The sequence below is a fragment of the Lacrimispora sanguinis genome (assembly GCF_044987295.1).
GTDB lineage: Bacteria > Bacillota > Clostridia > Lachnospirales > Lachnospiraceae > Lacrimispora > Lacrimispora celerecrescens_B.
Window position 1 is genome coordinate 4,388,534 of sequence record NZ_CP173277.1, and the last position, 230,686, is coordinate 4,619,219.

Here is a 230,686-nt window from a genome sequence, read left to right on the forward strand (position 1 = left end):
GGAACATTGATAGATACGGAATATGCAGTTTTGCACTCTTTGCAAGACACCTTAATTGCCGTAACCGGGATTAACAGGGAAATCAACGAGCTGACATTTGCATTGGGGATTCCCGGAAAGAACGCATTGAAAAAACTTAACGTACCGGAAAATTCAATTTCGCTTATTCTGGGGCATTGGGAAAAATGTATGTCCAATTACAGCAATACGGTATGTGTTTTTCAGGGCATAAGTGAGTTGTTGGACGCCCTTGTACAATACGGCTGTGAATTGGGGATTGTCACGTCAAAAACAAGAGAAGAATTCAAACAGGATTTTGAACCATTTGATATTAGCAAATATTTCACAACGATTATTTGTGCTGATGATACGGTGGAGCACAAGCCGGATCCAGATCCTCTTTTCAAATACATGGAAGTCTCAAATGCGAACAATAAGGAATTGATTTATATTGGGGACAGTGTATATGACTGGGAATGTGCCAAAAGTGCCAAGGTTGATTTTGCTTTGGCGGGCTGGGGCAGTCTTTCCAGAGAAATAAAGGCGGATTATTACTTAGAAAAACCTGACGATCTTCTTTTAATGATGAGGGATTGAACATATTCCTATTGAACTTGACAACTCTGGTATTTATAAGGTAATATGAGAAAAGTAATATAAGGAGATAAACTACTATGCGGCAAGGTATTCTTAAATAACAATCAATTGAATGATGGCAGGTATGAATGATTTAGCCTTATTACAGGTGTAATGGGCTTGGTTTTTTGTACCTTAATTTAAGAATACTTTCATATTTTATTGATGCCGCTGCGCTGTAGAATCTTCTTTCTAACAGCTTTTTAAGTCGTGCTCATAATTGTTATGATAGAAGTCCCCTGTGATGAAAGTATTTCAATCGCAGGGGACATTTGTATTATAACGATTGTATGAGGTGTGACTTATGAAAATAATGAATATAGGCATCCTGGCTCACGTAGATGCAGGAAAAACAACATTAACAGAGAGCATGCTCTATACCAGCGGTACAATTGCTGAATCAGGGCGTGTTGATCGCGGTTCGACTATTACAGATTCTATGACACTTGAAAAACAGAGAGGAATTACGATACAGGCGTCTATCGCATCTTATGAATGGAATCATGTTAAAATCAATTTAATTGATACCCCAGGGCATATCGATTTTTATGCAGAAGTAGAGCGCTCCTTAAATGTATTAGATGGTATTGTTTTACTGATCTCAGCCAAGGACGGTATTCAGGCACAAACACGAATTCTTTTCGATGCAATAAGAAAAAGGAAGCTTCCTGCTTTAATTTTTATTAATAAAATTGATCAGCCAGATATCGATCTTGAGTTAATATATAAAGATATCAAAGAGAAATTAACTTCCCATATTCTTGTAATGCAGAGAATTACAAATGATAATACTCTTTTATCCGCGGAAATTGATGAATTGTCAGAAGAGTTTAAAGATACGATTATTGAGATGGATGATACTTTACTGAAGAAATATATGCTAGATCAGACTATTACAACGGAGGAGCTGTTAAATAGCAGAAGAAAAAATATAAGCAGCGGTAAGCTTTTGCCTATTTATCATGGCAGTGCTCTGAAACATATAGGAACAAAAGAACTGATGGATGCTATTCTTATAGAATTCAATCCGATTATATTACCGACAGGCTCCAAACTCGCTGCATTGGTATATAAAATTGAAAGAGATGATAATCGGAATAAGCGCACATATATGCGTATTTTTGGTGGCTCAATTAAACCCCGTGATGTACTAACCCCTGAAGGTCATTCTGAAAGTATAAAAATTAAAAAGCTGGAAACCTCAAGCAATGGCAAAATTGTAGAAGCCGACAAAATTGAATGCGGTGATATTGCTATTTTCCCAAATGAAGCCCGGCTGAAAATAGGAGACACTATAGGTTTAATATCACGGAACAACTTGGCCTTACATGATAACAGCCTGATCATGCAGGCTAATATTTCCCCCATGTTTTCTTCCGATAGAGCAATTCTGCTGGAAGCCTTGTCGGAACTGTCCGAAACAGATCCTCTTTTACAATATAAACTGGATTCCAGAAGCAGTGATATCACAATGGAGTTCCTTGGAAAGGTTCAAATGGAGATCATTGTTGCTCTATTGCAGAGCAGATACCATCTTCAGGCTAAAATAGAAAATGTAACAACTATTTATAAAGAACGTCCTATAAAAAAGGCAACTTTTACCGCCCATATTGAAGTTCCGCCAAATCCTTTTTGGGCCTCCATTGGATTGTCAATAGAGCCTCTTCCTATTGGAGCAGGAGTACAATATGAAAGTAAAGTGTCATATGGGTATTTAAATAAGTCATTTCAGAATGCCGTTGAAGAAGGTATTCGATCTGGCTGCGAACAAGGGTTATACGGATGGGAATTGACGGATCTTAAAATTTGTTTTGAATATGGCTTGTATTATAGTCCAGTAAGTACACCGGCTGATTTCAGGCATCTGGCTCCTATCGTGCTTGAACAAGTTTTAAAACAGTCAGGTACAGAGTTATTGGAACCGTGTTTGTCATTCCAACTTTATGTCCCCCAAGATTGCAATGCTCGTGTTTATAATGACTTAAAAAAATACCATGCAATGATTGTGTCAATAAAAACACGGCATAATGAAATTGTAGTAACTGGAAAAATCCCGGCCCGCACATCACAAATTTACAAAGAGCAGCTTTCAGAGTTAACAAAAGGCTGTGGAGTTTTTTTAACAGAACACGCAGGATACCAGCAAAATACCGGAGAAATTTTTATTCAGTCAAGAAAGCCAGATGATCGGTTGGACAAAACCCGCCACTTATTTGATAAGGCTTATGAAGAAGTTACGCCCCTAAAAACGAGTTGATGTAGCTCCAGCTAAAAATGAGAAACACCCTGCTTTTTACTAAATAGCAGGGTGTTTCTATTTGACCAATCTTTTAGCGGAAGCGGTGGGATTCGAACCCACGTGCCCTTGCGGACAACCGCATTTCGAGTGCGGCTCGTTATGACCACTTCGATACGCTTCCATGTAAAAAATATGTTGTTTGTATGCGGAGATTACGTGATTTCAAATCAGGTCCGTAATGGCCGCTTCGTATATGCTCCTCCTTATGAAAAAGACGAACGATACAATTATACACGAGAAATCTAATTTTGTGTAGTACTTTTAGTAAAATTTTCATTTTTTCCCGTATAAGCACCAGTGCTATGGAAATAATAGGAACATATATGAAAAAGTGCATATTTTTTTGTGAAAAACCAATCTGTTTTTGTTAAAAAGACACACACAAAAATATCAAAAAAGGAGGTACCAGAGATGAGAAATCTGAAACATACATTTTCTACGGTGGAAGATCTGGTTGCATTTGTAGTAAGAGCGGAAAGGTGCAGCTTTGATATTGATGTCGTTTACAACCAGCTGGTTATTGACGGAAAATCGCTGATGGGAGTTATGCTCATCGGCATTGGAAAACAGGTTGAGATCGTTTGCCACAATGCAGCAGCTTCTCCTGAAGAATTAGTAGGCCATGCCGCCTAAATACTGGAATATTAGAACATCAGGCAGGAACAGAAAAGAAGAAGCCGGTCCCATCTTTTAAAGGAAAAGGGGACCGGCTTTCCCTGTTTGTTTCCCTGACCATTGCCAAGACAGCGGTCTGCAGTCTGCAAGGCAAGACCCGGTCTGTTAATATTTAATTCATAAGAGATTTAATTTACAGTTTTAGCCTGTTTTTGATTGACTTTATCCTAAGGAAAGACGTAAACTTAGTAAAAGGGAAAATCAGGAGTTTGGGATATGACGAATCAGACAAAAGAAAGCTATGACGAGCTGGAACGCCGCCGCCGTGCCAGAGTAAGGCGGCAAAAGCAAAAAAAGCAGCAGAAACGAAGGCGGATTATCTACATAGTGGTCAGAATATTCATTCTGTCCATATTCCTGGCTGGTATCGTATGGGGGATTAGCCTGCTGTTTTTCAAAAATTATGTGGATTTAAGGAAGGTTTCCATGCCAGATTGGGTGGAAGAGGATTTTATTGAGCCAAATCCTTACTCAAGACCTGGGACTGTAATGAAACGAGCTGATGGAATTGTGGTTCATTATGTGGCCAATCCAGGTACCACGGCCAAACAGAACTTGAATTATTTTGACAGCCTGAAGAACCAGACGGGAGATAAGAAGATTTCCGCCAGCAGCCATTTTATGATTGGGCTGGAGGGAGAAATACTTCAGGGAATTCCTATTTATGAGGTGGCCTATGCCACATCCAAAGAAAAAAATGTGGATACGGTTTCCATTGAATGCTGCCACCCTGATGAGACAGGGAAATTTAACGAAGCAACTTATGATTCTCTGGTAAAGCTGACGGCCTGGCTTTGCAGGAATCTGGGATTAACAGAAAAAGATGTCATAAGACATTACGATGCCACAGGAAAGGATTGTCCTAGGTACTTTGTAGCACACGAAGATGCATGGAAGAAATTCCTTTCCGATGTGAAAACGGCCAGAAAGCAGCCAGATGAGGGGGAACGGTAAGGATAAAGAAAAAGAATCTCCAATAGGCCTTGCCAGGCTTATTGGAGGTTCTCCATACGTAAGTTATTCTTCTCCAAATAATTCGTGGTCTATGATTCTTACTGCATCTGCGATGCAGTCATTGCAGGAACGGAGGACTGTTCCGGTTTCTATTCCCTTTAAATCCTTGCAGATCACGCTTTTATTTTGTTCCTTAAATTCGGACAAGCACTTTTTGGATGCCTCATGGGAGCTCCTCTTGGAATCCGGCTTGTCCAGGCGGGCGGAACTGTTCTTCAAACCGGAAAGTACGGCAGCAGCGCTGATGGCTCCGCAGGTACCTTCCATGCCTCCCATACCAAGGCCCATTCCTTCCGTAAAGCGGAACATGGTTTCCTCATCAATGCCTGTTTTATCACAGAAAGCACAGGATACTGACTGTGCGCAATTGTAACCCTTTGCATGCTTGTTAAGAGCTTCTTCCACTCTTTTTGATGTTGTGTCTGACATATCATGTTTCCTCCTGAAGTGATGATCTCCATTGTAATGCCCGTCTAAGTGTCAGTCCGGGCGGAGAATAAGTGAACTTTATGAAATATAACGTGAAACAGAAAGCCGCCCAGGCAGGTGGCAAGCAGATAGACCGCATTCCCTATGGAGATGCCGTATTTTAGCGCAATTTCATGGAAGACAATTTGAGCCGACGGGTAATAGGGTGAAATGTAGAACATATCTGCCTGACCCAAAGGCTTTGCCGTCCGATTTATGATAGAAGCTATGATGCAGCAGATGAAAAACAGAGGAAGCGTCCGCACGAATCCCAAAAACGAAGTATCGGAAAGGCGGGAAAATGCGATGACCAACCCTATAAAAATCAAAAGCAGGTGCCAGATCAGCCCGTGAAGGGTTAAAAACCAATAAGGATGAAAAAGCCCGGATGGTTCTGCCAGTGCCATGATGCCTCCTAAAAGGTTAAAATCCTGCATAAAGGTGCAGAGTACCCTTTGCCCATCCCTAGAAGGGACCAGCGGCAGAATGAGGCAGAGATACATGGGAAGGCTGCAAAGCTGAAATGGAAAATACCACCAGTTGTAGGTCTGCTCATTTACCACATAATATAAAAAAAGCTGTTTCCAGCACTCGGTGGCAGCCAGAAGAAGACCGCAGAAAAAAAGCAGCTGCGGAAGTCTGGAGCTCTTTACTTTTCTGGTCGTGTAATAAGCCAGAAAAACCACAGAGGCAAGCCCTACGGCAATAAATATGATGTGGAACAAGGAATAAGGAGCCGGAGGATTCATAGGCCATGCAGTTTTTTCAATGAGTTCCTTCATAGCTATTACCGACCTCTCTTTCTTACTTCTGATTAAGCTATATTATATAGGATTGCCTGAAATCATGCAAGGTAAATGAAAATTCCCAGGAAAAATAAGAATCTTCTTTTTATTAAGTACTTGATTAATTCCGAAAATGCTATATAATGTATAACTAGCACTTTATTTAATAATTATGCATATTTGTGTATATAAGAGGAGGAATCATTATGAAAAAGAATGTAATTGCAATGGCAGGTGTCGTATGCATGGCAGCTTTATTAACTGCTTGTGCAGGCTCCGGAACAAAGACAGAAACAACTGCGGCTGGACAGCAAGAAGCCGCCGGAAAGCTGGTTATGGTTACTAACGCAGAATTTCCGCCCTATGAATATTATGACAATAACAAAGTCGTTGGAATCGATGTGGATATCGCGAGTGCAATCGCTGATAAGATGGGTGTGGAGCTGGATGTACAGGATATGGCCTTTGATTCTTTAATCCCGGCTGTTCAGTCCGGAAAGGCGGACTTTACTGCTGCCGGTATGACCGTAAACGAAGACAGAATGAAAAATGTTGACTTTACCGATACCTATGCAGAAGCAGCCCAGGTCATCATTGTAAAAGAAGGCAGCGAGATCAAAACACCGGATGATTTAACTGGTAAGAAGATCGGAGTACAGACCGGAACTACTGGTGATATTTATGCAGATGATATTGAGGAAGCAAACGTACAGCGCTTCAATAAGGGAATGGAAGCAGTTATGGCCCTTTCTCAGGGGAAAATTGATGCAGTCATCATTGACCGTGAGCCTGCGAAGGTATTTGTAAAAGAAAATACCGGACTGGCGATCCTTGACGAAGCATTTACCGAAGAAGAGTACGCAATCGCTATTAAAAAGGGCAACACAGAGCTGTTAGATAAGATGAACAGTGCCATTAAGGAATTAAAGGAATCCGGTGAATTAAAGAAGATCGTAGATAAATATATCACCGCAGAATAAGAAAAAGGAAGAGTGCTATGTGGGAAAAGCTAAGAGATGATTTTTATCAGAATTTTATCGTAGATGACCGTTGGAAATACATTACCGGGGGCCTGCAAAACACGTTAAAAATCACGTTTTTTGCAGTTTTAATCGGTATTGTGCTGGGATTTCTGGTTGCAATCATACGTTCAACCTATGAAAATACCCATAAGCTGAAACTATTAAATGCGGTTTGCAGCGTTTATCTGACGGTGATCCGCGGGACACCGGTGGTTGTACAGTTGATGATCATGTATTTTGTCATCTTTGCATCCACGGATCCGGGCCAGGTGCCAACAGCGATTCTGGCATTTGGAATCAACTCTGGCGCCTATGTGGCAGAAATCTTCCGGAGCGGTATCAGTTCCATTGAAAAAGGTCAGTTTGAGGCCGGCCGCAGCCTGGGCTTTAATTACGCCCAGACCATGTGGTTCATCGTTATGCCTCAGGCCTTTAAAAACGTGGTGCCTACTCTTGCGAATGAATTTATCGTCCTTTTAAAGGAGACTTCTGTAGCAGGATACATAGGGCTGCAGGATTTGACCAAGGGCGGCGATATCATCAAGAGCCGTACGTATTCTGCGTTTATGCCCCTGATTGCAGTGGCCGTTATTTATCTGGTTATGGTTATGGTATTTTCATATCTCGTAAAATTACTGGAGAGGAGGCTGCACAGAAGTGAGCATTAATAGAATGGAAAACCCCCTGATTCAGGTACAGAATCTGGGTAAGAAGTTTGGTGACGTAGAAGTGCTTAAGGACATTTCCGTTGATATTTATAAAGGCGATGTGGTATGCGTGATCGGGCCTTCGGGTTCAGGAAAGAGTACATTTCTCCGCTGTTTAAACCGTCTGGAGGAACCTACCGGAGGACATATCCTGTTTGAAGGCGTGGACATTGTAGATAAGAAAACCGACATTGATAAGCACCGTCAGAAGATGGGAATGGTGTTCCAGCAATTTAATCTGTTTCCCCATATGACGATTCTAAAGAATTTGACTCTTGCTCCCATGAAACTTCAGGGACGCAGCAGGAAGGAAGCGGAAGAGCAGGCATTAGGACTGCTTCATAAGGTGGGCCTTGCAGACCGAGCAGATTCCTATCCCAATCAGTTATCCGGCGGGCAGAAACAGCGTATTGCCATTGTTCGGGCCCTGTGCATGAATCCGGATGTCATGCTGTTTGATGAACCAACCTCTGCGCTTGATCCTGAGATGGTAGGAGAGGTGTTAAATGTAATGCGGGAGCTGGCTGACGAAAAGATGACCATGGTCGTGGTCACTCATGAAATGGGCTTTGCCAGAGAAGTGGCAACCCGGGTCATGTTTATGGACGGCGGTTACTTCCTGGAAGAAAATGAACCAAATGAGTTCTTTTCCAATCCTCAAAATGAAAGATTAAAGCTATTTTTAAGCAAAGTACTTTAATAGGCAGCGCCCCTGGTGATTGTATCATGACCAGGGGCGCTGTTAGATTTAGCGAACACAAAATAAGCCAAGTTGTTACTTGGCTTATTTTTTTTGCGTTTTCATTCAAAAATCCTATCATAAGCAATCAATTATTAGTATTTTTCAATAAAAATGAAATGTGTTAAAATAAAAACAAGAATGTTAAAAAAATAACTAGAAGGGAGTAACAAAGGATGGGTTCGTATGTTCATACATTGGTGGAGCGGTCCAGAAGAGCGCAGGAGATACTGGCCACCTATGACCAGGCTAAAACAGATGAGATTGTAAAGATGTTCGCAAAGGTGGTTTTCGACCATGCTGAGCCACTGGCAAAGCTGGCTGTAGAGGAGAGCCGCATGGGAGTTTATGAAGACAAGATTTTAAAAAACAAAGGGAAGTCCAGAATTATCTGGAATGCCATGAAAGGCAGGAAATCGGTTGGAATCTTAGGAAGGGATGAAGAGGCAGGGATTATTGAGATGGCAAAGCCAATGGGCATCATTGCGGCAGCAACGCCCTGTACGAATCCGGTGGTCACGCCCATGTGCAATGCCATGTTCGCCATCAAGTGCCAAAATACCATTATCATCGCTCCTCATCCCAGGGGCAGGAAATGCGCAGCTGCAGTAGCAGATCTGTATTATAAGGAATTAGACCGGATGGGAGTGCCAAGAGATATCTTTCTTGTTATGGAAGAACCCAGTGTAGAACGGACCACAGAACTTATGGCAGCCTGTGACGCAGTGATTGCGACCGGCGGTATGGCAATGGTGAAGTCCGCATATTCCAGCGGAAAGCCCAGCTACGGCGTTGGACCCGGCAATGTGCAGGGATTGATAGACGAAGGAATCAATTACAAAGAGGCTGCAGGCCGTATGATTGCCAGCCGTATCTTTGACAATGGCATCATCTGTTCCGGTACCCAGAGCATCATCGCCCCGGAGAAGGATTATGAAGAGATCTTGAAGGAGTTCGAGGATCAGGGGGCCTATGTGATTGACGATCCAGACGTGACGGCTAAGCTAGCAAAAGTGGTGTTCCCGGGTGGAGCCATCAGTAAGCATGTGGTAGGCCAGTCCGTGCAGGCCATAGCATGGATGGCAGGGATTTCTATTCCTGAGGACAGGAAGGTGATTGTTGTCAAACCGGAAAGGTATGGAGCAGGGATTGTGTGGAGCAAGGAGAAAATGTGTCCTATAATGGCCGCCTACAGCTACAAAACTTGGGAGGAAGCCGTAGAGATTGCTTACCAGAATTTATTGGTGGAAGGGGAAGGTCATTCTGCAGATATTCAGTCGGACAATCGGACGCACATCGAATATGCAGGTGTCAAGCTTCCCGTAAGCCGGGTAATGGTCAACCAGATCAGTTCCAGTATGGCAGGCGGGGCCTTTGCCAATTCTTTAAATCCTACCACGACCCTGGGCTGCGGAAGCTGGGGCAATAATGCCATCAGCGAAAACCTGTTTTATACCCATCTGATGAATAAGAGCAGGATCGTTCTGGTTAAGAAGAACTGGAAGCAGCCGTCGGATGAAGAGATATTTTCATAGGGAGAGCAGCCATGACAGAATTAATATTAAAAACTCAAATCTCTTACTACGATTCCTGCGCTGAATTTGCAAAGGAATTTAAACTCGGTAGAGGCGATCTGGTATTAACCAATGAATACATATATAATCCCAGTTTTGGAAACCTGGGGCTGGAGGTGCAGACGATTTTCCAGGAAGAATATGGCAGCGGGGAACCAACGGACGTTATGGTGGACCAGATCCTTGAGGCAGCGGAGAGAAGGGATTGCCAAAGGATTATTGCCATAGGAGGCGGTACGGTGATCGACATAGCCAAAGTGCTGGCTGTCTCTTCAGGTGATTCCTTAGATTCCCTTTACAAGGACCCGGCTTCCGCGAAAAAGAGAAGGAAGCTGGTGATTCTTCCGACTACCTGTGGGACCGGCAGCGAGGTAACTAATATTTCCATTATCAACAGAACCAGGCTGGGAACGAAAATGGGCCTGGTATCGCCCGCTATGTATGCGGACGATGCAGTATTGGTCCCGGAGCTTTTAAACGGACTTCCCTTTGGCGTATTTGCAGCCAGTTCCATTGATGCTCTGGTCCACGCCGTGGAATCCAGTTTATCTCCCAAGGCTACGCCGTATTCGAAGCTGTTCGGATACAAAGCCATTGAAATGATCATTAAGGGGTATCAGAAAATAGCGGCTGACGGTAAAGAAGGGGTGAAGCCCCTGATGAAAGATTTCCTGATTGCCAGCAATTATGCTGGAATTGCTTTTGGGACTGCCGGCTGTGCGGCAGTTCATGCCACCAGCTATCCTCTGGGAGGCAGTTATCATGTGGCTCATGGGGAAAGCAATTATGCCATGTTTACCGGAGTGCTGAAAAACTATATGGAAATACGCAGGGACGGGGAAATTGCAGTCTTAAACCAGTGCCTTTCTGAACTTTTGGGTTGCGGCGAGGAAGAGGTCTATGGAAAGCTGGATGAACTGCTGGGAACGGTTCTTCCCAAGAAGCCCCTGCATGAATACGGGGTAAAGCCGGAGGAGCTTCCGGTGTTTGCTAAGAGCGTTATGGAGCGTCAGGGGAGGCTTATGGCCAACAATTTCGTTCCCCTGGACGAAGCGCGGGTTTTGAAAATTTACAGGGAACTTTATTGAATTCGTATCAAAAAGGAGGAAGTAGCAATGGCATTGATGACAGGGGAAGAGTATGTGGAAAGCATGCGCAAAATGAATTTAAATGTTTATATGTTTGGGGAGAAAATTGACGATCCGGTTGACAACCCGGTTTTGCGTCCATCTCTTAATTCGGTAAAAGCGACCTATGATTTGGCACAGATGCCTGAATATGAAGATCTGATGACCGTGACTTTAGAGAATGGCCGAAAGATCAACCGTTTTGCCAACATTCACAGGAATACGGATGATTTAATAAAAAAAGTAAAGATGCAGAGGCTCTGCGGCCAGAAGACCGCATCCTGTTTTCAGCGGTGCGTGGGTATGGATGCGTTTAATGCAGTATGGTCTACCACCTATGAGATTGATAAAAAGTACTCCACGAACTACCATGAGAATTTTAAAAGTTACCTACGCATGGTCCAGGACCGTGACTTTACAGTGGATGGCGCAATGACTGACCCAAAGGGCGACAGAAGTCTGGCACCTCACGCTCAGCCGGATTTGGATTTGTATCTTCGGGTGGTGGAGCAGCGGGAGGATGGGATCGTAGTCAGAGGGGCAAAGGCCCATCAGACGGGCATCATCAATTCCCAGGAAGTAATTGTCATGCCTACCGTAGCCATGGGGCCGGAAGATAAGGATTTTGCCGTATCGTTTGCCGTGCCGACGGATGCAGAAGGAATTACCATGATAATCGGCAGACAGTCCTGTGATACCAGAAAGCTGGAAGGCTCTTCCATGGATGTTGGTAACAGTGAATTCGGAGGCGTGGAGGCCCTGGTTGTGTTTGACGATGTGTTCGTACCCAATGACAGGATTTTCTTAAATGGGGAATATGAGTTTGCAGGCATGCTGGTGGAACGCTTTGCAGGCTACCACAGACAGTCCTATGGCGGCTGCAAGGTGGGAGTGGGAGATGTTTTGATCGGTGCCGCCGCATTGGCTGCAGATTATAACGGAGTGCCAAAAGCTTCCCATATTAAGGATAAACTCATCGAAATGGTCCATTTAAATGAGACTCTCTATTGCTGCGGAATTGCCTGTTCCGCGGAAGGAAAGCCTACGGAATCCGGAAATTATCTGATCGATCTTTTGCTTGCTAACGTCTGCAAGCAGAATGTTACCAGATACCCATATGAGATTGCGCGGCTGGCGGAAGACATTGCTGGAGGCTTTATGGTGACGGCACCTTCTGAAAAGGATTTAAGAAGTCCGGTTGTCGGCCCCATGGTGGAGAAATACTTAAAGGGAACGGTTGGAGTTTCTACGGAAAACCGCCTTAAGATTCTGCGCCTGATTGAGAATCTGACCCTTGGAACCGCAGCAGTGGGGTACCGAACAGAATCCATGCATGGAGCCGGTTCTCCCCAGGCCCAGAGGATCATGATTTCCCGCCAGGGCAGCATAGGAAAGAAGAAAGAGCTTGCAAAAGAAATTGCAAAGATCCGGGATTAAAGCGGGCTTAAATAGATTTCAACAGGGAGGTTTGGGAGTGTGAACTGGAAAGAACTATATGCGTCAAAGCTTAAAACAATAGAAGAGGCAGTAAAAATCATCAAGTCCGGTGACCGGGTGGTCATCAGCCATGCGGTGGGAGAACCGGTGAAACTGGTGGATGCCATGGTGGACTATGTTGTAAAAATGGATTTGAGAGACATCGAGATCAATCAGCAGATCGATATGGGGCACTCTCTTTATGCCCGGCCGGGAATGGAAAAACATTTCAGGCAGAACAGTTTTTTTGTGGGGACCAATACCAGGGACTGTGTCAACAGCGGCCGGGGAGATTTTACCCCCTGTTTCTTCTACCAGATACCGGATTTGTTCCGTTCTTTCTTAAAGCCGGATGTGCTTTTAGCAACCTTTTCCCTGCCGGATGAGCATGGTTACTGCAGCTTTGGTGTGGCCTGTGATTATACCAAACCGGCTGCGGAGATCGAGGGAGTTAAGGTAATTGGGGTATTAAACCCCACCATGCCAAGGACTCACGGAGACTGCTTTATCCATATCAGGGACATAGACGTGATCGTAGAAGACGATACGCCGGTGACGGAGTTGTTAATACCTGAGAGCGGGGACGTGGAACTTGCTATTGGGGAGCATATTGCTTCTTTAATAAAAGATGGGGACTGCTTGCAGCTTGGAATCGGGGGGATTCCTGATGCTGTTTTAAAATTCCTGGGAGGTAAGAAAAACCTGGGGATCCATTCAGAAATGCTGTCTGACGGCATCGTGGATTTATATGAGAAAGGCGTTGTTAATTGCAGTGCCAAAAATTTTAATCCGGATAAGATGGTGGTGTCCTTCCTTATGGGAACCAGGCGGCTGTACGATTTTGCAGATAACAATCCCTGCATTTATATGGCTCCGGTGGATTATGTCAATAACCCCGGGATCATTGGGCGCAATGATAACATGGTATCCATCAATTCATCTTTGCAAGTGAATTTAATGGGAGAGGCCTGTTCGGAGGCTATGGGCCTTAAGCAGTTTTCCGGAATCGGCGGGCAGGTGGACTTTATCCGGGGAGCTGCATTCTCGAAAGGCGGGCGTTCCATCCTTGCATTTTCCTCCACTGCCAAAAAGGGAACCATTTCAAGGATTGTCCCCTATTTGACCTATGGAGCGACTGTGACCACGTGCAGAAACGACGTGGACTATGTTGTGACGGAATATGGGATTGCAAGGATGAAGGGGCGTACCTTAAGAGACAGAGCCCGTCAGTTGATCCGGATCGCTGCTCCTCAGTTTAGGGAAGAGCTTTCGTTGGAATTTGAAAAACGTTTTGCTGAAAAATACCTGGAGGTGTAGGAGTATGGACTGGAGAAAAATTTATGCCTCAAAGTTAAAAACACCGGAGGAGGCTGTGAAGGAGATTCATTCCGGAGATACGGTACTGATCGCTCATGCTGCTTCAGAGCCAGGGATTCTTGTAAATGCCATGGTGGATTATGCGGTTGCGCAGGACTTGAGGAACATACGCATTGTCCAGCAGCACGATCTTGGGCCCTGTAAGTATTTAGGGCCTGGAATGGAGCGGCATTTCAGCTTTAACAACTTATTTGTAGGCCCTGCCAGCAGAAACCACATTGCGGCGGGAAAAGGGGATTATACGCCCTGTTTCTTTTATCAGATTCCGGATTATGTGGTAAATGTAGAGCCCGCGGATGTATTTTTAGTCACCTTATCTCCGCCGGATGAGCATGGTTTTTGCAGCTATGGAATTTCCTGTGATTTTGCAAAGGAAGCGGGGCAAAATCCAAAGACCAGGGTGATTGGGTCTGTGAATCCCAATATGCCAAGGGTTATGGGGGATAATTTTATCCATGTCAGCAGGCTGGCGGTCATTGTGGAAAGTAATGAGCCGGTCCTTGAACATGGAAATTCTGTAATAGGCGAAACAGAGGCTTCCATTGGAAGGCACATTGCTTCCCTTGTACGGGATGGAGACTGCCTCCAGCTTGGAATCGGCGCCATACCGGATGCGGTTTTAAGGTGTCTGGACGATAAAAAGGATCTGGGAATCCATTCCGAGATGGTATCTGACGGAGTGGTGGATTTGTATGAAAAAGGAGTCATTACAGGAAAAAGAAAGAATATTGATAAAGGGAAAATGGTCGTTACCTTTATGCTTGGTACAAGAAGGCTGTATGACTTTGTAAATGACAATCCGGCCGTGTCTTTAATGCCTGTGAGTTATGTAAATGATCCCTTTATCATAAGCCAAAATGACAACGTGGTATCCATCAATTCTGCGCTGCAGATCGACTTGATGGGGCAGGTGTGTGCAGAGGCCATTGGTTTAAAGCAATATTCCGCAGTGGGAGGACAGGTGGATTTTGTGAGAGGTGCAGCTGCGTCTAAGGGCGGACGTTCCATTATAGCATTCCCTTCTGTCACAAAGGGGGGAAGCGTATCGAAAATCGTTCCTTTCCTTTCGGAAGGAGCAGCCGTGACTACCAGCAGAAATGATGTGGATTATATTGTGACGGAACAGGGCATTGCCCGTATGAAGGGAAAGACGTTAAGGGAACGGGCCAGAGCACTGGTTAAGATTGCCCATCCGGACTTTCAGGAAGGGCTTAAAGAGGAATTTGAAAGACGTTTTTCGGAGCCTTACTAATGCGGAAAAGCCTTGTATTATCATGAGATATATGGTATGTAAGAAATACCGGGTCCCTGCAGAGATGCCCGGTTCCCGGTCCGGACAGATATCATCCGGACCGGGAAGGTATCACATGTCATTAAGAAGATAGCCCCAGCAGTTTCCTTGCCTCATCCAGTAATTCCTGGCTGGTTTCCTCTACCAGGATAACATCTGTGACAGAGGGGATTGCGGCTTTGATTTGGGCCGCAATCAGTTCTTCGCTGGTGCGGCTGGCAGCGGGACAGCCGGAACATTTGCCGGTTAACCGGACTTTTAAAATGTTATGTTCCAGGCTCAGTACCGTGACGTTGCCTTCGTGTTCGGCCAATGCCGGGCGTACCTTCTTATTGAGGATCATTTCAATCTGCTCTCTTGTTCCTGTCATGGCAAACCCTCCTTTTGAAACAGTGTAACAGCAGGGAGGAGCCTTTGTCAATCCGGATACCGATACGAATATCTGATGGATACCGATAGGAAAAAACAATAAAAGAAAAGAGGGAACCGGTATGTCGGCCAATTTTGAACATTACAAAGTTTTTTATTATGTTGCTAAGTATAAGAATTTCACAAGGGCTGCCAATGCTCTTTTAACCAGTCAGCCTTCAGTGACCTGCTATATACAGAACCTTGAAAACGTGCTGGGCTGCAAGCTGTTTATACGGTCGAAAAAGGGCGTTGTCCTAACCAGTGAAGGAGAACTGCTTTACAGCTATGTGGCCCCTGCCTGTATGCAGTTTATGCAGGGCGAGGAAGCCTTAAAGGAGAGGCTTGGGAAACAGATTGAGCAGATCAACGTGGGAGCTACCCAGATGGCTATGCATTCCTATCTGCTGGCTGGGCTTCATCAGTTTAAAGAACAATTTCCTCAGGTCAGGTTAAACATCTTCACCTATAACACGCCCCAGACCTTAAGTGAACTGAAGGCAGGGAAAATTGATTTGGGAATTATTACAACACCGTTTTACTGCGATGAGAACATAAAGTCAGTCAAGGTAAAGACCTTTTGCAGTCTTCTGGCAGGGGGTAAGAAATATGAGGAATACAGCGGAAAAATCAGTTACCTTTCGGAACTTTCCACACTTCCGTTAATAACCATGTCAAACGTCACAACGACCTTTGCCTTTTTCCAGGAATTTTACCATTCCTGCGGCCTGGTCATGCAGCCGGCCATAGAAGTGGCAGGTATTGACTTGATTCTTCCGGTAATCGTGCAGAACTTAGGAATTGGATTTGTTCCCGAAGAGCTGGCCCGGCCGGCCCTTGAAAAGGGAGAGATCGTAGAAATAAAGCTGCATGAACAGATACCGGAACGAAGTATCTGCATTGTCAGCGACAGCCGCCGGCCCTTAAGCTCGGCTGCAAAGCAGCTTCAGCAGATGTTAGAAGGCGACTGCCCGTGAGCTCGCTAAACAGTAGGTTCTGTGAGCTTCACTGCGGACTTAAGGTATAAAAAATGAAGGAGCATAAGCATGGATTTTAATTTATCAAAAAAACATCTTCTCGCAAGAAGCCTGTTCCGGCAGTTTGCTGAAAAAGAAGCAAAGCCTCTGGCACAGGAGACCGACGAGACGGAAATATTTCCAAAATCAACCGTTGAAAAAATGGCAAAAAACGGATTCCTGGGAATACCGGTTCCCAGGGAATACGGCGGCCAGGGCTGTGATCCCCTTACATACGTTATGTGCGTGGAGGAACTTGCCAAAGCATGTGCGGCAACTGCCGTCATTGTATCCGCCCACACTTCTCTTTGTATTGATCCCATACTTACCTATGGAAGCGAAGCCCAGAAGCAAAAGTACATCCCAGACCTTGCTTCCGGAAAGAAGCTTGGTGCTTTTGGACTGACGGAGGCCGGGGCCGGCACAGATGCCCAGGGACAGCAGACAAAGGCAGTACTGGATGGAGACCACTGGGTAATAAATGGTTCCAAGTGCTTTATCACCAATGGAAAAGAAGCCGATGTTTACGTCATTATCGCTGTGACCGGCACGGTGGAAAAGCACGGGAAAAAGTTAAAGGAAATCTCTGCCTTTTTAGTGGAGAAGGGGACTCCTGGCTTTTCTTTCGGGACAAAGGAGAAGAAAATGGGGATCAGAGGTTCTTCTACCTATGAATTAATTTTCACGGATTGCAAAATCCCGAAGGAAAACTTACTTGGAATCCAGGGAAAGGGATTTCAGATCGCCATGCATACCTTAGACGGAGGAAGGATCGGCATTGCTGCCCAGGCCCTTGGCATCGCGGAAGGAGCCTTTGATTCCACGGTAAAATACGTTAAGGAAAGAAAGCAGTTTGGCCGCAGCATCGGCCAGTTCCAGAATACCCAGTTTCAGTTGGCAGATATGGCAACCAGAATTGAAGCAGCCAGGCTGCTGGTATATCAGGCTGCTATGGCAAAAGCCACGCAAAAGAACTACAGCGTGGAAGCAGCCATGGCAAAGCTATATGCGGCGGAGGCCGCCATGGATGTGACCACAAAAGCGGTACAGCTCCATGGTGGTTACGGATATATCAGGGAATACGAGGTGGAACGCATGATGCGAGATGCAAAAATCACGGAGATATACGAGGGAACCTCGGAGGTGCAGCGCATGGTCATATCCGGGAATATTTTAAAATAAGGAGGGCTTGTTGTGAAAATAGTAGTCTGTATCAAACAGGTACCTGATACAAAAAACGGGGTAAAATTCAAACCGGACGGTACTCTGGACCGGGGAGCCATGGCAAGTGTCATGAACCCGGACGACAAAGCCGGACTGGAAGCAGCCCTTCGCCTAAAGGACTTACATGGCGGGGAAGTGACTGTTGTCACCATGGGACTTCCCAAAGCGGAAGAGGTATTGCGGGAGGCCCTGGCTATGGGAGCGGATCAGGCAATTCTAATAACAGACCGGGTGCTGGGAGGAGCTGATACGTGGGCAACTTCCTCTACATTGGCCGGAGCAGTCAGAAATCTGGAATACGATCTGATTATTACAGGACGTCAGGCCATTGACGGGGATACCGCTCAGGTTGGGCCCCAGCTTTCCGAACATTTAGGCATTCCGGTGATTTCCTATGCCCAGAAGATCCGGGTAGAGGGAGACTGTGTGATTGCAGAGCGTCAGTTTGAGGACCGGTATCACGTTTTAAAGGCAAAGCTTCCCTGTCTGATTACAGCGCTTTCTGAGCTTAACGAGCCCCGTTATATGACGCCGGGCGGGATCTTTGATGCGTTTGATGCGGATATTACGGTATGGGGGAGAGGGGATTTAAAAGATGTAGCGGATACGGACATCGGACTAAAAGGCTCTCCCACCCAGATCGCAAAGGCTTCCGATAAGGTGAAAAAGGGAACGGGAGATATGATTAATGGAACCCCTGTGGAATCTGCTGCATTGATTGTGGAAAAGTTAAAGGAAAGACATGTTATTTAGCGGAAGAGAGGGGAGACAGGCAATATGAATTTGGAAGAATACAAAGGGATCTGCGTTTTTGCACAGCAGACAGATCACCGGTTAAACAGCATTGCTTTTGAATTGCTTGGAAAAGGAAAAGAACTTGCGAAGGATTTAAAGACAGATGTGACCGCAGTGCTCATTGGTTATGAAATCATGGGATTGGCGGACGAACTTGCCGCATATGGTGCTGACAGGGTGATCATCGTGGATGGACCGGAGTTCAAAGAATACCGTGCGGAGCCCTATACCCATGCACTTGCTTCTGCAATCGGGAAATACAAGCCGGAAATCGTTCTCATAGGCGCAACTGCTGTGGGAAGAGAGTTAGGGCCCAAGGTGTCGGCCAGAATTGCAACAGGGCTCACTGCGGATTGTACAAAGCTGGAAATTGGGGATTTTCCGTTACATACAGTTCCGGATAAGGAGCAGAAGCATAATCAGCTTCTGATGACCCGCCCCGCATTCGGCGGCAATACCATAGCGACCATCGCCTGCCCCAATCATCGCCCCCAGATGGCCACAGTCCGTCCGGGAGTAATGCGTACCGCCGGTAAGCTTCAGGGCAGAAAGGCTGTGATTGAGGAATTCAATCCTGGCTATTATAGCAGGAAGGATACAGAGATCCTGGAGATTGTGAAAGCCGTAAATGAAACAGCAGACATTATGGATGCTAAAATATTGGTGTCAGGGGGACGTGGCATAGGCGGTCCGGAAAACTTCCACCTTCTGAAGGAGCTTGCAGATGCACTGGGCGGAGAGGTAAGCTGCTCAAGGGCCGTTGTGGACGCAGGCTGGAAGCCTAAGGACCTACAGGTGGGCCAGACCGGAAAGACCGTTCGTCCCAATGTGTATTTTGCCGTTGGAATCTCCGGGGCAATCCAGCATGTGGCAGGTATGGAAGAGTCTGATCTGATCATTGCAATCAATAAAGATGAAAGCGCCCCCATTTTTGAGGTCGCAGATTACGGGATTACCGGTGACTGGAAGAAAATCGTTCCGGAACTGACCAGGCAGCTTCAGGCAGTCAGGGACGGAATATAGGGATTTGGGCCGGATTCGTTATTGAAATAGAGTTTATGGTATGTTATAATAATATATATCAGTCCAGAGAGAATGAGAGCGCAGCAGGACAACTGAAAAGTTGTCTTTTGGTGCGCTTTTTTGTTGGATGAAAAAAGGGATCTTATTTGAAGCCATTATTTTCAGGAGGGGTTGAAAAATATGTATCAGACAATCATCATTGAAGATGACCCAATCGTTGCTTCTATTAACCGTCATTTTGTAGAATTAAATAAAGATATGGAAGTATGCGGTTGTTTTAGCAATGGACAGGATGCTCTGAACTATCTGGAGGAGCATTCGGTAGATTTGGCCATCACGGAACTGTATATGCCGAAAATGGATGGAATGGAGCTTCTGCGGGAGATCCGGAGACAGGAGAAGGATCTGGATGTCATCGTAGTAAGTTCCGCCAATGATGTAAAGCATGTTAAGAAATTTCTTTCGCTTGGAATTATCGACTATCTGATAAAGCCATTTGAATATACCAGGTTTAATCATGCTTTGGAGAAGTTCACGAAAAGCCAGGAATTGCTGAAACCCCGTAATTTCTCCCAGTCCCAATTAGATAAGCTTTTTTACATTTCTTCTTTGCCCCTGGCAGAAGAAAACAGCAAGGGAATCCAGGAAGCTACCTTAAGCAGTATATTGGATTATATGAAGATGCACCAGCTGGATCCAATGACAAGCGATATGATTGCCAAAGAGGTCCGGTTGTCCAGTGTGACGGTCAGAAGGTATATGAACTATCTGTTGGAAAAACAGAGGGTTATCAGTGACATTGATTATAATACTGGAGGAAGGCCCAGTGTTATTTACCGTTACATAATCGAAGAGGAGTGCCTGGCAGAGTGAGAAAAGTGCCGGAAACACTTGGCAGGTGTTCCGGCCTTTTCTTATTGGTCACATTTACAGGATAGCAAAGGAATATTTATGCCCAGGGGATTGCGCTGTAGAGAAGCACTGCAGCTAAGGCACCGATCAGAGGCCCGAATAACACGATGGGAGCATATTTCCAATTGGAACTGCCTTTATCCTTGATGGGAAGGACGGCGTGAGCAAGCCTGGGGCCTAAATCCCTGGCAGGATTGATGGCGTATCCAGTTAAACCTCCAAGGGACATACCGATGGAAACAATGATTCCAAACACAAAAAGGTTACTAAGTCCAGGAACCGCTCCTGTCTGTCCGATGCCTTTAATGGCAAATACAAGAACGAATGTTCCGATAGCTTCGCTTAACAGGTTGCGGCCGGTGTTGGGAATCGCAGGTGAAGTACAGAAAACACCTCGTTTCGTGGCCTGGCTCTCCGTTGCGTCAAGCTGATCCTTAAACAATAAGTAAACCAGGACGGCACCGGTAAATGCTCCTGCGAATTGTGCGATCACATATCCCGGAACAAGGTCCCATGGAAGGCTTCCGTCTGCTGCCAGGGCTACGGTAACAGCCGGATTAAAATGGGCTCCGGAAGCTGCACCGAAGATGAAAGCAGGAATCATAACCGCGAACCCCCATGCAAAGGAGACCTGGATGGAACCTCCACCCTTCATACCGGACTTATCCAGGTTAACATTGGCGACTACGCCATCTCCAAGCAAAATCAAAATCATAGTTCCTAAAAATTCTGCTATATACATTAACATACGTTTCCTCCCTGAAACTTTTATTTAGTTTTCTAATCTTCTTTTGCCCAATCAAAGGAATATTTCACAGCTCTGTTCCAGCCATTAATCCTCTTCGTTCTTTCTTCCCCGCTGATAACAGGTTCAAAGGTCCTGTCAATGGCCCAGTTCTTTATAACATCTTCCTTGTTTTCCCAATATCCCACTGCCAGTCCTGCCAGATAGGCGGCACCCATAGCAGTAGTCTCCACACATTGGGGGCGGTTTACGGGTGCATTTATGATATCTGCCTGGGTCTGCATAAGGTAATTGTTGGCACTGGCTCCCCCGTCAACCTTTAAGGAGGCCAGTTCGATTCCGGAATCCGATCTCATTGCCTGCAGCACGTCATTGACCTGATAGGCCAGGGAATCCAGGGTTGCGCGGATGATATGGCACTTGTTCACGCCACGGGTAATTCCCACCACAGTTCCTCTGGCGTACTGATCCCAATGGGGAGCCCCCAGTCCTGTAAATGCAGGAACGACGTAGCAGCCGTTGGTGTCCTTTACCTTGCGGGCCATATATTCAGAATCCTGGGCAGAATCAATGAATTTCAGTTCATCCCGAAGCCACTGTACGGCGGCTCCTGCTACGAAGATGGAGCCTTCCAGAGCATAATTCACTTTTCCATCCAGTCCCCAGGCAATGGTAGTCACCAGGCCGTTGCTGGAGAATACAGGCTTTTCTCCGGTGTTCATCAGTAAGAAGCATCCGGTTCCATATGTATTTTTAGCTTCACCGGCAGTAAAGCAGGTCTGACCGAAAAGTGCTGCCTGCTGATCCCCTGCAGCGCCGCTGACCGGAATAGGACCGCCAAAGAACTGAGAGTCCGATTCCCCGTATATGCAGCTTGAGGGTTTTGCCTGGGGAAGCAGGGACTTTGGAATATTAAGTTCTGTAAGAATGTCCTCATCCCATTCTAAGGTATTGATATTAAACATCATGGTACGGGAAGCGTTGGAGTAGTCTGTTACGTGAACCCGTCCCTTCGTCAGTTTCCAGATCAGCCATGTTTCTACGGTTCCGAATAAAAGTTCTCCTCTTTCAGCCCTTTCCCTTGCGCCCTCTACGTTATCCAGGATCCATTTTAATTTGGTTCCGGAAAAATAGGCGTCAATGACCAGTCCGGTTTTGGAGCGGAAGGTATCGACCAATCCTTTTTCCTTTAAAGAATCACAGTATTCAGAAGTTCTGCGGCATTGCCATACGATTGCGTGATAAACGGGATCGCCGGTTGCCTTATCCCATACGATAGTAGTTTCTCTCTGGTTGGTGATTCCGATTGCAGAAATGTCTTCTGCAGAAGCACCTATCTTGGACATAGCTTCCACTGCAACCCCCAATTGCGTGGACCAAATCTCATTTGCATCGTGCTCCACCCAGCCGGGTTTTGGAAAATACTGGGTAAATTCCTTTTGAGCAACGCTGCAGATTTCCCCTTTTTCATTGAATAGGATACACCGGTTACTTGTTGTGCCCGCATCCAATGCCATTACATACTTTGCCATAAAAATTCTCCTTTTCCTTTTGTTTTTAATCATTATAGGAAAACCCTGGCGAAAAAAGAAGAATAGGAAAGTAAAGAATGAATTACGTAAGTAAGAAACGCAAGTCCATTTATTTTACTTACATAATGTGTTCAATACTTTCCAATGATTCCGCTCACTTCTGATATATGATAAATTATTATCAATGTAAGAGGTTGGGAGGTTTTATACAATGGTTTACAGCTATTATCCGGGCTGCACATTGAAGACAAAGGCGAAGAAGCTGGACCGCTATGCCAGAGATTGTGCCCAAATATTTGAGATTGAGCTGGAAGAGATAGAAGACTGGCAATGCTGCGGAGGCGTCTACCCTGGTATGGCAGACGAACTGGCTACACGCCTTTCTCCTGTGCGCGCATTAAGAGAGGCCGGGGATAAAAAGCAGGATCTGGTGACTGTATGCTCTGCATGTCACCACGTGATAAAAAGAGTTAATGAGGATGTAAAGACCTCCGGAGAAATAAGGAGGAAGATCAACGCTTATCTGGAACCTGAGAAAGGTTATGAAGGTGAGACAAAGGTGATCCACTACTTAGAACTGCTTCGCGACCGGATAGGCTTAGACCGGATCAGGGAAAAAGTAAAACAACCTCTTAATGGAAAGAAGATAGCTCCTTATTATGGCTGCCTGCTTTTAAGGCCTTACGATGTAATGAATTTTGACGATCCGGAAAATCCATCGATTATGGAAGAGTTTCTCCTTGCAATCGGTGCCAAACCGGTACACTATGCTTTAAAAAATGAGTGCTGCGGCGGGTATGTGACCATGGAAGATGAGGAATTTGCTTCTAGAAAAAGTTCCTCTATTATGGAAGCTGCTATGGACCAGGGAGCGGAAAGCATGATTACTGCCTGTCCCCTATGTAAATACAATCTGGAAAACAGCGGTCTTAAAAATGGAATTCCGGTCTACTATTTTACGGAACTTTTGGCAGAAGCTCTGGGAGTGAAAGAACAGGAGGAAGGAACGTGAGGGAAGAAATTTTAAGAATCAGCGGTGTGAATCCCTTAAAATGTATGAAATGCGGAAAATGTACCGCTTCCTGCCCTGCATTTGAAAAGATGGAATATCACCCGCATCAATTTGTGGAAATGGTTCAAAACAATCATATCACTCCTCTTTTGGAATCGGAATCCCAGTATTACTGTATGTCCTGTCTGGTCTGTGAGGAGCGGTGCCCCAGAGGGGTGAAGCCCCAGAAACTTATAGAAGCCGTCCAGGTTTTAAAGTTAAGGGCGTCGGAAGGCAACCGGCTGAAACCACAGGATGTGGCAAACCGGCTGGATCCTTCGCTTCCTCAGCAGGCCCTTATGGCGGCATTCAGAAAGTACAGCAGGTGACAAAAGAAAGGAAGGGAAGAATTTGCAGAAAATAGGAGTTTTTGTCTGTTGGTGCGGAAGCAACATTGCGGCTACTGTGGATGTAAGTAAGGTTGCAGGAGCCGTTAGGGAAGAACCAGACGTTGTTTTTGCATCTGATTATTCATACATGTGTTCGGAAGCCGGCCAGCTTATGATCCAAAACGCCATAAAGGAAAAAGGACTGACCGGAATTGTGGTGTGCTCCTGCTCCCCGCGCATGCATGAGGCCACGTTCCGCAAAGCTGCACAGGCTGCGGGTCTGAATCCTTATATGGTGGAAATCGCCAATATCAGGGAGCAATGCTCCTGGATCCATAAAGATAAAGAAGAAGGAACGAAAAAAGCAATTCTCTTAGCTAAGGCGGCAATTGCCAAGGTCCGGTTTAACGAACCGCTGACATCGAGAGAAACCCCGGTGACAAAGCGGGCTCTGGTGATCGGAGGAGGAATTGCGGGAATCCAGACGGCCCTAGATATTGCTGATGCAGGATTTGAAGTTGATATTGTAGAGAAATCACCAACCATAGGCGGAAAAATGGCTCAGCTTGATAAGACGTTTCCCACTTTGGACTGTGCGGCCTGTATCCTCACACCTAAGATGGTGGACGCAGCAGCTCACGAGAAGATCCGTTTGTTTACCTACAGTGAAGTGGAGAAGGTAAAAGGATTTGTGGGGAATTTCACCGTTGATATCCGGAAAAAAGCCAGAAGCATACTGGAAGAGAAGTGCACGGGCTGCGGAGCGTGTACGGAAAAATGCCCTTCCAGGAAAACAGGAAACGAATTTAATGAAAGGCTGGATAACCGGACTGCTATTTATATCCCCTTTGCCCAGGCAATCCCAAATATACCGTCCATTGACAGGGAAGCCTGCATTCATTTTAAAACCGGCAAATGCGGCATATGCCAAAAGACCTGCGGCGTTGGAGCCATTGATTTTGACCAGCAGGATGAGAGGATCACCAGGAAATACGGAGCCATTGTGGCTGCCACAGGGTTTCAGCCCATCTCCCTGGAACGGTTTGACGAATTCCAGTATTCTAAAAGTCCCGATGTCATCACTTCCTTAGAACTGGAACGGCTGATGAATGCCGCCGGCCCCACAAAAGGAGAACTGGTAAAGCCCTCCAGCCGTAAACATCCAAGCGATATGGTATTTGTCCAGTGCGTCGGCTCCCGGGGGGAATCCTGCAGGGAGAAGAGTTACTGCTCCAAGATCTGCTGTATGTACACTGCCAAACATGCCATGATGATCCGTGATAAATATCCGGACATCAATGTTCATGTATTTTACATTGACGTACGCACACCGGGAAAGAATTTCGACGAATTTTACCGCAGGGCAGTGGAAGATTACGGCGTTGATTACCGGAAAGGTATGGTGGGTAAGGTCATGGAGCAAAAGGACGGTAAGCTGTTAGTACAGGCCTCCGACTTACTGACCGGAGAACAGCTTCTGTTACATACGGATATGGTGGTATTGGCAACGGCCATAGAGCCGGATAAATCGGCCAGGGCTCTGGCTACGATGCTCACGGCAAGCATGGACACCAACGACTTTTTTACGGAGGCCCATCCCAAGCTGAGGCCCGTGGAAAGTCCCACTGCAGGAATATTCTTATCAGGAACCTGTCAGGGTCCCAAAGATATTCCGGAGACAGTGGCCCAGGCAGGAGCAGCCGCAGCAAAGGTCATCGGTCTTTTAAGCAGAAAGAAGCTTTTAAATAACCCTCAAGTGGCAAAGGCAGAGGAACGTTTGTGCAGCGGGTGTTCGGGCTGTTCCAAAGTCTGTCCATACGGAGCGATTGACTACGAAGTGAGAGAGATCTGGGATCATGGGGTCAGGAAAACGCGGAGGATAGCTGTGGTAAACGAGGCGGTGTGCCAGGGCTGCGGAGCCTGTACGGTGACCTGCCCATCCGGAGCCATGGACTTAAAGGGATTTACTGCAAAACAGATTATGGCGGAGGTAGATGCGATATGCAGATAGAAGATAACAGCAACAAGGAGTTCCGGCCTCTCATCCTGGCTTTTTGCTGCAACTGGTGCAGCTATGCAGGGGCCGATCTGGCGGGTTCCAGCCGCTCTTCCTATCCGGCAGAAGTAAAGATTATCCGGGTCCCCTGTTCCTGCAGGGTGAATCCCTTATTCCTGTTAAGGGCCTTTGAAAAGGGGGCAGATGGTGTGATCTTAGCCGGCTGTCATCCGGGTGACTGCCATTATTCCACAGGCAATTACTATACCAGAAGAAGGATGGCTCTTTTGTTTGACATGTTGGATTACCTGGGAATCGAAAGGGAGAGAACCAGGGTGGAGTGGATTTCCGCAGCAGAGGGTGCCAAGTTCTCTACGACCATGAATGCCTTCACCCAGACAATTAAAGAACTGGGACCAAACAGAAAGCTGAGGGATTTACGATGCATGCCATAGAAGAAACCATAAAAGAAACATGTAAAAAGCTCTGGGATGATGGAGAAGTAAACCGGATTCTGGCATGGGAAAAGGGACTCTTTGACCATGACGCGGCTCCCGCCCTGTTTCGGAGCCGGGAACGTATTTCTCATCTGGTTTACAATGAGCACTGCGGGGGAAACTTAAGCAAATTCCTGATAAAAGAAATGGAAAAAGAAGGAAAGGTACTGGTCCTTTTAAAGCCCTGCGATACCTATGGATTTAACCAGCTTTTATCGGAGAATCGGATAAACCGGGAAAAGGTTTACATTCTGGGCGTTCCCTGCGGCGGAATGAGGGATGAAAAGGGTCTTCTCTTTAAATGCCTCTCCTGTAAGGGCAATGATTTCAAAGCCTTCGACCAGATCATAGAATCGGATCTGTCCGTTCCGGCTCCGGTTCCCTCCGGTGAAGAAGAGAAATTAAACCAGATGACTGCAGAAGAACGTTTTGCATTTTGGCGTGGACAGCTTTCCAAATGCATCCGCTGCAATGCCTGCCGCAACGTATGTCCTGCCTGCAGCTGTATTAAATGTGTATTTGACAACCGGGATTCCGGAATAGAGGCAAAGGCCAATTCTGATGCTTTTGAAGAAAATCTGTTTCATATCATAAGAGCCTTCCACGTGGCGGGAAGGTGCACAGACTGCGGGGAGTGCAGCCGGGTCTGTCCCCAGAACATTCCTCTCTATTTGCTTAACAGGAAAATGATTGAGGAGATGAATGAACGGTACGGAACCTATCAGGCAGGAGAAAATCCCGAAGCTAAGTCTCCCTTAATGGAGTTTAAGGAGTCTGATCCGGAAATTTCGGCCGAATACGGGAAAGGCGGTGTGTCTTCATGTTAAAAATGCCATTGAAATGTCTTGATGCGCTTTTTTTGGAACTATCAAAGGAGCACCAGGTTTTTGCTCCCATGGAAAAGGCGGGGAGTGTCTCCTTCTTTCCATGGAAAGAGGGCGACACCGTATGTCTTGATACTCTTTTAACAGATCATTCACCTAAGTCCTTTTTCTTTCCCCAGTCGGAAACGTTATACCGTGCCAGGAGAGAAGAGGGAAGTCTTTCCATTGTTCCAGAAGAAGCGGAGGAAATCAGCTCTGTTTATTTTGGTGTAAGAGCCTGTGACCGGAGAAGCTTTGAGATCCTGGACCGGGTATTCCTAAGCACACCCTGCGATTCCTGCTACGAGTCCAAAAGAAGGAACGGGTATGTGGTAACACTGGCCTGTGAGAATCCGGAAGATACCTGTTTTTGCCAAACTTTTGGCATCGACCCTGCCTGGCCGGGAGGAGATGTGTCCGTCTGGATCGCAGACGGAGACCTGTACTGGAAAAGCCTGACCGAAAAGGGAGAAGCATTAACGGAATTAGTCGAAGGGTTGTTTGAGGCGGGAGACCACGAAAAGGCAGAGGAGGAGAAAGCAAAGATCCGGAAGAAGCTGGAAGCTCTGCCCCTTAAGGATTTGAGTCTTGGACGGTTTGAACATCCGGATTCCGCCATGGATTTATTTGAGTCAGAACAATGGGAAACCTTATCTGACACCTGCCTCGGCTGCGGGATCTGTACGTTTCTATGCCCCACCTGCCAGTGCTATGATATATGCGACTATGACACAGGCCATGAAATCAGGAAGTTCCGCTGCTGGGATTCCTGCATGTATCCGGGTTTTACGGAGATGTCCCATGGAAATAACAGAAACAGCCAAATGCAGCGGTTCCGTCAGAGATTCATGCATAAGCTAGTATATTTTCCGGAAAACAACGGCGGAGTATATTCCTGTGTGGGTTGCGGAAGGTGTCTGCGCAAATGTCCGTCTTCCTTAAATATTGTCAGGGTGATAAAAGCGATAGGAGAGTCAGATGCCGAAGGAGGAAACGATGAGTAACAGAACCAATGTATTGATTCCGGGGATCGGCGTGATTACAGATGTAAGAAGGGATACACCGGACGTGAAAACCTTCCGTGTAAATGGGCTGGAGGGCAGAAAACCCTTTGAGCATATGCCGGGTCAATGTGCCATGCTATCGATTCCGGGAGTTGGGGAAGCCATGTTTTCCATCACTTCCTCACCAACCAACCGGGATTACATGGAGTTTTCCATTAAAAAATGCGGCTGCCTCACAGACTGGCTTCACCAGATGGAAAAGGGGCAGGAAATTGCCCTGCGAGGACCTTATGGCAATTATTTTCCAGTAGATACGGATTTAAAAGGTAAGAACCTGCTCTTTATCGCCGGAGGGATCGGAATCGCACCTCTGCGGTCTGTGATTCATTACGTCATTGATAACCGGGGGGATTACGGCCTGGTGGATATTGTTTACGGAGCCCGTTCGGCAGAGGACCTGGTGGATTTAGAAGAGATGAGGAAGGACTGGTCAAATGTGGAGGGCTTTCGTGTACATCTGACCATTGACCGGGCAGAAGAAGGCTGGGATGGGAATGTGGCCTTTGTGCCTGATTATGTCAGGGAACTGAAATTTTCAAATGACAGAACCGCTTTGGTTTGCGGTCCGCCTGTAATGATAAAATTTGTGCTTCAGGCACTGGAAGAAATGGGATTTGCCGGTACTGAAATCTATACGACCATGGAACTTAAGATGAAATGCGGAGTGGGCAAATGCGGGCGCTGTAACATAGGCTCTAAGTACGTCTGCAAGGATGGACCGGTGTTCCGTTATGATGAATTGGGCGTCCTGCCCTCTGAATATTAGGAGGTTGACCAATGAATGACATGATTACTGTTTATCTGTTCGGTAAAAAATACACGGTTCCGTCCAACTTAACCATAATGGGAGCAATGGAGTACGCAGGATACCAGCTTGTGCGGGGCTGCGGCTGCAGGTGCGGCTTCTGCGGAGCCTGTGCCACGATTTACCGAATCAAGGGAGACAGGGAATTAAAGACCTGCCTGGCCTGCCAGACCCAGGTCCGGGAAAATATGTATGTAGCCACCCTTCCCTTTTTCCCTCTGGTAAAAGAGGTTTATGACATAAATGAAGTTCCGGTCAATGAACAGGTCATGATGGAGCTGTATCCGGAAATCTACAAATGCATCGGGTGTGCGGCCTGTACCAAGAGCTGTCCCCAGGGCCTGGACACCATGCAGTATATCGCATATGCCCAGAGGGGGGAATTGGAAAAATGTGCCGAAGAGTCCTTTGACTGTGTAATGTGCGGAATCTGTTCATCCAGGTGTCCAGCCGGGATTTCCCATCCCCAGGTGGGTCTTTTAGCCAGGCGGATCACCGGAAAATATCTGGCTCCGGAGGCAAGGCACTTAACCAACCGGGTAAGAGAGGTGGAGGCTGGTGATTTTACGGAGTTGATCGAAGCGATCATGGCAAAACCCCTGGAAGAACTGAAAAACCTTTATAATACCAGGGAAATCGAAAAGTAGGAGGAATAGACATGTTTACAGCCAAGATGATGGATTCCGTAAAAAAGGTCGAGGCCACCAGAAAAGAGCGGATGGAGACTGAGCCCAGGAGAATGACGGCCGAAGAAAAGGAAAAGCTGCTGAAAGCCTATCATCCGGATTATAAAGAGGAAGAGTTTGCCATACTGAAGGCAGGTCCTAATAAGGGAGAAAAGGTGCCCAGAGAACTGGGAGTCCTTTTGCAGGCCAGGAGCCGGATCAAAGACACTGATGTGGATTTATCATCTCCGGATTATGATACGGACGTTCTGATCATCGGGGGAGGGGGAGCAGGCAGTGCAGCTGCCATTGAGGCTTCTAGGGCAGGAGCAGAGGTATTGATCGTCACGAAGCTCCGTCTGGGGGATGCCAACACCATGATGGCGGAAGGCGGAATCCAGGCTGCTGACAAAGAGAATGATTCCCCCCAGATCCACTACTTAGACGCCCTGGGAGGAGGACATTTTGCCAACCGTCCCCAGCTTTTAAAGAAACTGGTCATGGAAGCTCCGGGGGCCCTTAAATGGTTAAATGAGCTGGGAGTGATGTTTGACAAGGACAAAGACGGGAACATGATCACCACTCACGGGGGCGGCACTTCCAGAAAGCGGATGCACGCTGCGGCTGACTATACGGGTGCGGAGATCATGAGAGTGCTCCGGGATGAAGTATTAAACCTCCCGATTTCCTTAGCTGATTATACCTCTGCCATTGAACTCATTTTAGATGAGGAGGGAAGAGCGGCGGGAGCAGTTCTTATGAATATGGAAACAGGAGAGCTTTTAACAGCCAGGGCAAAAACCGTAATCCTGGCCACAGGGGGAGCAGGACGGCTCCACTATCAGGGATTTCCTACCTCCAACCACTACGGGGCCACGGCCGACGGCCTGGTTTTGGCTTACCGGGCAGGGGCAAAGCTTCTCTACCAGGACACCCTTCAGTACCATCCCACGGGGGTGGCTTTTCCGGAACAGATTTATGGGGCTCTGGTCACAGAAAAGGTCCGTTCCCTAGGCGCCATGCTGGTCAATGCCGGAGGAGAGGCTTTCATGCACCCCTTGGAGACCAGAGATGTGTCCGCCGCCTCCATTATCAGAGAGTGTGCAAACGGGAAAGGGGTTGTCACTCCACTTGGGAAGGGGATCTGGCTGGATACTCCCATGATCGATTTGATTCATGGGAAAGGAACTCTGGAAAAGCGTCTTCCCGGAATGCTGCGAATGTATTTAAAATATGAAATCGATATGAGAAAAACCCCTATATTGATCTATCCTACCCTTCATTACCAAAACGGCGGAATCGAGATCGGCGCGGATTGCCAGAGCACCATAGAGAATTTATTTGTGGCAGGAGAAGCGGTGGGAGGGATTCACGGAAGGAACCGTCTTATGGGGAATTCTCTTCTGGATATTATTGTTTTTGGCCGCAATGCCGGAACATGTGCGGCCAGACGCGTGAAAGACATACATACAGGGAAGCTTACTTTGGCACATATCAGAGAGATGGAAGAGGAGTGCCAAAGGGCCGGTATTGTCACGGATAAAATTTCCCCGCTGCTTTTGCCAAAGTATGCCAGAACAGCGGGGCAGCTATAAGAAGGAGGAAGCCCCCTGCGGGGATACCTATATGCCCTCGGGATTCGCGCTTTAGAGGGGCGCTTACCCTGGGGCAGGCTCTGCCCAAAAAGCATGGGCAAGAAGGAGGAAATATGAGAGAAATATCAGTAAAGACATTGATCGATGTAGTAGAAAAGCTGTGCATTGATGCAAATCAGTACTTACCGGAAGATGTGAAGAAGGCAATCAAAACCTGCCGTGCCTGTGAGGACTGGGACATTGCCGCCGGGGTTCTTGACAATATTATTGAGAACTTTGAAATTGCAGAAAGGGAAGATGTTCCCATCTGTCAGGATACGGGCATGGCCTGTGTGTTTCTGGAGATCGGCCAGGATGTCCACCTTGTGGACGGGGACTTGACTGAAGCAATCAATGAAGGCGTGCGCAGAGGCTACGAAAAGGGATTTTTAAGAAAATCCGTCGTAAAAGACCCGGTAAGGCGAGGAAATACAGGGGATAACACTCCGGCTTTAATCTATACGGAAATCTTTCCGGGAGACCAGGTGAAAATTACGGTAGGACCCAAAGGCTTTGGAAGCGAGAACATGAGCGCACTCCGCATGTTCAAGCCTTCAGCGGGTCTCCAGGGAATCAAGGATTTTATTCTGGAAACCGTATCCGCCGCAGGTCCCAATCCCTGTCCTCCCGTTGTAGTGGGCGTAGGGATTGGAGGCAGCTTTGACAAGGCAGCCCTATTGGCGAAAAAGGCTTTGATGAGAGATTTGGATTCCTCCAATCCGGATCCTTACTATGCGGATCTGGAAAAAGAGATGCTGGAAAAGATCAACCTTCTGGGAATCGGTCCCCAGGGCTTTGGCGGAAAGACCACTGCCATTGGAGTAAACATTGAAACCATGCCTACCCATATCGCAGGCATGCCCTGTGCCATCAATATCAACTGTCATGTGACACGCCATAAAACGGAAGTAGTCTGAATGTTTTAGAAAGACTCAAACGGTGAAAGACGCACGCCGCTGTTCCTTACTTTTTCGTGCCGCAGGCGTCAGCGGCGGATTGGAGATAAAAATGATAAAGCATATTACACTGCCTTTGACAAGAGAATTGTCTAAAACCCTTCACGCAGGAGATACGGTTTATCTGACCGGTGATATCTACACTTCCAGGGACGCCGGGCATAAGCGTATGTGTGAGACCCTTGCAAAAGGGGAAAAGCTGCCCTTTGATCCCATGGATGCCACGATTTATTACGTGGGTCCTACGCCTGCAAAGCCGGGTCAGGTAATTGGGTCCGCGGGCCCTACTACCAGCGGCCGGATGGACGCCTATGCTCCTACTATGATATCTGTTGGAGCCAGGGGAATGATAGGAAAAGGAGCCAGGCAGCCGGACGTGGTGGAAGCCATAAAGAAGTATGACGGTGTTTATTTTGGCGCCATCGGGGGAGCAGGAGCGTTGCTTGCCAAATGCATCAAAAAGCTGGAACCCATCGCTTATGAGGATTTGGGAGCAGAAGCTTTGTGCAGACTTTATGTAGAAGAAATGCCTTTGGTGGTTGTTATTGACTGTGAAGGAAATAATCTCTATGAAGATGGGAAAAATGCTTATTTAAAGTCAAGAAAATGATAGAAGTGACATGGCAGCTGCCTATTGATGAAAAAACAGCGGTTTCTGTTATATAGGAACTAATGTTTTTAAATAAATTAAAAAATACAGGAGGTAATTATGGGAACCAAAACAAACATTGTGGATTGGAAGACAATTACGGATTTTGTAGTGGATGCATTTAAGGGGTATGGGATTCCGGAAGAAGATGCGAAAGTCTGTGCGGCTGTATTGCTGGAGTCTGACAAGAGGGGAATTGAATCACATGGGGTAAACCGCTTTAAGCCCATTTATCTAGACCGTATCAAAGCAGGTATCCAGAACCCGGTAACAAATTTTGAGATAGTAAAGGAAACAAAAACCACAGCAGTAGTAGACGGCCATGACGGCATGGGCCAGGTAATCGGCGTAAAATCCATGAATATGGCCATTGAGAAAGCCAAAGAATATGGCATGGGCATGGTGGTTGCCCGCAATTCCACCCACTACGGCATTGCAGGCTATTATGCGACCATGGCTTCCCAGGCAGGCTGTATCGGAATTACAGGAACCAACGCAAGGCCTTCCATCGCTCCTACCTTTGGAGTGGAAAATATGCTGGGAACAAACCCTCTTACCTTTGGTATGCCTACGGATGAAGAATTCCCCTTTGTGCTGGACTGTGCGACTTCCATCACCCAGAGAGGCAGAATCGAATACTATTCCCGTATCGGCAAGTCCACTCCTTCCGGGATGGTAATCGGACGGGATGGCCAGCCTCAGACGAATTCAGACCAGATTCTTTCGGACTTAAATACAGGAAAAGCGGCCCTTGCACCTTTAGGCGGAATCGGTGAAGAACTGGCAGGTTACAAGGGATACGGCTATGCAACTGTGGTTGAAATTCTTTCCGCAGCTTTGCAGCAGGGTAATTTCTTAAGAGCTTTAACCGGCATTGGGGAAAAGGGAGAAAAGGTTCCCTTCCACTTAGGCCACTTCTTCATTGCCATTGATACGGAAGCCTTTATGGGCCTGGATTCCTTTAAAAAGACATGCGGCGATATTCTTCGGGATCTTCGCGGTTCTGTCAAAGCTCCAGGGGAAGACCACATTTATACGGCAGGTGAAAAGGAGTATCTGGTATGGCAGGAGCGCAAAAACAGCGGAGTGCCGATCAATGATGCAGTGCAGAAAGAGCTTATTAAGATCAGGGATGAACTGGGACTAAGCCAGTACCGGTTCCCATTTGAATAAAAAGTATTGCCATTTGATTATTTGCCCCTTTCAGGCAGATGAGTGTAATAGTAAAACTCGTTTGCCTGGAAGGGGACATTTTTGCTTAAACCGATGGACCCTTGAATGTCTGGTTGCTCTTTTCTGTCTTCCTATGTTAGAATAGGTAGGAGTTTTTATTAACTGATTCTAAGGATTAAGAAAGCTGGAAGAATGATGTATTGTATGAGTGTAAGCCATAAAAAGGCTTCTGTGAATATCCGGGAACGGTTCGCCTTTTGCGAAGAAGAGAAGGTAGAATTTGTAGAACGGCTGATGAAGAAAGAAGCGGTGACCGGTGTAGTTGTGCTTTGCACCTGTAACCGAAGTGAGATTTATGTTTCAGGAACTAAGCAAGCAATCGGGGAACTACAGCGGGAAGCTGCTGATTTTAAAGGAATCCGGTTGGAGGAGCTGCTGAAATACTTAAATATCTACAGCGGGGAAAGTGCCATCGGACATTTATTTAAGGTTGCCTGCGGATTTGATTCCATGGTTCTTGGAGAAGATGAGATATTAGGGCAGGTAAAATCGGCCTATGAGATTTCTAAGAATCAGGGAGCGGTGGATTACGAAATGAATGTGCTGTTCCAAAGGGCGTTTGCCTGTGCGAAACGGATCAAGACGGATACTAATTTATCCAGGACGCCTCTCTCCATTGCAACTTTAGTAGCCAATGAGGTGTTCCGCTTTGAAAAAGAGGGCGGAGAAAAGAATGTAATGGTGATCGGCATGACCGGTAAAATGGGAAACACGATAACAAAAAATATATTAAGCAAGCCTGGAATCCATGTCACCGGCACAGTCAGAAGCCATAAGTCCGATCTGACGATGGAGGTAAAGGGGGACCGGGTAAAGGTTGTGGATTACAGAGACCGCTATCAGTACATGGATGAGATGGACATTGTTATCAGTGCCACTTCGGGCCCTCATTACACGGTAACCTGTGAAGAACTGTCAGAGCAAGTAACTCCGGGAAAAAGGAGGCTGTTTATGGATGTGGCCGTTCCTGTGGACATGGACCCTAAGATTGAGGAAGTGGAAGGGCTGACTCTTTATAACATCGACTATTTTGAAACACTTTCAAAAAATAACACGGAAATAAAATTAAAGGAACTGGACCGGGCAAACGTGATTATGGAAGAGGACTTAGATGGAGCCATCAAGGAGGTGGTGTTCCATCCATATATCCGGAGAATGGAAGAGCTTAAGAAAGCATTTGCGGGAAAACGTCTGGATACGCTTCTTTTTGAAATCCGGGATCATGTATCTAGTGAGGAGTTAAAGGTGGTACTTAAAACCCTGGATGGCCTGGAAAGCTGGATTAAGGAGGGATGACCATGGCTTATTTCCCATTTTTTGTTGATATTGAGGGGAAAGGGTGCTTGATTGCAGGCGGAGGAACGGTCGCCTGCCGCAAGGCTTTGACACTTATGGATTATGGCCCGGATATTATTGTTGTATCTCCCCAGGTGACTTCCGAGATGGAACGGCTGATAAAGGAGAGTTGGGGAAAGCTCACATGGAGATGCCGGGAATTTGAAGAATCCGATCTGGAGAACATGGATTTTGTAATAGCAGCAACTTCCGATGAAGGATTAAACCGGCAGATATCCAACTGGTGCAGGGAACGGAAGATTCCGGTCAATGTGGCAGACATTCAGGAGGAGTGCAGTTTTATCTTTCCGGCTCTTATAAAAGATGGGGGGATCACGGTGGGGATTTCCACGGGAGGAAGCGCTCCGGCCCTTGCCCATTATCTAAAAGAGAAGCTTAAGGAAGCCATTCCAAAGGGACTTGGCGGCCTGGCTAATCAGCTAGGCTCTTATAGGGAAATGGTAAGAGAACGGGTGAATTCCCACCATGTCAGAAGGTCAATCTTTAGTACTATGACAGAAGAGGGGATCCGCCAGGGAAAATATACCAGAGAACAGGCAGAAGAACTGATAGAAAGGAAGCTGGCGGAGCATGAGAAGTAATACCATTCGCATTGGAACAAGAAAAAGCGCTTTGGCCGTAGCCCAGGCAAACCTGGTAGCTGAGGCTCTTAAAAGGACAGGTACCGGTCTGTCGGCAGAATTGGTATTAAAGCAGACAGAAGGAGACCGGATTCTTGACAAGCCGCTTTTGGAATTTGGAGGAAAGGGCGTGTTTGTAACGGAATTTGAGCAGGCCCTTTTGCGTGGTGAGATTGATTTCGCAGTCCACAGCGCCAAAGATCTGCCCATGGAGCTGGAAGAGGGACTGGGAATTGTGGCAGTTTTAGAGCGGGGAGATCCCAGGGATGTACTGGTGACACCTGCTTCCAGCGATCTTTCCGGAAAAAAGGAAATCATAATCGGAACCTCCAGCTTAAGAAGGAAGATTCAGATAGAAGAGATTGGAACGGCCATGTGGCCGGGAGCTTTGGTTCGCTGCGAGAATCTAAGAGGAAATGTACAGACCAGGCTTTCAAAACTCATGGAAGGCTCTTATGACGGCATTCTATTGGCAGCTGCCGGATTAAAGCGGCTGGGACTTTGGGAAGATAGTCGGTATGATTACCATTGTTTTGATTGTGAGACCTTTATTCCAGCCGGAGGCCAGGGGATACTAGCAGTGGAAGGACGACTGGATTCCGGTCTTGAAGCGGTGGTAAAGCATATTGAGGATGAAGAAGCCAGGATGTGCCTTTCTTTAGAACGGAAAATATTAAGGCATTTAAATGCCGGCTGTCATGAACCCATCGGCGTGTATTCCAGAATCAAAGGCGGGGATATGGAAATTCTTGGAATCAGCAGAAGAGGGGAAGAAATCAAGCGGATTCATCTTTGGGGAGAAATCGGGGAACTTGACAGGCTGGCGCGGCTGGCCGCCGATGGTCTTGCGTAATAAGGAGGATGCTATGAAGGAAACAGGAGTCGTCTATCTGGTAGGGGCAGGTCCCGGAGATCCGGGGCTCATTACTGAAAAAGGGTTATCAAGGCTGCGGATATGCGACGCAGTGGTTTATGATTCCCTTCTTTCTCCCCGTCTTCTTGATGAGGTACCGGAGCAATGCCGGAAAATCTATGTAGGAAAACGCTCCGGGTGTCATTCCATGAAGCAGGAGGAAATTAATCAGCTTCTGGTAGAACTGGCAAGGGAAGGCCTTTCGGTTGTGAGGCTAAAGGGAGGGGATCCCTTTGTGTTTGGCAGAGCAGGGGAAGAGATCATGGCTCTTTCTGATGCCGGGATCCCTTATGAGGTAGTTTCAGGGGTTACCTCTGCGGTCGCAGCCCTGGCAAGTGCCGGGATCCCGGTAACCCACCGGGCGGTCAGCAGAAGCTTTCATGTTATGACCGGACACACTCTTTCAGAAGAAGGATCACTTCCGGCTGACTTTAATGAATTTGCCAGACTTTCCGGCACATTGGTTTTTCTTATGGGACTTCATAACTTATCCCTCATCGTAAAGGGTCTTTTAAACCAGGGAAAACCAGGGGAGACGCCGGCTGCGGTCATTCAAAACGGAACTCTTCCCGGAGAGAGAACCGTCCGCGGGACCATAGAGAATATTGAGGAAAAGGTGCTGGAGGCCGGAATAGAAAGCCCTGCCATTATTGTAGTGGGAGAGGTGGCTTCCCTTGACTTTTCGGCTACGTTAAAACAGCCCCTGGAGGGATGCCGGATTGGAGTAACAGGAACAGACTCCTTTACAGGAAGGCTGAGAAAACAGCTGGAATCTCTGGGAGGAATTTCGGAAAACATTTTAAGCCTTTTGGTGGAATCCCACCGAAAGGGAGAGGAAATGAAGGAAGCATATAAAAAGCTGCCGTCCTACACTTGGATCGTATTTACCAGCGCCAATGGAGTAAGGGAATTTTTCCGTGGGCTTATGGAATGGGGGTATGATTACCGTTCTGTGGGTCATGTAAAATTTGCCGCGGTCGGAAGGGGAACAGCCGATGAACTGCTGCGGCACGGTTTTTCTGCGGATTACATTCCGGAGAAATATCAGGTACAAGATCTGGCGGCAGGCTTAAAAGGCTTGATTTCAGGAAAAGACAGGCTTTTGATCCCCAGGTCCTTGAGGGGATCTAAGGAACTGAATGAGATTCTTGATGAAACCGGAGTCTCTTATGATGACATTGCGCTCTATGATGTGGCCATAGCAGGTCTGGAGTCGGTGAGAAGGGCGGAAGCTTTAAAGAATTTGGACTATCTGACCTTTTCAAGCGCTTCCGGCGTAGAAGCCTTCTTCCGGGAGGCAGATGAGGAGATAAAGGAAGCACTGGAAGGCCTTAAAGTGGTCTGCATCGGGGACATTACAGCAAAAGCCCTTATAGAGCATGGGAGAAAGGCAGATATCATTGCCGGGGTTTACAGCATTCAGGGATTAACGGAAGCCATTTGTCGGGACTTGAAAGAGTAAGTAGGAGATGATTCATTGGATACATCAATAAAGAATGCAGAATTGAAGAATAAGAATCGGTTTTTAGGATTTGTGGATGTCTATGATCAGGCCAGGCCGGAAATGCCGGAATATCCGATCGAAATCATAACGAAATATTTAAATAAAAAAGCAGGTATTGTCGTTGACTTAGGCTGCGGTTCAGGCTTATCAACCACTGCATGGAAAGACCATTGTGAGGCCGTCATCGGTATTGAACCAAGTGATGATATGTTCCGGATTGCCAATAAAAAAACAGACAAAGCCATTTCGTTTAAGAAGGCTTTTGCCCATGAGGCAGGTTTAAGCAGTGATTGTGCTGATGTTGCAATATGTTCCCAGTCCTTTCATTGGATGAACCCGGAATTAACTCTGGCAGAAGTAAACCGCATCCTAAAGGCTGGCGGCATATTTGCTACGGTCGATTACGACTGGCCTCCTGTCTGCAAATGGGAGGCTGAAGTCGCCCACAAGCAACTATTTTATAAAGTCAGCTGCCTGGAGGACGAACATAAGGATTTGAAGGATGCTTATATCAGATGGGATAAAAATAAACATTTGTCTAATATCGAAAAAAGCGGCTATTTTCGTTATCAAAGAGAAATTGTTTTTGCAAACAGGGAGCTTTGTGATGCCAAACGATTGATCAGCATGACTTTAAGTCAAAGCGGACTCCAGAGTATCATAAAATATAAGCCTCATCTAATTAAGAGTCCCCTGGATGAATACGTTGAGACGATACAGCGATTGTTTGCCGGTGATACGATGGAAGTGGACTTTTGTTATCGCATGCGCCTGGGGATTAAATAATCATGTTTAACCGGTAACGAAACCTGTCTGCCGGATTGGAAAGGAGTCAGTTAGAATGAAAATAGAAGAATCCAAAGTATTATTTGAAGAATCAAGGGAGTATTTCCCGGGCGGGGTCAACAGCCCGGTTCGTGCTTTTGGCTCCGTGGGAGGAGTGCCGGTCTTTGTAAAACGGGCGTCAGGCTCTCATATTTACGATGAGGATGGAAATGAATACATTGATTACGTGAATTCATGGGGACCATCCATTCTTGGGCACGCCTATGGACCGGTAGTGGATGCGGTGAGAGAGGCCTGTCTTGACGGCTTATCTTTTGGTGCGCCTACCAGAAAGGAACTGGTTCTGGGAACGCTTATCAGGGAGTGTATGCCTTCCATGGAAATGATGCGTATGGTAAGTTCAGGAACAGAAGCGGTCATGAGTGCGATCCGCGCGGCAAGAGGCTATACGGGAAGAGATAAGATTGTTAAGTTTATTGGCTGCTATCATGGACATTCCGACGGACTTTTGGTTAAGGCTGGATCCGGTGCATTGACGGAATCTGCACCGGACAGTGCCGGTGTACCGGCCTCCTATATCGAACACACCTTATTAGCCAGGTATAATGATGAGGATTCTGTCAAAAAGCTGTTTTCGGACTTTCCCGATGAAATCGGAGCACTCGTGGTGGAGCCGGTGGCAGCCAATATGGGGCTTGTTCCGCCAAAGCCTGGTTTTCTGGAATTTTTAAGGGAAATCACGGCAAAGTATGGAGCGGTTCTCATCTTTGATGAGGTCATTACCGGATTTCGTATGGGGCTTGGAGGAGCGCAGGGATATTACGGTGTTGTTCCTGATATGACAGCCCTCGGTAAGATTGCGGGCGGAGGAATGCCCATGGGAGTGTATGGAGGAAAAAAGGAGATCATGGAGGTGGTTTCTCCTTTGGGTAAGGTTTACCAGGCCGGAACCCTTTCCGGCAATCCTATTGCAACGGCAGCCGGAATCGCAACCATTAAGACCCTGATGGAGAAGCCGGAAATCTATCCCACTCTGGAAGAAAAGGCAGGAAAGCTTGTAAAAGCATTGAAGGAAACTCTTCCGGAAACCTGGGTGAATCAGGCTGGTTCTCTTTTCAGCGTGTTTTTCACAAAAGACCAGGTGGTGGATTATGATACAGCTCTGGCTTCCGACACGGTTAAGTATGGTACTTATTTTCATTATCTATTGGAGCATGGTATTTACACGGCTCCATCTCAGTTTGAAATTTTGTTTCTTTCTGCGGCACATACGGATGAGGATATTGAAAAAACCTGCGGCATCATAAAGGCGGCAGCCGGAATTATTTCCTAAAAACGGTAAAATAAAGCTTTGGAATAGCTGGGTAACAGCAGTTCCAAAGCTTTTTCAATTTTTAAAGGGATAACCGTGCATTTTACCATATAGATTCTAAAAGTTACATAAATTGTATTAACATTTTCCGCAATCGCTTGATAAATAGCTAGATTTGGTATATTTTAATCTCATAGGAGGCTGAATGTATGGACTATTTAGTTGTATATACAAGTAATACTGGAAATACTCAGAAGGTAGCTATGAAAATATTTGAAACCCTTCCCGGGAAATCCAAGGATATTGTCAGTCTGGAGGAACTGCACGGAGAAGAAGCAGATACTTATTTTGTAGGATTCTGGAATAACCGCGGAACCTGTAAAACAGAAGTGCTTGACCTTCTTTCGGATCTCCACGGCAAACGGGTGGCTTTGTTTGGAACCTGCGGGCTTTCTGGAAATAAAGAATATTTTAAACAGGTGGAAAAGCAGGTTTCTGTATTCCTGCCTGATGATAATGAATATCTTGGCTGCTTTATGTGCGGTGGAAAGATGGCTCCCCAGATTCTTGAAAAGTACAGGCAGATGCAGGCGATCCACGATACTCCCCAGATCAGGGCCATGATATCCGCATATGAAGATGGGATGCTGCATCCCAACGAACAGGATTTTAAGGACGCGGAAGAATTTGTAAAATCGGTCCTCAGAGAGTAACAAAAGAAAAGGAGGAGCATTATGGGTTTGAAAGATGATGGCAATTCACAAAAAAATCAGAAAAAACCGTTTATATTTTATTACGTAATTGTTTTATTAGTTATGATATTGTTCAATGCATTGACGGTTCCCTGGATCCAATCCAAGTCCGTGACTGAGGTTCCCTACAGCACGTTTCTTGATATGGTGGACCAGGGGAAAGTTCAGGCAGTTGCAAAGACGGAAACGGAGATCCAGTTTAAATCCGATACCGGTAAAAAGGACTGGGAAGGCAAGCCTGTGTACGATGTATATAAGACCGGCCTGTGGCAGGATGAAACACTTACCGAACTGCTGAGAGCCCATGACGTTTCCTTTGAAAAGGCGATTGTAGAGCAGATGTCCCCCTTGCTTTCCTTTTTGCTCACATGGATCATTCCGATCCTGATCTTTGTATTCCTGGGGAATTTTCTGTCCGGGCAGATACAAAAGAGGATGGGCGGCGGAAATGCCATGACCTTTGGTAAATCAAATCCGAAGATTTATGCGGAATCCGAGACCGGGAAGACCTTCCGGGATGTGGCAGGCCAGGAGGAGGCAAAGGAAGCGTTAAAGGAGATTGTGGACTTTCTTCATAATCCTCAGAAATATGCGGATATCGGCGCCTCCCTTCCCAAGGGTGCCCTGTTAGTAGGCCCTCCCGGAACCGGTAAGACACTTCTTGCCAGAGCGGTTGCAGGGGAAGCACATGTTCCGTTTTTTTCCATATCAGGTTCCGAATTCGTGGAAATGTTTGTGGGTATGGGTGCGGCAAAGGTCAGGGACTTATTTAAGCAGGCCAATGAAAAGGCCCCCTGTATCGTATTTATTGATGAGATTGATACCATAGGTAAAAAACGTGACGGAGGCGGTTTTAGTGGAAATGACGAGCGGGAACAGACTTTAAACCAGCTTTTAGCTGAAATGGATGGATTTGATGGAAAGAAAGGTGTTGTCATATTGGCTGCCACCAACCGTCCGGATTCTCTGGATAAAGCCCTTTTAAGGCCGGGCCGGTTTGACCGCAGGATCCCTGTTGAGCTTCCTGATCTTAATGGCCGTGAAGCCATATTAAAGGTCCACGGAAAAAATGTAAAACTTTCCGATGATGTAGATTTTCGCGGAATAGCACTTGCCACGGCCGGGTCCAGCGGCGCGGAGCTTGCAAACATCGTAAATGAGGCGGCGCTCAGGGCAGTCCGGCTGGGAAGAAAGACCGTAACTCAGAGAGATTTAGAGGAAAGCGTAGAGGTTGTAATTGCCGGATACCAGAAAAAGGACGCCTCTGTCAATTCCAAGGAAAGGAAGATCATTGCCTATCATGAGGTAGGGCATGCGCTGGTCGCTGCCTGCCAGAACCATTCGGCGCCTGTTCATAAGATCACCATTATTCCAAGAACTTCCGGCGCACTGGGTTATACCATGCAGGTGGATGAAGAAGAACGCCACCTGTTGACAAAGGAGGCTGCCTTAAGTAAGATCGCCACCTTTACCGGAGGAAGAGCGGCAGAAGAGCTGGTATTTGATACGGTCACCAGCGGTGCTTCCAATGATATCGAACAAGCCACCAGGATTGCCAGGGCTATGGTTACCCGCTACGGCATGAGCGATGAGTTTGATATGGTGGCCCTTGAGACCGTGACCAACCAGTATCTGGGCGGAGACACCACCCTTGCCTGTTCCCCTGAAACTGCAAAGCAGATCGATGATACGGTAATCAGAATTGTAAAGGAGCAGCACCAGAAGGCCTTAAATATACTTAAGGACAATGAATCAAAGCTCCATGAGATCGCAGAATATCTTCTGGAACGGGAAACCATAACAGGAGAAGAGTTTATGAAAATCGCAGGATTTGATTCCGCTGAAAACAAGGAAAGTGAATAGGCAAACTTTTGGAAAGAGTGTTTGCCTGCCTGGTGGTCATAAATTAATTGTAAAAATGTTACAAAAAAAATGAAAAATTGTTTTACATTTTGGTAGATTATGGTATAATCCCCGTAAAGGTTGTAACTTACAGAGGGGGATTATACAATGAAGGTACAGTTTTTGAGTAAATGGAGGAAGCGTGGTTTAAGAAACAGAGGGATATCATGGTTAAAGAATAAGGGGGCAGGGAAATTTAAACTTTCAACCAGGATTGCATTCATCGCAGGAGTCATGCTGGTAGTTGTTTTTACAGCTTTGATCGGATTTACTTCAAGAATGACAAAAGACGCCATGAAGCAGTCAGCTTTCAGGGAGCTAAAGACTTTGGCATCTGAGAACGGAAAGGTAATTCAGCAGACACTTGATGAGGCAAGGCAGGTATCAGACAATATTACGTATTATCTTGAGAATTCAACGGCTAACCGAAAGGTCCTCCAGGGACTGAGGATTAAGTCAGGACCTTCGGCCGAACCGCTGTATAAGAGCCAGGTATTTGATAAAGTCACTTTGGACGGCTATGGTATGAAAATGGAAGATTACATGCTGACGACCATCAAGTCCACGGTTCTCTATTCCAAAGATATTGTAGGAGCCGGTATTCTGTTTGAACAGTATGCCATGAGTTCTGCGGCCAGAAGTTATGGCCTGTTTGCCGGCAAGGATGGAGCGGTTAAGGACTGCGGGCTGTATGAGGATTACTCTTCTTCGGATTATTTCATAAAGGTGATGGAAGAAAAGGCTCAGATCATAACACTTCCATATGAATCAAATGGAATGATGATCATTACCATGGCGGTGCCTGTGATCGTCAACGACAGAGTGCTGTGCGTGGTTGCAATTGATGTGGATTTGGATCGTTTCAGCCAGATGAAAACGGCAGGTTCTTCCTACCCAAGCATGCAAACCTTCATTTTAAATGAAACTGGTACAATCATTTCAGAAAGCACGGGAAGCGGTCTCGTTGGAACCAGTGTTTCTGATTTCGTAAACAGCGGGACATGCAGAGAGAAGATAAATACCGGAATTGCCTCAGGATCCGACTTTTATACCGTGGATCCAGGTAAAAAAGGAGATACCTATTACTTCTTTGAGCCAATTCAGCTAAATGGCTCCAGCTGGTATTCCGTTACGGCGGTGGAAGCCAGAGATATGAACCGGGAAGCAGACCGGATGTCATCTTTGATGATCGTTATTTCCATCATTGCCATGATCGTTATTCTTTTTATCATCGCATTTATCATAAGAAGGCAGTTAAAACCGATCCATAAGATCGTTGCGGCTGCCGGGCAGATTGCGGAAGGGGATTTAAGTGTCTTAATTGATGTGGAATCAAACGATGAAATCGGCCTTGTGGCAGCTTCCTTTGAACGAATGACTGTTAACTTAAAAGAGGTAATTGACCGCATTTCCTTTACCCTGAAGGAAGTTGCGGATAACCATTTGGACTTAGATGTGGAACTGGGTCTTAAGGGAGACTTTTCCCAGCTTGAAAAAGCGGTAAAGCAAATCGTAATGAATTTAAATTCAGTAATGAATGAAGTCAACCAGGCAGCAGCCCAGGTAGCGGTAAGCTCCGGACAGGTTGCAAGCGGTTCCCAGCTACTGGCAAACGGTGCGGAGGAGCAGGAAAGAACCGTTGAAATGTTATCCGGTTCCATCAGCCAGGTTGCAGATAAAGTAAGACGTCTGGCTGAAAAAGCAGGAGAGGTTTCCTTACAGGTTCAGATGACCGGCACAGAAGTGGTAAACTGCGACATGTCCATGCAGAACCTTTCCAATGCCATGAATGAAATTCATGCCTCTTCCGGTGAGATCGGTAAGATCATCAAGGTAATTGAAGACATTGCATTCCAGACCAATATCCTGGCATTAAATGCTGCGATAGAGGCTGCAAGGGCAGGAGAGTCTGGAAGAGGATTCGCAGTGGTTGCCGGTGAAGTACGGAATCTGGCTGCAAAGAGCTCTGAAGCAGCGAAGAACACCACAGCATTAATCAGGGATTCTATAAATGCGGTGGAAAAGGGCAACGAGATATTGGATGAGACCGTTCAGTCCATGATGAAGGTTTTGGAGGATTCCGCTCTGGCAGTGGATTCTGTGGATACCATATCAAACATAGCCTCTCAGGAAGCAAGGGCAGTAGAAGACGTGACAAAGGAACTTGGAAGAATCTCTTCTGTGGTTCAGAACAATGCGGCGGCTGCGGAAGAAAGCGCGGCTTCCAGTGAAGAACTATCCCAGCAGGCCCAGCTTTTGCGTGAACTGGTAAAGAGCTTCCGCTTAAGAGAGGAATAGAGGATACATAGATCATTTAATAAAAAACCATGGAAACAGAGTTAAGTGAAGCAGTTCTTAAACTCTGTTTCTTTTTGTTTATAGACAAAAAGTATATAATTTTTGAATTAAAGCAAAAATATATTATTAAATAATATGACAAAAAATAATATAAATTCTAAATAATTGCATACAATTTAAAAATTGACAAATAATATGTAAAAATGAGTAAAACAGTATTGACAAATAGGAACTTGTACGCTATAATAAAGCCATAACAAAAAGTAATCCAATCTAACGAAAGGAGGTACAGTCCACCAGAACATATCGTCTGGCTTCGTTTATAACAATAAATGAAGCAAAGGAAAAACCAATCTGCCGATGTTAAAAGCCAATCTTTGAAGCAATGATAAATCAATCATGAGAATAGAGCGAATTCATGACGAGTAACTGTAGAGCAAAGCCCATGAATCTGGTGTATAACAACGGGGAGCGGAAAAATTAATATAGATCATGCTGAGGAACGTGTACCATGTACAAAGAAACAGACATGAGAGAGAAACGAGGTATTAAGACCAATGGAAGTAATAATATAGAAACGGGTATCGATGGTATAAAATCTAAATCGGTATCCGTTTCTATCTGTTTTTTATTAAAAGATCCCTTCCAAATTAAAGGGCGGCGTGTATTCTTCTTTAGCGCTGCTTTTTTCCTGCATAAATCCCTGATCCAACCCAAGTCTGATGGCTTCATCCACCACTTTTCCATATTCATAAGAAGTAATTCTCCGGTTGATTTCCGGAAAACTTTCACTCCGGTAGAATGGGGTATACTGGCTCAAAAGACTGATGTAATACATTCCAACCGGCAATTCATCCTTCATCCAGTGAAGCAGGCGGATTGAATCTTTGTAAGCACCTGGAAGTACCATATGGCGTATGATGACTCCCTTTTTCATAAGGACCCCATCCGAATCAAACTGGGGAGCCCCGGTCTGGCGTATCATTTGTTTTATAGCCTTTGAGGCAGCATCAAAATAATCGGAAGCTTTGCTGTAGCGTAAGGATAGGTCCGAACTAAAATATTTTAAATCAGGAAGCCATATATCGATGTATGGGGCCAGCTCCTTTATGATATCTTCCGATTCATATCCACCGCAGTTATAAACCACAGGAATGGAAAGCTTTGATTTTATAAGATACAATGCCTTTAAAACGGAGGGGAGATACTGCGTGGCGGTAACCAGATTAATGTTGTGGGCACCTTCTTCCTGAAGCCTTAAGAAAATCTGGGCCAGCTCTTTGCTAGTAATTTCCTTTCCGAAATTCTCCTGGCTGATGGCATAATTCTGACAAAAGCAGCAGCCCAGGGTACAGCCGGAAAAAAAAACGGTACCGCTTCCCCGGCTTCCGCTGATACAGGGCTCCTCCCAGTGGTGGAGTGCGGCCCGGGCCGCTTTTATTGTATCGCCGCATCCGCAAAAACCTGTGCTTACATGGCGGTTTATCCTGCAGTTTCTGGGGCAGAGGCTGCAGGATTCATAGATATGATCAAGGTTCATTTGAGAAACTCCTAATATTGACAAAGTCACTTTTTTACATTAATATATTAAACAAAATACGGAAAAATTGCAAGATAAAGATGATATACAAAGGAAAGGTGCCAATGAGTAAAAAGAAAAAGCTTGCTGCTCTTTGCTATGCATTTCCCAGGACAATGCCGGTGATGGCCGGTTATCTGGTTTTAGGAGCAGCGTACGGGATACTTATGAATGTCAACGGGTTTGGGATCTGGTGGGCCTTGCTTATCAGTGTATTTGTCTATGCAGGGAGCCTGCAGTACCTTGGAATCACATTCTTTGTTGCGGCGGTGAATCCATGGTACGCCTTTTTTATGTCCTTAATGCTCAATGCAAGACATTTATTTTACGGACTTTCCATGCTGGATAAATATAAGGATGCAGGAAGACTAAAGCCCTATCTGGTATTTTCTCTGACGGATGAAACATTTTCTGTTTTATGTAATGAGGAGCCGCCGGAAGGTATTCCAAAGTACTGGGTGTATTTTTTCGTATCTGTCCTGGATCAGCTTTACTGGGTGACAGGAGCTGTGATCGGTGCATTAGCCGGAACTATGATAACCTTTAGCACGGCTGGAATGGACTTTGCGCTGACGGCACTTTTTGTGGTGATCTTTATCGACCAGTGGAAATCAGGAAAGGGACATCAAGCCGCATTTGTGGGTGTATGTGCCTCTGCTCTTTGCGTGGTGGTCTTTGGCCAGAGCGTTTTCATCGTTCCGGCCATGATCCTTATTCTGGTTATTATTACAGCCGGATATTTTATGGAAAAGAGAAAGGAGGAGCAGCCTTGAATGAAAATATTGCAGTGTATGGCCTGATCACAGGAGTCATGGTGCTTGCTACCGTGATCACTCGTTTCCTTCCCTTCCTTTTGTTTCCGGCAGGGAAGGAGACTCCCAAATACATACTCTATCTGGGACAGACTCTTCCATATGCCACCATTGGACTTTTGGTGGTCTACTGTTTAAGAGGGCTTCAATTCCTTTCTTACCCTCATGGACTTCCGGAGCTTATCTCCATTGGCGCCATTACAGGGCTTCATTTGTGGAAGGGAAATTCCCTGTTAAGCATTGGTGCGGGAACGATTCTTTATATGGTACTCATTCAGAGTGTATTCCCCTAATAAGAAATGAAGCGGTATCAATACCCTTTTGGCAGAACGGCCTGCTCCCGAAATTCTTTGGGAGATAGGCCGAATTCTTTTTTAAAGGCCCTGTAAAAGCTGGTATAATCCGAAAAGCCGTACTGATGATACAGATCCCCAAAAGGGATGCCGGAAAGGATACCGTTTTTACTTGCTTGCAGTCGTTTCTTTAGGATGTACTGGTGAAGGGATATCCCCATGTTATCCTTGAATACATGGGAAATGTGATATTTGCTGGCATAAAAAAAGGAGGCCAGATGGTCCAGGGACAGATTTTCTTCCAAGTGGTTGTTAATATAATCACAAAGATTTAAATAAAGCACATTTTCATAGACAGCAGGTACCTGATGGAGCATGTCATAAGTGATCCGGTTTAACAGAAGCATGAAGGAATGGATCTGCAGCTCTGAATTAAGCTTATGAAATGCCTTATTTCCGTGTATTTCTTCCAATAAATCCAAGAGTCGACCCTGAATATTCTGAAATGTGACAAAATCCCTGCGGAAATGGTAATGATTGTTCTCTGATACATAACGAAAACTGTATGAGAAGTCCTCTGACCAGGAACACATGGTCTCAAAATAGTTCCGGCTGATCCAAAGTACAATCCGCTGATAGGTTTTTCCGGTGGAATGGAAAATGGGGTGGTGCTTTACTTCAGGTGGGATCAACAGGTAATCTCCGTACTGTAAAGGATACTGTTTCCCTTCCACATCATAAGTTACATCTCCGTTTAAGAAAAAATACACTTCATAATAAGAATGACTGTGGTCCACAACATGATTCAAGTCCAGATCTTTATAAAAAAACACTTCAAATTCTCCTGAATTCATATACTGCCGCTCATTAAAGCCGGTAGACAATTCTTTTCTCATTTTATAATTCCCTTTCCTGTTTTTTTCATGTTTTTATGACATTATAAGCCATGACCGCAAGTTTTGCAATGTGAACGGCAAATTAATCCATGGTAATAAGACGCCATTTTGATTATACTGAGTCCACAAGGTAGGAAAAGAAACTTATTTTATGATTGTTAAGGAGGTATTTTATGAAATTATCATTCAGATGGTATGGAGACGATGACAAGGTAACCTTACAGAATATCCGTCAGATTCCAGGCATGTATTCCATCGTAACGGCAGTTTATGATGTTCCGGTAGGGGAAGTGTGGAGCAGAGAAAGCATTGCACATTTAAAAGAGGAAACAGAGAAAGCGGGGCTTGCCTTTGAAGTGATCGAGAGCATTCCGGTTCATGAGGATATTAAGTTAGGAAAGCCAACCAGAGACAAATACATTGCAAATTATTGTGAGAACATCAGACGGGTGGCGGAAGCAGGAATTAAGTGCATCTGCTATAACTTCATGCCGGTGTTTGACTGGACCAGGACCCAGCTTGATCATGTGCTGGAGGATGGCTCTACCTCTCTGGTTTATTATCAGGATCAGGTAGACAAGGTTAATCCTCTGGAAAGCGAAAGCGACTTAACCCTTCCTGGCTGGGATTCCAGCTATACAAGAGATGAGCTTAAGCAGATTGTAGGCGAGTACAATTCCATGTCAGAGGATAACCTTTGGGATAATTTAAAATATTTCTTAGAGGCGATCATTCCTGTTGCAGCAGAATGCGACGTGAATATGGCGATCCATGAGGATGACCCATGCTGGAGCATCTTTGGACTTCCAAGAATTATTACCTGCGAGGAGAACTTAGACCGTTTCTTAAAGCTTGTAGATGATAAGCACAATGGTATCACCCTTTGTACCGGTTCTTTAGGCTGCTCCAATAAAAATGACGTGGTGAAGATGGCTGCCAAATATGCGGCAATGGGACGTATTCACTTTGTACATGCAAGAAATGTGGCTATCCTGGAAGATAACCAGGGCTTTGAAGAGCGTGCTCATTTATCAACATGCGGTTCTCTGGACATGTTTGCCATCTTAAAAGCTCTTCATGACAATGGTTTTGAAGGCTATATGCGTCCGGACCACGGCCGTATGATCTGGGGTGAGACAGGCAGAGCTGGTTATGGACTTTATGACCGGGCACTTGGCGCAACCTATTTAAATGGTCTTTGGGAAGCGATTGAAAAAACGAGCAAATAGGAAAGAGGGAAATCATATGTCATTATCATTTGGTACGGATTTAAGCGGCAAGGTAGCAGTTGTTACAGGAGCAGGCGGAGTATTATGCGGTATGTTCGCAAAGACTCTTGCAGAAGCAGGTGCAAAGGTTGCGGTTCTGGATTTAAATGAAAGTGCTGCAGAAGGAATTGCAGCTTCTATTAATGAAGCAGGCTATAAGGCAAAAGCTTACAAGGCCAACGTTCTGGAACGGGCAAGCCTTGAGGAAGTTCATGCAAAGGTTTTGGCAGAGCTTGGTCCCTGCGACATTCTGATAAACGGAGCAGGCGGTAATAACGCAAGAGCCAATACAGATAAGGAATATTTCGAGATGGGAGACATTGAAGCGGATACAAAATCCTTCTTTGATCTGGATCAGTCCGGGGTTGAATTTGTTTTCAACTTAAATTTCCTTGGAACCCTGCTTCCCTGCCAGATTTTTGCAAAGGACATGATTGGCAGAGAGGGATGCAGCATTTTGAATATTTCATCCATGAATGCCTTTACCCCACTTACGAAAATACCGGCATACAGCGGTGCAAAAGCTGCCATCAGCAACTTTACCCAGTGGCTTGCCGTTCATTTTTCCAAGGTTGGTATCCGTGTAAATGCGATCGCACCAGGCTTTTTCGTTACAGCACAGAATGAGAAGCTTCTGTTTAACGAAGATGGCTCTCCTACACCAAGAACCAACAAAATCCTGTCTGCAACTCCCATGGGACGTTTTGGAGAAGCAGAGGAATTAAACGGAGCTCTTTTATTCCTTTTGAATCATGCGGCAGCAGGTTTCATCACCGGCGTGGTACTGCCTATTGACGGCGGATTCTCCGCTTATTCCGGAGTATAATCAGAAGATAAAAAATATCAGCCTCTTCCATAGGATTGCAGTGGGCAGCAACCAGGTCGGGAAGGGGCTGTTTTTTGCATCCATGGATTTTTCACTAGAGAAAAAAGAAAATACACCCTGTTTTAATTTCTTTTTAAAGAAAATTCGACAAAATTCGTTTCCATTTTCTGGAAGCGTTGACAAATGGTTACAAAATATTGTATAATGAGTAAAACCATGATCAAAGTGTTATGGTTAACATTTACCAAAGACGAGACGAGGAGCATGAGGCAATGAAGACATCGGGGGAAAAGAAACGAAACCTGAAAGCATTACTAGGGACGAAGAAAGTGAAGCCGGAAAAAAACGGAAGTAAGAGTACATTCCTGAAATCATTGAAGATGAAGATGCTGGCATTCATTATCGCAATTATTTTGGGATTGACTGTGACCAACATGGTGATCAGTATTACAGTCAGTTACAAAGGGATTACAGATGTTGTGAAAAATGATTTGGAATCAACGGGTAAACTTGTAAACAGTCTGGTAGTACAGAACTTAAATCAGATGAAACTAAGCATTGAAGCCAGTTCACAGGGCGGAAGCTTGAAATCCATTAATTCCAGGGTTGTGACAGAATATCTTTCCAACCAGTGTAAACTTTACGGATACAAAGAACTTGAAGTGATCAGTATGGATGGTACCGTTACCCGCAGCGCAAGCGGAGAGAATATCGGAGAGAAATACGAAGTCACAGGTTATCTGGAAAAGGCCTTAAATGGTGAGACCAGCATTTCTACCACGGAATATAATAACAACAAGGAACTTGTGATCCGTGTTGCGGCTCCTTATGAATATGGAGTTCTCTTAGGAACTTATGATGGCTCTATTTTAAGCGATTTAATCAGCGACCTTCGGATTGGTGAGAGCGGCAATGCCTTTATTATTGACAATACAGGAACCATGATCGCCAATATCTCACCGGAACTGGTTCTTAACCGCCAGAACTTTGTTGAGCTTTCCAAGTCCGATAAATCCTATACTTCTATAGGCCGTATGTTCCAGACCATGCTGGGTGGAAAAGCGGGAATTGGAAATTACGTATACAAAGGAGACAACCGTTTTTGCTATTACAGCCCGGTAACAGGCAGTGACGGCTGGGCTTTGGGTGTAGCGGCATCGGTTAAGGAAACCACCGTTTCCATCTACCTGGTAGTATTTGCAATGGGTGTGTTTGCCATTGTATCAATCGTTCTTGGTTGTTTCCTGGCGTTTTGGTTTGCAGGATCCATTGCAGGTCCGGTATCAGCCATTGCAGCACGAATGAAGCTCTTTACAGAAGGTGATTTATCCAGCGAAGTTCCGGTTGTTAAGCGCAGAGATGAGATCGGTCAGCTTGCTGATGAAATCACCAGCTCCGTACATAGTGTTAAATCTTATATCACTGAAATCGCAGCTGTATTGGAAAATATCGCATCCGGAGATTTCAGCCGGTCTGTTGGGATGGAATTCCAGGGTGATTTCAAGGTGATTCAGGAATCCATTGACAGAGCGGAAGACTTACTTTCAAAAACGATGGAAACGATCAGCATTTCTTCCGATGAAGTGGCAAAGGGCAGTGCCCAGGTGTCCCAGGGAGCACAGAATTTAAGCCAGGGTGCTGTGGAACAGGCAGCTTCTGTAGAAGAGTTATCTTCCTCAGTAAATGAGATCTCCAGCAGTCTTATGAGTACAGCTAAGGCTGTGGAAGATGTGAATAAGCAGGCAGGACGGGTAGGAGAAGCCATGGAAAGCGGCAATGCCCAGATGCACGAAATGATGCAGTCCATGGATCAGATCAACAAAAAGTCCAAGGAAATTGAAAAAGTCAATAAACTCATCGAAGATATTGCCTTCCAGACAAACATCCTTGCGCTTAATGCCGCTGTCGAGGCAGCCAGGGCAGGTGAGGCCGGAAAAGGTTTCGCAGTTGTTGCAGATGAGGTCCGCAATCTTGCAGGCAAGAGTGCCAATGCGGCAAAGGATACCTCCAGTCTGGTTGCAGATACCATTGCAGCTGTTAATACGGGAACTGGTATTGCGGCATCTACAGGAGAAACATTAAACGGAGTTCTTTCAGAAACCAAGAGCATGGTTTCCGCCATTCGCAGATCCGCAGAGGAGCTGCAAGAGCAAAGTGAAAAGGTTACCCAGGTAACTTATGGAATTGAGCAGATTTCTTCCGTAGTTCAGAACAACTCTGCTACCGCAGAGGAAAGTGCTGCGGCCAGCGAGGAACTTTCTGGTCAGGCAGAAGGTTTACGGGAATTAATGAGTAAATTTCGGCTCCGTTAATATTTGCCGATGATATAAGAAAACAAGAAGGTCCTATGAAGGGGCCTTCTTGTTTTTTAATCATTTCCTTATTCTTTATCCACATTCTTTGCATGAGGCATGTAGGGATAAAGATCTTCATATGCTTCCAGTTCCGCTTCTGACTGCGGTGCCGCGGGAATAAGTCCCGTACAATCCATGGTGGAACAAGTCTGAATATCAATATCATAATTATTCTTGGAGGTTGTTGATTCCGTCTTTCCTTTTTTTGATTCTTTTTTTTCTGATTTCATTTCATTTTCTCCTTCCGGCAGTCTTTTAGGAACCGTTACTTTTAGTTTGAGGAAAAACATCATAATTATTCGCTGCCTGCATGATCTCTTTTTTTGCGTTATAAATTTTATTAAAAATCGTTATATAGGATGTGGGCAGCATCGTCCAAAAGTAATGTGTGATCACAGGGGGGACTTAAATGAGGATTGCTATTTTTACAAATGAAGAACAGACGCCGGAACTTAAAAAGGCCTGTCCCTGCAGACAGAACAACCGATTACAGATTGATTATTTTTCTATAAAGGAAGGACGTCTTTTCACATTGGAGCGCGCTTTGTATGATATGATTGTCATTTCACCAAAAGGAAATATAACCTTATTCCAGACAAAATATTCCGTGTACTTTAACGGTCAGTTCTGCGTCCTGGATATCACGGATATTCTTTATCTGGAATCCTATTACCGGAAAACCAGTGTGGTGGCAGGCAGCGGAAGTATGCGGATCCGGGCAAGGCTTGATGAAGAGGAAGAAAAGCTTCCAAAAGACCGGTTTGTCAGAATCAACAGGCATAACATCATTAATATGCAATACGTAAGGAGTGTAAAGGGAGAAGCAGTCGAGATGCAGAACGGACAGGTTTTGTATGTAAATAGCGGGAGAAGAAAGAAGTTTGAAAAGAGTTACAGGGACTTTTTAAAAGAGAATTGTATGACATTGTAGAGATATTTCAAAAAAACGCAACAATTAGATTAAAAAGTGCAAACTGTCTTGCCTTGGGTAAGAGACCATGGTATTGTATGTTTCAATAATCGGCAGCTCACATCTAAGCACATTCTATATAATCTGTAAAATCAGGACAGGCAGCGAAAATCAGCCGATATCGCTGCCTGCCTTTTTATCGTTAAAGAACTCCTATAGAAAGACCATAGCTTTTTGCAGTTCCGGGACTTAAGATCTGCACATGGTTCTTATGGGTGAATTCATCATCTTCTGTAGCATAGATTGCAGAACCGTTCCATGGCTCCACACAAACAAATGGTGCTTTTGCAGGATAAGGGGTCCAGAAAGCTACGGTTTCAAAGCCTGGGAAGGAAACTTCCACCCCCCGGCCGGTATTTCTGTTTACAATCGAAACTTTTCTGGACTGTAAATCGTCAAAATAGATGGCATCATCTTTAAATATTTCACGGTTTAAAGAAAGAGTACGGCTTCTCTTCAGCTGTTCGATCCGGTTGTCAGGATTAAATTCCAGATGTTCAGAATCATATACCATACTGGATATGGTTTCATCCTTTTCAAACACCAGATCATAATCTTCAAATACGGAGTTATCCTCCATGGGGCAGTTAAAGCCAGGATGAGCGCCCAGACAGTAATGTATGGTCCGATCATCGGTGTTTGTTACCCGGTATTCCATGAATATGGTACCGTCTGTGAGAGTATAGGTAAGACTCAAACGGAAGGAATAGGGATAAATCTTCTTTGTATCTTCCGTATCCCGGATTTCAAAGGTAACGGAAGTGTTTGTCTGTTCAGAGACATAAAAATCCATTTCCCGGCAAAAACCATGTTTCGGGATTTTCCATGTCTGGCCTTCCAGAATGGTCTGGTCGTTCCGGCAGTTTCCCACGATAGGAAAAAGAAGAGGAGAGCATTTGTTCCAGAACTGGGGATCTCTCTGCCATATGTATTCTGAGTTGTCAGAATCTTTGAATGAAATGAGCTGGGCACCGATGGAATCGATGACAGCTGTAGCTTTTGAATCTTTTAGTGTAACCAGCATTTTGAAATTACCTCGTTTCTTTGTTCAGTTGTTTTAGCTTTTTAAATGGCCGTTCTCAGGCTTAACTTAAGATAAGTATACTAAATATAAAAAGAAAATTCTATGGGTTTTGCAAATAAATTAAGCATGCCGGTTCTTGCCGGTTTTTCCCATCCTTTCATTAATTTGTAAGAACTGGTAAGGGTTTTGTCAGAACTTGTCCGAAAGCTTTAGGGAAATATAAGGAATTATTCCTATTTTTAGTTGGACTCTATGATACAATTATATCATAATCATAATATATCATATAACTAAAATCCCTTACAGGGATAATATATGCCCAAAGATCATGGGCGAATAAGAGGAAACAGCATGGGCGAATAAGAGGAAAGGAGGCAGTGAATCTATGAGAATTCGAACATTTATAAGAAGAACTTTATTTTTGCTGATGACGGTATGTCTTTTGACCGGATTCACTGTGGCATATAAAGGGTATGAAATGTACCGGGAGGCCCTCCAGGAAACCAGTCTGCAGGACCGGGTAGAAGCTATCCGTGATAAGGAAGGTTATACGGAGTACGAGAACTTGCCACAGATTTATGTGAATGCAGTCATATCCGTTGAGGATCACCGTTTTTACCGCCATAACGGAATTGATCTGATTGCCATTGCCAGAGCAGCTGCAAACGATATCATTGCCGGCAGTTTTGTGGAAGGCGGCAGCACCATAACCCAGCAGCTTGCTAAGAACTTATATTTTGACCAGGACAAAGAGATTGCCAGAAAAACGGCTGAGGTGTTCATGGCCTATGACATTGAGAGGAATTATACCAAGGATGAAATTTTTGAACTGTATGTAAACTGCATTTATTTTGGAGACGGATATTACAGTGTGGGCGATGCCAGCGAGGGTTACTTTAAAAAGGGACCGGAAGATATGACGGAGTATGAGAGCACTCTCTTAGCCGGTGTTCCGAATGCCCCTTCCAAATATGCACCGTCGAAAAATCCTGCTCTGGCGGAGAAAAGACAGATGAAGGTCCTTCAAAGAATGGAGAAGTGCGGATATTTTTCTGCGGAAGAGGCGGAGACTGTAGCGGAGCAGATGGTGGCTATCCGTTGATTTTTGCTTGATGAATGAAAGGTTAGAGGGTATAATGGAGATGTTACATATACTCTTTATCGTACAAAAGAATGGAGGAATCTATGGCCACCAGACAATTCACAGGCAGACGTTTAGACCAATATGCAGAGAATTACGTGGTATTTGATTTGGAAACAACAGGCATCAGCGCTGGGGAAGATTCCATTATAGAGATTTCCGCGATCAAGGTGAAAGGACATGAGCCTGTCGCCGAATTTAATACACTGGTTAATCCTGGGACCCATATTCCAGCCGGTGCTACTAATGTAAATGGAATAACAGATGATATGGTGAGGAAGGCGCCTGGACTAAAGGAGGTTCTGCCGGAATTTTTATCCTTTATTGAAGGGGAAATTCTGGTAGGTCATAATATTCAGTCCTTTGACCTTCTTTTCCTATACAGGGCAGCAGAGGAGCTTTTGGGAAAAAAGGTGGAAAATGATTACATTGACACCCTTTTTATGGCGAAAGCCTGCTTGCCTCAACTAAACCGCTATCGTCTGACGGATATTTCGGCATATTTCCAAATTGATACAGAGGGAGCCCACCGGGCACTTGCTGATTGTGTTATGAACCAGAGGTGTTATGAGCATATGGGAAAGCTGCAACAGAAAGAGGAAGTTGAAATCTGCCCCCAGTGCGGCGGAATACTTAGGCGCCGCAGCGGGAAATTCGGGGAATTTTATGGCTGTTCTAATTTTCCTCAGTGCCGTTTTACAAGGAATGTTTGAGCAGCAGGTTAGGAATCTTAGCAGGAATTCAGGCATCCGCAGGATGCATAGATTTATTACATAATGCAAGAAAGGGGAAACGGTATGGAGGATAAAAATTTGTATAATAAGATCATGCTGATTGTACTTTGCTTGATCGCAGTTTTGCTTTGTGCAGGTATGTACAGCTGGTTTCATGAAGGGAGTGCCCCGCTTGAAATGGAAGTGCCAAAGGTCCAGGTCCTTCAACTTGAATTCCGGGAGTCGGGAAGGCTTCCGGAGTCTGTCGTTTTGGAGGAAGATGGAATATGCAATTTTTAATCGAGAGGGCAGTCCCGGATGATTATCTGATCGTTGCTGACGTGATTCAATCGGTGTGGCAGCAAATACAGCAAAAGGACTGGTTTGTCGCCGATGATTCGGAGTACACCTGCCGTACACTTAAAGAGGGAAACGGAATCGGGTATAAGGCTTTTGAAAAGGATTCCGGGGCCCTGGCAGGTGTTTTTCTTGCTGCTTTGCCGGGAAATGGGGAAGAAAATCTTGGCCGGGACATCGGCCTTCCCGAAATGGAACTGGGAAAAGTCGCCCATATGGAGTCGATCGCCATCCTTACTGAATATCGGGGAAACGGCCTTCAGCATTCCATGATGAAGACCGCAGAAGAAGAACTTAGAAAACAGGGCTATCGGTATCTGATGTGTACGGTTCATCCGGAAAATAGATACAGCAAAAACAACATAATAAAACAAGGCTATCAGGTTGTCCTGACCAAAGAAAAGTACGGAGGATATGTAAGAGATATATTATTAAAGAAACTTTCTTAAAATACCGGATTTTCGCAAACGTTTGCATAAAAAAACGTTGACGTTTGGGTTAATTTTACGTATACTTTTTCCTAAGGGCTGACAGAAGTCACCAACTAATAGGATGAATAAACAAAACAATATTTAAGAACAGATACCAGGAAGGTATGGGTATTCCCAAGGAATACGTATGGCTGTTTCTGGTATCTGTTTTTTTGCAGGAAATACCGGACAGGGTGATAATCACTTATGGAGGAGAAGAACGATGAGAAAGCATAGATGGGGGATTACTGCAGCTTTGGTACTGTCTGTCGTGGTTATGAGTAGTGGCTGCGGAAAGGCTGACGGGAAACAGACACAGGCGGTTTCAGAGTCGGGCGCAGCAGACAATATTGGGAAAGACGACAGGGTCGTCGTGGTAATGGGCGTCAGCTCAGAGCCTGAAGCAGGATTTGATCCGGCTTATGGCTGGGGAGCAGGGGAACACGTCCATGAACCTTTGATTCAAAGCACACTTACGGTCACGGATAAGGATTTAAACATCGGCTATGATCTGGCAACGGATTTAAAGGTCAGCAGCGACGGTTTGACCTGGAACGTAAAGATCCGGGATGACGTGTTCTTTACGGATGGGAAAAAACTGACCGGGAAGGATGTAGCATTTACTTATAATACCTTACGAGATACCAGCTCTGTGAATGATTTCACAATGCTGGACAGGGCAGAGGCAGTGGATGACACGACCGTGGAGTTTCATATGAAGCATCCCTATTCCATCTGGCCATACACCATGGCTGTGACAGGAATCGTACCGGAACATGCATATGGACCGGATTATGGGGAACATCCCATCGGATCCGGCAGATACATATTAAAGCAATGGGACAGAGGGCAGCAGGTGATCCTGGAAGCAAATCCGGACTATTATGGAGAAGCACCAAAGATGAAACGGGTTACGGTCCTCTTCATGGAAGAAGATGGGGCTTTGGCGGCGGTCCAGTCCGGGCAGGCGGATATTGCATATACGGCTGCTTCCTATTCGGATCTTACGGTACCCGGGTATGGTCTTTTGGACTGCAAAACCGTGGATAACCGTGGATTTAACCTTCCGGCCATTCCCTCCGGAAGCGTATCGGAAGAGGGAGTTCCTTTGGGAAATGACTTTACCAGCGAAGTAAAGGTCAGAAGAGCGATCAACATCGGAATCGACCGGGAAGAGATGATAAATAACGTACTGAATGGTTACGGCAGTCCGGCTTACAGCGTCTGTGACAAAATGCCATGGTATGAGCCTTCCGCAAAGACAGAATATGATCCGGAAGGGGCAAAGGCTTTGCTTGATGAGGCAGGCTGGAAACTGGGCAGCGACGGAATCAGAGTGAAGGACGGGAAACGGGCGGAACTCCAATTCCTTTATCCGGCAGGAGATTCTGTAAGGCAGGCCCTTGCGGCAGACACCATCAATCAGCTTAAAGAGCTGGGAATTGACGGACAGATGGAAGGCGCAAGCTGGGATACCGCCTATGACAGAGCCTATTCACAGCCTTTGATCTGGGGCTGGGGCGCTCATACTCCCATGGAGCTTTATAATATTTACCATACCATGGAGGAAACCGGGCTTGCAGCTTATTCACCTTATGCCAATCAAAAGCTTGACCAGTACATGGATGAAGCTCTGGCAGAAAGTGATCTGGAAAAATCCTATGAGCTATGGAAAAAAGCCCAGTGGGATGGGGAAACAGGCATTACCCAAAGCGGTGACATTCCCTGGATCTGGCTTGTAAATATTGATCATTTATATTGGGTAAGGGATGGCTTAAAGGTTGCGGACCAGAAGCTTCACCCCCATGGCCACGGTTGGTCCATTGTAAATAACGTGGATCAGTGGAGCTGGGAGCCATGAAAAGCCGCCGGTCTGAAGGGAAAATCCTTAGGTTTTTACTGAAGCAGATTATACGGATGGCAGTCCTCCTTTTTCTGGTAAGTGCAGCCGCCTTTTTTCTGGTATCGGTTTCCCCCATAGATCCTTTAAAGGTCAATGTAGGCCAGGTAGCTCTTGGCTCCATGAGCCAGGAGCAGATCGCAAAGCTTTCGGAGTACTGGGGAACCAACTTACCGCCGGCAGAACGATTTCTTTCCTGGGCAGGCGACTTTTTAAAGGGAGATATGGGAACTTCTCTTTTATACCGCCAGCCGGTTTCCCATGTAATTGGAATGAAGCTGTCAAATTCCCTGTGGCTGATGGCAGTTTCCTGGCTGGTTTCCGGAGGAATCGGTTTTGCCCTGGGAACTCTTGCTGGCGCAAACAAGGGAAAAGCGGTGGATAAGGTGATCTCCGCTTATGCTCTTATAACTGCAAGCACTCCGGCCTTCTGGCTGGCGCTGGTGTTTTTGATGGTGTTTGCTGTCTGGCTTAAGATGCTTCCCATTGGGCTAAGCGTTCCCATAGGAATGGAAGCGGCAGAGGTCACTTTAAAGGATCGGGTGGTGCATGGAATCCTGCCCTGCCTGACCCTTTCCATTACCGGAATGTCTAATATTCTTCTCCATACAAGGGGGAAAATGATCCAGGTCATGGAAAGTGATTATGTCCTTTTTGCAAGAGCAAGAGGAGAGTCCAAAAGCCGGATTGTCTTTCGGCACGGAATCAGGAATATTCTCCTGCCTGCCCTGACCCTTCAGCTGGCTTCGGTCAGCGAAATCTTTGGAGGCTCGGTTTTGGTAGAACAAGTATTTTCCTATCCGGGACTGGGCCAGGCGGCTGTGACGGCCGGACTTGGCGGTGATATCCCTTTGCTTCTGGGAATCACGGTTATTAGTGCGGCTATTGTATTTACAGGAAACTTTATTGCAAACGTACTTTACGGCGTGGTGGACCCAAGAATGAGGAAAGGGAGGAAGGTCGCATGAAACAATGGAATGGCCGGAAGTCCATGGTATGCCTCCTGGTGCTTTTCATCTCCCTTTTGGCAGCTGTGGCCATTGCCGGGCAGCTTTATAAAACAGAGGCCCTTGTCACTGATTTTTCCAGAAAAAATATGCCGCCCTGTTTTTCTCACCCCTTTGGAACAGACTGGATGGGACGGGATATGTTTGCGCGGACCATGACCGGTCTATCCATGAGCATCCGCATTGGTCTTCTCACAGCAGCAGTCAGCACAACGATTGCTTTTTTACTAGGACTTTTTGCAGCGTCCATGGGAAAGGCAGCGGATGGGCTTGTGGTTGGGCTCATCGATCTTGTCATGGGAATCCCCCATATCCTCCTGCTGGTTTTGATCTCCTTTGCTTTGGGGAAAGGCTTTAAGGGTGTTGTAGTGGGAATTTCTTTGACTCACTGGACCTCCCTTGCCAGGCTGATCAGGGGAGAGGTTCTTCAACTTAAGGAGAGCCAGTACATAAAGATTGCCCGTAAGCTTGGCCACGGCGGATTTGAAACAGCCCTTAAGCATATGACACCTCATTTGATTCCCCAGCTTCTGGTGGGGCTTGTACTGTTATTTCCCCATGCCATTCTTCATGAGGCCAGCATCACGTTCCTGGGCTTTGGGCTTTCTTCCGAGCAGCCGGCCATCGGCGTGATCCTGTCAGAGAGCATGAAATACCTGGCAATGGGAAAATGGTGGCTGGCGCTGTTTCCGGGAGCATTTCTGGTTGTTGTTGTTTTGCTGTTTCATCTAACAGGAGAGATGGTGGGCAGGCTTATGGACCCGGGTGCTCTGCATCAGTAGGAGGAAATGGATTGGAAGAGAAGAAAACGGTTCTGTCGGTAAAAAACCTGTCAGTATCATTTACCCAATATGAACGATGGATCAAAAAGACCACTCTTTTGGCCGTCAAGGACGTTAGCCTGACCGTAAGAGAAGGAGAACTGGTGGCTGTGGTGGGTTCCAGCGGTTCGGGAAAAAGTCTTCTGGCCCATGGCGTGCTGGGAATCCTGCCTTATAATGCGGCCTGGTCCGGAGAAATCTCTTATTATGGGGAGAAGCTTACTGAGAAACGGATGGGGCAGCTTCGGGGAAAGGAGATCGTTTTGGTCCCTCAAAGCGTTTCCTATCTGGATCCCCTAATGAAGGCAGGGGCTCAGATCAGAAATGGAAAACGAGATCAGGGGAGCATGGGCGAAAGCCTTAAAACCCTTAAGCGGTATGGACTTGATGAAACTGTGGAAAAGCTTTATCCCTTTGAGTTGTCGGGGGGAATGACCAGAAGGATCCTGATTTCCACAGCTGTCATGGAAAAGCCTAAGCTGGTAATAGCAGATGAGCCTACACCGGGCCTTCATCTGGAAGCGGCAAAGCGGGTGTTGTCCCATTTTCGGGAAATGGCCGATGAAGGAGCCGGTGTACTTCTCATCACTCATGACCTGGAGCTGGCATTGGAGGTTGCTGACCGGATTGTGGTATTCTATGCCGGAACCAGCGTCGAGGAAGCTTCTGCCTCTGATTTCCGTGAGGAAAGACTCCTTCGCCATCCATACTCAAAAGCCCTTTACAGGGCTATGCCGGATCATGGATTCTGCGCGGCGCCGGGAGCCCAGCCGTATATCAAGGACCGCCCCTCAGGATGTCCCTATGCTCCAAGGTGTGAGCGTCGGGAGGCTAAGTGTTTGGAGAAAGTGGATTACGTTAGCCTTGCCGGAGGAATGGTCCGGTGTGTAAAGGCAGAGGAGGGATAAGGTGAGGCTGGAAGCAAATAGCATATCATTCCAGTATGATAATGGAAATAAGCAGATATTAAACAATTTAAATATGTATATGGACAGCGGCGAACGTCTGGGGTTGATTGCTCCCAGCGGTTTTGGGAAGACCACCTGCTGCAAAATTCTTGCTGGATATGAAAAGCCGGATAAGGGAGAGGTGCTTTTAGATGGGCGGCCCCTTTCTTCTTATAAAGGTTATTGTCCGGTACAAATGATCTGGCAGCATCCGGAAAATTCTGTAAACCCAAGGCTTAAACTTAAGGAAGTTTTAAAGGAAGGCGATGGAGTGGAAGATCGGGTGATTGATGGTCTGGGGATTGAACCGGAATGGTTAAATCGGTACCCTTCCGAGGTTTCAGGAGGCGAACTTCAGCGTTTCTGTATAGCCCGGGCATTGGGCGGGGGAACTAAGTTTCTCCTGGCGGATGAGATCAGCACCATGCTGGATTTGATCACCCAGAGCCAGATTTGGAATTTTCTCATATCAGAAGTGGAGAGACGCGAAATCGGCCTTTTGGTAGTCAGTCATTCCCAGGGCCTTTTAGAACGTGTATGCACAAGAAAGTTAGATTTGCGGGAGCAATGAGCTAATCCAAAACACGCAACGTGTGTTTTCCATAGCCTAAACGATACATTGTAAGAGAAGGGAGTCGGGATAATGGATATTAAAGATATGCTTAACTTGGTAAAATCAGGAGAAATGGAAATCCAGGAAGCAGAACAGTTATTAAAGGATCTGCCTTATGAGGACCTGGGTTATGCAAAGCTGGATCATCACAGGGCGCTGCGTTCCGGCTTTGGAGAGACAGTCTTTTGCCAGGGAAAGCCAGACCCATACCTGGTGGAGATTTATAGGAAATTCTATGAAAGAGACGGTGAGGTGCTGGGAACCAGGGCTTCAGAGGAGCAATTTGAACTGGTAAAATCCGTTGTGCCGGAGGTTCAGTATGATTCCATATCCAGGATCTTAAAGGTAGAGCAGCCGGAAAAAGAAAGAAAGGGTTGTGTAGCGGTCTGTACAGGCGGTACCGCGGACATCCCGGTAGCGGAAGAGGCGGCACAGACTGCAGAATATTTCGGCTGTCATGTGGATCGGATATACGACGTGGGCGTAGCCGGAATCCATCGTCTTCTGTCCCAGAGGGACCGGATCAGAAATGCCAACTGTATTATTGCAGTGGCAGGAATGGAAGGGGCTTTGGGAACGGTGATCGCCGGTCTGGCGGACTGTCCGGTCATTGCAGTTCCCACCTCGGTAGGCTACGGAGCCAGCTTTCATGGACTCTCTGCTCTTCTTACAATGCTGAATTCCTGCGCAAATGGAATCTCTGTTGTAAATATTGATAATGGATATGGGGCGGGGTATCTTGCGACACAAATCAATCGACTGGCGGTGAAATAAGATGGGAAAAATACTGTATTTGGAATGTAATTCAGGAATCAGCGGCGACATGACCGTTGGCGCTCTTTTGGACCTGGGAGCAGATAAGCAGGCCTTTACAAAGGCCCTGCAAAGCCTGGGGGTGGATGGCTATCATCTTCACTTTGGCAAGACTACAAAATGCGGACTGGATGCTTATGATTTTGATGTACATTTGGAAGATGAAGGGCATGACCATATTCACGGAAATGATCATGAACATGACCACGAACATGACCACGGAAATGACCATGAACATGACCATGGAAATGATCACGACCATGACCATGGAAATGCCCACGACCATGCCCATGGAAACGACCACGACCATGCTCATGACCATGGCCATAGTGATGCTCACGACCATAGTCATGATCATCCCCATGTCCACCGGAATCTTCAGGACATATACGCAATCATTGACCGGCTGGATTCCAACAACAGAGTGAAGGCAATGGCGAAGCGGATGTTTGATATCGTGGCAGAGGCGGAGTCAAAGGCTCATGGAATCCCTGTGGAAGAGGTTCATTTTCATGAGGTTGGAGCTATTGATTCCATCGTGGACATTATCGGTGTGGCGGTTTGTGTAGACAGCCTGGGAGTGGATGAGATCGTGGTATCTCCTTTGTCGGAAGGATATGGCAGTGTTCGCTGCCAGCATGGTGTTATCCCGGTTCCTGTTCCGGCAACCGCTAACATTGTGTCTGCCCATGGTTTGAAGCTTCGGTTTACAGACAATGCAGGGGAGATGGTGACTCCTACCGGAGCAGCCATAGCTGCAGCCCTTGGAACGAGAAAGAATCTTCCTTCCTCCTTTCAGATCTTAAAGACAGGTCTTGGTGCAGGGAAAAAGGACTTTAAACAGGCAAACGTCCTGCGGGCCATGCTTCTTCTGGAAGAGGAAGAAGGGGCAGGAGAAAATATGTGGGTTTTAGAAGCCAATATTGACGACTGCAGCGGTGAAACCTTTGGCTTTGCTATGGAATCCTTATTGGAGGCCGGAGCAGCGGATGTCTGGTATACGCCTGTATTTATGAAAAAGAACCGTCCGGCCTATATGCTTAGCCTGATCTGCAGGGAAGAGGAGATAAGCAGAATGGAAGATATCCTTTTCATTCAGACTACGACCATCGGAGTGAGAAGATACCCGGTATCCAGAACCATTCTGGATCGGAAGAAGAGGAAGGTCACGACGGAATTCGGGGAGGCAGAGGTGAAAATCTGCACCTTCAAAGGGAGGACGTTCTGCTATCCGGAATATGAAAGTGTTAGAAGCATCTGCAGACAAAATGGGCTGGATTATCAGACCGTATACAGTATCATACGCAGAGAGGCGGAGAAATAATGGAACAGAACATGTTAGAAATAAAGACGAGACTGGAACAGATGATGGCAGAGTATGCGAAAGAGGATATTTGCCTGGCTTTTTCCGGAGGAGTTGATTCCAGTTTATTGCTTAAGGTAGCGGCAGATGCTACAGGAAAGACGGGAAAGGCCGTTTATGCGGTGACCTTTGACAGCCGTCTTCATCCCTCTTGTGATCTGGAAATTGCCGCCAGAGTAGCAAAGGAACTGGGAGGAATACATAAGGTGGTTTCCGTGAATGAGCTGGAGCAGGAGGAGATACGTTTTAATCCTGTAAACCGGTGCTATCTGTGCAAGAAGAAGCTGTTCCAATCTTTGAAGGATTATGCGAAAGAAATGAACATCCCATATATCATGGATGGAACCAATGAGGATGATCTGCATGTTTACCGCCCGGGAATCAAGGCCTTAAGAGAACTGGGAATCATCAGTCCTCTGGCAGAACTTCACATCACCAAGGTCCAGGTAAAAGAACTGGCCTCATGGTACGGGATCTCTGTGGCATCCAGGCCTTCTGCTCCTTGTATGGCGACCCGCCTTCCTTATGGTACGGAAATTGATTATGATATCCTGAATCTTATTGGAAAAGGAGAGGAATTTGTAAGTTCTCTCGTGAAAGGTAATGTGCGTCTAAGGCTCCATAATGACATTGTCCGCATCGAGGTGGACCAGGAAGCGATGGGAAATCTGATGGAGAAGAGCAGAGAGATCATTGCTTATTTAAAAGAATTAGGCTTTGTTTATATCACCATGGATCTGGAAGGATTCCGGTCCGGAAGCATGGATGTGGGAATCAAACCCATTGAGTAAAAGTTCATACTGATATGTTAAAAGTGCGTTTCCCGGACAGGAAACGCACTTTTTTTGCATGTTTCGCAGACTGTATAAATGAATCCCCGAAATAGGTCGAGCGGAATATCGGAAACATCGTCAGGATTCGACAGTACAACAAATGTGCATTTATTAACAATAACCTAATATGTGAATGATAACTTTTGAATAATATAATATTTGAATATAAAATGAACATTAAGCACAAAAAAATGCGTGAAATTGTACAATAAAGTCTATTGTATTTTGAGTTTGTTTGTGCTAATATGAAAACACACATTTAGGTTTTTTGTCCGTAATCCGTTTTTATAAGGAGGACAAATATATTAGTAAAGGAGAAAATATACCGTGGGTAACAGTGCAATGGAAAACATGGAACCGGTGGAAGTGTTTCACTATTTTGAGGAAATGAACAGTATTCCGAGAGGTTCAGGAAATGAAAAAAGAATCAGCGATTATCTAGTTTCTTTTGCAAAGGAACACAATCTGGAGGTCATACAGGATAAAGCGCTGAATGTGATCATCAGGAAGCCAGGTACCAAGGGTTATGAAGAAAGCCCAGGCGTTGTAATTCAGGGACATATGGATATGGTCTGTGAGAAAAGGCCTGATGTAATGCATGATTTCATGACAGATCCCATCCAGATGAAAGTGGTTGGAGATATGCTTTACGCAAACGGAACAACTCTCGGGGGAGATGACGGGATTGCGGTTGCCATGGGAATGGCAGTCCTGGCATCAGATACATTGGAACACCCTCCTGTCGAATTGTTGGTTACCACCTCCGAAGAGACCGGAATGGATGGAGCCCATGCGCTGGATCCTAAAAACATCTTAGGCAAAACACTTATTAATATCGATTCAGAGGAAGAGGGAATCCTTACAGTAAGCTGTGCAGGCGGCTGTTCCTCCAAAATCAATCTCCCCATCATATGGGAAGATGCAGACAGCAGCAGGGCTGCTTATATCATTGATATTACAGGTTTAAAGGGCGGCCACTCTGGAGTAGAAATACATACGGGCAGGGCAAATGCCAATAAATTAATGGCCCGGTTGCTGAAAAGCGTAAACCTAGACACAGATTTAAATTTATGTTCCATAAACGGAGGCTCCAAGCACAACGCCATTGCCCGTGATGCACGAGCTGTTGTGTGTGTAAATTTAGAGGCTGTCCCAATGCTGAAAGAGAAGATTTCCAGCATGGAACATATATTTAGGGATGAATTCAAAGTTTCAGATCCGGATATCAAAATCGAACTAAATCCTGTTGAAAATATGCCGAAGCGAATCATGTCAAAAGATACAAGGGACAACATCATTAATTTTATGTATCTGATTCCAAACGGCGTCCAGAGCGTAAGTCTGGATATTGAAGGTCTGGTAGAGAGCTCCCTTAATCTTGGGGTGGTTCAGACCGGGGAAGAAAGTATTGAAATCATTAGTTCTATCAGAAGCTCTGTGGGATCCATAAAGGATAATATTTTCCATACCGTAGCTGCTATTGCAGAACTTACAAACGGCAAGGTAACTGCTGAATCAGATTACCCGGAATGGAAATACAATCCTGATTCAAAAGTAAGACTTCTTTTCATAGAATTATACGAGAAGCTATTTGGTGAAAAACCGTTGATCAGTGCAATTCATGCCGGACTCGAATGCGCAATTTTTGATAAAAAGTTTGAAGGAAAGATGGATATGATATCCGTCGGACCGACCATTGTTGGAGTACATACTGCAGAGGAACATTTAAGTATCCCATCCACCCAGAGGACATGGAAGTATTTGACAGAAGTTTTGAAAGCCCTCAAATAACAGCAGAAATGCCGCTGATCATTTAAATTTTAATTTGTATCAATAACTGATCAAACTATAATTAATATAAGGGAGTACTGTGTATGAATCAGAAATTATCTAAAGGCGCATATGGCGGTATAGCCGGCAAAGACTATGTACCATATGTCTCCAAAAACTCCGGATCGGGTGGAAATATTACAGTATTAATCATTGGTATTGCTCTGTCAGCGTTGTTTGCTGCATCAACTGCTTATTCAGGCATGAAAGCAGGCCTTACAGTTGCAGCCGGAATACCGGGCTCAATTTTAGGTTCTGTGTTTATTGCCATGTTTGCCAGGGAAAAGGGAATTCTTGGAAAGACACTCCTTCAGGGAATGGCCAGCGGCGGTGAATCGATTGCCAGCGGTATGATATTTGTTTTTCCGGCAATTCTTTTGATCGGTTCCCAGGTGACATTTCTGGAAGGCCTTGTGATCGGTGTCGGTGGTGCATTATTTGGAATTGGAGCTGCTTCTCTGGTTTACAATTATTTGATCGTGGAAGAGCATGGAAAATTAATGTATCCTGAGTCAATGGCTATTTCGGAGACCTTAGTCGCTTCAGAAGGCGCCAAAGATTCTCTGAAGTTTATGGGAATCGGATTTGCAATAGGCGGTTTAATAACTACAGTTACCAGTTCATTCTTAAATATCACCAACAATGTGATTAGCTTTGTGAATGAACCCTTCTACAAGTGGAAGTTTCAGCTGGAAGTGAACCCCTTGCTGCTGGGAATAGGATTCATCGTTGGGATGCAGGTATCCCTGACCATGTTTGCAGGTTCTATCTTATCGAACTTTGCCATTACGCCTCTCATCGGTTATTTCGCCACGTTAGGCAGCGGCGGCCCAGCTGTATGGAATAATCCTTCTGTCAGCGTAAACGCTATGGGAGTCGGCGATATAGCAGGCAGCTACGTAAAATATATCGGTGCGGGCATGATGCTTTCCGGCGGTCTGATCGGTGCGATAAAACTGATTCCAACGGTTATCGCTTCCATAAAGGAAACCATGAATGCCAGAGGAAAAGGTGCCGGCGCCGGATCTTCTGTTGAAACTGTTATATTATTATCAGGTATCATCGTAGGCTTCATCGGCGGTTTCCTGGTATCAGGCGGCAACTTTGCCATGGCAATCCTTGGTGCTGTTTTATCAATGATTCTGTCATTAATGTTTGTTATTGTTTCCGGTCGTTTAACCGGTACCATCGGAACTTCAAACCTTCCTGTATCCGGTATGACAATTGCTTCCATCGTTATTGTTACATTGCTGTTCGTAGGATTGGGCTGGAAGAGCGTGGATGATAACAAGGCTCTGCTGTTATTCGGTTCCTTTATTGTTACTGCAATCGCTGCAGCAGGCGGTTACTGCCAATCTCAAAAAGTTTCATTTATCATTGGCGGAAGCAAGAATGAAATGCAGAAATATTTTGCGATATCTTCTGTAGTTGGTGTTGTGGTAGTTACCTGCGTTATATTATTGCTTTCCAATCAGCTCTCAATGACTGGTGATAATGTTCCGTTTGCATTGCCTCAGGCAAATTTAATGGCAACATTGACAGCCGGAATCATGTCGGGCCAGTTACCCTGGGTTATGATCATCTGCGGCATTGTAATGGGTATTGTATTGTTTTTACTGGGACTCCCTGTAATGACAGTGGCAATCGGGTTTTACTTACCTATATCCACAACTTCTATCATTTTATTAGGAGCCCTGGTTCGTTACTTTGTTGAGAAATATGCCAAGAATGAAAAAGAAAAGGAAGCGAAAGTTTCTAACGGTGTAAGCCTGTCATCAGGGCTTGTTGCCGGCGGATCCATCATTGGACTGATCGGAATCGTTTTACAGGTAACCGGCGTTATCAGTGGTGCAGGCCCAAGCGGATTTGCAAATTCAAATGGAATGGCATTTATTTTATTAGTCATTCTTGTAGTAGCGACCGCGATTCCTCTTCTTAAGAGTGAAGTGAAGAATGCTAAATGACAATGATGAGGTTTTAAACTTAATATTTAAGATTTCCGATAAACTGGAATACGAGGTTGACAAAAGCGGCATTGTGACCTTGCTTATAAAACAAGATCACAAGATTCAACGGATTTTTAGAAAACTCGGTTTCAAAATTCCAGAATATAAAAGAATTACAATGGATGAGTATGGAAGCTGCGTCTTTCTTCAAATTGACGGCAGCAGGACCATTAGGGAAATTGGTAAGAGCCTTGAAGATACGTATGGTGACAAGGTAGAGCCGCTTTATGAAAGACTGCTGTTATACGTCAGTCACTTAGAGCAGCAATTTCACTATATCGAAAATATCAGCGGGGTGTAAGAAAGAATTTACAAAGAAGACAGATCGGTGCCAGGAATTAAGTACTGGCGCCGATCTTTTTTGCTCATCAATGGCAGCTGGGGGGCTAAATAACTCTTGACCCCTGCTGACCGGAACGATATAATTATCATTAAATTATTTACCTGCCGGTCAGAAAGGACTTTGATGAAACCAAATAAATATATGTTTTACTTTATACTTTTACTCCTGCCGCTTTTTTTGACGGGCTGCGGGAAGCGATACCCGGATTATAGCAGTCAATCCGGTAGCTTAAGCACTGAGGATTCGAATTCGGCTGCAAATGAAACAGATTTACACTCTGGTTCAACGGAACCCACAATACAAATATCCTCCACAGAGCCTTCGGCGACGATAGAAGATACGGCCGGTCAGACGGATTCCTCCTCCGGCAGTAATCCTTTTGAAGCAAGAGCCGAAGAACTGCTCTCTGGCATGTCCCTTCAGGAAAAGGTAGGGCAGCTGTTTTTTGTCCGCCTGCGTAAAGCAAGTGCCATCGAGGATATTAAGAAGTATCATTTGGGTGGTTATATTCTGTTTGGTGATGATTTTAAGGATGAGACACAAACCGGCATCCGGGATTTTATGAAAGACTGCCAGAGTACCTCTTCCATCCCCTTGCTCATGGGAGTGGATGAGGAAGGCGGGACCGTGTGCCGCGTCAGTAAATATGCGGCTTTCCGTTCTGAGCCGTTTAAGTCCCCCCAGGATTTGTATAAACAGGGCGGCTTTGAGGCCATTCAGGCGGATACTAAGGAGAAGGCTGGCCTTCTTCTTGGACTTGGGATTAATGTTAATCTTGCCCCTGTCTGCGATGTCTCTGTAAATCCGGATGATTTTATCAACCGCAGGTCTTTTGGCCAGGAAGCCGGAGAGACAGCTGATTATGTCAGGACAGTTGTCCGGGAAATGGAGAAAGCAGGGATTGGCAGTACGCTGAAACATTTTCCCGGCTATGGTGACAATGCGGATACCCATACGGGATCTGCGGTAGATACCAGGGATTATCAACAATTTGTTGAAAGTGACTTCCTGCCATTTGAAGCCGGGATTGAAGCTGGGGCCGACAGTGTACTGGTTTCCCATAATATCGTAACTTCAATGGATGAGAACCATCCTGCCTCCCTTTCTCGTGCAGTTCATGATATACTAAGGGAAACCTTAAATTTTAAGGGAGTGATTATGACTGATGACCTCAGTATGGATGCCATTAAGAACAGTACAACAGAGGCGGCTGTTCTGGCCATTGCTGCAGGGAATGACTTACTGGTTGCGACTGACTTTGACGTACAGATTCCTGCTGTTTTAGATGCTTTAAATAAGGGGACACTGAAAGAAGAGCAGATTGACACTTCCGTGATCAGGATACTGGTCTGGAAGCTTAAATTAGGTATATTGCAGTGATTTATTCTGCCAATACGATTGTACTATTTTGCGATACAAAAAAGTGCGGTTCCATATATGGAATCGCACCTTTTTTAGTATGTTAAATCTTTGTCGAGTTTAGACACCTTTAATTGTTTCAAAAAAATTATAAATTTCCACCTGACCATACCCCCATATGTTATTTGGATAAGCATTGGCGTTGTCACGCGCTGCATGCCAAATAAGCTGCCGGTTAACAATACTGCCGGTCATCTGAACATAATTCTCTTTCACTATCCCCCATTCAAAAACCATCGCCATGATGCCTGCCGCATGGGCGGCTGCCGCTCCCGTTCCTGTGGCAGTGCCGTATTTATTTCCCGGAACCGCACAAGGCAATTGATAACCTGGAGCTGCGATGTCAGGCTTAATCGCTCCGGTTCTCGTGTAACCTCTGCTGGATTCAACCAGAATGCTGTTATTGAACTGATTATAGGCGGTCACGGTCATCGGGCTTTCTGCGTTTCCAGGAGAAGTTATAGTAACGTTTGGATCCGAATTCATAAAGTATGTTCCGTCTGTTATCAGGTTACCAGATGGGAGCCATGCATGAAAGGAGAATGATTCATGATTATTATTTTCAAGATGTAAATGCCAGGTTCCCGGAAAGGTGTTTTCAAAACGCAGCAGGATAAGCTGATCTCCCGTATTTTGCTCATAAATAATATTGTTGATCCAGACGTTTGTCTGGCTTCTGTTAAAATTATAATTGATGCAGCCATTTAATGATGGAGGGATTAATTTTGTAATCTCCTGTGTAGGGGAGGTTATGCTGATGGACAGCAGAGCGGGGGACGCAGCCCAAATTTCCACGAAGAAAGTGCTGTCATCATTTCCTGCATTTAATATAAAATCATTATAAAAGACATCGGGTAATGTGGCATCAAAATAATGTCTATGATTGTTTCCTTCATTTCCGGCTGAGACTGCAACTCCAATCCCAGGAAGCTGTGCCAGGTAATCTAAATAACTGCTTAAAGGACCGTTTCCGTCATGTCCTCCCTGACTTGTTCCAAGGGCAATACAGATAACCATTGGCTTATTCAATTTTTGGGCGACAGTAGCCAGGTAACGAGCGGCAAGCATAATATCGGATTCCTGGTAACAGAGAAGTTCATCCGGTACAAAAAAAAGATCCTTTAAATTTTTCTTGGCATTTTTTAATTTTACGACTACCAGATCAGCTTCCGGGACAACTCCCCGAAAACTTTGGTCATTGGTTGGAGTACCGGCCACAATGCTGGAAATTGCTGTGCCGTGACCATTGGTATCCACCGAGGGAACGACAGATAATGGATTTTCCGACTGTAAAGCTTTGTTTATCTGATCTCTGCCGTATTCAGAGCCATAAGTAAAGTTCTCCGGGCGTACACCATTTTGATCGGTCTGATCCCATATTGACTGAATGCGGGTGGTTCCGTCACTGTTTTTAAAAACTTGATGAAGGTAATCAATGCCGGTATCGATAATTCCTATTAATACGCCTTTTCCAAACAGGCTTAAATTTGGATCGTTCTGAACCTCTGTAATCCCGGATTTGTCTAAACTAACTATAGAAGACAGTGTGTACAGTGACGAAAAACTGTTGTAAGAATACAGCCCTAAGTTACAGGGGTTTAAAGATTCTGCCGGGACATGTTCCAAAGAAAGTCTTTCATTGAGGTAGGTAATTTCACTTTCCTTTTGATATCGTGGAATGAGAGTGTTATTTACGAACAGATCGTAATAATTATTGTCAAGTATTCTTTCCAAAATCAAGCCCCCTCTTTGTATTCTGGTGCTATACATATTTATGCAAGGAGATTCTGATTATGAATCATGTGGCAATGAAGGATAAGCTGCTTCTATTTTTTTTATCTTCTCATAAAGCATATCATTGACCGGGACCGGCAATCCGTGTTTTGCAGCAAGGCGGCGGACAGCTCCGGAAAACATTTCCACTTCGGAATACCGGCGGGCCATTCCATCCTGACGCATAGAGGGAACGCCTTCGGGAGAAAGGGTTTTGATCAGATTTATGTAGAAATCCATATCTGCTTCCGATAAGCCGACCCCTTCCTTTTTGGAAAGATCAATCACTTCTTTCATGGCACCGATCAGGGCGTCATTAGGCTTTCCGGGAGCCAGCACTCCGCTGTAATTAGTTTCAAAGGCCATGCATGTCTGGTTGATTCCAACATTCAGCATGAATTTCCCCCAAAGACGTTTTACAATGTCGGCTTCAACCGTATAGGATATCCCTGCCCTGTCAAAGTAACGGGTTAAATCCCTTAACCTGGATTCCTGTCCTTCGGTCCTGGTTCCAAGGCAGAGCGTGCCCGGACGGGTGTATGTAAGATTGGAACCAAACCTCATGGCATCCATTCCCTGTGCAACGCAATAAAGTACTTTTTCCCCGCCGAACCGTTCCGCTATGATTTCCTCACTGTCGATTCCATTCATAACCGATAGGATCGTGGTGTCAGGGCCAACACTGGCACTCATGGTATCCAGGGCGGAGGAGAGGGCGCCGTATTTAACTGCTACAATAAGAAAATCCACTGGCCGGACTTTGGTGCAGTCCTCTATCTGAAAGGAAAAGGGCTTACCGTTTATGGAAAAGGGTGTTTGCCGGTAACGTTCAATCCTTTCCCGGTCACCAAGAAAGTAAATGTTATCCGGGCCAAGGGCAGCGGTAATCTGACTGGCATAAAGCATTCCCAAGGCTCCCAGCCCTACAATTGCAGTTGTTTTAGTGTAATCGTTCATAAGATCTCCTTTCGACTTAAGCTGTTTACGGAATGAGGCACTGGTTTTTATCTAAGCCTCCCGCAGTCATGCTGTCCTGATATATTTTTTCTAATTCTTCCAGATGAAAAACCCCTTCAGATACTTCATAGAATTTCTTCGTATCAGCCAGATAGAACATGCCGCTTTCATCCACATTAATCGCCGCAGTCTGGCCGTCGGTGTTAGAAAAGTAAATCTGGTAGGTGGTAGGGGCGTCAAGTGCTCCGTCAGGAACTTCTTTTAAAGAGAAGCCGTGAAAGAGATCAGCGACCTTGGCTATGGTTTCCTTGTTCTCATCAAAGAAGGAATAACAGATGGAACCATAGTAAATGGAAACGGATTCCGTTTTTTCTATATCAATAGGAATGCCGGTAAGGTCCTTTACCTCCTTTTTCGGGCTCTGGCATGCGGTAAGGGATAATAATAGAAGGATTAAAAGGAAACAGATTCTGTGTATTTTATTAACCATAAGAAACCTCTTTTTTAAATCTATATTACCATAAGTACCTAAAAAAGCAAAGATAAGGGAGTGGTCGAACCGTTATAATAGACTCAATGCGGAATTTGTTGCAAGGTTTCTCAAAAGGAGACGTATATAAAATTGAGACCGGCGCAGTATTTAACGTAGAGACAGTGCAAAGGGATTCCTTTGCCAATCCGAAGTTAAGCGGCTGGATTAACCAGTGAAACCAAATTATCAATCATTAAGGACAGAGGAAATATGAAGGTTGATTTACTGATTCAAAATGGATGGGTCTACCAGACATACAGGCAAAGTTTTGAAAAAATGGACATTGCGGTTGTAGGGGAAAGGTTTTACGACATTTCCCCTTCCTCATATCATAGGGATAATTATGAGACGGAATGTGTGGTAGATGCTGCAGGCAAATATATCATACCGGGATTGATCGATACTCATATTCATATCGAAGGCTCCATGACGTATCCGGAGGAGTTTTCCAGGGTAGTCCTGCCATGGGGAGTCACCTGCGTGGTGGCTGATTGCCATGAGATCGCCAATGTATACGGGGTGGAAGGAATAAAAAGCTTTATGGAAAAGGAAACGGAACTGGACATCTATTATGGGATTCCGTATGTTGTTCCTTCCACTGGAACAGATTTGGAAACCTTAGGCGGACAGCTGAAGGAAGAAGAAATTAAGGAGCTTTTAAAGGAAAAAAAGGTTATCTGCCTTGGTGAGGTGATGAATCCAGCCTTGCCCGGAGAATCTCTGGCAGGCTTTATCAGGGGCATGGGTATGTTTCTGGAACTGCAGGCAAAATCCCTGACACGTGATGTGGTGGAAACGGTGGTGTCCCATGCTCTTTATGAAAATGTGGCCCTTGTAACGGGTGACACCATGCCTGACCAGCTGGTTAAGGGCCATTTAAACCAGATCCTTCGGTTGGCAGTGGAGCAGGGAATGCCGGCAGAAAAGGCCATTTACTGTGCCACCCTGACACCTGCAAGGAGAATGGACCTTGATGACAGGGGGATGATCGCCCCGGGTAAGCTGGCGGATTTCGTTGTTCTCGATGATCTGGTAAGTTTCTGCCCCTCTGCGGTTTATAAAAACGGAAAGAAGCATGAAAAAAGTACGGATACCCCAAAGGTGGTTTTTCCGGATCATTTTTACCAGTCAATAAAATGCCGTCTGGCCCTGGCCTCTGACTTTAGTCTGAACCGTTGCGAGATACGGGAAGGGACAGCCACTGTACATGTCATGCAGATTCAGGAGTTTGGAACAAGAGTCAGACATGTGAAGCGGGAACTTCCCATTCGGAACAAATGCATAAGCTGGCAGGAGGCAGGTCTTTGCCTTGCGGTGGTATTTGAGCGCTATGGAAAGACAGGAGATGTATCCTATGGACTTGTGGAACATGCCTTAAAGTCTCCCGGAGCGATAGCTACCACCTGGAGCCGCGACAGTCATAATCTGCTGGTCCTTGGAAATTCTGCAAAGGACATGGTACTTGCCCAAAACCGGGTAGTCCATATGCAGGGGGGATATGTAACAGCCAGGGAAGGCAAAATTACAGCTTCTGCGGCACTTCCCATCGGCGGGATTATCTCTGACGGAAGCCTTCTAAAGCTTTCTGAGGAACTGGCAAAGTTGAGAGCGGAAATCGAAGCAATGGGGTATGTGAACAGCAATGTCATCCAATCCATTTCCACTCTGACACACCTGGCATCACCGGAGCTAAAGATAAGCGATAAGGGCCTGTATGATGTAAGGACAAAGGAACAGGTTCCTTTGGTGGAAAAACAGGAGCTATAAAGCAGGATAAATTTCCCAATATAGGAGTAACAAACAATTTATTGCGCAAAGGGGGATAGGGTGATATAGTACATCTATCAGAGTATTTTTATGAGCAGTATTTATATCTCATGAGATCTGCTTTTTGTGCAGCGAACTGCAAGGTGTTTTATTAAGAAGGGGAGGTAGTATGACGCTATACGATAAAATTATCAATAAGAAAGAAACCATAGCAGTCATTGGGCTGGGGTATGTGGGGCTTCCTATTGCAGCAGCATTTTCCAAAAAGGTTAAAACCATTGGCTTTGATACCAACTCAAAAAAGATAGAGGCCTATTTGCGGGGAATTGATGTTACAAATGAAGTTGGGGAAGACATTAAGAATCTGGATATTGAATTTACTGTAGATGAGAAAAGGCTTAGAGAAGCTAAATTCCTTGTGGTGGCAGTTCCCACTCCGATCCATAAGGATAAAACGCCTGATTTAGAACCTGTATCAAGTGCTTGCCGGATTGTTGGGCGGAATTTATCAAAAGGTAGCATTGTAGTATTTGAATCCACTGTTTATCCAGGGGTTACAGAGGATATTTGTGTTCCTATATTGGAAGAGATGTCAGGATTGACCTGCGGCAAGGATTTTAAAGTGGGATACTCTCCGGAACGAATTAACCCTGGGGATAAAGTGCATGTTTTAAGTAATATTGTTAAAATTGTATCAGGAATAGATGAAGAAACCTTAGAAGAGATTGCCCGGATCTACGAATTGATTATTGAAGCGGGTGTTTACCGTGCAGGGAGCATAAAGGTGGCGGAAGCTGCCAAGCTGGTGGAAAATGCACAGAGAGATATCAATATTGCTTTTATGAATGAATTGGCCGTTGTTTTTGATAAAATGGAGATCAGTACCAAAGAAGTGCTGGAGGCCATGAACACGAAGTGGAATGCTTTAGGATTTGAGCCGGGATTGGTTGGCGGTCACTGCATCGGAATAGATCCTTATTATTTTATTTATCAGGCTGAAAGCCTTGGATATCATTCCCAGATTATTTTGTCCGGAAGAAAGATCAATGACAGCATGGGAGAATACATAGCAGATATGACCGTAAAACAGCTGATCAAGGCAAATAAGCTGGTAAGGAATGCTTCTGTATATATCTTTGGATTTACGTTTAAGGAAAACTGCCCGGATATCAGGAATTCGAAAGTTCTGGATATTGTGGAAAGGCTGAAATCGTATGAGATCTCAGTAAAAGTAGTGGATCCTTATCTTGGGGAGCAGGAGGAACAAGAATATGGGATACAAGTTGTAAAGATGGAGGAAGTAAAGGAAGCAGATGGGGTTGTATTTGCTGTCTCTCATAAAGAGTTTTTAGAAATTAATTCCGAACAATTAGGAAGTCTGTTTGGGGATTTTCCTGATTCGGGAAAGGTTATCATTGATGTGAAAAGTATTTTTAATGGAAAACAACTGCGAGAATCCGGCTATTTCTATTGGAGCCTTTAGAAAAAAATCAGTCTGTGATATCGGATAAAAGGAAACGAGGTGAGCGAAGAGATGAATGTAGGAGATGTTACGTTCAAGATGACAGAACGCAAAAAGGAAGTATTAGAAAAGTCATGGGCAAAGGATTTTGCGGAGCGTTTGTTTCCGATCATTGATGAACGTATATTCTCACCACTTTACGGCAGAAAGGCATCCGGCCCAAATGAATCAGTAAAAGTTATGGTTGGTGCTTTGGTTTTGAAAGAACTCCTTGGAATGGCGGATGCGGAACTGCTTGAGTCTGCCATGCTTGATCTTCGCTTCTCCTATGCTCTCCATGCAGCAGATATTGAAGAATATCTACTGAACGAAAAGGAATTGTCCAGTTTCCGTTTACGTTGCCACACCCATGAAATTATGACTGGGAAAGACTTGATCCGGGAATGTGTTATGGAGCTTTCCCAGGAGATGGAAAACCTGACAAAAAAGTATTCCCGCATGATTCCTTTGGATGCACCGATGGTCGCTTCCAATATAAAAAAATTCACCAGGCTGGAATTTCTTTATACTTGCGTTTCAAATCTGGTAGCATGGATCCGCAATCATAGTGGAGAAGTGCTCCTCGCTGGTTTTGAACGTTATTTTGATTCTGCTGATTATCATGAATTTATTTATCATACTCATAGTGAAGATATTAACGTGAGGATGCAGGAAGTGCTCTCAGATGCAGAAAAATTGTCCATTCTCTGCGACAGCGGCGATTATGATATGGTAAGTGAATATCAATTGCTGATTCGTGTTCTCCTGGAAGAAGCTGTTCAGGGTGAAGAAGCACCTGGTTCTCCAAAAGCCAGAGAGCATGGTGGAGTTCCGGAAGCAGTTAGAGAGGATAAGGTCAGTGTTATAACAAAAGAATTAATGGGGATTTTATCTGATGAAGAAGCACCGGCACCTCCCGTGGTTTCCATTAAAACGCCCAGGAAATTAAGCGGTTTGGGTAGGTATGGAGGATATTTAAAAATAACTGCGCTTTTACTCTCCTTTACTTCTGTCATAGCCATTGCCGGGGCAAAGTTAAAGCCTATGGAGGCAGGCAGCTTCTCTAAAGGACAGGCTTTATATGACGCTTCCCTGGATATAAAAGGTGCTTTGGCTCAATTGAACAATGAAAATCAGGCAGCCAGAATAGCGACAGATGTGGATACCATGAAAAAGGTGGTTGCCATTAACTTTTTAGGTACAAGCGATAGTAAAACCAATGATAAAACGTTAGAATTGCTGTCTGAAAACGGTCAGAAAGCCACCTTTATGATATCAGGAATAACGGCTGCGGAGGATACGGATTTTATCCTTAAAATTAAAGAAAAAGGGAATGAAATTGGCAGCATTGGTTTAAAAGGGGAGGAAGATCTGGATAAGCTGCCCCAAGATAAATTAATTGAAAATCTTGCAAAAGCAAATCGCATCCTGCACCAGATTACAGGAGAGACGCCAAAGATCCTGCAGGGGACCCTTCCTCATAGCTCGAATGAGTTTTTGGAGGCAGCCTCAGCCTGTGGATATGAGTATGTGGTTGAGAGCAGGAAGTTTCTTAATTATCAGAGCTTTTCCAGCTATGAACAGGCTTTGGATTACGTGAAGGGCCTAAAGTGGGGGAGCATAGTTACAATTAAGATGTCAGGGACTCTCAATGAGGCGGAGTACGGTAAGGAAGTGAAGGAAATCTCCACACAGGAAGCCGGGGATCATTCGTTCAATGAGAGTGAGAAAAGGGAGAAAGATAATAATTCAGAGGAAGAACGCCTGATTCAGGTGATCGGCTGGTTTTCAAAGGCTTTGAAAGAAACCGGATATCAAACTGCGTTTGCACAGGAGATTCCCCAATATCAGGATGAGGACTATGCCATGGATTTCTCTGAGTTAAGAGAGAAAAACGGGGGGAAGCTTTCCAAAATATATGCCATGGGCGGCCGGGACAGTGGTGTAGGCCTTACCTTCAGGGGAATAGGCAGCCAGGAAAATTTAGAAAAGATTTTGCTGCTTTTAAAAGAAAACAATAGAAAGGCTACGTTCTTTATTACCGGAAAGGAACTGGAAGAATATGGAGACAGGGTAAAAGAAATCATTGACCAGGGCCATGAGATTGGAAACGGAGGCCTGACAGGAAAAGATTTATCTGATATGGATTTTTCCAGTATATGTTTCGAAATTTACAAAACAGACAAACTGCTGAAGGACAAATACGGGGTTAATACAAAACTCTTTATGCCTGTTTACGCAAAGTATAACGATTTGGTGCGGGAAGCTGCCTCAACCCTTTCTTATGATCTGGTTACTTATTCCAAAAACCCTATGACAGAAGGGAGATCGGCAGAGGAAGTAACAAAATATTTCAAGAAAGGAATCAGTAAGGGAGAGATTGTCCACTTAAGGCTTGATGTCAGTGATGATGTGGAGGAAGCGGCAGAATACGTGCTGGAATATCTGGGTAAAAAAAATTACAGGGTATCTTTTTTGCAGGAAATGATAGACAGTGCACAAGTTGCATCCAGTATTCCTGCACCTTCCGGGGAAGCAGCCGGCTCCATTGATTTTGATAAGATCCGGCGTGACAATCAGGGGAAGCAGGCGGAATCTGTCTATACCGTACATAGCACCAGCCAGGAGCTTTCTTTTACTTTTTCCGGGATCAGCCGGACAGAGGTTCTGTATGATATCCTTGATAAGATGGATCAGATTCAGGGAAAAGGTACATTTTTCGTGACCAGTGAAGAGATTGATCAAAATAAGGAAGAGATCAGACAGATCCTTAGCCGGGGGCATGAAATCGGACTCTGCCTTACAGGAAGAAGTGGAAATGACTTTAAGTCTGTATACCAGAGTATTAATGGAATGCAGGAAAAATTGAACAAGGAATTCGGAGTGCAGCCTGTTTTAGCCAGATATCCTTATGATGCGGAGATTACCGGTGAGATGTCAGAAGCGATTGCAAGCGCAGGATGTACTCTGGTGTGGCAGGATCTTTCTATGGCAAGCTCCAAAGCAGGACCGGATGGGACCTTGGAAACTGTCTTAGCCAATTCCTTTAATGCCGGAAATATATCTGCAAGAAGAGGATATATTGTATATTTTCGGATGGATTATTACAAAGACAAAAATCTGATAGGGAATCTGCTTCTGGATGTTTATAAGAATCGTGTTCTGACTAACTCCTATGAAGATGGAATAGAAAACAACGGATCCCAGTACCGCATTGTCAGTGTAGGGCAATTAAGGAATAGCCCGGGGCTTTATCAGTACCCGGTAAAAGAATCTGATTATACGGCTGGGGTGGGCGATATTGCTCCGGGGCATTTGGCCTGGTTCTCAGAAGGAGAAAAGTTTGGGATCATGAAGGAGCGGTATGTGGGAAATCCTGATTACAGCGACGAGAATGTACTTCCCGGCTTTTCCCAGGGGGAACTGAAGCTGATTGATATAACCGGAAGGTTTACAAACGAAAAGGTGCTGTTTTTGACCATTGATGACTGGGGGTCTGATAAGCCGGTCAACCAGATTTTATACGTGCTGAGAAAGTATGGGGTCAAGGCAAGCTTCCACATAAGGACTAACCGCATAGAGGAAAACCCAAACCTCTTAAGGGCCATTGCTGCAGAAGGCCATGATATCGGAAGCCATACAGATGGCCATCTTCCGTATGCTATTTATGATGAGATCAAATCCAGGAGGGGGAAGAGACCGTTTTATAACTCTTTAACCAGTCAGGTGGAGGCAGAAAGAATGGCGGATTTAGCCCTGTCCTATAGAAAGCTCAGCTCCGTTGTGGGTGATATGACAACAGACGGCAGGCCTGCACTGACAAAAATATTCCGTCCCCCGACCCTGGCCATGAGTAAAAACGGCATGGAATCTATATTTGATATGGGATTCCAGTACATTGTAAGCGGCGACTTCAGCAGTCATGATTATGAAGCGAAGACGTCCAGAGAGCTGGCCGATGAGCTGTTAAAGGGAATACGGAAAGGTGACGGATCCAGATATCCTCTGCGGAATGGAAGCATAATGGTTCTGCATATGTCTGATGATTCCAATGAACCTTCCTCTGATCCTGATATTACAGCCAAGGCGTTGGACCTTGTTATCCCCGAACTGATGAATCAGGGGTACCGGTTTGACAAAGTAAGCAATTATTTAATGAAACCATTGGAGAAAAGGGCTACACCTGCTGATGCCAACTTAGGTGAAACCAGGAAGGCAACTGCCAATGAACTGAATAGGGATGAAAAATAAGATGAATCTTCGCCGTAATAAAAAAGGAAAAGGACAGATTTCAGAGGAGGTCCTTCTGGAATTAAAAGAAGACAGAAGGATGCTGTCCAATGTTCCGGATAAGACCAATGTGAGGACTAATACAGACAGGAGGGGAAAGACTTACGACAGCAGCAATATTAATGAGTATATTGCACAGAAACAGTCAGGATTAAGATACAAGGTTGATTATGATGTGGAAGTGATTTGTTTTACCGGGAATAAGAAGAAAAGCATGGTGTGCAAAGGCGTGGATATTTCCATGACAGGGATATTATTAAATATATCTTCTAAGGAAACTTTGGAAATCGTGAAGAATGCGGATAAGATCCTGCTTAAATTTGAAATCCTCCCCGGAACCCTGCCTGAAGGAATGGAAATGAAGGTTAAAATCGAGGCGTCCATTGCCAGGACTCAGCTGATGAAGGATTCCTCATACCACTGTGGATTTCTCTTTCGTATTCCTCTTTCCCTTTATTCGTCAAAGAAAAAGGGCAGGTATATGCTGATGATATCCAGCATGCTGCTGTTCTTTATCAGTATTTTTGTGATCCTGATGCGGGCAGAAAGCGTAATTTATTTCAGATTTAATAAAATACTGTATTTGTACAGCATTATGGCTGCCGTGTTTTTACTCAGCCGTTATCTGTTTGGGGCATTGTACAGGGAGGTGCCCCTTGATGTTGATTTTACTCCGGGAGTGACGGTGCTGATCCCCTGTTTTAATGAGGAGGAGTGGATTCAAAGGACCATTCTAAGCTGTATCAACCAGGATTATCCTGTGGATAAGCTGGAAGTTATTATCATTGATGACTGTTCCAGTGATAAGTCTGTGGAAAAAATAGATGAGATCGTCCAAAAGCTCTACCAGGAGGGGGAGCAGTTTGAAACCAGATCCAGGTTAAAGTACATTGTTTTAAAGAAAAACTCAGGTAAAAGAGAAGCCTTGGCAGCAGGTGCTCTGGAGGCAAAACATGAACTTTTAGTGTTTGTGGATTCGGACAGTTTCTTAGATCCCTTTGCCATCAGGAACCTGGTACAGCCATTTAAGGATCCTAAAATGGGAGGGGTATCCGGCAGAACGGACGTAGCCAATACCTATACCAATGGCCTGACAAAGATGCAGTCGGTCAGGTATTATATCGCCTTTCGGATTTTGAAAGCGGCGGAAGCTTATTTTGACGTAGTTACCTGCTTGTCAGGCCCTTTGGCCTGCTATAAGAAGCAGATTGTCATGGACAATATGGAACGATGGTTGAATCAAAGCTTTTTAGGCCAGAAAGCAACCTTTGGAGATGATCGGGCCATGACCAACTTTGTTTTAAGACACCACAGGACTTCTTATCAGGACAGTGCAGTCTGCCAGACCATAGTGCCAAACAGTTACCCGGTCTTTTTAAAACAGCAGATGAGATGGAAACGCTCGTGGCTTAGGGAATCATTAATTGCAGGAAGCTTTATGTTTAAAAAGGAACCATTCGCTGCAGTACTCTTTTACATAGGCCTGCTTGTGCCTGTTTTGGCTCCTGTTGTTGTTTTGTATAACCTGGTTTATGTTCCGATCACCCGCCATGTATTTCCTACCACGTTTTTAGTAGGTCTTCTGCTGATGGCGTTTCTGATGAGTATGGCCCAGATGCTGCTGCGAAGAAGCACTACCTGGATATTTGGCCTGGCCTTCTGCCTGTACTATGAAGCGGTTTTGCTTTGGCAGATGCCGGTGGCCTGGGTTACTTTCTGGAAATCCACATGGGGCACCAGAATGACTCAAAGTGATGTAGATGAGGAGCGTAGGAAAGATGAAAAGAAGAGGGGAACGAAACGGAAAAAAGCAGAGCGAAGGCCGGCGGATTGAACTAAAGGAGTATTATGAAGGTGCTTAGATTATCAAAGGATCATAGAAAAGCAGTGCGAAGTGTAATACAGGCCATCATTCTGACCGCACTTCTTGTACTTTTATTCCGTGCATTTTTCGTAGTTGATAAGTATATTCCTTTTCAGGAGGGAGACCGTTTAAAACAGGGAGATCCGGGTTTTATTGCGTTGTCTTATTTTGGAGTGGACCGGGCCGGAACTTCGTCCTTAATCAGCACTCAAAGACTGGAAGAACATATGAATGCCTTAAAGCGAAATGGATATGTGACAATATCGCAGAAAGACATGACGGAATACTACGAAAAAGGAACTCCTTTGCCCGAAAATTCCCTGTTCCTGATGTTTGAAGATGGAAGGCGGGATACGGCTGTCTATTCTGCTAAAATATTGGAGAAGTACAATTACCTCGCCACAATCATGAGCTACGGTCAGAAATTAGAAGGCAAGGATGACGCATTTTTAATGCCTAAGGACTTAAAGAAGCTGAAAAAATCCAGCTTCTGGGAATGGGGAACCAATGGCTACCGCCTGTCTTATATCAACGTATTTGACAGGTATGATCACTACCTGGGGGAATTGAACCTACAGGAGTTCAATGCGATGAGTCAGTATCTGGGAAGAAATTACAATCAGTATTTAATGGATTATATACGTGATGAAGAAGCCATTCCCAAGGAAACCCAGGAACAGATGAAGGAGCGGATCAGTAAGGATTACCAGCTGATGAGGAATCTGTATACAAAGGAATTGGGAGAGCTCCCGGATCTTTATGTTCTCATGCATGCCAATACAGGAGCATTTGGAAATCATGAAAAAGTCAGCGAGGTAAATGAAAAATGGATCAAAGAGCTGTTTTCCATGAATTTTAACAGAGAAGGAGAGTCTAAAAATGACAGAAAGACCAACCCCTATGATTTGACCAGGATGCAGCCTCAGGCTTATTGGTATCCGAATCATCTGTTAATGAGAATTAAGGCTGACACTGGCAAGGATATGATTTTTGAAGAGGGAGATGAAAAAAGAAAAGCTGATTGGGAGATTCTTAAAGGGGCCGGGGAATTTAGAAACAGTCAGATCATTTTGACTTCTGAGCCGGAAGGAAATGGCCATTTGCAACTGAAAGGAAGCGGGACCTTCAAAGATCTTTCCCTTACAGTTAATTTCACAGGAAACGTATTGGGGATACAGAGGATCTGGCTGAGAACAGGAAACACCCCGGAAAAGGCTGTAATCGTTGAACTGAAGAATAATGTACTGTCTGTGTACGACAATGGTTCCTGTATCAGTGAAATAAATCTGGCAGAATTTGATGGAAAGGCATTTAAAACAGTCAGGGAAGATGAACTGGAAGCTTTAAAGGGAGCGGTTACCTTGTACAAAAAGAACAGCCAGTTAAGCTATAGCATTGAAAAAGTAGAGGAAGAAATAAGGCATAAAACAGAATCTGATTTGCCGGACAGGGATTATATACCGGATTATCAAATCAATGAAAGGGGAAGCCGGAAGCTTGATATCGTTTTAACGGGCAGCCGTCTTTCCGTTAATATTGATGGAAGAAATGCAGTATCAGACCTGGCTGTATCCAATGTGGAGGCAGGTGCCCTTTGCCTGGAGTCGGCATTTGAAAACTTTGGCTACAGCCAGAGAAACATTGCAGATGATGTTTACGATGGTGTTTTTGAGAACCTTGTGATCAAAGACAGCAGCGGGAATACTCTTTATGATAATCGATTGAAAGAGGGGGAACGGGCATTTTATGAAATTAGGGAAACCTGGAACCGGGTTATCAACTGGTTTATCAAGACATTGTAATAAAGCCCGCTTCGTGGTATTTCTTTTCCTTCTTGGCTGTATGCTGCTTTTTGCAGGATGCGCAGGGAGGAAAAAGGAGATGCATGCAGAAGGGGAAATGCAGCAGGAGGCTTCGGGGTTTGTGGGAAGCCGTGGGAACGGTGAGGGAACAGGAAAGAGAAAGGTCCACGTTTGGGCGGTTTACTGGGATAATGAAGATGTAGTAAGGAGAATGGAAAACTTACAGGAAGAGGTAGATGGGATTAGTTATTTTGCCGCATATTTTGACAGCGAGAAAAAAATGTTTCTGCCGGAGAACGTTATGGGTATGAAGGCAGCTATAGAGGATAGCGGTAAAAACGGAAAAATGGAAAGCTATTTGACTTTTGTAAATGATTTATTGAAAAAAGAAGGGGGTTCTTCTCTTAAAGACAAAGACTTGCTTTATTATCTTTTTTCCTCGAAGGAATCCAGGCAAAGGCATATCAGTGATATCCTGGAGATGACAGAACAGGGAGGTTTTGACGGGGTCGAAATAGACTATGAAGCCATGAAAAAGGATATGGAGCTTTGGAAGCTGTTCACTTCTTTTGTCAATGAATTGTATGGAAAGACTTCAGAGAGAGGACTGAAGCTTCGGGTGATTTTAGAACCGGGGGCGCCAGTGGAAGAACTGGGCTTTGTAAAAGGGCCGGAATACGTTTTTATGTGTTATAATTTATACGGCTATGGGACAGAGCCCGGGCCAAAGGCCGATGAAAATTTTCTGATTTCCATGGTGGAGAAAGGGAAGGCTTTGCCGGGAGAAACTTACTTTGCGGTAGCAAATGGCGGATTTGATTTTATAAAAGCCTCCGGAGAGACAGAGCAGATTTCAACGGAAGAAGCGATATTAAGACAAAGCCAGGCAGGAGATAATGTACGGCGGGACGAAAAAAGCGGCTGCAAGGTCTATTCTTACAGGGACAGCAATGGACGGGAGCATGAGGTTTGGTATGCTGATGACGAAACCTTAAATTTTTGGTACGGCATTTTAGAGAGAGAAGGAGCAAAAGGGCTGTCCTTGTGGAGGCTTGGCGGTTAAGGGTTAAGGGGAGTTTTGAAAGAAAGCAGGAGAACAGTGAAATTCTTCTATAAATACATGTTGGAAAAGCCTTCTGTGATTAAATTCATGGAAGACTTTTTTATTGCAATTTTCCATTTTTAAGGTTCTTTCCTGCCCTGAATCTCAGGCTGCGGGAAAAGATTTTGAAACATTTTGAAACACATGTTTCAAAATGTTTCAAATAGAAACGAAATAATTTTCATGCAGTGAGCGGATACAGAATCCCGATGATAGAAAAAAGGCTCAAAAATACGGTAATCTTATAAAGTTATCAATAAAAAAGTTCCTGATCCATAGTTGGCATGATATTTGCTTTATAAAAAGTATAGAAGATACGTCGACGTTTTCTTTTAAGAATTACAAAGAAGGAGAAATAAATATATGAGCAGGAAACCTGTACTGGGAATTTTACTTGGAGATGCTGCGGGGGTAGGGCCTGAAATGATCGCAAAGCTGGCTGCAAACGGTTTTTTAGATCAGAACTGCAGGCCTCTGATTATGGGAGATCTAAGGGTTTTAAAAAAGGCGGAGAAGATTAACTGCCTGAATATTAGGACACAGGCAATATCCGATGTTTCGGAAGCAACCTGGGAAGATGGGATTCCCGTTCTGGACCAGAAGAATTTAGATCCTATAGAAATTGAATATGGAAAGCTAAGTATTGAAAGCGGGAAAGCGTGTCTTGAGCTGTTGAAGCTGGGAGTTGAACTATTTCAGGCCGACAAAATAGACGGCTTCTGCTTCGGACCGCTGAATAAGCAGTCCATGATCAAAGCAGGCTGCACAAAGGAAAGTGAACATCATTTTCTGGCCGATTTGTTCCATCAGACAGCTCCCTTTGGCGAAATCAATGTTCTGGGGGATTTGTGGACCACAAGAACAACCAGTCATATCCCCATTGCCAGAGTAAGTGATCATTTAAGTGTGGAAACCATTATGAGGGCGATCACTCTAGCGGACTCTACTTTAAAAAATTCCGGCATTGAGAAACCTGTTCTCGGCATTGCGGCGCTGAATCCCCACTGCGGGGAAGGGGGAAAGTGCGGAAGAGAAGAAATTGACGTAATCACTCCGGCCATTGAGGAAGCGAAACGAATGGGCATAGACGCAAGGGGGCCATTCTCATCGGATATACTTTTTATCAATGCATTTAATGGAGAATTTAATGGGGTTGTTACCATGTATCACGATCAGGGACAGATAGCACTGAAATTAAAAGGATTTGATCAGGGGATTACCATTGCAGGCGGTCTTCCGGCACCTATCGTTACCTGCGCCCACGGAACTGCTTACGATATTGCAGGTAAAGGAGTGGCAAAGACGTCTGCGTTTGAAAATGCTGTGCTGATGGCAGCAAAGATGGCAAGGACCATCAGAAATATGGATTAATACTTTGGGGAGGTTTATTACAATGAAGAAGGTTCGGACAAAACAGGTGATTCCGCTGTTTATGGCAGGATTTGCCGTTGTTTTCGGATGGGTGGGTGTCTTTAAACTGGGCTTCTGGAATCCTGATCAGGGGCCGGCACCAGGGTTTTTCCCGTCAATTATGGCGGTTGTTATGTTTTTAACCAGCATACTTGCTTTTATCCAGTCTTTCAAAGAAGATGGGACCGTGAAATACGAAAAGCAGGAATTGCTGGTCATCGCATCAGGGGCAGGAATTATTCTTTCAACCTTTATTATAGGGCTTGTGGGAAGCTGCTTTCTTTATATTATTTTATGGCTGAAAGTCTTTGAAAAAGCAAGCTGGAAGGATACACTGATTATTCTGGCCGTGGTCGCTTTTATTGTGATTGGAGTATTTGGCTTGTGGCTGGGGATACAATTTCCCCTGGGTCTGATGGAATACATTTTATAAAGGGGGAAGATCAAAGATGCAGAATTTACAACTTTTACTTCATGGTTTTCAGACAGCCCTTACGTTCCAAAATGTGGGAGCGGCACTTATAGGAGCAGTTTTGGGACTTATTGTTGGGGCAATGCCGGGAATAGGCAGTCTTGCAGGCGTGGCTCTATTATTGCCACTGACCTATAAGTTCAATCCTACAACAGCAATCATTATGCTGGGAGCCCTGTATTATTCCAACATGTATGGCGGCAGCTTCAGTGCAATCCTTTTAAATATTCCAGGAGATTCACCGGCAATCATGACGGCTTTGGATGGCTATCCAATGGCTTCAAAGAAAAAAAGGCCGGGGCAGGCGCTTTTGACCGCCGATTTATCCTCTTTTATCGGAGGATCCATTGGTATCTGCATACTTACATTTACCGGCCCGGCATTGGCAAATCTGGGATTGAAATTCGGTCCCTCTGAGATGACAGCTCTTCTTTTGATCGCCATGACTTCCATCAGCTGGCTAGTGGGAGAAAACCCTACAAAGGGTGTGGTTATTACCATGTTCGGGATTATACTGGCAAGCATTGGCATGGATACGCTGTCAGGTGTGCCCAGGTACGATTTTGGAAACATGTACTTGCTTGGAGGCATTCCATTTACTCCTTATATCATTGGAGCGGTTGGATTCTCACAGGTCATCAAACTGATCATGGAACGTGATCAGGGAAAGGGCGGAGCAGCCACAGATATGAAATTGACCATCCGGGGCAGCATGATTACCAAGCATGATTTCAGGCGTCTTCTTCCTCCGGCTCTTCGTTCCGGGTTTCTTGGTACATTTATAGGAGTGCTTCCAGGGGCTGGTGCAACAACAGGTTCTTTTATGGGATATGCGGTTCAGAAGAAAATGAAGAGCGAAGAGGAACTTGGAACCGGTGCCATTGAAGGAATTGCGTCCTGTGAAGCTGCCAATAATGCAGCAGCAGCAGGGGCGTTTGCCCCGCTTCTCGCTCTTGGTATCCCTGGATCAGGAACCGGAGCCGTATTGCTGGGAGGATTGATGATGTGGGGATTGAATCCGGGGCCGCTGTTATTTACAAATGAACCGGATTTTACGTGGGGATTAATTGCCTCTCTGTTTTTGTCAAACATACTGACTCTGGCAATCGCGGTCTGCGTAATCCCGTTTTTGCTTAAAATACTGTCCGTACCAGTAAAATACATGATTCCGTGCATTACCGTTGTGTGTGTGGTAGGCTCATACAGTTCCAGCTATTCCATGTATGGGGTTCTAATCATGTTTTTGTCTGGTATTGCAGGGTATCTGTTAGATAAAAATGACTATCCGACAGCTCCCATGTTGCTGTCCTTTGTATTGGCGCCGCTTCTGGAATCAAATATGCGCAAAGCATTTATCATATCCGGAGGCAGTCTGGATATTTTCTTTACAAGGCCTATTACCTGTGTACTTATGGTTGTGTTTTTTGGTGTAGTGGCAACTCCTGTAGTTAAATCAATGATGAAAAACAAGACAGCAGGAAAAGCCTCAAAATAAAATAAAAACGGAGGAGTTTACAATGAAAAGCAGGAAGACATTTTTAGCAGCAGGGGTGATTGCAGTCTCTTTGATTATAGGAGGCTGCAACAGTAAACAGGCATCAAGCGGACCGTTTGTTCCAAAGGAAAACGTATCGTGGGTTGTAACAAGCAAGCCGGGTGGCGGAAGTGATATTTATACCCGTATGATTTCTGATATCATGGTAAGTGAAAAAATGCTGGATCAAACGATCCTGGTCACAAATAAAACGGACGGTGGCGGTGAGATCGGAAGAAATGAGGTGGCTAACACAAAAGGAAAGAAAGCAGATTACACCCTTTTGACCTTTAACAGCGGGGATCTGATGCCAATGGTACAGAATACGGCCAACCGTTCGAAAAACTTTAGGATTCTTGCAATTATGGCAGTAGACAAGCAGTTGATTTTTAAAGGAGAAAAAACAAAGTACCAGGATTTTTCTCAGGCCATCGAGGCTGCAAAGAATGGGAAAAAGGTAGTGATAGGAGGTTCAAAGGGCGATGACATTGCAACCTATGAAGCCATGCTTGCAGAAATCGGGCTTACCCAGAATCAAATGAGTTATATTACCTATGATTCCACCGGGGATGCCATTACGGCGATTCTTGGAGGCCATATAGAATTTGTGATCTCCAAGCCTGCGGCAGCCTCAGAGTATGTGGAGGCAGGCTCCTTGATTCCAGTTCTGGCTTTGGCTGAGGAGCGTTATACCGGTAATCTGACAGATGCTCCCACCTTAAGTGAGATCGGTGATTATAAGAATGTGGAGATTCCGGTGTGGCGCGGTGTGGCGGCTCCGGCAGCCATGAGCGATGCTGCCGCTGCATACTGGAGCGACTTACTGGGAAAGGTTGCCCAGACGGATAAGTGGAATACGGATTATCTGGAGAAGAACAAATTGGTTGCTGATTATAAGGATATGGCAGCAGCAGGAGAATATGTAACCAAATACGAGGCGGACTTCATGGCGGCTAATGGGATAAAATAGCGGATCAGGAGGAAATATCATGAAACTATGCTATCAGGTGGCGACCCCGGATGTAACAGTTGCAGATTCGGTAACTGCTTATCAGGGAGCGCTTTCAGAGAGCTTTCAGGCTCTTGCCAGTCTTGGCTATGATGGGGTTGAGCTTATGACTCTCGATCCATCCCGGCTTGACTGGGAGGAGGTAAAAGCAGAAGCCAGTAAGAACCGATTGTCGGTTGCTCTTGTTTGTACCGGAGAAATATTCGGCCAGCTTGGGCTAAGCTATACGGATCCAAGGGCGGAAATACGGGCAGAAGCTATTCGGCGCTCCAGGGAAATCATTGATTTTGCCTGTTTTCTGGGAGCGGATATTAATATTGGACGTGTCAGAGGTCAATATTCCAGGGAACTGTCCAGGGATGAGACGGAAGAGCTGGCTGTTAAGGCATTTCAGGAGCTTTCAGAGTATGCGAAGCCAAGGGATGTTAAAATAGCTCTGGAAACGGTAACCATTATGCAGACCAACTTTATTAATACTCTGGAAGAAGGGGTCAGGCTGGTAGAACGGGTGGACCGGGGGAATTTTAAGCTGATGATGGATGTGTTCCATTTGAACCTGGAAGAGAAAGATATCTGTGAAGCGATCCGCAGATACAGTTCTTATAATATACATGTGCATCTGGCAGACAATAACCGGAGATATCCAGGCAGCTGTGGATTAAATTTTGAAAAAATCATCAATACCTTCAAAGAATGTGGCTATGAAGGGAATTTCTGTACGGAAATTTATCAGATTCCCAATCAGTATGAAGCGGCAAAGAGAGCGGCCTTGCATTTAAAGCCGATCTTAAACAAGGTGTATGGGACATAGAAAGGGGAACGCGGATATGAAGACAGTGGCATTGATCCATACAGTCAAACGTGTAGCTAATACATTTGAAGAGGCGCTTAGGGCCGGGGTGGATGAAACAATCAGGGTTTATAATCTGCTGGATGACTACCTGGCCAATCATCCCAATGAAGTTGGTGAATTTACTATAAATAACAGAAACCGCCTGTTTCAGGATTTAAAGACCCAGGAAATGACCGGTGCGGATCTCATCGTCACCACTTGCTCAACCTTGACACCGGTTGTGGATATGCTTCGGCCATTAATAAAGGTGCCGATAATCGCCATTGATGATGCCATGGCGTCAAAGGGGGTGACTTACGGCAGGCGGATTCTCATTATGGCAACGGCTGAGAGTACGGTTGAACCCACCAGGGAGAAGCTGAAAAAAGAAGCTGCTGCGGCAGGTGTAGAAATTGACCTGGATCAGATCGTCTGCAGGGAGGCATTTCATGCCATGAAGGAACTGAAAATGAATGTACATGACAACATTCTGAGGGAAGAGGCAGGAAAAATCCGGAATTATGACTGTGTGATCCTTGCTCAGGCTTCCATGGCCCATCTTCAGAAGGACATAGAAGAGATCAGCAAAATTGTGACTTTATCCAGCCCCTCCCTGTGTATCAGACAGATAAATGAATATTTTAAAGCAGAAGGAGTGTAACAATATGAATGCTGAAAGACAGCAGGAATTACAACGCTTATGTTTCAGATTTCGCAACGAATTGATTGATCTGCTTTACCACATACAGACCGGTCATCCGGGCGGATCATTATCCTGTACCGAAATCCTGACTACCCTGTATTTTGAAAAAATCAGGCAGGATCCCAGGCATCCGGACATGGAAGGAAGAGACCGGCTGATCCTATCAAAAGGGCACGCAGCTCCTATTCTCTACATCATCCTTGCAGAACTCGGATATTTTCCAAAGGAGGAACTGAAAACCCTTCGGCAGATTAACAGCAATCTCCAGGGTCATCCGTGTTTACATAAAACTCCGGGAGTGGAATTATCAACCGGTCCCCTTGGACTTGGGCTTGGGGCAGGCCTTGGAATGAGTCTTTCAGAACGGTTAAAGGGCAGCGAAGCCTATACCTACGTTGTACTTGGAGATGGAGAGATTCAGGAAGGCTCTGTCTGGGAAGCAGCTTTGGCAGCTTCCAAATTCCAGGCAGATCATCTGATTGCCATTCTGGACAACAATGGGGTCCAGCTTGACGGAACTCTGGAAGAAATCATGCCCATGGGTGATATTCCTGCAAAGTGGGCAGCATTTGGCTGGAAGGTACTGACCTGCGACGGACATGATGTAAAATCCATTTCCGATGCCCTGGATAAGGCCGTAGCCTGTAAGGGGAAACCTGTTATTATTATAGCCAATACAGTGAAAGGAAAGGGGATTTCTTTCATGGAAGGAAAGAATGTCTGGCATGGAAAACCCATTGGCGAAGAGGATTATAAGGCAGCGAAGATTGATCTGGGAGGTGCACCGGCATGAAAAAGGTTGCGATTCGAGATGCTTATGGAGAAGCTTTAAAAAAGCTGGGTCTGGTGAATGAAAAAATAATAGCACTGGAGGCTGATGTGGGGGCATCTACAAAAAGCGCTGTTTTTGGAAAAGAGTTCCCGGACCGTTATTTTAATGTAGGGATCAGCGAGATGAATATGACCGCCATGGCAGCAGGCTTTGCCTTGGAAGGATTCGTACCGTTTGTCAATACATTTGCAAGTTTTTTAACAACCAGAGGAGCAGATCCCATCCAGTGCCTCATTGCTTATGACAGACTGAATGTCAAACTGGCCGGAACCTACTGCGGACTGTCTGACTCCTACGATGGAGCAAGTCATCACAGTATAACGGATATGGCATTTGTAAGAGCCATTCCAGGGGTGACGGTGGTAAGCGTCTCCGATGCGGTGGAAACGGAAAAGGCGGTATTTGCGCTGGCAGAATATGAGGGACCTGTGTATCTACGTTTAAGCAGAGCGCCTGCGCCTGTCATCTATGATGAAACATTGAAGTTTGAAATCGGGAAGGGGATTGTCATAAAGGAAGGATCGGATGTGACTATCATTGCAACGGGAACGGTACTGCATAAAGCCCTGGAAGCAGCAAAGTTGTTAAGCGAGGAAGGAATTGAGGCAGCTGTGATTGATATGCATACCGTTAAGCCGATTGACCGGGAGCTAATATATTCTTATGCAAAAAAAACAGGAGCCATAGTGACTGTGGAGGAGCACAGTATCCATGGCGGTCTGGGTAGTGCAGTCGCAGAGGTACTGGTACAGGAATGTCCTGTCCCGGTGGAAATAATTGGAGCAGAGGAATTTGCAGAATCCGGGGACTATGAGCAGCTTCTGGAAAAATACGGATACAGCAGCCGGGAGATCGGTGCAGCTTGTCGGAAGGTAATGGCAAGGAAGTGATGCAGGATGAATGAATCTATGAGAAAATATATGAAGATCGGTATGATTTTGCATATGGCATTCCGTGGACTGGCTTCAGGGGAAGGTCCTACACTGGAATGCTTGAAAAAAATTGTAACCGATGAGTATTTTGAGGCAGTGGAAGTTACCTGGATCCGTGATCCGGCGGTAAGAAAACAGGCAGCGGATATGATTCGATGCGGCCATATGGAAGTTGCTTACGGGGGACAGCCAAGGATGTTAACAACCGGTGGAAACATCAACGACCTGGATGAGCAAAAGAGGCTTGCGGCACTTGCTTCCTTAAAGGAAGGAATTGATGAGGCCTATGAAATCGGAGCATCAGGTTTTTCGTTTCTTGCCGGAAGTTATGAGGAAGCAACCAAGAGGCAGTCTCTGGAATCTCTTTTAAAGAGTTCAGGAGAACTCTGCCGTTATGCAAAGGCAAAGGGGGATATGCTGGTCACTCTGGAAGTATTTGATTATGACATTGATAAGAGATCCCTGTTGGGACCTGTTAAGCTTGTAAAAGAGTATGCAGAGATCATGAGTTCAGAATTTGATAATTTTGGTCTTTTGGTCGATTGCAGTCATATCCCCATGCTTCACGAAACGTTTGAAGAGAATCTGATACCTGTTGCCCCCTATATCAGGCATGCCCATATGGGAAATACCGTGATCCGCAAGCCTGCATTACCGGCCTATGGAGATCAGCATCCAAGGTTTGGATTCCCAGACAGCGAAAATGATGTGAAGGAACTGGCTCATTACTTAAAGGTCTTACTAGAGATCGGTTTTCTGAACAAAGAGAACAGGCCGATTGTAAGTTTTGAAGTAAAACCGTGGAAAGAGGAAGATAGTGAAGTGGTGATTGCTAATGCAAAAAGGACTCTGAATCTGGCATGGGATATGATATAGCAGGATTCAAAAGAACAGAATAGCTACATACCGTATGGCGCGGAGGAGATGGAGGTAAAAAATATGAAAGACCCAATTCAAAAATATTTTCAGATAGGAACCATACAGTGGATGACTCATCCGCCGATTTCCTATAATATAGTAGATTCTGTAAAGACCATTGCATGTGACGAATATTTCAGTGCACTTGAAATTACGGAAATAAAAGATAACGCCGCAAGAGCGAAAGTAAAAGGCATGTTGGAGCAGTCTCATCTAAAGGTTTGCTATGGGGCTCAGCCAAGACTGCTGGGACCGAAACTAAATCCCAATGACACCAATGAGGAGGGAAGAAAGAAAGCGGAAAAAACGCTGATGGAAGCGGTGGATGAAGCGGAATACATGGGAGCAAAGGGAGTCGCTTTCCTGGCAGGAAAATGGGAGGAGGAAACAAAAGAACAGGCATATGAGCAGCTTTTAAAAACCACCAGAAATCTTTGCAATTATGCGGCAGATAAAGGTATGATGATCGAACTAGAAGTATTTGATTATGATATGGATAAAGCAGCATTGATCGGCCCGGCACCTTATGCAGCCAGATTTGCAGCGGATATGCGCATGACCAATCACAACTTCGGCCTTCTGGTAGATCTGTCCCATTTTCCTACAACGTACGAAACCAGCAAATTTGTCGTACAGACCCTTCGCCCCTATATTACCCATTTCCATATTGGCAATGCTGTTGTTAAGAAGGGCTGTGAAGCTTATGGGGACCAGCATCCCAGATTTGGATATCCGGACAGTGCCAATGACGTGGAAGAGTTAAGAGATTTCTTTACTGTTTTAAAAGAGGAAGGTTTCTTTCAAAAGGAAAATCCATACGTTCTTTCCCTGGAAGTTAAGCCGTGGGGAGAGGAAGATGGGGATATAATCCTGGCCAACACAAAACGTGTGATTAACCGGGCATGGGCGCTGGTAGAAGACTGAATAAGGGAGGATAGAAAGATGAAAATAGTAATTTTAGATGGATACACAGAGAACCCGGGAGATCTGTCATGGGCAGGTTTTGAGGCATTTGGAAGTTTGACCGTATACGACAGGACGCCTGCTTCTGAGATTGTGGACCGAATCGGAGATGCAGAAGTAGTCTATACCAATAAAACACCCATATCAAAAGAGACCATTGCAGCATGCCCGCACCTTAAATTTATCGGTGTACTGGCTACCGGATACAACGTGGTGGATGTTGGGGCCGCAAGGGAAGCAGGGATCCCGGTTTCCAATATCCCGACTTATGGGACGGACGCAGTTGCCCAGTATACCATTGCACTTTTGCTGGAACTGTGCCATCACATCGGGGAGCATTCTGATTGCGTAAAGAGAGGGGATTGGACCAATAGTCAAGACTGGTGTTTCTGGAACCATCCGCTCATTGAGCTTGCCGGAAAAACAATGGGCATTATTGGATTTGGACGAATCGGGCAGGGAACGGCCAAAATAGCCCAGGCACTGGGAATGAAGGTACTTGCATTTGACGAATATCAGAATAAGGCACTGGAGACGGAGACCTGCCGCTATGCTTCGCTGAATGAAGTGCTGGCAGATTCCGATGTAATTGCATTGCACTGCCCGCTGTTTCCTTCCACAGAAGGGATTATTAACAAAGAAAATATTGCAAAGATGAAAGATGGGGTGATGATTATAAATGATTCCAGAGGACCGCTGATTGTAGAGGAAGATTTGCGGGAAGCGTTAAACAGCGGAAAGGTAGCCGGAGCAGCAGTGGATGTAGTATCTACCGAGCCGATTAAAATGGACAATCCGCTGCTAGGCGCAAAAAATTGTCTGATCACCCCTCATATAGCCTGGGCGCCAAAAGAATCCAGACAAAGACTAATGGATATTGCGGTGGACAATTTAAGGGCCTATCAGGCAGGCACTCCGCAAAATGTAGTAAATAAATAGAATCCGACCAGAGTATAAATTCCAACTGGGTATCAATGTTTTCAATGCAAAAGAGCATCTGACTATGTTACAATATAAGTAATATTGTTGGATGCTTTTTTGCAAAGGATGGATGTTCGTATGGTAAAAATTCTGATATTTATGCCCCGTGATAACATGAGAGAACGATTTGAGAGGGCTGTTTTAAAATTGAGTCCAAAAGGAGAAGACATCAGAGTGGAACTGATTCATGTCTTTGGAACGCCGGACTCTCTTTCCAAAAACAAGGACGCGGAAATTATGATGGCCAGGGGAATGACTTATGACAGGTTGAGAAAGCTGTTCCCCAAGAAGCATATCGTAGAGCTTCGCTTAACCAGTTTTGACATTGTGGATGCTCTGGTAAGATGCAAAGAAACTTTTGCACCGCGACGGATCGCTCTGTGCCTTCAGAAACAGGAATTTGCTTCTGTGAAAAACCTGGAGGTACTGTGTGGTGCAGGGATTGAATTTTATGATATTTCAGATGAAGAAAGCTGCATACAGGCCATTGAAGAGCTGAAAATCAAAGGGATTGATGCGGTGGTGGGGGCCGGAACGATCTGCGGGCTGTGTGACAAAAACGGAATACCGAGAATTCATATTGAGACAAAAGACATGGCGATTGAGCAGGCGCTTTTAGAAGCTGTGAATGCAGCAAGAACCATTAACAATGAAAGGGCCAAAGCCGATATGATGCGCATGATCCTAAATAGCAGTGAAGATGCGATTATAGCGGTCAATGAGGCCGGGAGAATTCTTGCGATCAACAACCAGGCCTATATTGCTTATCAGCTGTCCACTCAGGATCATTACATTAACAATTCTATTAAGGTCATTCATAAAGAGTTGAAGTGGCAGCAGGCTATGGAGTCCGGAAAAGAAACTTCAGAGCTGATGAAGATTAACAGTAAAAATTATTTTATTCAATACAAGCCCATCATGGTGGATAATCATAGTGCAGGAACCATGATTATTACCCAGAATGCTCAGAAAATCATGGAAACAGAAACCAAAATACGCCGGGGATTAAGCGAAAAAGGATTGGCGTCCAAATACACGTTTGAAGATATTATTGGAAACAGCCAGGCAATTAAAGATAACATATCCATAGCAAAAAGATACAGCAGCGTGGATTCAAACGTACTGATCGTAGGGGAGACAGGAACTGGAAAAGAGCTTTTTGCCCATAGCATCCACAGGGTAAGCAAAAGGAGTCATGAACCCTTTGTTGCATTAAATTGTGCGGCATTGCCTGAAAACTTGCTGGAAAGCGAATTATTCGGATATGAATCGGGAGCCTTTTCCGGTGCATCCAGAAATGGAAAAATCGGTCTTTTTGAACTGGCTCACAAGGGAACCATATTTTTAGATGAGATCGGAGAAATTCCATTTTCGCTCCAGGCAAAGCTGCTGCGAGTACTGCAGGAAAAAGAAATCAGAAGGATCGGCAGTGACCGGGTGCTTCCTGTGGATGTCAGGGTGATTTCAGCGACCAATATCGATATAGAAAAACAAATCAAAGAAGGTAATTTCCGTTCGGATTTGTATTACCGTCTGAATCTGCTGGACATTATCATTCCCCCTCTCAGAGAAAGAAAGGAAGATATCATGACCATGGTCGATTTTTACATGCTGCGATTTGCCTGTGAAATCGGCAAATCGGCACCCAGAATTTCCTCCGGAGCCGGTAAGCTGCTGACGGAATATGAATGGCCCGGAAATGTCCGCCAGCTCCGCAATATCTGCGAACGCTTAACCGTTCTAAATGATACGGGAACCATTCAGGAAAATGATATCAGGCAGCTTAAAATCTTTAAAGAGGTGGAAGAGAAAGAAAATATGTTTGGTCCAAAACTGCAAAGCACGGAATTGAATCAATACAGCGGTTTTTCTCCCAGAATGAAAAAAAAGGACCTGGCTGAAGAACTAGGGGTAAGCAGGACAACCCTCTGGAGAATGATAAAAAAACAGGAAAAAGATAATTAAGATGTCTGGTGGAAAGCGGAACAGGGTGAAGTCTACATTGTTTTAATGGGTGTTAAACAGTTGATTAACTGGACCGGGAGCGTATAAAATGGCTTATTTTAGGTTATATTTTTACAAGAAGGAAGTATGCTGGAACTGGTATGTATCCAGAGACACTATCACTTTCATTAAACCTGATTATTTAATAGAAATAATTGACAACCATATTGCCCTGTGGTAAACTGTATCAGTACAAATATGCGCCGATACTTGGTATTTCGGATACTCCAACCAATACTTGGTATGAGGTGAGACTTTAAGACTAAAGGAGGAAATCAACATGATTTCAAAGGAAAAGAAAGCAGCTATCATCGCTGAATTTGGCAGAAAAGCCGGAGACACAGGTTCACCAGAAGTACAGATTGCAATTCTGACAGAAAGAATTACAGAATTAACAGATCATCTTCAGAAGAACCCTAAAGATCATCATTCCAGAAGAGGACTTCTGATGATGGTTGGACAGAGAAGGGGTCTTCTTGATTACTTAAAGAAGACAGACCTTGAAGGCTATCGTTCATTGATCGAGAAGTTAGGAATCAGAAAATAATAAACCATTTAGGGTGGAGGACATCTCCACCCTATCTGTCTATTAGGAAAAGAATATTAAAAGTAGAAGCATTCCCCGAGACCGCTGATGTGTGCGTAATAAGCAGAGCCAAGAGGCGGGAAGGGGGCGCTGATATGCAAGCATATCCGCACCCCCTTCCAGTCTCTTGGCGAGCAACCGCGAATGAGGGACTAAAAGTCCCGAATTTGCGGTTGCGGATTCTGCCCCCAGCGGGCCGCATAATCAAACTCATTTTTTAATTATTGCGCGCAGATCAGTAGTTTCGGCGTCTTCTACTGTTAATATAAATATTAATCAAGTAAAAGGAGATACCAGTATGTACAAGAGTTACAGTATGGAACTGGCCGGCAGAACATTAACCGTTGATGTCGGCAGAGTAGCAAAGCAGGCAAACGGCGCAGCACTCATGCACTATGGCGATACCGTAGTATTAGCTACCGCAACTGCTTCTGACAAACCAAGAGACGGAATCGATTTCTTCCCACTGAGCGTAGAATATGAAGAAAAATTATACGCCGTAGGAAAGATCCCAGGCGGCTTCAACAAGAGAGAGGGAAAAGCATCTGAGAATGCAATTTTGACCTCCCGCGTTATTGACCGTCCCATGAGACCTCTGTTTCCAAAAGATTATCGCAACGATGTAACCTTAGATAACATCGTTATGTCCGTAGATCAGGATTGCAGTCCGGAGCTCACAGCAATGTTAGGTTCTGCTATTTCAACCTGCATTTCCGATATTCCATTTGACGGACCTTGCGCTTCCACCCAGGTAGGACTTGTAGACGGAGAATTCGTTATCAACCCAACCCAGGCTCAGAAGCAGGTTTCCGATATGGCTCTTACGGTTGCATCCACAAGAGAAAAAGTCATCATGATCGAGGCCGGAGCCAATGAGGTACCGGAAGATAAGATGATCGAGGCCATCTTTAGGGCTCATGAAGTAAACCAGGAAATCATCAAATTCATTGACACCATCGTAGCAGAGTGCGGAAAGCCAAAACACAAGTATACCAGCTGTGCAGTGCCGGAAGAGTTATTTGCTGCCATCAGGGAAATCGTTACTCCTGAGGAGATGGAAGTTGCCGTATTTACCGATGAAAAGCAGATAAGAGAAGAGAACATCCGCAACATCACCGCGAAACTGGAAGAAGCCTTTGCAGAAAAGGAAGAATGGCTGTCAGTGCTTGGAGAAGCCATTTACCAGTATCAGAAAAAGACTGTCCGCAAGATGATCTTAAAAGACCATAAGCGTCCTGATGGCCGTGCCATGGATCAGATACGTCATCTGGCAGCAGAGATCGATATGCTTCCAAGAGTTCATGGATCCGCCATGTTCACCCGTGGTCAGACACAGATTTTAAATATTTGTACCTTGGCTCCACTTTCAGAAAGCCAGAGATTAGACGGCATTGATGATATGGAAACTTCGAAGAGATATATGCACCACTATAATTTCCCGTCCTTTTCCGTAGGAGAGACAAGACCTTCCAGAGGACCGGGACGTAGAGAGATCGGCCATGGTGCCCTGGCAGAGAGAGCATTGATTCCAGTTCTTCCTTCTGAGGATGAATTCCCATATGCAATCCGTACCGTATCTGAGACTATGGAATCCAATGGTTCCACCTCCCAGGCAAGTATCTGTTCCTCCTCCATGTCCTTAATGGCTGCCGGTGTTCCCATTAAATCGGCTGTTGCAGGTATTTCCTGCGGACTTGTTACCGGAGATTCCGATGACGATTACATCGTCCTGACTGATATTCAGGGTCTGGAAGATTTCTTCGGCGATATGGACTTTAAGGTAGGAGGTACCCATAAGGGTATTACTGCGATCCAGATGGATATTAAGATCCACGGCCTTACAAGACCGATTATTGAGGAAGCCATCCGCACCACCAGAGAAGCAAGACTTTATATTCTTGATGAGGTTATGGCAAAAGCCATTGCTGAGCCACGCAAGGAAGTAGGCAAGTATGCTCCGAAGATCGACCAGATTTCCATCGATCCTCAGAAGATCGGTGATGTGGTAGGTAAGCAGGGTAAAGTGATCAATAAGATCATTGAAGAAACAGGTGTAAAGATCGATATTAACGATGATGGTAATGTATCCGTATGCGGAACCGATCAGGCTATGATCGACCGTGCAATCCAGATCATTAAGAGCATTGTAACAGACATCGTGGCAGGACAGATCTTTACAGGCAAGGTTGTCAGAATCATGAACTTTGGTGCTTTCGTTGAACTGGCTCCTAACAAGGATGGTATGGTTCATATTTCCAAGCTGTCTGATAAGAGAGTGGCAAAGGTTGAAGATGTAGTTAACATCGGTGACGAAGTAACCGTTAAGGTTATGGAAGTCGACAAGATGGGCAGAATCAACTTAAGCATGAAGCCGGGAGATCTGGCTGCAAAGACAGAAGAGAAGAAAGAAGAAAAAGAAACAGTCACAGAATAAAACAGCTATGCCCTGTGGCAGACAGCAGATAGGCCAATATCCGTCTGCTGTCTGTTTTTTTACCTCATCAGATAAGGGCACGGATTGTGAATATCCGGCAGTTTTAGGAACGGGGAAGGAGTATATCATGGAAAAACAGACACTGGCAGAAATTGCATCCCAAAAATTATTGCAGATGATACAGGAAGAAGGTTATACTGCAGGAGACAAGCTGCCAACCGAGGCAGAACTGTCTGAAGTTCTGGGAGTAGGGCGTAATACGGTCCGTGAGGCCTTAAGGATCCTGATGTCCCGCAACATCGTCACCATTCGCCAGGGATCGGGGACCTTTCTGTCAGATAAAAATGGTGTGGCCGATGATCCTCTGGGATTTACCATGATAGAAGACAGAAGAAAGCTGACAGAGGATTTAATCCAGATCCGGGTCATGCTGGAGCCGCCTATTGCAGCCCTGGCGGCTCAGAATGCGGCTATGGAGGACATCCGTTGCCTGGAAGAAATACTTCTGGAATTAGAAAAGATGATGGAGAACCGGGAGGATTATTCGGAAAAAGATTCCCAGTTCCATGCCCAGATTGCCAACTGCAGCCATAATCTGATCATCGCAAATCTGGTTCCTGTCATCACCGATGGGGTCCGGGTCTTTGCCGGTTCAGTCCGGGAAACCGAATATGCACAGACGTTATTGTCTCATCGCAGGATTTATGAGGCGATCAGGGACCGGAGACCCGTAGAAGCACAGCAGGCTATGTATTTCCACTTAATGTACAACGAAAACCGCTATAAGGAAGAAGACCGGGAAAGAAACTGATTGAACCATGGTCTGAAATCCTATATTATGAGATAAGGCATATATTCATGGGATGAGTATATGCCTTATTTTTTACTTTTTCTTGACTTATTCCACAAAATATGATAAAAATAGAATATATTTGTAGGATGAATATTCAACCTATAGTGTTTATTTTTTTCTGGAGGTTAAAAATATTGAAACAATTATATGATGTACTTATTATCGGAGGCGGGGTTATTGGAAGCGCAATTGCCAGGGAAATGTCCAGATATCGCTTAAAAATAGGTGTTTTGGAAAAGAATCTGGATGTTTGCTGTGAGACCAGCGGACGAAATTCCGGAGTGGTCCACGGAGGATTCGCATACAACACCGATTCCCTCAAAGCAAAATTGTGTGTGGAAGGCAATAAAATCATGGGACAACTTTCCGAAGAACTGGATTTTGCTTTTCAGCGCTGCGGAAAAGTTCTGGTAGGTAATACACCGGAGGATCAGGAATCGCTGGAGCGGACCATGAAACAGGGCAAAGCCAATGGGGTAAGCGGGATGGAACTGATCGGAAAAGAACGGCTTCATGAACTGGTACCTGCTGTCATAGGGGAATTTGCCATGTATTCCGCTGAAAGCGGGATCGTAGATCCCTTCGGATATACCATTGCCCTGGCTGAGAATGCTGCGGAAAATGGTGTGGATTATTTCTTTGACAACGAGGTAACAGCCATTGAAAGAGATGCGGATTCCAATTATGTAATCACCACATCCGCGGGAACCTTTTACAGCCGCTGGGTAGTAAACAGTGCCGGTCTTGGCTGCGGGAAGATATCGGAGCTGTTGGGGATTGGCGGATATAAGATCATAGGTTCCAAGGGAGATTACATCATTCTGGATAAAAGGACCGGTCCATTGCTTCCCATGCCGGTATACCCGGTTCCCAGCAATACCTATATGGGGATCCATGTGACCAATACGACAGATGGCAATGTAATCGTTGGACCCAATGCGGATCTGACTGATAATTTTACATATTATGGCGTATCCCAGGAAAATATGGACTATTTAGCAAGTAGTGCCTCCGACTTATGGCCTTGTATCCATAAGAAGGACTATATCCGTAATTATTCCGGAATCCTTCCCAAATGGGTGGATGAGAATGGCGCAATCCAGGACTTTAAAATTGAGGTGCAAGATTTAAAAGCGCCGCGTGCAATCAATCTGATAGGAATAGAATCCCCCGGTCTGACTGCGGCTGTACCAATTGCACGCTATGCGGTCGGGCTCATGGCCGAGAGGGAAAAACTAACCCTTAACTCCTCCTTTAATCCCATACGCAAAGGTGTGGTGCGGTTTGCGGAGCTTTCAAAAGAAGAACAGAATCTGAAAATTCTGGAAAATCCTGAATACGGAGAAGTGATCTGCCGGTGTGAAACGGTGACAAAGGCGGAGATTCTCCAGGCAATCCATAATCCGCTTGGCGTAGACACCATGACCGGCATTAAGTATCGGACACGGTCCATGATGGGGCGCTGCCAGGGCGGTTACTGCCAGATGCGCATTGCACAGCTGTTGGAACAGGAACTGGGGAAAAAAGAAGATCAAATTCAATATGCCAGAAAGGGTTCTCAAATGTTCTTTGGCAAAGTAAGGCAGGAGGTGAAGTCATGAATGCACAATTAAAAGAGATTCAGGTGGAACAAGTGGATGTTGTCATAATAGGCGGTGGACCTGCCGGGCTGGCTGCAGCAGCAGAACTTTACCGCCGTGGAATTCATAACTTACTGGTCATTGAGCGGGAAAAGCAGCTGGGTGGCATTCTGCGTCAATGCATTCACGACGGATTCGGACTGACCCGCTTTCAGACTGCCTTAAGCGGTCCTGAATATGCACAGCGTTTCATTGACACAATAGAAGAACTGAACATTCCTTACATAACAGATGCAACGGTGTTAGAGGTAACTCATGAAAGACAAGTGACGGCAGTTACCAGAAAAGGCATGAGAACATGGCAGGCAAAGGCAGTGATTCTGACCATGGGCTGCCGCGAGCGTACAAGGGGTGCCATTGGAATTCCGGGTGAGCGGCCTACGGGCGTATTAACTGCAGGCGTTGCTCAGGCTTATATGAATCTGTTTAATACCATGCCGGCTAAGGAAGTGGTAATACTGGGCTCTGGAGATATCGGTATGATTATGGCCCGCCGGCTTACCTTAGAAGGGGCCCATGTAAAGGCTGTATTTGAAATCCAGCCTTATCCAAGCGGACTGCCTCGGAATATCGAACAGTGTCTCAATGATTATGACATACCATTGCATTTAAGCCATGGAATAACCGCTATTCATGGAAATACCAGACTTACCGGAGTCACTGTTTCTAAAGTAGATGAGAATTTTAAGCCGATTCCGGGAACAGAAAAGGAGTATCAATGTGATACACTCATTCTTTCCGTAGGTCTGATTCCGGAAAATGAACTATCCCTGGATGCGGGAGTTATATTAGATGAGCGGACCAGGGGAGCCCTTGTAGACGAAAATTTCCAGACTGCCGCAGAAGGGATTTTTGCTGCAGGAAACGTCCTTCATGTTCATGATCTGGTTGATTTCGTATCCATAGAGGCGGAGAGTCTGGCCGATTCTGTGGCAAAATACGTAATAGAAGGAAGTTTGAAGCCGGCTGCCATTTCAATTAATACGGATTGCAATATCGGATATACGGTACCCCAAAGAGTCAGCGGAGAAAAAGAATTCACGCTGTCCTTAAGGGTAAAAAGACCGATGAAGGACTGCCGCATTGTAGTGCGCCAGGCCGGAAAGGAAGTGGCTGTTAAAAAGATGAAAAAAGCCATACCGGCGGAAATGATCCGCTTTGTCATTTCACATGAAAAGCTGGTATCCGGCTCAGATTTGGAGGTGTGCGTAGAATGCTGAAGGAATTTACCTGTATTATCTGTCCAAACGGCTGCGGAATAAGCGCAGATATAGAAATAAAAGAAGGCGGAGACAGCCTGATACGTTCCATAGAAGGCGCCCTTTGTCCCAGAGGGGAGATTTATGTAAAGCAGGAACTGATCGATCCCCGTCGTAATATTGCAACTTCAGTTCTGGTAAAAGGAGGAATTCTGCCGTTAGCCAGCGTTCGCTTGACAAAACCGATCCCAAAAGACATAATCTTTGATGCCATGGAGGAGATTAAGAAATGCTGTCTGACAGCACCTGTGACAGCTGGAACGGTTCTCGTGGAAAATATTCTTGGATATGATGCAGATGTGATTGTGACAAAATCTGTGCCGGCCGGCAAACTGCTGAAATAATAAAAAACTGGTAATATGATATAGCCGTAAAACAGTCTTGTTTTACGGCTCCTTATGGTATCAAAATATGATACAAATCCTTTAGATGAAATAATCGGGAAATTCTTTTTTTAATATGGTCTGATCTGCCAGTGCGGTGGATATGTGCCGGATCATGGCTTCAGAAGCCTTTTTCTTATCTTTTTCCATGATGGCTTTGCAGATAGCAGAGTGATCGCTGATGACACGGTCTGATACATTGATCTGATAACTCAGCTTTCGCTGCCTGTCAAAGTGGGGCATGATGGTCTGCATAGTATCATAGATAAAGGTCATTCCACAGATATCATAAAATTCTTTGTGGAAAGCGATATCCAGAGTCAGAAATTTCTCGAAATTCTCCCTTGGTCCATTGGAGGCATAATCTTTTTGGAGAGTTATATAATCATATAAGTTATCCAGATGCTCCTGGGTGATGAAATCACAGCTCATTTCTGCCAACGGTCCTTCAATCATTTTTCTCATAGTACATACCTGTTCCACAATATTAGAATCGATCAGAGAGATAAAAATTCCTTTTTGAGGATAGCTTTCGATCAAATGGCCATTGGTAAGAGAAAGAATGGCCTCTCTAACCGGAGTCCGGCTGATGTTTAATTCTTTTGAGATTTCTATATCAGAGATTTTTTGTCCCGGTGTGAAATCCAGGTTGATAATCTGGTCCAGAAGAAACCGAAGGGCATATTCACGTGCAGACTCTCCCGGGTTTTGGGTAAACTTTTTTGTCATTTCAGCGCTCCTTTGCGTTATAGCTATGTCACGGAAAGATTCGGACATGGATATTTTAAATTGAAATCAATATATTACTTTCAAGAAAAATTAGCACAATAGATACAGTATACGGTACAAGTAATGTTTTTTCCATGGATGAAAATAATAAATATAAATAAAAAAATATACTATAATCACATGGAAAATGATTATTATCGTCAAAGTGCACAAGAAACAGAGGTTTTAAATAGATAAAAGAAACAAAATCCTTGTTAAAAAAATATTTATTATTGCTTTTCAAACGCTGCTATAGTATACTAACGCCATGAAAATATATTACTACTGAATTAATATATTTCTAAAACAATTCAATCGAATTCATAATTCGTAAGAGGAGGATTACAACATGAGAAGGATGAAAAAAGTTTTATGCATGGCAATGGCAGTTGGTATGACTGTCACATCTCTGGCCGGCTGCGGCAGCAGTACATCAGGTGCGAAAGCTCAGGCTTCCGGGGAAACTCAGGCAGGTGCCAAGTCGACTGCTACCGGAGCTCCGATCAAAGTAGGAGTATCCAACATGGTAACAGGCCCTATGGCAGCAGGCGGACTTCGTATGAAGCAGGCAGTGACTATGGCATTTGAAGAAATCAATGCCAAAGGAGGCGTGCTGGGTGGAAGACCTTTGGAGATGGTTCTGGTTGATGACACAGGAACTCCTACAGGTGCGGTAAATGCAGTCAATAAGATCCTGGGCGAGAATGTTTCTGTGGCAATTGGTCCTCATACTTCTCCAATGGCATCTGCAACTCAGGAATTATATCGGAAGGCAGGCGTTCCTTTCATCAGCGCTGCCACATCACCAAAGCTTTTAGAAGCACAGAATCCATACTTTTTCCGTATATCCGTTTCCGATGGAGCTGTAGGACCAGCTATGGTAGAGTTTGCCAAGGACCAGTTTGGTGCTGCAAAGGTTGGAGCTCTCTATGATACAGATGATTACGGTGTAGCGGCTGACAATGCTACAAAAGTGTATTGCGAACAGAATGGCATTGAATATTACTCAGAAGGCTTTACATCAGGCGATAAGGACTTGACTTCACAGCTTTCCAAGATCAAAGGCTGGGGACCTGATGTTATCTTCGACTTTTCCCATGACGCAGAGGCTGCTTTGATTGTTCGTCAGCTGGACGAGCTTGGCATGGGAGATCTTCCTCATGTAGGACCTAACGCTCTGGCACAGTCTCAGACCTATGATTTATGCGATGCAAAACAGCTGGAAGGTACCTATGCATCTACGGATTTCTATGCTGACCAGACCAATGAGACCATGAAGAAATTCTTAGATGATTTTAAGGCACGCTGGGGAGCTGATGTGGAACGTTATGCAGCTATGTATTATACTGCTGCTTACTTAACCGCTGATGCCATTGAACGTGCTGGCTCCGATAAACCGGAAGATATTCGCAAGGCTCTTTCTGAAACAAAAGACTTTAATGCAGTATTCGGTAAACTTAATTGCTCTGAGCAGGGCGAGATGAACCGGAACCTTTATATTCTGGAGTTTGACGGAGAAAAGAATATGTCTGTGTCCAAGCAGGTATCCTTAGACTGATTATAAAAAGGGAATGAACGGCACCCGGCGGCTTAAAACAGCTGCCGGGTGCAAATAACGAGGAGGTACTACATATGCAGGTATTCGTACAGCTGCTCATTACCGGGATTGCCATGGGTTTTATCTATGCTCTGGTAGGTATTGAGTACACTCTTATCTGGAACGCAACAGGATTACTTAATTTCAGCCATGATAAGTTCATCTTATTTGGAGCTTATATGTTTGCCGGTACCTATGTGTTAGGTCTTGGGCTTCCGCCGATACTAGCAATTCTTTTTGCTGTCCTTACCATGTTTTTATTTGGAATTGTCAGCGCATTTGTGATTTTTAACCCGCTCAGCAAGCTTTCCACCAATTTATTCGCGGTTATCGGAACGGTTATCCTTGGCAGAATCATGATAGAGTCGGTTCGTCTGATCTGGGGTCCCCTTCCCTTTACACTGGATAATTTCTTGAGAGGATCCATTCACTTTGGTTCTGTGGTAGTCTCAAAAGCTCATTTGGTGATTATTGTGGTATGTTCCCTGATTACTGCAGGCCTCCAGGTTTTCTTTAAAACAACCAAGACAGGAAAAGCCATGCGCTGTGTATCGGAAAATAAAACCGCGGCCTCCTTAATGGGAATCAATGTTCCCATGAACATCGCTTTTACCATTGGTTTATCAGCGATTGTCTGCGCCACCATCGGAATCCTGGTCATTCCTATCTTCAATGTGGAACTTCAAATGTCATCCATGATCGGTTTAAAAGGATTTGCATCCGGTGTCATCGGTGGTTTTGGCTACCTTCCCGGGGCGATAGTGGGCGGTATTCTTCTGGGAGTGGTTGAAATTTTTGGAAGTATGCTGATCCCATCTGTTTATAAAGACTGTCTGTCATTTGTACTGTTAATCATTTTCTTGTTGGTCAGACCGTCAGGAATTTTGGGAAATAAGAGATAAGCGAGGAGGAAGGCAATGAAAGTAAACAAAACATCGGCATTAATTGCAGTGGCAGCCATTGCTCTGGCAGCGATCCTACCTATGTTTATTTCCAATAATTATCATCTGAATCTGATGATCCAGGTGTTAATTAATATCATCATAGTAGTGGGTCTTAATTTCATAACCGGTCTTACCGGTCAGATGAATCTGGGAACTGCCGGTATTTTCTCTATGGGAGCATATACGTCTTCCCTGCTGGCCACAAGACTTGGGATCAATCCATGGATTTGCTTAATCGCTGCCGTGGGAATGGGATTTTTAATAGGAATGGGTCTTGGCTATCCTTCCTTAAGGGTATCCGGAGTATATCTGGCCCTTACTACCATTGGTTTTTCTGAAATCGTTCGTATTCTGATGACGAATTTGACAGGTTTAACAGGAGGAGCATTGGGTGTAACGGGAATTCCCCCATTTTCTATCCTGGGTCATAAGTTCCAGACAAATAAAGAAATTTACTATCTCTATCTGGTCATAGCGATCATTCTTATCTTTAATGCATACCGGATTGTTAATTCCAAATGGGGACGGGCTTTCCTGGCAGTTAAGGATAATCCGGATGCGGTGGAAGCAGGAGGAATCAACATTGCGTCCATTAAGATTTTGGCATTTACCCTTGCGGCCGTTTATGCAACCGTGGCAGGAAGCCTTTATGCCCATTACGTTGGATTCATCAATCCAAGTGCATATAACCTGGAGTATTCCATTAACTACGTTGTTATGCTGGTTATCGGAGGAATCGGTTCTGTACCCGGTAATGTCCTGGGAGCGATTCTGGTGACTCTGGTGCCGGAATTATTAAGGTTCATGGAAAATTACTACTGGCTGGTATTTTCAATCATCACTCTGCTTTTTGTCATCTTCTTGCCAAACGGGATGGTTTCTCTGTTTAAAGGAAAGAAAAGGGAAGAAAAAGCAGGGAAAGGAGCACAGGCAAATGACAGATAACAGAGAAGGAAAATCCATTTTAACCCTAAACCATGTAACAAAACGCTTTTCCGGTTTGGTTGCGGTAAATGATCTGTCTTTGGATATGAAGGAACGCACCATTCATGCTTTGATCGGGCCAAATGGAGCAGGTAAGTCAACTGCGATCAATATGATCACCGGCCTTCTGCCGTTAACAGAGGGCGAGATCTACCATGAGGATACGAAAATAAGTGGTATGAATGCCCATCAGATTGCCAGAACCAGCTGCAGCCGTACCTTCCAGAATTTAAAATTATATCGTTCCATGACAGTAAAAGAAAACTTAATGATGGGAAATATGACAGACCGGAAGCAGGGCTTTGTGCCTTTTCTGTTTGATATTAAGAACGCAAACAAAGAAGAGAAGCTGATGAATGAAAAGGCAGATCAGATCCTGGAGTTTATGGGATTAAAGGATCTGGCGGGAGAGTATCCGGCCAACATGCCTTACGGGAAACAGAAACTTACGGAGCTTGCCAGGTCTCTTATGTCAGATCCAAGACTTCTGTTTTTAGATGAACCGGCCGCAGGGCTCAATCCATCTGAGCGTGTGGAATTTGTAAATATTATGCTGAAGGTATTTGATTCCGGCATTGACATTTTCCTCATTGAGCACAATATGGATGTCATCATGAATATCAGCAATTATATTACCGTTATTAACTTCGGAGCTAAAATTGCTGAAGGCACACCGGAAGAAATACAGCAGGATCCGGTGGTAATAAAGGCGTATTTAGGCGACCGGTATAAACAGAATATGGCAAGGGGGGCTTCAAATGCTTAAGGTAAATGGCATTGACGTATATTATGGCAAAGTTCAGGCTCTGTTTGACGTATCCATTGAAGTGGGAGACCGGGAAATTGTATCCATCATCGGAGCAAACGGAGCAGGAAAGACTACTCTCATGAAGTCCATCATGGGAATCAATAAACCGAAAAACGGTACGATCGAATACAACGGCCAGGTTATAAGCGGTCTCCCTCCACATAAGGTGGTAAGTAAAAAAATTGTTTATATTCCCGAAGGCCGTGAAATTTTCCCCAATATGACGGTTCAGGAAAATCTGGAAATGGGCGCCTATTCGGTAAAGCTATCAAAGGCAGAAATGGAGCGTCATCTGGAAGAACAGTATGAAATTTTCCCACGATTAAAGGAACGGGCAAAACAAAAAGCCGGCTCCATGTCAGGAGGGGAACAGCAGATGTTAGCCATAGCAAGAGGACTGATGTCCGATCCAGAGCTTTTGATGCTTGATGAGCCAAGTCTTGGCCTTGCACCAGTCATTGTTGATGATATGTTTGATGTAATTGTCCGCGTAAATAAGGTAAGAAATATTCCGATTGCTATCGTGGAGCAGAATGCATTTATGGCCATGTCCATATCTGACAGAACCTATGTATTGGAAGTGGGTAACCTTGTTACCCATGGAGAAAGCAAAACACTGATGGATTCTGATGAAATTAAAAAAGCTTATCTGGGAGGCTGACGGCCTCCCACTGTCGACATAATTTATGGAGGTAAAAGAAATTGCGCGCTATTTATTTAGAAGAACCGTGGAAGGTTGCATATATTGACAAGGAAAAACCAGAACCAAAGGAAGGACAGGCCCTTATAAAAGTAAGGGCGGCAGGTATCTGCGGAAGTGATATAGGTGCTTACCGGGGTACAAATCCTCTGGTATCCTATCCAAGAATTATCGGCCATGAGGTTGTAGGAGAGGTGATTTCCATTCCGGAGGACAACGCAAAAGGAATCAAGGCAGGAGACCATGTGATCGTAGATCCCTATCTTTTTTGCGGAGAGTGCTACCCCTGTTCCATTGGACGCACCAATTGCTGTACCGATTTAAAAGTACTTGGTGTTCATGTGGAGGGAGGAATGTCCGACTATATGGTACATCCGGCAGATATGCTGTGGAAGCTTCCCGAAGATATGCCATGGGATATTGCACCGATGGCAGAGCCTCTTACCATTGCCTTACATGGCATTCACAGAGGCGGTTTAAAGAAAGGGGAGCACGTGGCGATCATAGGGGCAGGCCCCATCGGCCTTTTGGCAGCCATGTCAGCTCTGGCTTATGGGGCAGAGCCTATTGTGATTGACGTTGTGGCTGAGCGCCTTTCATTTGCTAAAGAACTGGGAGTAAAATATACCATTAATTCGGCAGAAGAAAATCTGACAGAAAAGGTATTAGAATATACAAATGGACGTTTGGCAGAGCTTGTTATGGAATGTTCCGGCGCAAACCCGGCAGTCCGTTCTGCCCTGGACATTACTGCTAACGCAGGCCGGATTACGCTTACCGGCTGGCCGAAAAAAGATACTCCGCTTCCTACCGATATGATCACAAGAAAAGAAATTGATATCCGCGGAGCCCGTACCAGTGCCAATGAGTTTGAAGAAGCCATTGAGCTCATCCATACAGGCAAGGTAGATGTGAGAAAAATACTGACCAAAACCGTTACGATGGAAGAAACCCCGGCAGTGATCGCTGATATTGAACAAAATTCCGGTAACTATATGAAGGTAAACGTAATTCTGTAACGGATGGCAGGAGAAAAGTCATTCAGAAACAAATGATGATTGACAAATAAAGCATTAGAACGTATAATTGTCTGGATCGAAGATATAAGTATCTGATTTACAATTTCATATGCTTCATTAAGAGGGAGTAGTTTTAATGCATCGTCAACATCCTGACTGTCAAAGGGCAGCCTGGTGGTGCATGCCAGACAATGGTTACCAGACTTTTAATGTATTTATTCTGAATATTTAAATTTTTCAGAATAAGTGCATTAAAAGTCTTTTTCTTTTTCTTTTTAGGGCAATAATAAATCAGAGAGATCTATCAGTACATGTTGATGCAGGCTGTCCATATGGGCAGCAGAATGGAGGAAAGTTTGAAAGACTGGTATCAGAAAACAGAAGAAGAAGTTTTAGAAGCGCTTCACACATCAAAGGAAGGCTTAAGTGCAACGGAAGCAGCCGGACTTCTTGCCAGCAAGGGAGAAAATATTCTGGAGGAGGGTAAGAAAAAAAGCACCCTTCAAGTATTTGCCGAGCAGTTCCGTGATCTGCTGGTGGTCATTCTGATTGCAGCGGCCATCATTTCCATGCTTTCAGGAAATGTAGAAAGTACCATCGTAATCGTAGCGGTCATTGTGTTAAATGCGGTGTTAGGAACCGTGCAGCATGAAAAAGCTCAAAAGTCCCTGGCAAGCTTAAAATCCCTATCGTCACCAACTGCCAAGGTGATCCGGGATGGACAAAAGATTGAGGTCGCTTCCAAAGGCGTGGTTCCAGGTGATATCCTGCTGCTGGAAGCCGGAGATATGGTAGTGGCTGACGGGCGGATCCTTAATAATTATTCCCTGCAGGTAAACGAGAGCTCCTTAACCGGCGAATCTACCAATGTAGATAAGGAAGAAGGGACTCTTGATACAGAAGCACCATTGGCAGACCGGACCAACATGGTTTATTCCGGAAGCCTGGTTACTTACGGCAGAGCGGTTGTAGCTATCACCGGAACCGGAATGGATACGGAGATTGGAAAAATCGCCAGCCTGATGAATGCCACAAAGGAGAAAAAAACGCCTTTGCAGGTCAGTCTGGATCAGTTTTCCAGCCGGCTTGCCATGGTCATTATGGTAATCTGCGCCCTGGTATTCCTGTTAAGTATCTACCGTAAGATGCCCCTTTTAGACTCCCTGATGTTTGCCGTTGCTCTTGCAGTTGCTGCGATTCCGGAAGCCTTAAGCTCCATCGTAACCATTGTACAGGCGATGGGAACACAGCGAATGGCAAGGGAAAATGCCATCATCAAGGAATTAAAGGCAGTGGAAAGCCTTGGCTGCGTTTCCGTTATTTGTTCTGATAAGACAGGAACCCTGACCCAAAATAAGATGACGGTACAGGAAATCTATGTGGACGGCAAAGTCTGTCAACCGAAGGAGTTAGACCTTCGTAACCAGCTCCATCGGTATCTTCTTTATGATGCAGTGCTGACGAATGATTCCTCCATAGTGGAAGGAAAGGGGATCGGAGATCCTACGGAGTATGCCCTTCTTGAAATGGCAGGTAAAGTCAGCTTAAGCCATGATCTCATCAGGGATATGATGCGCCGTCTGGAAGAGCTTCCATTTGATTCCGACCGAAAGCTGATGAGTACCAAATACCATCTCCATGGTGTTCCTACCATACTGACCAAGGGTGCGGTGGATGTATTGCTTTACCGGACCACCCAAATCCGTACCTCCGAGGGAGTCAGGGAACTGACAGAAAAGGACCGGGAAAATATTCTGGAACAGAATATGAAATTTTCCGAGAATGGACTTCGGGTGCTCGCATTTGCCTATAAAGAGGTGGAAGAAGACCATGTGCTTTCCTTAAATTCAGAAAACGATTTCATTTTTATCGGACTAATTTCCATGGTTGATCCGCCGAGAGAAGAGTCTAAGGAAGCGGTGGCCGATGCCAAGCGAGCAGGAATACGGCCGGTAATGATCACCGGAGATCATAAGATCACGGCAACCGCCATAGCAAAGCAGATTGGTATTTTCGAAAAGGGAGATATGGCTGTTACCGGTGCGGAACTAGATGCTATGACTGATGACGAACTAGACAAAAATATTAGTAAGACTTCCGTATATGCCAGAGTGTCACCGGAAAATAAGATTAGGATTGTAGACGCATGGCAGCGGCGGGGAAATGTTGTTTCCATGACGGGAGACGGAGTCAATGATGCGCCTGCCTTAAAAAAGGCCGATATCGGAGTGGCTATGGGAATCACCGGTACGGAGGTTTCCAAGGATGCTGCGTCTATGATTTTGGCAGATGATAATTTTGCAACCATTATAAAGGCAGTTGCCAACGGCCGTAATGTATACCGGAATATAAAAAACGCCATTCAGTTCTTGCTATCCGGGAACATGGCGGGAATCCTTTCCGTCGTATATACATCGATCATGGCTCTTCCCGTCCCCTTTGCTCCGGTTCATCTGCTGTTCATTAACCTGCTTACAGACTCCCTTCCGGCAATCGCCATTGGTATGGAGCCTGCAGAGCATGGCCTGCTTGACAGGAAGCCAAGAGATCCAAAAGAGGGAATCCTGTCCAAGGATTTTATGCTTAAGATCCTGGTGCAGGGCGCGCTGATTGCCGTATGTACTATGACGGCCTTCCATATCGGCTTAAAGCATGGCAGTGCATCCACTGCCAGCACCATGGCTTTTTGTACCCTGACCCTTTCCCGGTTGTTCCATGGATTTAACTGCAGAAGCCGCCACTCTATTTTCCGGCTGGGCTTTGCAAGCAACTGGTACAGCCTTGGAGCATTTCTGGCAGGAGTTATTCTGTTAAGCCTTGTTATGTTTGTGCCTTTCCTTGAAAAACTGTTTTCCGTTACCCCTCTCTCAGGAATCCAGGTTGGCATCGTATATGGCCTTGCAGTCATCCCTACGATTATCATACAGTTAGCAAAGGTCATAAAAGAAAATAGGAAATAATTTCATTGAAAAAAAGAGGTTCAACCGTAAAAAAAGTGTTGAACCTCTTTTTTAAAAATGTTAAAATATTTCAGTACTTAAAAATTAAATATAGGAGAAGGGGACGACACATGACAGGACAACTTTCACTAAAAGTGAGAAATTGCGGACCGCTGTCCCGGCGGACGAAATTCCAAATTCTTGCCCTGGTGCCGATTTATTTTATTGTTGCAGGTCTCTTACTGCAGCCGTTCGATGAAATCTGGAGGGGTATCATTACGATTGTCAGGGAGCCAGATTTCCTGATTACGGATTATTTTGCCATTGGCGGCGTAGGAGCTGCTTTTGTTAATGCGGGGGTATTAACGTTATTAAGTATTGCAATTGTATATTTTCTTGGTATGGAGATGAGCGGCCATACTATAACCTCATGCTTTCTTATGTTTGGTTTTTCTTTGTTTGGGAAAAATATCATGAACATATGGGCTATTATGATGGGTATCTGCCTGTATTCTTATTATCACAAAACTTCCATTACACGTTATATTTATGTTGGCTTTTACGGGACCTCTTTGTCCCCGATTATCACTCAGATCATGCAGATCGGTAATTTACATTTGGCGTCCAGACTGATTTTGAGTATTTTTGTTGGATTGGGAATCGGATTTGTACTTCCGCCCTTGTCCACTCATACACATTACGCCCATAAGGGATATTCACTCTATAATGTGGGTTTTTCTGCCGGTATCATTGCCACGGTGATTGTATCGCTGATGAAATCCTTTGGAATTACCATAGAATCAAGACTGATCTGGTTTGAGGGCGACAATGAGCTGTTTGCAAGGTTGCTTCTGTTTTTGTTTTTTGGTATGATTATATTTGCATTTCTGCTGTCAGAGAATGTTGGAAAACGTTATCTGGAAATATTAAAAACCTATGGTCTCAGCGGAACCGATTATGTAAAGAGTGAGGGATTTGCACCGACACTCCTTAATATGGGAATTAACGGAATTGTGGCAACCTTGATCCTTGTTATGTTAGGAGGAGCGTTAAACGGACCTACCATTGGAGGGATATTTACCATTGTGGGCTTCAGTGCAACGGGAAAGCATTTGCGAAACATTCTTCCCATCATGATAGGAGTGATACTTGGAGGCGCGATCCAGAACTGGAGCATTACGGATCCCAACGCTCTTCTTGCACTTTTATTGTCTACAACCCTTGCACCGATTGCCGGTGAGTTTGGCGTTTTAGCTGGTATTATGGCTGGATTTTTACACTCTGCCGCTGCCCTTAACGTAGGCATTGTTTACGGCGGAATGAACCTTTATAACAATGGCTTTGCAGGAGGCCTCATAGCCACCTTCCTGGTACCGGTGTATCAATCTGTCCGGGATAGAAGCGCACGGGCAAAGGTCCATGATTCCTTATAGCTTTATGAGAAACGGAAGCCAGGATAAAATAAATTCAAGAACAGGAAAATTTTAAAATGTTGTATCAGATAAAGGATGGGACAGTCATTGCCGGAGGCAGTCTGATCCTGTCGCATATTGACTTTGAAATACACGGCAAGGAAAAAATAGCGGTGGTAGGGAACAATGGAGCCGGGAAAACCACGCTGTTAAGACTGATAGCCGGAGAAGTGGATCTGGACCGGGATGATAAACGGGAAGGCCCTGGAATTACAAGTTCCAGAAAGCTGACGGTAGGATACTTAAAGCAACAGGCATTTGATGATAAGGGCAGGACGGTGGAGGAAGAACTGCTGTCCTCCTGTCCGGTTGCAGATCCCTTTGCCATGGAGCGGTTTGAGTATGAACGGGAATACGATACGCTGTTTACCGGGTTTGGATTTACAAAGGAAGATAAGAAGAAAAGGATTTCCCAGTTTTCCGGCGGGGAGCAGACAAAGATTGCCCTTATTCGTTACTTGCTGTTAAAACCGGATATCCTGCTTCTTGACGAACCTACCAATCATCTGGATATTCAGGCTACGGAATGGCTGGAACAGTATATGAAGCAGTATGAAAAATCAGTGGTAATGGTATCCCATGACCGCTTTTTTCTGGACCAAACGGCATCTGTGGTATATGAACTGTCTGAAAAGAGGCTTACCCGGTACCCAGGTAACTACACTCATTACCGGGAAGAAAAGAGGAAGGCGGTCAAGATACAGACCAAGGCTTATGAACGGCAGCAGGAAGAGATCAAGCGCTTAAACGATCTGGTCGAGCGGTTTAAGAATAAGCCCCGAAAGGCCTCATTTGCCAGGGCAAAAAGAAAGGCAGTGGAACGGATGGGCCAGGTAGTGAAACCGGTGGAAGATGATATCCACATGTTCACAGGGCCTTTGGAGCCTGCTTTTTTAGGCAGCAAATGGGTCTTTGAAGCGGAGCACTTGAAAATCGGTTATGACCGTCCGCTCATAGAGATGACCATGAGGATCAGACGGGGACAAAAGATAGGAATCCTTGGCCCAAACGGGGCCGGAAAAAGCACCTTTTTAAAAACGGTGGCAGGACTTATTCCTCCGGTTTCCGGGGAGTATTCTCTGGGAAACCAGATTACCATCGGTTATTTTGACCAACATTCTTCAGAGATAGACTCCGATAAATCCGTTGCCCAGCATTTCCATGATTTGTTCCCTTCCCTGACGGAAAAAGAGGTCAGGAGTATTTTGGGGGCATACTTATTTGGTGGTAAAGAGGCCGGAAAACGGGTTGGTCTTTTATCCGGAGGAGAAAAGGCAAGGCTTGTACTGGCAGAGCTTTTGCAGAGCAGACCGAATTTTCTGATCCTGGATGAACCGACCAACCACATGGACATCAGGGCAAAGGAAACCCTGGAATCTGCATTCCGGGCTTATACAGGCACCATTTTGTTTGTATCACACGACCGATATTTTCTAAGCCGGGTGGCAGAATCGGTTCTCATCTTTGAGAATCAGTCCGCTTTTTACTATCCTTTCGGGTATGAGCATTATCTGGAGCGGAGCAGAAGAGCAGAGAAGGGCGAAGGTCTTGCTGCGCAGATCAGGGCGGAGGAGCAGGCTCTGATCGCCGGAATGCGCGCAGTCCCCAAGGCAGAAAAACATAGGTTAAGAGAAATCCCGGTGGAAGAAGCCTACCTGGATTGGAAGCTCGGTCTGGTTTTGGAACGGCTTTTACCGGCAAGAGACAGGGTGATGGAATTGACGGATGTCATGGAGGAGATGAAGGAAAGGTGGCTGGGATCGGAAGACTTCTGGAAGGGAGAAATCTGGGAGGAGTCCGGCCGCTATGAGGAATTAAAGGAAGAGCAGCAAAAGGCATGGGAGGAATGGCATGAGCTGTGCCTGGAGTGGTTTGATACGGCTTATGAAGAAGGGATGTAACAGACTGTTAAAAATAAATTTAAATTGAAAGTCAGCATAAAAATGAGCTTTGAAATTGGTTATTATACCAATCAAAGCTCATTTTTTAATACTATTTTGTCAGGCTATTATGTGGCAGCCCTATGTAAATTTAAGAATATTTCCCTTAATTAATACTTGCCGGAGTAATCATAGTATGCTGAAGTGCTAGTATAATATTCCGGTTCGGCACTTTCAAAGGAAGGAACGTAATCCTTATGATGATCCGTTTGCTCTCCGTTTAATTTGAATTTTCCGACTTCCTGCTGCAGTGTCTCGGACTGAGCGGCTAACTCTTCGCTGGAAGCGGAGCTTTCTTCTGCGGTTGCTGCATTTGTCTGGATCACTGCAGAAACCTGTGACAGGCCCTGGTTGATCTGGTCAATTGCCACCACCTGCTGGGAAGAAGCGGATTCGATCTCCCGGATCGCCTGTTCCAAAAATCTAGATTTTTCTTCCACTTCCTGAAGGATTTTAGCGGCATCAACGGACATCTGTCTGCCTTCGGTAACGGCTTCTACGGAATGAACGATGAGGTTTGCCGTTTCCTTTGCCGCTTCCGCAGATTTGGTCGCAAGGTTCCGAACCTCATCCGCTACCACTGCGAACCCTTTTCCGGCGCTGCCGGCACGGGCGGCCTCAATGGCGGCATTTAGTGCAAGAATATTTGTCTGGAAGGCGATGTCCTCAATCACTTTTGTGATGCTGGAAATTTCTTCCGAAGTTGCGTTGATCTTATTCATAGATGCATTCAGGCTTTGCATGCGTATATTGCTTTCGTTGACTCCGGCTGCGTTCTGTTCTACGTACTCAGATGCCAAACGGACATTATCCGCATTCTGGCTGGCCTGTTTTGCTACTGTGGCAATGGCAGCGTTTAGCTCTTCCACGGTTGCGGCTTGTTCCGTAGAACCGGAAGCAAGGGCCTGTGCTGCGGAGGATACTTGTCCTGCGCCGGAATTGACCTGATCGGCTGCTGTGTTTATAAGAAGCAGAGTCCGGTTGAGATCCTTCTCGATCTTTCGAAGGGCAAGGCCCAGTACGTCATCCTCAGAACGAAGGGGAACTTCCTGTGTGAAATCTCCGTTGCTGATTTTTTCGGCAATGAGCACCTGATCCCGGATGCCAGCCAGCATAGTGGTAAAAGAGGCGGCAAGCTGACCGGTCTCATCTTTGGAGTCAACATCCTTTAAGTCAACATCCACATGCCCAAGAGCGATTTTATCGGCAGCCTTTACAATCTGCCCGATCGGCAGGCTGATCATGCGGGAAATTCTTAAACCCAGGAATATGGCAATAGCTGCTCCTGCTAAAAGGATGATGCTAAGAACACCCGTCAGGAGGATTGCGGTGGAATCGTTGGTTTTACTGGTCTCGTTAGCTACCCTCATCCGGACATCCACCAGCTTGTCAAAGTTATCAAACATCTTTTGGATGTTGTCCTTTTCATTATCGAAAGCGTGTAATGCCGTGTCCTTAGACCCCTGTTTGGCTGCGTTTAAGCATTTTTGGATGGAGGGATCAAAGGAATCCGTAAATAATTGAGTTGCCTCGTCTATTAAAGCGAGAGCTTCATCATTCTTGATACTTGTCCGGTACTCGGCGGAACTACTAAGAAAATTGTTCTTTGCTTCCGCATAGCTTTTATCCAGAGCTTCCAGTTCCATGGTATCACCAGCATGGCTGGCCATTGCGTTGGCATCTACACGAAGCTGATACAGATTTTTGGTGGCAATGATTAAGTCCTTCATGGGAACCGTCTGCTCTTTGTACAAAAAGGTGTCCATTTTGTTGATTTGGGACATGCCCAAAACCCCGGTGATGCCGATCACAAGCATAATAAATACCATGCTGAGAAAGGCTGTGAGTAATTTTTTGGTGATGCTGTAGTCTTTGAATTTCTTCATACTGATACCTCCTAGTTTTTCATCTGTTCTTCATCTGTTTTTTTATGTATAATCGTTTCCATTTGGTTTGTCATGTTCCTCAAAACACGAACTGATGTATACATACAACGTCTGAAGCCCCGTTTTCGGTATACAATATGAATCAATATTTTGCGAACATCTCCGGGCGGCAGTTTTACCAGAATTCTGCCATCCATTTTTAGACAAATATCGACAAGATTCATTATATAATACAAGATTATTGTTTGTCAATCTAAAGAAAAAGAGTGTTAATGATTGAATATAAAATTATTTTAATAAAAAATAAAAGGTATTTTACATAAATTTTTTGAACATTTGCTTCAAAAACTTCGACAGGAGTCAAAAGTGATTTGAAATATGAATGTATTGTGCAATATACACATGACAAATGTCATATAACTAATTACATTAGTAATAAATGCATAAAAAATATTGACTTTTCCATTGGAGTTGTTATGATGATTACAGAGAAAGGGGGTAAAACATGAAATATCAGAAAGGGAATAAAAAGGTTATAGTGGCCGGACACATTTCCCTGGACATTACGCCGGTTTTTCATAACAGCGGTGAGCAGAAGTTTTCGGCGCTTTTGCGTCCGGGAAAGCTTTTGCGTGTGGGAAAGGCACAGATATCCACAGGCGGGGCTGTGTCCAATACGGGTCTGGGTCTTCATGCCCTGGGAGCTGATGTTCTTTTGATGGCAAAGGTCGGTAATGATGACTTCGGCCTGATATTAAAGGAAAAGATCAGACAAAGCGGATGTGAAAGCAGTATTCCGGCAGTGGAGGGGGAATCCACATCTTACACGGTGGTGATAGCTCCAAAGGGCTTTGATCGGTTTTTTATCCATGATCCCGGGTGCAATGATACGTTTTGTTGCGGGGATGTGGATTTTGAACAGGTTTCGGAAGCTTCTCACTTTCATTTTGGATATCCCACGCTGATGCGCAGATTTTACGAGAACAACGGGGAAGAACTGGTCTGCCTTTTCCGAAAGATCAAGGAGCTTTCCCTTACCACATCCCTGGATTTAACAGCGGTTGACCCTGATTCCGAGGCGGCCGGCTGTGACTGGGAGAGGATCCTGGCATCTGTGCTTCCTTATGTGGATTTCTTTGTTCCAAGCATTGAAGAACTGGGATACATGCTTGACAGAGAGTTGTATGACAAATGGCAGGAACGAGCAGGAGGAGATGACGTTACATCCATACTTTCTTTAAGTGAGGATGTGGAAGCCCTTGCGGACCGGGCTTTGAGTTTGGGAGCAAAAGCTGTATTGTTAAAATGCGGGGCAACCGGCATGTATTTAAAGACCGCACCGGAGCATTTTTTGGAAGGTTGGGGTGGAATTGCCTGCTTCCAGAACAGTTTTGTCCCTGACCGGGTCCTATCAGCTACCGGAGCAGGGGATACGAGCATTGCTGCATTTATAAAGGCTATGCTGGATGGATTAAGGCCGGAGGAATGTCTGGAGCTTGCAGCGGCAACAGGAGCTTCCTGCGTAACGGCTTATGATGCTGTCAGCGGACTTCTGCCCTTTGAGGTCCTTAGGGAAAAGATACAAAGCGGGTGGGAACAACAGAACATCATCCGCCCATAATAAAATGATGAAATCAGGAGGAAAAAGATATGCTTATCACGATGAAGGCAATTTTAGAGCTTGCGGAAGCAAAAAACATAGCAATAGGGGCATTTAACATTACTTCCCTGGAGGGGATCCAGGCAGTACTTCAGGCCTCGGAAGAATTAAACCAGCCGGTAATTCTGCAATTTGCCCCGGTACATGAGGCCATCATTCCCATGACAGTTATAGGCCCTATTATGCTCTTGCTGGCAGAAAGGTCTTCGGTGCCGGTAGCAGTGCATTTGGATCATGGCGACGATTTAAGCGTACTGAAGAAAGCCCTGGATATGGGATTTACTTCGGTTATGTATGATGGATCTGCCTTATCTTTTGAGGAGAATGCAGCCAACACAAGGATCGCAGTCGAGATGGCAGGGATATATGGTGCATCTGTGGAAGCAGAAATCGGTGCCATGGGACGGCAGGAATTCTCCAGCATAGGTGAGGGAGAAGAAGGGGAGGCAACGGAAGGCTGCTATACGGACCCAGAGCAGGCAGAGAGATTTGTAAAAACTACGGGAGTCGATGCCCTGGCATGCTCCTTTGGAACGGTGCATGGGCTTTATCTTACAGAACCAAAGCTGGATTTTGACCGGATCAGCCAGATAAAAAGCAGGATCGGACTTCCCATTGTCATGCATGGAGGCTCCGGTGTCAGCGACCAGGACTTCCGTAAGTGCATCAATAACGGTGTCCGTAAGATCAATTACTATACATACTTAGCGAAAGCAGGCGGAATGCACGTAAAGGAAAAGGCAATGGAGTCGGAAGGATATGTATATTATCATGATGTGACCTTATGGGGCATTGATGCCATGAAAAAGGATGTGCTTCATACCATAAAAGTATTTTCCAATTTGAAATAAGAGGAGGTTTCCAATGAAACGTTCAGAAATTAACAAAGCATTAAGGGATATGGAAGAGATGGCAAAGGCATGCAGCTTTGTCCTTCCCCCATTTTGCCATTTTACACCGGAGGAGTGGAAGGAAACAGGCCATGAGTATGATGAGATCCGTGACAACATGCTGGGTTGGGATATTACAGACTTTGGAATGGGTGACTTTGATAAGGCTGGATTTTCTCTGATCACATTGCGAAACGGCAACGTGAACATGAAAAAGTATACGAAAACGTATGCGGAAAAGCTGCTTTATTTAAAAGAAGGCCAATCCGCAGCCATGCATTTTCATTGGACGAAAATGGAGGACATTATCAACCGGGGCGGAGGAAATGTGCTCATCCGTGTCTATGATTCTACTGCAGATGGAGAATTTGCGGATACAGATGTGACTGTTCACAGTGACGGGCGGGAATACAAGGTGGCTGCAGGGACCCAGGTAAAGCTGTGCCCGGGAGAAAGCATTACGATCTATCCAGGACTGTACCATGATTTTGAACTGGAACCGGGAACCGGTCCCGTTCTTTTGGGAGAGGTATCCATGTGCAACGATGACAATGGGGATAACCGGTTTTACTTACCTGCCGGGCGTTTCCCGGAGATTGAAGAGGATGAACCTCCCTACCGTCTTCTTTGCAACGAATATCCGGCAGCAAAATAAAGCTGGAAAAAGCCTGATTCTCAAGAGAGCTGCATAGAGATGTTACATTTGTCACATAAAACTCATTACATTGTGCACATGTTTTAAAAATAAACTCATGCTATGATTAAAATGTAGCAAATACAACAAACATATTGTGTACAAGGAGGAAGTAACATGAAAAAAAGCACAAAAAAATTAACGGCAATGTTGATTTGTGCAGCTTTAGCAGGAATCTCTCTGGCAGGGTGCAGCAATGGGGAGCCGGAGACGAAAGCACCTGAGACAACGGCAGCTGCCACTACGGCAGCAGAGACAAAAGCAGCTGCGGAGACAAAGGCAGCCGTGAAATCTGAATCTGGCGTCAATATGGCTGATGCCAACGTGAAGAAAAAAGATCCAAGCAAACACTACAAATTCGGATATACCTGTATGGATGGCACAAACCCATTCTTCGTTACCATTGAAAAGACCATGCGGGAAATGGTTGAGGCCCAGGGTGATGAGCTTATTTCTGTGGACCCGGCTAATGATGTAACCCTTCAAATCACTCAGGTAGAAGATTTGATTTCCCAGAGTATTGATGCCATGTTCATGAACCCGGCTGAGGCGGAAGGCATTCTGCCGGCCCTGGATCAGTTAAAGGCGGCAAATGTTCCCATCGTAGGCTTTGATACGGAAGTGGCTGATTTGTCTTATCTGGTTTCCTACACAGGATCCGATAACTATAATGCCGGTTTCGTATGCGGCGAGGACTTGGTTAAGAAATGTCCGGAGGGCGGAGATATCATCGTACTGGATTCCCCTACCATGAATTCCGTAACCGACAGAACCAACGGCTTCCTGGATGCGATTAAAGGACATAACTTTAACATCGTAGCCCAGCAGGATGCAAAGGGCAACTTACAAGTTGCTATGGGCATAGCAGAAGACCTTCTTCAAGCACACGGCAATGTAATTGCCATTTTCGGCGGCAACGATCCGACAGCACTTGGAGCCCTGGCAGCAGCCAATGCAGCAGGCATCAAGGACTGCAAGATCTACGGCGTAGACGGTTCTCCTGATATCAAGGCAGAGATGGCTTCCGGCGATTCCCTCATTGAAGGAAGCGGCGCACAGTCCCCGGTTAAGATCGCACAGTCTGCAGTGAATATTATGTACTCTTATTTAAATGGCGATAAAGTAGATGACCGTTATCCGGTAGAAACCTTCCTGATTACATCTGACAATGTAAAGGATTTCGGAACAGACGGCTGGCAGTAAAAGAAATATAGAAAGTGCTGTGGGAGGGTGTCTCAAAACAGGAGAAACATTGGGTTTGGGACGCCCTTCGGGCGCTTTTTAACGTAAATCCCGGAAGACAAAGCAAAAGTTAGAACAGGCAGGTGAGTTTATGAGCGAAAAGATTCTGCTTCAGATGAAAAATATCCATAAATCCTTCCCAGGGGTAAAGGCGCTTTTGGGTGTGGATTTAGAACTCCGTACCGGTGAGGTCCATGCACTCCTTGGAGAAAACGGAGCCGGCAAGTCAACGTTAATAAAGGTTTTGGGCGGCATTTATATAGCGGAAGAGGGGGATATTTTCATTGATGGCCAGAAGGTGATCATTGACGGGGTAAATACCTCCCATGCAAACGGTATCTCTATCATCCATCAGGAGCTGGTGCTGGTACCTCATATGACCGTGGCGGAAAATATCTTTCTGGGACGGGAGCCGGGAAAGGGCGGCTGGATCAACCATGAAGCAATGGAAAAAGAAGCCCAGCAATTACTTGATGACTATCATATGAACATTGATGCAGAAGCACTCGTTAAGAATTTAACCATTGCCCAGCAACAGATGGTGGAGATCGTAAAAGCAATCTCCTATAATTCCAGGATCTTAGTTATGGATGAGCCAACTTCTTCCATTTCGGATAAAGAAGTGGAGTTCTTATTTAAAACCATGCGGGCATTGACAAATAAAGGCGTAGGCATCATATACATTTCCCACAAAATGGATGAACTGGAGCAGATCTGTGACAGGGTGACCGTATTGCGGGATGGTGCCTTTGTAGGAACGGAAGTTGTTAAGGATACGACAAGAGATAAGCTGATTGCCATGATGGTCGGCCGGGAGCTGACCAAGTACTATACCCGTGATTATTTAGAACCAGGCGAAGTGGTATTAAAATGTGAAAATATTGCAGATGGAAAAATGGTAAAGGGAGCAAGCTTTGAGCTGCGCAAAGGAGAAATTATAGGATTTGCCGGACTTGTGGGAGCTGGACGCAGCGAAGCTATAAAATGCATCTTTGGCCTTACTCCCGGTTCCACCGGAAATATTTACGTGGAGGGCAGGGAGGTGAAAATCAAATCTCCCGTTGATGCCATGAAATACGGAATCGCCCTGGTGCCGGAGGACAGGAAGCAGGAGGGACTTTTCAAAGTGCAGACCGTCCGCTTTAACTCTACCATTGAAGTGCTTAAATCCTTTATAAAAGGAATCTGGGTGGATTCGAAAAAGGAAGAAATGATCACTCAGGAATATATCGATATGATGGACACCAGGACTCCATCTCAGGAGCAGTTAATGGGAAACTTGTCCGGAGGAAACCAACAAAAGGTCATGATCGGCAGATGGCTTGCCACTACCCCGAAGATCCTGATTCTTGACGAGCCTACCAGAGGGGTGGACGTAGGGGCAAAATCAGAGATTTATGGGATCATGAACGAGCTGGTAAAGGATGGCATGTCGATCATCATGATTTCCTCCGAACTGCCGGAGATCTTAAACATGAGCGACCGGGTTTATGTCATGTGCGACGGCAGAATCACAGGCTGTTTCAGCCATGAGGAATGTGTCACCCAGGAAGAGATCATGAAGCTGGCGGCAAAGTAGGAAAGAGGGGAAAATCAAATGACAACAAGACTTCAAAAAAATATAAAACAATATTTGAAAGACAATATCGGTATTATCGGGGCATTGCTGATCCTGTGTATTTTCTTATCCATATTTCCAAAAACCAGCGGCGCCTTTCTGACACATAAGAATATGTTCAATGTGTTAAGGCAGATTTCTTCAAACTTATTCCTGGCATGCGGCATGACCATGGTCATTATATTGGGAGGCATCGACCTTTCCGTTGGTTCGATCATCGCTTTGTCCGGCTGTGTGGCCGCTGGTTGTGTGGCCCGTTATAACCTTCCTATTTTTGCAGCCATCATCATTGGCATCCTCATCGGCATGGCGGTAGGCATGATGAATGGGGTGGTTATTTCAAAGACTACCATCCCGCCGTTTATCGTGACCCTTGCGACTATGAACGTGGCGAAGGGTCTGGCATATGTCTATACCGGCGGTTCACCAGTGCGGGTGGTCACAAAGGCATGGCAGTTTCTAGGCGCCGGCTACATCGGAGGTGTTCCCACGCCGGTCATACTTCTGGTATTTGTCCTGATCATAACTGCGGTAATCATGAATAAGACAAAGCTGGGCCGCCATATCTACGCTGTGGGAGGCAATGCCCAGGCTGCGAAGTTTTCCGGCATCAGCACAGCCAGGGTAAAGCTTCTGGTTCATACATATTCCGGTATTATGGCTGGTCTTGCCGGTGTGGTACTGGCCTCCCGCATGTACTCCGGGCAGCCTACAGCAGGTGACGGGGCGGAAATGGATGCCATCGCAGCAGTGGTGGTGGGAGGTACTTCCATGGCAGGCGGTTCCGGAAAGATCGGGGGAACCATTATCGGCGGCCTGATTATCGGTGTGCTAAACAACGGGCTGAACCTGATGAATGTCAATTCCTTCTGGCAATATGTCGTAAAGGGCATTGTCATTCTTCTGGCTGTATTCATCGACTATTTAAGAAACAAAAAGAAGGATTAAAATCACGTTCAATGAGCAGTGCGAAATAGGACAGGAATAGATTTTCGTTGTGCTTGCACATAAGAAAATCTTTTTCAGTCCTATTTCATAGGGCGAATGCCCGTGAGCGAACGAATCCTCAGGATTCGTTCGCTGCACTGCGGATGTATGATATAATGGAAAAAACCACATTTGAGGAGTAACCACATGAAGGCAAGGGCAGTATTATTCATTCTAATCATGACAATATCCCCCCTTTTGTCCGCATGCAAAGGAAATGAGGGAGGCCCCAAGCAGCACGAGGCCCTCCTTTTTGGTGCGACCTATATGACAAGGAACAACCCTTATTTTGACGTGTTAAACCAGGGGATCGAAGAAGTGGTAGTAGCCAACGGGGATATTCTTCTTACAAGGGATCCTCTTCAGGACCAGGAAAAACAGAATGAACAGATAATAGAATTAATCCATGAAGGAATCAGCATGCTGTTTTTAAATCCGGTAGACTGGGAGGCTGTCTCCCCTGCCCTTGATGCATGTAAAAAGGCAGGAGTTGCCGTCATCAATGTGGACACCGCGGTAAAGGACAGGGATTCTGTCATATCCATCATAGAAACGGACAATTATCAGGCAGGGCAAATTTGTGCCCTGGATATGATGAAGAGGAAGAAATCCGCCAATATCGTAATCCTGGACAACCCCATTCAGATGTCCATCACCTATCGTTCCAGGGGATTTACCGATGCAATTGCGGGCAATGACAATTACCGCGTGGTGTACCGTCATGCAGCTGCCGGGGAAATTGAGGTGGCTTCCAAAGTCATGGAAGAAATTCTGCGTAAAAACATTGACTTTGATGTCATCCTGGGCGGCAATGATCCTACGGCTCTTGGAGCCCTTGCCGCGTTGCAGCAGGCCAGGCGGGAGGAGGGGATCCTGATCTACGGGATCGACGGTTCTCCTGATTTTAAAGCGATCCTGGATATGGGTTACGTAACCGGGACCAGCGCCCAAAGCCCCAAGTCCATCGGCAGGGTGGCGGCAGAAACAGCATACCGGTATCTGGCAGGAGAACCGGTGGACAAATACATAAGCCTGCCAAGCACTTTGATCACAAAGGATAATCTTGATAGTTACGAAATTGACGGCTGGCAGTAGGTAAAAGAGATGGAAGCAAAAAAAATTAACAGCCGGATCGGCCTCCTTCAGGTGGTGATTCTGGCTTTAAACGTGATATCGGTCATGGGAATCAGCATTTTTATTTATCGGACAATAGAAAAAATCCGAAGAGTGTACGCTGCAAGGGAGTTTTTAAACGGGATACAGGCGATCGTGTGGTATCCTTATGCAAAGATCTGGCTCTGTGCCCTACTTTTGTTGCTGCTTACCTTAAGCATGATAATCCGGGACCGTTTGTTTCCCAATAACAACAAGGTCATCCTTACCAGTTTGGTGGCGGATTTCTTTCTATGCTTTATGATCATCATCCTTTTAAATTTCAACTATAACGGAATCCTTCTTCTGGTATTTTCCAATGTCATCATGTATGTGAAAAACGGAAAATCCAGGTATATCCTGGCTGCTGTTGCAATCGGAAGCTTCATATTGGCAGACTATGAACTATTGTCCATTTCCTACCGACTGTATTCCATCCAGGATTATATTTCTTATTACAGTGCATCGGTGCAGCAGTACCTTTTAAGTATCTACAATATTCTGGTATCCTTAAATGTCATTGTATTTGTTGTATACTGTGTCAACATCATCAACGAACAACAGGGAAATCTAGATGAGATTCACGGGCTCAATGAAAAGCTTCAGGAAGTTAACGAGCAACTTCAAAAATATTCCCAAATGGCGGAAAAAATGGCTGAGACAAGGGAGAGGAACCGCCTGGCAAGAGAGATTCATGACACCCTTGGCCATACCCTGACCGGGATCGCAGCAGGAATCGATGCCTGCCTAACCATGATCGGGACTTCCCCGGAGCAGACCAAAAAGCAGTTGGAGCTGATCTCTAAGGTCACCAGGGATGGGATAAAGGATATCCGCCGCTCAGTCAGCGAATTAAGGCCGGATGCCCTGGAGCGCTTCAGCCTGGAATATGCCATTAACAAGATGGTCACGGATATTAATGCTGTGTCAGAAACCAGGATCTATTTTGATTGCAGGGTCCAGAATTTAAAATTTGATGAAGATGAAGAAAATGCCATCTACCGTGTGGTTCAGGAAGGAATCACCAATGCCATGCGCCACGGACATGCAAAGGAGATCTGGATCACCATGAAAAGGGAAAATCAGGACATCCTGATTCAGATTAAGGACAATGGCATCGGCTGTAAGGAAATGAAAAACGGCTTTGGGACAAAGCACATGAAAGAACGGATCAAGATGTTAAGCGGAGTTGTGACGTTTGACGGAAGCGATGGGTTTATCGTCAATGCAAGAATACCGATTCGGAGGGGGGAGACTTATGATTAAAGTATTGATTGCAGATGATCAGGAATTAATCCGTCAGAGCCTGCAGATTGTATTAAACAGCAGGCAGGACATGACGGTGACTGATGTGGCAGCAGACGGTCAGGAGGTGATCCGGTGCGTGAGGAGGAACGTGCCGGATGTGATTTTAATGGATGTGCGGATGCCAAAGATGGACGGTGTGCAGTGTACAAAGATCATTAAGGAAAGCTATCCCCAGATCAAGATCATTATTCTGACCACCTTTGATGATGATGAATACGTGTATAATGCACTGAAATACGGGGCAAGCGGATACATGCTGAAGGGGGTTTCCATGGATGAGCTGGTGGGAGCCATAACAACGGTTTACAATGGCTGGGCAATGATCAATCCGGATATTGCGGCAAAGGTACTTCGTTTCTTTTCACAGATGGCTCAGGCAGATGATACCATATCTGTTCGGGAGAAGAACATGGACGAACTGACCAGAACGGAATGGAAGATCATCGCCCAGGTGGAGAAGGGGGCCAGCAACAAGGAAATATCAAAGACCTTGAACCTTTCTGAGGGAACAGTCCGCAATTACTTGAGTACGATTTTAAATAAGCTGGATTTAAGGGACCGTACCCAGCTGGCTATCTGGGCTGTCCAGACCAATGTAAGAAAGCGGATAGAAACTTAGAAGGTGAATAGAAGAATAAAGGGGAAGCAAAAATGGGGAAGTGGAGAAAGCGCCTTTGCATGAGTGTCTTCCTAGGGGCACTGATTGCTGCGGTCTTGATTTACCGCGATCAGCATAAGAAAATAGTCCTGGAATTTGGCATGTTCACAGGAAGCAACTGGGATGTAGCCAGTGCCAACAGCTTTAAAATCATAGACAAAGCGGTGAAATGTTTTGAGGAGTCACATCCAAATGTGAAAATTCATTATTACAGTGGAATTGCAAAGGAGGATTATTCGGAATGGTGCGCCCGAAAGCTTTTGGAAGGAAAAATGCCGGATGTATTCATGGTTCTGGATTCCGATTTTGATAAATTCACCTCCCTGGGCGTTATGAAGGATCTGGATGTTTTGATGGCCGGGGATCATGCATTTCATAAAGAAGATTTTTTCTCAACGGCCTTGAATACAGGCCGGCGCGATGGACGCCAGTATGCCCTTCCCTATGAAACAGTTCCCACCCTGATGTTTGTAAATAAGTCTCTTCTGGCAAAGGAGAGTATCCAGATGCCAAAGGAAGACTGGACTTGGGAAGATATGTACGAAATATGCAGAAAGGTGACAAAGGACACGGATAAGGACGGACTGCTGGACCAGTTCGGTACTTATAATTACAGCTGGCGGGATGCGTTTTACACCAGCGGAGGAAAGCTGTATGATGAAAGACAGGACCAACTGTCCTTTACAGACAGCCGGGTGTTAGATGCAATCAAATATATCAAACGGCTGAACGACCTAAACCAGGGGCAGAGTGTCACGCAGGAAGATTTTAATGAGGGAGGGGTAGCATTTATGCCGCTGACCTTTGCAGAATACCGCACTTACAAGACCTATCCTTACCGGATCAAGAAGTACACCAGGTTCCAGTGGGACTGCATTACCTTCCCGGCGGGCAGGGAGGGGGAGAACATATCAAAAGTAGATGCTCTTCTAATGGGGATCAACAGTAAGACAAAGCATGAAAGATTGGCATGGGAATTTTTGAAACAGCTGACATATACGGAGGAAATGCAGATGGATGTGTTTCTCTACTCCCAGGGCGTTCCGGCATTAAAGAGCGTAGCTTCCTCGAAAGAAGGGGCGAATATCATTCAGGAAGATATGGATGAGGGAGAGCAGGTAATCAGCAGTACGCTGCTGTGTAATGTCATTGAGAATGGAATCATTGAGCCGAGATTATTACAGTACCAGCAGGTTATGAATCTGGCCGATGGAGAAGTATCTAAGATTTTGCAGGAGAATAAGAATGTTGACAGCAGTATGAAGATATTCCAGAGGACAATTAGTAAATATTTGCAGCAGCAGAAATAATGGAGGGGAGGAAAATCATTGAATGATTTTCCTCCTCTCAGATTATTCCTATGATGTAGCGTTCTTCAGCAGTTATCAGCCGGTATGCTTTCTCCGCAGAATGCTTACGGAAACCACCATGCCTAAAAGTGCTGAGATAGAAAGCAGGCCGTAAATGACGATACTGCCGTTTAAGTCATCGCCGGTTTTTGGGAGGCCAAGAGGAACGAGCTGGCCATCCACGCCTACCATATATCCAAGAGGTACCTGACCCCAAATATCATATAGCTCCTGGGGTGTGTGAACTTTGTTGTCTGGACCGATTATATAGCCTCGCGGTACTTCACCGTAGACATCATAATGTTCCTGAGGGGTCAATTCTTCCTTTGGCTTTGGAGCTGGTTCCGGCGTATTAGGCTCAATTGGGGTTGTAGGAGTTGTTGGTTTGGGTGGTTTGGGTCCGCCGCCACCTCCGCCGCTGCCGCCGCCGGTTGATGGGGTATAGGGTTTATCCTTCATAATAATTGGACTGTCCGTTTTCCCGTCTTTCACTGTAAAGATGATTTTCTCGGCCTTAAGATAACCCCTTGGAGCGCTTATCTCAACTAATTCGTAAGTTCCATCCTCCAGTTTTTCTATTACATGAGGTTTGTCCTCAGAAATCCATTCTTTTACTTTTTTGCCGTCTTTCCATAACTGAAGGGTTGCCCCTGGAAGCTCCTTTCCGTTTGTTATGTCTTGTTTGGAGATGGAGATTTCCACCGGTTTATCATACATAATAATCGGTTTTTCCGTTTTTCCATCTTTTACTATAAAGGTGATTTTCTCGGCCTTAAGATATCCTTTTGGAGCGGTTATCTCAACAAGCTCATAGGTTCCATCCTCTAAGTATTTGACGATATGAGGCTTATTATCGGAAATCCATTCGTTTACCTTTTTCCCATCTTTCCATAACTGAAGGGTTGCTCCTGGAAGCTCCTTTCCGTTTGTTATATCCTGTTTGGAAATGGAGATTTCTATTGGCTTATCAAGCATAATAATCTGCTTATCTGGTTTCCCATCTTTCACAATGAAAGTGATTTTCTCAGCGGTAAGATATCCTTTTGGAGCGGCTATCTCAACTAGCTCGTAAGTTCCATCTTCCAGGTATTCGATGATATAAGGCTTGTTTTCAGAAACCCATTCATTAATTTTTATTCCGTCTTTCCATAACTGAAGGGTTGCTCCTGGAAGCTCTTTTCCGTTTGTTATGTCCTGTTTTGAGATGACAATTTCGTCCTTATGGCTATCAAACATAACAACGGGTGTAGTTTTCCCATCTGTGACTGTGAACAGGATTTCCTCGGCCGTAAGATATCCTTTTGGAGCGGTTATCTCGACTAATTTGTAGATTCCATCCTGCAGGTTATAAATGATATGAGGTGTGCTCTCAGAAACCCACTCATCTACTTTCGTGTCGTCTTTCCATAGCTGAAGGGTTGCTCCGGGGAGTTCGTTTCCGCTTGCTGCGTCACGCTTTGAGATGGAAACCTCGTTCTTTGTGTTCGTAACGGTTGCGACCTGTGGTACTCCGGAGGTTATGGTTCCGTTCTGTCCGGTGTAGGTCGGCAAGTGGTTATCTAAGGAAGCTGCATCCTCTGTTACTTTGTATTCGGCGCCACTGGGCAGGTTGGAGATCGTGATGTTTTCGCCATGTTTAAGTAGGAGGGTTGCATTGTCATTAGTGAAAAGAATGTTCCCTATATTGCTGGGGTAGTTTCTGTCACCTGCACCCTCAACTGTTACGTGGAAAGTAAACGCTTTGTCCCTGTCACCAGCATTGCCTTCAACTGTCTTACTGATGGTCAGGCTTCCGATGTCGCTGTCTTTAAAGTTTTGTACATGTAATTCGTTAGAATTGGCACCTGTTTTTCCATCAATGGAAGTGGTAATAGTGGAACCATCTCTTGTTATAGTGACAGTGTGAGTTACACCTTCCAACGAATATCCTCCGCTAGGCGGAGCCGTTTCTTTCAGAAGATATGTTCCGTCAGGAATGACTTTTAGTCTGATTTTACCGTCACGATCGCTGATTCCCTCTCGGATTACGGTAGTTCCATCTGATGTAAAGAGCGTAAACTTTGCACCAGGGAGCGGCATATTAGCACCATCAGTTTTGAAAATATCCAACCAGCCGTTACGTTGTAAGGTGGCGGAGCCATCCTGAGAAAGAACGAAATAAGTCTTTTGGTCATTGGATATACTACCGCTTTCAGCGATTAGGTTTGCGGTATTAGACAAACCATCACCGACAGGGCCGGTAACGTCTGTTAAATAAGTCAGCTGGTATGCTTTGCTGTTATCAGGTATGATAAAGGTAAGCATATGTAAGGCGTTGTTATAAAAAATATTTTTGCCTAATTCAAGAGAAACTTCACTGCCTGTTTCATAGCTGCCATCAGGCTTCAGAGTCATTTCCTTTACTGTGATATTGTCTTCCAGCAGTAAGTTTCCGTTTTTATCCATGCGTAAATCAAGGCCGATGGGCAGGGTGTCCTCTATCTTTCTTTGACCAGGATGTGATAATTCATATGGCATGTATTTTAATGTCCATTCCACTACACCATCTTCCTTACGTAATCCATCCGCCTTATTAAATATTTTATTAGAAATAGAAACATCCCGATTAACGGATACACCTGGCTGCCAGTTTTCTGTTTTTAATCCCAAGCTGTTTCTTACCGTGTTGGTATTGCTGTTACTGAAGTAATCTTTAATTGTGTCTTCGGTGGGTTTTGCTTTCACCAAAATAACATAAGGTTTATTCAGTGTCTGGAAGGTAAAGGAGGCTGTTTGCGGAGATTTGGTGCGGTCAAACGCTACAGTCATCCCAGCTACAGTATCCAGTTTGTTCTTCGCCGCTAATGGACTGCTATTCGGGGTAGCTTCAAAAATCAGAAAATCTTGCCCGGGGATAATCTCTGAGAATTCCCAACCCACCGGCAGGGTATCAGTCACAGTGGCAGCCCCCATCAGAGTTCCATTCACATCCTTTTGACTTCCAGTCAAATCCATGTTATCAGCGTTTACACTAAGGCGGTAGATCACCGATTTCTCTTGATAATTAAAACCATCGGCAGCGTTTGTCGTAACCATGTTTGCGTTTTCGACTGCCGTAGGGTCAGGGAATGCATCGCGCTTAAGCATTTCTTTGGATAGAATTTTACTTTTGTATTCTGGATCAGCAGTTGCTTCTGCAAGCTTTGTAGTACCATTGAACAGCATAGCTGTATTGTAGATACGTTTGTTCGTATTGCTAGCAAAGATATCCGGGTTCAATACAAGGGTGTCAAAGGAAAAAACATTAGATCTTGTATTGGACAGATTCGTGAATTCCAGCAGGTCTGCAACCGGGGTGCCATCTTGTGTAAGAGTATATATACTAAAGAGCTCAACACCGGAACCTCCGTCATCCTTGAAGTTTTCATTATACTTCTGATTATATCGGATTGTCTTAGGATCAATATGATTTGCAGTGATTCCCGCAGGCCAGCTATCGATTTTAGCCGCATCGAAGCCCCTGTCCCCGTAAACAAGAAGATCATATACTTTAAGATTAGTAAGGTCTGATTGATTTCTTGCATCCACGGTGACTTTCCAATTTACTGTTCGGTTTTTAGGATCCGGGACACCTGTTTTTTTAATGGCAGCATATCCGATTGTAATACCAACGCCAGGTGTCTCTATTTTGCCGCCTGATACACCGCTTGGGAAGTCCTCCCAAGTGATCGATGCATGGTTTGTGTATGTTGCTTCTGTCGTCGTACTGGATGTATCTGGTACTTGGGTTTCAATTACCAATTTCACTTTTGAATTAATATTGCCAAGCTCGTAATCATTACCAGTGGGAGTAATACTGGATCCGGTAAGATCATCCGCGGGATTGTACAATGTTGCTTTTAAAAATGTCAGACCCTCTGGCAATTTATCAGTGATTACAACATTTTTAAGGTCAGCCCCCTCATGGTTTGCAATAATCGTCCATGTAATTGTACGGCCTGAGGGACTATAATCACCGCCAATTTCACCTTTATCGTTTGTTTGTCCTGATTTTTCAATCCATTTTGGCGGCGTAAAATTGACCTGGCCAGAGTTATTTTTTACTACGGTATTGGTTTGATCTTTCAGTACGGCTTCATTTGTAACCGTTTGTTTACCGCTGCCATAATAATTTTTATCAGGAATACTTGTTTTGAAGGTAATTGTTTTAGGGCTAATAGAATTTGCCGGGAAGGTATAACTCAGTTTCTTATCGTCCTTATTATAGCTGTATGCCGGAGTGGTGTCACCGGAGACAGTGAAAGAACCGGGAACCAAGTCTCCTACAATAGTTAAATCATCTTCAAAGATGTATTCGCTTAGATCAATGGCCTTTTCTAACTTTGAAGCCTCAATTGTTACCGTCCAGGTGATCTCTTTGCTGGCAAGATCTACGCTGCCCTTTTTTTCTAATGCATAATCAATCGTAGCCCCAGGCACTTGTAGGGTAAACGTTTTATCCAGAACACTTAATATTACTTCCTTTCCATCTACACCATCACCAGTTTCATTATATTTTAAATTTGCGGTAAACTCACATCGCACGGTATTAATGGTGGGATCGGAGCCATCAAAAACAGAATTTTCTCCATCAAATATAATATCAGCAACGACTTCTCCCTCCTCTGAATCAGTTCCCTGACTCAGCGTGAGATGACCAATCAGTATTTTACCGAATTTTAAACTTTGTATGGTTGTACCACCTGTTAGAGAAAATTGTTTTCCTAATGAAAAATGTGCCTTATCATGTTTGTTAACATAAATAGCGGGTGTTGGTTCATCACCTTGTACCGGTACCCGGAAAGAAATGATCGCTGAGAGATCCTTTGTTCTGTCTATGGTATCTCCGTCCTCTAAAACTTTATTATTTTGTCTTAGTGCTATCATAGTTTCAGTAAGTATTTCTGTCACATCCTCAGGATCGGCCTCAAATAGAACCGGCTTAGAAGCCATGGATGATGTGGACAACTTTGGAACATCAGTTCCATCCACATCGGTAGTATCAGCTGGTTCATCCGTTTCCGTTTCCGTTTCTTCTTTCGGCTTGTCCGCCTCACTGCTGCTTGCAACCTTTGCGTCGGTATGGATCTTAATTACGCTGTCAAAGTCGCTGTTTGATTTAGTAGACCCTCCAGCCCATACAATATTGAGCGGCGAAAATACATTCAACACCAACATCAATACCAACAGCCAGCTTATCAGCCGTCTTTGTTTCCTTATTTTCAATCTCATTCCTCCTTTTAACGGCCTTCATTTACTTAATATCGTATGCCTGTAAATTACGGCCTTATATGAATAGTAATTCTTCCGCCCTGTATCCTAATTTAGCGTAAAGAATCCTATAGTGATTATATAGGGAGGCTTTTCTTGTCGCTTGAAAGTTTTAAAGAAATGTTACCAAGAAATGGACAGGAATAAAAAAATGTGTAACATTATTTTCCAAAATAGGAAAATAGATTCCATTTAGTTACACGAAAATAGACAAAGGGAAAAAAACATGTTACAATATTTTCCAAAAGAAGAAATGGTGGGGGAGTAAGAGATGAAAACCGGTAAATTGCTGGAGGATCTGATCGATATTGCGCAGACGCCGAAAACTGATTTTGCAATTAGCATGAATATGACTCCGAGCGGATTAAGCAAGATACTAAAGGGAGGGAGGTTGCCTTTGCTGAAGGAAAAAAGGGTATTCAGCAGGCAGGCTGCTGCCTATTTTGCGGAAGTCCTATATGGCCATGGCTGTTATTTGAAATTTATGCAAATCTTTCCGGTCCTATATGATTTCAGCTCCAGATATGAACTGGAAATGTTTCTTGCTTATGCCATAGAATATGCTTTAGAGCATGATTTTGACGAGGAGAACAATGGAAACCTGGGCTATCCTGACAGGGAAGCCAGTTTTCTGGGAACAAAGACTATCTTAAACATGTTCTGTGTGCTTGTATCCGACCACATCATGAGCAATCATGATATCCCCCTGGAGTTTTACAGTACCCTTCCTATTTTTGACCATTCGTATTCCGATATTTTCCAAAGGATAAAAATATCAAATGCATGGAAGAGAGAAAGAGCTCCTTTCAACCATTTTTTTGATATGTCTGCGATAGAGGTGTCAGCCGGCGATAATAAAAGCAACCTCCTATCTTACATCGTCAAGGCACAGGAGTATGTGGATCTGAATTTATGGAAAATCACAAAGGAAATGAATTGTTTCTTTTTACTTTTAAAAGGGCAATTTCTTCTGATCTTCAGCCTTCAGTTGGATGGGATGCCCCTTATGACATTTGTCAGTCATAAAGGCTATTTGAATATATTCTTTAATTCGCTTGTAAAGAAGGATGCTAAGAAAATAAGCTATAGCGGTAGGGAAGCAGCCGCGGCTTTAGAAACAGATCCATCGATTCTTACCAGACTGAGGGACAAGCATGTGGAGGCCGTATATAATTTTATATCCATTGGCTATTTAGTCAGAGAAAAGGATTTAGAGCCTGTGAATGGCAAAGAGGTCTCAAAGAGAGCCGTTCTGGAACTTTTTCATAGAATCCTAGACAAAGAAACCATTTTTTATGTGACGATGGATGCGATGATAGGATTTGGTTCTACGGGAAAAGCCATTGTTCCCCTTTTTGGAGCCATCAACTTTCCGCCCGTGGAGCGTATCCCATACCTGCAGCGGTTTAACACCTTTATTAACGATAAAAGTTCGGACAAAGTCAGGATCGTGAACAGCGAACAGCCAAAAGCGGCGGTATTCTGTTTGAAGGGGCTAAATCTGATCTATACGATCGATCATGATTATAAGACCGAGAAAATCCATTGTTTTGAAACGGATAAGTTCAATGATATGTTAAGCAGGATAACATCAGAAAGTACGATGAAGCTATTGGATTTCAGCCCTGACTTATGGCGGGCTTATCTCGATGAGATGTCAAAGAACCTAGGTGGATCCGTTTTATAAAAACATAAATGGTAGACAGTGGAGAATAGACAAATGAAAAGCGGTAAATTGCTGGAGGAATTGATTGATATTGCGCAGACGCCGAAAACAGATTTTGCAATTAGTATGAATATGACTCCTAGTGGATTAAGTAAGATCTTAAAAGGAGCAAGGCTGCCCTTACTGAAGGAGAAGAGAGAATTCAGCAGGCAGGCTGCCGCTTACTTTGCTGAGATCCTGTATGGCTATGGTTGTTATACGAAATTTATGAATATTTTTCCGGTCATATATGATTTCAACTCCAGATATGAGCTGGAAAAGTTTCTGTCATATGCCATAGAATATGCTTTTGATAAAGACTTCGATGAGGAGAACAATGGAAATTTAAGCTTTCGTAACAGGAAAGAAAGCTTTATGGGAGGCAAAACCATCCTGAACATGTTCTGCGTGCTTGTTTCGGACTGCATCACAGACAATCATGGCATTCCTCTGGAGTTCTACAGTAATATTCCTTTTTTTGACCAGGCATATTCTGATATTTTCCCGAAGATAAAACTATCAAACTCGCGGAAGCGGGAGAGGTCTGCCTTTAACTACTTTTTTAAAATGTCCTCTATTGAGACGTCATCCGGCGATTTTAAAAACGGCCTTCTTTCCACCATCGTTAAGGCGCAAGAGTATGTAGATATGGATTTATGGGAAATCACAAAGGAAATGAACTGCTCCTTTTTGCTTTTAAAGGGGGAATTTCTACTGATTTTCAGCTTGCCTTTGGACCGAATGCCCCTTATGACCTTTGTTATCGATAAAGGCTATTTAAATATATTCATAAATTCAATTTTAAAAAATGATGCCCAAAAAATAAGCTATAGCGAAAGGGAAATGGCAGGGGCGCTAGACGAAAATCCTTACATTCTCTCCAGACTGACGGACAGGCATGTAGACGCCGTATATAATTTTATACCCATGGGATATTTAGTTGAAGAAAAAGATTTGGAATCTGTAAAAGGCAGAGAAACCTCAAAGAGAGCCATTTTGGATTTTTTTCGGGGAATCCTGGACAGGGAAACGGTTTTTTTCATGTCAGTCAGTGCGATGCTTGAATTTTGCGCCTCAGGAAGAGCCGTTGTACCTTTCTTTGGCACCGTGGATTTTTCGCCCCAGGGGCGTATCCAATACCTGCAAAGGTTTAATTCCTTTATTAATGATAAAAGTTCCGATATAGTGAGAGCTTTAGATGGTGAACAGCCGAAAACGGCAGTTTTTTGTTTACAGGGGCTAAATGTGATCTATATGATTGATCATAATTATAAGAATGAAAAAATCCATTGCTTTGAAACGAATCTGTTTCATGACATTCTAAGCAGGAAAATAGAAAACAGTGAGATGAGAATTCTGGAGTTTAGCCCTGACTTATGGCAGGTCTATCTCGATGCGGTGTCCAAAAACCTAGATGGAATTGGTTTTTAAATATTCCGGAGCTGACAAGAAAATACGTATGGAAAATCGTATAAAATGTGCTACAATGGCAGGAGCGGCAAAGGAAGCTTTAGCTGAGAACGTTTTACAATAGGAGAAGGCACGCATGAAAGAAAAAAAGTCTATGATTAATGTTGTGATTGATGGGATTTCGGGAATATTTCTGCCCATTATTAACCCCTTAAGCGCAGCAGGAATATTGAAGGGAATATTGGCGATTCTTACTGCAGCAAATATTCTGTCAGGAACAAGTGAAACTTATATGGTGTTAAATGCCATGGCAGACAGTTTGTTTTATTTTCTGCCTATGGTTCTGGCATTTACGGCAGCAAAGAAGTTTGGTGCTGATCCATTTACGGCGGTGGTTATTGGAGGGGTACTTTTGTATCCTTCTCTTACGAAAGTATTTGAAGCGGGTACAAACATCTTTTTTGCCGGTTTACCCATGAAAGCCGTTATATATCATTCCGGTGTAATCCCGATTATCCTTGCGGTAGGTTTGCTGGTATATGTGGAACGGTTGATGAATAAAATATTGCCGGATCTGATAAAAGGGTTTTTTACTCCTTTAACCTGTATTGTGGTTGTTGGGCTGTTCACCTTGTTTGTATTTGGACCAATTGGAAATATCATTGGAGATGGACTGGCCGCAGCTTATGAGTTTACATATGAGATCAGTCCTATGATTGCCGGAGCGATTTTAGGAGCAGTGATCCAGCCTATGGTTATCTTTGGATTTCACTGGAGTTTTGTGCTGGTTGCGATGAACAATATTACTGTAAAGGGCTCGGATACGATACTGGCTTTGATAGGGCCGGCAGTATTTGCCCAGGCAGGTGCGGCACTTGCAGTGTGTTTGAAAAGCAAGGATAAAAAATTACGGTCTCTCTGTTTGTCCGCTGTAGTGTCTGCCTGTTTTGGAGTAACGGAACCGGCCATGTTCGGCGTGAACCTGCCGCTGAAAAAACCTATGATCGCGGTATGCATCGGTGGCGGAGTGGGAGGAGCCATAGCGGGATTTTCGGGAGCCCAGGCAATGACCTTTGCATTTCCAAGCCTGATTACATTACCTGTTTTTCTGGGGGAAGGATTTGGGCTGTTTATAGTTAGCTGCTTCGCTGGGTTTTTAACAGCATTTTTGCTGACGATATTCCAGCCGGGAGTGGTCCATGACGGAACTGCTTTAGAAGTCGAATGATGAAAGAGCAACGTCGCTGGCGTAGATCCAAACATAAAAATGAATAGTATACATAACGAAGAAGGACAGGCGGTTTTATGCCTGTCCTTCTTCGTTATGTTGTATCAAACACAATGGAACCCACCGTTTTAGTCCAGGGAACGCCGGACTAAGTTGAATTCCAATTCGCTGGTGAGGAAATAGCTGTCTGAGTAGAGGATGAGCTCTCCCTTGTTGGAATAGTGGCTCTGCTGCAAGAGCAGTAATCCGGTCCGTTCTGTAAGTGCCAGGTACTGTTGATGCTCAGGAGTGCTGAGAACGGAATGTATCGTACAGTTTGAAAAAGCGGGTTTCTTTCCGAACTGGTTCAGCCAGGGGAACAGGGGTGCCTCGATATCGGCTGAGAAGGCCTCCAGCATCCCATCCTGATAGGGAATATAGTCTTCGACATAAGCGATTGGCTTATCATCCGCACTGCGCACACGTTTGATAAACAGAAATTCCTGGTCTTCCGGTAAATTTAATCGTTTACAGATCTCAGCGGGTGCCAATCTCTTATCAAAAGCAATGTTCTTTGAGCCGGGCCGGTATCCGTTGTTGGCAATGATATCGGTGGTGCTGTTCAATACGGCGATATTATGTTTTAAGTTGCCCGGTGTATTGATAACGAATGTGCCGACCCCGTGCCTGGAAATAATTACTCCCTCATTCTCCAGCGCTTTTAGTGCCTCTCGAACGGTATTTCGGCTAATCCCCATCTGTTCGGCCAGTTGCTGTTCGGAGGGAAGTCTGCTCATAAAGGTATAATTCTGAGTGATTAAATTGGTGATTTCAGTTTTTGCCTGGCTGAACAGGGACAGAGTTGTCAATTTCATAGTAAAGCTCCTTTCCTGTGTGTATGAAATAATTATAATGAACTTTGCGGAAAATGGCAAGGTATAGTTGTAGGACGACGAATGACTTTGTTGATTTTATATAAAAAATAATCATGATTTAGTGAATATCCACCAAATATCACGAGTTAAGACAAAATTTTTGGGAAATGTGTTGACTTGTATCAACAAAATCACTATTATAGAGGTAGGACGACCAAGTTCGCAACTAGATTAAAGGAGGAGATGGAATCTTATGAATTACACACAGGTAAAAGAAGAGCTGGTTCATATTTCAAGACTGACATATCAGAAAGGGTACACACAGGCATCGGGGGGAAATATCAGCTGCCGCGTGCCCAATAGTCCTTACTTTGCCATAAAAAAGACAGCGGTTAACATGGGTGAGATGACCGTAGATGATGTTCTGATTGTTGATGAAGACTGCCGTGTCATTGACGGGGAGGGAGTACCTTCCAAGGAGGTGAACTTCCATATTGGAATTATGAAGGTTCGTGAAGATGTGAACGCAGTGGTGCACTGCCATCCTTGTTATTCCATCGCATTTGCAGATTCGCGGCTCAGTCTGCCGCATACGACGGTGACATCCAAAAAAAATCTTGGCGAGATTCCTTGCGTGGCAGCCGCGCCAGCCGGCTCGGTGGAGTTAAAGGAAAATGTGATAGAGGCATTTAAGACAAAGCCAGGGATCAAAGGGATCCTGATGGAACAGCATGGTATCTGTACGGTAGGTGCATCGCTCATCGGTGCGTTTAATATGGCCGACCTGATTGAAGGGACGGCAAAGCAGGCTTACTTAAGCCTGAATGTGAGCACACATATCGATTACTTTAAACAACTATCACTGTAAGGCAAGGAGAATAAACATGGCGACAATTGAACAGTTAATACAGAGCTGGAAAGAACAGAATCTGGCTCTGCCCATCTGGATGGAGGGCGGACGGTTAAAAGTGATCGATCAACTGAAGCTACCACTTCAGGAAGAGATTATCGATGTGAAGGATGTAGAGCAGCTGGCGGATATTATCCGGACCATGACACTGCGCGGCTCAGGGGCAATCGGAATATCCGGTGCATACGGCATCCTGCTTGAAAGCTATAAATCCGGCGGAGATAAGAATGCGATTGCCAGAGCGGGAGAGCTGCTTAAGAGCACCCGACCCACGGCGGTTAATTTAATGAATACTGTGGACGAGTTGCTGGACTTCATAAAAGATCTGCCAGGCGATCAGGTGGTTGAGAAGGTGGAAGAAAAGGTTGCCGATATCTTGACAAAGCAACTGGAATTTGAACACCGGCTGGGTGCATACGGGGCAGAACTGATTAAGGATGGAGATACGATTCTTACGCATTGCCATTCCGGCGCACTGGCGGGTTCCGGGTATGGAGGACGGGCTTTATCAGTTATCCGGACGGCATTTGAACAGGGAAAAAAGATACATGTGATTGCCAGCGAGACCCGCCCATATTTGCAGGGGGCTAGAATAACCGCTTATGAGCTGCGAAAATTCGGCATCCCCCATACGTTGATCACGGATGGCATGTCCGGCTATCTAATGGAACTCGGAATGATTCAGAAAGTGGTGGTCGGCTCTGACCGGGTAGCGTCGAATGGTGATTTGTTAAATAAGATAGGTACCTATATGCATGCGCTGGCGGCAAAGGACAACCAGGTACCATTTTACACGGCAACTTCCAGTCATACGATTGATTTTGCTCTGAAGCAGGGACTGGATATCGGCGTGGAGTACAGGGATTCAAAGGAGGTCACACAGCTGAACGGGCAGCCGATCACGCAACCGGGTACCAAGGCACTTTATCCCTCCTTTGATGTGACACCGAACCGGCTGCTCAGCGGCATTATTACCGAAAAAGGCGTGATCCGGCCAAATTATAACGAACATCTGCAGGCGCTGTGGAAAGACTGAGCCTGACAAGATAAAGGAAATGGAAAGGACAGATAATTATGGAATTAAAGGCACCAACGCATCACATTGCGGCGCAAAAAGGTGAAATTGCAAAAACGGTAATTATGCCGGGAGATCCGCTGCGGGCAAAATATATTGCGGATCATTATCTGGAAGATGTCAGGGAGGTCAATTCCATCCGGTGTATGTATGCCTATACAGGTACCTATCATGGAAAGGAAGTTTCAGTGATGGCGCACGGAATTGGGGCGCCCTCCATCGGAGTTCACGCCTGGGAATTGTATAACCTCTATGATGTGGAGAATATCATCCGTGTCGGAACCGCAGCATCAATGCAGGAAGATCTGCATGTGAAAGACATCGTAATCGCCATGGGGGCATGCTACAACACCCCTTATGCAGACCAGTTTCAGCTGCAGGGCACCTACTCCGCTATCGCATCCTACCCGCTGCTTAGCCGGGCGGTAGAGCTGGCGGAAGCAGCCGGCGCCGGATATCGGGTGGGCAATGTCCTGTCATCGGATATCTTTTATCCCGAACATGCTTCCTATCAGGAAAACTGGCGCAAGCTTGGCATCCTGTGCGTGGAGATGGAGATCGCGGCGCTCTATATCGTCGCGGCGCGGGCAGGAAAAAATGCTCTGGGAATCTTAACAATGTCGGATCATGTGCTCACTGGGGAGAAGGTCAGTGCCATGGAACGGCAGAACAGTTTTACGCAGATGATGAGTATTGCACTTGATATGGTGTGAAAAGAATAAAAATCGAAAGGAATGTTAAAAACTATGAAAAAAAGACCATTTATCGGCATTGTTGCATTAATACCCCTGATTGCTGTGATGATTACCGGCTGCGGAAAAAATGTCGCTACCAGCGAGAACCCGGCAGATACAAAAAATACCCGGTCAGAGACTGAAACATCCACCGGTGCTCCTGCCGATCCTGCCGCTGCAAAAAATGAAGCTGATCATGATTTTAAATTTGCCGTTGTTTTCGATCTGGGCGGTATCGGTGACAACGGATATAATATGGAGATTCATCAGGCGTGTGTAAAGCTTAGTGAAAAATACGGAATCAGTTTTGACTTTGTCGAGCCGAAAGCAATCAACGACTATGAGACACAGTTCCGTATGTACGCCGATTCAGGGGAATATGACGTGATTATCGGTGTGGCCTATGCCCATGCCGACGCACTGCGGCTGGTAGCACCGGATTATCCGGATCAGAAATTTGCGATTTTGGATACGGTGTTGGATGATGTGGATAATATCCATTCCCTCAGCGCCTTACATCCGGAACAGCATTTCCTATCCGGAGTGATCGCAGGTCTGGTGACACAGGACAAGCGCATGTCAATGGCAAATCCGGAGAATGTCCTTGGCTTTGCCATCGCCATGGACTCCCCGGTTTCGCGGGCTCAGGCGGCCGGCTTTATGGCAGGCGCACGGTATGTCAATCCGGAAGTGGAATTTATCACGAATTACATAGGCTCTTATAAGGATCCGGCCAAAGCAAAAGAGATTGCTATGACAGCTTACGGGCGCGGAGCGGATATCGTCTGCCAGAATGCCGGGGCCTCCGGTATGGGTGTATTTGCGGCCGGTGAGGAGGCCGGACGCTATGTGATCGCCAGCTCTACGGCGACAATAACTCCGGGTTATACCTTATCTGTATCCTTAAAAAAGATGGAGACATTTCTGGATTATGAATTATCCTCGATTATGAACGGAACCTGGCAGGCTGGAGCAACCCAGCTGGGTATAAAGGATGGCGCCTGCGGATACTTTATCGACGGTACCGGTGTGGAGATCCCTCAGGATATTATCGACAAGACAGAGGAAATCAAACAACAGTTCATCGACGGAAAATTCAAACTGCCGAATGATATCGACCAGATCGACGAATGGACAAAGAATAACAGCTACGGAAGCTAATCGTTAAATGCGGAGAAGAACTTAGGGGAATTGTTGCAAAAGGAGTTTATTATATGAACTTGCTGAAAATGACGGGGATAACCAAGCGCTATCCCGGAACTGTTGCACTTGATAACGTGGATTTCTGGCTTGATGAAGGGGAGATCGTCTCGCTGCTTGGAGAAAATGGCGCGGGCAAGACCACACTGATGAAAGTGCTGTATGGAATGACGAAGCCGGATGCCGGCGTCGTCGAATATAAAGGGGAAAAACGAGATATGAGGAAACCTGCGGATGCCATTGATATGGGCATCTGCATGGTGCACCAGCATTTTATGCTGGTGCCCGCCTTTACCGTAGCCGAGAATATCGTGGTGGGCAGTGAGCCTCATAACGGGTTATTTTTTAATATGCAAAAGGCGAGAGATGAGGTGGCCGCGCTGATTGAACAGTTCCACTTTAACATTGACCCCAATGCACTGGTTGAGAAACTGTCGGTGGGTGAGCAGCAGCGGGTGGAGATACTGAAGGCATTGTACCGTAAGGCTGATGTGATTATTCTCGATGAGCCGACTGCGGTTCTGACACCGAAAGAGGTGGAAGAACTGTTTGATATCCTGCGCCAGTTAAACGCGCAGAAGAAGTCCTTTATCATCATCACCCATAAATTAAAGGAAACCATGGCTCTGGCCAGCCGGATCGCGGTGCTCAGAGACGGCAAAATTACGGCCAGTGATTTAAAGCCGTCCTCCGTAACGGTGGAATTCTTATCGGAGATGATGGTGGGGAGAAAAGTCGATCTGGGTGTGAGGCATGCCGCAAAGGAGATCGGTTCAGTCAGCCTGGTGATAAGCGATTTAAACCTAACAGTTCACGGAAAGAAAAAGTTAAACAATATCAATTTCCAAGTACATAAAGGGGAGATTCTGGGAATTGCGGGTATTGAGGGCAACGGGCAGTCGGAGCTTATTAAGGTACTGACCGGCTGTTTGGAGGCGGACAGCGTGAACCTTACTTTAGAGGGAGAAGCCTTGAGCGGCAATGCAAGGACTTTCCTTATGCGAGGAGTCGCCCATGTGCCGGAGGATCGGCTAAAGCAAGGGCTTGTCGGTCAGATGTCGATTGAGAAGAATCTGATTCTTGGGTATCACACAGAACCGGAATTCAATAACAAAGGGCTGCTAAAGTCCGTGCCAATCAAATCGTATGGGCAGAAGCTAAAGGATGAGTTCCTGATTAAGGCACCGTCTGCCGCTACAAACGCCGCCAATCTATCAGGCGGAAACCAGCAGAAGATCGTGATTGCCAGGGCATTCAGCCGGGATCCGAAGGTGTTAATCATTGCCAATCCGACCCGTGGAGTTGATATCGGTGCCATCGAATATATTCATAGCCAGATGATAAGCTTACGGGATACTGGGAAGGCGATTCTGTTGATTTCACCGGACCTTGACGAGGTGCGCACGCTGAGTGACCGCATACTGGTACTGTATGAAGGCAGCATTGTCTCCGAAAGCATGCCGGGAGAGATGTCAGAGATCGAGATGGGGCTTTTAATGACCGGTGGAACTTTGAGAAAAGAGGAGGGGGCATAATATGAAAAATAATAAGTGGATTTCCGGAGCATTACCCACATCTGTATTTGCCCTTTTCTTTTCCCTGCTTTTAGGAGCGCTGATCATTTGGAGTGCAGGTTACTCTCCAATCCAGAGTTACGCCGCCATATTCGGGTATTCCCTGGGGACGGTCAAGGGACTGGCATTGTCCCTGAGCCAGGCCACCCCCATTCTCTTTACAGGACTGGCCTTTGCCGTGGCCTATAAGGTGCGGATGATCAACACCGGGGCGGAAGGACAGCTTTATATGGGTGCAATTGGGAGTGCTGTCATAGGCGTTTATCTGGCAGGACTTCCCCGAATGCTGCACTTACCGCTGGCACTGCTTGCCGGAGTGGTGATGGGCGGATTGGTGGCGCTGTTAGTAGCTTTCTTAAAAGTGAAATTCGGAGCCAGTGAGATCATCACATCCCTGATGCTCAATGAAGTATTTATCCTGTTTACCGGATATCTTGCCAACGGACCGCTAAAGCCTGACGGCAGCCCGCAGCCCCAGACGGAGATGATTGCAGAGACGGCAAGGCTTAGTAAGCTGATCCCAAAAACCCAGCTTACCACTGCGCTTATGCTTGGAATCCTGCTGGCGGTGATGGTTCATTTTATCTTTAAGAAAACAATCTTCGGATATGAGATGAATGTGACGGGGCTTAACCCTACCGCTGCCGACACCGCCGGTATTAACACCTCCAAAATTCAGCTGATCACCTTCTCCCTGTCAGGAGCGGTGGCCGGTTTGTGCGGAAGCGCCCTGGTGATGGGGACAAACTTTCGCTTCGTCGAGGGAATCTCCGCTTCATACGGATTTGCCGGGATCTCAGTGGCAGCGCTGGCCGCCTATAACCCCGTTGCGGTTATCCCTTCGGCGATCCTGTTCGGAATTTTAAAGGCAGGGGCCATCACACTGAACCGGACGACGCCGATTCCGATAGAATTCGTTGATGTGATCCAGGTTTTGGTGGTGATGTTCGTAGCCGCTCCCCGTATGGTCCGCGCAATTTTAGATATTCCCAATCGGATGAAGAGAAAGGTAGAGGTATAAAGTGATGGAAACGTCTAATTTGATTTTATTGATTGTGATCTCTACCATAAGAATGTCCATACCCATGGTTCTTGCATCTTCGGGGGCGGCGTTTTCCATGCGTGCGGGGGTCAGTGACCTGGGCTGTGAGGGCATGATGATATCAGGCTCGCTGTTTGCAGTAATTGTATCTTACTATACCGGAAGTGCCTGGCTGGGGCTGTTAGGCGGAATTCTGGCGGGCGGTGTTATTTCCATGCTGCATGCAGTAATGCATGTAACATACCGGGTAAACGCCACCATCAGCGGTATGTGTATCAATTTGCTGGGTTTGGCGATATCACCCCTGATCCTGCAGTTGATCTGGCAGCAACGCAACAGTTCCTCCAGGGTCAGCGCATTTTCTCCAATTAAAATCGATGCACTGGATAAGATACCGGTGCTCGGGAACATCTTAAATCAGCAGAATGTGCTGTTCTATTTATCGGTGGTCTTTATCATAATTGGTTATGTCTTTATGTTTCGGACCACGAAGGGGCTGCGAATGCGCATGGTGGGGGAGAATCCACAGGCGGCCAGCACGGTCGGCATCAATGTGACGGGTTATAAATATTTTGGTGTGCTGATGTGCGGATTATTGTGCGGGATGGGCGGTGCTTACCTGTCCATTGGCCAGTTGGACTTATTTGTCGATGGAATGACTGCCGGACGGGGTTATATCGCCGTGGTAATCAACGCCTTTGGACGGTACAATCCGATAGGAGCTCTGCTTGGCAGCATGTTCTTCGGATTTTTTGACTCCCTTCAGGTGATTTTCCAGGACAGTGGAGTGCCGAACCAAGTGATGCGGATGATCCCATATCTGTTTACTTTAGTAGTGATAGCCTTTGGGGTGCGCCGTTCTCATACACCGGCGGGAGTCGGAAAATTTCATGATTCATAGGAACGTGCTTAAGTACATGATATATTCAAGAATAGGAGGAGTCTGTTATGGTTAGTGAATGGGAGAATGCTTCCCGCCCGACTGACGAGGAGGGAAAGCAGTATCATATACGTTGTGGAAAAGGTGATCTGGCCAGATATGTGCTTCTGCCGGGTGATCCCAAACGGGTGGAAAAGATAGCGGCCGTCTGGGACAGTGCGCATAAGGTGGCGGATTACCGGGAACATGTTACCTATACGGGAAAAATCAGGGATACCGATATCTCAGCCTGCTCCACCGGAGCCGGCGGTGGCTCCACGGCAAGTACGCTTGAGGATCTTGCGGAAATCGGAAGTGATACGCTAATTCGTGTGGGAACCTGTGGCACAATCCAGGAACATATCAGGCCAGGTGATTTGATCATCTGTACCGGGGCAGTGCGCAAGGAAGGCACCAGCTGCGACTATGTTCTGCCGGAATATCCCGCATGTGCGGATTATGAAGTAACGCTGGCGCTGATCGAGGCGGCGGAACAGCTGGGATATCCGTATCATGTTGGAATCGGATACACGGCTGCATCCTTTTTCTGCGGCCAGGGTCGGCCAGGAGTGGGCGGTTATAATCAGAGCTATATGAAGCAGATCCTGCCAGATATGAAGGCCGCAGGAGTATTGAATTTTGAGATGGAGGCGGCCACTGTGTTTACCATCAGCCGCATCTACCAGATGCGTGCAGGAGCGGTGTTTACCGTGATTGCGAACCGGGTCCTCAATGATTTTTCGTATCATGATCATACCACAGATAAAAATATCGAGGTAGCGAATCTGGCCATGCAAATCCTGCATAAGTGGGATTTGGCTAAGGAAGCGGCGGGAAAGAGTCATTTCTTCCCATCCCTGCTGAACCGGTGATAAAAATAACATAATGATTGAAAATAGAAGGAGAAAACAATATGAAATGTGCTGTAGTAGAACCGTTGGGTGTAAGCAAAGAGGTGCTGTTAGAGTGTGCGGCTAAAGTCCTGGGACCGGAGATTGAGATTGATTATTATCCGGACCGGAAGGAGGATGAACAATCCCTGATCAGACGTTCCGGTGACGCGGACATTGTCATGATTTCAAACATCCCCTATAATCGTGAGATCATGAGTAAAAATCCAAATCTGAAAATGGTCTGTGACGCATTTACCGGATATGATCATATCGATATGGAGTATTGCCGGGAACATGATATTACCGTGTGCAACTGTTCTGGCTATGCCACCACCGCCGTCGTGGAACTGGTATTCGGAAGCTTGATTGGGCTGTACCGCCGTATTCCGCAGTGTGATCAGGCGGTCCGTGGCAGTAAAACAAAGGACGGCCTCATCGGATTTGAGCTGGAAGGAAAGACTTTCGGCATCGTGGGCCTCGGTGCTATCGGACGGGCGGTCGCCAAGGTGGCCCAGGCGTTCGGATGCCGTGTAATCACCTATAGCGTCGGCTCGTCACCGATGGAGGGCGTGGAGGAGGTCGGTTTTGAGGAACTGCTGCAGAGGAGTGATATTGTGTCCCTGCATGTTCCGCTAATGGAGTCTACGAAAGGCTTGATCAACAGAGCTGCATTGGAGCAGATGAAGAAAACTGCAGTTATAGTCAATGCTGCCCGGGGACCGGTGGTGGATAATGCAGCCCTGGCACAGGCGCTTAATGAAGGACTGATTGCGGGAGCAGCGCTGGATGTGTTTGATATGGAGCCGCCGGTACCGCAGCATGACCCGCTTTTGAAGGCACCGAATACGCTGCTGACACCTCATGTAGCCTTCGCTACATCCGAATCAATGGTAAAGCGTGTTGAGATTGCATTTGAGAATGTAAAGCGCTGGATTGACGGGAACCCTAAGAATGTAGTAAGCTGAGAGATCCGGAAACAGTAAAAACCAAGGGAAAAGATCGAAGAGGGGTAATAGTACCCCTCTTTATTTTATCCATTTATCAGACATGGTAGTTGCCTGATATAGAATCGCCTAATTTACTTCCCCAAATATATGATTCCGTTGCAGAAGATGATAGTCATATGGTGTAAAAGAAACGAATTGACATAAAACTGTAATCAAGAGTATAATCGACCCATAACAAGAAAACAGGAATAAGGAATGAAGGAACAGAATATGAATTATTTGAATAGTAACAGCCAGCCGGTTTCTGCTGATTACGTTTTCCTCAATATCAGAAAACGTATTTTAAAGCTGGAATTAGAACCTGGAACAAGAATCAGTGAAAATCAAATGGCGGAAGAGTACGGGGTGTCAAGAACCATCATCCGCAATGCCTTTGCAAGGCTGAATCAGCTTGGGCTTCTTACGGTGTACCCCCAAAGAGGAACTTATGTAAGCTTGATCGATTTAAAATTAATCGGGGACTTATTGATTTTAAGGACTGCCGTGGAAAAAGAAGAACTTTATGAGCTCTTATCCCAGAGGGACGATGAGAAAATTAAAAAACTGGTAAAAGAATTGGAGGATAATCTGGAAAAACAGGAGGCTTATCGGAATATGGAGGGGTATGACCTGGAATTTCAAACACTGGATTCGGCATTTCACCGGGCCATTGCAGAAAGTGTGGAACGGTATAATCTTATAAAATTGCTGGAGGATTTAATGCTCCACATTACAAGATGGCGTAATTTCGATGTGGCACTTGGTAAAAGGATGCCCCATTTAATTGACGAGCACCGGAAAATCATTGAAGAGATCAAGGGCGGTGATTTTATAAAAGCCCAGCAGGCCATGGCAGATCATTTGGAAACCATATCTGAAATTAAAGCTAAGGCAAAGGAACGGTATCCTCAGTATTTCGTAAACATTTAATCCGGCTGGATCGTATGAAAGCAGCCGTTATTTGCTTTCAGGAAAAAGATTGACACAAATTAGACGATTTGAAAGGAGGAAGGCGAAGAACATCGCTTGAATTAGGATTCACAAAATAACGAATTAATATCATGTACTTAAAAAAGTTATTGACAAAATAGACAAAATTTGATAATCTATGCATGAAAAAGTGTATCTTGTGTCATTTTTAATTTTTATCCCCGACTTGTATACAAGGATACACTTTTTCAAATACCAACTTGTATACATGTATACATATATATTTTTTACTAATTATTGTTAAAAATTAAACAAAGAGAGGGAAAAACCATGTTCACATTAGGAGTTGACATAGGCTCTACCACCTCCAAAGCGGTCATTCTGAAAGATGGACAGGAGATTCTGGCTACTTCCCTGATTAAGGCCGGGACAGGAACCGACGGTCCGGGCAGGGCGATTGAGGCAGTACTTGCAGAAGGGAACTTAAGACCGGAAGAGATAGCATCTGTTTATGCTACCGGTTATGGAAGAAAGCTGCTAAAGAATGCCGATGGAGAGATGAGTGAACTGAGCTGCCACGCAAGGGGTGTCCATCATCTGCTCCCGGAAGTGCGGACTATCATCGACATTGGCGGACAAGATGCAAAAGTACTTTCTCTGGGGACAGACGGGCGCATGACAGAATTTTTGATGAATGACAAATGTGCGGCAGGAACCGGACGGTTTCTGGATGTCATGGCTGGAATCCTTCAGCTGAGGATTGAGGATTTAGAAAAGCAGGCGGCCCTGTCAAAGCAGATAGTCAAAATATCCAGTACCTGTACGGTGTTTGCTGAATCCGAGGTTATATCCCAGCTGGCAAACGGAGTTGAGATTCCGGATCTGGTTGCCGGCATCTGCCAGTCTGTAGCCAGCAGGGTAGCAGCTCTGGCGAAACGGGTCGGTGTGAAAGAAACCGTGTGTATGAGCGGGGGCGTTGCAAAAAATGGCGGGGTACGAAAAGCCATGGAGCAGGAGCTGGGTCTAAATATTACCTATTCACCAATGGCCCAGCTCATGGGTGCTTTAGGAGCGGCGCTTTACGCTTATGATAAATCATAAAAGGAGGAATTTTTCATGGGTGAAGGAGAAAAAAAACCAAAATTTGCCGTTGATCCCAATTCAGCTAAGTTTAAGCTGAACGAGATCGTGGCAAAGCATTACAAGGAGGTCCAGGAGGCAAAGGACAGGGGAGAAAAAATCGGCTGGTGCGCCAGCAATTTTCCTCAGGAAATTTTCCAGACCCTGGGCATCAAAGTGTGCTATCCCGAGAATCAGGCAGCGGCCATTGCGGCAAGAGGAGCCGGACAGAGGCTGTGTGAAATTTCGGAGGCCGAAGGTTATTCCAATGACATCTGTGCTTATGCAAGAATCAGTTTGGCACATATGATGGTGGGAGAAACTCCGGAGCAGAACATGCCTCTTCCGGACTTCGTACTTTGCTGCAACAATATCTGTAACTGCATGATCAAATGGTATGAGAACATTGCAAAAGAGCTTAATATTCCGCTGATTCTCATTGACATTCCATTTAATCCTGATTACGAGGTTTCAGATGCCCAGGTAGCATATGTAAAAAGCCAGTTCCTTGCGGCTATTGAACAGCTGGAGGAAATCACCGGTAAGAAATGGAGCGATGAAAAATTCAAGGAGATCATGGAAATCTCAAACAGGACTTCCAGAGCATGGCTGGAGGCTACAGCCTATACCAAATATACTCCTTCTCCTCTTAACGGTTTTGACCTGCTTAATCATATGGCGGTTGCCGTCTGTGCCAGAGGAACCGTGGAAGCGGCTGAAGCTTTTGAAACCCTGCTGGAGGAATATAAAAAGGCAGTGGAGGAGGGAACCAGTACCTTCCGTGCAGAAGAAAAATACAGGATTATGTTTGAAGGGATTGCCTGCTGGCCTCATTTAAGGACAACGGCTACCGGCCTTAAGTCCCGTGGAATCAACATGGTGGCAACCATTTATGCGGATGCCTTTGGATTTATTTACGATGACTTTGACGGTCTGATCCGTGCCTATTGCAACGTGCCTAATGCCATGAACTTAGAGCATGCCAGAGATAAGAGAGAGGCCATTGTAAAGAAGACCAATACAGAGGGGCTTCTGGTTCATACCAACCGTTCCTGTAAACTTTGGAGCGGCTTCATGTATGAGATGAGCCGCCAGATCGGAGAGGACTGTCAGATACCAGTCACCTCATTTGACGGTGATCAGGCAGACCCTCGGAACTTCTCAGAAGCCCAGTATGAAACAAGAGTTCAGGGGCTGACGGAAATCATGGAATCCAACAAAGGGGGGAAAGACTGATGGCAACTTTGAATGAATTATTAGAAAATTTTCATGATATTGCATGTTCACCAAAAAAACAGCTGAATGCTTATCTGGAGCAGGGAAAGAAGGTTGTGGCTTGTGTTCCTGTCTATACTCCGGAAGAATTGATCCACTCTATGGGGCTTGTTCCTATGGGAGCATGGGGAGCGGATATTGAGTTGAAAGAGTCTAAAAGATATTTCCCTGCGTTTATCTGTTCCATCATGCAGAGCATTCTGGAGCTGGGAATCAGGGGAGAATACAAAGGCATTTCTGCCATCGTGATTCCTTCTCTCTGTGACTCTTTAAAGTGTTTGGGACAGAACTGGAAATATGCGGTGAAAGACATTCCATTTATTCCAATGACTTATCCCCAGAATCGGAAACCGGAGTCAGGAAAAGAATTTACCAAAGCCTCCTACGAGCGTGTGATCAGAGACTTAGAGGCAGCAACCGGTGAAAAATTCAGTGAAGCTTCCCTGGCTAAGTCCAATGAGATTTACAATGAACATAATGCGGCAATGAGAAAGCTGGCAGAGGTTTTAGAACAGCATCCTTCCATCACAGCAGTCCAGAGAAGAGATATTTTTAAAAGTGCTCATTTCATGCGAAAGGAAGAACATACAGCACTGGTAAGCCAGCTGATAGAGGCTTTGTCACAGGTAGAGGAGAAGGAAAGCAAAATCAAGGTGATCACCACCGGAATCCTGGCCGACAGCGATGGTCTGCTTAAGATCTTTGACGAACATGGACTGCAGATTGCTGCAGATGATGTTGCCCATGAATCCAGACAGTATCGTACAGATGTCAACCTGGAATTGGAATCTTTGGAAGGACTTGCAGATAAGTTTTCCCGGATGGATCATTGTTCTGTCCTGTACGATCCGGAAAAGAAGAGAGCCGGTTATATCGTTGACCTGGCAAAGAAATACAAAGCAAAAGGTGTGGTCGTTCTTTTAACGAAATTCTGTGACCCCGAAGAATTTGATTATGTAATGGTGAAAAAAGCCTGTGCTGAGGCGGGAATTCCTATCATTCAGATAGAAGTAGACAGGCAGATGGTAAATTACGAGCAAGCAGGAACGATGATGGAAGCATTTATAGATATGCTTTAACAGGAGGAGAAGGATATGATCGATAAAAATAAAATGCCGGTAGCCGTGGGCGTTGCTTTCGTATGGTTTACAACACAGTTTGGCGGTGGGTTTGCATCAGGTGCCCAGCTGGTCCAGTATTTCGTTGCATTTGGTATTTGGGCGCTTATTACCCCGATTCTGGCTCAGGCGATCGGAGCGGTGTTCCAGTGGTATGGTCTCCGGTTTGCAAAGCTTCATGACGCTTATGATTACAGAACCTTTAACAATAAGTTTTACGGAAAATTCGCTCCAATTTTTTCCAACCTTTATGAGCTTGTATACATATTATTGCTGTGCCTGGCTCCCTCTGTTGCCTTTGCGACCGGAGGTTCCACCATGCAGTCCCTTACTGGAATCCCATATATGGCTTGTACCTTGATCATAGGTTTGTTTATCTTTTTTGTAACCATTTTCGGAACGGATTTTGTAAGAAAAGCGGCATCTACTTTGTCAGTCATTATCATAGCTGGTCTTTTGATCGTGTACATACCGAACATTATTGTCAGCTGGGGTGATATCGTAAGAAACATCAAGACTTTAGGAGCTAATCCTGCACCTGCTGGTCCGGCCCTCTGGAGCTGCTTTATATATGGTTCCTTCCAGCTGGCTTCCATCGGATTGTTATACCAGCATGCGGAATCATTTAAATCAGAAAAGGAAGCCGGAACCAGTATGATTTACGGATTTATCGTAAACTCCGGACTGATTATGCTTTCCACTTTAGGAATTATGGCAGTAGCGACTAATCCGGATTTATCCAAAGATCCTCTTCCGGTAATCACACTGATTAAAGGCGGAGTGGGAGCCGGCTTCATGAATCCTATGATTTCCATACTCATTATTTTAGGAGCGGTATCAACGGCGGTTAATATGATTGCCGGAGCAGTTCAGAGAGTTGTAGTTGCACTTGAAAAGCCGGAGGAAAGAAGAAATGACGGAAAGCCTTCAGCAAAAACCTTAATCTGCGCATTGTTATGTACCATTCTTGCATTTGCCATTGCCCAGTTTGGACTTCTTCCCCTGGTAAAAGTAGGATATGGATACCTGGGTTATGTAACCATTGTGGTGGTACTGGTTCCGTTCCTGATCCGAATGATCGGAGAAGCGATGGGAAAAGTCGAGAAATAACTTACAGAAATATGAGGCAGAGGTTAGCAGGAGAATGAATATGACAGGCCTTTTATCAGAAACAATCGGAGAACTGCTTCATAAAAGAGCTGTTCTTACGCCGAATGGAGCAGGAATCTGCTACCAGGATCGATGCTATTCCTGGAAAGAGGCGGATGAAATTTCGGATTTTTGGGCAGCTGACTTTATAAGAAGAGGAATTTCGCGCGGAAAACATGTCGCGTTGTGGGGGATTAACAGCCCGGAATGGATCATGGCGTATTTTGCTTTTATGAAGTCCGGGGCAATTGTGCTCCCGGTCAATACATGCTATAAGGAACAGGAATTGAACCGGGTATTAAAAGAAGGAGATGCAGACTATCTGTTCTATGGAAAGGGCTGCAACAATGCGGATTATAGACCGGTCATATCAAAAGCAGGGCTGGATTGTCCGGACACCTTCTTAAAGGGGATTGTTTCCCTGGACCATCTGTCTTGCTGTGGAATGGGGGAAAACAGGGAGGAAGAGAAACGGCTTTTAAAAGATATAGAACAGAACTTATCCTCAAAGGATACCGCAAATATACTTTTTACCTCTGGTACCTCCGGTGTTCCAAAAGGAGTGATGTTAAGCCACGAAAACATGGTCAACAATTCAGCCGAAATGGTGCGTTCCATGCATTGGAACGAAAGTGACCGCATGTGCTTATCCGTCCCCCTGTTTCACTGTTTTGGCATCACAGCGGGCATTTTGTCCGCTGTCCATGCCGGAGCGGCAATTTATATCAATCAGTATTATAAGTCCATTGGAGTTATGGAAAATATACAGAAAAATTCCTGCACCATTCTAAACGGTGTTCCCAGCATGTTCCTTGCTATGGTAAAGAACACCAGGAGAAAAGAATACGATCTAAGTTCCCTAAGAAGCGGAATTATTGCGGGTTCCGCCATTCACCCGTCAGATTATCTCCATATCTGTGAAGAGCTGAAGATGGAGCATTTGCAGCCTTCCTATGGGCAGACCGAGTCTTCCCCTGCAATTACCATAACCGGATATTCGGATCCGATCTGCCAAAAGGCCCTTACGGCAGGAAAAAAGATTCCTTATACGGAATTAAGAATCTGGGATGAAGGAAAAAAGAGGGTTGCTAAGACAGGAAGTGTGGGAGAAATCCAGTCCCGGGGATATCATATCATGAAGGGCTATTACAACAAAACGAATGAAGCAGAAGTCGCGTTGGATGAGGAGGGCTGGCTTTATACCGGGGACTGCGGTTATCTGGATGAACATGGCTATCTTTATATAACCGGACGAAAAAAAGAGATGATTATCCGGGGCGGTGAGAACATAGCGCCGGTGGAAATTGAAAACTGCATTCTGGAGCTTCCTGGAATCAAGGATGTGAAGGTAATAGGAGTTGATGCCCAGGTTCTTCAGGAAGAAATCGCTGCCTGTATTATCATGGAGTCTGGGGCAGAATTTTCAGAAGAAAGGGTTAAGGAACACGTCCGTCAGAACCTGGCGGATTATAAGGTTCCAAAATATGTTTATCGATTTGATTCATTTCCTTTTAACATCAGCGGAAAGGTTATGGTCCATGAGTTACGGCAGGAAGTCGAGAAACGGCTAGCGAAAAGAGGTTAAGGAGGAAACAACATGTATTTTACAAAACAGCATGAGCTTGTTCGGAAACTGGCGAGAGAGTTTGCAGAAAAAGAACTGACCAATGAGATCCTCGATGAGGTTGAGGAAAGCGGGACATTTCCGGAGGAAATCCTTTACAAAATGGGAAAGGCCGGATTTTTCGGCATTAAGACGCCAAAGGAATACGGAGGTTCAGGCGGTGATGCCCGCTGTTACGTGCTGGTAATGGAGGAAATGGCAAGAGTCAGCGGAGTTGCAAGCATTTATGTATCTTCCCCTAATTCCCTTTCCGGAGGCCCTCTGTTATTATCCGGTACAGAGGAACAAAAACGAAAATATCTTCCCTCATTGATCAGCGGTAAGAAAAAGCTTTGCTTTGCTTTAACGGAACCGGGAGCTGGTTCCGATGCAGGCGGTATGCAGTCTACTGCGGTAAAGGATGGGGATTTCTACATATTGAATGGAAGAAAGACCTTTATCACCATGGCCCCTCTTGCAGATTATGCAGTAGTCTACGCAAAGACGGATATGACAAAGGGAACAAAAGGAATCAGCGCATTTATCGTAGACATGAAAAACACTCCTGGAATTTCCTGTGGAAAGCCGGAACATAAAATGGGCGTTATCGGCTGTGCCACCAGCGACATCATTATGGATAATGCAAGGATTCCGGCAGAGAACCTTCTTGGTGAAGAGGGCATGGGCTTTATAAATGCCATGAAGACTCTGGATACCGGCCGTATGGGAGTGGCAGCCCAGTCCATCGGAGTTGCCCAGGGGGCTTTGGACGAGGCCATTAAATACGCAAAGGAACGGAAACAGTTCGGAAGACGGATTGGGGATTTCCAGGCAATCGCCTTTATGATCGCAGATATGGCGACTAAGCTGGAGGCAGCAAAGCAGCTGGTTTATAAGACTGCCTACTTAATGGATACCCATCAGCCTGCAAGCATGGAAGCTTCTATGGCAAAGTATTATGCTTCTGAAGTTTGCAACGAAATCGCTTCAAAATCCCTTCAGATCCATGGTGGTTACGGATTTATCAAAGATTACAAGATTGAGCGTATGTACAGGGATTGCCGTGTGTTTACCATATACGAAGGTACCTCACAAATCCAGCAGCTGGTAATTTCCGGAAAACTGCTTAAGAAATAATGACTACACGGAAGGAGTAATGAAAACGATGAAAATTTTGGTTTGTGTAAAACAGGTGCCGGATACCAATGAAGTAAAGATCGATCCGGTAAAGGGTACATTGATCCGTGACGGAGTTCCCAGCATTTTAAATCCAGATGATGCAAATGCCTTAGAAGAGGCATTGAAAATAAAAGATGAAAGGCCTGGAACAACGGTTTCCGTCATTACCATGGGACCGCCTCAGGCTGATGATATGTTAAGGGAATGCCTGGCAATGGGAGCGGATGAGGCTTATCTGCTAAGCGACAGGGCTTTTGGAGGAGCCGATACTTGTGCTACCTCCACGACCATTGCTGCCGGCATTGATAAAATCGGAGATTACGACATTATTTTCGCAGGACGCCAGGCCATTGACGGAGATACGGCCCAGGTTGGCCCTCAGGTAGCCTGGAGACTTGGTATTCCGGTTGTGACTTATGTTCAGGATGTTAAACTTTGCGAAGAAAAGGTGATCGTACAAAGGCAGATGGAAAACGGATATGAAATTCTGGAAGTTCAGATGCCCTGTCTTCTTACTGCGGTAAAAGAGCTGAATGAGCCTCGTTACATGAGCATAGGCGGTATCATGGATGCATATGCAAAAAAAGTTACCGTATGGAATCATGAGGATGTGGGACTGGATCCTAAAGACTGCGGTTTAAACGCTTCTCCTACCCAGGTTTTCCGTTCCTTTACTCCTGCTCCAAAGGGAAAAGGGGAGATGCTTGACGGAACAGTGACCGAAATGACAGAGCAGCTGACAGAAAAACTGAAAGAAAAGCATTATCTTTAAGACCCAGGAAAAGGAGGAAGGTTCATATGGCAGTAAATGTAATAAAAGAAAAATGCAGGGGCTGTTCGATCTGTGTAAAGAATTGCCCGTTTGAAGCAATTACAATGGAAAATAAACTGGCTGTTATCGGTACTGCCTGTACCGGCTGCGGTGTTTGTGTGGAAAAGTGCCCGTTTGATGCAATAGAAAAGTCAGAAGAGCCAAAGGATACGGTTGATTTATCGGAATACCGGGATGTATGGGTATTTGCGGAACAAAGAGAAGGAGCGCTCATGCCGGTCGTAAAAGAACTTCTGGGTGAAGGTCGGAAACTGGCAGATGAGATTGGATGCAGCCTTTGTTCTGTATTATGCGGAAACCATGTGGAAGGACTTGCAGATGAACTGTTTGAATATGGAGCGGATAAAGTTTATCTTGCGGATCATAAAGAACTGGAATCCTACCGCACCGACGCTTATACGGCTGTGATTCACGATGCGATCAAATCCCATAAGCCTGAAATTGTCCTTTTGGGAGCAACTCACATCGGCCGTGATTTAGGTCCATGTCTGGCTGTACGTTGCAATACGGGGCTGACTGCCGACTGCACCAAGCTGGAGATTGATGTAGAGGATAAGAAAATCAAGCAGACCCGTCCGGCCTTTGGCGGAAATTTAATGGCAACCATCGTTTGTCCAAACCACAGGCCTCAGATGTCTACCGTGCGTCCAGGAGTTATGGAAAAAGCCGAAAGGCAGGAAGGCCGGAAAGGACAGGTCATTCCTCTTTCTGTAAGCTTTGAAGAAGACGATATAAGAACCCGCATCCTTGAAGTGGTAAAGCAGGCAGGAGAGGCGGTATCCTTAACGGATGCGGAGATCATTGTATCCGGCGGTATGGGCCTTGGCGGAGCCGAAGGTTTTGAACTGTTAAAGAAACTGGCGGATAAGCTGGGCGGCGTCGTTGCAGCAAGCCGTGCAGCCGTTGATGCAGGCTGGATCGACCATTCCTATCAGGTGGGGCAGACCGGAACAACGGTACGTCCGAAGCTGTATTTTGCATGCGGTATTTCCGGAGCTATTCAGCATGTGGCAGGTATGCAGAACTCAGAGCAGATCATTGCAATCAATAAAAACCCGGCAGCTCCGATCTTTGAAGTGGCCGATTACGGCATCGTAGGGGATTTTAATCAGGTGATCCCTGCGCTTATAGAAGCATTGGACAAATAAAGGAGGGTATTAATATGGGAAAGAAACTGTTAGAAGGAATTAAAGTAGTGGAACTGGCAACCTTTATCGCAGCGGCTGGTGCAGGACGTTTCCTTGCTGACTGCGGAGCAGATGTCATTAAAATCGAATCTGCCAAGGGAGATCCGTTAAGACATACGGCTCCATCAGAGGGAAGGCCTTTGGATATGTATGAGAATACGACCTGGGACTTAGAAAATGGAAACAAGCGCTGCATCTCTCTTAATATGAAGGCACCCGAAGGCAAAGAAGCATTTTTTAAGCTTCTGGAGGATGCGGATGTTCTTATTACTAACTGGAGAGTCCAGGCTCTTGAACGGGCAGGGCTGGACTATGAAACATTAAAGGTGAAATTTCCAAAGCTGGTTTACGCCATGGTAACCGGTTATGGTGAATACGGCCCGGATAAAGACCTTCCTGGGTTTGATTTCACAGCGTTCTTTGCAAGAGGAGGCTATCTTCATTCCCTCCGTCAGAAAGGAACTGTTCCAATGAATGTGGTTCCCGGAGTTGGAGATCATAACGTGGCCATGAACCTTGCAGCAGGAATCCTTGCGGCATTATACCATGCAAAAGAAACCGGACAGGGTGAAAAAGTAGAGACAAGTCTGTTTGAGACGGCAGTCTATAACATGGGAATGATGATCCAGGCAGCTAATTATGACGGCCCGGCAAGAGAATATCCTATTAACATACGGGAGAGTGCCAACCCCTTTAATGCAGCATGGAGAACTAAGGATGATCGATTCATTCAGACCTGTATGCCTGATTATAACACCTACTATAAGCAGTTCATGAAAGCTCTGGGCAGAGATGATCTGGTGGAAAATGAGAATTACTTCCCAATCCAGAACCTTCAGACCAAAGGCTTAGGCACAGCGGTTTATGACATCTGCATGGAAGCAATGGAAAAGAAAACAGCCAAGGAATGGGTACCGATTTTAAAGGAACATGACATTGCTTTCAGCGTTGCCCAGTCCTGGGAAGAGATTCTGGAAGATGAGCAGGCGTGGGCTAACGATTGCTTCTATAAAATGCAGTACGACAATGGAAACGTACGCACACTGGTAAGACCGCCGGTCAAATTCCAGGAGATGGGCGTTCCTGAGTACAATGGCGGTCCTTTAATCGGAGAGCAGGGACCGGAAATCCTGGAAGATCTGGGGTATAGCAAAGAGGATATCAAGGAGTTTCAGGAGAAGGGCATCCTTTATGTGTGGAAGGATGAGAGGAAGAACTAGATTTGTCTTTGGATATTCCATTACTCTTTCCGGCTATCAAAAAAGCCGGCAGCAGACCGTTCTTAGTAAAACGATATATAATGAAGTTTGGCGTAGCTTAAAAAGCTACGCCATTTTTTCTTTTAGCGGTGGATTTGTTTTCAATTCACCTAATACAACGCCACCATCGGATAAGGCAGAAAAGACTTTATGTGCTAATATTTCATTCCGCAAGTGAGCATGGATTAGAATTTATCATCATCAGTATTAGTAAACAAATAAAAAAAGTGTCATGCTCATTTTGCATAATTATAGCTATTTTAACTTCTGCATGTTATATAAATAATGTTAAACGCATCGAACTTAATCTTCTTCAATGATTATCGCCTCACTTTCAACTGAGTTCACCCGAAGGCTTGAAACCTCCTTATACTGTGGTGAAGAAAGCCAAGCTAAAATTTGAGTTTTAGAGGCAAATTCTATAACAATTACACGGTCAGGTTTCCAAGAATCGGATAAAGCAGTTATTTGTTCGCTACGAACAATATATCTGCCGCCAAAACTTTCAGCAATAGGTTTCACTTTAACAATATATTCATCATATTGTTTGCGTTTGCTTAAATCTGATATTTTAGTATTAACAATAAAGTAAACGGACACCTTATTACCTCATTTCATTTATATTTGCATATATACTATTTTTAAATAATTGATTATGTATTAGATGATTTAAGTCAAGTGCATAGCAAACTTGTATATATATTTCGTCCATGTTCTTATTATTGGAACCTTTATAAATTTTTTTCACCATAGTATTAATCTGAACAAGATAATCCAAAGATTTTTTTATGTTTTCTTTTCCGCTTTTTTCATCGTAAATATCATCCCAAGAAGATAAGTATCTTTTGACACCGTTATGGCAAAGCAATCTTTTAAGTGTCTCAATTGAATCGTTTACGCTAATATAAATAGGTATATCCCCGATAACCGGTATCGCATCACCTGTAAATAATTCACCTTGTTCAATCCACAGAAAAGATAATGAACCAGCGGAATGTCCTTTTGAATCAAATACTTTAATGGTAATGCCATCTTCTAACTTTAAAACATTACTATCTTTTATCACCTTGTCAATAACGACGGATTTATTGAGGAGGGTATAAAAGTTAGGAATTGGACGCTCCGCAAATTGTTTATCAATGTTTTCGAACCACTCTTTTTCTGCTTCACATGCATAAACATTGCAGTTCGACAATTCTTTTATTTTGTATGCGCTTCCAATATGATCGGGGTGTGAGTGTGTCAGTAAAACACTTTTCACCTCACTGATATTTCTACCTATGCTTTTTAAATATTCTTGAATTGTTTTTTCAGTGCCAGCAACTCCTGTATCTATCAAATGTATATAATTGGACACAATTAAGTAAATATAAACAAAACGCTCTCTTCTTTAGTAACATTAAAATTTATTTTTATTCTGTGCAGTTTTTCATTAATTTGCATAGGTATAACCTCCTATTATAAAAATAATTTAGAAGCTCGCTATCAGAACAGTTCACTAAATGCTCGTATGTTATATATAGTATTATAACGCAAAAAAAATAGGCAGTTGTATCATTGTTCCGAATTTAACCTTATATGTTTCGAATACAATTTTTGGCCTGATGGCCAGGACAAGAGGGGGCGAATGTAAAAAGAGAGTCTCGTTTTGTAAGCAAGAGCCGGGACTATACCAGTGCGGTCACGACAACATTGTCGGCCCCAGATGATTTGGTGAATAATTAAGGATTATTTTACAATTCAGAACCTTTAGGCCAAAGAAAAATTAATCCGTCTTTGAATAAATAAAAGCAGAAAAGGGAGGGTGCACCTTTTCTGCTTTTATAAGATTCTTTGAGAATATCGTACAAGCTTTTTGCTGTGGGTCTGTATAAACCATTTTATCAGTAGTTTATGTCGGAAACCCATTTAATCCTGAAAATCAGGATGGTAGTAATAATGGCGGCCATGTAATTGGAGAACAGATTGCCCCAGAATACGGAATAAAAGCTTAGAAATTGCTCCGTTACCAATATAAATATGTACCGCAAGAGCCATACCCGCAGCAAGCTGATGAAGAGAGTGATCCGTGTCTTTCCCAGTCCGATAAAAGCCCCCTGCTGGACCATACAGATGCCAAATCCGATCACGGAATAGGTATAAATATGAAGCGCCTGGTTCGCCACGGCAAGGACAGAGGTGTCCCTGGTAAATAACACCGTAAGTTTAGAAGACAGAGGAACGACCAGGGCAATCAAAAGGGCAGCAGTGATTGCACTTATGACACAGCCCACCAAACAGGCCTTTTTTGCCTTTTCCGGCTGGTTTGCTCCCACGTTCATACTGACCATGGTAGTGACGGCGGAACCGAAGGATGAAGGCAGTATGAAGCATATTGAAGTAATGTTATTGGCAATTCCCTGCCCGTTTAAAACAACAGCCCCGTATTTTTCCACTTCATTGTTGATGAGGAAGAATCCCAGGTTTAGCATCAGGCTGGAAAGCATGGCAGGAAAGCCTATGCGCAAAAGGGTGTTGATGATGGTCCAGTCAAACCGGAAGCCTTTCAGGACAAAGCGCTCTCCTGTTTTCTTTAAAAATAATTCATAGTACATCCATCCGGTAATTAAAAAGTTAGATGCCAGGGAAGCCATGACGGAACCTACAAGACCCCAGTGAAAAACAACAATAAAGAGGGCACTGAAAATAATTTTTAAAATCAGCATGATCACCATTCGGACAAAAGTATCCTCCGGCTTGCCATTGGCATTCTTAATGGAATTATAAATAGATTCCATGAAGGAAAAAGGCGTCACACAGGCGCTCAATGCAAGATATACAAAGACATCGTGGGAAATCTCTTCATTTACATGGGCGGATATGGGAAAAGCGAGAGCAATTAGCAAAGGCGCCAGAATAAATCCCAGCAAAAAGGTAAAAACGATGATTTGAGTGGAAATCTTCCGGCTATGCTTAAAGTCGCCGTTTCCATTGGACTGCCCGATAATAGCCATTCCAGCAACACTCACTCCCTGAGCCAGGGCCGAGATCATATTTACAATGGGGGTGCAGTAAGTAACGGCACTTGCCGCCTGGGTTCCTACGAGATTGTTAAGAAACAGACCGTCGATGACCGGTATGGCGGATTGGATAAGACCCATCATGAGAGTGGGGACGGAAAGAAATAATATGGTCGCAGAAACGGGTCCGTTAAGAATTAAATCCCGCCTCTGCTCGGTGCTTTGTTTTAAAAAGTTTGATTGCATGGTCGATTCACCTGATTAGTAGATTTGCGGTAATGCTTTCGGACAGTACCGTACAAAATTAAAATATACACTTGGAAAAAAAGAAAGTCAAGTAAACTTTTGCTAGAGTAATTATTTTCTTACATTAAGGAAGAAATAGACTACGTAGATTTTAATCTGTGGCATACATATCCAAGATAATGAATAATTATAGAGTCTATGTCAAAACAAGTATATCGTTCTATATGATAATAGATTATTTGTTTCATAGAATGGAATGTCTTTTTTTTACAAAAGACGGAAAATAAGGTATAATATAAGGCAGATTATACTTAAGTAGATAAGCCTTAATTATACAAGAATCAGTGGGGGGGGGACCCGGCTTTTTCGTGTATCATATACCGTAGCGTAGGAGGGATTAAATGGGATTCGATCCAGGAATATTTATTGGTAAAAAGCTTACCAATAATGAAATGAGGGAGTTATTTAAATGTGGTAATATGGGGGGAATGCGTCGATCAAAAAAAACAGGGACATTAGTAATTATATCTGATGATACGAAAGGCTTATATCGTGATGCGTGGAAGAATGGTGTACTACATTATACGGGCATGGGTAAATTAGGTGATCAAATTTTAGAAGGCAATCAAAATAGCACATTATATTACTCTGATACAAATGGAATAGACGTACATTTGTTTGAAGTAATGGATAAATCTATTTATACATATCGTGGTATTGTTAAGCTGGCATATAAACCATATCAGTCGATGCAGCCTGATAATAATGGCAATTTGCGAAAGGTTTGGATATTTCCAGTTAAGCCAATCGTAGAAGAAACTGCAATTACAACAGAAGATGAAATAGTAAAATTATCAAATACGGAGCTGATTAGAAAGTCAGAATTGAGTCGGGCAGATAAGGGTCCACAAAAAGCCGAAACAATAATTTATTATCGTGATCCATATTTAAAAGAAATGGTTAAACGTATTGCTAGAGGACAATGTCAGTATTGTGAAGCTGAGGCTCCTTTTAAAGATAAAAACAATGAACCGTATCTAGAAGAACACCATGTGATAAGATTGGCAGATGGAGGATCGGATACAATCGATAATGTTGTTGCAATATGTCCTAATTGTCATAGAAGGATGCATGTGTTAAATGATGAGACAGATATGATTATATTGGAAGGTATTGCTGCACAAAATGTGGATCGCTTGAAGCGGCTGCTTTCATATGAGCGGGAAATTCTTAAATAGAAGTTTATGGAGCATAAAATGAAAACAATACAAGTGTCCGCCGCTATAATTATAAATGAAAATAAAATTTTAGCAACGCAAAGAGGCTACGGTGAATTCATAAATGGTTGGGAATTTCCTGGTGGAAAAATCGAAAAAAATGAATCAGCAGAACAGGCATTAATTCGTGAAATAAATGAAGAATTGGATGTGCTTATTAAAATCGGCTCTAAGTTAAAAACGGTTGAATATGATTATCCAGAGTTTCATCTTACAATGCATTGCTTCTTATGTGTAATAAAAGCAGGAACTCTAATATTAAAAGAGCATAAATCAGCAAAATGGTTACGCAAAGAAGAGTTGGATAAGGTGGAATGGTTACCGGCCGATAAAGGAGTGATTGAAGAATTAATAAATGTTAATTGTAACTTTGAATCGCTCGTAATAAAAATATAGAAAAATACATTGAAGCTTTTTGTGTATTTCTGAAGTTCGGAAGCTTCCGACAACCTGCAGGCTCGGACGGCTGAAAACCTCGGCATCAGTCTGGTTTGGCTAGTTGCGTCAAGTACTCTAGGCGTTACTACTAGTAAAAATACCCACTCAGAGCATAGTGTTGGAAGTAAGGTTTATTAGGAAAGGAAGAAAAAAATGAAAATCCTTGTATGCATCAAACAGGTACCTGACAGCAATAAAGTTGAGGTAGATCCTGTTACAGGCGTGTTAAAAAGAGACGGAGCGGCCTCCAAGATGAATCCCTATGACTTGTATGCCATTGAAACTGCCCTTCGAATCAAAGAGAAAACGGGAGGCCTTGTTGATGTTATTTCCATGGGACCTCCGCAGGCCATGCAGGTCATTAAAGAAGCGTTTTCCATGGGAGCAGACCATGGAACGCTTTTGTCAGACAGACGCTTTGGAGGAGCCGATGTCCTTGCGACCAGCTATACCCTGGCACAGGGAATTAAGGCAATGGGAGAGTATGACTTAATTCTATGCGGTAAGCAGACCACAGACGGGGACACTGCGCAGGTGGGGCCTGAAATAGCGGAGTGGCTAAGTCTTCCAAGCGTATCCAATGTCGTAAGAATCCGGAAGCTAGAAGAAGACGGAATTACAGTAGATATGGATCTTCCCGATGAAGTAGAGGTGGCTAAAGTAAAATTTCCATGCCTGTTAGCAGTGGATAAAGATATCTTTCAGCCAAGACTCCCATCCTATGTTAAAAAATCAGAAACAAAGGACAGAACGATTCAGATTCTAACCCTTGATGATATGAAGGATAAGGACGAAATGAATTACGGTCTTAACGGATCACCCACTCAGGTACAGAAGATATTCCCTCCGGAAACAAACAATAAAAAGGAAGTGTGGGATGAGTCGGAAGATGTGCTTGCGAAAAAGCTGTTTGACAAGATGGAAGAGCTGAAATTTGTTTAGGAGGGGAAGAAATGGCAAGGTTAATCATACATCAGGAGAGAATTTCTGATCATCAGGAATTGATAAAAATCTGTCCCTTTGGAGCGCTGGAGGAGCAGGATGGAAATGTTATTGTAAATGCTGCCTGCAAGATGTGCCGCCTATGTGTAAAAAAGGGACCTGAGGGCGCAGTAGAGTATGTGGAGGACGTAATAAAAGCTGAGATCAACAAAGACGAATGGAAGGGAATTGCTGTTTACGCAGACCATGTCGATGGCGCCATTCATCCGGTTACCTATGAACTGATTGGAAAGGCAAAGGAGATGGCGGCAGTTACCGGGCAGGAGGTATCTGTTCTGTTCATGGGAAAAGATATCCGTGAAAAAAGTGAAGAAATCCTCCATTACGGAGCTGATAAAGTTTACCTATATGATAAGGAGGAGCTGGCTCGTTTTAATATAGAGTCCTATACATCAGTCTTTGAAGATTTCATCAAAAAAGTCAAGCCTTCTTCCATTCTGGTAGGAGCGACCACCGTAGGACGTCAGCTTGCGCCTCGAGTGGCTGCCAGAATGAAAACCGGTCTGACTGCGGACTGTACCATTTTGGAAATGAATGAAAATACGGATTTATCCCAGATCCGGCCAGCCTTTGGCGGCAATATAATGGCTCATATCAAAACTCCAAACCATCGGCCTCAGATCGCTACCGTTCGGTATAAGATCATGAATGCCCCTGCCCGCTCGGAGGTAAAGTCGGGAGAAATCGTGAATTGTGATATCGATAAGGAAAAGCTTGTCTGTCATGTGGAGGTCATTGATATTCTGCCAAAGGAGAAGGAGACCTTTATTGAAAATTCTGAAGTTTTGGTGGTTGCCGGAAGAGGAGTGAAAAAAGAAGAGGATTTAAGCATGCTTCAGGAACTGGCAGATCTTTTGGGAGGCCAGGTAGCATGCACCAGACCAATGGCAGAATCCGGTTGGCTGGATGCAAAATATCAGATTGGATTAAGCGGTCGAACTGTCCGGTCGAAGTTAATCATCACCTGTGGAGTTTCCGGTGCCATCCAGTTTGTGGCTGGCATGAACCATTCAGATACCATTTTTGCAATCAACAAAGACCCCAAGGCGCCGATCTTCAAGTCAGCTCATTATTGTCTGGTAGGCGATCTCTACGAAATTCTCCCGAAACTGATTGCAAGGATAAAGGAGAAGAAAGGAGTATAATATGGAATATAAAAAACTGGATAAAGTTGATATTGCTTACATAAAAAGTATTATTCCAGATGAGGAGCGAATACTGATCGGTGATTTTATTAATGAAGAGTACAGCCATGATGAATTAAGCGGTACCAGCAGCTATCCTGACATTGTAGTGAAAGCAAAATCAACAGAAGAGATATCTAAGATTATGAAGTATGCTTATGAACATGTCATACCCGTGACTCCAAGAGGCGCAGGTACCGGCCTGGTGGGGTCATCTGTAGCCATGGAACACGGAATCATGATAGATACCACGCTAATGAATCATGTACTGGAGCTGGATGAGGATAATCTTACCATTACGGTGGAGCCGGGTGTTCTGCTTATGGAGCTTTCTGCTTTCGTGGAAGAACATGATCTGTTTTATCCGCCGGATCCGGGCGAAAAATCTGCTACCATTGGGGGGAACATCAGCACCAATGCAGGAGGCATGCGCGCCGTGAAATATGGAGTAACCCGTGACTATGTAAGGGGCCTGGAAGTTGTTCTTCCAAATGGAGAGATTACGGAATTCGGAGGTAAAGTCGTAAAAAACAGCTCCGGGTATGCCCTTAAGGATTTAATGATTGGATCTGAGGGAACTCTTGGTTTTATTACAAAAGCCACGTTAAAGCTGATTCCCCGCCCCAAGATGGTGATCAGCCTGCTGATTCCGTTCCCTACCTTAGATCATGCAATCAATACGGTTCCTTTAATTGTCAAATCAAAGACCATTCCCACAGCCATTGAATTCATGCAGCGGGAAGTTATCATTGATGCAGAGCAGTATTTAGGAAAGGCATTTCCGGATAAACAGTCAGACGCTTATCTTCTCTTGAAATTTGACGGAAATTCGGTAGAAGAAATTGAAAAGGCATATGATAGTGTCGCAAAGCTCTGCCTGGAACAGGGTGCCTTAGATGTTCTGATTTCTGATACGGAGGAGAGAGAAGATTCCATCTGGAAGGCCAGGGGAGCATTCCTGGAAGCCATCAAAGGTTCTACCACCTATATGGATGAGGTTGATATGGTCGTTCCAAGAAGCTCTGTCAATGAAATGGTCACCTATCTGCATAGCTTGCAGAAAGAGTGTGAGCTAAGGATTAAGAGTTTCGGACACGCGGGAGACGGGAACCTCCATGCCTATATGCTGAAAGATGATTTAAGCGACGAAGAATGGGAAAAACGTATGAGCAAAGCGATGGAGAAGGTTTATGATAAGGCCAGGAAGCTGGGAGGTCAGGTGTCCGGAGAACATGGCATTGGTTTTGCTAAGAAGCCTTACCTTAGGGAATCTCTCCCTGAGGTGAATCTAATTCTGATGAACGGGATAAAAAAGGTGTTTGACCCTAATAATATTTTAAATCCTCATAAGATTGCTCAAATGTAATGGATTGAATAAAGGAGCTTTAGCCTTATGGATAAATACAAATCCATAAGGCTAAAGCTCCTTTTAAATAGCTAAAATTTATTTTTCTTCTCTTGCAAAGTAATTCCCTTCATTTGCTTTCTTTAGCTCAATGAACTTACTGGGAGTCATGCCTGTGTATTTGCGGAATACCTGGCTAAAATACTGTGGATTATTACCACAGCCCACCTGCTCGGCAACCTTATATATTTTACCAGATCCATAGTGTATAAGCAGTTTTTTTGCTGTTTCCATCCTCATGCGGTTAAGGTATGCTGAGAATTTTTCACCTGTCTCAGTAACAAACTGACGGCTTAAGTAGTCTACATTCATGAACAGTAGGTTCTGTGCAATCCACTTGAGCGACAGGTTGGAGTCTGCAAGATTTTCCCTTACATAGGCTTTTGTACGGTCTACATTTGCCGAACCCGACTTTTCGTAGGGCTCAGGCTCGGGAGGCTTGCGAACCATACAGGCGTCCTTTGCCTTTTGTACGGCATCGATAATCAGCGCTTCGCTTATGGGCTTTAAAAGATAATGCTTTATACCCATCTCAAGGGCTTGTTTTGCAAATTCAAACTTCCTATATCCTGACAGGATGATAAACTCGATTTGCATATCGATCTGCTGAATCTTGGTAATAAGTTCCAGTCCGCTTAGTCCGGGCATGGAGATGTCGGTCATCACGATATCGGGGGCATCGTCGACGATAGCGTCAAGAGCCTCTAGCCCGTTTTTGCAGCAGGCGACAAGCTTGATGTCCATGGCCTCCCAGTCGACCAGACGAGATAGGGTATCCCGTATGAGCTGCTCATCGTCGGCAATAATCATCTTTAACATTCGGTGTCCTCCATGAGATATGGTATGGTTGCGGTGGCCACTACACCCTCCGCAGTGTTTCTAAATGATAGCCCAAAAGCCTCGCCAAAGATTATCTTGAGCCGTAAGTCGATGTTGCACAGCCCAATGCCGTTGCCTTTTGGGGTGGCCTTTTTGCTGTACAGGTGTTCGATAATATTCTCGTCAATTTCGGTATCGTTGTTTTCTACAGAGATGTATACGTTACCATCTTTCAAATAGCCGCGAACGGTAACTTGGATTACATCTACAAGCTCCTCCATCGAGTGTACGATTGCATTTTCAACCAGTGGCTGGATTGTCATTTTAGGTATCCTTGTATCCAGTACTGCGTCGTCGATTGCAAAGCTGACCTCTAGCATGTCGCCGAACCGAATTTGTTGAATTTGCACGTAGCTGTCCACGATGGACAGTTCCTGACGTATACTGATTACGTCTTCGTCGCCGTTAAGGCTGTTATGCAACAGGTTTGCAAGAGCATCAACCATGACAACAATGTTGTTATTGCCATTGTTACGGGCAAGACAGTTGATGGACTGAAGTGTATTGTACAGGAAATGAGGGTTTATCTGCTGTTTCAGCGCCTTTAGCTGAGCCTGTGCTATAAGAAGTTCCTTGACGTAATTGTCTTCGATGGTGTGACGAAACTCGACAATCATCTCATCAAAGTAGCGGCTTAGAAGTCCCAGTTCGTCGTTGCTAAGAGGGGCGGTGGAAGGCAAAAGTTCAAAGTTGCCAGACTGTAGCCGCTGCATTTTGATTACCAGCTCGTTAAAGCGCGCGGTAACGCTCTTTGTAACGGCTGATGCAATAAGGATAAGCAGCAGTATGGTCAGCAATAGAAAGAAAATATAGAGAATGTTGCTGGTGACAATGTTGCTGAATATCTCTTCGTAAGGCACGCTGAATGCGAGGCTCCAATTTTGCATTTCCTGTGGCAGATGTATTCCCACAAGGAAGGTACGCTGGTTGTCTACGGTGACGATGCTGTAAGGAGTAGACTTATTGGTGGGGAGAGGAACAGCGTCCTTTTCTGTATTTGATCTGGCAGGATAGATGAGATGATCATTTTCGTCATAAATCGATACCGCAAAATTATGACTGAAGCGGTTGTCGGAAGAAAGAACATGCCCAATAACGCGGCCGAGGTCGACTCGAATCATCAGGTAGCCGAGGTTTTCCAGCGAAAATTCCTCCACACGCTTAATCTTGCGGCAAAGCAGAACGCTGCCATCGCTGCGCCCTGTGGACAACCACAGGTGTGCGCCGTCATATTGGTCACACATTTCCTTGGCGCGGTCAAAAATGCGAGGATCTTCCGATGACGAGTCTCTGCCCCAGCCAAGCTGCCGCCCCTGCGGAGTAAGTACGGACAGGTAAATGATGTTGTCGGCACTCGAGCGATAAAATAGCTTGTTAATATTTTTGTGAGCGGTACTGCGGTCAAATCCGTCAGGCATGGAATTATATATGTACAAATCTTCCTGTAATGCTTTGGAAAGAGCCAGACTTTTGGAAAACTCGGCAAGCTTGTCAAGCTCAGAGGAGATATTGACCGATACCAGGCTGAGGGAGTACGTCGCCTGCTCATAAAGCAGCTTGTTGTAAGTGTTTAACATAAGCCGAGACCCCACGACGGCAACGATTCCGGCGGTGATAACCGACACTGTAGTGATTAGTATAAGTTTGTTTTTAAAACGCATATCACGTAGCATGGGTTTAAGCTTTTTGACCATACTATTTTCCTCCGACCACCTTTTAATGAAAATTATACACAAAAAAAAACCGATTGAAAAGGGTTCTGTTATCAAATACGGTTTTTTGAACACAAAAACACGGTTTATTTAATTACAATATTTGTTTTGATTAGGTATTATTGAAAACAGTAATTGTGTTTATAAAAAGAGTAATCATTCTCGACACATCAACAAATTATCAAAAAGGAGGTATTATAATGAAAAAAGTTATTAGCCTAGTATTGTCGACCACGTTGGTCGCAGTACTTTGTACAGCATGTGGCACGTCTGCGACCTCATCGTCGTCGGCGCCTTCGGATCAGGTATCTTCCTCTGATGCTGCGACTGCTCCCGCACCTGGTGGAACCCAAGAACCCATTGTTCTGCGTGTTTCGTGGTGGGGTAGTCAGGCTCGTACCGACGGTACAGTTGCCGCTCTGAACGCCTACACGGCCGAAAACCCTCACGTTACTTTCGAGTATGAGTTCTCGGACTGGGGGGGCTATTGGGATAAGCTTTCTACTCAGGCTGCATCCAACTCGCTCCCCGACATTATCCAGCAGGACTATGCCTACATAGCACAGTATCAGTCGAAAAAACAGCTGGCTTCCCTCGATACGTATATACAGAACGGGACCATCGATGTGACTAATGTTCCTAAGAGCATTCTATCCTCGGGTGTTCTGGAAGGACAGCTTTATGCTCTCTGTGCGGGCATGAACGCTCCCACGATTGCTTACGACAAAGCAGTTGTCGACAAAGCGGGGGTTACCATCCCCGACCAGATGACCTATGACGAGTATGAGGATATTTGTAAAACGGTTTATGAAAAAACCGGTATAAAATCAACTTATCCAGTTGGCGACTCCTACATCGCTTCTGTCTGCCGCGATTTCAACAAGAACATGTTTGACTATGCCAAAAATCAGCTGGCTGTAGAGGAAAGTGTGGTTCTTCAGTACTTCCAAAAGGAGAAGGAAACCATTGCACAGCCTTGGCATCTCTCGATGGAGATTATGGCAGAGAAAAACGCCGATGATATCGAGACCAAGCCTCTCGTCGACGGCAGTACATGGACAGATTTTCTGCAGTCCAATCAGGTTCCAACCCTTGCAAAAACTGCAGGCAAAGATCTTGGCATGACTATGGAATGTATCTCCACCGATGCTACCGGACAAAGCATGTATCTGAAGCCTAGCATGTTCTTCTCCATTACGGAGTCCTCCAAGTACAAGGATGAGGCGGCAAAGGTTCTCAACTTTCTTACTAATTCCTCCAAGGCGCAGGATTGCCTCAAAGCAGAGCGAGGCGTTCCGATTTCTACCAAGATTGCGGATTATATCAAGCCCACACTCCCTGCAGACCAGCAGACAGCTTTTGACTATGTTGCCAAGGTAGGCGAGATTGCGTCTCCGATTGACCCTCCCAACCCTCCCGGATTCAGCGAGTTGCGAAAACTTTGCAGTGATCTTACCGACAAGGTACGCTATGGAGAGATTACACCAGAAGAAGCGACTAAAAAGTTTATGACCGAAGGCAATGCGATTCTTGCCAAGGCAGCTTCCTAGAAAGCATTGAAGTATATTTTGATGTAGTGAGTCCTTTTGAACTTTCGCATGGCTGGCGTTTTTCATCAGCCATGCGAAATTGGGCTCAAGCTTTCTGAATGGTATATTTTGAAAACTTGCACAGTATCGTTTTGCTAGGATATGGTCACAGCCCAATAGTATTGTGGCTCAATTCCTTTTCATCCAACAAGACGGCCAGAAAGAAGTGATTACACAATGAAAAACAAAAACAAAACGCTTGGCAGCGTGTTGAATAGAGAGCAGGTTGCCGGGTATGTATTTATTATGCCTTTTATTATTGGTTTTATGGCCTTTACCTTTGTACCGGTTATTATTTCGTTCTTTCTTTCCTTTACGAAGTATGATATTCTCTCTGCTCCTAAGTTTATAGGGCTGGATAACTATGTGAGAATGTTCACTCAGGATGAGCTGTTTTGGAAGAGTTTTAAGGTGACGGCATTTTACGCGATTGTTTCGGTTCCGCTTAAGCTGACGATGGCGCTGCTTGTGGCAATGTTGTTTGTCAGGAACACTCGCGCCACATCATTCTACCGTGCGGTTTACTATTTACCCTCGATTATGGGTGGAAGCGTTGCTGTGGCCATACTGTGGAAACGTCTGTTCACCAGTGATGGTGTATTTAACTCGATTCTGAATGCGATTGGGATTCCTTGTGATATCTCGTGGCTTGGCAGAACCGATACGGCTATCTGGATGCTTATTCTGCTGTCGGTTTGGCAGTTTGGCTCGTCGATGCTCATCTTCCTTGCGGGGCTAAAGCAAATACCTACGACACTGTATGAGGCGGCAACGGTAGATGGATGCAGCAAGATAAAACGATTTTTTTACATCACACTGCCTATGCTGACCCCAGTCATCTTTTTTAACCTTATTCAGCAAAGCATCAATGCCTTTATGGCCTTTACGCAGAGCTTTATCATTACAGGCGGCAAGCCTATGAACTCGACGCTATTCTATACGGTTTATATGTATGAGCGTTCCTTCAAGTACTTTGAGATGGGCTATGGCTCGGCTATGGCGTGGTTCATGCTGATCATAGTGGGTGTGATGACCGCTGTAATCTTCAAAACTTCGAACAGATGGGTCTATCGTGAATCAGAGGAGGGATAAAACATGAACGGGATACCGCAAAAGATAATAGGCAAAGTGGTTTACCATTTGCTTGTCTGTTTCATTGGTTTTATTATGATCTATCCTTTTTTGTGGATGGTGTTAAGTTCCTTTAAGGACACCAATGACATCTTCCGCACCGCAGCGCAGTTCATTCCCTCTTCCTTTAAGTTTGAGAATTATGCCAATGGCTGGAAGGGCTTTGCGGGAATAAGCTTTTCGACTTTTTTTATGAACTCCTTTATCATCTGTATACTGGGCACAATTGGCACGGTGCTGTCCTCTACTGTGGTAGCTTTTGGCTTTGCAAGGCTAAAGTTCCGGGGGCGTGGCTTCTGGTTTGCCTGCATGCTCATTACCATGATGCTGCCCTTTCAGGTCATCATGATTCCCCAGTACATCATCTTCAAAAAGCTTGAATGGATTGGCACTTTCCTCCCAATGATTGTCCCAAGTTACTTTGGCGGTGCCTTCTTCATTTTTCTCATGGTTCAGTTTATACAGGGCATCCCACGAGACCTTGACCAAGCAGCCAAGATAGACGGTTGCTCTGTCTATGGCATCTTTTGGCGGATCATTGTTCCTCTCATAACCCCTGCCATGGTCACTAGTGCAATCTTCTCGTTTATGTGGAAGTGGGACGATTTCCTTGCATCACTTCTCTATCTCAACAAGCCCACTAACTATTCGGTGTCATTGGCGCTCAAGCTCTTTGCCGACCCGACTTCCCAATCCGACTGGGGTGCAATGTTCGCAATGGCTTCACTCTCGATACTACCTATATTCACTATTTTTGTCTTCTTCCAGAAGTATTTGGTTGAGGGCATAAGCACTGAAGGGCTGAAAGGATGACAGATTATGATTACACAAATTAACAAAAACTGGCTTATACGCAGTACAAATGGCGGCAAGGAATATATATCGGACCTGCCGGCAACGGTTGCCAATGTGCTCTATACCAGCAGCGACATGCCCGACCCATACTTTGGAGAAAACGAGTGGGACTGCTTTGAGCGGCTGCGGCAGGACTACATATTTACCAATACCTTTGACTTGACTCAACAGCAGCTTGAGGGAGATCGACTGGTAATGGTGTTCGACGGAATCGACACTGTTGCCGACATCTTCCTTAACAACCAAAAACTGGATTCGGTCAACAACATGCACCGTACCTATGAGTTGGACGTAACAGGGATTGCGTGCGTAGGGAAGAATGAGCTGAAGCTCAACTTTACCTCGGGCATAGACTATGCGCTGGCCTTGCACGAGAAAGATCCATACTACATTACCTCGGATACAGTCAATGGCTTTAGCATGGTTCGAAAATCTCACTGCAGCTATGGCTGGGATTGGGGCCCACAGCTGCCAGACATCGGCATTTGGCGTGGAGTAAGACTTGTTTCTTACACCATAGCAATCCTTGACGACCTCTATATCCGCCAGCATCACCATAACGGAGCCGTGACCATTACCGCTGAGCTTAAAACCAAACGGTTGTCGGGTAACGATCCCCTTGTGGCGACGATGTGTGTCACCTCGCCCCAGGGCGAGGCTGTCAAAAAAACAGTGGTACTTGAAAGCACTGACGCCAGTATATCGCTGGTTATCCAAGACCCACAGTTGTGGTGGTGCAATGGCTTCGGCGGTCAACCGCTTTATGCAGTCCAGCTTGCTCTGACATGCAACGACATACTGCTGGATGTACGCAATGCCGATGTGGGCTTACGTACCTTAACCGTCCGTCAGGAAAAGGACGAATGGGGTGAAAGCTTTGAGTTTTGTATAAACGGCACCTCTATTTTTGCCATGGGTGCTAATTACATTCCCGAGGATAGTATCTCCCCCCGCTGCAGCAGAGAACGTACCGAAAAGTTGATTAAGCAGTGTGTTGCCGCCAACTACAATTGCATCCGTGTATGGGGAGGCGGTTACTTCTGCGACAACTGGTTTTATGAGCTATGTGACCGTTATGGGCTTATTGTCTGGCAGGACCTGCTTTTTGCCTGTGGTGTGTACCGCCTTAAAGATGGCTTTGTGGACAATGTGGTGGCCGAGACGAGGGACAATGTCCGAAGGCTACGCCACCATGCCTGTATCGGCTTGTGGTGTGGTAACAACGAGCTGGAGTGGGGCTGGTCTGGATGGGATATGGGATTTGGAAACGATCCTTGTGACCGTGCTGACTACATCAAGCTCTTTGAATGGATCCTGCCTGAGACGGTAAAGTCTGTCGATCCAGATCGGTTTTATTGGCTTGCATCACCCTCATCAGGCGGTAGTTTCGATGACCCCAATGACCAAAATAGGGGAGATGTACATTACTGGGAGGTTTGGCATAGGCTTAAACATTTCACTGAGTACAGAAAATATCACTTCCGCTTCTGCTCGGAGTTTGGATTCCAGTCATTTCCCAGTGAAAAAACAATCGATAGCTTTGCGCTGCCCGAGGATAAAAATATTTTTTCTCCGGTTATGGAGAATCATCAGAAAAATGGCAGCGCGAATGGCAGGATTCTGTTCTATCTTTCCGCAAACTTTCGCTATCCGACTTCCTTTGAAGCGCTTCTGTATGCCTCCCAGATTCTACAGGCGGAAGCTATAAAGTATGGGGTAGAGCACTGGAGAAGCAACCGTGGCAGGTGCATGGGCTCCCTTTACTGGCAGCTCAATGACTGTTGGCCTGTTGCAAGTTGGGCATCGATCGATTACTTTAACCGATGGAAGCCTCTGCATTACTACGCCAAACGTTTCTATGCCCCGGTACTGCTAGCAGCTCTTGAGGAAGACGGCAGGATACGGTTTGTTATCTCCAATGAGACAATGCGTCAAGTGGTTTGCCGGGTTGTATGGCGATTACGCCGCAACACTGGAGAGATTATTGAGGAGCGGCACATTACTTCAAAAGTACCGTCGCTTGTGGCATCTCAGGTTGCCGAAGCTGACTATAGCAGTTACGGAAAGGCTCGTGACTGCTACCTTGAATATACGCTGTACAGCGATGACAGCGAGGTCAGCAGCAGCTCCCTTCTCTTTGTACGTCCCAAGCATTTTGAGTTCATAAAACCACATATAAGCGTGAGTGTCAAGGAATGTAAGGAAGGCTTTGAACTGAGCTTTGCAACAGACAGTTATGCCAAGTATGTCACCTTTGACAGTCCGGATTTTGACTTTGTTGCGGATGACAATTGTTTTGATCTGTCGCCGGGCAGAATCAAAATAGTTACGGTTGACAGAGGCGAGGTCTCCCGACCTGTCACCAAGAACGATTGGAATAAGCTGGGGATTCAGTCCGCATACGATATTCGCTAAAAGGGGGTATATCTATGTTAAGAGCGGCTCCTTGAGGATTACGGACGGATAGGCTTTGCTGCATTCTCTTTTTTATAAAGGTGTGATATATTAAGTTCAGTTTTATCCACCTGATTGTACATTTAAATGTATTATTTCCCTTTGTAGAATCGTTTATGATAGATGATGTAACTTATATTTACGAAAATGTAAATGGCAATAAAGAAAACTTTTTAAAGTATGAGGAGGGAATACATGCAAAAGGGAAATATATTAGAAGTAAATTACTATGAGGATTCTAAGATATTTGAGTTAAAGAATAGAAATATCAGCTACATCATGAATATCTTAGAGAACAGGCAGCTGGGACATCTTTATTTCGGGAAGCAAATAAAATGTTCAGGTCTTTTAAATAAATCATTACAACATAGAGAAAGAGGAGCTCAGGCTTGTGTATTTGAAGGAGATATTACTTTTTCTTTAGAAGATACACCAAGAGTATATCCTGAATACGGAACTTCTGATTATCGACATCCCGCTTATCAGATAAGAAATTCAGATGGTAATACAGTCTCTAAATTAGTATATAAGTCTCATAAGATTTATCAGGGAAAGCCAAAATTAAAGGGGCTACCTGCTACATATGCTAATCAGGAGTCAGAAGCACTTACCTTAGAGATTACCTTATCAGACGATTATCTAAGACTTGAGGTAATCCTAAATTTTACTATTTTTAGAGAGTACGATGCAATTACAAGAAGTGCCCAGTTTATCAATTACGGGGAAACAATATCTATATTAAATGCGCAAAGTACTTGTATTGATTTTCCAGACTCGGATTTTGAGATGTATCATCTTGATGGAGCTTGGGCAAGGGAACGGCACATTACGAAGAGAAAACTTGTACATGGAATGCAATCAATAGAAAGTACTTATGGAGCGTCAAGTGCTTTTCATAATCCATTTCTAGCTTTGGCTAGAGAAGAAACCACAGAATCTTTGGGGGAAGTATATGGATTTAACCTTGTTTATAGTGGTAGCTTCTTAGCCTCAGTAGAGGTGAATGCATTTGATTTGACTAGAGTATGTATGGGAATCAATCCATTTGACTTTACATGGCAATTAGAACATGAGGAATGTTTTCAGACCCCCGAAGTTGTTATGGTATACTCTGATCATGGCTTTAATGCAATGTCTCATACTTTTCATAAGCTATATCGGAATCATCTGGCTAGAGGTGAGTGGAAAGATAAGACGACGCCTGTATACCTTAATAATTGGGAAGTTACCTATTTTGATTTTAATGAAAACCTATTAGTTGAGTTAGCGAAAGAGGCAAAAGAACTTGGAATAGAGATGCTGGTACTGGATGACGGATGGTTTGGCAACAGAAATGATGATACTACAAGTCTGGGAGACTGGTTTGAAAACTTAGAGAAACTACCTAATGGTTTGCATGGATTGGCACAGAAAATTAATTCTCTTGGATTATCGTTCGGTTTATGGGTTGAACCTGAGATGGTAAATAAAGATAGTAAGTTATATGAATGCCATAAGGACTGGGTAATTAAAGTACCTGGTCAGCCAATGAGTCATGGGAGAAATCAGTATATTCTAGACTTAACTAACCCCGAAGTTATTGATTATTTATATCAACAGTTAGAAAAAATTCTAAGCAGCGCTAACATTGCATACGTCAAATGGGATATGAATCGTACAATGACTGAGATTGGTTCTACATATCTAAAGAATGAACAACAAAAGGAAGTGTCACACCGTTATATTCTATCCCTATATGAATTACTGGAGCGTTTAACCAATCGGTTCCCCAAGATACTCTTTGAATCGTGTGCTTCCGGTGGCAATCGTTTTGATGGAGGAATGCTTTATTATATGCCGCAGGTATGGACGAGTGATAATACAGACGCTATAGAACGTTTAAGTGTTCAATATGGTACTTCGATTGTTTATCCTCTTCGAAGCATGGCATCGTATATTTCACCAAGTCCAAATCATCAGCAGGGAAGAATGACGAATTTTATGATGAGGGCAGAAGTTGCTTATTTTGGAACATTTGGTTTTGGGTTGGACATTACGAAATTTACAGAAGAAGAGAAAGAAGGTGCAAAAGCAGTAATAAAAGAAGCGAAAAGAAACCGTAAACTCATACAGTATGGTGATTTTTATAGATTAGAAAGTCCATTTCAATCCAATTTTGTGTCTTGGCTTTGCATAGATGAGGATAAGAATGATTTTATTCTCGGTTCTTATAAGATATTATCAAAGGCAAATCCAGGCTCTAGAAGAATCAAATTATCTGGGTTATCTTTAGAGAAAGAATATCGATGTATAGAAACAGAAGATATTTATTCAGGTGATCAATTGATGTATTTTGGCTTTATCCTACCAATGGAAGAAGTAAAAGAAGGAGATTTCATCAGCCATATCTATCATTTTAGTGCAATAACGGAATAAGTTTCAAAAGGTTATAAACAACCCATGTAATGATACTTAACTTTGAGTTAGGATTTCATTACATGGGTTGTTTTATGTCATTCGCTTAAACTCCGAAGGACTCATGCCAGTAGTCTTACTAAAGATACGACTAAAGTAATGGGGATCGGTATATCCGACCATTTCAGAGATAAGAGAAATATTTAGATCGTCATTACTAAGAATCAGCTGTTTTGCTTCTTCCATTCGCAGAAACAGAATATACTTAAAGGGCGGTACCCCGTGATACTTTCTAAATATTCTCGAAATATAAGAGGTACTAAAATGATAATAATCTGCAATGGTCTCGACTGTAATTGGGGTTCGATAATTCACTTCGATGTACTTTTTGATATTGTTATAAAGTTGTTTTGTATCCATTGTAGTTTCAGTATATTGTACCACTATTTCTTCTAGAACCAAACAGATATGACTGTATAATTCTTGTTGTATTTTTGAATTCGCAATTATCTCATAGATACGTGTTTGGTAGGATTCCAAATCTTCAGGTTCATCACAAATTGATTGCAATAAATCTTTTAATTTACTTTCTACAAATTCTTGGGTTACACCTTCTGCCTGATAATAGGAAAATAAATTTTTGATAGAGGGAATCAAGCTGCTCATGTTTTCTCTTTTTTTCATCATCGCTATGTTCGCTAGAATAGCATTAGTCCTATTCAGTAATGTTGCAGGCGGAGAGTAGACTTGGCCTTCTAATAGAAACTTAGATTTACATGGAATCAAGTTGTTCTTTAAAGTAAATCTTAATTTTTGTGCTGATTCCCATATTTTATGAAATAAGATGGAAGATACAGTTGCACATAAGGTTATTTCAATTTTGTCATGCGACTTCGCACATAATAAGCGATGCAGAGATTTGCCACTATTGGATTTAGTGGCCGAAGTAATAATGATTTTGCAGTTTGGGTACTTTTCGTCGATAATCCACCATGGGGTACCGGGAAGCAACGCGTTTTGTATGGTGGTTTGTAAATCGAGATAATCCCATAACCCTTGAAGCTGTACCATATAAAGCTCATTACTGCAATTTTCGTACAGATTACCAAGACATACAAGATACATATAAAACTTCTGCTCATTAAATTCATAAGGTAAGGTTTTACTGTTTGCGTTTCCTGATAATTGATTGGTTATAATATGACAGGTTGTATCATGATATGATTCTTCTAAATTCTGATAAATCTTTTGAAAGGTTTCTTCCAAAGTTTCGATTTTAATTGGTTTTAGCAGGTAATCGGTCACACCATAACGAATCGATTGCTGAGCATACTCAAACTCGTTATAGCCACTGATAATAATGATCTTTAATTGGGGATTGACATGTTTTGCCTCTTTTGTAAGTTCAAGTCCGTCCATAATCGGCATTCTGATGTCAGTGCATAAAATATCAGCCTTATGTTCTTTTATTAAATCAAGGGCATCATGGCCATTGGTAGCAGAACCCACAATGGTAAAAGGCCATGCTAAGGATTTGATTTTTCCTACCAAATTGTCTAAGATTGGAATCTCATCCTCCGCCACAACAACCTTATACGTCCTTTTTGCTATCATTTTGTATTCCTCCCTCTATTCTGCCTCCAATGATAATGGTTGCTCCACAACCTTCGTTGTTTCTAATTTCAAAAACAGCATCTTCCTTATACTGTAACTTAAGACGGTAATAAATATTGAAAAGTCCTATCTTATCATTTGTTTTTGATGCAAAGCCAAATTGTTTGGTATGGATTGTTTCATTAAGTTCAGCCATAACTTCTTCTTTAAATCCAACACCATTATCTGTTACTGAGATAGTCCAATAATCCTCATCAAGAGTTCCTTCGATGGAAATTAACCATGGGGAACGGATGTTAAAGGCATATTTAAAACAATTTTCAATAAGTGGATGAATTAATAACTTTGGAATAGGAAGGTCATAAAGGGCTTCTGGCAATGTTGTATTGACTCTAAAATGTTCCGGGTAGCGATATTCCATCAAAGATAAATATTTTTTTATATAATCAAGTTCAATGCCCACTGTAACGAATGAATTATTTTCAATGGTGACATATCTAAGCATGCTAACAAGACTGACGCACATATGTACGATTTCGGTATTGCCACAGTCCTCAGCTTTTATGCTTATTACAGTAATCGTATTATATAAGAAGTGCGGGTTCATCTGTGCCTGAAGAGTAATCATTCTGGCTTGAATTTCACTAGACCTTGCTAATACAGTTTGATTTAAAGAGTCTTGTAAACGAGTAACCATCTCCTTATAGGCATCACTTAACATTGTTAGCTCATAAGAGAATAATTCTTGCTTTGTTTCCTGTTGGGTACATAAGTCATTTAAGTTTAAGTTACTAATCGCATACCTTATCTCTTTAATAGGTTCTGTCAATTTTTTAGAGATGATATAGCTTAAAAACAGTGTAATAAATAAGACAATAACGCCTAAGCATAGTATAATATTTCTAAAGGTGACGACAGGCTGTAAGAGCTGATTTCTCGTCTGTGAGACGACAACAGTCCAATTGGAGTAATCAGATTTGGAAAATGCCATGATTTCTGAGTGCTCATTTCCCTCTATGGGCATGGTGCCATAGTTATCCTTACATTGTTTTGTTTTTCCAAAATAATCGAAAGTATTATTTTTATTAAGAGGATAAATTTGATTTCCCTGCTCATCAAATACATAGGAACGAACAGAACCTTTTGTGGATACATTTTGAATGATTGTGGCTTTTTCAATATGTTTTGCAAAGGTTTCATAGGCGGCTTGTATTTCTACGATGCTATCGTATTTTGCTCCAAAGACTTCTGAAAAAGCTCTTGAAATGGAGATTGCATTTTGGTTTTGCTCAATTGGTACGATAAACAATTTTCCTCGTAAATCAAGACATTGAGAAAACCAAACACGACAGTTGATGTTCTCATAATCTATGGTGCGAATATCAAACTTATTTCCAAACTCTACATAATTGCCATTAAGTCCAATTAAATTAATCTGATATTCTAAGGTAGAACCAGTAGTGGTTGATAAGAGGTTAAAGATTTTAGATTTTTTACTTAGCAGATTATAGTTGCTTGGCTTAAGATCATAAAAAGCGTTTCTAACCGGCTCTGAGGATATAATTCGATTTGCTAATGAATTCATATTCTTAATCTCGGAGTCTAAGTACTGTATGGTGTTCACAGAAAGCTGCTGCAGAGATTCAGAAGCTCTTTGCTCAATTATATTTGAGGTATAACGATAAAATAGTGTTGCTAGAAGAGTAATCAGAATTACGATTATGCTTGAATAGCTAAAAAATAAGCGGGAACGTATGGTTGAAAACAGTTTCATATTTACACCCCATTCTGCAATGCTTTTTGTACTTAACAAGTTTGAATCTCTAAGAACATTATAGCATAGTGCTGAATACACGACAAGTAACTGAGGTACTTTTTGACAAAAACGCACAAAATTATAGTTCAGTTTTATCCACATAAGCGTGCATGAAAATGTATCGGAAATTGATTTTAAATAATTTATAATAGAGCTATCTAAATTACAGAAAGGGTGGTACATAAATGAAAAAGAAAGTATTTAAGAAAGTTTTATGTTGTGCTTTGGCGATTTCAATGGTATCAGTTCTGGGAGGATGCAGTAAGGAGAAAAAGGAAACAAGCAGCGAGGTCAGCAAAGAAACAACAGTAACGGAGCAACCTTCAAAAGATGGAGGCAGTCAGAGTGATAAAAAGGTGGAGGGCGTAACTTTATCCTTTATGGCATCTCAGAACTGGGTTAACAAAGGATCAAATGTGGATGACGAATTAAACAGAAAATTCGAAAAAGAGACAGGTATCAAAATTGATTTACAAGTAGTACCTGACGACCAGTATGTTAATGTACTTAAAACAAAACTAGGAACCGGTGAAGTTCCAGATATCTTCATGGTATCTGGTGGTGTTGGTGCACTAAAATTCATGCCTGAGACTTATTTTGCAGACCTTTCAAATGAATCATGGGTTTCCAGATACGCTGACTATGCAAAGCAGGGAACAACAATAGATGGAAAGATTATGGGATTCATGAGATGGAATGTAGATGGATGGGGTATCTTATATAATAAGGATATCTATAAAGACTTAGGACTTTCCGTTCCAAAGACATACGAAGAGTTTGCTGCAAATTGTGATGCTTTGTTAAAGAGTGGAGTGACCCCAGTATATGAAAGTGGTAAGGAATCCTGGCACTGGGCGATCTGGTTATCTAACTTTGGCCCTTATGCAGCTACCAAACATCCTGAATTATATTCTAAGTTAAATAGAAATGAAATGAAGTTTGTTGATGTGCCAGAGTTTGAGCAGTTCTTAACAGAATTAAAAGAGTCCTATGACAAAGGATATCTTGGTCGGAATAGTTTAGCAAATACTTGGGATTCTGCTTATGAATCTCTTGGAAATGGAAACTCAGCAGGTTATGTTGCTTATCAGTCTTATCAGAATGAAGTGAAAGATAAATATCCAGATAGTACAGCAGATACTTGGGAAATGTATCCGATTCCATTTGCAGGAAACAATGTATATTCCCATTCCGCGGGTGGAAATATGTGTGTTGCATATAAGGATTCAAAGAATCTTGATTATGTAAAAATGTTCTTCGAATTCTTAGCAAGAGAAGATAATTTAAAGACTTATTATGAAGGCAGACCTGACATTCAATCCAATCCATCTTTTGTGGATGTAGAAGGAAAAGCAACAGCAGCAGGCAAATCGATCATAATCAATGCACCAGGTGGTTCAGGTATGGATATGGAATATGGTGTATTATATTGGGATAATACCATTGTTGGTCAGTACATTCAGGAAGTATTATTAGGTTCTCTTACACCAAAGCAAGCATTAGAAGCAATTGATCTGGACCGTCAGAAGATGTTTGATGCTACAAAATAGGAAGAGTGATTAAACTATCTTAGTATAAACGATATCGGGGATGACACAAAACCCACGCTAGTGTTATCCCCGGTTTTCATAAGAGGTGAAGCTGGTGAGAAATAAAACTTATAGTAAAATATACATAATGCCTGCATTTATAATATTCTTCACTTTATTTTTGCTACCTAGCATTATCGGTTTATTCTATTCCTTTACCAATTGGAATGTAATGAATCAGCAAATAAAATTTATTGGATTAGACAATTATAAAAGTATTTTTACAGATATGAGAATATTTAGGGTATTTGGAAATACATTTTTTTATGCTATATTAACTTCTGTTTTAAAAGGATTCTTTGGACTACTATTAGCATTGGCACTGAACAGGGAAATTAAATCACGTAACTTTCTGCGCACCATATTCTTTCTTCCAATGATTCTGTCTAATTTAATCGTTGGATTAGTATTTCAGCAGATTTTTCATCCGGATACTGGTGTTTTAAATCAGTTTTTAAATCTGATTGGTATTCATTCCAATCTTGGATGGATAATAAACCCGAAATTGGTAATGTGGTCATGTGTTGCAATTGAAGTATGGAAAGCAGCGGGATTTAATATGATAATCTTCCTTGCTGGCCTCCAATTAGTACCAAAAGAAATTTACGAGGCGAGTGAAGTAGACGGTGCCAATGCATGGCAAAAGTTTAGGAGTGTTACATTACCATTTATCATGCCATCTATCATGATTAATATGTTATTGAATGTGATTTCTGGTTTAAAAGTATTCGATGTGATCTTTGCGTTAACCAATGGAGGGCCAGGAAGAGCATCAGAAGTTGTCAATATTACGATATTTAAATCATTCTCCATGGGAAATTACGGTTATGGTACAGCATTAAATACGATTATGTTTGTTATTTTAGCAATATTTTCTGTCAGTGTAATTCAATTCTATATGAAGAATGAGGAGGTGGAATAAGTGAAGAAGAGACAACGAATTTTAAACTTTGTATTAGGATTCACCTTATGGTGTTTTAGTTTGCTCATCATTATTCCGCTGTTAATGATTGCTCTTAACTCTGTAAAAAATGTACCCGAGTCAGCAGTCATGAGTTTAAAACTCCCTACAGAGTATCATTTTGAGAACTTCTTGGCTATATTAAAGGATAACAAATTACTTCTTTCCTTTATGAACAGTATTCTATTATGTGTTGGATCTTGTACTATAACAGTATTTGTTTCTGCTCTTGCTTCTTTTGTTTTAGTAAGAGACAGAAGTAATTCAAACCGATTTTTGTATGTCTTATTTTTACTTGGTTTAGTAGCACCAATTAACTATATTGCTACGGTAAAGGTACTTCAGTTTCTTCATATTATTAATACATACATAGGAGCGATATTATTATATACAGCACAGTTCATTCCATTTACAGTATTCATTTATTATGGATTTATTGGAAGTATTCCTAGGAATTTGGATGAAGCTGCTATGATAGATGGCGGTAAGGGAATTAATTTATTCTTTCAGGTTATCTTTCCATTATTAAAACCTGTAACCATGACAGCGGTTGTAATTAACGTAATGAATTGCTGGAACGACTTTATCGTTCCGCTGTACTTCTTAAATTCGTCTGAAAAATGGGGTGTTATTATGAGAATGTATAATTATTTTAGTCAGTTTGTTAGTTCTTGGAACCTCGTATGCTCTGTTATGATTGTGGCAATACTTCCTATCATCATTCTGTATGTTGTAGGACAGAAATATTTGATTTCTGGTATGACTGCAGGAGCTGTTAAAGGATAGAGATTTATGCATACATTTCGGACACGACTTTTTGGTACTGCTAAACAGTGATGTCGGATTTTTGATTATAAATAAAGGAGCTTTATCCTAATGAACAAATCCAATTAACAGGTTAAAAGTCCTTCTGATAGAACTAAAACTTAATCTTTTTCTCCAATAAAGAAATCCACTGATACAAAACTGCCGATACAATACAAAGAATTACAATAGACATTACCACCAGGTCCATCTTAAAGAGCTGTGGGTACGAGATAATAAGATTGGGGATGTCTATGTTTTTAAAATTCACCACAAGATTATTGAAGATTTACACTTTCATGAGGTGGATACTGGGCTGGAGCTGGTGGATATTGATGAACGAAATGATACGTATTCTTGGATAGAGGGCGTGATCCGTAAGGGCATGCCCTTAAGACATTACCGTTGTAAATGCAATGAACTAGAGTTATAATATACCATGTAAAACATGCTATGGGGGGATTGCAATGTATCGATTATTAATAGTGGATGATGAAGTGACGATTCGCCAGGGGCTCGTTACGCTTCCCTGGGAGGAAAATGGAATTAAGCTGGTAGGTCTCTTAAAGGATGGCATTGAAGCGGCAGAATGGATTAACAGCCGTGAGATCGACATTTTGCTCACAGATATCCGAATGCCGGGTATAACCGGGATTGAGCTAGCAAAGATTACTTTGCAGAACTATCCTGCCGCAAAAGTGATTCTATTAACAGGGTATGGGGAATTTGAATATGCCAGAGAAGCGATTTCTCTCGGAGTGTTTGATTATCTTTTAAAGCCCTCCACGCCTCAGGAGATTATCCAGTGTGTGACGAATGCATGTGTAAAGTATGATATAGAGAAAAATAAAAAGATAAGATTAGAAGAACTGGAATCCAGGATACAGGATATTTCCAAGCTGTTTAAGCCTGTGGAAGCTTTGGTGGAAGAGGAGGAACGGATTGAACGGATCCTCCAGTTTATCTATGACAACTATGAAAAAGAACTCACCTTATCCGTACTGGCGGAGGAGTTTCACTTTACTACGGTATATATGAGTCATTACATAAAAAAGGAGACAGGCTATACGTTTTTAGACATACTGACTTCCGTCAGGATGTATTATGCAGCAAATTATTTAAAGGACACGAAGCTGAGAAACGGAGAGATATGCCGTAAGGTGGGGATATCAGATGAACGGTACTTCGGACAGATATTTAAGAAAAAGTACGGCATGACGCCCTATGAATATCGCAAATCCGGTGAAAGCGCCACAAATCCTTTCCAAAAAATCATGGAAACGGTTGAGCTATGAGGAAGTGGTTTCGTAAATGGGGGTTTCAGAGTAAACTGCTGTTTATCTTCCTGACAATGATTCTGACTCCGGTCATCTTACTGTCCTTTTTTGAATTTTATTATTCGAAAAAGATGCTTGCAGATAAGACGAACGATTATCTGAAGAATCTGGCAGCTGTTACATTGTCAAAGATCGACAGTACGGTATCGGATATTGAAAACGTCGCCTTTTATATTAATGGAAATAATACGATACAGGCTTCTCTGAAAGCAGAGAAACAGGTGGTGGGAAACCGGGTTGCCTATTATGAGCTGCACAGTGATATTCGTCAGATTCTGGCCTCCTATGTTCTTTTGCGCCAGGAGATCAATGCAATCTGTATACATTCCGAATCAGGCAGAGAATACACTTATACGAAAACCCGCAATGGCCCGTCACTGGATATTACCAGATACATCCGGGATGAAAAGCAGTATTGGGCAGTTGATAAAAATCACATTGTGCTGATGAAAAAGCTCTATGCCTTTCCAACTCAGTCACTTCTTGGGTATATTGCTTTGGATGTCAACGCAAAAAGCTTATATGATATCATTGCAGATATTGATTTGACCAAATCTGGGCGGATCTTTCTTGTAAATGAAGAGGGAAGAATACTGGCAACAGAATCGGAGACCCTGTCGGGGGAACTGTTGGATGAGCCCTACAGGAATTTCCTTGGTGAAAATGAGGCGTTCTATAATAATGTCCGGGTGGGCAATACGTATTACAGTGTATACAACAGCGGAGCCATCTCCAACGGCTGGTATATGGTTCTGGCTATTCCCAGAGATTATTATATGAGGGATATCACCAAATTAAAGAATGTGATTATCCCCATTACTCTTACGACCGCATTTCTTACGGCCCTGCTTTCCATCCTGGTATCAAGGGGCATCACCAGACCCATCCGTTTTTTATCCGGGGCTATGGAAAACTTCGGACAGGGAAATTTTGATATTAACTGTCAGGTGGATTCCGAGGATGAGATTGGCCGTTTAAGCCACACCTTTAATCAGATGGTTATGGATATGAACAGCCTGGTCAATACGGTGTATGAACAGAAGGTTATGAAGCAGGAGGCTCAGATGAAATCCCTGCAGATGCAGATCAACCCTCATTTTTTGTACAATACACTGGATACCATTAACTGGATGGCGCGTATCAGACATGTGGATGAGATTGGCGATATGGTGGCAGCCTTAAGTAATATGATGCGCTATTCCCTGGAGAAGAAGTCCTTTGTTCGGCTTGGGGAGGAAGTAAAGAGCTTAAAGGATTACATCGCGATTCAGAATTACCGCTACCGGGATAAGATGGTGGCGGAGATTGAAATCGATGAGAGCCTTATGAGTCTTTACATTCCCCGGCTGTTGATTCAGCCTATCCTGGAAAATGCCATTGTTCACGGCATAGAAGAAAAGCTGGATAAAGGCCATATTCTCGTGGCAGCACGTAGAGAAGATGAAGATTTGTATATTCAGATCATGGATGATGGAGTGGGCATGACAGAGGAAACCATGTCTCATATCTTAAGGGAAGATTATTCCATGAAAAAAAGTGGGCATACCTCAATCGGCGTTGTCAATGTAAACCGGAGAATCCAGATGATCTACGGAAAGGATTATGGCTTGCTGGTGCAGAGCGTTCTTGGAGCAGGAACAAAGATTACCATACATATACCTGCCAGGGAAGAGGAGCAGGAAGAAGTTAAAAAGGATGAAAAGGGCCCGGAAAGATGAATAAGTCTTTCCGGGCTTTTTGTATGTAAAGGTAATATTAAAATTTTAAACATTTTAATTAAATTTTTGTGTATTATTTTCCAATTTAACTTGTTATGATTACTATATCAATCAGCGCTGATGGGATAAAGTAAATGGTTATTTGGCAATAAAAATTTAGTTATGCCGTTTATGGGCGGCAGATTGGAGAGGGATATGAAAAAAAGACATATCGGGGCTTTATTATGCACAGCGATGATAGCAGCAGTTTTGGCAGGATGTTCAGGCAGCGGAAAGCAGGAAGGGGCAGCGGGAAGCGACGGAAAGCAGACACAAGCAGCTGCTACGGAGGCGGCAACAACGGCTCCGGAAAAAGCTGGCGGGGATGTGACAATTAAGGTGTTTTCCAATCTCCCGGACCGCACCAGCGGACAGGGTCTGATCGAGCAGATGCTGTTTGACCAGTATAGGAAAGAAAATCCGAATGTAAAAATTGAGATAGAGGCACTGGATGACGAAAGCTATAAAACAAAATTTAAGGCTTATGCCTCCGGTTCCGATATGCCTGATCTTGTAAGTGCCTGGGGTCAGCCTTCCTTCCTAGATGAAGTGATCGATGCGGGCCTTCTGGCAGAATTAAATCCAAGCGACTATAAAGACTACGGATTTATCAACGGAGCCTTAGATGGATTCAGCAAGAACGGAAAATTATACGGTCTTGCAAGAAATACGGATGTCATGTCATTCTATTACAACAAGTCACTGTTTGAACAATACGGCGTTACGGTTCCTAAGACCTATGACGAGCTTCTGGCATCAGTTGAAAAATTTAAGGCAGCAGGCCTCATTCCTGTTTCCATGGATGGCTCTGACAAATGGCCTCTCTCCATTTATATCACCTCATTATTCCAGCAGTTTGATGGAGCCACGGCTTCCGCAGATATGCAGGCTTCGATTAAAGATGGAGATTACACCAACGAGGCATGGCCAAAGGTTCTTGATCTGTACAAAAAGACCGTGGATGCAGGCATGTTTCAGACAGGATTCGAGACAACTGATTATGCTACCAGCATGAACTTATTTACAAATGGCCAGTCCGCGATGTATTACATGGGAAGCTGGGAGATGTCCATGGCAACCAATGAGAATATACCGGAAGATATAAGAAAGAATATCGGTGTATTCAGCATGCCATCAGTAACAGGCGGAAAAGGAACCATTACTGATATTACAGCATGGAACGGTGGCGGTCATGCGGTTACAGCCAATTCTCCTGTAAAAGAAGAAGCTATTAAATTATTAAATTACATGTATCTTCCGGAGAATTGGTCAAAGCTCTGCTGGGAAAACGGTGTCTGCATGTCAGCGCAGGATTTCTCTAAGTATTTAACAGGCAAAGAAACAAGTCTTCAGCTGGAATTTGTAGATATGGTCAATAATTCCACGAATATTTCAGGAACGACCTTTAATGACCGGGGAACGAATGCATTTAAGACGGCCTGCGAAGATTCATTTGTAGAATTTGCAATTGGAAAACTTACGCCGGATGATGTATTTAATAAACTGGCAGCTGCAATGAAATAAGAGCTTATACTTAATTACGAGGGGGCTGACACAACAGCCCCTTTTGTCTTACAAGGGGTGAGGATAGAGGCATGCATAAATTATACAGCAATAAGAAAGTAATATTTTCCCTTATGGCTCCCGGACTTATTGTTTTTGTGACAGCAATTCTGGCACCTATTATTTTAAGTACGTACTATGGATTTACCAATTTCTCCGGAATAGGGGCAAGCTCTTTTATCGGGCTGGAAAATTATAAAACCCTGATTCATGATTCTGTGTTTTGGACGGCACTGCGGAATTCCTTGCTTTTATCCATTGGATTTATCTGCATCCAGCATCCACTTGCCATGCTGACTGCAGTAAAGCTTGATAAGCTTCAGGGAAAGACGGAAGGCCTGTTCCGCTGTATTTTCTTTATTCCCAATGTAATTTCAGTGGCGGTTATTGCGTATTTATGGAAGTTTATTTATAATCCAAGCTTTGGATTGATTACAAAGGTTCTAAGGGCACTTGGCTATACAGGGCAGCTGAATCCTCTGGGCGCCGGCAATGCGATATGGGCAGTGCTTTTGGTACTCATCTGGCATGGCTTTGGCTGGGGAATGCTGATTTATTATACGGGCGTCAAGAACATAGATCCTGTGATGTATGAAGCAGCGGCCATAGATGGCGCCAGCGGCAGCAAAACATTTTTCTATATTACTCTGCCTTTAATGAAGCCGGTTATTCAGGTTAATGTCACGATGGCTGTCATTTCCGCATTAAAGCAGATGGAAACCGTATATTTACTGACGGCAGGCGGTCCGGGCAATGAGACGCAGTTCATGGCAAGTTATCTGTATAAGCAGGCCTTCCAGTCCTATAAATACGGTTATGGTAATGCGATCAGCGTTGCATTTATCGCCATATGCCTGGTTTCTACCGTGGCCTTGAACCGGTTATTTGCAGAGAGAGGAGAATAAGGGATATGGCAAAGATAAAAGCAGCCGTTATAAACAAGCCGGGAAGAATCGTAACCATCGCAGTTATGACCCTGGTTGCCGTTGTCCAGATGTTTCCGCTGATATGGCTTTTGGATTTCTCCCTTTGTAACAGCAATGAGATGTTTACCAGCGGAATTCTGGTATTGCCTCAGAAAATTCAATGGAACAATTATTATCTTGCATTTACGAACGGAAATTTTCTTCATTATTTGAGAAATAGTTTGCTGATTAATACGCTTGCAGTAATTATGGTCTTGATTATCTCGATCATGGCAGCTTTTGCATGCGGAAGAATGGAGTGGAAGCTGAAAAAGGTTGCGAGCATCCTTATGGTCATGGGAATGATGATTCCGATTCATGCCACGCTGCTCCCAAACTATGTGATCTATGATAGACTGAGACTGACCGATACCATATGGGCGTTATTGATACCATATGTTGCATTTTCACTTCCTCAGGGATTTTTCCTTACATCGAGCTTTATGAGTTCGATTCCCAAGGAACTGGAAGAAGCAGCCCTCATTGATGGATGTGGCATTTACCGGATTGTTGCGATCATTATCTTTCCATTAATGAAAGCTTCGATTGTAACAGTGTCAATCATGACTTATTTGAATAACTGGAATGAATTTATGCTTGCGACTACATACCTAAGCAGTAAACGATGGAAGACTCTTCCTTTCTGTATACTGGAATTTACCGGACAGTATTCCTCCAACTATGCAGTTCAGTTTGCGGTTATGACTCTGTCAGCGGCGCCGGCTTTAATTATATATATTATTTTAAATAAACATATTACAAAGGGTGTTGCCATGGGGGCTGTTAAAGGGTAAGAAAAAGCTGATGTAAAATAGCATGAATGATGTAAACAGGTACTAGTAAGAATAAAAAAATGTGAAGGAGAGAAGTAGATGAGATTGCACAGCTATTTGACACATGGAAAATCAGAAGCAATATGCGAGGAGCAGGAGATGACACTCATGCCGGACGATGGTACGGAAAATCAGGTTATCAACTTATACCGCCAGATGCGTTACCAGACGATGGAAGGCTTTGGAGGAGCCCTGACCGATGCATCCGGCTATATTTTTTCAAAGATGAACGAGGAACAGCAGAATGCCCTGATTTCCAAGTATTTCTCACCTGATGAGATGAATTATATCATGGTACGCATGCACATCGACAGCTGCGATTTTTCCACTCACATGTATGCGGCAGATGACAAAGAAGGGGATACAGACTTTGAAGAATTTAACTTTCAGGATGTGGAGCAGTATATGCTTCCGCTTCTTGACCGTGCGGAGGCAAAATGCGGTAAAAAGCTTTCGGTCATGCTCTCTCCCTGGTCTCCGCCAGCCTATATGAAGACCAATGGCTCCCGCAAGGACGGAGGCTCCTTAAAGAAGGAGTATTACGGAACATGGGCAAGATATATATGCCGTTATATAAAGGAATACCAGGACAAAGGCTATGAGGTGAAACGTCTTTCTATCCAGAATGAGCCGAAAGCCGTGCAGACATGGGACTCCTGCGTGTATACGCCGGAGGAGGAGAAAGAATTTTTAAGAGATTACTTATATCCGGAGCTGGAAAAAAATCATCTGGATCATATTGAAGTATTCATTTGGGACCATAACAAAGAAAGAGCTTTTGAGCGTGCCTGCCAGATCATTGATGAGACTACTGACCGGCTGATCACGGGGATTGCATTCCACTGGTACAGCGGCGATCATTTTGATGCGCTTTCTTTAATCCGTGAAAAATTTCCAGATAAGAAGTTGATTCTGTCTGAAAGCTGTCTGGAGTTTTCAAAATACGGCGTGGAGGACCAGTGTCAGAATGCAGGCAGGCTTGCCCATGATATGATCGGAAATCTAAACCATGGCATGAATGGTTTTTATGACTGGAATATTCTTTTAGATGAAAAGGGAGGCCCCAATCATGTAGGTAATTTCTGTGATGCCCCCTATTTATTCAATGTAGAAAAGGGCGAGCTTGAAGAGCGGTATGTGCTGAGATATTACTGGCATTTTGCTCATTTTATCAAGCCGGGTGCCGTCAGAATTGCAAGTACCTGCTATACCTCGCATCTTGATGTGACAGCATGGGAGAATCAGGACGGATCCATTGCTTTCGTGGTATTAAATCGGTCTGCAGAAGAGTTGCCCTATGTCTTGCGCATGGATGGACAGATGGTAAACTGCGTAGCAAAGCCATATTCCATGACAACAGGAGTAATCGCTTTATAAAGGACGGTTGAGAAAACTGGAAAGCAGTTGCGGTATTGCTCATAGAAGAAGAATAAAAAGCAATGAATGGTTGTAGAGAGAGGGTGAAGTCTGTTTAAGGACTTCACCCTCAACCCGTTATAGTCAGACAAAAAATAAATTAAAACTTAATCTTCTTCTCCAGCAGTGCAATCCCCTGATATAAAATCGCCGATACAATACACAGGATTACGATGCTCATGACGACCAGATCCATTTGGAATACCTGGCTTCCATATATAATCAAATATCCCAGTCCTTTATTCGCCGCTAAAAATTCTCCGATGATAACACCAACCAGACAAAGTCCGATATTAACCTTTGTATTGCTGATGATAAGAGGCACAGAACCGGGAAGCAGTACTTTAAAAAGAACATCCTTTTTCTTTCCGCCCAAAGAATAGATCAGCTTGATCATGTCAGGATCAACCTGGGAAAAACCGGTATGGAGCGTCATGATGCATCCAAAAACGGCCACAGAAATAGAAGCAACAATGATGGTCTTAATATTATTCCCCAGCCATACAATTAAGATGGGAGCAAGGGCGGATTTTGGAAGACTGTTAAGCATGACAAGATAAGGCTCCAATACTTCCGACACACTGCGGCTGGACCATAAAAGAACAGCGATCAGCAGGCCTGAGATAGTGACCAGTGCAAAGCTTATGAGGGTTTCCATCACAGTTACCCCGATGTGCATAAAAATGCTTTTGTCCACTACCATATTAAGAAAGCAGGCGGTCACACGGGAGGGAGAGCTGAATATGAAGTCATTGATCATGCCCAGTCTTGCACATAGTTCCCAAAGAGAAAGAAGCAGTACCAACAGCATGGTACGCCACACCCGGACATTGCGGCGGTGCAGTTTTTCTTTTTCAATAAACTCCTGTTGGGCTAAGGTGGGATGAGTCTCAATCATGATTCTGCAGCTCCTTCCATACCTGATTAAAGTAAACAGAAAATTCCGGCATGTTCCGCCGTGTCAAAGGCCGTATATCGTCGCTTCCGAAGGAAATCGGTACGATGGCTTTAATTTTGCCCGGCCTGCTTGTCAGTACGATGACTCTGTCGGCTACACTGATAGCTTCGGAAAGGTCATGTGTGATAAGAATCGCAGTTTTATGAGTGCTTTTTATAATGGAACTGATGTCATCACAGACGGAAAGCCTGGTTTGATAGTCCAAAGCGGAAAATGGTTCGTCTAATAAAAGAAGGTCCGGTTCCAGGGCCAGGGTGCGGACCAGTGCGGCACGCTGTCGCATGCCTCCGGACAATTCTGACGGCTTTGCCTGTTCAAAGCTTCCAAGGCCGTAAGTATGGAGCATCTGATGCAGCTTTTCTTTGGAGCTTTTGTTTCGCTTTTTCTGAATTTCCAGCCCCAGTTCAGCATTTCCCATAATCGTACGCCATTCAAAAAGGTGATCCCGCTGCAGCATGTAACCGATATTGACGCCGGATTTTGCCTGGGAGACACCGTCAATTAAGATTTCTCCTTCGTCAGGTACTAGTAATCCGCTAAGAAGAGATAGAAGGGTTGATTTCCCGCAGCCGGATGGGCCGACGATTGCAAGGAATTCTCCGTTATCTGCAGTAAATGATATATTGGAAAGGGCCAGTGTCTCACCCTCAAGGGAATGATAGGAGTAACTGATCCCGCGAACTTCCAGTTTTGGCTTCATGGGTCCTCCTTATATGACAGATTTGATCTGATATAGTGTTATGATATGTACAAAAAAAAGGAGTGTGAAGAACCAGACCTTCTTATCCTTGATATAAAATGCCGGATTGCTGTTTTTTTCGCCTTGTTACAGGAAAAGCCAATAAAATGGTGGAATAGATGGCGGAAATGCTGGAAAAATAAGAAAAACCCCTTGCAATGGTGAATAAACAGTGTTATACTGTCTACGATAACATGACAGTTAGCGGATAAAGAGTGGGCGAAAGTCCACTCTTTCAATTTGTTTGGAAAGGTGGGAGAAAGATGGCGAAGAGAGAAGAGTACGAGGCAAAGACCGAAAGCTTTTTGCTGCCCCTAATGGAAGAAAATAACTTTGAACTGGTAGATGTAGAGTACGTAAAAGAGGCAGGGAACTGGTATCTGCGGGCTTATATAGATAAAGAAGGCGGAATTACGGTAGATGATTGTGAAACCATAAGCCGCAGGCTGGGAGACTGGCTGGATGAAAAGGATTTTATTGCGGACAGTTACATTTTAGAGGTCAGCTCACCAGGGCTTGGAAGACCGCTTAAAAAGGATAAAGATTTTAATAGAAGTATCGGAAAAGATGTGGATATCAAGTTATATAAGCCTTTAAACAAACAGAAAGATTTTACAGGAACGCTTACATCCTATGACAGGGAAACAGTGACCATTACCCAGGAAGACGGAATAGAGCTTGTGTTGAACCGCCCGGAAATCGCTTTGATCCGGCTGGCATTTGATTTCTAAACAGTAAGAGATATTAGGAGGATAAAAAAATGAATAAGGAACTGTTAGAAGCACTGAATATTCTGGAGAAGGAGAATAATATCAGCAAGGATACCCTGTTAGAGGCAATCGAAAATTCTCTCCTTACGGCGTGCAAGAACCATTTCGGAAAAGCGGATAATGTCAAGGTCAGCATCAATCGTGAAACCTGTGATTTTAATGTATTTGCGGAAAAAGAAGTGGTGGAAACAGTTGAAGATCCCCTGCTGCAGATCAGCCTGGCAGAGGCGAAGATGGCAGATCCGAAGTATGATATCGGCGATGTGATTCATTGTTCGATTGACTCCAAAAAGTTTGGAAGAATTGCCACACAGAATGCAAAGAACGTAATCCTGCAGAAGATCCGTGAGGAAGGCAGAAAATCCCTCTTTAACGACTGGTATTGCCAGGAGAGGGAAGTTGTCACAGGAATTGTGCAGAGATATCTGGGCAGGAATGTAAGTATTAATCTGGGCAAAGTAGATGCCATCCTGAATGAAACAGAAATGGTCAAAGGGGAAGTGTTTAAGCCAACTGAAAGAATCAAAGTGTTCGTTCTGGAAGTAAAGGATACTCCCAAAGGCCCAAGAATTTCCGTATCCAGAACTCATCCCGATCTTGTAAAACGACTGTTTGAATCCGAGGTTGCAGAGGTGAAAGACGGAACCGTAGAGATCAAGGCAATTGCAAGAGAAGCAGGTTCCAGAACAAAAATTGCTGTTAAATCCAATGATTCCAATGTAGATCCGGTAGGTGCATGTGTAGGCTTAAATGGTGCAAGGGTTAACTCTATTGTGAATGAGTTAAGAGGAGAGAAAATCGATATTATCAACTGGGATGAGAATCCGGCCTATTTAATCGAAAATGCATTAAGCCCGGCAAAGGTTATCTGTGTTGTTGCAGATGAGGAATCAAAGGAAGCTCAGGTTATTGTTCCGGATTATCAGTTATCTTTAGCCATCGGCAAGGAAGGACAGAATGCAAGGCTTGCAGCGCGTCTTACCGGATATAAGATTGACATTAAGAGTGAGACACAGGCAAGAGAACTCGGTCTGTTTGAAGAACTGGGGCTTGAGTATCAGGAAGCAGGAGCCGGATTTGAAAGTTTTGGAAATGAAAACCATGACAGTGAAGACAGCGAAACGCAGTACTACCAGGAAGAGTATCAGGGCGACTACCAGGAATAAGACCTGGCTGGTGATTACCAGTAATTAAAAACAGGAAGTGATGGAAACGTGAGTACAAAGAAATTACCGCTCAGACAGTGCATCGGCTGTGGTGAGATGAAAAATAAAAAAGAAATGATTCGTGTTCTGAAAACCTCAGAGGATGAGATTCTTCTTGATACAACCGGACGTAAAAACGGACGGGGAGCTTATCTCTGCCCTTCTATGGAATGTTTTAAGAAGGCAGTAAAAAGCAAGGGGCTTGAGCGTTCCTTCAAGATGGCGATTCCGAAAGAAGTCTACGAAACATTGGAAAAGGAGATGGAGCAGTTTGGATGACAGACAAAAGATCCTTAATCTGATTGGTCTGGCCACAAAAGCAGGAAAGACTGTTAGCGGAGAATTCATGACAGAAAAGACCGTAAAAACTGGGAAAGCATCGTTAGTAATCATATCTGAGGAGGCCTCGGAGAATACTAAAAAAATGTTTACCAATATGTGTACTTACTACAAGGTTCCAATCTACTTTCTCGGAAGAAAAGATGAACTGGGCCACGCAATGGGGAAAGAGATGCGAGCATCCCTTGCTATCGTGGATCATGGGTTTGCAAAGGCAGTCGTGAAACTGATGAATACAAAGGTCGGTATTGAATGTGAAAAGGACCTTTCACATATACCGGTATGTGCTGCAGAGCGCGCACAGAATGGAGGAAAGCATGAGAGTATATGATCTGGCAAAAGAACTGGGAAAAGACAGTAGTAAGGAGATACTGGATATCTTGGAAAAACATAATATAAATTTAAAGAGTTCTTCCAATGTAACGGATGAACAGGCAGCAATCGTGAAAAAGGAAGTGGGCGGTCACAGTCGGGGAACCGCTCCGGCACAATCAAGTTCACAGGATGGGGATGATTCCGATGCGCCGAAGAAAAAAATCGCAGCGGTATTCAGACCGCAGAACGCGCAGATGAAGCCTCAGGGACAGCATTCCCAGTCACAGAGCGGAAGACCTTATCAGTCTGACCGACAGAACGGGGAGCAAAGAAACCGTCAGGTATCAGAGCAGTCTTTATCAGGAAATGCTGAATTAACAAGAGAACCGAATACAGGAAACCGCGATAACCGGGAAGGAAGACCCCAGGGAGGCTACCAGGGAAACCGTGACAACCGGGAAGGAAGACCCCAGGGAGGTTACCAGGGAAACCGCGATAACCGTGATGGAAGACCACAGGGCCAGGGAGGCTACCAGGGCAACCGTGATGGAAGACCACAGGGCCAGGGAGGCTACCAGGGAAACCGTGACGGAAGACCACAGGGCCAGGGAGGCTACCAGGGAAACCGTGACGGAAGACCACAGGGCCAGGGAGGCTACCAGGGCAATCGTGACGGAAGACCACAGGGTCAGGGCGGTTACCAGGGCAATCGTGACGGAAGACCACAGGGCCAGGGAGGCTACCAGGGAAACCGTGACGGAAGACCACAGGGTCAGGGAGGCTACCAGGGCAATCGTGATGGAAGACCACAGGGTCAGGGCGGTTACCAGGGCAATCGTGACGGAAGACCCCAGGGCCAGGGAGGCTACCAGGGCAACCGTGACGGAAGACCACAGGGTCAGGGAGGCTACCAGGGCAATCGTGACGGAAGACCACAGGGTCAGGGAGGCTACCAGGGCAACCGTGACGGAAGACCCCAGGGTCAGGGAGGCTACCAGGGCAATCGTGACGGAAGACCACAGGGCCAGGGAGGCTACCAGGGCAACCGTGACGGAAGACCCCAGGGAGGCGGCTATCAGGGCAACCGTGACGGAAGACCACAGGGAGGCGGCTATCAGGGCAACCGTGACCGTGACGGTCAGGACAGCCGTGGTGCAAGGCCACAGGGACAACGTACGGGCAGAGATGCTGCTCCAAAGACAGGTTCCTTTGATACTCCGATCCAGGCAAAACCTACCAGCAACAGAGCGACTAAGAACAATTATAAAAATGACAGATTTGATAAGAGAGATAAAGATGACGAGGCTAAGAAAAGAGCACAGGGTAAGGGCGGAAAGCCGTTAAAAGTTCCGGTACAGCCTCCGGTGCATGCAGAGCCTAAGGTTCAAGAGATAAAAACCATTACCCTTCCGGATATCATGACAATTAAGGAACTGGCTGAGAAGATGAAGCTTCAGCCGTCTGCCATTGTAAAGAAGCTGTTCTTACAGGGTAAAATCGTTACTCTTAATACGGAAATCGATTTTGACCAGGCGGAAGAGATCGCCATGGGTTATGAGGTTCTCTGCGAGAAGGAAATTAAAATAGATGTTATTGAAGAGCTTTTAAAAGAGGCTGATGAAAATGAGGCAGATATGGTTTCCAGACCGCCGGTAGTATGCGTTATGGGCCACGTTGACCATGGTAAAACGTCACTTCTTGATGCGATCCGTCAAAGCCATGTAACCTCCAGAGAGGCAGGCGGAATCACACAGCATATTGGTGCATATACCGTTGAAGTAAACGGAGAGAATATCACATTTTTGGATACTCCGGGACACGAAGCCTTTACCGCTATGCGTATGAGAGGCGCTCAGTCTACCGATATTGCAATTCTTGTAGTAGCAGCTGATGACGGCGTAATGCCACAGACCGTAGAGGCGATCAACCATGCTAAGGCGGCCGAAGTTGAGATCATTGTTGCCATTAATAAGATTGATAAACCAAGTGCCAATATTGACAAGGTAAAGCAGGAATTATCTGAATACGAACTGATTCCCGAGGATTGGGGCGGAAGCACCGTCTTTGTACCGGTTTCTGCTCATACAAAGGAAGGTATAAAGGAACTTTTAGAAATGGTCCTTCTTACCGCAGAAGTAAAGGAATTAAAGTCAAATCCGAACCGCCGGGCAAGAGGTCTGATTATTGAGGCTGAGCTTGATAAAGGCAAGGGACCGGTTGCTACCGTACTGGTACAGAAGGGAACCCTTCGCGTAGGTGATACGGTTGCCGCAGGATCCTGCTACGGAAAAGTCCGTGCCATGATGGATGACAAGGGCCGCAGAGTAAAAGAAGCAGGTCCATCCACTCCGGTAGAAATTTTAGGACTTAACGATGTTCCAAATGCAGGCGAAGTCCTGGTTGGAACCGAAAATGAAAAAGAAGCAAGAAGTTTTGCTGAGACATTTATTTCCGAAGGTAAGAATAAATTACTGGAAGATACAAAGGCTAAGTTATCACTGGATGATTTATTCAGCCAGATCAAAGCCGGCAACATCAAGGAGCTTCCGCTTATCGTGAAAGCAGATGTACAGGGTTCCGTGGAAGCGGTAAAGCAGAGCCTTGTGAAGCTGTCTAATGAAGAGGTTATGATAAAGGTGATTCATGGAGGCGTAGGCGCAATTAATGAGTCTGACGTTTCCCTGGCATCCGCATCCAATGCGATCATCATCGGCTTTAATGTAAGGCCTGATGTAACTGCAAAATCCATAGCAGACCGGGAAAAAGTTGATATGAGACTTTACAAGGTAATCTATCAGGCTATAGAAGATGTAGAGGCAGCGATGAAGGGCATGCTTGATCCTGTATTTGAAGAAAAGATCATCGGCCACGCAATCGTGCGCCAGACCTTTAAGGCATCCGGAGTAGGTACCATTGCAGGCTCCTACGTAATGGATGGGAAATTCCAAAGAGGATGCAGCGTCCGCATCACACGTGCCGGTGATCAGATTTACGAAGGTCCTCTGGCTTCCTTAAAGAGATTTAAGGATGATGTAAAGGAAGTTGCAACCGGTTATGAGTGCGGCCTTGTATTTGAGAAATTTAATGATATCCAGGAAGATGATATGATTGAAGCATATGCCATGGTGGAGGTTCCCCGCTAGGAACCTGCATCTGGAATTTTAAAAAGATGAGCCCGTAACTGCGGGCTGGTCTTTTTGAAAATGCGGATAAAAAGCGAAAGGAATAACATGCGTAAAAACAGTATAAAGAATACTAGAATCAACATGGAGGTCCAGAGGGAGTTAAGCGAGATTATCCGTCTGGAAATCAAAGATCCAAGAATCCATCCCATGACTACCGTGGTTGACGTTTCCGTTACCCCGGATTTAAAATACTGCAAGGCATTTATCAGTATTCTGGGAGATGAAGAGGCCGGTAAGGCTACCATTGAAGGATTAAAGAGTGCAGAAGGCTATATCCGCCGTGAATTGGCTAGGAGAGTAAACCTTCGCAATACACCGGAGATCAAGTTTATCCTGGACCAGTCCATAGAGTATGGAGTAAATATGTCCAGATTGATAGACGAGGTAACAAAAGATATCAAAGATTAGGGAGGTGCCCTTGTGAGTTTTTTTGACACAGTGCTTGAAGATATAAAAACGGTAGCAATCATCGGTCATGTTCATCCGGATGGGGACTGCGTTGGTTCCTGTTTGGCAGCTTACAACTATCTGGAAAAGCATCATCCGGAAGTGGAGGCGGTGGTTTATCTTGAAATCCCTCCTTCCAAATTTGATTATCTCAGGAATTTTGACCACATTGTCAGTGACTTTTCAGAGGATAAGGAATATGACCTCTGTATTTGCCTTGACAGCAGCGATACACTCCGGTTCGGAGAGGCAGCAAAGTTCTTAAATACCGCAAAAAAGAGTCTCTGTGTGGATCACCACGTTACCAATTTAAGATACGCAAAAGAGAATATAGTACAGGATGATGCCAGTTCCACCTGCGAGGTGCTTTATGGCCTCTTAGATGAGAATAAGATTACCAGGGAAATAGCGGAATGCATTTATACTGGCATCATCCATGATACCGGAGTATTTAAATATGACTGCACTTCAAAAAGAACCATGGAGATTGCAGGGAAGCTGATGGAAAAGGGAATTGACTTTTCAAAGATTATCGATGACAGCTTTTACCGGAAGACCTATATCCAGAATCAGATTCTGGGAAGGGCCCTGTTAGAGAGCATAACCTTTCATGACAACCGTTGCATTTTCAGTGCCATAAGCAAAAAGGAAATGGATTTTTACGGTGTTACCGGTGCAGATATGGATGGAATCATTGATCAGCTTCGAATCACAGAGGGTGTGGAATGTGCCATATTCATGTATGAAGTCTCCTGCAGGGAGTATAAAGTGAGCCTGCGCTCCACCACGGATCTTGATGTGAGCAGGATTGCCGTTTATTTCGGCGGAGGCGGTCATAAAAAGGCAGCCGGCTGTACTATGGCAGGAAGCGTTCATGATGTGATCAACAATCTGTCAAATCAGATTGCAAAACAGCTTAACTAGGAGACGGATCTATGGCAGACGGTATCATCAATGTATACAAGGAAAAAGGATTTACCTCTCATGACGTTGTGGCGAAAATGAGAGGTATTTTAAAGCAGAAAAAGATAGGACATACAGGAACCCTGGACCCTATGGCAGAGGGAGTATTACCCGTATGTTTGGGCAAGGCAACAAAGCTTTGCGATATGCTGACGGATAAGACCAAAACCTATGAGGCGGTCCTGCTTCTGGGAAGGGAAACGGATACTCAGGATACTACGGGAGAAATTCTGGCGGAATATCCGGTCACGGCAGATGAGGCCCAGGTGAAGGAAGCTGTACTCAGTTTTCTTGGTCATTACGATCAAATCCCACCCATGTATTCTGCCTTAAAGGTAGATGGAAAAAAGCTTTATGAGCTGGCCAGAGCCGGAAAAGAAGTGGAGCGGAAAGCCAGGCCTGTGGAGATTTTGGACATCCATGTGGACCGGATCGAGCTGCCCCGGGTTACTATGACCGTAACCTGTTCCAAGGGAACCTATATCAGGACCCTTTGCTATGACATCGGGAGAAAGCTTGGCTGCGGAGGGTGCATGGAATCCCTTCTCCGCACTCAGGTTTCCGGGTTTTGCTTAAAGGACAGCCTGACCCTGACACAGATCGAGGAACTTCGGGATGACGGAACCTTGGAGAACCATATCCTTGCTGTGGACAAGATGTTTTCGGAATATCCGGCACTTAAGATGAAACAGGATTTTGACAAGCTGGTGCACAATGGGAACTCCTTTTACAGGAACCAGGCGGAAGGAGACTCCCGGTTACCTGACGGACTTATAAGGGTATATGACAGCAGGAACCAGTTTATTGGAGTTTACGTACCTGACAGGGAGAAGGAGCTTCTTAAGCCTCAAAAGGTATTTCTGGGAGGAACGCCTTAAGGCAGGAGATAGGAAACCCCTTCCAGGGATCCCTATATGCCCAGAAAGCCGGGCAGGAAAGAGGAAATGAATCATGGAATATATAACCGGAACCAGAGAATTTCAGATTGAAGAGCCTGCAATCGTTACCCTGGGAAAATTCGACGGACGCCACAGAGGTCACCAGAAGTTGTTAAAGCAGATGGGAGAGCTAAAGGCAGCGAAAGGGTATAAAACGGCTGTCCTTACCTTTGACATGGCCCCCATTACCCTCATGACAGGAAGCCCCCAAAAGGCCATTACTACCAATCTGGAGAGAAAAAATAATCTGGAAAAGATCGGTATCGATTATCTAGTGGAATATCCCTTTACAGAGGAAACCTCGCATATGGAGCCGGAGGAATTCGTAAAGCGTGTTCTGGCGGGCCAGATGAATGCCAGGATCATTGTAGTTGGTACGGATTGTTCCTTTGGATACCAGGGAGCGGGCAATGCGGACAGCCTTTATCAGTGGAAAGAACGGTATGGTTATGAGCTGATCGTTATACCGAAAGAGCAGGATGATCACCGGGATATCAGCAGTACTTACATCAGGGAGCAGCTGGATGCCGGAAATATGGATAAAGCCAACGAGCTTTTGGGAGAGCCATATGCTATACATGGAACCGTGGTCCACGGTAACCATATCGGAGGAGCGGTTTTTGGATTTCCCACGGCCAATATCATGCCTTCGCCGGACAAGCACCTTCCCTTATTCGGCGTGTATGTGTCCAAAGTATATGTGGACGGTACTTATTATGGGGGCATTACAAATATCGGAAGAAAGCCCACGGTGGAAGGAAATTCACCTGTTGGAGCAGAAACCTTTATTTATGGTATAAATGAGGATATATATGGAAAGACTATAGAAGTACAGCTTTTGCATTTTGTCCGTCCTGAGCGGAAATTTGAAGGGCTGGAACAATTAAAGGCTCAGATCGGGAAGGATAGAGAATACGGGATGCGGTATTTAAAAGACCTTTCAGATCAGCAAATCACTCATTTGTAAAGGAAAGGCCATAACTTGCGAAGGAAAGTGCATATGACTGACAAAGCATGGAAGGTACTAGGCTTTGCTATTGCATGCGGCAGTGCCGTGTGGATAGGAACAGCAGATGTACAGGCCGCAAAATCAGAGCCTTCCGTCAAGACCGGTTCGCCAGTAGCAGGCATTTCGGTCTACATGGATCAATATCAGGAATCCGTGAAACAGGAAGGATCGGAAACGTCGGCCGGTCTTACGCAGGAAAAAATGAGGTATGGAACCTTCAACTCAATCTTTCAGAATCTCGGAGTGAGTGTGGTGGAGGATTCCTTGAACATCAGAAAAGAACCAAAGAATGATGCGGAAATCGTGGGGAAATTGAGAAACCATGCCGGCAGCAGTGTGCTGTCAGAAGAAAATGGCTGGTATAAAATAAAGTCAGGGCAGGTAACCGGTTATGTATACGGAAAATATCTGACAACCGGACAGGATGCCAGAGCAATTGCCTACTATAACATGAAGCTGATGCTCCGGGTAGATACCGAAACCCTTCGGGTCCGCAGCAAACCGAATACGGATTCTGAAGTACTAGGCAAGATCCACGAGGGTGAAACATATCCTTTTGTCTCCAATAACGGAGGATGGGCAAAGATCCAATATAATGGTCAGTCAGCCTATGCCTATGTACCAGATAATGCCACAGTCGCATTTACGATACCTGAAGCAGAACGATGCAGTGATATTCGCAGTCAGGTTGTAAACTATGCGGTCGGGTTTGTGGGGAACCCATACCGATGGGGCGGCACCAACCCGAATACAGGGGCGGACTGCTCCGGTTTTATCCAGTATGTAATGGAACATGCAGCAGGAGTTCATTTAGACCGTACCTCCAGGCAGCAGGCCGAAGAGGGAGAAGTCATAATGGCTTCCAGCATGGAGCCTGGCGACTTGCTGTTCTATGCTAGCGGAAGGCAGATCGACCATGTAGCCATGTATATTGGAAAGGGAAAGATTGTCCATGCGGCGAACCGCAGGAGCGGAATCAAAATCTCCACCTGGAATTACAGAAAGCCAGTGACCATACGGCGGGTGATTCCATGACAATGAAAAGCAAAAAACAAATTCAAAGGTTGCAGATTGGCGCCCCGTAGGAAAGGGGCCTCCTGTCTGCAACCTTTGCATTTAATTCTTCTTTTTTCCAAGGTAGGCTGCTTTTACTGATTCATCAGCCAACAGCTTTTTCCCGGACCCTGTTAAGGTGATCCGACCGGTTTCCAGAACGTAGCCGATATCAGCCGTATGAAGGGCCATATTGGCGTTCTGTTCGATAAGAAGCACGGTTACACCTTTTTTGTTGATCTCCCGGATAATGAAGAAAATATCTTTTACAATCAGCGGAGCAAGACCAAGGGAAGGTTCATCCATCATGAGGATCTTTGGCTGGCTCATAAGAGCTCTGGCAACTGCCAGCATCTGCTGTTCGCCTCCTGAGAGGGTACCGGCAAGCTGCCAGCTCCTTTCTTTTAACCGGGGAAATAAATCATAAACCCAGTCGATATCACCTTTAAGATCATCATTTCTTAAATAGGCCCCGATCTTGATATTTTCAATAACGGTCATATCCGGAAACACATGGCGCCCTTCCGGCACCAGAGCAATTCCCTTAGATATGATATCCGGCGTATCCTTGCCGATCAATTCTTCCCCATCCAGGGTGATGCTGCTTCCGGCTGAAGGCTTTACAAGACCGACAATAGATTTTAAGGTCGTGCTTTTTCCGGCTCCATTGGCCCCGATCAGGGTCACAATGCTCTTATCCGGCACTTCAAAGGAAATTCCTTTAACGGCTTCGATTCCGCCGTAATTCACTCGTAAGTTATCAATCTTCAGCATCGTCGCTCACCCCCAGATATGCTTCTATTACCCGTTCATTATTCTGGATATCTTCCGGCGTACCGTGTGCAATCAGTTTGCCGAAATCCAGTACATAGATGCGGTCGGAAATCTGCATGACCAGATCCATATGGTGCTCGATCATGAATACGGTAAGATGGTAAGAATCCCGAATCTGCTTAATAAAATCTGTTAATTCCTGGGTTTCCTGAGGATTCATACCTGCAGCCGGTTCGTCAAGCAGCAGAAACTTTGGTTCCGTTGCAAGGGCTCTTGCAATTTCTAAGCGCCTCTGCAAGCCGTAGGGGAGGGAGGTGGCGATTTCATCCTTTAAATGAAGCAGGTTCTGTTCCTCTAAGAGTGCAGTGGTTTCCGCCCGCATCCGTTCCTCTTCCTTGCGGTTTAACCGTAGGGTTGCGGAAAAAACATTCTGTTTTGCACGCATGTGCTTTGCAATGAGTACGTTGTCAAATACGGTCAGCTGTCCGAAAAGGCGGATGTTCTGGAAGGTACGGGCAATGCCCTTTTTTGTAATCACATCCGGTGTGCTGCTGATTATCGGAATGGGTCTTGGTGATACTTCCCCCAGATACGTTTTTTTCATTTTTCCCTTTGGCGTATTGGAAAGAATGGTTTCCCCCATAAAATCCACCTGTCCGAAGGTAGGCTCATAAATTCCGGTAACGCAGTTAAATGCGGTTGTCTTTCCTGCGCCGTTAGGGCCGATTAAGGCCACGATCTCTCCCTGGTTTACATCAAGGGTCAGACCATTTACAGCCACAACGCCGCCGAACTGCATGGTAATGTCCTGCATGTGAAGCACGTTAATTGGAGTTTTTGCTATGTTTGACATTATGCGTTATCTCCTTTCTTACTGTCGTCCATGCTTTCTGGACATAAAGGGATACCCGCAGGGTGCTTCTGTGCTTTGCTTTTTCTCTTTATCCTGGATGGAATACTTCGGATAAGCCGCCCAAGCCCCTCCCACGAAAATTCGTTGCTGCCCATGATTCCGCGGCGGTAGAAGAGCACCACCATCATTAATAAAATAGAAAAGATGACCATACGGAAACCGGAGCGGAACAGAGGTACTTCAAATCCGCCGATAACCAGAGGATTATCAAAGAAACGAAGCCATTCCCTGCCGGCGGTGACCAGGAAGGAACCGATGACGCTTCCCGTAATGCTTCCGATTCCTCCAAGAACTACAATCAGCAGGATATCGTAAGTTAAGTTGATGGAAAAGGTCTTAGAGTCAATGGAACGCATGAATATGGCCAGAAGTCCTCCGCCTACGCCTGTGAAAAAGGAAGAGATGATAAAGGCCAGCTCCTTATAACGGAATAAGTTAAGTCCCATGGCCTGAGCGGCCACTTCATCTTCGCGGAGGGCCTTAAATGCGCGTCCGTAAGAGGAATTAATGAGAAGGACCATTAAAAGGATGCAAAGGGCCGGGAGCCCAAAAGCTATAAACAGATTGGGAAATCCGGGAATACTTTTTAATCCATAAGAACCATTGGTGATTCTGTCTAACTGGGGAGCAGCTATGACAGCACGGATGATTTCGGAAAAGCCCAGGGTTGCAATGGCCAGATAATCACTTTTTAGCCGGAGAACCGGAATGCCGATAAGGGCGGCCAGGGCTGCGGCCAGGATCCCTGCGATAATCAGGGCCAGCCAGTAAGGGCAATGTAAGTTTGCAATAGCAGGAGAGATGCCGTTAACGTAGTAAACGCTGGCTCTGCTATCAACCGGTATGGTAAGTATGGCTACGGTATAGGCACCGATTGCCATGAAACCGGCCTGGCCTAAGGAAAATAATCCCGTAAAACCGGTAAGCAGGTTCATGGAAACGGCAACTACCGCATAGATTGCACTTCGCTCCAGGATTGAGATCTGATAGCTGTACTGAGCACTGTTAGCCTGTAAGAAAGCCAGCAGGGCGATGATGACCAGAAGAGCGGCCAGGGTATAAAGTTTGTTTTTGGAAACTGCATTTTTCTTCATAGGGGGCACCTCACACTTTATCGGTCGTCTTCTCGCCGAACAGCCCCGTAGGCTTGATCAGGAGAATGATGATTAACAGAACAAAGGTAAATGCGTCGCTGAAGGTGGAATATCCCATAGCTACCAGGGCGGTCTCGCCAAGGCCCAGGATAAAGCCTCCGATTACGGCGCCTGGAATGCTGCCGATCCCGCCGAATACTGCGGCGACAAAGCATTTTAAGCCAGGCAGAGAGCCGGAGAAGGGGAATACGGTCATACGGTCCGTAAAATAAAGCACGGAGCCGACGGCGGCTAAAAGAGAGCCAATGGCAAAGGTAAAAGTGATGATGCGGTTGATTTTAATTCCCATAAGGGCGGCAGTATCATAATCCTTTGCGACCGCGCGCATGGCCATGCCGATTTTCGTCTTATTGATCAGGATGATAAGCCCATAAACAATGATAAGGGTCAGGACCGGCGTTAAGAATGTGACAAAGGATGCAGAAAGACCGCCGATCTGGTAGATCTTCTTTAGAAACGGAATTTCCGGATATCCCTTTGGCAGAGCTGTGAACAGATAGGTAGCCAGATTCTGCAAAAGGTAGGAGACACCGATGGCAGAAATCATGACGGACATTCTGGGAGCGGTGCGTAAGGGGCGGTAAGCTACCCGTTCGATGGATACGCCTAATAATACGGTGACCAGTAAAACCACTGGAATGGAAATGTACCATGGAAAGCTTGCCATGGCAAATATCATGAAATAACCGGCCATCATAAAGATGTCGCCGTGGGCGAAGTTGATGAGCCGCAGGATACCGTAAACCAGGGTATAGCCGATGGCAATCAGCGCATAGGCGCCGCCTAGGGAGATACCGGTCAGGCACTGCTGTAAAAAGGTTGTAAGACTCATGTGGCGAGATGCCTCCTATCTGTTGAGTATGTAATGAAATATGCGCAAATGGAACGAGTGGGGAAGGAAATACGTCCCCACTCATCTGGTAATGACTGCGTTGCCACGGTATCTAAAATTATTTAACTGTAGTTGTTGTTAAGAATTTAAACTTGCCGTTTTCAATGGTCTTGATGAACGCCATATCTTTCTTGGCATCCCCATTTTCATCAAAGGAAATGCTTCCGGTAACGCCGTCAATGGATACGCCCTTTAGTGCATCACGAATGGCGGAGCCGTCTGCGGAGCCAGCGGTTTCAATGGCCTTTATTGCGCAGAGGTAAGAATCATAGCCGAGTGCAGATACAGCCGGGATGATTTCGTCCTGCTTATTTTCCTTTAAGTAAGCTTTAAAACCGGAGATGAAGGAAGCTGCTTCTTCGTTGGCTGGTTCTGCTTCGTCAAAGAAGGTAGAAAGAACAACGCCTTCTGCGGAAATACCAGCGTTTTCGATGATGGTGGAATTCTCCCAGGTATCACCGGCAGCGATGGTAGCTGTAATTCCAAGTTCACGGGCCTGCTTGATAATAAGAGGAGCCGTAGTAATGGAAGATGGTGCAAAGATGATGTCAGGATTCTGTGCCTTGATGTTTGTAAGGATTGCCTTAAAGTCGGTCTGATTGGTCTGGAACTGCTCTTCGCTGACAATATTGCCGCCTAAGCCTAAGAATGCAGTTTTGAAGAAGGAACCAAGGCCGGAGGAATAATCATCTCCTAACTGGGTGATGACGGCAGCTGTCTTTGCCCCGTTGTCATTGGCATAATTGGCCATAACCGTACCCTGGAACGGATCAAGGAAACATACCCGGAAATAGAAATCATTTCCCTGGGTTACCTGAGGGTTGGTACAGGAGGCGCCTATGGCAGGAATTTTGGCATCTGCAAATATCTGTCCTGCGGCAATGGAAACACCGGAACCATAGCTTCCCAGCACAACGGAAACTTTTTCGCTCACAAGCTTCTGTGCAGCGTTGACTGCTTCCGTTTTATCGGATTTGTTATCCACTTCCACCAGTTCCACCTTGTACTCCTCTCCGCCGATTTTAACCGTAGGATGAGTCTTGTTTGCGTAGCGCATTCCCAGGAGTTCCTGTAACCCGCCCCCTCCATTCTCTCCGGTAGTAGGCTCGAACGCGCCGATCTTAATGACCTTTGCGCCACCGGAGGCAGAAGATGAGGAACCAGTGCTGCAGCCGGCAACCATGCTGGCGCTCAAACATGCTACAAGAGTGATTGCAAATACTTTTTTCAATTTCATAAATCATATCCTCCTTTATGTGTATCTCATACAAACACAACTGTCTCTCGTGCAGATACACGTTGCATTATATTATATACAGAAGATTGAAAAAGTGCAAGAAAAAAATGAAAGAAAATAATAATTTAAAGAAAAATATTTTTTTAACAATAAAACAAGGAGTCCGGACCCTTTGATAAGAGTCCGGACTCCCTGCTTTCACTTAAAATCTGATTGTTTAACGGTTTTCAATGGCTGCGCGGATGAAATCACGGAACAGCGGATGAGGTCTGTTCGGCCGTGATTTAAACTCGGGATGTGCCTGGGTGGCGATGAACCAGGGATGAGATGGAATTTCTACCATTTCCACGATCCGTCCATCCGGGGAGATACCGGAAAGCTTCATCCCTGCTTTTTCCAGATCTTCACGGTATTCATTGTTAACCTCATAGCGGTGTCTGTGACGTTCATGGATCAGTGCTTCCCCGTATACCTCATAGGCCTTGGAGGATTTGTCCAGCGCACAGGGATAGGAGCCGAGTCTCAGAGTTCCTCCGATGTCCTCGATGCCGTTCTGGTCCGGCATTAAGTGGATGACCGGGTGAGTGGTTTCCTCATCAAGCTCTGAGGTATGAGCATCGTCAAAGCCTGCCACATGGCGTGCAAACTCCACGATGGCCATCTGCATGCCTAGGCAGAGGCCAAGGAACGGGATGTTGTTTTCCCGGGCATAACGGATGGATGAAATCTTTCCTTCTATGCCGCGGCTGCCAAATCCGCCGGGGACTAAAATCCCGCTTACATCGTTGAAAAAACTGGCCGCATTATCATCGGTTACAAGTTCTGAATCAACCCATTTAATATGAACCTTGGCCCGGTGGAAAACACCGCCGTGTTTTAATGCCTCCACTACGGAAATATAGGCGTCGTGAAGCTGAATGTACTTTCCTACCAGAGCGACCGTCACTTCCTTTTCCGGATGCTTCCAGTTATCGATCATGAAGGACCAGTCCGTTAAGTCTGGTTTGGGGCATGGCAGGTTTAAACTTTCACATGCGACTTCAGCTAAATGCTCTTCTTCCATGGCAAGAGGAAGTTCATACAATACTTCCACATCCAGGTTTTGAAGTACATGGGTCTTGGGAACGTTACAGAATTGTGCGATTTTGCTTCGGATTCCGTCATCAAGGGGCAGTTCGGAACGGCATACGATGATGTTGGGCTGGATACCCATTCCCTGTAAGTCTTTTACGCTGGACTGGGTTGGTTTGGTTTTCAGTTCGCCGGAAACCTTTAGATATGGAACCAGGGTCACGTGGATGAGAATGACATTTTCGTGGCCTGCTTCGTGTTGGAATTGACGGATCGCTTCAAGGAATGGCTGGCTTTCGATGTCGCCTACCGTTCCGCCTACTTCTATGATGGCGATCTCTGTTTCAGAGGAGTTGCTGTTACTGCAGTGAAAGCGGCTTTTGATTTCGTCGGTAATGTGAGGGATAACCTGTACGGTGCCTCCCCCGAAGTCCCCGCGCCGTTCACGGGTCAGTACGGTCCAGTAGACCTTACCGGTGGTAACGTTGGAATTTTGAGTCAGATTTTCGTCGATAAATCGTTCGTAATGGCCAAGGTCGAGATCGGTTTCTGCACCGTCCTCGGTGACGAAAACCTCACCATGCTGCACTGGATTCATGGTGCCCGGATCAATGTTGATGTACGGATCAAATTTCTGCATGGTGACCTTATAGCCTCTGGCCTTAAGCAGACGTCCAAGAGATGCTGCGGTAATACCTTTGCCAAGCCCGGACACAACTCCTCCGGTGACAAACACGTACTTCACTGACATAACAGTGTAACCTCCTTTTGTAATGGTATGGAATATTTTTAAAAAAGAAATTATACAGCTATTCTTTGAAAAAATCCAGTACCATATGAAAAAACTAAGAATATTAAGTGTAAAATTTTGTAAAAAGGCATTCATATGTTAAAAATCCATGATTGTTAAATAAAACCAGCCCAGGTGTTTATAAGGATTTAATAATTCTTTTCTTGATTTATGGAGAGACTGACACTATAATGATAGAGGTATAAAATGGGTAGAAACTATCCGGATTGGAGAATTCACACAGATGGATAACAAGAATCAAAATAATAATAATAAGATGCCGAAGAATACCCAGGCTATCGCCATATGGGTCATCGCGTTTCTTATTGCGGTAGCAGCGATCTCTTATCTGCACGGCGCGATTACGACGAGGACCAATAAAGAACTGAGTTACGATACCTTTATGAATATGGTAGACGAAAAACAGGTGGAGTCGGTTAATGTAGAAGATACGAAGATTACCATAAACCCAAAGAAGACCTGGGAAGGATATAAACCTGGCGTTACCTATTATACGGTAAGGATGGACAACGATTTAAATCTGGCGGAGCGCCTTCGTACTGCCGGAGTGGAAACCTTGCGGACCCGCCGTGACGGTAACTTTTTCATTCAGACCATTGTCAGTTATCTGCTTTTGTTTGCAGCCATGGGATTCCTTTTGAACTTCATGATGCGCAGGGTCGGCGGAGGCGGCGGACTTATGGGCGTTGGAAAAAGCAATGCCAAGGTTTACGTACAAAAGGAAACAGGTATCACCTTTAAAGATGTGGCGGGGGAAGATGAGGCGAAAGAATCCTTGACTGAAATCGTGGATTTCCTCCATAATCCGGGAAAATATACAAAGATCGGTGCAAAGCTTCCTAAGGGAGCGCTTCTCGTAGGACCTCCCGGAACGGGAAAAACCTTGCTTGCCAAGGCGGTTGCAGGAGAGGCCCATGTTCCTTTTTATTCTCTGTCCGGTTCTGATTTTGTAGAGATGTTCGTAGGTGTGGGAGCTTCCCGTGTCCGGGATTTATTTAAGCAAGCCCAGGAATCTGCTCCCTGTATCATTTTTATTGACGAGGTAGATGCCATCGGAAAGAGCCGTGATTCCAGATTCGGCGGAGGAAATGATGAGAGAGAACAGACCTTAAACCAGCTGCTTTCTGAGATGGATGGGTTTGATTCCTCTAAGGGACTTTTAGTTCTGGCAGCTACCAACCGACCTGAAATCCTGGATCCTGCTCTTCTCCGTCCGGGTCGTTTTGACCGTCGGATTATCGTGGATAAGCCGGATTTAAAAGGCCGAGTGGATATCTTAAAGGTTCATGCCCGGGATGTGCTTCTTGATGAAACCGTTGATTTAGATGCCATTGCTTTAGCAACTTCAGGAGCCGTTGGTTCCGATCTTGCCAACATGATCAATGAGTCCGCTATCCTGGCGGTGAAAAACGGTCGTCATGCGGTAGCGCAGAAGGACTTATTTGAAGCTGTGGAAGTGGTATTGGTAGGTAAAGAGAAAAAGGACCGTGTCCTTAACAAAGAGGAGCGCCGCATTGTATCTTATCACGAGGTGGGACACGCCCTGGTCAGCGCCCTTCAAAAGGATTCTGAACCTGTACAGAAGATCACCATTGTACCAAGGACCATGGGTGCTTTGGGATACGTAATGCATGTGCCGGAAGAAGAAAAATTCTTAAACTCCAGAAAAGAGCTTCATGCCATGCTGGTAGGCTATCTGGCCGGCCGTGCGGCAGAGGAAATCGTATTTGACACTGTTACAACAGGTGCGGCAAATGATATTGAGCAGGCTACCAAGGTAGCACGGGCTATGATCACCCAGTACGGTATGTCGGAGAAATTCGGCCTTATGGGTCTGGCAGCCAGGGAAGACCAGTACTTAAGCGGACGTACGGTAATGAACTGTGCGGAAGCCACTGCTTCCCAGGTAGATGATGAAGTCATGAAAATGCTGAAAGAAGCATATGAAGAGGCCAAGAACCTTCTCTCAGAAAACCGTGATGTAATGGATAAGATCGCAGAATTCCTGATTGAGAGAGAGACCATCACCGGTAAGGAATTTATGAAGATATTCCGGGAAGCAAAGGGAATTCCGGAGCCGAAGGAAGAAAATAAGGATTCTGAAAATGGGGAAGTGTCTAAGGAAGTGGAAGATGAGCTTTCCGATTGGACTGATGAAAAGAAGGAAATAAAAGAATCGGTTATTGATGTTGGAAATGTGAAAGATTAATGATTAAGAATCATCAGCAGCTGATGCATGGATAGAGCCGTGCAACAGCTGCTTTTTTTCGACCTTTCTATAATTTTATTGTAAGAAATAGGGATTTTTGCTATAATAGAAAGAAAGAGGCCTTGGATTAAAAGAAAAACCCGTGAAAACGAAGATCAATCGGCTGTCAAAATGGAGATAGCCGTTTCTTTTTGTCTGCTTTTATAAGATAAGCCCGGTAATTCATGGTTTTAATCATAGGAAGCAGAAAAAACAGGAGATGAGACAGAAACAAATGATATTAATGAATGAGATACCGGACCGGTTCTGGGGATTGTTCCGTTCCATTAACCGGTCCACCTACATAGAAGCTTTGTTAAAAATCAATGAGGAATATGAATACAGCAACTACTTTTTAAGCCGTGAAGTCTGTATACAGGTTTTAGAAGAATATTTTACGGCAAAACGGCTGGTCATCTGGCAGGATGAGCTGGAAGATGAGGCGGATGCCTTAGAACCGACAGCAGTCAGGGTTTTAAACTGGCTGTTAAGGGCAGGCTGGCTCCGGAAAGTGGATGACTACGCCTCCATGACGGTCAATATCGTAATTCCAGATTATGCTGCCGTCATGATCGAGGCGTTTTTTAAGCTTACAAGCGATGAAGAGGATGAGACCCAGATTTATATCCAGAACGTTTACGCAATCCTTTTCTCTTTAAAAAATGATCCCAGGGCCGGTGTAAGCCTTTTGAATACGGCTTACATCAATACAAAGAGGCTCAATAAGACTTTGCAGGACATGCTTCACAACATGGACAAATTCTTTGCAAGCCTGTTGGAGAAAAAAGCATATGGGGATCTTTTGAAAGAACATCTGGAAGGATATGTGGATGAAATCGTAAAAAAGAAGTACCATATGTTGAAAACTTCGGATAATTTCTATCTTTACAAAAACGATATCAAGCGATGGATTGGCTCCATGCGGGAAGATACGGAATGGCTGGAGCAGATGAGCCACCGCAGCGGACAGAAAGTGACGGCTGCGGATATTGCGGAAAAGCTGGATCAGATCGAAAGAGGATTTGACGATATCGAACACCGCATTGCCAATATGGACAAGGAGCATTCCCGGTATATCCGCGCTACAGTTACAAGGCTTAACTATCTGTTAAATCAGGAGGACAACATGAAGGGGCTTGTTATCAGGCTTTTAAATCATTTGTCTGAAACAGAGGATCCGGATGAAGCCATAAAGGATGTGGGAGGTCTTATGAATTTATCCCAGGTATCCATTCTCTCTGAAAAATCCCTTTATAAAAAAAGAAGGGCCAGGACATGTTTTAATGAGAATTTGATGCCGGAGGAAGAGTCTGCAGAGCTAACCATGGAAGAGATCCTGAGTTTAAACCGCTTAAAAAGCCGCTACAGCCGGAAGGAAATCGAAAGCTATATCGAAGCTCATCTGGAAAATGGCCGTATGGAGGTAAAGGAAGATACGGTTAATTCTCCTGAGGAGTTTGAAAAGCTGATCCTGGCCTATGATTACTCTACCAGAAGGAAAAGCATGTACCAGGTGGAGGAGCAGGAGACGGAGCTCATTGACAACGGCAGATACCGCTATCCAAAGCTGGTATTTGTAAGGAGGAAAGAATCATGACCTATGAAGAAAGTGCTGGCCTCATCAGCCAGATTCCATATTTTGACGCTTTGGGACAGGGAGAAAAGGAAGAGGTAAGAGCAGGCTTGAGGCTTCTTCTTCAGCAGACCTTTGTTCTGGAGCATAAGTATGATAAGCGTACCAACCGGTTTACCTATAACCCGGAATTTAAAATCTGCAACAAACATCTGGAATTTATCCGGGCCTATCTGGCAGTCAGCGGAGTGTCTGTTCTGGAAAACAGCCAGCTGGGCATTATTTATATCCAGGGAGAGAGCACGGTGGGAGATAAGCTTCCAAAACTGGCTACCCTTTATCTGCTGATCTTAAAACTGATCTACGATGAGCAGATGGCGGCAGTTTCCACCAGTGTCAACATCTACACCACATTAAGCGAGATACATGAAAAGCTGGGAAATTACCGCTTATTTAAAAAACAGCCCTCACCAACGGAAATCCGCCGGGCGATTACATTGTTAAAAAAGTATCAGATTCTGGAGCCTCTTGATATTTTAGAGGACTTAGATGGGGACAGCCGCATGATCATCTATCCATGTATCAATGTGGTATTGTTCGGAGATGACGTGCGGGCCCTGTTAGAAGCACTTGGAGAAGGAGACGAAGACGATGACGAACCAGAAATTTGAAGCCCTGTCCCGGATACTCCTTAACAACTGGCATTACATCAGCCGGAAAACCTTATCCTTTAATCAGGAGATCAACTTCTTTACCGGACATTCCGGCAGCGGAAAGTCTACGGTCATTGATGCCATGCAGATTCTCCTTTACGCCAACACCGATGGCCGGGGATTCTTTAATAAGGCAGCGTCTGATGATTCTGACCGGAGTCTGATCGAATATTTGCGGGGAATGGTGAATATCGGTGAAAACAATGAATTTGCCTATTTGCGGAACCAGAATTTCTCCACCACCATTGTGCTGGAACTGAAACGGACGGATACGGGAGAATGCCAGTGCGTTGGAATTGTCTTTGACGTGGATACGACCACCAATGAGATATCCAGAAAGTTCTTCTGGCATAAAGGTCCTCTTTGGGAAAACGGTTACCGTACCGGTTCCAGGACCATGACCATTCAGGAAGTAACTGCTTATTTGCAGACCTTATACCCCAAAGAAGATTATTTTGCAACCTCCCACAATGAGCGGTTCCGCAGGCAGTTGTATGATGTATACTTAGGCGGTCTTGATTCGGAAAAATTCCCCCTTTTGTTTAAGCGTGCTATTCCCTTCCGCATGAACATCAAGCTGGAGGATTTTGTAAAGGAATACATCTGCATGGAGCAGGACATCCACATTGAGGACATGCAGGAAAGCGTCATGCAGTACGGGCGGATGCGAAAGAAGATTGAAGACACAGTTGTTGAGATCGGTTATTTAAATGGAATGAGGGAAAAGTTTTCTGCAGTTCGTGAAAAAGAAGGGGAGATTAGTAAAAATACATATTTCTTCCGCAAAATGGAAATTCTGGATTATCAGGCAAGGATCCAGGCATTAACAGATAAGTCCAGGCTTGCCAGAGAGGATTTAGAGCGTCAGGAAGGCCAGCGGACAGCGTTAGAAGGACAGATGGAAGATTTAACCAGACAGGGAAATGAACTGCTTGGAAGGATTTCTTCCACCGGTTATGAGGATCTTAAGAATCAGCTGGATTCTGCAAAGGAATTATCAAATCATTTAAATAAAAGCTTTACCAAATGGTCTCAGACAGGAGAACGGCTGAGGGAATGGATAGAGGAAGAGGCTACCTCCAACCAGACCATATGGGATATAGAAGAATTTGAGAAGAATACCATTGATGAAGAAAAGTTAGTCCGCCTGAAAAAATCCATTGCCGAAATGAGAAAGGAATCCGAAGAAGCTCAAAAAGAGGCAGAAGGAATTCTTCGGGACATTCGGAAAAAAGAGCGCCAGACAAGTGAAGAGCTGGCCCAGCTAAAGGCCGGTAATAAGGCATACCCCAAATATCTGGAACGTGCACGGTCCCTGATCCAGCAGCGGCTTTTGGAGGTAACCGGCAAGGCGGTGGAGGTCCATGTACTTGCAGATCTTCTGGACATCAGGGATGAGACCTGGAGAAATGCGGTGGAAGGCTATCTGGGGAATAATAAGCTGTCCCTGGTAGTGGCTCCGGCTTATGCAGAAGCAGCTATGGCGGCCTACGGGGAACTGGACCGGGCTGAGTATTTTAATGTAGCAGTTCTGGATACAGAAAAGGTAGGGCAGAATTCCTATGAAGTAGTAAAAGGCGGTCTTGCTGAAGAAATTACAGTGAGAGAGGCTTATTTACAGCCATACATAGACTTACTTTTGGGCAGGGTCGTCAAGTGCACGAACTTGGAAGAGCTGCGCCGCAGCCGCATTGGAGTGACCCCTGACTGCATGCTATACCATACGTTCCGCCTGCAGCATATGAATCCCGATAATTATACGAAATTTGCATATATCGGCAAGGACAGCGTCAGGAGAAGGATCCGGCTTCTGGAAAAGAATCTGGTTTCCATGGAAGAGGAGAAAAAGCCTCAGGAACAGGTTTTAAAGGAATGCAAACGTATCTTATCCATGGAAGACTTAGGAGAAGACACGGGCGTTTACCTGGAGTGGCAGCAGGATATGGAGGCCTTTAAGGAAAAGGAAAAAGAGATCAGGCGGCTGGAACAGAAGTTTGAAAAGCTGAAGGCCCAGGATGTAGAAGCGTGGGTGAAGGAAAGGGAAGCCATCTTACAGCTCTGTGATAGAAAGAGGGCGGAGCAGAGTGCAGTCGCAGAGCTGATTTTTGGTATCAACAGCGAGATCGAACGCTTCCGCAGAGAATCCCTGCAGCTGCAGGAAGAACTGGTCGCAAAAGAACGGGAATTTGAACCGGATGAGGAACTGGAAGCCAAGGTTCATGAAATTTTGGAAAGCAGAGAAAATTGCCGGTACGACCGCCTTAAGAATGAATTTTTCGGAGAATGCAGGAGGTCGGAAGAAGCCCGTGATCAGGCGTTCCAGGCTCTTGTAGGTTCCAGAGGTGAGTATGCAAGAAAATATCCCAATCGAAATTTTTCCCTGACAGCAAAGGATAATGGGGAATATGACCGTCTTCTTGAGACCATGGAGTGCGGAAATCTGGAGGAATATAAAAAGATGGCCGCTGAGCAGGCTAAGTCTGCTGTCCTTCATTTTAAGGATGACTTTATGTTCAAGATCCGAAGTGCCATAAGGGATGCTCTTTTACGTAAAGATGAGCTGAACAAGATCATCAGCAAACTGGATTTCGGCAAGGATAAGTATCAGTTTGTCATTGGAAGGAATAAAGGGCCGGATGGGAGATATTATGATATGTTCATGGATAATTCCCTGGAGGTAAATCCCGCCTATCTTACGGATACCCTGGATAATCAAATGAACTTATTCACTATGGAGCATGAGAACCAGTACGGGGAAATCATCAATGACTTAATAAATATCTTCATCCCACCGGAAAATGCCACACCGGAGGAGATGGAAGAGGCCAAACGGAACATGGATAAGTATGCGGATTACCGGACGTATCTATCCTTTGATATGCAGCAGATCATCCAGAACGAGGATGAGGTCATTAAGATCCGTTTAAGCAAGATGATCAAGAAGAATTCCGGTGGAGAGGGACAGAATCCGCTTTACGTAGCCTTATTAGCCAGCTTTGCCCAGGCATATCGGATCAGTTTATCACCTAAGATACAGAGAAATCCCACCCTTCGCCTGGTGGTGCTTGATGAGGCGTTTTCCAAGATGGATGCGGAAAAGGTGGCAAGTTGTATTGAGCTGATCAGAGGACTGGGCTTCCAGGCTATCATCAGCGCAACCAATGACAAGATCCAGAATTATGTGGAAAACGTAGACAAGACCTTTGTGTTCGCCAATCCAAATAAGAAATCTATATCCATTCAGGAATTTGAGCGGGAGAGTTTTCCGGAGCTGATGCGGGAGCTTGATGAAGAGGAGATGGAAGATAACCTTGATTTGCAGGATTCCTGAGAAAATATCAGGGTAAGGGCTTCGATGGTTTCAGAATAGCAATTGTTTTATATAAAAAGGAGGGTTCTTAAAAGTCACTTCTGTGACTTTTAAGAACCCTCCTTATCATTTCACCAATCATAAAAAATTAATGACTTTCGTTCAGATAGTTATAAATGCTGTATCTGGACAATCCCAAAAAGTCAGCCAGCTTTTCTGCAGCCTTCTTTATCAGGAAAAAACCCTTGCCATCTAAGTTGTGAACAACAGCAACCTTCTCTTCTTTGGTCAGATTCCCTACGGATTTTCCGGTCATGCTAACGGCTTCTTTCATCATAATCTCCAGCAGCTCATCAACATTGCCCACAAACAGTTCCGGGGTCTGGGTGAGGGCTGAGGAGCCGGAACCGGTAAAGGACCGTAAGGTATTCTCACATTTAATCATATCTGTTATATCTAAATTAATGCACAGGCTTCCATTCACTTTTCCATATTCGTCACGGAAGTACTTGCTGGAAGAACGTAAGATCCGGCCGGTGGGTGTGGCGTTAACGTAGCTGTACTGGTCATCCGGTGCTGCGGATCCCTTTAAAATCTCTAATCCGGCATTGGTGCCTCCGTCTCCGACTTTTCTTCCGGTCACATGTCCGTTCCAGATTGCAACGATTGTCTGGTCATACGGCAGGGTAAGGTCATGCAAAACCACTTCACAGTTTTCTCCGAATTGCATCGCAATGCATTTTGCAATGTCAGACAACAGGTTCAGGTTATCAGATACATATCCCATAGTAGTATTTTATCCTTTCAACAAAATGTCTAAATAAATTATAAATGAAATGTGAGATAAAGTCCAGTAATAATCCATTATTTGTTGAATAAAAAAGTTAACATTATAAAAAACAAACAAAAAAACGAAAGTAATTCCATTATTATTGTTGACAAAACACATGAAGTATAGTATATATTGATTATGAGTTAAACAAAATGTTGAAGGCCAATCAACAAAAAGTTCAAACCATATTTTTAAAAGGAGGTATTTTATGAAAAGAGCAATTAGTATTATTATGGCTGCAGGTATGGCTGCATTAGCGGTTACCGGCTGCGGCAGCAGTTCTTCCACACAGGCCACCACAGCACAGACAACAGCGGCCAGCGGGGAGACAACAAGCGGGGAAACATCTGCTCCGGCAGAAAACAAGGAAGCACAGGTGATCACGTTCTGGTACAACAACACAGGGGATGAAGCAGCTGTCTATGAGAAGGCGATCAGTGAGTACAATGCTTCCCAGAGCAATTATAAGGTGGAAGGTTTAAGCGTTACGGATGCTCAGAAAGTAATCGTAGCCATGAGCAGCAACGAATCACCTGATGTAATCAAAATAAGCAACCAGACCGTGGTGCAGTATCAAAAAAATGGCTTGCTGGAAAGCCTGCAGCCATATGCAGACAAGGAATCCTTTGATTCCTCCATTTATTCCGAGCAGGCTATGAATGCAAATACCATTGACAGAGCCATTTATGCTCTTCCCCTTGATGCCTACACCATCCAGATGTACTACAACAAGGAACTGTTAAAGGAAGCCGGATACACCGAGCCGCCAAAAACCATGGAAGAGATGTATGAGATGGCGGTAAAGGCCACGAAGGTAGATGGCAGCGGAAATATTGAGGTGCTTGGATATCCCTTATTCCCATATGCTTCTGCAAGACAGGAGCTGATCTACGGCTTTGGCGGAAGATGGTGGGATGAGGAATCCAATGTTACTCCTGATAACGCAGGTATTTTAGAGAGCCTTAATATGAACGTTAAATACAGAGACCAGTTTGGCGGAAAGGCTCTGGATGGGTTTATTGGAACGGCAAATACAAACCGCTATACAGAGCAGGATATGTTCTTCCAGGGCAAGCAGCTGTTCCGTCTTGACGGTTCCTGGCTTCCTACGATGATGAAGAACTTTAAATCCACCGTTGATTACGGCATTACCTTGATTCCTGGTACACAGGCAAATCCGGAGTTAAGAGGAACCAGCCGCTATGAGACTGACTCTGTAGCAGTACCGGCAATGGCTAAGAATAAAGATGGAGCCTGGGACTTTACAAAATGGCTCTGCAGTCAGGAAGGCGCTAAGATCATTGATCTTGGAACAGGAAATCTTCCGGCAGTAAAAGCTTTATACGATGATGCTGATATCAAGGCAGTTCCTGGATTTACAGAATTTATTGACGCTTTAAAGCAGGAAAAGGGCATTCAGTATCCGGTAATGGCAGATTATGATGAATACATATCCATGATCAATGCAACACTTGATACCGTTTATTCCGGTTCAAAGACTCCTGAAGAAGCACTGAAAGCTCTCGCAGGACAAAGCGCAAATTTAAAATAACAATTCACTAATTAGGGGCGCTGCAGGCAGAAATCTGCATAATGCAGTGCCCTGATCTTCATGTTTGAGAGGGGAAAAGGAATGAAGGGACGAAACGCGACACAGCGGGATTTTATAAACGGCCTGCTGTTTTCATCTCCGTGGATTCTGGGCTTTCTGGCTTTTAGCGTATACCCGCTGATAAGCTCTCTGTATTACAGCCTTACAAAGTTCAATGCCGTAACAGCTCCGCAGTGGGTGGGACTAGATAATTATAAAGACATCTTCAGTGATCCTCTTGTTTGGAAGAGCTTGGGAAATACCTTATTTATGGCCTTTGTATCTACGCCCATCAATCTGTTCGTAGCGCTGCTTCTGGCCAGCATCGTATGCGCCGATTTTAAGGGGCGCGGTTTTGTCAGGACAGCATTTTTCCTGCCTTCCGTAATCCCTATGGTTGCAGCGACTATGGTATGGATCTGGATGTTTGACCCTACCTACGGCTATATCAATAACGTATTAAGCTGGTTTGGAATCAGCGGGCCGGCATGGCTTATGGATGCTCATTATACCAAGTGGGCGCTGGTCCTCATGGGAACGTGGAACACCGGTACCATGATGTTAGTCTGCATGTCAGCCTTACAGTCCGTGCCAAGAAGCTACTATGAATCCGCAGAAATCGACGGTGCCGGAAAGGTTGCGAGATTTTTCTATATTACGGTACCATGCATTGCTCATGTTCTGGTGTATCAGGCCATTTTAAGTACCATAAATGCATTCCAGTATTTCCAGCAGGTGTACATTATTATTAGTGCAAATGCCGGAGTAAAGGGCGGAAGCGCCGCCGGCGGACCTGAGAATTCCATTCTTATGTATCCGCTGTATGTATTCCATAATGCATTTACCTATTTAAAGATGGGTAAGGCTTCGGCAATGGCGTGGCTGCTGTTTATCATTGTCGCAATCTTGACGGTTTTTATGACCAAAGTTACGAGAAAAGTTACAGAAAATGCCGGAGGTGAATAAGCATGAAGAATAGTATAAGCAAAGTTTTATTTTTTGCTCTGGTTGCCTTGCTGGCTTTGATTTTCATATCGCCCTTTATGGTTATGGTGCTCACTTCTTTCAAAACCAACAACGATGCGTTCACCATTCCGGTAAAGCTGTTTCCCCGTGTATGGGTGAAGGAGAACTATCCGGCAGCGTTTGCAGCAATTCCATATTTTAAGTACATGGGAAATACAGTGTTTATCACGGCCATTTCCCTTATAGGCCAGCTTCTGGTTACACCTATGGTAGCGTATTCCCTGGTGAAAATCAAATGGAAAGGCGCTGACATCATCTCAGGCCTGGTCATGGCAACGATGATGATCCCTATAACTGTTACCATGGTGCCATTGTATAAGATTTATTCTAAGCTTGGGCTTACGAATACATACA

At 44.7% G+C, this 230,686-nt stretch carries 193 protein-coding genes, 1 tRNA gene and 1 pseudogene (2 of these 195 cut by a window edge); 162 read left to right on the forward strand and 33 right to left on the reverse strand.

The genetic code is table 11. The annotated features are described in order from the left end of the window. On the forward strand, positions 1-597 hold the 3' portion of the coding sequence (locus ACHZES_RS20385) for an HAD family hydrolase (protein ID WP_395546422.1). Its footprint begins 33 nt before the window's first position; the window shows 597 of its 630 coding nt (coding positions 34-630); the start codon falls outside the window, past its left edge; it ends in the stop codon at positions 595-597. Positions 598-940: 343 nt separating this feature from the next. Continuing rightward, entirely contained in the window at positions 941-2,893 is a 1,953-nt protein-coding gene (gene tet, locus ACHZES_RS20390; RefSeq protein WP_395546423.1) for a tetracycline resistance ribosomal protection protein, read from the forward strand. A gap of 77 nt (positions 2,894-2,970) precedes the next feature. Here tet and ACHZES_RS20395 read toward each other — a convergent pair. After that, positions 2,971-3,056, reverse strand: a tRNA-Ser gene (locus ACHZES_RS20395). Between the two features lie 290 nt (positions 3,057-3,346). On the opposite strand from ACHZES_RS20395, the gene ACHZES_RS20400 reads away from it, so the two are divergent. Together ACHZES_RS20400 and ACHZES_RS20405 are read left to right on the forward strand one after the other, a co-directional pair. Further along, positions 3,347-3,568, forward strand: a complete 222-nt coding sequence (locus tag ACHZES_RS20400) for an HPr family phosphocarrier protein (RefSeq protein ID WP_038277189.1) — start codon at positions 3,347-3,349, stop codon at positions 3,566-3,568. 258 nt (positions 3,569-3,826) lie between these two features. Next, complete coding sequence (locus ACHZES_RS20405; protein WP_154523294.1) at positions 3,827-4,564, forward strand: N-acetylmuramoyl-L-alanine amidase family protein; 738 nt, start codon at positions 3,827-3,829, stop codon at positions 4,562-4,564. 63 nt (positions 4,565-4,627) lie between these two features. On the opposite strand, the gene ACHZES_RS20410 is transcribed toward ACHZES_RS20405, so the two are convergent. Together ACHZES_RS20410 and ACHZES_RS20415 are read right to left on the reverse strand one after the other, a co-directional pair. Beyond that, a complete protein-coding gene (locus ACHZES_RS20410) occupies positions 4,628-5,053 on the reverse strand; it encodes a C-GCAxxG-C-C family protein (RefSeq protein WP_089994994.1) in 426 nt (141 codons plus the stop codon). Positions 5,054-5,097: 44 nt separating this feature from the next. After that, positions 5,098-5,874: a YwaF family protein gene (locus ACHZES_RS20415; RefSeq protein WP_154523297.1), complete on the reverse strand. Its 777-nt coding sequence runs from the start codon at positions 5,872-5,874 to the stop codon at positions 5,098-5,100. Positions 5,875-6,083: 209 nt separating this feature from the next. Between ACHZES_RS20415 and ACHZES_RS20420 the strand changes: the two genes are divergently transcribed. The 8 genes from ACHZES_RS20420 to ACHZES_RS20455 all read left to right on the forward strand — a co-directional run bounded on the left by ACHZES_RS20420 (position 6,084) and on the right by ACHZES_RS20455 (position 15,151). Then, entirely contained in the window at positions 6,084-6,857 is a 774-nt protein-coding gene (locus ACHZES_RS20420) for a basic amino acid ABC transporter substrate-binding protein (protein ID WP_395546425.1), read from the forward strand. A 17-nt stretch (positions 6,858-6,874) separates the two neighbouring features. Beyond that, positions 6,875-7,567 carry an amino acid ABC transporter permease gene (locus ACHZES_RS20425; protein ID WP_038277200.1) on the forward strand — a complete coding sequence of 231 codons (693 nt, stop codon included), beginning with the start codon at positions 6,875-6,877 and terminating at the stop codon, positions 7,565-7,567. Positions 7,568-7,571: 4 nt separating this feature from the next. Then, entirely contained in the window at positions 7,572-8,306 is a 735-nt protein-coding gene (locus ACHZES_RS20430) for an amino acid ABC transporter ATP-binding protein (protein ID WP_038277423.1), read from the forward strand. Positions 8,307-8,521: 215 nt separating this feature from the next. Beyond that, positions 8,522-9,880 (forward strand): aldehyde dehydrogenase family protein, encoded by a 1,359-nt coding sequence (locus ACHZES_RS20435; protein ID WP_154523306.1) that lies wholly within the window; start codon positions 8,522-8,524, stop codon positions 9,878-9,880. A gap of 11 nt (positions 9,881-9,891) precedes the next feature. Beyond that, on the forward strand, positions 9,892-11,007 hold the full coding sequence (locus ACHZES_RS20440; RefSeq protein WP_395546426.1) for a 4-hydroxybutyrate dehydrogenase: 1,116 nt from the start codon (positions 9,892-9,894) through the stop codon (positions 11,005-11,007). A gap of 27 nt (positions 11,008-11,034) precedes the next feature. Beyond that, the gene (locus ACHZES_RS20445) at positions 11,035-12,483 is read left to right on the forward strand and encodes a 4-hydroxyphenylacetate 3-hydroxylase family protein (protein WP_395546427.1); all 1,449 of its coding nucleotides are present in this window, start codon (positions 11,035-11,037) and stop codon (positions 12,481-12,483) included. A gap of 39 nt (positions 12,484-12,522) precedes the next feature. Beyond that, complete coding sequence (locus ACHZES_RS20450; RefSeq protein WP_038277208.1) at positions 12,523-13,839, forward strand: acetyl-CoA hydrolase/transferase family protein; 1,317 nt, start codon at positions 12,523-12,525, stop codon at positions 13,837-13,839. 4 nt (positions 13,840-13,843) lie between these two features. Then, positions 13,844-15,151: an acetyl-CoA hydrolase/transferase family protein gene (locus tag ACHZES_RS20455; protein WP_395546429.1), complete on the forward strand. Its 1,308-nt coding sequence runs from the start codon at positions 13,844-13,846 to the stop codon at positions 15,149-15,151. Between the two features lie 121 nt (positions 15,152-15,272). On the opposite strand, the gene ACHZES_RS20460 is transcribed toward ACHZES_RS20455, so the two are convergent. Continuing rightward, positions 15,273-15,560, reverse strand: coding sequence for a NifU family protein (locus ACHZES_RS20460; RefSeq protein ID WP_395546431.1), 288 nt, complete (start codon positions 15,558-15,560; stop codon positions 15,273-15,275). A 121-nt stretch (positions 15,561-15,681) separates the two neighbouring features. On the opposite strand from ACHZES_RS20460, the gene ACHZES_RS20465 reads away from it, so the two are divergent. From ACHZES_RS20465 to ACHZES_RS20485, 5 genes are all read left to right on the forward strand, one after another. Then, positions 15,682-16,575 carry a LysR family transcriptional regulator gene (locus tag ACHZES_RS20465; RefSeq protein ID WP_395546433.1) on the forward strand — a complete coding sequence of 298 codons (894 nt, stop codon included), beginning with the start codon at positions 15,682-15,684 and terminating at the stop codon, positions 16,573-16,575. A gap of 69 nt (positions 16,576-16,644) precedes the next feature. Next, on the forward strand, positions 16,645-17,796 hold the full coding sequence (locus ACHZES_RS20470) for an acyl-CoA dehydrogenase (protein WP_395546435.1): 1,152 nt from the start codon (positions 16,645-16,647) through the stop codon (positions 17,794-17,796). Positions 17,797-17,808: 12 nt separating this feature from the next. Then, positions 17,809-18,591 carry an electron transfer flavoprotein subunit beta/FixA family protein gene (locus ACHZES_RS20475; protein ID WP_395546436.1) on the forward strand — a complete coding sequence of 261 codons (783 nt, stop codon included), beginning with the start codon at positions 17,809-17,811 and terminating at the stop codon, positions 18,589-18,591. Between the two features lie 24 nt (positions 18,592-18,615). Continuing rightward, entirely contained in the window at positions 18,616-19,656 is a 1,041-nt protein-coding gene (locus tag ACHZES_RS20480; protein WP_395546437.1) for an electron transfer flavoprotein subunit alpha/FixB family protein, read from the forward strand. 180 nt (positions 19,657-19,836) lie between these two features. Next, positions 19,837-20,529, forward strand: coding sequence for a response regulator (locus ACHZES_RS20485; RefSeq protein ID WP_038277220.1), 693 nt, complete (start codon positions 19,837-19,839; stop codon positions 20,527-20,529). Between the two features lie 76 nt (positions 20,530-20,605). Here the strand turns inward: ACHZES_RS20485 and ACHZES_RS20490 are convergent, their stop codons facing one another. Further along, positions 20,606-21,316, reverse strand: a complete 711-nt coding sequence (locus tag ACHZES_RS20490) for an MIP/aquaporin family protein (RefSeq protein WP_038277222.1) — start codon at positions 21,314-21,316, stop codon at positions 20,606-20,608. Between the two features lie 32 nt (positions 21,317-21,348). Further along, complete coding sequence (glpK, locus tag ACHZES_RS20495; RefSeq protein ID WP_038277224.1) at positions 21,349-22,845, reverse strand: glycerol kinase GlpK; 1,497 nt, start codon at positions 22,843-22,845, stop codon at positions 21,349-21,351. 211 nt (positions 22,846-23,056) lie between these two features. On the opposite strand from glpK, the gene ACHZES_RS20500 reads away from it, so the two are divergent. The 21 genes from ACHZES_RS20500 to ACHZES_RS20600 all read left to right on the forward strand — a co-directional run bounded on the left by ACHZES_RS20500 (position 23,057) and on the right by ACHZES_RS20600 (position 46,030). Continuing rightward, positions 23,057-23,857, forward strand: a complete 801-nt coding sequence (locus ACHZES_RS20500) for a CoB--CoM heterodisulfide reductase iron-sulfur subunit B family protein (protein WP_395546438.1) — start codon at positions 23,057-23,059, stop codon at positions 23,855-23,857. Beyond that, a complete protein-coding gene (locus tag ACHZES_RS20505; RefSeq protein ID WP_038277228.1) occupies positions 23,854-24,225 on the forward strand; it encodes a 4Fe-4S dicluster domain-containing protein in 372 nt (123 codons plus the stop codon). The genes ACHZES_RS20500 and ACHZES_RS20505 overlap by 4 nt, the downstream gene beginning before the upstream one ends. 22 nt (positions 24,226-24,247) lie before the next feature. Then, the gene (locus ACHZES_RS20510) at positions 24,248-26,236 is read left to right on the forward strand and encodes a 4Fe-4S dicluster domain-containing protein (protein WP_395546439.1); all 1,989 of its coding nucleotides are present in this window, start codon (positions 24,248-24,250) and stop codon (positions 26,234-26,236) included. Further along, the gene (locus tag ACHZES_RS20515; protein ID WP_038277232.1) at positions 26,227-26,676 is read left to right on the forward strand and encodes a hydrogenase iron-sulfur subunit; all 450 of its coding nucleotides are present in this window, start codon (positions 26,227-26,229) and stop codon (positions 26,674-26,676) included. The genes ACHZES_RS20510 and ACHZES_RS20515 overlap by 10 nt, the downstream gene beginning before the upstream one ends. Then, positions 26,664-27,545: a 4Fe-4S dicluster domain-containing protein gene (locus ACHZES_RS20520; protein WP_395546440.1), complete on the forward strand. Its 882-nt coding sequence runs from the start codon at positions 26,664-26,666 to the stop codon at positions 27,543-27,545. Before ACHZES_RS20515 ends, ACHZES_RS20520 begins: the two co-directional genes overlap by 13 nt. Continuing rightward, positions 27,539-28,585, forward strand: coding sequence for a 4Fe-4S dicluster domain-containing protein (locus ACHZES_RS20525; RefSeq protein ID WP_038277425.1), 1,047 nt, complete (start codon positions 27,539-27,541; stop codon positions 28,583-28,585). The genes ACHZES_RS20520 and ACHZES_RS20525 overlap by 7 nt, the downstream gene beginning before the upstream one ends. Beyond that, the gene (locus ACHZES_RS20530) at positions 28,578-29,411 is read left to right on the forward strand and encodes an FAD/NAD(P)-binding protein (RefSeq protein ID WP_395546441.1); all 834 of its coding nucleotides are present in this window, start codon (positions 28,578-28,580) and stop codon (positions 29,409-29,411) included. Before ACHZES_RS20525 ends, ACHZES_RS20530 begins: the two co-directional genes overlap by 8 nt. An 11-nt stretch (positions 29,412-29,422) precedes the next feature. Further along, the gene (locus ACHZES_RS20535) at positions 29,423-30,097 is read left to right on the forward strand and encodes a 4Fe-4S dicluster domain-containing protein (protein WP_038277236.1); all 675 of its coding nucleotides are present in this window, start codon (positions 29,423-29,425) and stop codon (positions 30,095-30,097) included. Positions 30,098-30,108: 11 nt separating this feature from the next. Next, on the forward strand, positions 30,109-31,710 hold the full coding sequence (locus ACHZES_RS20540) for an FAD-dependent oxidoreductase (RefSeq protein ID WP_395546443.1): 1,602 nt from the start codon (positions 30,109-30,111) through the stop codon (positions 31,708-31,710). Positions 31,711-31,823: 113 nt separating this feature from the next. Beyond that, a complete protein-coding gene (locus ACHZES_RS20545) occupies positions 31,824-32,666 on the forward strand; it encodes a fumarate hydratase (RefSeq protein ID WP_395546444.1) in 843 nt (280 codons plus the stop codon). A gap of 91 nt (positions 32,667-32,757) precedes the next feature. Next, complete coding sequence (locus tag ACHZES_RS20550; protein WP_038277241.1) at positions 32,758-33,315, forward strand: Fe-S-containing hydro-lyase; 558 nt, start codon at positions 32,758-32,760, stop codon at positions 33,313-33,315. A gap of 99 nt (positions 33,316-33,414) precedes the next feature. Beyond that, positions 33,415-34,527, forward strand: coding sequence for an Ldh family oxidoreductase (locus ACHZES_RS20555; protein ID WP_395546445.1), 1,113 nt, complete (start codon positions 33,415-33,417; stop codon positions 34,525-34,527). Positions 34,528-34,731: 204 nt separating this feature from the next. Next, positions 34,732-35,883, forward strand: coding sequence for a glutamyl-tRNA reductase (hemA, locus tag ACHZES_RS20560; protein ID WP_395546446.1), 1,152 nt, complete (start codon positions 34,732-34,734; stop codon positions 35,881-35,883). Between the two features lie 2 nt (positions 35,884-35,885). Next, the gene (locus tag ACHZES_RS20565; RefSeq protein ID WP_154523352.1) at positions 35,886-36,524 is read left to right on the forward strand and encodes a bifunctional precorrin-2 dehydrogenase/sirohydrochlorin ferrochelatase; all 639 of its coding nucleotides are present in this window, start codon (positions 35,886-35,888) and stop codon (positions 36,522-36,524) included. Beyond that, a complete protein-coding gene (gene hemC / locus ACHZES_RS20570; RefSeq protein ID WP_395546448.1) occupies positions 36,514-37,416 on the forward strand; it encodes a hydroxymethylbilane synthase in 903 nt (300 codons plus the stop codon). The genes ACHZES_RS20565 and hemC overlap by 11 nt, the downstream gene beginning before the upstream one ends. A 13-nt stretch (positions 37,417-37,429) precedes the next feature. After that, positions 37,430-38,938, forward strand: coding sequence for a uroporphyrinogen-III C-methyltransferase (gene cobA, locus ACHZES_RS20575; RefSeq protein ID WP_395546449.1), 1,509 nt, complete (start codon positions 37,430-37,432; stop codon positions 38,936-38,938). Positions 38,939-38,953: 15 nt separating this feature from the next. Beyond that, positions 38,954-39,766, forward strand: a complete 813-nt coding sequence (locus tag ACHZES_RS20580; protein WP_395546451.1) for a class I SAM-dependent methyltransferase — start codon at positions 38,954-38,956, stop codon at positions 39,764-39,766. 55 nt (positions 39,767-39,821) lie between these two features. After that, positions 39,822-41,099, forward strand: a complete 1,278-nt coding sequence (hemL, locus tag ACHZES_RS20585; protein ID WP_395546452.1) for a glutamate-1-semialdehyde 2,1-aminomutase — start codon at positions 39,822-39,824, stop codon at positions 41,097-41,099. Positions 41,100-41,287: 188 nt separating this feature from the next. After that, the gene (gene bilS / locus ACHZES_RS20590) at positions 41,288-41,791 is read left to right on the forward strand and encodes a flavodoxin family protein BilS (RefSeq protein ID WP_038277255.1); all 504 of its coding nucleotides are present in this window, start codon (positions 41,288-41,290) and stop codon (positions 41,789-41,791) included. 21 nt (positions 41,792-41,812) lie between these two features. Continuing rightward, a complete protein-coding gene (gene ftsH, locus ACHZES_RS20595; protein ID WP_395546453.1) occupies positions 41,813-43,693 on the forward strand; it encodes an ATP-dependent zinc metalloprotease FtsH in 1,881 nt (626 codons plus the stop codon). A gap of 147 nt (positions 43,694-43,840) precedes the next feature. Further along, positions 43,841-46,030 carry a methyl-accepting chemotaxis protein gene (locus tag ACHZES_RS20600; protein ID WP_395546454.1) on the forward strand — a complete coding sequence of 730 codons (2,190 nt, stop codon included), beginning with the start codon at positions 43,841-43,843 and terminating at the stop codon, positions 46,028-46,030. 631 nt (positions 46,031-46,661) lie between these two features. Here ACHZES_RS20600 and ACHZES_RS20605 read toward each other — a convergent pair. After that, positions 46,662-47,570: a radical SAM protein gene (locus ACHZES_RS20605; RefSeq protein WP_395546455.1), complete on the reverse strand. Its 909-nt coding sequence runs from the start codon at positions 47,568-47,570 to the stop codon at positions 46,662-46,664. 104 nt (positions 47,571-47,674) lie between these two features. Here ACHZES_RS20605 and ACHZES_RS20610 point away from each other — a divergent pair, with 104 nt between their 5' ends. Both ACHZES_RS20610 and ACHZES_RS20615 read left to right on the forward strand, forming a co-directional pair. Continuing rightward, positions 47,675-48,382, forward strand: coding sequence for an AzlC family ABC transporter permease (locus ACHZES_RS20610; protein WP_038277263.1), 708 nt, complete (start codon positions 47,675-47,677; stop codon positions 48,380-48,382). 38 nt (positions 48,383-48,420) lie between these two features. Continuing rightward, positions 48,421-48,714, forward strand: a complete 294-nt coding sequence (locus ACHZES_RS20615; RefSeq protein WP_051834980.1) for a branched-chain amino acid transporter permease — start codon at positions 48,421-48,423, stop codon at positions 48,712-48,714. A gap of 17 nt (positions 48,715-48,731) precedes the next feature. Here ACHZES_RS20615 and ACHZES_RS20620 read toward each other — a convergent pair whose 3' ends face one another. Beyond that, positions 48,732-49,610, reverse strand: a complete 879-nt coding sequence (locus tag ACHZES_RS20620) for a helix-turn-helix domain-containing protein (RefSeq protein ID WP_154523377.1) — start codon at positions 49,608-49,610, stop codon at positions 48,732-48,734. Positions 49,611-49,783: 173 nt separating this feature from the next. On the opposite strand from ACHZES_RS20620, the gene uxuA reads away from it, so the two are divergent. From uxuA to ACHZES_RS20635, 3 genes are all read left to right on the forward strand, one after another. Further along, the gene (uxuA, locus tag ACHZES_RS20625; protein ID WP_038277267.1) at positions 49,784-50,839 is read left to right on the forward strand and encodes a mannonate dehydratase; all 1,056 of its coding nucleotides are present in this window, start codon (positions 49,784-49,786) and stop codon (positions 50,837-50,839) included. A gap of 16 nt (positions 50,840-50,855) precedes the next feature. Then, on the forward strand, positions 50,856-51,704 hold the full coding sequence (locus ACHZES_RS20630; protein WP_154523383.1) for an SDR family oxidoreductase: 849 nt from the start codon (positions 50,856-50,858) through the stop codon (positions 51,702-51,704). A 230-nt stretch (positions 51,705-51,934) separates the two neighbouring features. Then, on the forward strand, positions 51,935-54,016 hold the full coding sequence (locus ACHZES_RS20635; protein WP_154523386.1) for a methyl-accepting chemotaxis protein: 2,082 nt from the start codon (positions 51,935-51,937) through the stop codon (positions 54,014-54,016). 68 nt (positions 54,017-54,084) lie between these two features. On the opposite strand, the gene ACHZES_RS20640 is transcribed toward ACHZES_RS20635, so the two are convergent. Continuing rightward, on the reverse strand, positions 54,085-54,288 hold the full coding sequence (locus ACHZES_RS20640; RefSeq protein ID WP_051834981.1) for a hypothetical protein: 204 nt from the start codon (positions 54,286-54,288) through the stop codon (positions 54,085-54,087). Between the two features lie 179 nt (positions 54,289-54,467). Between ACHZES_RS20640 and ACHZES_RS20645 the strand changes: the two genes are divergently transcribed. Beyond that, complete coding sequence (locus ACHZES_RS20645; RefSeq protein WP_038277273.1) at positions 54,468-54,989, forward strand: LytTR family DNA-binding domain-containing protein; 522 nt, start codon at positions 54,468-54,470, stop codon at positions 54,987-54,989. A gap of 181 nt (positions 54,990-55,170) precedes the next feature. Here the strand turns inward: ACHZES_RS20645 and ACHZES_RS20650 are convergent, their stop codons facing one another. Further along, on the reverse strand, positions 55,171-56,052 hold the full coding sequence (locus tag ACHZES_RS20650; protein ID WP_395546456.1) for an aldose 1-epimerase family protein: 882 nt from the start codon (positions 56,050-56,052) through the stop codon (positions 55,171-55,173). A 385-nt stretch (positions 56,053-56,437) separates the two neighbouring features. Between ACHZES_RS20650 and ACHZES_RS20655 the strand changes: the two genes are divergently transcribed. The 16 genes from ACHZES_RS20655 to ACHZES_RS20730 all read left to right on the forward strand — a co-directional run bounded on the left by ACHZES_RS20655 (position 56,438) and on the right by ACHZES_RS20730 (position 72,589). Next, a complete protein-coding gene (locus ACHZES_RS20655; protein ID WP_395546457.1) occupies positions 56,438-57,154 on the forward strand; it encodes a transglycosylase domain-containing protein in 717 nt (238 codons plus the stop codon). An 83-nt stretch (positions 57,155-57,237) separates the two neighbouring features. Next, positions 57,238-57,906, forward strand: coding sequence for an exonuclease domain-containing protein (locus ACHZES_RS20660; protein ID WP_038277279.1), 669 nt, complete (start codon positions 57,238-57,240; stop codon positions 57,904-57,906). An 84-nt stretch (positions 57,907-57,990) separates the two neighbouring features. After that, positions 57,991-58,206: a hypothetical protein gene (locus tag ACHZES_RS20665; RefSeq protein ID WP_038277280.1), complete on the forward strand. Its 216-nt coding sequence runs from the start codon at positions 57,991-57,993 to the stop codon at positions 58,204-58,206. After that, positions 58,194-58,712, forward strand: a complete 519-nt coding sequence (locus ACHZES_RS20670) for a GNAT family N-acetyltransferase (RefSeq protein ID WP_395546461.1) — start codon at positions 58,194-58,196, stop codon at positions 58,710-58,712. The genes ACHZES_RS20665 and ACHZES_RS20670 overlap by 13 nt, the downstream gene beginning before the upstream one ends. A gap of 244 nt (positions 58,713-58,956) precedes the next feature. Then, the gene (locus tag ACHZES_RS20675; protein ID WP_395546462.1) at positions 58,957-60,594 is read left to right on the forward strand and encodes an ABC transporter substrate-binding protein; all 1,638 of its coding nucleotides are present in this window, start codon (positions 58,957-58,959) and stop codon (positions 60,592-60,594) included. Beyond that, complete coding sequence (locus tag ACHZES_RS20680; RefSeq protein ID WP_051834960.1) at positions 60,591-61,601, forward strand: ABC transporter permease; 1,011 nt, start codon at positions 60,591-60,593, stop codon at positions 61,599-61,601. The genes ACHZES_RS20675 and ACHZES_RS20680 overlap by 4 nt, the downstream gene beginning before the upstream one ends. Beyond that, positions 61,598-62,422 carry an ABC transporter permease gene (locus ACHZES_RS20685; RefSeq protein ID WP_395546464.1) on the forward strand — a complete coding sequence of 275 codons (825 nt, stop codon included), beginning with the start codon at positions 61,598-61,600 and terminating at the stop codon, positions 62,420-62,422. The genes ACHZES_RS20680 and ACHZES_RS20685 overlap by 4 nt, the downstream gene beginning before the upstream one ends. An 11-nt stretch (positions 62,423-62,433) precedes the next feature. Beyond that, the gene (locus ACHZES_RS20690; protein ID WP_395546465.1) at positions 62,434-63,369 is read left to right on the forward strand and encodes an ABC transporter ATP-binding protein; all 936 of its coding nucleotides are present in this window, start codon (positions 62,434-62,436) and stop codon (positions 63,367-63,369) included. A gap of 1 nt (position 63,370) precedes the next feature. Further along, entirely contained in the window at positions 63,371-63,979 is a 609-nt protein-coding gene (locus ACHZES_RS20695) for an ABC transporter ATP-binding protein (protein ID WP_395546466.1), read from the forward strand. 72 nt (positions 63,980-64,051) lie between these two features. Further along, on the forward strand, positions 64,052-64,795 hold the full coding sequence (larB, locus tag ACHZES_RS20700) for a nickel pincer cofactor biosynthesis protein LarB (RefSeq protein ID WP_038277290.1): 744 nt from the start codon (positions 64,052-64,054) through the stop codon (positions 64,793-64,795). A gap of 1 nt (position 64,796) precedes the next feature. Then, entirely contained in the window at positions 64,797-66,158 is a 1,362-nt protein-coding gene (gene larC / locus ACHZES_RS20705; protein WP_395546468.1) for a nickel pincer cofactor biosynthesis protein LarC, read from the forward strand. Then, positions 66,158-66,988 carry an ATP-dependent sacrificial sulfur transferase LarE gene (gene larE, locus ACHZES_RS20710; RefSeq protein ID WP_038277293.1) on the forward strand — a complete coding sequence of 277 codons (831 nt, stop codon included), beginning with the start codon at positions 66,158-66,160 and terminating at the stop codon, positions 66,986-66,988. Before larC ends, larE begins: the two co-directional genes overlap by 1 nt. A gap of 369 nt (positions 66,989-67,357) precedes the next feature. After that, the gene (locus tag ACHZES_RS20715; protein WP_242843022.1) at positions 67,358-68,821 is read left to right on the forward strand and encodes an aminoacyl-histidine dipeptidase; all 1,464 of its coding nucleotides are present in this window, start codon (positions 67,358-67,360) and stop codon (positions 68,819-68,821) included. Positions 68,822-68,904: 83 nt separating this feature from the next. Continuing rightward, positions 68,905-70,824, forward strand: a complete 1,920-nt coding sequence (locus ACHZES_RS20720) for an OPT family oligopeptide transporter (protein ID WP_395546469.1) — start codon at positions 68,905-68,907, stop codon at positions 70,822-70,824. After that, a complete protein-coding gene (locus ACHZES_RS20725) occupies positions 70,814-71,167 on the forward strand; it encodes a PqqD family peptide modification chaperone (RefSeq protein ID WP_154523420.1) in 354 nt (117 codons plus the stop codon). Before ACHZES_RS20720 ends, ACHZES_RS20725 begins: the two co-directional genes overlap by 11 nt. Positions 71,168-71,350: 183 nt before the next feature. Further along, on the forward strand, positions 71,351-72,589 hold the full coding sequence (locus ACHZES_RS20730; RefSeq protein WP_404820263.1) for a glycoside hydrolase family 3 protein: 1,239 nt from the start codon (positions 71,351-71,353) through the stop codon (positions 72,587-72,589). Between the two features lie 99 nt (positions 72,590-72,688). Here ACHZES_RS20730 and ACHZES_RS20735 read toward each other — a convergent pair whose 3' ends face one another. The 3 genes from ACHZES_RS20735 to ACHZES_RS20745 are packed head-to-tail and all read right to left on the reverse strand — an operon-like array spanning position 72,689 to position 75,848. Continuing rightward, entirely contained in the window at positions 72,689-74,362 is a 1,674-nt protein-coding gene (locus ACHZES_RS20735) for a S8 family peptidase (protein WP_395546471.1), read from the reverse strand. A 57-nt stretch (positions 74,363-74,419) separates the two neighbouring features. Continuing rightward, positions 74,420-75,358: a ketopantoate reductase family protein gene (locus ACHZES_RS20740; RefSeq protein ID WP_395546472.1), complete on the reverse strand. Its 939-nt coding sequence runs from the start codon at positions 75,356-75,358 to the stop codon at positions 74,420-74,422. 25 nt (positions 75,359-75,383) lie between these two features. Then, entirely contained in the window at positions 75,384-75,848 is a 465-nt protein-coding gene (locus ACHZES_RS20745; RefSeq protein ID WP_154523429.1) for a hypothetical protein, read from the reverse strand. Positions 75,849-75,934: 86 nt separating this feature from the next. Between ACHZES_RS20745 and ACHZES_RS20750 the strand changes: the two genes are divergently transcribed. The 25 genes from ACHZES_RS20750 to ACHZES_RS20870 all read left to right on the forward strand — a co-directional run bounded on the left by ACHZES_RS20750 (position 75,935) and on the right by ACHZES_RS20870 (position 107,922). Further along, positions 75,935-76,066 carry a hypothetical protein gene (locus ACHZES_RS20750; protein WP_395546473.1) on the forward strand — a complete coding sequence of 44 codons (132 nt, stop codon included), beginning with the start codon at positions 75,935-75,937 and terminating at the stop codon, positions 76,064-76,066. A 34-nt stretch (positions 76,067-76,100) separates the two neighbouring features. Next, positions 76,101-77,657 (forward strand): adenine deaminase C-terminal domain-containing protein, encoded by a 1,557-nt coding sequence (locus tag ACHZES_RS20755; protein ID WP_395546475.1) that lies wholly within the window; start codon positions 76,101-76,103, stop codon positions 77,655-77,657. A 169-nt stretch (positions 77,658-77,826) separates the two neighbouring features. Next, on the forward strand, positions 77,827-79,140 hold the full coding sequence (locus ACHZES_RS20760; RefSeq protein WP_154523436.1) for a nucleotide sugar dehydrogenase: 1,314 nt from the start codon (positions 77,827-77,829) through the stop codon (positions 79,138-79,140). 39 nt (positions 79,141-79,179) lie between these two features. Beyond that, positions 79,180-83,409, forward strand: coding sequence for a polysaccharide deacetylase family protein (locus ACHZES_RS20765; RefSeq protein ID WP_404820264.1), 4,230 nt, complete (start codon positions 79,180-79,182; stop codon positions 83,407-83,409). Further along, complete coding sequence (locus tag ACHZES_RS20770) at positions 83,399-85,282, forward strand: glycosyltransferase (protein ID WP_084719415.1); 1,884 nt, start codon at positions 83,399-83,401, stop codon at positions 85,280-85,282. Before ACHZES_RS20765 ends, ACHZES_RS20770 begins: the two co-directional genes overlap by 11 nt. A 14-nt stretch (positions 85,283-85,296) precedes the next feature. Then, entirely contained in the window at positions 85,297-87,114 is a 1,818-nt protein-coding gene (locus tag ACHZES_RS20775; protein WP_395546477.1) for a glycoside hydrolase, read from the forward strand. Next, positions 87,059-88,177 carry a glycosyl hydrolase gene (locus tag ACHZES_RS20780; protein ID WP_395546478.1) on the forward strand — a complete coding sequence of 373 codons (1,119 nt, stop codon included), beginning with the start codon at positions 87,059-87,061 and terminating at the stop codon, positions 88,175-88,177. The genes ACHZES_RS20775 and ACHZES_RS20780 overlap by 56 nt, the downstream gene beginning before the upstream one ends. 402 nt (positions 88,178-88,579) lie before the next feature. Further along, entirely contained in the window at positions 88,580-89,587 is a 1,008-nt protein-coding gene (locus ACHZES_RS20785; protein WP_038277310.1) for a PdxA family protein, read from the forward strand. A gap of 22 nt (positions 89,588-89,609) precedes the next feature. After that, entirely contained in the window at positions 89,610-90,059 is a 450-nt protein-coding gene (locus tag ACHZES_RS20790) for a tripartite tricarboxylate transporter TctB family protein (protein WP_038277311.1), read from the forward strand. A gap of 16 nt (positions 90,060-90,075) precedes the next feature. Further along, positions 90,076-91,593, forward strand: a complete 1,518-nt coding sequence (locus ACHZES_RS20795) for a tripartite tricarboxylate transporter permease (protein ID WP_038277312.1) — start codon at positions 90,076-90,078, stop codon at positions 91,591-91,593. A 22-nt stretch (positions 91,594-91,615) separates the two neighbouring features. Beyond that, positions 91,616-92,602 (forward strand): Bug family tripartite tricarboxylate transporter substrate binding protein, encoded by a 987-nt coding sequence (locus tag ACHZES_RS20800; protein WP_395546480.1) that lies wholly within the window; start codon positions 91,616-91,618, stop codon positions 92,600-92,602. Between the two features lie 19 nt (positions 92,603-92,621). Then, positions 92,622-93,452, forward strand: a complete 831-nt coding sequence (locus ACHZES_RS20805) for a sugar phosphate isomerase/epimerase (protein WP_038277315.1) — start codon at positions 92,622-92,624, stop codon at positions 93,450-93,452. A gap of 16 nt (positions 93,453-93,468) precedes the next feature. Further along, positions 93,469-94,134: an aspartate/glutamate racemase family protein gene (locus ACHZES_RS20810; protein ID WP_038277317.1), complete on the forward strand. Its 666-nt coding sequence runs from the start codon at positions 93,469-93,471 to the stop codon at positions 94,132-94,134. 4 nt (positions 94,135-94,138) lie between these two features. Beyond that, positions 94,139-94,969 carry a transketolase gene (locus tag ACHZES_RS20815; protein ID WP_038277320.1) on the forward strand — a complete coding sequence of 277 codons (831 nt, stop codon included), beginning with the start codon at positions 94,139-94,141 and terminating at the stop codon, positions 94,967-94,969. After that, positions 94,966-95,898 carry a transketolase family protein gene (locus ACHZES_RS20820; RefSeq protein WP_038277322.1) on the forward strand — a complete coding sequence of 311 codons (933 nt, stop codon included), beginning with the start codon at positions 94,966-94,968 and terminating at the stop codon, positions 95,896-95,898. Before ACHZES_RS20815 ends, ACHZES_RS20820 begins: the two co-directional genes overlap by 4 nt. Positions 95,899-95,904: 6 nt before the next feature. Beyond that, positions 95,905-96,816, forward strand: a complete 912-nt coding sequence (locus ACHZES_RS20825; RefSeq protein ID WP_038277323.1) for a sugar phosphate isomerase/epimerase — start codon at positions 95,905-95,907, stop codon at positions 96,814-96,816. Between the two features lie 63 nt (positions 96,817-96,879). Then, positions 96,880-97,782, forward strand: a complete 903-nt coding sequence (locus ACHZES_RS20830) for a sugar phosphate isomerase/epimerase family protein (protein ID WP_395546483.1) — start codon at positions 96,880-96,882, stop codon at positions 97,780-97,782. A gap of 18 nt (positions 97,783-97,800) precedes the next feature. Next, entirely contained in the window at positions 97,801-98,760 is a 960-nt protein-coding gene (locus tag ACHZES_RS20835) for a D-2-hydroxyacid dehydrogenase (protein ID WP_395546485.1), read from the forward strand. A gap of 120 nt (positions 98,761-98,880) precedes the next feature. After that, a complete protein-coding gene (locus ACHZES_RS20840; RefSeq protein WP_395546487.1) occupies positions 98,881-100,767 on the forward strand; it encodes a sigma 54-interacting transcriptional regulator in 1,887 nt (628 codons plus the stop codon). Between the two features lie 319 nt (positions 100,768-101,086). Further along, the gene (gene rpsO / locus ACHZES_RS20845) at positions 101,087-101,353 is read left to right on the forward strand and encodes a 30S ribosomal protein S15 (RefSeq protein WP_024294143.1); all 267 of its coding nucleotides are present in this window, start codon (positions 101,087-101,089) and stop codon (positions 101,351-101,353) included. Positions 101,354-101,690: 337 nt separating this feature from the next. After that, on the forward strand, positions 101,691-103,826 hold the full coding sequence (locus ACHZES_RS20850; RefSeq protein WP_038277330.1) for a polyribonucleotide nucleotidyltransferase: 2,136 nt from the start codon (positions 101,691-101,693) through the stop codon (positions 103,824-103,826). Positions 103,827-103,953: 127 nt separating this feature from the next. Continuing rightward, complete coding sequence (locus ACHZES_RS20855; protein ID WP_395546490.1) at positions 103,954-104,637, forward strand: FadR/GntR family transcriptional regulator; 684 nt, start codon at positions 103,954-103,956, stop codon at positions 104,635-104,637. A 176-nt stretch (positions 104,638-104,813) separates the two neighbouring features. Next, positions 104,814-106,280 (forward strand): NAD(P)/FAD-dependent oxidoreductase, encoded by a 1,467-nt coding sequence (locus tag ACHZES_RS20860; protein ID WP_395546491.1) that lies wholly within the window; start codon positions 104,814-104,816, stop codon positions 106,278-106,280. Beyond that, positions 106,277-107,539 carry an NAD(P)/FAD-dependent oxidoreductase gene (locus ACHZES_RS20865; protein WP_395546493.1) on the forward strand — a complete coding sequence of 421 codons (1,263 nt, stop codon included), beginning with the start codon at positions 106,277-106,279 and terminating at the stop codon, positions 107,537-107,539. Before ACHZES_RS20860 ends, ACHZES_RS20865 begins: the two co-directional genes overlap by 4 nt. Further along, positions 107,533-107,922 (forward strand): DUF1667 domain-containing protein, encoded by a 390-nt coding sequence (locus tag ACHZES_RS20870; RefSeq protein WP_395546494.1) that lies wholly within the window; start codon positions 107,533-107,535, stop codon positions 107,920-107,922. Before ACHZES_RS20865 ends, ACHZES_RS20870 begins: the two co-directional genes overlap by 7 nt. A gap of 81 nt (positions 107,923-108,003) precedes the next feature. Here the strand turns inward: ACHZES_RS20870 and ACHZES_RS20875 are convergent, their stop codons facing one another. Continuing rightward, positions 108,004-108,690 (reverse strand): GntR family transcriptional regulator, encoded by a 687-nt coding sequence (locus ACHZES_RS20875; RefSeq protein ID WP_038277338.1) that lies wholly within the window; start codon positions 108,688-108,690, stop codon positions 108,004-108,006. Positions 108,691-109,078: 388 nt separating this feature from the next. On the opposite strand from ACHZES_RS20875, the gene ACHZES_RS20880 reads away from it, so the two are divergent. From ACHZES_RS20880 to ACHZES_RS20920, 9 genes are all read left to right on the forward strand, one after another. Beyond that, on the forward strand, positions 109,079-110,287 hold the full coding sequence (locus tag ACHZES_RS20880) for an ABC transporter substrate-binding protein (RefSeq protein ID WP_242843025.1): 1,209 nt from the start codon (positions 109,079-109,081) through the stop codon (positions 110,285-110,287). A 74-nt stretch (positions 110,288-110,361) separates the two neighbouring features. Further along, positions 110,362-111,228 (forward strand): branched-chain amino acid ABC transporter permease, encoded by an 867-nt coding sequence (locus ACHZES_RS20885; protein ID WP_395546496.1) that lies wholly within the window; start codon positions 110,362-110,364, stop codon positions 111,226-111,228. Between the two features lie 15 nt (positions 111,229-111,243). After that, on the forward strand, positions 111,244-112,215 hold the full coding sequence (locus ACHZES_RS20890) for a branched-chain amino acid ABC transporter permease (protein WP_395546498.1): 972 nt from the start codon (positions 111,244-111,246) through the stop codon (positions 112,213-112,215). After that, entirely contained in the window at positions 112,205-113,020 is an 816-nt protein-coding gene (locus ACHZES_RS20895; protein WP_395546500.1) for an ABC transporter ATP-binding protein, read from the forward strand. The genes ACHZES_RS20890 and ACHZES_RS20895 overlap by 11 nt, the downstream gene beginning before the upstream one ends. Beyond that, a complete protein-coding gene (locus tag ACHZES_RS20900) occupies positions 113,013-113,723 on the forward strand; it encodes an ABC transporter ATP-binding protein (protein ID WP_038277348.1) in 711 nt (236 codons plus the stop codon). Before ACHZES_RS20895 ends, ACHZES_RS20900 begins: the two co-directional genes overlap by 8 nt. 41 nt (positions 113,724-113,764) lie before the next feature. After that, on the forward strand, positions 113,765-114,781 hold the full coding sequence (locus ACHZES_RS20905; RefSeq protein WP_038277350.1) for a zinc-binding dehydrogenase: 1,017 nt from the start codon (positions 113,765-113,767) through the stop codon (positions 114,779-114,781). A 356-nt stretch (positions 114,782-115,137) separates the two neighbouring features. Continuing rightward, positions 115,138-117,741 (forward strand): cation-translocating P-type ATPase, encoded by a 2,604-nt coding sequence (locus ACHZES_RS20910; RefSeq protein WP_395546921.1) that lies wholly within the window; start codon positions 115,138-115,140, stop codon positions 117,739-117,741. Between the two features lie 110 nt (positions 117,742-117,851). Then, entirely contained in the window at positions 117,852-119,153 is a 1,302-nt protein-coding gene (locus ACHZES_RS20915; RefSeq protein WP_395546502.1) for a DUF1576 domain-containing protein, read from the forward strand. A gap of 56 nt (positions 119,154-119,209) precedes the next feature. After that, a complete protein-coding gene (locus ACHZES_RS20920; protein WP_395546503.1) occupies positions 119,210-121,093 on the forward strand; it encodes an ABC-F family ATP-binding cassette domain-containing protein in 1,884 nt (627 codons plus the stop codon). Positions 121,094-121,242: 149 nt separating this feature from the next. Here ACHZES_RS20920 and ACHZES_RS20925 read toward each other — a convergent pair whose 3' ends face one another. Further along, positions 121,243-123,018 carry a methyl-accepting chemotaxis protein gene (locus tag ACHZES_RS20925; protein WP_395546504.1) on the reverse strand — a complete coding sequence of 592 codons (1,776 nt, stop codon included), beginning with the start codon at positions 123,016-123,018 and terminating at the stop codon, positions 121,243-121,245. Between the two features lie 505 nt (positions 123,019-123,523). On the opposite strand from ACHZES_RS20925, the gene ACHZES_RS20930 reads away from it, so the two are divergent. The 10 genes from ACHZES_RS20930 to ACHZES_RS20975 all read left to right on the forward strand — a co-directional run bounded on the left by ACHZES_RS20930 (position 123,524) and on the right by ACHZES_RS20975 (position 134,537). Beyond that, positions 123,524-124,639 carry a carbohydrate kinase family protein gene (locus ACHZES_RS20930; RefSeq protein ID WP_395546505.1) on the forward strand — a complete coding sequence of 372 codons (1,116 nt, stop codon included), beginning with the start codon at positions 123,524-123,526 and terminating at the stop codon, positions 124,637-124,639. 29 nt (positions 124,640-124,668) lie between these two features. Then, positions 124,669-125,529, forward strand: coding sequence for a ketose-bisphosphate aldolase (locus ACHZES_RS20935; protein ID WP_395546507.1), 861 nt, complete (start codon positions 124,669-124,671; stop codon positions 125,527-125,529). Between the two features lie 13 nt (positions 125,530-125,542). After that, positions 125,543-126,223, forward strand: a complete 681-nt coding sequence (locus tag ACHZES_RS20940; RefSeq protein WP_038277359.1) for a D-lyxose/D-mannose family sugar isomerase — start codon at positions 125,543-125,545, stop codon at positions 126,221-126,223. Positions 126,224-126,379: 156 nt separating this feature from the next. Next, on the forward strand, positions 126,380-127,465 hold the full coding sequence (locus tag ACHZES_RS20945; RefSeq protein WP_395546508.1) for a sugar ABC transporter substrate-binding protein: 1,086 nt from the start codon (positions 126,380-126,382) through the stop codon (positions 127,463-127,465). Positions 127,466-127,595: 130 nt separating this feature from the next. Further along, on the forward strand, positions 127,596-129,083 hold the full coding sequence (locus tag ACHZES_RS20950) for a sugar ABC transporter ATP-binding protein (RefSeq protein ID WP_395546509.1): 1,488 nt from the start codon (positions 127,596-127,598) through the stop codon (positions 129,081-129,083). 18 nt (positions 129,084-129,101) lie between these two features. Next, entirely contained in the window at positions 129,102-130,070 is a 969-nt protein-coding gene (locus ACHZES_RS20955) for an ABC transporter permease (protein ID WP_038277362.1), read from the forward strand. A 186-nt stretch (positions 130,071-130,256) separates the two neighbouring features. Further along, complete coding sequence (locus ACHZES_RS20960) at positions 130,257-131,204, forward strand: sugar ABC transporter substrate-binding protein (protein WP_038277364.1); 948 nt, start codon at positions 130,257-130,259, stop codon at positions 131,202-131,204. A 9-nt stretch (positions 131,205-131,213) separates the two neighbouring features. Continuing rightward, the gene (locus ACHZES_RS20965) at positions 131,214-132,527 is read left to right on the forward strand and encodes a sensor histidine kinase (protein ID WP_038277365.1); all 1,314 of its coding nucleotides are present in this window, start codon (positions 131,214-131,216) and stop codon (positions 132,525-132,527) included. After that, entirely contained in the window at positions 132,520-133,188 is a 669-nt protein-coding gene (locus ACHZES_RS20970; protein WP_038277367.1) for a response regulator transcription factor, read from the forward strand. Before ACHZES_RS20965 ends, ACHZES_RS20970 begins: the two co-directional genes overlap by 8 nt. A 32-nt stretch (positions 133,189-133,220) precedes the next feature. After that, entirely contained in the window at positions 133,221-134,537 is a 1,317-nt protein-coding gene (locus tag ACHZES_RS20975) for an ABC transporter substrate-binding protein (RefSeq protein ID WP_395546510.1), read from the forward strand. Between the two features lie 75 nt (positions 134,538-134,612). On the opposite strand, the gene ACHZES_RS20980 is transcribed toward ACHZES_RS20975, so the two are convergent. Further along, positions 134,613-139,820: a SpaA isopeptide-forming pilin-related protein gene (locus ACHZES_RS20980; protein WP_395546511.1), complete on the reverse strand. Its 5,208-nt coding sequence runs from the start codon at positions 139,818-139,820 to the stop codon at positions 134,613-134,615. Positions 139,821-140,136: 316 nt separating this feature from the next. On the opposite strand from ACHZES_RS20980, the gene ACHZES_RS20985 reads away from it, so the two are divergent. The 3 genes from ACHZES_RS20985 to ACHZES_RS20995 all read left to right on the forward strand — a co-directional run bounded on the left by ACHZES_RS20985 (position 140,137) and on the right by ACHZES_RS20995 (position 144,208). Continuing rightward, positions 140,137-141,552, forward strand: a complete 1,416-nt coding sequence (locus tag ACHZES_RS20985) for a hypothetical protein (protein WP_395546512.1) — start codon at positions 140,137-140,139, stop codon at positions 141,550-141,552. Between the two features lie 33 nt (positions 141,553-141,585). Further along, positions 141,586-143,001, forward strand: a complete 1,416-nt coding sequence (locus ACHZES_RS20990) for a hypothetical protein (RefSeq protein ID WP_395546514.1) — start codon at positions 141,586-141,588, stop codon at positions 142,999-143,001. A 115-nt stretch (positions 143,002-143,116) separates the two neighbouring features. Continuing rightward, complete coding sequence (locus ACHZES_RS20995; RefSeq protein WP_395546515.1) at positions 143,117-144,208, forward strand: PTS transporter subunit EIIC; 1,092 nt, start codon at positions 143,117-143,119, stop codon at positions 144,206-144,208. Between the two features lie 128 nt (positions 144,209-144,336). On the opposite strand, the gene ACHZES_RS21000 is transcribed toward ACHZES_RS20995, so the two are convergent. Then, entirely contained in the window at positions 144,337-145,062 is a 726-nt protein-coding gene (locus ACHZES_RS21000) for a GntR family transcriptional regulator (protein WP_395546517.1), read from the reverse strand. Between the two features lie 253 nt (positions 145,063-145,315). Between ACHZES_RS21000 and ACHZES_RS21005 the strand changes: the two genes are divergently transcribed. The 19 genes from ACHZES_RS21005 (at position 145,316) to ACHZES_RS21095 (ending at position 166,007) form a co-directional block, all read left to right on the forward strand. Next, positions 145,316-145,930 carry a class II aldolase/adducin family protein gene (locus tag ACHZES_RS21005; protein ID WP_395546518.1) on the forward strand — a complete coding sequence of 205 codons (615 nt, stop codon included), beginning with the start codon at positions 145,316-145,318 and terminating at the stop codon, positions 145,928-145,930. Between the two features lie 16 nt (positions 145,931-145,946). Next, positions 145,947-147,008, forward strand: coding sequence for an S-methyl-5-thioribose-1-phosphate isomerase (mtnA, locus tag ACHZES_RS21010; RefSeq protein ID WP_395546519.1), 1,062 nt, complete (start codon positions 145,947-145,949; stop codon positions 147,006-147,008). A 38-nt stretch (positions 147,009-147,046) separates the two neighbouring features. Further along, a complete protein-coding gene (deoD, locus tag ACHZES_RS21015) occupies positions 147,047-147,760 on the forward strand; it encodes a purine-nucleoside phosphorylase (protein WP_395546521.1) in 714 nt (237 codons plus the stop codon). A 33-nt stretch (positions 147,761-147,793) separates the two neighbouring features. Then, positions 147,794-148,942, forward strand: a complete 1,149-nt coding sequence (locus ACHZES_RS21020) for a BMP family ABC transporter substrate-binding protein (RefSeq protein WP_395546522.1) — start codon at positions 147,794-147,796, stop codon at positions 148,940-148,942. 53 nt (positions 148,943-148,995) lie between these two features. Continuing rightward, a complete protein-coding gene (locus tag ACHZES_RS21025) occupies positions 148,996-150,516 on the forward strand; it encodes an ABC transporter ATP-binding protein (RefSeq protein WP_395546524.1) in 1,521 nt (506 codons plus the stop codon). A gap of 1 nt (position 150,517) precedes the next feature. Beyond that, the gene (locus ACHZES_RS21030; protein WP_395546525.1) at positions 150,518-151,576 is read left to right on the forward strand and encodes an ABC transporter permease; all 1,059 of its coding nucleotides are present in this window, start codon (positions 150,518-150,520) and stop codon (positions 151,574-151,576) included. Between the two features lie 4 nt (positions 151,577-151,580). Beyond that, positions 151,581-152,498, forward strand: coding sequence for an ABC transporter permease (locus ACHZES_RS21035; RefSeq protein WP_395546527.1), 918 nt, complete (start codon positions 151,581-151,583; stop codon positions 152,496-152,498). Positions 152,499-152,545: 47 nt separating this feature from the next. Next, positions 152,546-153,388 carry a nucleoside phosphorylase gene (locus tag ACHZES_RS21040; RefSeq protein WP_395546528.1) on the forward strand — a complete coding sequence of 281 codons (843 nt, stop codon included), beginning with the start codon at positions 152,546-152,548 and terminating at the stop codon, positions 153,386-153,388. 41 nt (positions 153,389-153,429) lie between these two features. Then, positions 153,430-154,374, forward strand: a complete 945-nt coding sequence (locus ACHZES_RS21045) for an NAD(P)-dependent oxidoreductase (protein ID WP_395546529.1) — start codon at positions 153,430-153,432, stop codon at positions 154,372-154,374. A gap of 252 nt (positions 154,375-154,626) precedes the next feature. Next, positions 154,627-155,325 (forward strand): GntR family transcriptional regulator, encoded by a 699-nt coding sequence (locus ACHZES_RS21050; RefSeq protein ID WP_038277440.1) that lies wholly within the window; start codon positions 154,627-154,629, stop codon positions 155,323-155,325. A gap of 330 nt (positions 155,326-155,655) precedes the next feature. After that, on the forward strand, positions 155,656-156,426 hold the full coding sequence (locus ACHZES_RS21055) for an acyl-CoA dehydratase activase (protein WP_038277387.1): 771 nt from the start codon (positions 155,656-155,658) through the stop codon (positions 156,424-156,426). A 15-nt stretch (positions 156,427-156,441) separates the two neighbouring features. Continuing rightward, a complete protein-coding gene (locus ACHZES_RS21060; RefSeq protein WP_038277388.1) occupies positions 156,442-157,680 on the forward strand; it encodes a 2-hydroxyacyl-CoA dehydratase subunit D in 1,239 nt (412 codons plus the stop codon). After that, positions 157,680-158,798 carry a 2-hydroxyacyl-CoA dehydratase subunit D gene (locus ACHZES_RS21065; protein ID WP_051834975.1) on the forward strand — a complete coding sequence of 373 codons (1,119 nt, stop codon included), beginning with the start codon at positions 157,680-157,682 and terminating at the stop codon, positions 158,796-158,798. The genes ACHZES_RS21060 and ACHZES_RS21065 overlap by 1 nt, the downstream gene beginning before the upstream one ends. 15 nt (positions 158,799-158,813) lie before the next feature. Continuing rightward, positions 158,814-159,947 (forward strand): membrane protein, encoded by a 1,134-nt coding sequence (locus ACHZES_RS21070; RefSeq protein ID WP_038277389.1) that lies wholly within the window; start codon positions 158,814-158,816, stop codon positions 159,945-159,947. A 40-nt stretch (positions 159,948-159,987) separates the two neighbouring features. Further along, a complete protein-coding gene (locus ACHZES_RS21075; RefSeq protein WP_395546531.1) occupies positions 159,988-161,571 on the forward strand; it encodes an AMP-binding protein in 1,584 nt (527 codons plus the stop codon). A gap of 12 nt (positions 161,572-161,583) precedes the next feature. Continuing rightward, entirely contained in the window at positions 161,584-162,726 is a 1,143-nt protein-coding gene (locus ACHZES_RS21080) for an acyl-CoA dehydrogenase family protein (protein ID WP_038277391.1), read from the forward strand. A gap of 28 nt (positions 162,727-162,754) precedes the next feature. Beyond that, positions 162,755-163,540 carry an electron transfer flavoprotein subunit beta gene (etfB, locus tag ACHZES_RS21085; RefSeq protein WP_038277392.1) on the forward strand — a complete coding sequence of 262 codons (786 nt, stop codon included), beginning with the start codon at positions 162,755-162,757 and terminating at the stop codon, positions 163,538-163,540. A gap of 26 nt (positions 163,541-163,566) precedes the next feature. Beyond that, on the forward strand, positions 163,567-164,748 hold the full coding sequence (locus tag ACHZES_RS21090) for an electron transfer flavoprotein subunit alpha (protein WP_154523530.1): 1,182 nt from the start codon (positions 163,567-163,569) through the stop codon (positions 164,746-164,748). 14 nt (positions 164,749-164,762) lie between these two features. Further along, complete coding sequence (locus ACHZES_RS21095) at positions 164,763-166,007, forward strand: CaiB/BaiF CoA-transferase family protein (protein ID WP_154523533.1); 1,245 nt, start codon at positions 164,763-164,765, stop codon at positions 166,005-166,007. 342 nt (positions 166,008-166,349) lie between these two features. Here the strand turns inward: ACHZES_RS21095 and ACHZES_RS21100 are convergent, their stop codons facing one another. The 3 genes from ACHZES_RS21100 to ACHZES_RS21110 all read right to left on the reverse strand — a co-directional run bounded on the left by ACHZES_RS21100 (position 166,350) and on the right by ACHZES_RS21110 (position 169,291). Continuing rightward, on the reverse strand, positions 166,350-166,646 hold the full coding sequence (locus tag ACHZES_RS21100) for a DUF1330 domain-containing protein (protein WP_395546533.1): 297 nt from the start codon (positions 166,644-166,646) through the stop codon (positions 166,350-166,352). A 4-nt stretch (positions 166,647-166,650) separates the two neighbouring features. Further along, positions 166,651-167,385 (reverse strand): MBL fold metallo-hydrolase, encoded by a 735-nt coding sequence (locus ACHZES_RS21105; RefSeq protein ID WP_404820266.1) that lies wholly within the window; start codon positions 167,383-167,385, stop codon positions 166,651-166,653. 544 nt (positions 167,386-167,929) lie between these two features. Further along, entirely contained in the window at positions 167,930-169,291 is a 1,362-nt protein-coding gene (locus ACHZES_RS21110) for an MATE family efflux transporter (protein ID WP_395546535.1), read from the reverse strand. Between the two features lie 401 nt (positions 169,292-169,692). Between ACHZES_RS21110 and ACHZES_RS21115 the strand changes: the two genes are divergently transcribed. The 5 genes from ACHZES_RS21115 (at position 169,693) to ACHZES_RS21135 (ending at position 174,558) form a co-directional block, all read left to right on the forward strand. Next, the gene (locus ACHZES_RS21115; protein WP_395546536.1) at positions 169,693-170,529 is read left to right on the forward strand and encodes an HNH endonuclease; all 837 of its coding nucleotides are present in this window, start codon (positions 169,693-169,695) and stop codon (positions 170,527-170,529) included. Positions 170,530-170,547: 18 nt separating this feature from the next. After that, positions 170,548-170,964, forward strand: a complete 417-nt coding sequence (mutT, locus tag ACHZES_RS21120; protein ID WP_395546537.1) for an 8-oxo-dGTP diphosphatase MutT — start codon at positions 170,548-170,550, stop codon at positions 170,962-170,964. Positions 170,965-171,159: 195 nt separating this feature from the next. Then, positions 171,160-171,948, forward strand: coding sequence for an electron transfer flavoprotein subunit beta/FixA family protein (locus ACHZES_RS21125; RefSeq protein ID WP_395546538.1), 789 nt, complete (start codon positions 171,160-171,162; stop codon positions 171,946-171,948). A gap of 11 nt (positions 171,949-171,959) precedes the next feature. Continuing rightward, positions 171,960-173,153 (forward strand): electron transfer flavoprotein subunit alpha, encoded by a 1,194-nt coding sequence (locus ACHZES_RS21130; protein ID WP_395546539.1) that lies wholly within the window; start codon positions 171,960-171,962, stop codon positions 173,151-173,153. A gap of 1 nt (position 173,154) precedes the next feature. Next, positions 173,155-174,558 (forward strand): FAD-binding oxidoreductase, encoded by a 1,404-nt coding sequence (locus ACHZES_RS21135; RefSeq protein WP_395546540.1) that lies wholly within the window; start codon positions 173,155-173,157, stop codon positions 174,556-174,558. Positions 174,559-174,636: 78 nt separating this feature from the next. Here ACHZES_RS21135 and ACHZES_RS21140 read toward each other — a convergent pair whose 3' ends face one another. Further along, positions 174,637-175,416 carry a response regulator gene (locus ACHZES_RS21140; RefSeq protein WP_154523548.1) on the reverse strand — a complete coding sequence of 260 codons (780 nt, stop codon included), beginning with the start codon at positions 175,414-175,416 and terminating at the stop codon, positions 174,637-174,639. Then, the gene (locus ACHZES_RS21145) at positions 175,410-177,170 is read right to left on the reverse strand and encodes a sensor histidine kinase (RefSeq protein WP_395546542.1); all 1,761 of its coding nucleotides are present in this window, start codon (positions 177,168-177,170) and stop codon (positions 175,410-175,412) included. The genes ACHZES_RS21140 and ACHZES_RS21145 overlap by 7 nt, the downstream gene beginning before the upstream one ends. A gap of 218 nt (positions 177,171-177,388) precedes the next feature. On the opposite strand from ACHZES_RS21145, the gene ACHZES_RS21150 reads away from it, so the two are divergent. From ACHZES_RS21150 to ACHZES_RS21170, 5 genes are all read left to right on the forward strand, one after another. Then, positions 177,389-178,738 carry an ABC transporter substrate-binding protein gene (locus tag ACHZES_RS21150; RefSeq protein WP_395546543.1) on the forward strand — a complete coding sequence of 450 codons (1,350 nt, stop codon included), beginning with the start codon at positions 177,389-177,391 and terminating at the stop codon, positions 178,736-178,738. Between the two features lie 216 nt (positions 178,739-178,954). Continuing rightward, the gene (locus tag ACHZES_RS21155) at positions 178,955-179,869 is read left to right on the forward strand and encodes a carbohydrate ABC transporter permease (RefSeq protein WP_154523557.1); all 915 of its coding nucleotides are present in this window, start codon (positions 178,955-178,957) and stop codon (positions 179,867-179,869) included. A gap of 3 nt (positions 179,870-179,872) precedes the next feature. Further along, positions 179,873-180,721 (forward strand): carbohydrate ABC transporter permease, encoded by an 849-nt coding sequence (locus tag ACHZES_RS21160; RefSeq protein WP_154523560.1) that lies wholly within the window; start codon positions 179,873-179,875, stop codon positions 180,719-180,721. A 6-nt stretch (positions 180,722-180,727) separates the two neighbouring features. After that, positions 180,728-183,178, forward strand: a complete 2,451-nt coding sequence (locus tag ACHZES_RS21165; RefSeq protein WP_395546545.1) for a glycosyl hydrolase 2 galactose-binding domain-containing protein — start codon at positions 180,728-180,730, stop codon at positions 183,176-183,178. A gap of 234 nt (positions 183,179-183,412) precedes the next feature. Beyond that, a complete protein-coding gene (locus ACHZES_RS21170; protein ID WP_395546546.1) occupies positions 183,413-185,632 on the forward strand; it encodes an alpha-galactosidase in 2,220 nt (739 codons plus the stop codon). A gap of 72 nt (positions 185,633-185,704) precedes the next feature. On the opposite strand, the gene ACHZES_RS21175 is transcribed toward ACHZES_RS21170, so the two are convergent. Both ACHZES_RS21175 and ACHZES_RS21180 read right to left on the reverse strand, forming a co-directional pair. Then, on the reverse strand, positions 185,705-187,225 hold the full coding sequence (locus ACHZES_RS21175; RefSeq protein WP_395546547.1) for a response regulator: 1,521 nt from the start codon (positions 187,223-187,225) through the stop codon (positions 185,705-185,707). Beyond that, positions 187,203-188,810, reverse strand: a complete 1,608-nt coding sequence (locus ACHZES_RS21180) for a sensor histidine kinase (protein WP_404820267.1) — start codon at positions 188,808-188,810, stop codon at positions 187,203-187,205. Before ACHZES_RS21180 ends, ACHZES_RS21175 begins: the two co-directional genes overlap by 23 nt. A gap of 416 nt (positions 188,811-189,226) precedes the next feature. On the opposite strand from ACHZES_RS21180, the gene ACHZES_RS21185 reads away from it, so the two are divergent. From ACHZES_RS21185 to ACHZES_RS21225, 9 genes are all read left to right on the forward strand, one after another. Then, a complete protein-coding gene (locus ACHZES_RS21185) occupies positions 189,227-190,591 on the forward strand; it encodes an ABC transporter substrate-binding protein (protein ID WP_154523575.1) in 1,365 nt (454 codons plus the stop codon). A gap of 94 nt (positions 190,592-190,685) precedes the next feature. After that, entirely contained in the window at positions 190,686-191,552 is an 867-nt protein-coding gene (locus ACHZES_RS21190; RefSeq protein WP_395546550.1) for a carbohydrate ABC transporter permease, read from the forward strand. Next, positions 191,553-192,377, forward strand: coding sequence for a carbohydrate ABC transporter permease (locus tag ACHZES_RS21195; protein ID WP_353655171.1), 825 nt, complete (start codon positions 191,553-191,555; stop codon positions 192,375-192,377). A 485-nt stretch (positions 192,378-192,862) separates the two neighbouring features. Then, a complete protein-coding gene (locus tag ACHZES_RS21200; RefSeq protein WP_195841126.1) occupies positions 192,863-193,690 on the forward strand; it encodes a response regulator in 828 nt (275 codons plus the stop codon). Next, complete coding sequence (locus ACHZES_RS21205; protein WP_038284788.1) at positions 193,687-195,450, forward strand: sensor histidine kinase; 1,764 nt, start codon at positions 193,687-193,689, stop codon at positions 195,448-195,450. The genes ACHZES_RS21200 and ACHZES_RS21205 overlap by 4 nt, the downstream gene beginning before the upstream one ends. 195 nt (positions 195,451-195,645) lie before the next feature. Next, positions 195,646-197,013 (forward strand): ABC transporter substrate-binding protein, encoded by a 1,368-nt coding sequence (locus tag ACHZES_RS21210; protein ID WP_395546551.1) that lies wholly within the window; start codon positions 195,646-195,648, stop codon positions 197,011-197,013. Between the two features lie 71 nt (positions 197,014-197,084). After that, positions 197,085-197,957: a carbohydrate ABC transporter permease gene (locus ACHZES_RS21215; RefSeq protein WP_395546552.1), complete on the forward strand. Its 873-nt coding sequence runs from the start codon at positions 197,085-197,087 to the stop codon at positions 197,955-197,957. Positions 197,958-197,962: 5 nt separating this feature from the next. After that, entirely contained in the window at positions 197,963-198,811 is an 849-nt protein-coding gene (locus ACHZES_RS21220) for a carbohydrate ABC transporter permease (protein WP_395546553.1), read from the forward strand. A gap of 78 nt (positions 198,812-198,889) precedes the next feature. After that, positions 198,890-200,227: a glycoside hydrolase family 30 beta sandwich domain-containing protein gene (locus ACHZES_RS21225; RefSeq protein WP_395546554.1), complete on the forward strand. Its 1,338-nt coding sequence runs from the start codon at positions 198,890-198,892 to the stop codon at positions 200,225-200,227. Between the two features lie 139 nt (positions 200,228-200,366). Here ACHZES_RS21225 and ACHZES_RS21230 read toward each other — a convergent pair whose 3' ends face one another. Beyond that, positions 200,367-201,164: an ABC transporter permease gene (locus tag ACHZES_RS21230; protein WP_038284794.1), complete on the reverse strand. Its 798-nt coding sequence runs from the start codon at positions 201,162-201,164 to the stop codon at positions 200,367-200,369. After that, entirely contained in the window at positions 201,157-201,924 is a 768-nt protein-coding gene (locus ACHZES_RS21235; protein WP_089987630.1) for an ABC transporter ATP-binding protein, read from the reverse strand. The genes ACHZES_RS21230 and ACHZES_RS21235 overlap by 8 nt, the downstream gene beginning before the upstream one ends. A 302-nt stretch (positions 201,925-202,226) precedes the next feature. On the opposite strand from ACHZES_RS21235, the gene rimP reads away from it, so the two are divergent. The 10 genes and pseudogenes from rimP to ACHZES_RS21285 all read left to right on the forward strand — a co-directional run bounded on the left by rimP (position 202,227) and on the right by ACHZES_RS21285 (position 212,169). Further along, positions 202,227-202,694 (forward strand): ribosome maturation factor RimP, encoded by a 468-nt coding sequence (gene rimP / locus ACHZES_RS21240; RefSeq protein WP_038284797.1) that lies wholly within the window; start codon positions 202,227-202,229, stop codon positions 202,692-202,694. A 29-nt stretch (positions 202,695-202,723) separates the two neighbouring features. Continuing rightward, the gene (gene nusA / locus ACHZES_RS21245; protein WP_038284799.1) at positions 202,724-203,899 is read left to right on the forward strand and encodes a transcription termination factor NusA; all 1,176 of its coding nucleotides are present in this window, start codon (positions 202,724-202,726) and stop codon (positions 203,897-203,899) included. A gap of 48 nt (positions 203,900-203,947) precedes the next feature. Beyond that, on the forward strand, positions 203,948-204,217 hold the full coding sequence (gene rnpM, locus ACHZES_RS21250) for an RNase P modulator RnpM (RefSeq protein ID WP_038284802.1): 270 nt from the start codon (positions 203,948-203,950) through the stop codon (positions 204,215-204,217). Beyond that, positions 204,210-204,524, forward strand: a pseudogene (locus ACHZES_RS21255) (L7Ae/L30e/S12e/Gadd45 family ribosomal protein); the annotation flags it as partial. The gene rnpM and the pseudogene ACHZES_RS21255, both read left to right, overlap by 8 nt. Before the next feature lie 70 nt (positions 204,525-204,594). Beyond that, on the forward strand, positions 204,595-207,735 hold the full coding sequence (gene infB, locus ACHZES_RS21260) for a translation initiation factor IF-2 (protein WP_395546555.1): 3,141 nt from the start codon (positions 204,595-204,597) through the stop codon (positions 207,733-207,735). A gap of 87 nt (positions 207,736-207,822) precedes the next feature. Continuing rightward, complete coding sequence (gene rbfA / locus ACHZES_RS21265; RefSeq protein ID WP_038285110.1) at positions 207,823-208,185, forward strand: 30S ribosome-binding factor RbfA; 363 nt, start codon at positions 207,823-207,825, stop codon at positions 208,183-208,185. A gap of 12 nt (positions 208,186-208,197) precedes the next feature. After that, positions 208,198-209,148, forward strand: coding sequence for a bifunctional oligoribonuclease/PAP phosphatase NrnA (locus ACHZES_RS21270; protein WP_038285112.1), 951 nt, complete (start codon positions 208,198-208,200; stop codon positions 209,146-209,148). Between the two features lie 11 nt (positions 209,149-209,159). Then, positions 209,160-210,065 (forward strand): tRNA pseudouridine(55) synthase TruB, encoded by a 906-nt coding sequence (gene truB / locus ACHZES_RS21275; protein ID WP_154523593.1) that lies wholly within the window; start codon positions 209,160-209,162, stop codon positions 210,063-210,065. A 73-nt stretch (positions 210,066-210,138) separates the two neighbouring features. Beyond that, positions 210,139-211,092, forward strand: coding sequence for a bifunctional riboflavin kinase/FAD synthetase (locus tag ACHZES_RS21280; RefSeq protein ID WP_395546557.1), 954 nt, complete (start codon positions 210,139-210,141; stop codon positions 211,090-211,092). Between the two features lie 33 nt (positions 211,093-211,125). After that, entirely contained in the window at positions 211,126-212,169 is a 1,044-nt protein-coding gene (locus ACHZES_RS21285; RefSeq protein WP_038277396.1) for a C40 family peptidase, read from the forward strand. Between the two features lie 81 nt (positions 212,170-212,250). On the opposite strand, the gene ACHZES_RS21290 is transcribed toward ACHZES_RS21285, so the two are convergent. From ACHZES_RS21290 to ACHZES_RS21315, 6 genes are all read right to left on the reverse strand, one after another. After that, positions 212,251-212,961 (reverse strand): ABC transporter ATP-binding protein, encoded by a 711-nt coding sequence (locus tag ACHZES_RS21290; RefSeq protein ID WP_395546558.1) that lies wholly within the window; start codon positions 212,959-212,961, stop codon positions 212,251-212,253. Then, positions 212,948-213,814 carry an ABC transporter ATP-binding protein gene (locus ACHZES_RS21295; protein WP_038280085.1) on the reverse strand — a complete coding sequence of 289 codons (867 nt, stop codon included), beginning with the start codon at positions 213,812-213,814 and terminating at the stop codon, positions 212,948-212,950. The genes ACHZES_RS21290 and ACHZES_RS21295 overlap by 14 nt, the downstream gene beginning before the upstream one ends. Next, on the reverse strand, positions 213,814-214,968 hold the full coding sequence (locus ACHZES_RS21300; RefSeq protein WP_395546559.1) for a branched-chain amino acid ABC transporter permease: 1,155 nt from the start codon (positions 214,966-214,968) through the stop codon (positions 213,814-213,816). The genes ACHZES_RS21295 and ACHZES_RS21300 overlap by 1 nt, the downstream gene beginning before the upstream one ends. 10 nt (positions 214,969-214,978) lie before the next feature. Then, positions 214,979-215,860, reverse strand: coding sequence for a branched-chain amino acid ABC transporter permease (locus tag ACHZES_RS21305; RefSeq protein WP_038280084.1), 882 nt, complete (start codon positions 215,858-215,860; stop codon positions 214,979-214,981). Between the two features lie 118 nt (positions 215,861-215,978). Next, positions 215,979-217,157: an ABC transporter substrate-binding protein gene (locus ACHZES_RS21310; RefSeq protein ID WP_395546560.1), complete on the reverse strand. Its 1,179-nt coding sequence runs from the start codon at positions 217,155-217,157 to the stop codon at positions 215,979-215,981. A 217-nt stretch (positions 217,158-217,374) separates the two neighbouring features. After that, positions 217,375-218,979, reverse strand: coding sequence for a CTP synthase (locus tag ACHZES_RS21315; RefSeq protein ID WP_395546561.1), 1,605 nt, complete (start codon positions 218,977-218,979; stop codon positions 217,375-217,377). A 283-nt stretch (positions 218,980-219,262) separates the two neighbouring features. On the opposite strand from ACHZES_RS21315, the gene ftsH (ACHZES_RS21320) reads away from it, so the two are divergent. The 4 genes from ftsH (ACHZES_RS21320) (at position 219,263) to ACHZES_RS21335 (ending at position 226,904) form a co-directional block, all read left to right on the forward strand. Continuing rightward, a complete protein-coding gene (ftsH, locus tag ACHZES_RS21320; RefSeq protein ID WP_051835127.1) occupies positions 219,263-221,248 on the forward strand; it encodes an ATP-dependent zinc metalloprotease FtsH in 1,986 nt (661 codons plus the stop codon). A 274-nt stretch (positions 221,249-221,522) separates the two neighbouring features. After that, positions 221,523-222,884 carry a Wadjet anti-phage system protein JetA family protein gene (locus ACHZES_RS21325; protein ID WP_395546562.1) on the forward strand — a complete coding sequence of 454 codons (1,362 nt, stop codon included), beginning with the start codon at positions 221,523-221,525 and terminating at the stop codon, positions 222,882-222,884. After that, positions 222,881-223,531: a DUF4194 domain-containing protein gene (locus ACHZES_RS21330; protein WP_038280079.1), complete on the forward strand. Its 651-nt coding sequence runs from the start codon at positions 222,881-222,883 to the stop codon at positions 223,529-223,531. Before ACHZES_RS21325 ends, ACHZES_RS21330 begins: the two co-directional genes overlap by 4 nt. Beyond that, positions 223,512-226,904, forward strand: a complete 3,393-nt coding sequence (locus tag ACHZES_RS21335; protein WP_395546564.1) for an ATP-binding protein — start codon at positions 223,512-223,514, stop codon at positions 226,902-226,904. Before ACHZES_RS21330 ends, ACHZES_RS21335 begins: the two co-directional genes overlap by 20 nt. 127 nt (positions 226,905-227,031) lie before the next feature. On the opposite strand, the gene ACHZES_RS21340 is transcribed toward ACHZES_RS21335, so the two are convergent. Continuing rightward, entirely contained in the window at positions 227,032-227,670 is a 639-nt protein-coding gene (locus tag ACHZES_RS21340; protein WP_154523617.1) for a transcriptional regulator, read from the reverse strand. 253 nt (positions 227,671-227,923) lie between these two features. Between ACHZES_RS21340 and ACHZES_RS21345 the strand changes: the two genes are divergently transcribed. The 3 genes from ACHZES_RS21345 to ACHZES_RS21355 form a co-directional block, all read left to right on the forward strand. Beyond that, positions 227,924-229,267, forward strand: a complete 1,344-nt coding sequence (locus ACHZES_RS21345; protein WP_038280076.1) for an ABC transporter substrate-binding protein — start codon at positions 227,924-227,926, stop codon at positions 229,265-229,267. Between the two features lie 81 nt (positions 229,268-229,348). Continuing rightward, the gene (locus ACHZES_RS21350) at positions 229,349-230,272 is read left to right on the forward strand and encodes a carbohydrate ABC transporter permease (protein ID WP_038280184.1); all 924 of its coding nucleotides are present in this window, start codon (positions 229,349-229,351) and stop codon (positions 230,270-230,272) included. Between the two features lie 2 nt (positions 230,273-230,274). Then, positions 230,275-230,686, forward strand: partial view of a carbohydrate ABC transporter permease gene (locus tag ACHZES_RS21355; protein ID WP_038280075.1) — the start only. The gene runs 413 nt beyond the window's last position; only the first 412 of its 825 coding nucleotides appear in the window; the start codon lies at positions 230,275-230,277; its stop codon lies off the right edge, out of view.

Excerpts from the sequence above, each read along its gene's own strand:
- tet (WP_395546423.1), top strand. The coding sequence starts at position 941 with ATGAAAATAATGAATATAGGCATCCTGGCTCACGTAGATGCAGGAAAA.
- ACHZES_RS20400 (WP_038277189.1), top strand. The coding sequence starts at position 3,347 with ATGAGAAATCTGAAACATACATTTTCTACGGTGGAAGATCTGGTTGCA.
- ACHZES_RS20405 (WP_154523294.1), top strand. The coding sequence starts at position 3,827 with ATGACGAATCAGACAAAAGAAAGCTATGACGAGCTGGAACGCCGCCGC.
- ACHZES_RS20410 (WP_089994994.1), bottom strand. The coding sequence starts at position 5,053 with ATGTCAGACACAACATCAAAAAGAGTGGAAGAAGCTCTTAACAAGCAT.
- ACHZES_RS20415 (WP_154523297.1), bottom strand. The coding sequence starts at position 5,874 with ATGAAGGAACTCATTGAAAAAACTGCATGGCCTATGAATCCTCCGGCT.
- ACHZES_RS20420 (WP_395546425.1), top strand. The coding sequence starts at position 6,084 with ATGAAAAAGAATGTAATTGCAATGGCAGGTGTCGTATGCATGGCAGCT.
- ACHZES_RS20425 (WP_038277200.1), top strand. The coding sequence starts at position 6,875 with ATGTGGGAAAAGCTAAGAGATGATTTTTATCAGAATTTTATCGTAGAT.
- ACHZES_RS20430 (WP_038277423.1), top strand. The coding sequence starts at position 7,572 with ATGGAAAACCCCCTGATTCAGGTACAGAATCTGGGTAAGAAGTTTGGT.
- ACHZES_RS20435 (WP_154523306.1), top strand. The coding sequence starts at position 8,522 with ATGGGTTCGTATGTTCATACATTGGTGGAGCGGTCCAGAAGAGCGCAG.
- ACHZES_RS20440 (WP_395546426.1), top strand. The coding sequence starts at position 9,892 with ATGACAGAATTAATATTAAAAACTCAAATCTCTTACTACGATTCCTGC.
- ACHZES_RS20445 (WP_395546427.1), top strand. The coding sequence starts at position 11,035 with ATGGCATTGATGACAGGGGAAGAGTATGTGGAAAGCATGCGCAAAATG.
- ACHZES_RS20455 (WP_395546429.1), top strand. The coding sequence starts at position 13,844 with ATGGACTGGAGAAAAATTTATGCCTCAAAGTTAAAAACACCGGAGGAG.
- ACHZES_RS20460 (WP_395546431.1), bottom strand. The coding sequence starts at position 15,560 with ATGACAGGAACAAGAGAGCAGATTGAAATGATCCTCAATAAGAAGGTA.
- ACHZES_RS20465 (WP_395546433.1), top strand. The coding sequence starts at position 15,682 with ATGTCGGCCAATTTTGAACATTACAAAGTTTTTTATTATGTTGCTAAG.
- ACHZES_RS20470 (WP_395546435.1), top strand. The coding sequence starts at position 16,645 with ATGGATTTTAATTTATCAAAAAAACATCTTCTCGCAAGAAGCCTGTTC.
- ACHZES_RS20480 (WP_395546437.1), top strand. The coding sequence starts at position 18,616 with ATGAATTTGGAAGAATACAAAGGGATCTGCGTTTTTGCACAGCAGACA.
- ACHZES_RS20485 (WP_038277220.1), top strand. The coding sequence starts at position 19,837 with ATGTATCAGACAATCATCATTGAAGATGACCCAATCGTTGCTTCTATT.
- ACHZES_RS20490 (WP_038277222.1), bottom strand. The coding sequence starts at position 21,316 with ATGTTAATGTATATAGCAGAATTTTTAGGAACTATGATTTTGATTTTG.
- glpK (WP_038277224.1), bottom strand. The coding sequence starts at position 22,845 with ATGGCAAAGTATGTAATGGCATTGGATGCGGGCACAACAAGTAACCGG.
- ACHZES_RS20500 (WP_395546438.1), top strand. The coding sequence starts at position 23,057 with ATGGTTTACAGCTATTATCCGGGCTGCACATTGAAGACAAAGGCGAAG.
- ACHZES_RS20515 (WP_038277232.1), top strand. The coding sequence starts at position 26,227 with ATGCAGATAGAAGATAACAGCAACAAGGAGTTCCGGCCTCTCATCCTG.
- ACHZES_RS20520 (WP_395546440.1), top strand. The coding sequence starts at position 26,664 with ATGCATGCCATAGAAGAAACCATAAAAGAAACATGTAAAAAGCTCTGG.
- ACHZES_RS20525 (WP_038277425.1), top strand. The coding sequence starts at position 27,539 with ATGTTAAAAATGCCATTGAAATGTCTTGATGCGCTTTTTTTGGAACTA.
- ACHZES_RS20530 (WP_395546441.1), top strand. The coding sequence starts at position 28,578 with ATGAGTAACAGAACCAATGTATTGATTCCGGGGATCGGCGTGATTACA.
- ACHZES_RS20535 (WP_038277236.1), top strand. The coding sequence starts at position 29,423 with ATGAATGACATGATTACTGTTTATCTGTTCGGTAAAAAATACACGGTT.
- ACHZES_RS20540 (WP_395546443.1), top strand. The coding sequence starts at position 30,109 with ATGTTTACAGCCAAGATGATGGATTCCGTAAAAAAGGTCGAGGCCACC.
- ACHZES_RS20545 (WP_395546444.1), top strand. The coding sequence starts at position 31,824 with ATGAGAGAAATATCAGTAAAGACATTGATCGATGTAGTAGAAAAGCTG.
- ACHZES_RS20550 (WP_038277241.1), top strand. The coding sequence starts at position 32,758 with ATGATAAAGCATATTACACTGCCTTTGACAAGAGAATTGTCTAAAACC.
- ACHZES_RS20555 (WP_395546445.1), top strand. The coding sequence starts at position 33,415 with ATGGGAACCAAAACAAACATTGTGGATTGGAAGACAATTACGGATTTT.
- hemA (WP_395546446.1), top strand. The coding sequence starts at position 34,732 with ATGAGTGTAAGCCATAAAAAGGCTTCTGTGAATATCCGGGAACGGTTC.
- ACHZES_RS20565 (WP_154523352.1), top strand. The coding sequence starts at position 35,886 with ATGGCTTATTTCCCATTTTTTGTTGATATTGAGGGGAAAGGGTGCTTG.
- hemC (WP_395546448.1), top strand. The coding sequence starts at position 36,514 with ATGAGAAGTAATACCATTCGCATTGGAACAAGAAAAAGCGCTTTGGCC.
- cobA (WP_395546449.1), top strand. The coding sequence starts at position 37,430 with ATGAAGGAAACAGGAGTCGTCTATCTGGTAGGGGCAGGTCCCGGAGAT.
- hemL (WP_395546452.1), top strand. The coding sequence starts at position 39,822 with ATGAAAATAGAAGAATCCAAAGTATTATTTGAAGAATCAAGGGAGTAT.
- bilS (WP_038277255.1), top strand. The coding sequence starts at position 41,288 with ATGGACTATTTAGTTGTATATACAAGTAATACTGGAAATACTCAGAAG.
- ftsH (WP_395546453.1), top strand. The coding sequence starts at position 41,813 with ATGGGTTTGAAAGATGATGGCAATTCACAAAAAAATCAGAAAAAACCG.
- ACHZES_RS20600 (WP_395546454.1), top strand. The coding sequence starts at position 43,841 with ATGAAGGTACAGTTTTTGAGTAAATGGAGGAAGCGTGGTTTAAGAAAC.
- ACHZES_RS20605 (WP_395546455.1), bottom strand. The coding sequence starts at position 47,570 with ATGAACCTTGATCATATCTATGAATCCTGCAGCCTCTGCCCCAGAAAC.
- ACHZES_RS20610 (WP_038277263.1), top strand. The coding sequence starts at position 47,675 with ATGAGTAAAAAGAAAAAGCTTGCTGCTCTTTGCTATGCATTTCCCAGG.
- ACHZES_RS20615 (WP_051834980.1), top strand. The coding sequence starts at position 48,421 with ATGGTGCTTGCTACCGTGATCACTCGTTTCCTTCCCTTCCTTTTGTTT.
- ACHZES_RS20620 (WP_154523377.1), bottom strand. The coding sequence starts at position 49,610 with ATGAGAAAAGAATTGTCTACCGGCTTTAATGAGCGGCAGTATATGAAT.
- uxuA (WP_038277267.1), top strand. The coding sequence starts at position 49,784 with ATGAAATTATCATTCAGATGGTATGGAGACGATGACAAGGTAACCTTA.
- ACHZES_RS20630 (WP_154523383.1), top strand. The coding sequence starts at position 50,856 with ATGTCATTATCATTTGGTACGGATTTAAGCGGCAAGGTAGCAGTTGTT.
- ACHZES_RS20635 (WP_154523386.1), top strand. The coding sequence starts at position 51,935 with ATGGTTAACATTTACCAAAGACGAGACGAGGAGCATGAGGCAATGAAG.
- ACHZES_RS20640 (WP_051834981.1), bottom strand. The coding sequence starts at position 54,288 with ATGAAATCAGAAAAAAAAGAATCAAAAAAAGGAAAGACGGAATCAACA.
- ACHZES_RS20645 (WP_038277273.1), top strand. The coding sequence starts at position 54,468 with ATGAGGATTGCTATTTTTACAAATGAAGAACAGACGCCGGAACTTAAA.
- ACHZES_RS20650 (WP_395546456.1), bottom strand. The coding sequence starts at position 56,052 with ATGCTGGTTACACTAAAAGATTCAAAAGCTACAGCTGTCATCGATTCC.
- ACHZES_RS20655 (WP_395546457.1), top strand. The coding sequence starts at position 56,438 with ATGAGAATTCGAACATTTATAAGAAGAACTTTATTTTTGCTGATGACG.
- ACHZES_RS20660 (WP_038277279.1), top strand. The coding sequence starts at position 57,238 with ATGGCCACCAGACAATTCACAGGCAGACGTTTAGACCAATATGCAGAG.
- ACHZES_RS20665 (WP_038277280.1), top strand. The coding sequence starts at position 57,991 with ATGGAGGATAAAAATTTGTATAATAAGATCATGCTGATTGTACTTTGC.
- ACHZES_RS20670 (WP_395546461.1), top strand. The coding sequence starts at position 58,194 with ATGCAATTTTTAATCGAGAGGGCAGTCCCGGATGATTATCTGATCGTT.
- ACHZES_RS20675 (WP_395546462.1), top strand. The coding sequence starts at position 58,957 with ATGAGAAAGCATAGATGGGGGATTACTGCAGCTTTGGTACTGTCTGTC.
- ACHZES_RS20680 (WP_051834960.1), top strand. The coding sequence starts at position 60,591 with ATGAAAAGCCGCCGGTCTGAAGGGAAAATCCTTAGGTTTTTACTGAAG.
- ACHZES_RS20685 (WP_395546464.1), top strand. The coding sequence starts at position 61,598 with ATGAAACAATGGAATGGCCGGAAGTCCATGGTATGCCTCCTGGTGCTT.
- larB (WP_038277290.1), top strand. The coding sequence starts at position 64,052 with ATGGATATTAAAGATATGCTTAACTTGGTAAAATCAGGAGAAATGGAA.
- larC (WP_395546468.1), top strand. The coding sequence starts at position 64,797 with ATGGGAAAAATACTGTATTTGGAATGTAATTCAGGAATCAGCGGCGAC.
- larE (WP_038277293.1), top strand. The coding sequence starts at position 66,158 with ATGGAACAGAACATGTTAGAAATAAAGACGAGACTGGAACAGATGATG.
- ACHZES_RS20720 (WP_395546469.1), top strand. The coding sequence starts at position 68,905 with ATGAATCAGAAATTATCTAAAGGCGCATATGGCGGTATAGCCGGCAAA.
- ACHZES_RS20725 (WP_154523420.1), top strand. The coding sequence starts at position 70,814 with ATGCTAAATGACAATGATGAGGTTTTAAACTTAATATTTAAGATTTCC.
- ACHZES_RS20730 (WP_404820263.1), top strand. The coding sequence starts at position 71,351 with ATGTTTTACTTTATACTTTTACTCCTGCCGCTTTTTTTGACGGGCTGC.
- ACHZES_RS20740 (WP_395546472.1), bottom strand. The coding sequence starts at position 75,358 with ATGAACGATTACACTAAAACAACTGCAATTGTAGGGCTGGGAGCCTTG.
- ACHZES_RS20745 (WP_154523429.1), bottom strand. The coding sequence starts at position 75,848 with ATGGTTAATAAAATACACAGAATCTGTTTCCTTTTAATCCTTCTATTA.
- ACHZES_RS20750 (WP_395546473.1), top strand. The coding sequence starts at position 75,935 with ATGCGGAATTTGTTGCAAGGTTTCTCAAAAGGAGACGTATATAAAATT.
- ACHZES_RS20755 (WP_395546475.1), top strand. The coding sequence starts at position 76,101 with ATGAAGGTTGATTTACTGATTCAAAATGGATGGGTCTACCAGACATAC.
- ACHZES_RS20760 (WP_154523436.1), top strand. The coding sequence starts at position 77,827 with ATGACGCTATACGATAAAATTATCAATAAGAAAGAAACCATAGCAGTC.
- ACHZES_RS20770 (WP_084719415.1), top strand. The coding sequence starts at position 83,399 with ATGAAAAATAAGATGAATCTTCGCCGTAATAAAAAAGGAAAAGGACAG.
- ACHZES_RS20775 (WP_395546477.1), top strand. The coding sequence starts at position 85,297 with ATGAAGGTGCTTAGATTATCAAAGGATCATAGAAAAGCAGTGCGAAGT.
- ACHZES_RS20780 (WP_395546478.1), top strand. The coding sequence starts at position 87,059 with ATGAAATTAGGGAAACCTGGAACCGGGTTATCAACTGGTTTATCAAGA.
- ACHZES_RS20785 (WP_038277310.1), top strand. The coding sequence starts at position 88,580 with ATGAGCAGGAAACCTGTACTGGGAATTTTACTTGGAGATGCTGCGGGG.
- ACHZES_RS20790 (WP_038277311.1), top strand. The coding sequence starts at position 89,610 with ATGAAGAAGGTTCGGACAAAACAGGTGATTCCGCTGTTTATGGCAGGA.
- ACHZES_RS20795 (WP_038277312.1), top strand. The coding sequence starts at position 90,076 with ATGCAGAATTTACAACTTTTACTTCATGGTTTTCAGACAGCCCTTACG.
- ACHZES_RS20800 (WP_395546480.1), top strand. The coding sequence starts at position 91,616 with ATGAAAAGCAGGAAGACATTTTTAGCAGCAGGGGTGATTGCAGTCTCT.
- ACHZES_RS20805 (WP_038277315.1), top strand. The coding sequence starts at position 92,622 with ATGAAACTATGCTATCAGGTGGCGACCCCGGATGTAACAGTTGCAGAT.
- ACHZES_RS20810 (WP_038277317.1), top strand. The coding sequence starts at position 93,469 with ATGAAGACAGTGGCATTGATCCATACAGTCAAACGTGTAGCTAATACA.
- ACHZES_RS20815 (WP_038277320.1), top strand. The coding sequence starts at position 94,139 with ATGAATGCTGAAAGACAGCAGGAATTACAACGCTTATGTTTCAGATTT.
- ACHZES_RS20820 (WP_038277322.1), top strand. The coding sequence starts at position 94,966 with ATGAAAAAGGTTGCGATTCGAGATGCTTATGGAGAAGCTTTAAAAAAG.
- ACHZES_RS20825 (WP_038277323.1), top strand. The coding sequence starts at position 95,905 with ATGAATGAATCTATGAGAAAATATATGAAGATCGGTATGATTTTGCAT.
- ACHZES_RS20830 (WP_395546483.1), top strand. The coding sequence starts at position 96,880 with ATGAAAGACCCAATTCAAAAATATTTTCAGATAGGAACCATACAGTGG.
- ACHZES_RS20835 (WP_395546485.1), top strand. The coding sequence starts at position 97,801 with ATGAAAATAGTAATTTTAGATGGATACACAGAGAACCCGGGAGATCTG.
- ACHZES_RS20840 (WP_395546487.1), top strand. The coding sequence starts at position 98,881 with ATGGTAAAAATTCTGATATTTATGCCCCGTGATAACATGAGAGAACGA.
- rpsO (WP_024294143.1), top strand. The coding sequence starts at position 101,087 with ATGATTTCAAAGGAAAAGAAAGCAGCTATCATCGCTGAATTTGGCAGA.
- ACHZES_RS20850 (WP_038277330.1), top strand. The coding sequence starts at position 101,691 with ATGTACAAGAGTTACAGTATGGAACTGGCCGGCAGAACATTAACCGTT.
- ACHZES_RS20855 (WP_395546490.1), top strand. The coding sequence starts at position 103,954 with ATGGAAAAACAGACACTGGCAGAAATTGCATCCCAAAAATTATTGCAG.
- ACHZES_RS20865 (WP_395546493.1), top strand. The coding sequence starts at position 106,277 with ATGAATGCACAATTAAAAGAGATTCAGGTGGAACAAGTGGATGTTGTC.
- ACHZES_RS20870 (WP_395546494.1), top strand. The coding sequence starts at position 107,533 with ATGCTGAAGGAATTTACCTGTATTATCTGTCCAAACGGCTGCGGAATA.
- ACHZES_RS20875 (WP_038277338.1), bottom strand. The coding sequence starts at position 108,690 with ATGACAAAAAAGTTTACCCAAAACCCGGGAGAGTCTGCACGTGAATAT.
- ACHZES_RS20880 (WP_242843025.1), top strand. The coding sequence starts at position 109,079 with ATGAGAAGGATGAAAAAAGTTTTATGCATGGCAATGGCAGTTGGTATG.
- ACHZES_RS20885 (WP_395546496.1), top strand. The coding sequence starts at position 110,362 with ATGCAGGTATTCGTACAGCTGCTCATTACCGGGATTGCCATGGGTTTT.
- ACHZES_RS20890 (WP_395546498.1), top strand. The coding sequence starts at position 111,244 with ATGAAAGTAAACAAAACATCGGCATTAATTGCAGTGGCAGCCATTGCT.
- ACHZES_RS20895 (WP_395546500.1), top strand. The coding sequence starts at position 112,205 with ATGACAGATAACAGAGAAGGAAAATCCATTTTAACCCTAAACCATGTA.
- ACHZES_RS20900 (WP_038277348.1), top strand. The coding sequence starts at position 113,013 with ATGCTTAAGGTAAATGGCATTGACGTATATTATGGCAAAGTTCAGGCT.
- ACHZES_RS20915 (WP_395546502.1), top strand. The coding sequence starts at position 117,852 with ATGACAGGACAACTTTCACTAAAAGTGAGAAATTGCGGACCGCTGTCC.
- ACHZES_RS20920 (WP_395546503.1), top strand. The coding sequence starts at position 119,210 with ATGTTGTATCAGATAAAGGATGGGACAGTCATTGCCGGAGGCAGTCTG.
- ACHZES_RS20925 (WP_395546504.1), bottom strand. The coding sequence starts at position 123,018 with ATGAAGAAATTCAAAGACTACAGCATCACCAAAAAATTACTCACAGCC.
- ACHZES_RS20930 (WP_395546505.1), top strand. The coding sequence starts at position 123,524 with ATGAAATATCAGAAAGGGAATAAAAAGGTTATAGTGGCCGGACACATT.
- ACHZES_RS20935 (WP_395546507.1), top strand. The coding sequence starts at position 124,669 with ATGCTTATCACGATGAAGGCAATTTTAGAGCTTGCGGAAGCAAAAAAC.
- ACHZES_RS20940 (WP_038277359.1), top strand. The coding sequence starts at position 125,543 with ATGAAACGTTCAGAAATTAACAAAGCATTAAGGGATATGGAAGAGATG.
- ACHZES_RS20945 (WP_395546508.1), top strand. The coding sequence starts at position 126,380 with ATGAAAAAAAGCACAAAAAAATTAACGGCAATGTTGATTTGTGCAGCT.
- ACHZES_RS20950 (WP_395546509.1), top strand. The coding sequence starts at position 127,596 with ATGAGCGAAAAGATTCTGCTTCAGATGAAAAATATCCATAAATCCTTC.
- ACHZES_RS20955 (WP_038277362.1), top strand. The coding sequence starts at position 129,102 with ATGACAACAAGACTTCAAAAAAATATAAAACAATATTTGAAAGACAAT.
- ACHZES_RS20960 (WP_038277364.1), top strand. The coding sequence starts at position 130,257 with ATGAAGGCAAGGGCAGTATTATTCATTCTAATCATGACAATATCCCCC.
- ACHZES_RS20965 (WP_038277365.1), top strand. The coding sequence starts at position 131,214 with ATGGAAGCAAAAAAAATTAACAGCCGGATCGGCCTCCTTCAGGTGGTG.
- ACHZES_RS20970 (WP_038277367.1), top strand. The coding sequence starts at position 132,520 with ATGATTAAAGTATTGATTGCAGATGATCAGGAATTAATCCGTCAGAGC.
- ACHZES_RS20975 (WP_395546510.1), top strand. The coding sequence starts at position 133,221 with ATGGGGAAGTGGAGAAAGCGCCTTTGCATGAGTGTCTTCCTAGGGGCA.
- ACHZES_RS20985 (WP_395546512.1), top strand. The coding sequence starts at position 140,137 with ATGAAAACCGGTAAATTGCTGGAGGATCTGATCGATATTGCGCAGACG.
- ACHZES_RS20990 (WP_395546514.1), top strand. The coding sequence starts at position 141,586 with ATGAAAAGCGGTAAATTGCTGGAGGAATTGATTGATATTGCGCAGACG.
- ACHZES_RS20995 (WP_395546515.1), top strand. The coding sequence starts at position 143,117 with ATGAAAGAAAAAAAGTCTATGATTAATGTTGTGATTGATGGGATTTCG.
- ACHZES_RS21000 (WP_395546517.1), bottom strand. The coding sequence starts at position 145,062 with ATGAAATTGACAACTCTGTCCCTGTTCAGCCAGGCAAAAACTGAAATC.
- ACHZES_RS21005 (WP_395546518.1), top strand. The coding sequence starts at position 145,316 with ATGAATTACACACAGGTAAAAGAAGAGCTGGTTCATATTTCAAGACTG.
- mtnA (WP_395546519.1), top strand. The coding sequence starts at position 145,947 with ATGGCGACAATTGAACAGTTAATACAGAGCTGGAAAGAACAGAATCTG.
- deoD (WP_395546521.1), top strand. The coding sequence starts at position 147,047 with ATGGAATTAAAGGCACCAACGCATCACATTGCGGCGCAAAAAGGTGAA.
- ACHZES_RS21020 (WP_395546522.1), top strand. The coding sequence starts at position 147,794 with ATGAAAAAAAGACCATTTATCGGCATTGTTGCATTAATACCCCTGATT.
- ACHZES_RS21025 (WP_395546524.1), top strand. The coding sequence starts at position 148,996 with ATGAACTTGCTGAAAATGACGGGGATAACCAAGCGCTATCCCGGAACT.
- ACHZES_RS21030 (WP_395546525.1), top strand. The coding sequence starts at position 150,518 with ATGAAAAATAATAAGTGGATTTCCGGAGCATTACCCACATCTGTATTT.
- ACHZES_RS21035 (WP_395546527.1), top strand. The coding sequence starts at position 151,581 with ATGGAAACGTCTAATTTGATTTTATTGATTGTGATCTCTACCATAAGA.
- ACHZES_RS21040 (WP_395546528.1), top strand. The coding sequence starts at position 152,546 with ATGGTTAGTGAATGGGAGAATGCTTCCCGCCCGACTGACGAGGAGGGA.
- ACHZES_RS21045 (WP_395546529.1), top strand. The coding sequence starts at position 153,430 with ATGAAATGTGCTGTAGTAGAACCGTTGGGTGTAAGCAAAGAGGTGCTG.
- ACHZES_RS21050 (WP_038277440.1), top strand. The coding sequence starts at position 154,627 with ATGAATTATTTGAATAGTAACAGCCAGCCGGTTTCTGCTGATTACGTT.
- ACHZES_RS21055 (WP_038277387.1), top strand. The coding sequence starts at position 155,656 with ATGTTCACATTAGGAGTTGACATAGGCTCTACCACCTCCAAAGCGGTC.
- ACHZES_RS21060 (WP_038277388.1), top strand. The coding sequence starts at position 156,442 with ATGGGTGAAGGAGAAAAAAAACCAAAATTTGCCGTTGATCCCAATTCA.
- ACHZES_RS21065 (WP_051834975.1), top strand. The coding sequence starts at position 157,680 with ATGGCAACTTTGAATGAATTATTAGAAAATTTTCATGATATTGCATGT.
- ACHZES_RS21070 (WP_038277389.1), top strand. The coding sequence starts at position 158,814 with ATGATCGATAAAAATAAAATGCCGGTAGCCGTGGGCGTTGCTTTCGTA.
- ACHZES_RS21075 (WP_395546531.1), top strand. The coding sequence starts at position 159,988 with ATGACAGGCCTTTTATCAGAAACAATCGGAGAACTGCTTCATAAAAGA.
- ACHZES_RS21080 (WP_038277391.1), top strand. The coding sequence starts at position 161,584 with ATGTATTTTACAAAACAGCATGAGCTTGTTCGGAAACTGGCGAGAGAG.
- etfB (WP_038277392.1), top strand. The coding sequence starts at position 162,755 with ATGAAAATTTTGGTTTGTGTAAAACAGGTGCCGGATACCAATGAAGTA.
- ACHZES_RS21090 (WP_154523530.1), top strand. The coding sequence starts at position 163,567 with ATGGCAGTAAATGTAATAAAAGAAAAATGCAGGGGCTGTTCGATCTGT.
- ACHZES_RS21095 (WP_154523533.1), top strand. The coding sequence starts at position 164,763 with ATGGGAAAGAAACTGTTAGAAGGAATTAAAGTAGTGGAACTGGCAACC.
- ACHZES_RS21110 (WP_395546535.1), bottom strand. The coding sequence starts at position 169,291 with ATGCAATCAAACTTTTTAAAACAAAGCACCGAGCAGAGGCGGGATTTA.
- ACHZES_RS21115 (WP_395546536.1), top strand. The coding sequence starts at position 169,693 with ATGGGATTCGATCCAGGAATATTTATTGGTAAAAAGCTTACCAATAAT.
- mutT (WP_395546537.1), top strand. The coding sequence starts at position 170,548 with ATGAAAACAATACAAGTGTCCGCCGCTATAATTATAAATGAAAATAAA.
- ACHZES_RS21125 (WP_395546538.1), top strand. The coding sequence starts at position 171,160 with ATGAAAATCCTTGTATGCATCAAACAGGTACCTGACAGCAATAAAGTT.
- ACHZES_RS21130 (WP_395546539.1), top strand. The coding sequence starts at position 171,960 with ATGGCAAGGTTAATCATACATCAGGAGAGAATTTCTGATCATCAGGAA.
- ACHZES_RS21135 (WP_395546540.1), top strand. The coding sequence starts at position 173,155 with ATGGAATATAAAAAACTGGATAAAGTTGATATTGCTTACATAAAAAGT.
- ACHZES_RS21140 (WP_154523548.1), bottom strand. The coding sequence starts at position 175,416 with ATGTTAAAGATGATTATTGCCGACGATGAGCAGCTCATACGGGATACC.
- ACHZES_RS21145 (WP_395546542.1), bottom strand. The coding sequence starts at position 177,170 with ATGGTCAAAAAGCTTAAACCCATGCTACGTGATATGCGTTTTAAAAAC.
- ACHZES_RS21150 (WP_395546543.1), top strand. The coding sequence starts at position 177,389 with ATGAAAAAAGTTATTAGCCTAGTATTGTCGACCACGTTGGTCGCAGTA.
- ACHZES_RS21155 (WP_154523557.1), top strand. The coding sequence starts at position 178,955 with ATGAAAAACAAAAACAAAACGCTTGGCAGCGTGTTGAATAGAGAGCAG.
- ACHZES_RS21160 (WP_154523560.1), top strand. The coding sequence starts at position 179,873 with ATGAACGGGATACCGCAAAAGATAATAGGCAAAGTGGTTTACCATTTG.
- ACHZES_RS21165 (WP_395546545.1), top strand. The coding sequence starts at position 180,728 with ATGATTACACAAATTAACAAAAACTGGCTTATACGCAGTACAAATGGC.
- ACHZES_RS21170 (WP_395546546.1), top strand. The coding sequence starts at position 183,413 with ATGCAAAAGGGAAATATATTAGAAGTAAATTACTATGAGGATTCTAAG.
- ACHZES_RS21175 (WP_395546547.1), bottom strand. The coding sequence starts at position 187,225 with ATGATAGCAAAAAGGACGTATAAGGTTGTTGTGGCGGAGGATGAGATT.
- ACHZES_RS21180 (WP_404820267.1), bottom strand. The coding sequence starts at position 188,810 with ATGAATTCATTAGCAAATCGAATTATATCCTCAGAGCCGGTTAGAAAC.
- ACHZES_RS21185 (WP_154523575.1), top strand. The coding sequence starts at position 189,227 with ATGAAAAAGAAAGTATTTAAGAAAGTTTTATGTTGTGCTTTGGCGATT.
- ACHZES_RS21200 (WP_195841126.1), top strand. The coding sequence starts at position 192,863 with ATGTATCGATTATTAATAGTGGATGATGAAGTGACGATTCGCCAGGGG.
- ACHZES_RS21205 (WP_038284788.1), top strand. The coding sequence starts at position 193,687 with ATGAGGAAGTGGTTTCGTAAATGGGGGTTTCAGAGTAAACTGCTGTTT.
- ACHZES_RS21210 (WP_395546551.1), top strand. The coding sequence starts at position 195,646 with ATGAAAAAAAGACATATCGGGGCTTTATTATGCACAGCGATGATAGCA.
- ACHZES_RS21215 (WP_395546552.1), top strand. The coding sequence starts at position 197,085 with ATGCATAAATTATACAGCAATAAGAAAGTAATATTTTCCCTTATGGCT.
- ACHZES_RS21220 (WP_395546553.1), top strand. The coding sequence starts at position 197,963 with ATGGCAAAGATAAAAGCAGCCGTTATAAACAAGCCGGGAAGAATCGTA.
- ACHZES_RS21225 (WP_395546554.1), top strand. The coding sequence starts at position 198,890 with ATGAGATTGCACAGCTATTTGACACATGGAAAATCAGAAGCAATATGC.
- ACHZES_RS21230 (WP_038284794.1), bottom strand. The coding sequence starts at position 201,164 with ATGATTGAGACTCATCCCACCTTAGCCCAACAGGAGTTTATTGAAAAA.
- ACHZES_RS21235 (WP_089987630.1), bottom strand. The coding sequence starts at position 201,924 with ATGAAGCCAAAACTGGAAGTTCGCGGGATCAGTTACTCCTATCATTCC.
- rimP (WP_038284797.1), top strand. The coding sequence starts at position 202,227 with ATGGCGAAGAGAGAAGAGTACGAGGCAAAGACCGAAAGCTTTTTGCTG.
- nusA (WP_038284799.1), top strand. The coding sequence starts at position 202,724 with ATGAATAAGGAACTGTTAGAAGCACTGAATATTCTGGAGAAGGAGAAT.
- infB (WP_395546555.1), top strand. The coding sequence starts at position 204,595 with ATGAGAGTATATGATCTGGCAAAAGAACTGGGAAAAGACAGTAGTAAG.
- rbfA (WP_038285110.1), top strand. The coding sequence starts at position 207,823 with ATGCGTAAAAACAGTATAAAGAATACTAGAATCAACATGGAGGTCCAG.
- truB (WP_154523593.1), top strand. The coding sequence starts at position 209,160 with ATGGCAGACGGTATCATCAATGTATACAAGGAAAAAGGATTTACCTCT.
- ACHZES_RS21280 (WP_395546557.1), top strand. The coding sequence starts at position 210,139 with ATGGAATATATAACCGGAACCAGAGAATTTCAGATTGAAGAGCCTGCA.
- ACHZES_RS21285 (WP_038277396.1), top strand. The coding sequence starts at position 211,126 with ATGACTGACAAAGCATGGAAGGTACTAGGCTTTGCTATTGCATGCGGC.
- ACHZES_RS21290 (WP_395546558.1), bottom strand. The coding sequence starts at position 212,961 with ATGCTGAAGATTGATAACTTACGAGTGAATTACGGCGGAATCGAAGCC.
- ACHZES_RS21295 (WP_038280085.1), bottom strand. The coding sequence starts at position 213,814 with ATGTCAAACATAGCAAAAACTCCAATTAACGTGCTTCACATGCAGGAC.
- ACHZES_RS21300 (WP_395546559.1), bottom strand. The coding sequence starts at position 214,968 with ATGAAGAAAAATGCAGTTTCCAAAAACAAACTTTATACCCTGGCCGCT.
- ACHZES_RS21305 (WP_038280084.1), bottom strand. The coding sequence starts at position 215,860 with ATGAGTCTTACAACCTTTTTACAGCAGTGCCTGACCGGTATCTCCCTA.
- ACHZES_RS21310 (WP_395546560.1), bottom strand. The coding sequence starts at position 217,157 with ATGAAATTGAAAAAAGTATTTGCAATCACTCTTGTAGCATGTTTGAGC.
- ACHZES_RS21315 (WP_395546561.1), bottom strand. The coding sequence starts at position 218,979 with ATGTCAGTGAAGTACGTGTTTGTCACCGGAGGAGTTGTGTCCGGGCTT.
- ftsH (WP_051835127.1), top strand. The coding sequence starts at position 219,263 with ATGGATAACAAGAATCAAAATAATAATAATAAGATGCCGAAGAATACC.
- ACHZES_RS21325 (WP_395546562.1), top strand. The coding sequence starts at position 221,523 with ATGATATTAATGAATGAGATACCGGACCGGTTCTGGGGATTGTTCCGT.
- ACHZES_RS21330 (WP_038280079.1), top strand. The coding sequence starts at position 222,881 with ATGACCTATGAAGAAAGTGCTGGCCTCATCAGCCAGATTCCATATTTT.
- ACHZES_RS21335 (WP_395546564.1), top strand. The coding sequence starts at position 223,512 with ATGACGAACCAGAAATTTGAAGCCCTGTCCCGGATACTCCTTAACAAC.
- ACHZES_RS21340 (WP_154523617.1), bottom strand. The coding sequence starts at position 227,670 with ATGGGATATGTATCTGATAACCTGAACCTGTTGTCTGACATTGCAAAA.
- ACHZES_RS21345 (WP_038280076.1), top strand. The coding sequence starts at position 227,924 with ATGAAAAGAGCAATTAGTATTATTATGGCTGCAGGTATGGCTGCATTA.
- ACHZES_RS21350 (WP_038280184.1), top strand. The coding sequence starts at position 229,349 with ATGAAGGGACGAAACGCGACACAGCGGGATTTTATAAACGGCCTGCTG.